This window comes from Salmonella sp. SSDFZ69 (assembly GCF_004010755.1).
In the GTDB taxonomy this organism is placed as follows: domain Bacteria; phylum Pseudomonadota; class Gammaproteobacteria; order Enterobacterales; family Enterobacteriaceae; genus Salmonella; species Salmonella enterica.
This window is the reverse complement of the sequence record NZ_CP034831.1, coordinates 3334948-3565633: the sequence shown is the minus strand read 5'-3', so window position 1 is coordinate 3565633 and position 230686 is coordinate 3334948. Positions and strand designations below refer to the sequence as shown.

Below are 230686 nucleotides of genomic sequence, written 5' to 3'. Positions count from 1 at the left end.
GTTCAAATACTGCGCCTCCGGCAAGCACATTCCGCAGGCCATTCTGGTTATGCGTAAGGCTGGCGGCAATCCGCTGGAGTACCTCAAGTATACCTTCACCGACCTGATTGTCGCCGTGGTTTCCCCGAGCGGCAGCCACGATGGTGAAATCGCCTCCCGTGAAACGGTGGAGCTCTCCTTCAGCACCGTGAAGCAGGAATACGTGGTGCAGAACCAGCAGGGCGGCAGCGGCGGCACCATCACCGCAGGCTACGACTTCAAGGCGAACAAAGAAATTTAACGGCTGTTTTCCCGGCCAGATGTTATGTCTGGCTGGTTTTATTATTTTGATTTTAAAGGAATTTACAGTGAATAAATGGCGTAACCCACTCGGTGGTTATGTGCGGTAGCTATGCCTTTTGCACTGCTCCTGCTTTCCGGATGCGGCAGTAGCGATTCGCTACCTGACCCCTAATCGCAGCGGCCTGACTTGAGCGTGAAAGCGTTTTACAAGGTGAATTCTGACAATCAGAAGAAAGCGGCGTCCATGAAGATACGTGTTGAGAATTAATGACCTACACAGAATTTTTAGAGGGTAAGCAAAATGAACAGACCTTCATTCAATGAAGCGTGGTTAGCTTTTAGGAAGGTGAATCATTCCGTCGCTGATGTGGGTAGCATTATTGGTGGAAACGTTGGGAAAAATATAACTGGTGGTTATTTTCAAAATGCCTGCCCTATTCGAATGAGCTATGTTTTGAATGCGACAGGATTCCCAATAGCCCGTAACTCTCCGTATGCAAAGGTTAGTGGTGCCGATAATAAATTCTATATTTATCGCGTGAATGATATGATTGATTATCTTACTCATACTATGGGCAAGCCTGATCTTATTGTTAATAATCCGAAACAGAGTGACTTTATAGGGAAGAAAGGAATTATCGTAGTAAAAGGGCATGGCTGGAGCAATGCCAGAGGACACGTTACATTATGGAATGGCAGTATCTGTTCAGATCAGTGCCACTTATTAAATGATCCAGATAATGGACCATTTGTTCCTGAAGTTGGGACTCTGTGGATACTGCCGTGAAATGGTTAATATTAGTTACTTTCAGCATAAGTGGAATGCTGGTATGGCAGCCATCCTTTGCACAAGAAGCATTGACCACACAATATTCACAGTCGGAACTCTTAAAAAACTGGGCGCTGAGTCATTGTCTGGCATTAGTATACAAAGATGATGTCGTTAAAAACGATGCCAGAGCTACGGCCAGTGCTTACCTTGAATATGGTAAACAATCTGTGGAGATTTACCATGAAATTGATGAGATTGCGAAAAAATATTCAGGGTTGAAATATAACGGTTCGATATCATCAGATTTTAATACCATGAAGTGCATAGATTTTATCCATGACAGGGAATTAAATGAATTAATTAAAAGGCGTGTCGAGAAGTAAAACTCAAAGATATTAAAAGCATACGTTCTCTTGCTCTGATGAATTTATGGGTAAGAAAGAGCTGTACAGGAATAGTTAATCTGTTCACCTAATAAAGCAGATAAATCAGGGCTTAATTTAGGTAGTTAAAAGGATAGTAGATATGTCTTATGACATTTTTCTGAAAATTGACGGCATTGACGGCGAGTCAATGGATGACAAACACAAAAATGAAATTGAAGTACTGAGCTGGCGCTGGAATATTCATCAGGAATCCACCATGCACGCCGGTAGCGGTCTCGGTTCCGGTAAGGTCTCCGTCACTAATCTTTCATTTGAACATTACATCGATCGCGCCAGCCCGAACCTGTTCAAATACTGCTCTTCCGGTAAGCACATTCCGCAGGCCATTCTGGTTATGCGTAAGGCTGGCGGCAATCCGCTGGAGTACCTCAAGTACACTTTCACAGATCTGATTATTGCAATGGTATCGCCCAGCGGAAGCCAGGGAGGGGAAATTGCGTCTCGCGAATCAATTGAACTCTCCTTCAGCACCGTGAAGCAGGAATACGTGGTGCAGAACCAGCAGGGCGGCAGCGGCGGCACCATCACCGCAGGCTACGACTTCAAGGCCAACAAAGAAATTTAACGGCTGTTTTTCCGGCCAGATTTATATCTGGCCGGATTTATTGTTTTGATTTTAAAGGAATTTACAGTGAATAAATGGCGTAACCCCACTCGGCGGTTATGTGCGGTAGCTATGCCTTTTGTACTGCTCCTGCTTTCCGGATGCGGCAGTAGCGATGCGTTACCTGACCTCGAATCACAGCGACTCGACCTGAGCGTGAAAGCCTCCGATAAGGTGAATCCTGACAATCAGAAGAAGGCCGCGCCCATTGAGATTCGTGTTTATGAACTAAAAAATGACGCCGCTTTCACGACAGCTGATTACTGGTCGCTCCATGACAACGACAAATCCGTCCTTACCGACGATTTAGTGCGTCGCGACAGCTTTATTTTGCGTCCCGGCGAAGAGAAAAAACTGCGTCGCCCGCTGAATGCGCAGACCACGGCAATCGGCGTACTGGCCGGATACCGTAACCTGGCCAAATCGGTCTGGCGGGTAACCTACAAAATCCCGGAAGCCCCGGAAAAAGCCTGGTACAGCAGCTTCATACCGGGGAAAGGAAAAGTGCAGTTGGAGGCGGAACTGGAACAAAGCGCCATTGTAATTACGGAACGGGATAAATGAATTATGAGCTGGAATGACCGCGTAGTCTGGAGTGAAGGACAATTTTTACTGCCGCAGATGTTTCAGCAGCAAGAGCGTTATCTGGAACACGTCATGCATTACCGCAGCCTGCCGCTGACCCCCTTTTTCTGGGGATTCAGCCACTACAATATTGATGGCGAAGCGCTGAACATCGGTAAACTGATACTGAAAGAGGCATCAGGGATTTTTCCTGACGGCACGCCGTTTAACGCACCGGACCACACCCCGCTGCCGCCGCCACTGACCATCCTGCCGGAGCACCTGAACCAGCAGATTTGTCTGGCGGTACCGGTACGCGCGCCGAACAGCGAAGAAACTACGTTTGACAATAACCCGGAATCACTGGCGCGTTTCTCGGTACATGAACACGACATCCGCGACGCCAACTCGCTGGGACGTGGCGCGCAGTTATTACAGCTCAGTCATCTGCGCCTGCGGCTGCTGCCGGAAAAGGCGGTGACGGGCGCCTGGATTGGCCTGCCGCTGACCCGCATCACCGGGTTGAACCCTGACGGGCGGATAGATATCGACCACGACCTGATCCCGCCCATCATTAATTATCAGGCCAGTTCACTGATGTGTACCTGGCTGTCGTGGATCAACGATCTCATCCGGATGCGGGCCGATTCGCTGGCGGAACGGCTGACAGGCAGCGACAACCACGGCCATGAAGCAGCGGAGGTCTCCGATTACCTGCTGCTGCAAATTCTCAATCGCTTTGAGCCGCTGCTGACTCACCTGGCGAAAACCCCGCTGGCCCCGGAAGTGTTGTATCGCTACCTGTCCGAACTGGCCGGGGAACTCTCCACCTATGTGCGTCCACAAACGCGACGGCCCGCTGAATACAAAGAGTACAAACACCTGACGCCCTATGCCGGGTTGAAATCACTGGTCGATGAGGTGCAGTTCCTGCTGAATGCAGTACTGATCCGGGGCGCGCAGCGCATCGAGCTGAAAGAGGGGACTTACGGCATCCTGAATGCGGTGGTGGCTCCTTCCGATCTTGCCGATTTCAGCACGCTGGTACTGGCGATAAAGGCTTCAATGCCGACCGATGTGCTACTGCAACATTTTGCCGCCCAGACCAAAATCGGGCCATCCGATCGCCTGCCGGAACTGATCCGCTCGCATCTGCCGGGGCTGGCTTTGCAGGTTCTGCCTGTACCACCGCGCCAAATCCCGTTTCAGGCCGGATACATCTATTACGACATCCGCCGCGAGGGAGCATTGTGGGAACATATTGCCCGTTACGGCGGGATGGCCATGCATACCGCCGGGGAATTTCCGGGGCTGGAGACAGAACTGTGGGGAGTGCGCGATAAATGACAGACAGTACCCTGACGCCGCCAGCGGCGGACATGATGTCCTTTTTGTCCACCACGCCGGAGCATAAGGACAGTGAATATGAAACGCCGGTACACACCAGCCAGCGCACGGAACTCAATGTCATCGTTGAAGACGGTCCGGACAGCAAACTCCGGCTGGCTGAAATCAGCGCGGCGGCTAACCCGTTGCTCGCCGCTGCCCGGCCTTTATTGTGCGCTCTCGCAGCCATGCCCGCTAAACTGGATGCGGCCCTGGTAGAGCCTTACCGTAATCTGTTGGTACGCGAGATGCATCTGTACCAGACATTATGCGATCAGGCGAACCTGCGGCGCGAGCACGTACTGGCGGTACGTTACTGCCTGTGTACGGCGCTTGATGAAGCCGCCAATAACACAACCTGGGGACGGCGCGGCGTCTGGGCCGGAAAAAGCCTGCTGGTAACATTTCATGGTGAAAGCGAAGGCGGGATAAAACTTTTCCAGATCATCGGGCGTCTGGCGGCCAGCTTCCAGGAGCATGGCAACGTACTGGAGGTTATCTACCACCTGCTGGGGTTGGGATTTGAAGGCCGCTACAGCGTGCAGCCAGACGGGCGTAAGCAACTGGACAATATTCGCCAGCAACTGCTGACACAGCTTTCACAGCGTCGCGATCCGGTTATGCCCGCGCTCTCGCCTGACTTTCAGGGGGCGATAAGCGGACGACTGCGGCGGATGCGCCGGGTGCCGGTCTGGCTGAGCGCCGGGATAGCCCTGTTGGCGATGCTGACGCTGTTTGGCCTTTACAGCCACCGGATGGATGTGCAGACCGTCACCGTACAACAGCATATTGATGCGATTGGTATAAAACTGCTGCCGCCGCCCGTGCCGGTTCATAAGCTGCGGCTGAAAATCCTGCTGGCAAACGAAATCGCCCGTGGCCTGCTGACCGTGGACGAAGATGACCAGCACAGTAGGGTGGTCTTCCGTGGCGACGCCATGTTTGTGCCGGGACAGAAAACGGTGAGTGACGCAATCCGGCCAGTGATTAACAAAGCGGCGCGGGAAATCGCCCGCGTGGGCGGCGCAGTCACTGTAACGGGTCACACTGACAGCCAGCCCATTCATTCGGCTGAATTCCCATCCAACCTGGTGCTATCGGAAAAACGGGCGGCGGAAGTTGCGGCGTTACTGACCTCCGGCGGCGTACCTGCCGGACGGGTACATATCGTCGGCAAGGGCGATACGGTGCCGGTGGCGGATAACGGCAGTAAAGCCGGGCGGGCGAAAAACCGTCGGGTGGAAATTCTGGTAGTGGAGTGAATGAATGATGAAAAAATCAACCTATGATGTGTCTCATCATTCGGCAGTATGTGGCGTGACGGGGGATTATTATCGGATCTCAGCGACATATCACATAAAACGATCTATCCGTGTTTTTTTGATCATTTTATGTTGTTTATTACCCGGTGGCGTTTTTGCCGGGTCCCTGATTAACGCAGGATTCATTTCCCCCGATAATGTCAACCTCAGTATACGGGATTTTCTGGGATTTTATGCCAGTGATAACTTACAGGAAAAAGATAATACACTGATGTATGTGTTGGGGGTAGCGGATGCCACAGAAGGTAAGACGTGGTGTGGATATGGTCAGGTTGACAGTATAACAATAAACCATACTGTGCTGGCCTGGCTTGATCGGTACTCTGTGAAAAAGCCTGATGCAAGAGCTTCGGTGCTGATAGAGGAAGCATTAGTTAAAAATTTCCCCTGTCAGGGGACTGAACCCTCCGTAAAAATTGCTTCCCGGTCATCTCCTGTGTTATCCCTGACGCCGGATGCGCTTAATCTTTCAGGTAATGACTTTTTTAAATTTTGGGTATCTGGTAATCAACTGGATAAACTCAGGGCGGGTATCTATCTGCTTGGCGTGGAGGATGCAACGGAGAAAAAACTATGGTGTGGATACGATTTATTTAAGACGCTAACATTAAATGAAATTGTCTATGTTTTTCTTAAAAATAAAACCAATGAGGAACTGAATTCTCGCGCGGCTGAACTTATCATAAATAAATTAATAGAGTATCCCTGTAATATATAAAATCATTCAAGTTGCATCAAGGCGGCAAGGGAGTGAATCCCCAGGAACGTACATTAGTTCGTGACTGGGGTGAGCGAGGAAAGCCAACGCACATGCAGCCTGAAGTATGACAGGTATACCCTGTGATAATGTTATCGCTGCCAGTTCAGATAAAGTCTTGGTGGTAAGGGATTGATATGTTTAAGATAATGGTCTGTCTGTTGGTGGGTATTCCTGCCATTTCTTATGCGCACGATTATGGGTGTGCTACGGTTGGAGCATCAATGGAGTCATCATTATTTGATGCCATAAAAAATGACCTGAATATAGATGTCGCTACTATTATAAAGGATAAAACAAAGGTAGAGATTCTTGATATCTCACCTGTATCTAAGGTCTATGCAGAATCTCTGGCCAGGATGGATTATGAAAAAGATAAGGCCAAAAATAAAGTGGCAATATTAGATAAAAAATCCTATTTCGATAGTTATTATGAAAATCAGGTTAAATCTATCGTGGCAAAATATACCTATATTAACAAAGATAAAGAAAAAGATATTTTCATTGCATCCAGCTTCATGAATGCTGATGAATGTTCTGTAAGATTTAATGGTTATATTACTTTATCCAGGGAATTTTAAAATATTGATTATTGGGTGGCGAGTCGAAATATAATGCAAAAATTTCTTAGTCTGCTTTTTTCCCGGCGCGCGCTGGCGGTTGTGGGCGTTCTGGTTCTGGCGCTGCTGGTCTGGTTTGTCGGGCCGCTGGTGTCATTTGATACCCTGCGCCCGCTGGCCTCCGTGGGTAGCCGGGTAGTGACCATTGCCCTGTTACTGATGCTGCTGGTACTGTGGCTGGTCAACTGGTCGATGAGTATCATCGGCATCAGTGTCCTGTGCCTGGCGATTGGCTTCGTCACACCGCTGCTGGCCCTGGGCGATGTCCATCCGTTTGCGCCGCTGTGGGTCCGCCTGACATTAATTGGTTTCATCCTGCTGATGTACGCGCTGTACGGCCTGTACCGGCTGTGGCGTGCGCTGCGTATGGATGAACAACTGCTGCGTCGCTTCCTGCATCCGCGCGGGGAAGAGGTACCGGTGGCAGGCGAGATCAAAGCCGACCTGCGCACCGTCAACCATATTGTCACGCAGGCCATCCGGCAGCTGCGGCAGTTGCGGGTGGATATGCCTGGCTGGCGTAAAATCTTCGAGGGTAAACGCTTTCTGTATGAGCTGCCGTGGTTCATGGTGGTCGGCAGTCCCGGCGACGGCAAAACCACGGCCCTGCTGAACACCGGATTGCAGTTCCCGCTGGCGGAGCAAATGGAGCAGACCTCGCGTATCCTGACAGTGCCGGGTGGCGGCACGCTACACTGCGACTGGTGGTTTACCAATGAAGCGGTGTTGATTGATACCGCCGGACGCTACGCCCGCCACGATGATGGTGGTGAAGCGAGCGCCGCGCAGCGTAACGCCGGAGAGTGGCAGGGCTTTCTCGGTCTGCTGCGTAAACATCGCCCCGGCGCGCCGCTTAACGGCGTGATCCTGACGCTAAACGTGGCGGATTTAACCGCACAGTCACCGGCGGAACGCCTGGCGGCCTGCGCCGCTCTGCGGGCGCGACTGGCAGAACTGCGCGAGACCCTGGGGATTCGCTTTCCGGTCTATCTGGTGGTCACCAAAATGGATTTGTTGCCGGGGTTCAGCGAGTATTTTCGCACGCTGACCAGCCATCTTCGCGCACAAATCTGGGGCTTTACGTTGCCGTACAGCCGCAGGCGAAAAACGGGCGACCCGCAGGCGCTGCATGCCGCCTGCGCGCAGGAGCTGGCGCGCCTGACGCTGCGGCTGGATCAGGGACTGGATACCCGGTTACAGGAAGAGTACGACCTTAAAAGCCGCCAGCGGCTGTATACCTTCCCGCGTGAGTTCGCCGCCCTCGGCGAGCCGTTGCTGGAGGCTATTGAACAGATCTTCCTCGATTCAAAATTCGATGCCACGCAACTGAATAACACGCTGCGCGGGGTGTTTTTCACCAGCGCCGCGCAGGCGCAGGTCGACGCCGTGGCCGACCAGTTGAGTATCTGGCAGCGCTTTGTCCGGGCGATAAAAACCGCCCGTGGCGAATCCTCCGCCTCTCTCCCGCACGCTCTGCCGGACGGCAACCGCAGCTACTTCCTGCATGACCTGCTGACACAGTTTATTTTCCGTGAAGCGCACCTGGTGGAGCCAAACCTCCAGTGGGCCTGGCGTTACCGCCTGCTGCGCCTCGGCGGGCACCTGCTGGTACTGGTGCTGGCATTCCTGTTGTGGCAGGGGATGCAGACCAGCCAGCAGACCAACGGCGACTATCTGAATGAAATCAGCGCCCGCGCGACCCGGCTGGACGGTGAAGTGAAAGCCTACACCGGTAAACCGGCGATGGCTCTCGTCCCGGCACTGCTGGATAGCGCAAGGGAACTGTCCGCCTGGCCGGAACTGGACCCGGACGCGCCGCCGCTGACCTGGCGCTACGGCCTGTACAGCGTACCGCCGGTAACCGACAGCGTGGCGTCGCTGTACAACCGTCTGCTGGATCAACTGCTGCTGCCGCCGCTGGTGAAACGGATGGAGTATGTGCTGGCGGACGCCATTGCCCGTCAGGATAGTAAAGCGGCCTACGATGCCCTGCGCATCTATCTGCTACTGAATCTGGATAAAGATCACGAAGATAAATACAACGCGGCGGAGATCCAGTCGTGGGTGATTAACGATCTGGGGAACAGCGACAGCGTGGCCGGGTTCGGCGGGCGCGCCGCCGTGCTGACGCATATCGAAGCGCTGTTTGACGGCAGCCGGGTGGTGCATTCACCGTATGAGAAAGATGAGGCGCTGATCCGCCAGGCGCGGGCATTCCTCGACGGTCACACCAGTACCGAGCGTATCTACGCGCGGGCGCTGGCGGCAATGGAGAGCGAAGCGCCGCAGGAGTTCACGCTGGTACGCGCCGTCGGCGCGGATGCGGGAACGGTCTTTGTGCGTAGCAACGGCGCGCCGCTGGATCGGGGCGTGCCGGGTATTTTTACCCGTGAAGGATACCGGGAGCTGTTCGACAAACGATTACCGGAATTTGTGGCGGCGGCGACGGCGAACGATGGCTGGGTGATGGGCCGGGAGAGTACGCCAAAAAAGCTGACTGACAGCCTGCGCAGCCAGATACCGGGGCAGGAGCAATCTGTCGCCCGCGAAGTCCGCCGTTTGTACCTGACGGAATATGCCCGCCGCTGGCAGGATTTTCTGGACAGTATCCATAGTATCAACAGTGCCGGGGAAGAGGGCAGTTCCGGCCTGGCCTATGATTTACAGGTGCTGCGCACCCTGGCGTCGCCGGACTCACCGCTGATGCGGCTGGGAAAAGCGGTGGTGGAGCAGACCACGCTGGTGCCGCCGCCGGACCCGCAGGCCAGACAGAAACAACTGGCGCAGCGCGCATCCGGTAACGCGGGGAAAGTGGTACAGACGGCAAAACTGTTCCAGGATATTCACCCGGAAGAACGGCTGGAAAAAACGCTGGTGGATGATCGTTTCGCCGCGCTGCGCGAGGTCATTGCCGGGCGGACGGACGGCGGACAGAGCGGCGGTGGGACGATGCAGATCGCTTCGCTGCTGACCATGCTCAACGAGTATTACACCCAACTGACCATTGCTGATAGCGCGCTGGCGGCGGGGACGTTGCCAGCGCGCATTACTGCCGCAGACAAGTTGCAACTGGAGGCGGCGAAACTGCCCGCGCCGCTGAAAAACATCCTGCTGGATCTGACGAAGCAGGGAACGCGCAAAATCAACGCCGGGACCGGCGACGTGCTGAACACCCAGATGGAGGCGATGATGGGCGACGACTGCCGTGACGCCATCGACGGGCGCTATCCGTTCGCCGACAGTCCGCAGGAGGTCAGCGCCGAGGACTTTAACCGCATCTTCGCCAGCGGCGGCGTACTGGATGCTTTCTGGAGCAAACAACTGGCTCCGCTGGCGGACACCGCCAGCGACCCGTGGCGCTACAAACCGACCGAAGGCAACATGACATTGCAGGGGCCGGATCTGACGCCGTTTCAGCAGGCGAAGCAGATCCGCAGCGTATTTTTTAACAGCGAGGGCGGGAAAAAATTTTCCTGGTCGATGCAGATTAGCGTGGTGGATATGGACCCGGCCATCACGGAACTGGTGATTGATATCGATGGTCAGGTGCTGCGCTACGCCCATGGTCCGGACCGTCCCCTGAAAGTAACGTGGCCGGGACCGCGCAACGGCTCGATGGCGGAAATCACCGCCAGCCCGCGTATTCGCCAGGACACCTCAACGCTACTGACCGGCGGGCCGTGGGCGCTGTTTCATCTGCTGGACGCCGGAATGGTACAGGAAACGGCGGTGCGGGGGCGCCAATTGGTGGAATATGATTTTGACGGTCGCCGGGTGGTGCTGGAAATCACTGCCGGGCGGGATTTTAACCCGGTCAGCCGGGAGCTGTTGCAGAACTTCAGTTGTCCGGCGAGGGCGTTGTAATGCGCCGGCCAGCGGTGGTATCAGCCCCGGCGATGTTCGGCAGGCTGCCGGACCAGCGCGACTATGTGCGCTGGCGGGTGGGCGCTGAAGAGGGACGAATATGGCAGGACTGGCTGAACCGCCAGACATGGGTGGGCAGCGGGCGGCATATCGTGTTGCCGGAAGGCCAGACGACCGATGAAGAGCGTGACGGCTGGATGCACCTGTCGCCGCGTGGCGAACATGATATGCCCGCGCCGGAACACCATCCGCTGCCGTGGAGCTTTGTGATGTCGCCGGGATTTTTGCCGATGGGTGGGACGACTGACTGGCTGACCGGAGTGCTGATGGCGTCACGGGATAGCGTGGGACGCCCGTGGCCGCTGGTGATTTACCAGCGCTGCGGTCGGGAGTGGCTGGACGAGAGTTTGCAGGAGACGCAGGGCTGGCTGTACTGGCTGGCGAGGCTGGCGGCGCAGCATATCACGCTGGACACGATGCGGCGCGGGCGGCTGACGGAGCAGGTGGACCAGCTATGGGCGATGTGGCAGCCGGGGCCGTGGTGGGCGCAGTGGCTGCGCGGGTTACGACGAACATCGCAGCGCAGCCGGGAACTGACCGGGCTGCCGGATGAAGCACCGGTAGTAGAACTGCCGGGCGTGCGTTATCTGCCGTGGCCGGGCTGGCCGGGTAAGACGCTGGGGCAGGCAACACCGGGGCAAGGCTGGTTCTGGCAGCAGAACAGTGAAGGGCGGTATGTGGATGCGCTGCGGCTGGTGGATGAAGAAAATAGAGGTCAGATGCTGTGAAAAAGTACGCTGTAGAGGTTCTGTTTATGTCTGCCTGTGCAGGAATGTTCCTGCCCGTATTTGCCTGGGGCGGAACAGATGTAAACATTGATAACCCGCTGGCGGAGTGTGTGGATATCCATCCCGTTCATCGTCAGGAAATGGATAACCTTACCATTCTGAAAACAACGGTCACACTGAAAAAAAGTACCGGTGAATGTGGCTGTTTCTCAACATTAATCAACTATACCAGCTTACTGGCGCAGGATGTTGAGGGTTACGGACGCGGAAGTGCATATTCCCTTCAGGAGGGGAATATTTCACTGGCGAAGATGCAGGGACGTTATCCTTTCAGCTTTGTATTATCGGTGGATAACCAGTCTGTACGGGATCAGAAGCTGGCGCTAATGATACGTTGTACACCACCGCTGTAATACACAGAATAGTCAGGGAGAAGATGATGGCAGTAAGACTGACTTTTGACGGGCAAAAGCTGACATGGCCTGGTATCGGGATATTTAAGGCGACCACGGGGTTACCGGATTTACAGTGGCCAGATAAACAGTGTGTGCCGGATGCGGCGATACCGGAAGGGAATTATAAATTGTTTATTCAGTTTCAGGGGGAGGCACCGATAAGAAATGCTGCGGATTGTGATCTGGGACCATCATGGGGCTGGAGTACCATTCCGCGAGGCCAGGCTGCCGGAACATGTGAGATATACTGGGCGAACTGGGGATATAACCGTATCCGGCTGGAATCAGCGGATGAGAAGACCCGAAAAGCCTGTGGGGGCAAGCGGGGTGGTTTTTATATCCATGATTCCACCAAAGGTTACAGTCATGGTTGTATTGAAGTGGAACCGGTGTTTTTCCGTATTCTGAAACAGGAGACGGAAAAAGAAAATGGTGAAAAGACATTTACGGTTAATGTTAAGTATGTTTCTGGTCAGCAAACGAATGGTGGAACAAAACAATAATACCGTTAAAACCGGCTGAAATTATCGTGTCTGGACGTGCTGTGGTTGACAATGATTACAATGGTGGCCAGATAAGTAACGAGCACCAATGATAAAGTATATGACTGGCGGTGTACTGGTTATTAATCAAATTTCTATAAAATGCAATGCAAATCTGGTAAGCATAATAAAAATAAAATCATAATATTGTTATATTCATTTCCTTATTTATGTAATTCAGTATTTATGTTATGTGCTAATTTTTGTGTTTTTATTTTCATGGCTCTTGTCAGCAATATACCCTGTTCTTCTGGTAAATATTTAAATATAACAGGCTGGTTGCATTATAAAGTGCGGGGCACTGTTTCCTGACGGTGAGTCTATTTATTTTAATCCGGTATTAAAGGAGTCACTACCATGAGTTTTGTATCCACAAATAATAAATCCGGTATGGGAGGGCTGACGACAACCACGCCGCCGATAACCGGAGAAAGTGGCGGTGTCACCGCAGATTCAGTCGCCGGAAGCGTGGCAGATGCGGCGGAAGCCGCTGTGGAACAGGCTGCGGGATCGCTATTTGGCGCATTGCCGGAGCCATCAGGGCTGGTGAAAGCCGCGGTGGCAGCGGCGCAGGCCGCCGCCGCCGCAGGTATGGCGCAGGATGCGGTATCGGCCATCGTCTCTGCTGTTGCAGGCGGGCCGGGGGCGCATAATGTGACGGTCAGCGGCAGCGCCGTACCGCCGGGCGCATTACTGTTCGCCAGCCTGGACGGCGGCGAAACATTAAGTGAACTGTTCAGCTATGTGGTACAGCTAAAAACGCCCGACACCCTGAATCTGGGCTATGTCTCCCCGGCGGCCAACCTGCCGCTCAAACCGATGGTGGGCAAAGATCTGTGCGTCAACATCGAACTGGATGGTGGCGGTAAACGACATATCAGCGGGCTGGTCACGGCGGCGCGGGTGGTGGGCCATGAAGGGCGTTCGGTTACCTATGAGCTGCGTATGGAGCCGTGGGTAAAACTGCTGACCCATACCAGCGACTACAAAGCATTCCAGAATAAAACCGTGGTGGATATTCTGGATGAAGTGCTGGCGGAATACCCCTACCCGGTGGAAAAGCGGCTGGTGGAAAGCTACCCGGTACGTACCTGGCAGGTGCAGTACGGTGAAACTGATTTTGATTTTCTTCAGCGACTGATGCAGGAGTGGGGCATCTACTGGTGGTTTGAGCACAGCGAGGACAGCCACACGCTGGTGCTGGCGGATGCCATCAGCGCCCACAAAGCATGTCCGGACTCGCCGCTGGTCGAGTGGCACCAGGAAGGGCTGAAGCTGGACAAGGAGTTTATCCACACTATCACGGCAAACGAGAGTCTGCGGACTGGCCAGTGGGTGCTGGATGATTTCGATTTTACGAAGCCACGTTCATTGCTGGCAAACACGGTGGCAAACCCGCGTGAAACCGGTCATGCCACCTACGAGCATTATGAGTGGCCGGGAGACTACTTCGACAAGAGTGAAGGCGAGATGCTGACGCGCATTCGTATGGAAGCGCAGCGCAGCCCCGGCAGTCGGGTGCTGGGGGGAGGGAATATCCGCACACTCATGACCGGTTATACCTTCACGCTGGAAAACTATCCCACCGCCGAAGTCAATCAGGAATACCTGCTGATGCAGACCTTGCTGTTTGTGCAGGACAACGCGCAGCACAGCGGGCAGGACCAGCACTTTACCTTTTCCACCCGTTTTGAACTGCACCCCACCCGCGAGGTGTACCGCCCGCAGCGGACGGTGAGCAAACCCCACACCAAAGGGCCGCAGAGCGCCATCGTCACCGGCCCGGCGGGCCAGGAAATCTGGACGGATCAGTACGGGCGGGTAAAGGTACAGTTTGGCTGGGATCGCTACGGCAAAATGGATGAAAACAGCTCCTGCTGGATACGCGTCAGCTACCCGTGGGCGGGCAAAGGCTTCGGGATGATCCAGATCCCGCGTATCGGCCAGGAAGTGCTGGTGGATTTCAAAAACGGCGATCCGGATCTGCCGATCATCGTGGGGCGTACCTACAACCAGGACACCATGCCGCCGTGGGGACTGCCGGGCGCGGCAACACAGAGCGGGATATACAGCCACACTATCGGCGGCGGACCGACCAATGCCAACGCCCTGCGTTTTGAAGATAAACCCGGTAGTGAAGAGGTCTGGCTACATGCTGAAAAAGATCAGCGTATTGAAGTTAATAATAATGAAAGTCACTGGGTGGGGAATAATCGGGTTAAGGTCATTGATCAGTCAGAAATAGCCACTATTGGCGCTGTCCGCGACCATAAAGTTCAGTATGACGATACCTCTCTGGCCGGAGGAAATAAAACCATTCAGACGGTAAAAGAGTTATATCTGGCAGCGGGTGATTCTATTACTCTGAGTTGTGGTGACACCGTTCTGTACATGAGCAGTAAGGGGGAATTTTACGTAACCTGTAAAACGTTCAATATTACTGCAACAGATGCCGATGGTCAGATTAATACTATAAAAGGGCAGCTGGATTTAAATATGGATAAAAGAGAACCCAAAGTGGGAACATTTGGTGAGTCAGAAAAAACAGCAATGGCAGCAGTAATTAAGGAAACTTTTCCACCCAAAGAATAGTTTTTATTTTAGTGCCGGACTTATCAACACTTTCAGACCAAAAAGGATTTTATATAATCATGACGAACTATTATATCAACGAAGCCATCTTGAGTTTCTCCGGTAATATATCCCAGGACAGCACCCTCAATATGATCCGCCTGAGCGATCCGGATGCGGCGCTGATTATCAGCCGCGGCAAAATGCAGGACGGTGATGAACTGGCGTCCCAGGTTGAACAACAGATGAAAAAACTGGAAAAGCAGGTTAAGGAACTGCGTTATACGCCAGCACAGGTTGTCCGGCTGGGTATTGACGGGAAAATGGAGGGGCTGGAAATACAGAGTCAGTTCATCCGGGGTAATGAGCATGTATACCAGTACCAGGCGGTATTTGTGCTACAGAGCAGCCGGGTAATGATGGCCCTGACCTATGCCCGCTCAACAGCGTTAACCGAAGCGGATAGGGGGCGCTGGGCGGATATCAAAAAGAATCTGCGTTTCAGGTTGGACCCGGAAAACACGGCAACCGGACAATAACACAGGGAGTGTGGTATGGGAGAAGCATTCTGGGCGGCAAGGGAAGGCGACGCGCTGCTGCATACGTCTTTTCTGGCAGATCTGGTGGGCAGTGCGCTGGAATTCGCCATCAATGCGGTTATTGATTTTGCGGCACTGGCTGTTGTGGCGCTGGCGACGGGGGCTACGGTGGCAACGCTGGGATGCAGCGCCGTATTACTTGTGGGGACCGTGGTCGGCGCGACGATGTTGCTGAGTGGCGCCGGGGAGAAAATCAGTAAAGCCTGTGAAGACATAGCCAACAGCCTTTTTCCGCCGAAAATTGAGGGATATATCCTGACCGGCTCAGGCGACACCCGGATTAACAGCAAACGGGCGGCGCGGGCGGCGGCAACGGCATTATCACGCCATGATGTGGAAACCCTGGACGCGCAGGCGCAGGCAGAGGCAGAAGAAGAAAAACGCAGGCAGGACGCCAAATCAATGTGGGATGTGGCCGGGGAATATCTGGATGCAGTAAAAGGCCGGGCAGAGAATATGGCTAAGGGCGTCGTTTCCGTGGTGAGCCGGATGGGATCAGCGGAAGGATGGGCCTCGCTGGGAAATGATGCTCTGACGGAGGCGGGCGATATGCTTTCCGACACGGGCCACTTTATTTCAGAGATGTGGCAGCCCACGGTGGCAACGGCATATCCGGGGTCTGACCCGAAACAGGATGATAAAATCGACTGCCACAAACATCCCTCTTCATTCACCCAGTTTATGGCGCAGAAACTGCAGGCGCTGACGGATGACCCGGTGGGGACGGTACTGGGGGCGATGAACACTTTCGATGTGCTGGAAACCGGTTTTCAGGCGGCAAGCGCGCTTATCGGCAGCGTGTCGAACCTGTTCAAAGGCGACGATGAGCCGCCCGCAGCAGAATATATCGCCGAAGGGACGCGGGATGTGCGTATCAACAGTCAGCCTGCGGCGCGCAGCGGGGTACGCTGTACCTGCGAGGCAAAAGTGGTGGATGAGCCTGAGAACGGCGTACATGTATCCGGTGATGTACGTAGCGGCGGGCCGCTTCTGGTGGTACGGGATATCAAAAGCGGTAAGTCACAAATAACCCTGGTGACCACCATTGCGCTGACGTTCATGCAGCCCGGACGGGCGTTAGCTAAAAGTGCCTGCTTTATGATGGGATTGGGCATTAACATGATGGTTCAGAAGGCGGGGAGTGCGCTGAACCGCCCGGTAAACGCCGCCACTGGAGCCAAGTACCTGGCAGGCGATGATGACGTTGATTTCAGTCTGCCCGGCCACTTCCCGCTGGAGTGGCAGCGGACCTACAGCAGCCGTGATGAACGGACGGAGGGGATGTTCGGGCGGGGCTGGAGCGTGCTGTATGAAGTGTGCCTGGAGCGTACGCCGGACAACCCGGATGAAAACTGCATGACGTATGTATCCCCAATGGGGCGGCGAATTGACCTGCAGGCGGTGGAGCCGGGGAGCGGTTTTTACAGCCCCGGCGAGGGGCTGGCAGTGCGGCGCAGCGAACAGGGCCACTGGCTTATCAGCAGTGATGACGGCGTGTACAGGCTGTTTGAAGCGGACCCGTTCAGCCCACAGCGTCGGCGGCTGAAAATGTTGGGCGACCGCAACAGTAACTGCCAGCACCTGACCTACGACAACCACGGGCGTCTGGTGGAAATCAGCGGCGATCGGCAGCGCCCCTGCATCCGGCTGCACTATGAGCTGGCAGCGCACCCGCAGCGCGTGACGCGCATCTTCCGCCATCACCCGCAAGGGGAGCCGGAGCTGCTGCGGCGTTACCGCTACGATGAGGCGGGACGGCTGAACGGGGTGGTGGACAACGCAGGTCAGTATCAGCGCGAGTTTGCGTACGACGACAACGACTGCATGACGATGCACCGGGAGCCGGGCGGCGAACGGTATTACTACACCTGGGCGTGGTTTGAAGGCCCGGACGATGCGGCGTGGCGGGTGACGGGCCATCATACGGACAGCGGCGAGCAGTACCGTCTGGACTGGAATCTGGCAGAACGTTCGCTGTGTGTGACGGATAGTCTGGGGCGCATGCGCTGCCACTGGTGGGATGCGCAGGGCCAGGTGACGGCGTACCGGGACGAGGCCGGGCAGATGACCACTTTCCGCTGGAGCGATGAAGAGCGGTTACTGCTGGGGATGACGGACGCGCAGGGCGGCAAATGGCGTTATGTCTATGACCGTCTCGGCCACCTGACGGAGACGCATGACCCGCTGGGCCGGGTTGAGCAGACGCAGTGGCATCCGGTGTGGCACCAGCCGGAAACGGAGGTGGATGCCGCGGGGGCGGCGTGGCGTTATGAGTATGATGAGCGGGGCAACCTGCAGGCGATCAGCGACCCGCTGCACCAGCGCACGGTATACGGGTACGACCGACACGGTCAGGTGGTGCGGATAACCGACGCGCGGGGCGGAGATAAATACCTGCAGTGGAACGAAGACGGGCAGCTTATGCGCCACACGGACTGTTCTGGCTCGCAGACGGCATGGTTTTATGATGAACGCACGCGGCTGGAAAGGGTGACGGACGCGGAGAGTAACAGTACGCGTTACAGCTATGACGGCAACGGACATCTGACGGAGGTCATGTTCGCGGACGGGCGTACGGAGCGTTACCAGCCGGATGCGGCGGGACGGCTGGTGAAATACACCAGCCCGGCGGGGCAGATAACACGCTGGCAGCGGGACGGCCAGGGGCGGGTGCGCAGGCAGACGGATGCGACGGGGCGCAGGACGGCGTATGAGTACGACGCTTACGGGCGGCTGACCACGCTCACGAACGAGAACGGGGAAAGCTACCGGTTCCGATACGATGTTCTGGACCGGGTGACGGAACAGACGGACCCCGGCGGCAGCCGCCGGGCATACGGGTATAACGCGCTGAATGCGGTGACGGCGGTGATATACGGCGGGGAGCGCGGGGGAGAAATCCGCCACGGTCTGGAGCGTGATGCGGCGGGGAGGCTGACGGTGAAAATCACGCCGGAGACGCGCACGGAATACCGGTACGACGCGGCGGACCGTCTGCTGGAAATCCGCCGCAGGCAGCATGATGCGGCGGAAGGCGGAGAGCCGGAAGTTATCCGGTTCAGCTACGACAGTGCGGGTAACCTGCTGAGCGAGGAGACGGCGCAGGGCGTGCTGCAGCACCGGTACGATGTTCAGGGCAACCGCACAGAAACGCAGATGCCGGACGGGCGGACGCTGCGGTACCTGTACTACGGGAGCGGCCATCTCCAGCAAATCAACCTGGGGCGTGATGTCATCAGCGAGTTCACGCGTGACCACCTGCACCGTGAGGTGCAGCGGAGCCAGGGGCGGCTGGACACGCGGCGGATGTACGACCGGACGGGCCGGTTAACGCGGAAACTGACCTGTAAAGGAATGCGCGGTGTGGTGCCGGAGACGTTTATTGACCGGGAATATGCGTACAGCGGCCAGGATGAGCTGCTGAAAAAGCGGCACAGCCGGCAGGGGGTGACGGATTATTTTTACGACACGACGGGGCGCATCACGGCGTGCCGGAATGAGGCATACCTGGACAGCTGGCAGTACGACGCGGCGGCGAACCTGCTGGACAGGCGGCAGGGAGAGACCGCGCAGGCGGGTGCAGGCAGCGTGGTGCCGTTCAACCGGATAACGTCATACCGTGGGCTGCATTACCGTTACGATGAATATGGCCGGGTGGTGGAAAAGCGGGGCCGCAACGGTACGCAGCACTATCGCTGGGATGCGGAGCACCGGCTGACGGAAGTGGCGGTCATCCGGGGGAGCACCGTACGGCGTTACGGGTACGTGTACGACGCGCCGGGCAGGCGGGTGGAGAAGCACGAACTGGACGCGGAAGGAAAGCCGTATAACCGGACGACGTTTTTATGGGACGGAATGCGGCTGGCGCAGGAGTGCAGGCTGGGAAGAAGCAGCAGCCTGTATATCTACAGCGACCAGGGGAGCCACGAGCCGCTGGCGCGGGTGGACAGGGCGGCGCCGGGCGAAGCGGATGAGGTGCTGTATTACCATACGGACGTAAACGGCGCGCCGGAGGAGATGACGGACGGCGGGGGCAATATTGTCTGGGAAGCGGGCTATCAGGTATGGGGGAACCTGACGCATGAAAAAGAAACCCGGCCCGTACAGCAGAACCTGCGTTTCCAGGGGCAATATCTGGACAGAGAAACGGGGCTGCATTACAATTTGTACAGATTTTATGATCCGGATATCGGGAAGTTTATATCGGGCGACCCGATCGGGCTGAGGGGCGGAATAAACTTATATGCGTATGCACCGAATCCGTTAAGTTGGATCGATCCGTTAGGTCTTAAATGTTCTCACTCTGCTAAGAATCCGAAAGAATTCCATTCGGCTATAAGTGATAAGTGGGGGCATAAAATGACTCCCGCAGAAATGAGAGAAGTACAAAAAACAATAGATAATATTAAATTAAATAGACCTGCTTATCCTCGTGATGGAATACCTTTTGAAAATAATTTCAAAATATCACCTGATAGCCAACGCCTTAATACGGGAAGTGGCCCTTATAGAGAATGGACTGTAAAAACTCCTGGTGTTGGAAATCGAGGTGCTAGACGTATTGTTGTTGATACGAAAACAGGTTAGGCATACTATAGTCATGATCATTACGACTCTTTCATAGAGATAGATCTTGGAGGATGGAAGTAATGAAGATGATTACTTTATCTATTGATTTAAAAGAGATAAATGGTGTTATTGAATTTCATAATAAATTTAAGCAACTGTTTGGTTTTCCTGATTTTTATGGTAATAATTTTCATGCGTTTGTTGATTGCCTTACTAGTTTGAGAATCCCGGAAGATGGGATGACATCTGTAAATATAAAACAGGATGAATATATATTACTTGAGGTTAGTAATATCAATCATTTATCTGACGATCTTAGACACGATTTTCTCTTGTCAATACAAGAAGTAAATAATAGAAGTATTTTGTTTGGTGAGAAAGCTTCTATATTATTATTGCTTTGTAAATCTTAAAGTTAACAAAAATAAAGCCGGGAAAGAAAATTAAATCTTCCCGGCTCTTTTATTATTTAATTCCCGTTCACCACATCATTTACCCCCGCCTTAATATGCTTCATCGACTTTTTCACCTGATAAAGCTCCTTCCGTAGATCCCTCACTTCGTCCGTCTCTGCAATCAGGATCAAACACCCCTCGGAGCTCTTCACGGTCACGCTCGCCCCGGTATCAAATCCCGCTTCTGCCAGCCAGTCGCCCTTAAGGTGCTGGCTGGGGATTTGTGAGTAACAGGCGGTCATGCAGGTTTCGCTGTTGATGTGGCGGACGCTGACGCCGGAGGCATTCATATTTGCTGACTAAATAAATTCTTATTTATCCGCCGGATGCTGGCTGATTGTGGAGCTCAGGGTGAGTGAGTATGGGCGCGACATCCTGGCACCGCGCCCCCCTCTCCCCGGCCAGTGATGAGCAACCGGCTGCCGGGGCCGTATTTTGACGATGAAGCGGGCCTGCATTAAAATCTGTTCAGATATTATGCACCGGAGTGTGGCAGGTTCGTCAGTCAGGGCCCGACAGGGCTGAAAGGGGAATTAAATCCTTACCACTATCCGTTGAATCCCGTCACAGATACAGATCCGCTGGGATTGTTTACATGTGAATTATGTAGTCGCATGATAGATGAGACTAATAATAGTCTGGATAATCTTCCATTTAATCCGGCAAAAATGTTAACGGCTAGTTTAAATATGGCTAATTCTGCAAGATTGCACGCAAGTGGGGTAGCCAAACTCGGGATAGGTATTGCTGCTGATGGATTGATTATATTGTCTCCAGTGGGCAATGTTTCTCTGGCATGGGGGCGTGGAATATCAAATTGGCAACTGCTTCATATAACAGGGCAAATTTATGATTATCAGAATCACTTAATGAAACCGACAAGGATAGGTGCTGCAAAAATTTATTAGGTGTATTGCCTTATAGTGAACAGTTTGACGATCCAGATGAGCCATCAATTAGCGATGTGTATAAAGAGAAATTCCATAACATGATGGATTCTCCAATGAATTTAATCAAAGAGATAGGGACATTGATGTTTGATGAATATGATTAATAAAATATCCATGTTGATCTTTATTATTGGAAGTATAATCGCGATAATATGGATATTATATGCCACTTTATCGAAAAGAGGGATGTTTAGAGATAATCTTAAAAAAATAATCAAGATAATATGTGATTTATTTTGGGGGATAGGCTGATAACTCTGAGTAAAGAATATAAGAGACTGTACATGAAATTATTAATCATTCGTTGAATAAAAGCCGGGAAATCATTATGGGCGGATAACCGCATCACGGAAGATATGTAGTAACTGTACCGGTATGACTGTTACGGGAGGCTGACGCCGGAGCAGATGGCGGGACAACTGGAGCCGGAGTACACACCCCAAAGGAAAGAGAGGTTTGTGCGTATTATTCATTGTGTGATCATAGCGGTACAGGTACTTCTGCTGGTTTGTTATTCACACTATCAGCCCCTGATGCTGATTTATCACCAGGAATATCAGAGTCTGGAGGGGATTCTTATGGAGGCACTTCTTGCGGGAGTGGCTTATACAGATGCTCGTAATAAAAATGATAGTTATAAATATACAAAAGGTGTGAGTATGGGACCCGGATTTGGAGACTGGGGGGAACTCACATGCTCCCGGCATTCGAGGTGTCTATCGGAGATTTTCGATCTGATAGATAAGGAATATGATTGGTTATCAGGTGAATTCAAGTGAAAAGAAATAGATTTTTTCTATCGTTACTATTTATGGTGTTGATTGTGTTGTTCGTTATTCTATTTTTTACATGGTTAGGTAGAGAGAATATTAAAAATGATAGCGCTATTCGAGAAGTTGCGAAAGAAGAAGTTGATAAGCTTTTTTCTCTTTATAATAAAGGGGAGTATGCTGAGATATATGATTTGTCATGTGACTCTTTCAAAAATGCCACTGCGAGAAAAGATTTTTTAACAGTTATGGGAACTAAAATGAAAATACTCGGTGAATTTAAAGGGCGAAAACTTCAATATAGTAATGTCATTAATTCAAAATCCGTGGAGTTATATTATAGAGTGGACTATATTAACTATTCTTTAATTGAAGAATTTAACTATATTAAAAATGATGGACAAAAAATATGCTTGCAAGCAATGTATACGGATGATGCGGGGAAACATGGGGAGGTAATTAAATTACATTAATGTGTGATAACTCCAGTTAGAGCCTATCCCAATGCGATGAAGAATTGGGGCTGTATTATAACTAGCACCGTTCTATAATCCGGGACTGGGAAGGTATATTACGCAGATCCAATAGGGCTGAAAGGGGGATGGACCGATATTATTATCCTCTGAATCCTATTACAGATAGTGATCTTCTTGGTCTTATTACTTGTGGTACTGATAGAGATGATCCTGGCAAGTTATTAAGATGAAAAATGGTTGAAAATAATTGCGTTAGTGAATGCTCATTTATGTCTTTACCTACAAAAAGTAACGGATTTGCTTGCTGGAATTGTGTTAACGAATGTAAAGGAAATCAAGGCTATTGATGTTTTTACTACAGGAATAAGTATGGTTAACGATAAGGATACAGCTATATTAATTAGTGATTTAATGTTGAGATTTGGTAAGAAACTTGATGAATCTGTTGCTGTTGTTCAGTCCCGTTGTGATGAGGATGAATTTAAGGTATATCGAGAAGCGGTTGGTTTTATCATGGGTGAAATGCTTATTAAAATAATGAATCCATTATATGAAAAACATCCAGAAATAAAACCAAAAGGATTGAAATAAAACATCTGGAGCCGGATGGATAATATGTAAAAGCCGGAGGGGTTATCTTTTCCCGGCTTTTTATTATCAATTACTCATTAACTCCTGTTCCGTTCTTTTGCGTTTAATCACCGGAATATCTCCGGTATTGTTCAGCGCCCCCAGAAATTTTTTTAACCACTGTTCTGCACTCCGTTTATTAATGCGGGTTACGCCCATCCCTTCAATACAGACAAAGAGTCCGTGGGTATGCTGCGGCGTGATCACGATGCAATCCCTCATTACCCGCACCTTGACGGGCATCCCGTTAATAAACCCCGCCTGCGGCATCCATTCACCGTACAAACGAACTGAAAGTCTCTCAATGCGTGAGTATGTAAGTATCCCGCATAATCGAGCCATTCACATTTAGAGATCATCCGACATAATCAATCTGCCAACGCAGGAGATCGCTGTGCGTAAAGCCCGTATTACTGCGCACCAGATCATCGCTGTGATTAGATCAGTCGAATCCGGACAGACTGTTAAAGATGTCTACCGGGAGGCCGGTATTTCTGAAGCCACCAGGGACAACTGGAAGTCTGGATACGGCGGCAGGGATACGCGTGGAATCACAAAAGGCTCCACCGTATTTACTGTCTGCTCAAGCTGAATTTTCGCCGTAAGGGTAAACAACGGCTGCCGGTACGCAATCCCTCGCCACTGGTCACGCCGGAAGCGCTGAACCAGAGCTGGTTTATGGGCTTCGTTTTCGCACGTTCAATGTTGTTGATGACTGTAATCGTGAAGCGTTGTCGATTGAAATCGATCTGAATCTGCCAGCTCTGCGAGTGGTCCGTGTACTCGACAGGATTACAGCAACCGCGGTTATCTGGCCATGCTGCGTATGGATAAGGAACCGGAATTTATCTCGCTGGCACTGGCTGAATGGGCAAAGAAACATGCAGTAAAGCTGGCGTTTATCCAGCCGGGTAAGCCGAAGAAAAACGTTTTCATCACGCGCTTTAACCGGACATACCGTACAGAAATACTCAATTCTTATCTGTTCAGAACGCTGAATGAGGTGCGGGAAATTACGGATAAAGGGTTATCAGAATATAACTGCGAACGTCCACATGAATCGCGGAACAATATGATACCGGAGGAATACCGCTAACAACATTATCTGGCCGGAATCTTAAAAATGCATGGAACTAAAACGGGTCTATTTACAGGGGCACCTGCGATGAATTTCGCTGCACTGAAAAGCGATACCGGATGAGAGTTGCTTCAAATTAATGTGCCATGTTCACGGGGAGGTGGTGCGACGTTTGCATAATCCAGCAAGAACTGAAAGGAAGGGGAGAGCTTTTTCATGCCTGTATAATCAGTCTGGCCTGTGTCAGTCAGCTCTTAGTGTTGAGACTCTCGTTGGAGCGTTATAATTGCTTTTCCGTTTCGGAAAACAAGATTTTCCATTAAAGATCTTCCCTGCGAGGAAAAGTTAACTAATAATCTTACCGTCGAGTTAGGAGATGTATGTTTAAATATAAACAATGTTGCAACGATGCCTGATAATTATCCTCTCTTCGAAGATAAGTTTCCCACACCCAGTGTGGTGGGTTTCATTGTAATGTTATCACTTGAATGTAAATGGAAGGTATAATTGCTTTTTGACTGGCATTCTATTCCACCCTGACAATACGATGTTAACATCAATGCTGGTTATATTGGCAATAACGCAATTTTTTTCAGATTAAGAGGTGCTCTGATATATAGATTTTTATGACATTACTTGTTTGAATTGGTAACAAATACCAATAAGTACAAGTTGTTATTACCAGCCACGGATTTTCCCATATGGTAAAATTATGTTATGGCATCATAACATTCTGGATGTGCAATTTTAACTTAGTTTTAAAGAGGTTTCTTTTCAATGAAAAACGTAAAAAAATTAATTATCGCAAGCGTGTTGAGCATGATAACTGCTAGTTGTTATGCTGGTTCAATCGTGGTGGGCTCAGAGCAACAAAGTTCAGTGGATATTGGCTTTGTCTCTCCCCAGCAGTTGAGCGTAACATTTGCTCCAGTGGCGGGCTTAAAGGCTGGGGTGATTAAGTCTAATACGGAGATTGCGACTATTGCAGTTAGTTCTGTTGCTGCTAAACAATTCGCGATCGCAGCGGATTTTAAGGCAAAGGATGTCATGAATGGCGATACATGGACTTTACATGGTAAAAATACTGGCAAAGGAATCAAAGTGTATTTCTATGGTGAGACAACCTCACCAAAGGGGAATGTAAATTACAATGGGCATCAGTGGATCATATATGATATTAACGACAAACTTGGTGTTAAACTAGCTGGAGATCAGAATATCCCAGCTGATGTCTTCCCAATGACTGTAAACATAGCGGCATATCAAGCTTAATAGTAAGCAACTTCTATTAAGTATTATTAAGTCTTAAAGTATTCCCAGCTACAGGCTTTTCTGTACGGTGAATTTTGGTATGACATTATTCATTCTTGATGTGCTGGGGGATTTTGAAAAGGTGGATTTCCGATGAAAAACATAAAAAATTTAATTATCGCAAGTGCATTAAGCATTATGGCTGCTAGTTGTTATGCCGGCTCGCTCGTGCCGAATACAAGCACTGGCGTGTCGGCGGATGTAAATTTCAGTAATCCTGGACAACTACAAGCACAGCTTACTCCAGTGTCTGGCTTGGTGGCAGGGCCTCATAAGGGTGATGAGGCTATTGCTATGCTTTCGGTAAGCGGTTCGAGCAAACAATACGCGGTAACGGGAGATTATTCTAAACCTGAAGTAGTGGGCAACGACAGCGATGTGTGGACGGTAACTGGTAAAAGTGGTAATACCATTAAAGTTACCTTTGGGGGGGTAGGCTGTGCCAATAAAGGTTCATTAGTGGATGGTGCTTCGCATAAGTGGTGGGTATATGACATGGCAGATAAAGTCGCTGTGAAATTGTCTGGATCACAAACGGTAAAGGCTGATACTTATCCAGTGACGCTACACATAGCGGAGTATCAAGCTTAATAGTAAACAACTTTTATTGCGCCTTATTAAGGCGCAATAAATATAAAGTCATACTTTTTTTTATAACTTGTAATATGAAAATTATTAGTTTTGGTGTAATGGCGGCTGTTTTATTCGTCTCTAATTCTATAACTCCTCCAGTGTATGCCTCTGAGCAGAAATTAAATTTAAACACTAAATCATTCAGCGTGAAGCTGGGGGCTACACGGGTGATTTATCACGCTGGTACAGCTGGAGCCACGCTCTCGGTGAGCAACCCGCAGAATTACCCTATTTTGGTTCAGTCTTCAGTCAAAGCAGCAGACAAAAGTTCGCCTGCTCCCTTTTTGGTGATGCCGCCTCTATTTCGTTTAGAAGCGAACCAGCAGAGTCAACTGCGTATTGTCCGTACTGGTGGTGACATGCCAACGGATCGTGAAACTTTACAGTGGGTCTGTGTAAAGGCGGTACCACCCGAAAATGAACCGTCGGATACACAGGCTAAGGGCGCGACCCTTGACCTCAATTTGTCCATCAACGTCTGTGATAAGCTGATTTTCCGCCCGGATGCCGTGAAGGGGACGCCGGAAGATGTTGCAGGAAATTTAAGATGGGTGGAGACGGGCAACAAACTTAAGGTGGAGAACCCCACCCCGTTTTACATGAATTTAGCCTCCGTCACAGTAGGGGGAAAGCCCATTACAGGGTTTGAGTATATCCCCCCCTTTGCTGACAAAACACTAAATATGCCAGGTGGCACTCGTGGTGATATCGAGTGGAGCGTTATTACAGACTTTGGTGGTGAAAGTCATCCGTTCCACTACGTCCTTAAATAAATCCAGGGGCTTAGCGGCAGAATATGAAGTTCAAACATCCTGCCTTGCTACTGTTTATCGCGGGAGTGGTTCACTGCGCAAATGCGCACACTTACACATTCGATGCATCAATGTTGGGCGATGCAGCGAAAGGGGTTGATATGTCGCTCTTTAACCAGGGGGTACAACAGCCAGGGACTTATCGCGTGGACGTGATGGTGAATGGTAAACGTGTCGACACCCGTGATGTGGTGTTCAAATTGGAAAAGGATGGGCAAGGAACGCCTTTTCTGGCTCCTTGTTTGACGGTCAGTCAGCTTTCACGCTACGGCGTAAAAACGGAAGATTACCCTCAGTTGTGGAAAGCAGCAAAGCCCCCAGATGAGTGTGCGGATCTGACCGCCATTCCACAGGCTAAAGCGGTACTGGATATCAATAATCAGCAACTGCAACTGAGTATTCCGCAGTTGGCGTTGCGTCCGGAATTTAAGGGGATCGCTCCAGAAGATCTTTGGGATGATGGTATTCCGGCGTTTCTGATGAACTACAGTGCGAGGACAACGCAGACGGATTACAAAATGGATATGGTGGGGCGTGACAACTCTTCCTGGGTACAACTGCAACCGGGAATCAATATAGGTGCGTGGCGTGTCCGCAATGCGACCAGCTGGCAGCGGAGTAGTCAACTGTCGGGGAAGTGGCAGGCAGCATATACCTATGCTGAGCGTGGACTGTACTCACTAAAAAGTCGTCTGACTCTGGGGCAAAAGACTTCGCAGGGGGAGATATTTGATAGTGTGCCATTTACCGGTGTGATGTTGGCATCGGATGACAACATGGTGCCCTACAGTGAGCGGCAGTTTGCTCCGGTAGTGCGTGGGATTGCCCGCACGCAGGCTCGGGTGGAGGTCAAACAGAATGGTTACACCATTTACAACACCACCGTGGCGCCCGGACCGTTTGCACTGCGGGATCTGTCGGTAACAGACAGTAGTGGTGATCTGCATGTCACCGTGTGGGAGGCCGATGGCAGTACACAAATGTTTGTGGTGCCGTATCAGACCCCGGCGATAGCACTGCACCAGGGATATTTGAAGTACAGCCTGTTGGCGGGCCGATACCGATCGTCAGACTCTGCAACGGATAAGGCGCAGATCGCGCAGGCTACGTTGATGTATGGTCTGCCGTGGAATCTCACTGCATACGGCGGTATACAGAGTGCAACGCACTATCAAGCTGCATTGCTTGGTTTGGGGGGATCTCTCGGGCGGTGGGGGAGTTTATCTGTCGATGGAAGCGACACACACAGTCAGCGTCAGGGGGAGGCGGTACAGCAAGGAGCCTCCTGGCGACTGCGTTACAGCAACCAGCTGACTGCGACGGGGACAAATTTTTTTCTGACGAGATGGCAGTATGCCTCGCAGGGCTATAACACCCTATCCGATGTGCTCGACAGTTATCGACATGATGGTAACCGTCTATGGTCGTGGCGGGAAAATTTGCAGCCGAGCTCGCGTACCACCCTGATGTTGAGTCAGTCATGGGGGAGGCATTTGGGCAATCTGAGTTTAACCGGTTCCCGTACCGACTGGCGTAATCGCCCCGGTCATGATGACAGCTACGGACTGAGTTGGGGAACCTCTATCGGAGGGGGCTCGCTGTCATTGAACTGGAATCAAAACAGGACGCTGTGGCGCAATGGCGCGCACCGTAAAGAGAACATAACCAGCCTGTGGTTCAGTATGCCATTAAGCCGCTGGACGGGGAATAATGTAAGTGCTAGTTGGCAGATGACTTCACCATCACACGGTGGTCAGACGCAACAAGTGGGGGTCAACGGAGAGGCATTCAGTCAGCAACTGGATTGGGAGGTGCGTCAGAGTTACCGTGCCGATGCCCCGCCAGGTGGTGGTAATAACAGCGCATTGCACTTGGCATGGAATGGGGCTTACGGCCTGTTAGGTGGTGACTATAGCTACAGCCGGGCGATGCGCCAGATGGGAGTCAATATCGCGGGAGGTATAGTTATCCACCATCATGGTGTGACGCTGGGGCAACCTTTGCAAGGCTCAGTGGCGCTGGTTGAAGCGCCAGGGGCCTCGGGGGTGCCAGTTGGCGGCTGGCCTGGCGTTAAGACGGATTTTCGTGGCGACACCACAGTGGGCAACCTGAACGTCTATCAGGAGAATACAGTCAGCCTCGATCCGTCGCGACTACCGGATGACGCAGAGGTCACACAAACCGATGTGCGCGTGGTGCCAACCGAAGGGGCGGTGGTGGAAGCGAAGTTTCACACTCGCATCGGGGCCAGGGCACTGATGACGCTGAAACGGGAAGATGGTAGCGCCATTCCTTTCGGGGCGCAGGTTACAGTCAATGGGCAGGATGGCAGTGCTGATCTGGTGGATACTGATAGCCAGGTTTATCTCACTGGTCTGGCGGATAAGGGCGAACTGACGGTGAAATGGGGAGCACAGCAATGTCGGGTTAACTACCACCTACCTGCCCATAAGGGAATCGCGGGCTTGTATCAAATGAGCGGTCTCTGCAGATAGCCGATTCTGAAGGAGAGAATAATGTGGATGAAAATACAGCGAGTGAAAATGGTTATCTATAGCGTAAGCTTACTGGTCGCTGTCAGTAGCTTGATGCCGATAGCGAACGCCGCAGAAAAACTTCAGACAACGCTACGTGTAGGGACTTACTTTCGGGCCGGGCATGTGCCAGATGGGATGGTGCTTGCGCAAGGCTGGGTGACTTATCACGGCAGTCACAGCGGGTTTCGGGTATGGAGCGATGAGCAAAAGGCGGGTAACACGCCTACCGTATTGCTGCTGAGCGGGCAACAGGATCCTCGCCATCACATTCAGGTTCGCCTGGAGGGCGAGGGGTGGCAACCAGATACGGTGAGTGGTCGTGGCGCCATTTTAAGAACCGCTGCAGATAACGCCAGTTTCAGTGTGGTCGTTGATGGCAATCAGGAAGTGCCTGCGGACACCTGGACGCTGGATTTTAAGGCCTGTGCATTGGCGCAGGAGGATACGTAGCCGTCTGTTCCACTCATACTTCCTGTATCAGTGAATAAGGCGAATACTGTATATCAGGTTCGAGGATGTATTGAAAATTTACTCAAGGCAAATATGGTTAGCAATCTTCATTGCAGAAAAATCAATTGCTGATTGATTTTAAAATCTGAAATTCATCTTTTTTTGTAGGGAGAGGAATATTATGTTTCGTAAAATAATTTAACGGACACTGATGCCTTTATTATTTTCTGTTTTGTGGATTTGTTTGATTCACTCTTTTGTGAGTGGGGCTTTATAAGCCCTTAGTATAAGGTTTGTTTATCTGTCAGGTATTCATATGTGATATTTAAGATTTTATGTTTAGGGGGCTTTTTCTTGTCCCCTCAGGCGTAAAAATAATTTATTTTTTACATAAAGGAATAAAGCATATGTCTTATGCACGACATTTACCGGTATTAATGTATCACCATGTCAGTGATAAACCCGGACAGATAACCTTATCTCCCCGTACGTTCCGGGCGCAGATGAAATGGCTGGCTGAATCTGGCTGGAAAACCGTTACTGCTGCAGAGGTGGAAGCTTTTTATCATGGTGCAAGATTGCCTCGTAAAAGCGTCATGCTGACCTTTGATGGCGGCTGGCTGGATAACTGGTTGCAGGTTTTTCCGGTGCTGCAGGAGTTTAATCTGCATGCGCATCTCTTTCTTGTGACCAGTTTGATCAGTGACGGACCGGTCCGTATTCCTGCAGGCGAACCGGTGTACTCTCATGATGAGTGTCAGATGCTGGTTAAACAAGGCCGGGCTGATGAGGTCATGCTGCGCTGGTCAGAGGTCCGGGAGATGCACCTCAGTGGCCTTGTTGAGTTTCACTCGCACACGCACACCCACCGACGCTGGGACCAGAAACCTGTGTCCCGTAATCCGTCGGATTTGCTTCGTGTCGATATTCTTCTTAGTCGTAAGCGGATGAGGGAGATGCTGGGTTACTGCAGTCAGCATCTGTGCTGGCCTGAGGGCTGGTATTGTTCTGATTATATTCATGTGGCTGAAGAGCTGGGGTTCACATACCTGTATACCACAGAAAGGCGTATGAACAATCCAGTCATCGGTTCACAGCGTATTGGTCGTATCAACACAAAGGAGCGAAAGAATGTGGGCTGGCTGAAACGTCGTCTGTTTTATCACACCACGCCCGGATTTTCTTCGCTGCTGGCCCGGCATAAGGGGGCACGTCGGATAGCTGACTGAGCCGGAGACCAGGATGAAAGTGCTGCATACCGAATCCTCCCCCATCATCGGCGGGCAGGGGTTGTAGGCTATATCCCAAATGATGGTGCTGATTTTGAGCAGAAATAAGATAACACCGGAGGCCGTGATAGACCCGGTTGCGCAGAATCTGGAGGCAGCAGGTCACTGGCGCAGGGCTTCTACCCGCTGGCTTTTGGTCATGGGAGATTTTGAATGTACAGAGGCCCAGCGGGAGTGGTTGTTGTTGCGCCGGAATTATTGCCTTGCGCAGATATCTTCCCCTGGCGCCAGTAAAGCTGGATATCAGCGACGTGACGAAATGAGAGGAGCCTGCACATAGGTTTATGTTTTGAGTAATCGTCTTATTTAAACCGTCTGTTCTGTTTCCTCCGCTTTCACAAATAATGTCGAACCGGGTGGGGGGGACTCAAGTAAGAATAATCTGGCGATGTTTTGCTTGTTTCCACGGGATACTTTGTTAGGTGAACGATGCAATTAATGCGCTCCAGACTGCGTCACAGAAAAGGAGAATGCCTTTGCAGAACGGGCGCATGACAATGAACCACTTTATTATTGGTATCTGGTTCGGCGACAACCTTGACGATCACTTCTGAGATAGGGTATTTACACTGAGTGGTAAACAGGTTCAATTAGTAACCGGAGATGGATGCAAAATCATGATCGATTCAGATGCTATTTTGCAGCCAATAGATTTTTTATTAAGATGATATCAAGGACATTGAGGCACACAATGACGCATCAGTAAGTCGTTGATAGCTCATTTGATATAAGAATTTCTTTTATCAACGGAAGATAATGATGGAACTGATCAATAATCGTGGTATGCGAGACTGGATGATATTTATTAAAGTGGCGGAAGTAGGGAATCTTTCCCGGGCTGCACGGGAATTAGATATTAGCATTTCTGCTGTCAGTAAATCGCTTAGCCGCCTTGAGAATTCTATTGAGGTTACTTTACTTCGGCGCGATTCACATCACTTAGAACTGACTGGAGCTGGTCAGACAGCCTATGCAAGCATGAAAAGGATAACATCTTCCTTTCAGTCCTTGCTGGATGAATTGCGAAATCCGGATAAAATTATCAGAGGGAGTATAAAATTTTCGGCTCCGGCTATTGTCTGTGAGTTTCTTGCCAATAAGTGGATATGGGAATTTACAGCTAGCTATTCGGATACAAAAATCTACCTGGATTCACGAGAGCGTAGCGATTTTTTTAGTAAATCCCTGGAGTTTGATGAGCTGGTTTTTAAAAGTGGCATAATCGAAAGTGAGGATCTCGTGTATCGAAAGATAAGCCCTTTAAAGTTGGTTCTTTGTGCGAGTCCGAAATATATCAGAAAATATGGCAGGATCTCACATCCTGGCGATTTGGAAAATCACATTATTGTGGGTCTTCACAACCATGGTCTTTCCGGACCTCTTACTCTTTTCCGTCAAGATGAATCATACACTATTAGTGGCGCTGTTAATGTTCATTTATCTTCCAATAATCTTTTGAGTGTTCTTAATTTGGTTTTAGAAGGAAAGGGTATCAACCTCATGACTCCGGCCTGGCTTGCCACCAAATACTTAAAAAATAATGAACTTGAAATTATACTTCCTGAATGGAGGGTTCCAGATCTCCCCATTTATCTTGTATGGCGTCATCGTCAGTATTATTCTCCTTTATTTCAACGCTTTCTGTCTTTTATTGAAGATAAATGGAATAATCGCCCACAAATTGATTTTCTGAATGATGATTAACCCGTTTGGAATGGTTTTGATACGTTCCTGACTTAAACCCACATGATGATGACTGAATTGAGGCATCGAGATATGCGACTGGTCAGCCAGTCGTCTTTTGACGATGCCCAATACAAAACATGATGCCGACTGACGGAAATGATAATACCCGGAAACAGGACGGGGCTGTTTTTGGGCAGCCGGAAGTTAAGCCCATACCAGAAACGTTGCAGTGTACTGAAAAATGGCGCCAGGTTGCACTGTAAGTATCCCGCATAATCGAGCCATTCACATTTAGAGATCATCCGGCATAATCAATCTGCCAACGCAGGAGATCGCTGTGCGTAAAGCCCGTATTACTGCGCACCAGATCATCGCTGTGATTAGATCAGTTGAATCCGGACGGACTGTTAAAGATGTCTACCGGGAGGCCGGTATTTCTGAAGCCACCAGGGACAACTGGAAGTCTGGATACGGCGGCATGGAAGCTTCTGATATTAAATCTTGAGGATGTCAACGCCAGGATTTATGGTCGTTTTTCGCTATTTTTAATATCCGCTGTTTGATCACTTCTGCTGTCCGCTTTCCGCCATTTCATCTTCACTGATTGGCGTTGCGTTTTTGGTCAGCGCCCCGACTTTGCGTTTTTCCTTCAGCCGGTAACTTTCTCCTTTGATATTCAGTGTGGTTGAGTGATGCAGTAGCCGATCCAGGATCGCTGTTGCCAGCACGTTATCACCGAACATCTCTCCCCAGTCTGCGAAGCCTTTGTTTGACGTCAGGATAATGCTCGCTTTTTCATACCGTCGGTTCAGCAGTCGGAAGAACAGACTGGCTTCCTCACTGGTCATTGGCAGGTAACCTATTTCGTCCAGGATCAGCCCCCGCGCATAGCTCAGTTGTTGTAGCTGGCGCTCCAGGCGGTTTTCCAGCTTCGCTTTCATCAGCGTCTACCAACCTGTCCTGCGGCATGAACAACACCCGATGGCCCACATCTGCCGCTTTCACACCGGGGGCAGCGGACAGGTGGGTTTTCTCCACTCCGGGGGCCCCAGCAGGATCACATTCTCGCAGCGCTCCACGAACGCCAGACCGGCCAACTCCCGGACGACCTTACGATCGATGCCTGGCTGGAAGCTGAAGTCGAACTGCTCCAGCGTTTTGACTCATGGCAGACGAGCCTGTTTCAGCCGGGATTCCATTCCGCGCTGATGTCTGCCGTTCTATTCCTGCTGCAGCGCCATGCACAGGAATGTCGACTTATTTTGGGCTGACAGAGGCATTGGTCGTTAAGACTTGTATATTCATGTTGCTTACTCGCACAAAAGGGGGAAAGGAACCGTAAACAACATTGACAGGTAAGGGACTGGCATCAATTTGAATGGTGTTTTTTTTAACTTTATGTTTTAAAAGATAAATTACATTTTCATGGTGAATTATTCTGTTTTATATTGTTGTTTATGGAATATTTAACCAATATTTCATCTAAAAATAGTGTATTATATTGATTACACTTTGCTGGAGAGGTGTAAACATCAAGCGTAACCATATGATGTATATAAGTTTTTGTTTGCTGATATCATATTTTTAACAGATATTGAGCAAGTAAATCTGATCTAACTGTAACTTTAGTTTTCTAAATTAATTACTTTGCTTACTTTTTTTTACCTGGTTTTGTAAAACCTCATGATGATCAGTCTATTTGTGGCTTTGTTTAAGGTTTATTTGGTTTTGTAGTCTGAATTGTATCTCCCTCCTGGAGGGCTTTCTTTAGATTCTCTGTCTCCTACGTTGTTATGTTACGTATTTGTTGCTTTGAAGGAGGGGGAAATACAGTTCCATTTATCTGAGTAAGTCAGGTACACAGTAACAACTTTCTTATGAAGAATTTCCAAAATTTTTACTGCGGCGTTATTAATTGTTCAGCGATTCTTACAGATCTGTCGTTCGCTTTTGGTGAATGAAATCCGTGGACTTTTATTTACTAATTTTTTCTTTCCTGAAAAAAACAGAGGTATTGAGCGAAAAATTTTATTCCGTATGATGCCCTCCACACAAAATGTATTAACACTGAATCGTAATTTGCTTCTTTATGCTGATAACTTTCTGTCTATGCTAATACTAAAATTTAGATGACTTTTATACGGTAAAATCTGGTATGAATTTTAAAGATACTCTTCCCGGGGTGTTTCTCTGTGTCGCTATGTTTGCATGTGGTCATGCCAGGGCGAATATGCTCGTTTATCCCATGGCGGCAGAAATTAATAGTAGCCGCGAAGAGGCCACCTCGCTGTTCGTCTATTCTAAATCAGATCATGTGCAATATATTCGAACAAGAATCATGCGTATTGAACACCCCGGTATGCCACAGGAGAAGGAGGTACCAGCAGGGAATGATATAGAGACAGGACTTGTTGTCTCCCCGGAGAAATTTGCTCTTTCCCCGGGAACAAAAAAAACAATACGTGTTATCAGTACTCAGGCACCGGAAAGAGAGGAAGCCTGGCGGGTATACTTCGAGGCTGTTCCTGAACTGGAAGATGATCCACAGGCAGGCGGAAAGCAAAATTCATCCGTAAGTGTGAATCTTGTCTGGGGGGTGTTGCTGCGTGTTTCTCCGTCAGACCCCAGGCCTGCGCTGGTAACGGACGGTCACCACCTGCTGAATACGGGAAACACACGGCTTTCTCTTATTCGGGCTGGCAACTGCGACACCACATGCCACTGGCTGAATATAGGCAAAAGTATTTATCCCGGCGGGAGTGCTGATATTCCGGCCGGAATAAAAAGTAATGCATTTCGTGTGGAATATCGTACGGGTGCAAATTCACCGGTAATCTCTGCTGATTTAACAGCAGCCGGAAAGTAAAAACACACGGAGCGTACGCTATACCCTACATTTATTCTCAGGGGGAGCGGATGTATACCGAGTGTACATATATCACTGTAATAAACAACAAAGCAAGGTTATTTTTTATGAACATGAAAACATCTTTTATTGCCGCAGCTGTGGCATTGGCCACCGTTTATTCTTTTTCTGTTTCTGCGGTTCAGAAGGATATTACCGTCACTGCCAATATTGACAGTACACTTGAACTGCTGCAGGCCGATGGTTCATCCCTCCCGTCGACTATGAAGCTGGATTTCATGCCGGGTAAGGGCCTGGTCCATAAATCACTCCAGACCCGCCTTTACAGCAACGATCAGACCAAGTCGGTTAATGTAAAACTGTTGAATGCTCCACAACTTATCAACGTCCTGGATCCCACCAAAACCATTGATATGGAAGTGACTCTGGGAGGACGGTCACTGACCACCACCAATTCTGTACTGGAAGCTAAAACCCTGTTCCCGGACGGAAAAACTGGCGATGCTTCAGCTCTGCTGAACCTGGATATTGGTCAGAAGGCTGGAGCAGCCTTACAAAACCTGCCTGCCGGTGAATACAGCGGATTGGTCAGTCTGGTGATTTCACAGGCTGTCACTGCCGGCTAATAACCGGTTATTAGCTCTTCATCTGATCCGGTTTTGGGGTGTCACCGTTCGTACCTGAACCGGATCCGGTATTGATCTTATTATTCATTGCAATTCAGGTCTCTTTACGTGAGTCGTTATTTCTGGATGTATTATTTACTGGGATTGTGCAGTTTTACCAGCCAGGCAACTCTTATTCCCCCTCCTGGATTTGAATCTCTGCTGGAAGGACAGACTGAGCAAATTGAAGTGTTGCTACCAGGGCATTCACTGGGATTATTTCCGGTGGTGGTTAAACCGGACACCGTGCAGTTCATGTCCCCATTGATGGTACTTGAAAGCAGTGGGCTTGCCGCGTTGCCGGTCGCAGAACGGCAAAAAGCGCTGGCTGCACTCAGCCGTCCGTTGCTACGTAACAGCAATCTGGTCTGTGGTGTCTCAGAAGCAAAAGACAGCAGCGAGTGTGGTTACGTGGCAACAGATAAAGAGGATGTTGCGGTTATTTTTGATGAGAACAACGGTCAGTTATCTTTGTTTCTTAACCGGGACTGGTTGCCGGATGAAGAACGACGTGATAAACGCTGGCTGACTCCGACCCCGGAGGGTGTCAGCGCATTTATTCACCGCCAGACGCTGTATCTGAGTGATGATCTCCACAGTCGTAATATGACACTGAATGGTAGCGGTGCCCTGGGGCTTGGTGACGGTCGTTATCTGGGAGGCAACTGGGCGGCTATCTGGAATCAGTCAGAACATTACAATAACAGTCAGGCCTGGTTTGACAATCTGTTTGTCCGTCAGGATCTCGGCAATCAGTATTATCTCCAGGCTGGTCGGATGGATCAGCGGAATCTGTCCAGCGCCACGGGGGGGGATTTTGGGTTCAGTCTGCTTCCCCTGAGCCGGTTTGATGGATTACGAACCGGGACCACCCAAGCTTATGTTAACCATGAGGTGGACCAGAATGCCACTCCGGTTATGGTTCAGGTTACCCGAAATGCCCGTATTGATATTTATCGTGGCAGCGAGTTGCTGGGGAGTCAGTTCCTGACCCCGGGAATGCATACCCTGGATACTCACTCTCTTCCACCGGGAAGCTATCCTCTGGCGTTGCGGGTGTATGAGGATGGGATTCTGCGGCGAACGGAGACCCAGCCCTTCAGTAAGGGGGGCAATAGCTTCAGTGCACAGACCCAGTGGTTTATTCAGGGCGGGCTGGAAGATACCGGGGATAAAGCCAGCCATTATGACGGTGAGACTGTCATGGCTGCCGGATTCCGAACTGGGCTGCGGAAAAATATCAGTCTGACCGAAGGTATCTCTCTGGCACATGAGGCCTGGTACAGTGAAACCCGACTGAATTCACAGCATGCAGTGCTGGATGGCACGCTGGACCTTTCTGCCGGGATACTGCATGGGACAGACAGCACGAGCGGTAACACTGAGCAGGTGACATACAACGACGGATTTTCCGCGAGTCTGTGGCGTAACCATACGGAAAGTGATGCCTGTAGTGGTCGTCATCCACAGTCAGTGCATGCCAGTATGACCTGCCAGACTTCGATGAACGCCTCCCTGTCGGTTCCGGTGGGGAACTGGTATGCCCTACTGGGATACAGTACCAGCAGGACAGAAGGTCGGCCGGTTTACCGGGGATATGATGATAACAGTGACAAAGAAAATGTGTTCTGGCGACAGGCATACATCCCTGCCTCTCACCGCGAATCTGCTCAGGCTAGTGCAACGTACAGCCTTAATATGGCTGGCATGAATATTAATACCCATGGGGGAGTATGGCGAACCCGAAATGACGGAGTGAATGATGATGGCTTGTTTATGAGTGTCAGTGTGTCATATGCCTCTCAACCACCGACAATGACTGGCAGTAATGGGTATACCTCAGCCGGGACCGATATTCACAGTAGCCGGAATCAAAAAACACAGACGTCCTGGAATGTGAACCATGTGAGATCCTGGCAGCAGGATCTGTATCGTGAACTGTCGGTGGGTTTCTCCGGTTATAACGACGACAGCTGGAGCGGGAGTCTCGGCGGACGCATGAGCGGCCGTATGGGTGAACTGAGCGCCACTATCAGTAACTCCCATCAACGTAATGCGGGCAGCGCCAGTTCACTCACCGCTGGCTACAGCTCGTCTCTGGCGTTATCCCGTAATGGACTGTTCTGGGGAGGTGGTCAGGACGGTGAACCGGCCTCTGGCATGGCGGTGAACGTGGAGTCAGAGGGGGACGAGGGCAGTAGCGGGAAAGTAGTCAGCGTTCGTGGCAGCAGCCAGCCGTTCAGTCTCGGTTTTGGTCAGCAGTCGCTGTTGCTGATGGAAGGCTATAACGCCACGGAGGTGACCATTGAGGATGCAGGGGTTAGTTCACAGGGGATGGCAGGCGTAAAAGCGGGAGGGGGAAGCAGGCGTTACTTCCTGACACCCGGGCATCTGCTGGTTCACAACATCAGCGCCAGTATGAGCCGACTGTACGTTGGCCGCGTACTGGACAAGGATGGCAGACCGCTGCTGGACGCACAGCCACTGAACCATCCATTTTCGTCGCTGGGACCTTCCGGGCGATTTAGCCTGCAGAGCGAGCATAAAGAATCCAGCCTGTGGCTGCTGTCAAAAAACAGGATCCTGCGTTGTCCGCTGTCAGTACGTAAACGGCGGGATGTTATGCTGGTAGTGGGTGATGTGCGATGTGAATTAAGTGGCGTGGATGCCCTGCCACAGGCGTTGCAAATATCGCCGCGGGTCATCCGTTTGCTGAACGTGGCAGGTTTGCTGCGCCATTCCGTTCAGGAAGCCTGACATAAAGATAAAGGCGATAGTATGAAGAATGAAATGACGTGGACGAATATGACGTGGTGTTGGCTGACTCTGTTGCTTACAGGTATAACGCCATTAAACGTGTGGGCAGATAGTGATATCTACAACAAACCTATTGAACAAACTCAGGACGTCAGTCAGCCAGGTGAGGACGTGTTTATCTTACATAATACCTGGATTAATTTTACTGACGATCCTGCGGATATGGGGACATTACTTTGTTTCTCTGAGAGCGATCCCCGCAATGGTGCATGTACTACGAGCGGTCACTGGGCTTCTAGGTATAACCCTGCTAATCCAATCAGGTTGATGTTTACAGATTTAAATACAGGTAAAACAACAGTATTGGCTCTTCAGGGATATCGTAAAAGTTATTGTAGTGGTAATCGTTATGCTTTTGATGCCGGCGGGGGATGCTACGCAATGAGAGAATTTGAGTTATGGATACCCGCTAGCGAACGGAGAAAACTCCCTGTTGGGCAATGGACTGCACATTTACGGATGCGGGTTGAAGGATGGATTAACATTCCAATCGGTAGTCTTATGTCGGATATCACGTTGACCGTTACAGACCACTTTGCAGAAAATGCTGCTATTTACTTTCCGCAGTTTGGTACTGCAACCCCTCGGGTGGATCTGAATCTGCACCGGCTGAATGCCTCACAAATGTCGGGCAGGGCTAATCTGGATATGTGTCTGTATGACGGAGGTGTGAAAGCCCGTTCATTACAGATGAAGATAGAAGGAAGCAATAAGTCAGGTACGGGATTTCAGGTTATAAAGAGCGATTCTGCTGATACGATTGATTATGCGGTCAGTATGAATTATGGGGGACGAAGTATTCCTGTCACCCGTGGCGTGGAGTTCAGTCTGGATAACGTGGATAAAGCAGCAACGCGTCCGGTGCTACTTCCCGGGCAACGGCAGACGGTACGTTGTGTGCCAGTGCCCCTTACCCTGACAACACAACCCTTTAACATCAGGGAGAAGCGTTCTGGTGAGTATCAGGGAACGCTGACAGTGACAATGCTGATGGGAACACAAACCCCCTGACAGTAATTATTTATTTTATTGATATCTTTCTTATATGGTTTTTTAAATCAGAGTTCTCTTTATATACTTGTTTTATTTAATAAAGAAAATCTATTCACTTATGAAAATCAATGCGTGAGGTTCTGCTTTCCTATGACTGAGTATTTAGATGATAAAGATAAAGAATTATTGAAAGAAATCCAAAAAGATTGTGCGCAAACTTTATGGCAACTTGCATATAAAGTGGGACTTACGCCCACACCATGTTTCAAACGTTTAAAAAAACTTAAAGACAGGGGGGTTATCATTGGTCAGTTCGCTTTATTGGATAAAGAAAAACTAGGTCTTTCACTTAATGTCTTTATTATGATTAACATATCTGAGGAGCAATACGCTAGTATTTCTGAGAAAATAAAGTCAATGCCTGAGGTTATTGCCTTTTATCGAATTTCTGGATCATTTAATTATTTAATGCATACAGTATTTACAGATATGAACGATTACTATAGTTTTTATGAGAAAATAATATTAACTAATTCTTCAATTAGTGGATCTGCATCGAGCTTTGTTCTTGAGCAAATAAAGGAAACAAACGAACTGCCAGTGTGAAAGTGTGATGTGTACTTACTGATTTAATACATTATTATCCTTCTTACGGAACAACAACGGCAGATTGCGGCTGTTGAACAAGGATTTTAATCAGCAGTGGTGAAATTAAGCGGCACAGAATAACACAGCGGAATATCACATGGTTAAATATCACCCCGTGCATGTAACAAAAAACCGCATTAAAACAGATGATGTTACTGATATTTATTTCGTTGAACCCTTCTGGAAAGAAGGCGAAAACCACATAATTGAGTCATTGATGTTTTTTGAAGAGTTACAAAAGTCATTTAATTTATTCAACCATAAATATGGGTTAAATAAATATATACTCAGGATCCCCTGGGAATTTGTGCTCATACATATGGAAAGGATCAGTAAATTAAATAGCGTCGGGTTATTTGCTGTTTCTGTTGACTTTAATAACAACCACAAATTTCTGAGCGAGTACATCAGGAGTCGCAGAGATTATGGTATGGAAGTTTGGTTTGATTTTTGTGGTAAACATTCTTATTCCAGTGAAATTAAAAACCTTGGGTTCTTTTTTCAGGCTTGCGTAGTGCCTCGTGATCCTAATTTTATTAGTAGTGTTTATCATTATCATAAGTTCCAAAAGATTCTTGTCGGGGATATAAATGATGTAGAACAGAGGGCCGTGTACCAGAACGAAGTTGATTACATGTATGGAATGCAATGGCCATCGTCATATGACGGTTTTTTCTTTCGGGATCATAAAAAAAATGAAACTTGGTGTATATAACAGAAGGAGTGAAAATTTGAATCAAAAATATCTTATTTATTTTTTGTTTAATTATTGTTTTGTTTTTTATTACGATTAAATATAAAGAACATCATTGTTCGTGCGGTGGGGAGGCTGGAAGTTTAGGGGATGACCGTTTATCAACAATTTTATTACAGCCACCATACGAATGGTTTATATATGCACTAGATGTATTATTTTAGTTTAATATATCGATGGTTGCTATTTGCATTGATGATGTTCCGTTACATTAAGGAATATACATCTGTATCTCGTTATACGCACACTCACATTACTAATCATTATTAATATGAGTGTGGTTCTTGTTTTACGCATGCATGGTTGCATGTGACGTTAAATTTAAATGAGCTGACTGTATGAATTCTAAATACTTTAGAGAGGTGTTTTTTGTCTCGGTAGTTGTTATATTATTATTTTATTTGGTGTTATTTGCAGCCAGTGCTCATGCTGAAGGCGGCTTCAGCTCTGGAGGCATTGGGTTATTTATGACGGGAACAAGAGAGATGCTACTGTAGAGATAATAAATTCTGCTAAGGATTCCCCAATTCTTGTGCATTGACATCCTCCACGTCCTGAAGGGCGTGGGTTCCTGCTCCAACGGGCTGCCTGACTGCACGCTCCTTCCACAGGCAAGCACGGCGTGTCCCGCTCTAAAATGTTACGCGCGCCGTTTACATCGGCGTTCGCAGTATATCTTCATACCAGACACTTGTAAGTATTTCGCATAATCGTGCCATTCACATTTAGAGATCATACAACAGGACGGGGCTGTTTTTGGGCAGCCGGAAGTTAAGCCCATACCAGAAACGTTGCAGTGTACTGAAAAATGGCGCCAGGTTGCACCTGTTCAACGATTTTCTGAAGGCGCAGGAGTATTCATTACTGATATCCTCCATTGCGCCTTCGGGAACCCACAGGACCAGCTATTTTACCGATAGTGTTTAAAAGGCGTAAGTAATGCCGAGCATGAAGTCATTGGAGGCAGCCTTTGTGTCTGCATCATAAGCGGTATGTTCATCACCAGCATAGTGATTTTTTGAAATGCTCACTTTGCCTGCATTAATGTATTTATAACTGGCGTCAATCATAATATTATCTGTTACAGCATATTTTGCACCGATACCTGCGCCCCAGGCAAAGTTATTTTTTGAAGCAGACAGAGTTTCATTAATACCAAAACCAACAGGAATGGTGTTATTACTTAGCTTCACATGAGCGAGGCCAACGCCTGCGCTGATATAGGGTGTAAATGCCGTACTATTGTGAAAATCATAATAACCATTAACCATGTAAGTGGTCATTCGGACCTGATTTTTTACATTTATGTGTACTGGCTGACCAAATGCAATAATATCCTGCCCGCCTTTAGCATCCGTCTCACCTCTGAAAGTGGTATCCAGTTCTAAACGTACTGGAAGCTGGAATGGGTCATAAAAGTCATAACCGATAGCAACCCCGCCGCCAAAAACGCCTTTGGTACGGTCAGATAACGTTGCATGACCATTGACTATCTTATCCTGGCTGAAGGTTGAGTTGATTCCATAGACATTGACTACGGATGTCCCCGCTTTCCCGGTGATATAGATCCCTTCTTTTGCTGATGCAGTAGCGGACCAGGCTACCACAAGGGGAATGATGCAGACTGCGAAAAAGTTTTTCATTTCAGAACCTGCCTTAATATTGGGCTAAAAGACAAGTTTCACGGTATAGGGTGTGATATAACGATTACATAAACGAAGCCCAAAAAACGGTCTATTGTAACGCTGGGTTTTCTGTAAGCGGGTAAAAAATGAGATGAAGATTTTAAATAACAATACGATAATCGTCGGTATGGAAATCCATCTCCTCGCCAAATTGCCCCACGTACGGTTTCACTTCTACGTTATGTAACGGGTAGTGTGAGATGGAGCGATGCTGTAAGAAAAAGATGAAGATGAATTTGTACCCGACCTGGATAAAGCCCGTTATCCCGGAATAACGGGCAAAAATATTTACTCAAGTGCCTGGGCGAGATCTTGTTGTACCTGTTGACGCTGTTCTGGTGTTAAGACTTTGCTTAAATCAAAATAATATTTAACCCGATAATAGCGAGCCTGTTGTTCTATGTTACTGAAGGCTGCAAGCTGCTGTTTTACGGCGGCGTCATCCCATTTACCGGATTTAATCACCTCTATCAGCGCACCGTCTTTAATTCCCTTCATAGAAATCTGACTGACGTCGGTTTCCAGTTGTTGGTGAAGTTTTTTGATCCGGGTAATCTGATCGTTTGTCAGCTTCAGATGCTGGACAATAGGATCCTGGGCGGGCAGGGGAGGATTGGGGACAGCGGTGGCGAAAGCGCCAAAAGAAACGCCCGCCAGAGTCGCTGCCAGTAAAGTTGTGCGTACAAAGTTTTTCATGAAGATATCCTGATAAGGGAGTGATTAACCGTTTTTATTACCCACGAATGGCGAGCAATTATCTTAGAGCCTATCCCACCAGGCGTTATTGGCGCAGCCAGTTTGGACACGGACAGCGCGCAAAAACCGGAGCGTACACGTAGTACGTGAGGATTTTGAGCACTGCCCAGGTCCAAAATGGCAAGTAAAATAGCCCTAATGGGATAGGCTCTTAGTCAGAATACGTTGCCTGCCACATTACGCCACGCGGATTTGTTTTACGGAGAGTTACGGAGTGAAACAATCCCGCCGCGGTGAGCGGCAGGTTGCTTACAAGGTGAATGGATCGGCATCGCGCCAGGCTGGAAATTTTTCGCGATAGTCCTGCAAGGCGACGAGAGAAAGATCGGCATCGATACGTGTCGCCTGGTGTGGTTCGGCGGTGGCGATAATGTCGCCCTGGGGATTAATGATCCGGCTATCGCCGCGATAATGTAACCCGTTGCCATCGGTGCCAACCCGGTTGCAGCCTGCGACATAAGCCTGATTTTCAATAGCGCGCGCCGTCAGTAATGTTTGCCAGTGTAGCGAGCGCGGCGCGGGCCAGTTCGCTACATACAGCGCCAGATCGTAATCATTGCGGTTGCGCGACCATATCGGAAAGCGCAGATCGTAACAGATCAGTGGCAGAATGCGCCAACCGCGCCACTGCACGATGATGCGTTTATCGCCTGCGGCATAATGTTGATGTTCATCCGCCATACGAAACAGATGGCGCTTATCATAGAGATGAACCTTGCCTTCCGGTTCAACCAGTAAGAAGCGATTTACGGCGCCGCGCTCAGTTTGTAGCGCCGCGCTGCCGGCAATCAGAGCGTCAGTTTGTCGGGCTTTGGCCTGCATCCACGTAATCACGCTATCTTGCGAAAGTGAGTTATTAGCGGCCTCCATCGCGAAGCCGGTGGTAAACATTTCAGGCAGAACAATCACATCCCGGCCAGATACGAGCTCTAGCTGTCTGTCAAAATGACGCAGGTTTGCCGGGCCGTCCATCCAGACTAAAGGTTGTTGCAACAGAGTAATTTTCAAACCAGACACGATCGGAGCTCCTCATTGAACAGCGTCTTTACACTGTAGCATGAGCAATAATAAAAAAGCGGCAAGAAAAAGCCCCGCGAAAGCGGGGCAGGAAAGACGCGAGACTGATTATGCGGCTTCGACTTTACGCACTTTCTCCGGCAGCTTTACCGGTTTGGTCGCCAGCGCTTCAGGTTCAAAATCATCAACGTTGATACTGCGCAGGCGGCTCTCTTCCGCTTTCGCCAGGATGGCGGCTTCATCTTTATCTATAAGCCCTTTCGCCAGCGCATTGCGCGCCAGTTCATCCAGACGAGTAAACGGCAGATTTTTACCCAGTTCTTTGCAGATGCGCTGGTGGATAGGGTCGGCAGCGATGACATCACGCAGCGCTTCTTCCAGTAAACCGACCGGATTATGTTCGGCGGGCGTCAGATACTGACCGCGCCCAATGCGTGAACGTGTGGCGTTCGGCACCTGCAGGATCTTCGCCACGGCGTGATCCAGCTTATCAGACGGCGCCAGATAATGACGGCCAGTCGGGAAGATCATCGCGGTGAGCAATCCGGCCACGACGCGGTTCGGGAAGTTCTGCAGCAGATCGTCCATCGCTTGTTCAGCACGATACAGCGCATCCTGTACGCCCCAGTGTACCAGCGGCAGGTCGGCTTCGTGGCGACCTTCGTCGTCGTAACGCTTTAGTACGGCTGAGGCCAGATAAAGCTGACTCAACACATCGCCCAGACGCGCGGAGATACGCTCGCGGCGTTTCAGGCTGCCGCCCAGTACCGCCATTGACACGTCGGACAGCAGGGCCAGGTTTGCGCTCAGTCGGTTCAGATGTTGGTAATAACGCTTTGTGGCGTCGCCGGTTGGCGTATGGCTCGTTAATCCGCGGGTCAGGCCAAGCCAGAAACTGCGAACGGTATTGCTGCCGACATGACCAATATGTTTAAACAACAGTTTATCAAAGGCATTCACATCATTATTCTGCGCTGCGGCCATCTCTTCCAGTACATAAGGATGGCAGCGAATGGCGCCCTGACCAAAGATCATCATGCTACGGGTCAGGATATTCGCGCCTTCCACGGTAATCGCGATAGGCGCGCCCTGGTAAGCACGCGCCAGGAAGTTGCTCTCGCCCAGCATAATGCCTTTACCCCCAGTGATATCCATCGCGTCGATAATGGACTGCTGGCCGCGGTGGGTGCAGTGGTACTTCACGATAGCCGACAGTACCGCCGGTTTTTCACCCAGCATAATGCCGTAGGTGATTAACGATGCGGCGGCATCCATCACATAAGCGTTACCTGCAATACGCGCCAGCGGTTCTTCAATACCTTCCATCTTGCCGATAGAAATTTTGAACTGACGACGAATGTGAGCATAGGCGCCGGTTGCCAGCGCGACGGATTTCACCCCGCCAGTGGAGTTGGACGGCAGGGTAATACCGCGTCCTACCGACAAACATTCCACCAGCATACGCCAGCCCTGTCCGGCCATTTTGGGGCCGCCGATAATATAATCAATAGGCACGAAAATATCGTTACCGCGGGTTGGGCCATTCTGGAACGGAACGTTAAGCGGGAAGTGACGACGACCAATTTCCACACCCGGCGTTGAGGTAGGGATCAGGGCGCAGGTAATACCCAGCTCTTCTTCTCCGCCTAACAATCTATCCGGATCGGAAAGCTTAAACGCCAGGCCCAACACGGTAGCTATCGGCGCCAGCGTAATGTAACGCTTGTTCCAGGTCAGGCGCATACCCAGCACCTGCTGGCCCTGCCATTCGCCCATGCAAACCACGCCGGTATCCGGAATGGCGCCTGCATCAGAACCTGCTTCCGGGCTGGTCAGCGCAAAGCAGGGGATCTCCTGGCCGCGCGCCAGTCGCGGCAGATAGTGATTCTTCTGCTCTTCCGTACCATAGTGCTGCAACAACTCGCCAGGGCCGAGTGAGTTTGGAACGCCGACGGTGATAGCCAGAATCCCGGAGACGCCGGACAGTTTTTGCAATACACGGGACTGCGCATAAGCGGAGAACTCCAGCCCGCCATACTCTTTTTTAATGATCATCGCAAAAAAACGATGCTCTTTCAGATAAGCCCACAGTTCCGGCGGCAGATCCGCCAGTTCATGGGTAATCTGGAAATCGTTCGCCATCCGGCACGCTTCTTCTACCGGACCGTCGAGAAACGCTTGCTCTTCGGCAGTGAGTTGCGGTTGCGGATAGTTGTGCAGTTTTTTCCAGTCAGGCTTGCCCTGGAACAGATCGCCTTCCCACCAGGTTGTACCGGCATCAATCGCTTCTTTCTCAGTGCGCGACATCGGCGGCATGACCTTACGGAAGCCGCGGAACACCGGTGCGGAAATCATTGATTTTCGCATCGGTGTGAGGTTAAACGGCACGAGGATAATGGCCAGAGGAACCAACAGCCAGATGGACCACAGGCCAGCGACGCCAAGTGCGGCGGTCCAGGCGAGCAGAATCAGGCTGCTGAGAAATAAACTCACGCGGTGATAGAACAATGCGCCGAGCAGAACAACCGTAGCGATAATACTCAAAATCATCATAACGAAAAGCTCCCTTGCTTGTAGGAGGTCTGACCACTTGTGATGATTAGGTTGTAGTGGATGTAAAATTTTTTAGCAATGTGTTTACAAAATAATTACAACAAAGCTCACATTGTTGCCGTTTTTGGGGGCACGAAAAATCAAAAGCGTGAGGCGTTAATTCGGCTTATGCTTCTCGCCTGTACTGCTATCCGGTACACTGCATACTGTCATTTACATTCATGCTGAAGGATATCCTCATGTACCAGGATCTTATTCGTAACGAACTGAACGAAGCGGCGGAAACGCTGGCTAATTTTTTAAAAGATGACGCCAATATTCACGCTATTCAGCGCGCGGCGGTCCTGTTGGCTGACAGTTTTAAAGCGGGTGGTAAGGTACTTTCCTGCGGTAACGGCGGCTCCCATTGCGATGCGATGCACTTTGCTGAAGAGCTGACAGGTCGTTATCGTGAAAATCGTCCGGGCTACCCGGCAATTGCGATTTCTGATGTTAGCCATATATCCTGCGTCAGTAATGATTTTGGCTATGACTATATTTTCTCTCGTTACGTTGAGGCGGTAGGGCGCGAAGGCGATGTCCTGTTAGGGATCTCGACGTCGGGTAACTCTGGTAACGTGATTAAAGCGATTGCCGCGGCCCGTGAAAAAGGCATGAAAGTGATTACGTTGACCGGCAAAGACGGCGGCAAAATGGCGGGAACGGCGGATATTGAAATTCGCGTACCGCACTTCGGTTATGCCGATCGTATTCAGGAAATTCATATCAAAGTGATTCATATTTTGATTCAGTTGATCGAAAAAGAGATGGTTAAATAACTATACCCGTCATACTTCAAGCTGCAGGTGCGTTGGTTGCGCTCAGAAACCCCAGTCACATAGTTATCTATGCTCCTGGGGATTTCCTCCCTTACCGCCTTCCTGCAACTCGAATTATTTAGGGTATAGCATATTGTTTTCTTTGATATTTTGACTTTTGATTGGCTGTAAAAATTACGCCTTCCCGCTTAAGGCGTTAGTGGAGGTGATGTATGTGCGAACTGCTTGGGATGAGCGCCAATGTGCCGACGGATATCTGCTTTAGCTTCACCGGACTGGTGCAGCGTGGCGGCGGAACCGGGCCGCATAAAGACGGCTGGGGAATTACCTTTTACGAAGGAAAGGGCTGTCGCACGTTTAAAGATCCGCAACCGAGCTACCATTCGCCGATTGCGAAGCTGGTACAGAATTACCCGATCAAGTCCTGCTCGGTTATCGCTCATATCCGTCAGGCTAATCGCGGTGAAGTGGCGCTGGAAAATACACACCCTTTTACCCGGGAATTATGGGGACGCAACTGGACTTATGCTCATAACGGTCAGCTCAACGGTTATAAGTCGCTGGAAACCGGTAATTTTCGTCCGGTGGGGGAAACCGACAGCGAAAAAGCGTTTTGCTGGCTATTGCATAAATTAACGCAGCGTTATCCCCGCACGCCGGGCAATATGACGGCGGTATTTAAATATATTGCGACACTGGCGACGGTATTACGTGAAAAAGGCGTTTTTAACATGCTGCTGTCAGATGGGCGATATGTGATGGCGTTTTGCTCAACCCATTTGCACTGGATCACTCGCCGGGCGCCGTTTGGCGTAGCCACGCTGGTGGATCAGGATATGGAAATTGATTTCAGCTCACAGACCACGCCAAATGACGTGGTTACCGTGATTGCTACCCAGCCGCTAACGGGGAATGAAACCTGGCAAAAGATTATGCCAGGCGAATGGGCGTTATTTTGCCTCGGAGAGCGTATAATTTGAGGCCAGCTGTGGCTGAACGACTTCGTGACTCAACGGTTTGCTCACGACGTAACGTCCATCAACGATAGAAACAGTTGGCGGCTTATGCGTCTGTTCAAAATAATCGTAGCCGGGTTTTAGCTGCGCCCAGAAATCTTTGTAATATGAATATTTATGACGCTGCATATTGGCGTCGGTCATCCGGAACGGATAAATACTCACCTGCACGCTCGGCTGACCAAAGACCAGCGCGGCGGTGACAAACTGGAAAATCTCATCAATGCCGCTGTCGGTCATGGCATAGCAGCCGACGGAAACACAGGCGCCGTGAATCATCAGATATTTACCATCATAGCCATGCGCGCGATCGTAGGCATTGGGAAAACCAATGTTGATGGCCTTATAAAAACGGCTGTCTGGCTTGAGTTGATTGCGCTGAACGCTGTAAAACCCTTCCGGACTTTTAAAATCGCCCTGGCGGCGTTTCGGGCCTAACCCGCCGGAATAGTTGCAAATTTTGTAGCTATCAAGCAACTGGTATTGCTCACCCATTTTGACGTAGAGATCAAGGGTGCGCTCTTCTTTAAAAATCTGAATATAGACCGGTGAGCCCATTAACTGCTGCTTATACTCTTTACTGACCGGCGTGACGGGGCTGCTGCTGCTCAGCAAACCGGCAAATGAGACGCACGGCATCAGAAGCATCGCAAGAAAAAATGCGATTTTACGCATACTGCTTGTTCCTTGATAAAACGGTTACACACGCCAGAACGGCAAAAGAGTCCCCAAATCGGAGTAATCTGGATTTGGAGCGCTCACATTAGCACCACGGCAGTTTTTCGCAAGTCCCCGTGTGTACGTTTACAATTTTCCCGCCGCTTTCGTCGTCATACCTTCGAATATGTCGCATTTTTAACGCGAATGTCTCTTTGCGCGCAATAAAACATACTGTACACTTAAACAGTATTGTGGGGGTGAGCGATGCGCAAAATCATACATGTTGATATGGACTGTTTTTTTGCCGCGGTAGAGATGCGTGATAATCCGGCGTTACGCGATATTCCCATTGCCATTGGCGGGAGTCGTGAGCGAAGAGGCGTTATCAGTACCGCCAACTATCCTGCGCGCCAGTTTGGCGTACGCAGCGCGATGCCGACCGCCATGGCGCTAAAGCTGTGCCCCCATCTCACCCTATTGCCTGGCCGCTTTGACGCCTATAAAGAGGCTTCGCGGCATGTACGTGACATCTTTTCCCGCTACACTTCACTGATTGAACCGCTCTCGCTGGATGAAGCCTGGCTGGATGTGACTGACAGCCCGCACTGTTATGGTTCGGCGACGCTGATAGCCAGGGAGATTCGTCAGACTATTTTCAATGAACTGCAACTCACCGCCTCCGCCGGCGTTGCGCCAGTGAAATTTCTGGCGAAGATTGCCTCCGATCTCAATAAACCGAACGGACAATATGTTATTACGCCAGCCGATGTACCCGGCTTTCTTAAAACGTTGCCGTTAGCCAAAATTCCAGGCGTGGGGAAAGTTTCCGCCGCCAAACTGGAAAATATGGGGTTAAGAACCTGCGGGGATATTCAACAGTGCGATCTGGCGATGCTTCTCAAACGCTTCGGTAAATTTGGCCGGGTATTATGGGAGCGTAGTCAGGGTATTGACGAGCGTGATGTTAACAGCGAAAGGCTGCGTAAATCGGTAGGCGTTGAGCGTACTCTGGCGGAGGATATTCATGAGTGGTCGGACTGCGAGGCCATTATTGAACATTTATATCCGGAACTGGAGCGTCGTCTGGCTATAGTAAAGCCCGATTTACTGATTGCCCGACAGGGCGTTAAATTAAAATTTAATGATTTTCAGCAAACCACTCAGGAACATGTCTGGCCGCAATTAAATAAAGAAGACTTAATTACCACCGCCCGTAAAACCTGGAGCGAGCGTCGCGGCGAGCGCGGCGTACGGCTGGTGGGGTTACACGTAACGCTGCTCGACCCTCAGTTGGAACGACAGTTGGTGTTAGGGTTATAAGTCAGGCTATTAAGATTTTATCACTATTACGATTGCGCCATCTAAATTTCAGTATTACTATACCCGCGTTTTCTCATTCTCAATAACTGCAAAGGAGGTTCATCATGACACTTTATTCTCTGAACGCACTTTGCAGACCTTTCCAGGATTAATTTTCTTTTATTGCCCTGGATTAGTCTGCCATTTCCTGATTTTTTAATTCATATATGGAATGGTATATGGGCAATTATATTCGTCCTTTATCAGATGTGGTATTTTCTATCGCATCAGATAACCTGTGGATCGAAGATTCCGCGATCCAACAATTATATACGACGGCTAAGTTAACCGGTATGAAACGCGTTATCGGGATGCCAGATCTGCATCCGGGGCGTGGCTATCCTATTGGCGCAGCCTTTTTCTCGCGTGGACGCTTTTATCCGGCGCTGGTCGGCAACGATATCGGCTGCGGCATGGCGTTATGGCAAACGGATATTTTAGGGCGTAAATATAACGCCGATAAACTGGAGAAGCGGCTGGCGTCGCTGACTGACGTGGCGGACGCGCAGTGGCTGGAGGAGAATGTCCCCGCCGCAATGCAGCATCATTCGTGGCGCTCTGCGCTGGGTTCCATTGGCGGCGGCAATCATTTTGCCGAGCTGCAACAGGTCGATCGCATCGTCGATGCTGATTCGTTCGCTTTGTCGGGGTTACAAAAAACGCAGTTATTACTGCTGGTACACAGTGGTTCACGCGGTCTGGGGCAAGCTATCCTGCGTCGTCATGTGGAGGCGTTTTCGCATAACGGTTTGCCGGAAGATAGCGACGATGCGCGCCGCTATCTTGCAGAACATGACGATGCGCTGGCATTTGCCCGCAGTAATCGCGCGTTGATTGCTCGCCGGATACTGCAACAGCTCAGGGCTGAGGGCGAACCGCGGCTGGATGTGGCGCATAACTTCGTTGAACCCTGTACTGTCGCGGGTGAGGCGGGGTGGCTGCACCGTAAAGGCGCTACGCCAGATGGGCAGGGACTGGTGATTATCCCCGGTTCGCGCGGCGATTATAGCTGGTTGGTGAAACCCGTCGTCAGCGAGGAGAGCCTCTTCTCCCTGGCGCATGGCGCGGGGCGCAAATGGATGCGTACCGAGTGTAAAGACCGGTTATCGGCAAAATTTACCCCGCGACAGCTCTGCCGTACCGGGATGGGTAGCCGGGTGATTTGCCGCGATCGCCAGCTCATTTATGAAGAAGCGCCGCAGGCGTATAAATCCATCGATAGCGTTGTGGATTGTCTGGCAGACGCCGGACTGATTACGCCGATTGCCTGCCTGCGTCCGGTGCTGACGCTGAAAACCTCAGGGGAGAAAAGCGCATGATCTTACTGCAACTTTCTTCTGCGCAGGGACCGGACGAGTGTTGTCTGGCGGTAAAAAAAGCGCTGGATTGTCTGACGAAAGAAGCCGCCAGAGAAAAGGTATCGCTGACGCGACTTGAAACAGAGCCGGGACGATTACCAGACACGCTGCGTTCCGCGCTGGTCTCGCTGGACGGCGAAAAAGCTATGGCTTTCAGTGAACGTTGGTGCGGCACGTTACTGTGGATTTGTACCAGCCCGTATCGTCCGCACCATGGGCGAAAAAACTGGTACGTCGGCATTGGGCGCTTTTCCGCCGACGAGCACATACAGTCTGATGAGATTCGTTTCGAGACTCTGCGCTCTTCCGGCCCGGGTGGGCAGCACGTTAATAAAACCGACTCGGCAGTGCGGGCCACGCACCTGGCGAGCGGGATTAGCGTGAAGGTTCAGTCGGAGCGCAGTCAACATGCGAATAAGCGTCTGGCCCGGCTGCTGATTGCCTGGCGGCTGGAACAGCAACGGCAAAATGAGTGTGCGGCGTTGAAGTCTGAAAGGCGTCTGTTCCATCATCAGATTGAGCGCGGCAATCCGCTACGGATATTTAAAGGAATGGCGTTTACGCCACAATAATTCGGTGCTACCAGCGCTGTTATAGGGCTGTCCGGCTATTCGCGTGTAGCCGCAGCGCTATTTCAGCGTATTCAGGAGAGGTTATCTGGCAATGGATACCCGATATTCCATATTGCTAGCCCGTCCAGAAATGGGACGGGCATTTTAGCGCTTTCTTACTTCGCAGGAATCGCTTTCAGCAATTCGGTCAGCAGAGTCCAGTAGTGGCCGACGCTTTCGATATGCACCTGCTCATCCGGAGAGTGAGGTCCGGTAATGGTAGGCCCAATAGAAACCATGTCCATATCCGGATAGGGTTTCTTAAACAGACCGCATTCCAGGCCGGCGTGGATAATCTGGATGTTCGGTGTTTTGTTGAACAGACGCTGATAGGTTTCCCGCACCAGGTGCATGACCGGCGAGTTCGCATCGGGCTGCCAGCCAGGATAGCTGCCTTTTGCTTCGGTTTTCGCGCCAGCCAGCTTGCCCAGCGAATCCAGCATACTCACCACATAATCTTTACCGCTGTCGATTAGAGAGCGAATCAGGCAGTGAATTTCGACATTCGCATCGGACATTGTGACCACGCCAACGTTCAGCGATGTTTCCACTACGCCTTTCGCCACGTCTGAATTGCGGATCACGCCGTTCGGCGTTGCGTTCAGCAGGCGCACAAAGGTATCGCGTGACGGCGCGGTCAATGCGGCTTTATCACTGGCAACCTCATTGAGTTGCAGCGTCAGGTTTTTCTCTTTTTCCGCCAGTTCGTTTTTCAGAATATCCTGGTAAGCGTTCACTAACGTTTTCAGAGCGCCTACGTTGTCTGCGGCAACGGCGAGGGTAGCGAACGCTTCGCGCGGAATCGCGTTACGCAGCGTGCCGCCGTTGAAATCGATCAGACGCAGATCCAGTTCTTCTGCGTGCCCGGCCAGAAAACGCGCCAGCAATTTGTTGGCATTGCCAAGGCCGAGGTGAATTTCACCACCGGAGTGGCCGCCTTTCAGGCCTTTCAGGGTTAGCTTAAAGCACGCAAATCCTGCGGGTACAGCTTCACGGGTCAACGGCAGATTAGAGGTAAAATCGATGCCGCCTGCGCAGCCCATATAGATCTCACCTTCTTCTTCAGAGTCGGTGTTGATCAGGATGTCGGCCTGCAACCAGCCGGACTGGAGGCCGAACGCGCCATCCATGCCCGCTTCTTCGGTCATGGTCAGCAGCACTTCCAGCGGGCCATGGACGACATTATCATCAGCCAGTACCGCTAACGCAGAAGCCATTCCAATACCATTGTCGGCGCCGAGCGTAGTACCGCGCGCTTTAACCCATTCGCCATCAATATAAGGCTGGATAGGATCTGTAGTGAAGTCGTGAACGGTGTCGCTATTTTTTTGCGGCACCATATCCAGATGCGCCTGTAAAACGACCGGCTTACGATTTTCCATACCTGCAGTGGCGGGCTTACGGATCAGAATATTACCGACCTGGTCGCGATCCACGTAAAGGCCTTTCTCCTTGGCCCAACTCACAATATGTTCCGCGAGTTGCTCTTCGTGATAGGACGGGTGAGGAATAGAACAGATTTTGGCAAAAATATCCCACAAAGGTTGTGGTGATAACTGAGACAGTTCAGACACGATAAGTCTCCTTGGCGGTGGTCTGAAAAACGTTCTTACAGGCCACAGGGTTAGCGGAATTGATAACTCTTACGAGATGCGACTGAGAATACCACTTTCTCCGCCTGCGGGTAGTATAAAGCATACAAAAAGAGGCGTGGATTCCGCTAAACACTGGTTTTTAGCGCGTCAGGTCTCTATAATCTCGCGCAACTATTTCCCCCTCGAACACTTTTTAAGCCGTAGATAAACAGGCTGGGACACTTCACATGAGCGAAAAATACGTCGTCACCTGGGACATGTTGCAGATTCACGCACGCAAACTGGCGAGCCGCCTCATGCCTTCAGAACAATGGAAAGGCATTATTGCCGTAAGTCGTGGCGGCCTTGTACCGGGCGCACTACTGGCGCGTGAATTGGGCATTCGTCATGTCGATACCGTATGCATCTCCAGCTACGATCACGATAACCAGCGCGAACTGAAAGTGCTGAAACGTGCAGAAGGCGACGGCGAAGGCTTTATCGTCATCGACGATCTGGTCGATACCGGCGGCACCGCCGTCGCGATTCGCGAAATGTACCCTAAAGCGCATTTCGTCACGATTTTCGCTAAACCGGCGGGCCGTCCGCTGGTTGATGATTATGTTATTGATATTCCTCAGAACACCTGGATTGAGCAGCCCTGGGATATGGGTGTGGTATTTGTACCGCCGATTTCAGGTCGTTAATCAGCAGCTTTTCAGAGCGCCCGGCAATGCCGGGCGCTGTTTTATTGGTTACAATAAGCCTCTATGAGTATCCAAGGAGGCTGCACGAATGACACAGGCTAACCTCAGCGAAACCCTGTTCAAACCCCGCTTTAAACATACTGAAACGTCTACCCTTGTCCGTCGGTTCAATCGTGGGTCGCAGCCGCCCATGCAATCCGCGCTGGACGGTAAGAACGTCCCGCACTGGTATCGCATGATAAACCGCCTGATGTGGATTTGGCGCGGCGTTGATCCACGAGAAATCCTTGATGTGCAGGCGCGTATTGTGATGAGCGACGCAGAGCGAACGGATGATGATTTATACGATACGGTCATCGGTTACCGCGGCGGCAACTGGATTTATGAGTGGGCAAAGCAGGCGATGGACTGGCAGCAGAAAGCCTGTCAGGAACAGGACGCCATGCGCAGCGGACGCTACTGGCTTCATGCCTCAACGCTCTATAACATTGCCGCCTACCCGCATTTGAAGGGCGATGAGCTGGCGGAGCAGGCGCAGGCGCTGGCGAATCGCGCCTATGAAGAGGCCGCGCAGCGGTTGCCCGGCTCGTTACGTGAAATGGAATTTGCCGTTCCTGGCGGTTCGCCTGTCACCGCGTTTTTACATATGCCGAAAGGGGATGGTCCGTTTCCGACGGTGCTCATGTGCGGCGGCCTGGACGCCATGCAAACCGACTATTACACCCTGTATGAACGCTATTTCGCGCCGCGCGGTATTGCGATGTTAACGCTTGATATGCCTTCGGTTGGATTTTCATCAAAGTGGAAATTAACCCAGGATTCCAGCTTGCTCCACCAGCATGTGTTAAAAGCGCTTCCTAATGTCCCCTGGGTGGATCATACCCGTGTTGCGGCGTTTGGTTTCCGTTTTGGCGCCAATGTTGCGGTGCGCCTGGCCTATCTGGAAGCGCCGCGTTTGAAAGCGGTGGCTTGCCTGGGGCCGGTGGTCCATGCGCTACTTAGCGATCCGCAACGACAGAGCACGGTGCCGGAGATGTATCTGGATGTGCTGGCCAGCCGTCTGGGTATGCATGATGCTTCAGATGAGGCGCTGCGTGTGGAGCTCAATCGCTATTCGTTGAAAGTACAGGGGCTACTGGGCAGACGTTGTCCTACGCCAATGCTTTCCGGCTTCTGGAAAAACGATCCCTTCAGCCCGGAAGAAGAGTCTCGCTTAATTACAACATCATCTTCAGACGGTAAGCTGATAGAGATCCCTTTTAACCCGGTGTACCGCAATTTTGACCGCGCGCTGCAAGAAATTACCGACTGGATTAATCATAGATTGTGTTAATAGATTGATAAATTCTATTGATTTGGTAAAACGGTTGCTTCATTAAAGGAGATCGCAATGACGTTACCGAGTGGACACCCGAAAAGTAGATTGATCAAGAAATTTACCGCGCTTGGCCCCTATATCCGGGAAGGGCAGTGCGAAGACAATCGTTTTTTTTTCGATTGCCTGGCAGTTTGCGTCAACGTGAAGCCCGCGCCAGAGAAGCGTGAATTTTGGGGCTGGTGGATGGAGCTGGAAGCACAAGAGAAACGCTTCACTTATCGTTATCAGTTTGGTTTGTTTGATAAAGAGGGCAACTGGACCGCAGTGCCGATTAACGAAACCGAAGTGGTGGAGCGACTGGAATACACGCTACGCGAGTTTCATGAAAAGCTACGCGACCTGCTGATTTCTATGGAGCTGGCGCTGGAGCCGTCTGACGATTTCAACGACGAGCCGGTAAAACTGTCGGCATAACCCTGCTGTCATGCCTGATGGCGTAGCGCCATCAGGCACAATGCGACTTATCAGAACTGGTAGGTCAACCCTATTGCCACAATATCATCGTCATTAATGCCTAACGTGTTATCGCTATCAAGCTGATTGATTTTGTAATCTACAAACGCGGACATATTTTTGTTGAAGTAATAGGTTGCGCCAACGTCAATGTAATTCACCAAATCCTCACTGCCGACGCCCTCAATATCTTTGCCTTTTGACAGCACATAGCCTAATGACGGACGCAGACCAAAATCAAACTGATACTGGATAACCGCTTCGAAATTTTGGGTTTTATTGGCAAATCCGCCGGAAACTGGCGTCATGTTGCGGGTTTCTGAATAGAAAGTCGCAATATAAATATCATTCGCGTCATACTTTACACCCGTAGCCCAGGCTTCGGCTTTATCGCCCGTACCGCGGCGCTGCAGATTTTGCTCCCTGGTGCGATCGGAGAGAGTATAAGCGCCGCTGACGGCAAAATCGCTGCCGCCGAAATCATAGCTCACAGATGTGCCGAAGCCGTCGCCGTTTTGCTTTTTCACATCGCGATCTTCGTTTTTCCCCTGATACTGTAAGGTAAGATCCAGTCCATCAACGATGCCGAAGAAATCGGTATTGCGGTAAGTCGCCAGCCCGCTGGCGCGTTTAGTCATAAAATTATCGGTCTGGGCGGAAGAGTCGCCGCCGAATTCGGGAAACATATCCGTCCAGGCCTCAACATCGTACAGCGCGCCCAGGTTACGTCCATAGTCAAAAGAACCGATATCTTTTAATTTCAGGCCAGCAAAGGCCAGGCGGGTTTTTTGCTGGGACGAATCACTTTCGGCTTTATTACCGGCAAACTCAGCTTCCCAGCGCCCGTAGCCGGTCAATTGATCGTTAATTTGCGTTTCGCCTTTAAAACCAAAACGAACGTAGCTTTGATCGCCATCTTTGCTGTCATAATCGCTCATATAGTGCATGGCTTTAACTTTTCCATACACATCAAGCTTATTACCGTTTTTATTGTAAACCTCGGCGGCGTGAACAGATGCTGATGCGATGATACTCACCACTATTGCCAGAGTGCTCTTATTCATTTCCATTCCTGTTTTAATTACGCGCTATGATTTGTCGGGAAACCCGGTAAAAAACAGGAAGGTTTTTAACGTTCGGTAATGAAAGATTTATGACAAAGTGAGAGTTTTTTTAAAAAAATATGTTTAATTGTTGCGGTAATAAAATGGTCAAATTCTGCCGCTACGCTTGCTGATCCTGCGCAACAAAATTTCACGCTACGCGTACAGGTTGTTGGCAACCGGAGCCAGTCCTGCTAAAACGTTCATTTGGTCTTTATTTTTTATTTTGAACGGCAGAGAATCATGAGTGACAGCCAGACGCTGGTCGTAAAACTCGGCACCAGCGTGCTAACAGGCGGATCGCGCCGCCTGAACCGTGCCCATATCGTAGAACTTGTCCGCCAGTGCGCGCAGCTACACGCCGCGGGACATCGTATTGTTATTGTTACCTCTGGCGCGATTGCCGCCGGACGTGAACATCTCGGCTACCCGGAACTGCCGGCAACGATCGCCTCTAAACAGCTTCTGGCGGCGGTAGGGCAAAGCCGCCTGATTCAACTGTGGGAGCAGTTGTTTTCAATTTACGGTATCCACATCGGGCAGATGCTGTTGACGCGTGCGGATATGGAAGACAGAGAGCGCTTTCTGAACGCCCGCGATACGCTGCGTGCATTACTGGATAACCATATTGTGCCGGTTATCAATGAAAATGATGCCGTTGCGACAGCGGAAATTAAAGTGGGCGACAACGATAACCTCTCCGCGCTGGCGGCGATCCTGGCAGGCGCGGATAAACTGCTGCTGCTGACCGATCAGCAAGGATTATTTACCGCCGATCCGCGTAGCAATCCGCAGGCGGAGCTTATCAAAGATGTGTATGGCGTTGACGATGCGCTGCGCTCTATCGCGGGAGACAGCGTTTCCGGGCTGGGAACCGGTGGTATGAGCACTAAGCTTCAGGCGGCAGACGTGGCCTGTCGCGCGGGTATTGATACGATTATTGCCTCAGGCAGTAAACCGGGCGTGATCGGCGATGTGATGGAGGGGATTTCCGTCGGCACCCGTTTTCATGCGCAAGCCTCGCCGCTGGAGAACCGCAAACGTTGGATCTTCGGCGCGCCGCCGGCAGGCGAAATTACGGTTGATGAAGGCGCAACCGCGGCAATGCTGGAACGTGGCAGTTCACTTCTGCCAAAAGGCATCAAAAGCGTGACGGGCAATTTCTCGCGGGGGGAGGTCATCAGAATTTGTAACCTGCAAGGGCGTGATATCGCTCATGGCGTCAGCCGTTATAACAGTGATGCTCTGCGGCGGATAGCCGGTCACCACTCTCAACAAATCGATGCGATTCTGGGCTATGAATATGGCCCGGTCGCTGTTCATCGTGATGACATGATTACTCGATAAGGAACAGGCATATGCTGGAACAAATGGGCATTGCTGCTAAAGCGGCGTCGTATAAGCTGGCGCTGCTCTCCAGCGGCGAAAAAAATCGCGTGCTGGAAAAAATAGCCGATGAACTGGAAGCGCAAATGGAAAGTATCCTCAGCGCGAACGTACAAGATGTTGAGCAGGCGCGAGCCAATGGCCTGAGCGAAGCGATGCTGGACCGCCTGGCGCTGACCCCTGCGCGTCTGAAAGCGATTGCTGACGATGTGCGCCAGGTCTGTAATCTCGCCGACCCGGTCGGGCAGGTGATCGACGGCGGTCTGCTGGACAGCGGGCTACGTCTGGAGCGCCGCCGCGTGCCGTTGGGCGTGGTTGGCGTTATCTATGAGGCGCGTCCGAATGTTACCGTTGATGTGGCTTCTTTGTGTCTGAAAACCGGTAATGCGGTGATTCTACGCGGTGGGAAAGAGACGCATCGCACGAATGCCGCAACCGTTCGTGTCATTCAGAAGGCGCTGAAAGCTTGCGGTTTACCGGAGGCGGCGGTTCAGGCGATTGATAATCCGGACCGTTCGCTGGTCAATGAAATGCTGCGTATGGATAAGTACATCGATATGCTGATCCCGCGCGGCGGCGCAGGCTTGCATAAACTGTGCCGCGAGCAATCCACCATTCCGGTGATTACCGGCGGGATTGGCGTGTGCCATATTTTTGTCGATAGCAGCGCAGACATCGCCCCGGCGCTGAAGATTATCGTCAACGCCAAAACCCAGCGCCCGAGCACCTGTAACACGGTGGAAACCTTGCTGGTGCATCAGGACATCGCAGAACGCTTTTTGCCTGCGCTGAGCAAGCAGATGGCGGAGAGCGGTGTGACGTTGCATGGGGATGAAACCGTCATGCAGGAGCTGCATGGCCCTGCCAAACTGGTGCCGCTGAAACCGGAAGAGCTGGATAACGAGTTTCTGTCTCTGGATCTGAACGTTGTGGTGGTCGAAAATATGGATGGCGCTATCGCTCACATTCGCGAACATGGTACTCAGCACTCCGATGCGATTTTGTCGAGTGATATGCATAATGCTGCGCGTTTTGTGAACGAAGTGGATTCCGCTGCGGTTTATGTGAACGCCTCTACCCGTTTTACCGACGGCGGGCAGTTTGGGCTTGGCGCAGAAGTGGCGGTCAGCACGCAGAAATTACATGCCCGCGGTCCGATGGGGCTTGAAGCGCTTACCACCTATAAGTGGATCGGCTTTGGCGATGGTACGATTCGTGCGTAATTAATGACGAGCGGTGCAAAAATAGCCGGTTGAGTAGCAAGGCTATTGACGCACCGCCCGGTTAGTTTTAACCTTCTACCCCGTGATTCACCCGCGTGAACACACCCTTCTCAGGGCCGATATAGCTCAGTTGGTAGAGCAGCGCATTCGTAATGCGAAGGTCGTAGGTTCGACTCCTATTATCGGCACCATCTCAAGTTCCTCAAATGTCCGTATTCATCCATAAATACACTGATTTATAACGACTTTATTGCTTTTTTGTCCATCACCGTCCGTAACCATCCAGTAGAATCCGACACTGAATGTGTATAGGATTGTGTATATGTTCCTGTTCGGTCTTGGATTCCTATCCACATGCCTTTAAACGATATGCAGATTCGCCGCGCTAAGCCTGAAACTAAAGCCTATACACTCGGAGATGGGCAAGGGTTGTCATTGCTAATTGAACCTAATGGAAGCAAGAGCTGGCGGTTCCGTTATCGTTTTGCCGGTAAGCCAAAAATGATCTCGCTGGGTGTGTATCCGACGATCACACTTGCAGATGCCAGTTCTCGTCGTGATGATGCCCGAAAACTTGTGGCAGAAGGAAAGAACTGTGATCCTACCCGCGTAATATGGGTACAACCCTAAGCGAGGTTCTGGTTTTCAAATTGTTCCGGACTGAGACCGCCACAGGCACTGTGACGACGCCACCGATTGTAATCACACTCACTATAATTAAACACTGCTGTCCGCATTATTTCCCGGCTGACAAAGTCCTCTCCGTGGATACATTCCACCCTCAGCGTATGGAAGAAGCTTTCCGCACAGGCATTGTCGTAACAACAACCTCTGGCGCTCATACTTCCCCGCAGATTATGGCGTTTCAGTAAGTTCTGGTAATCCGTTGAACAGTACTGACCGCCTCTGTCTGTATGCACGATGACATTTTCCGGACATTTACGCCGCCACAGCGCCATCTGTAACGCATCGCAGGCCAGCTGTGCTGTCATCCGCGAAGACATCGACCAGCCAATGACTGACCGCGACCACAGAGCGATAACCACGGCCAGATAAAGCCAGCCTTCACCAGTGCGAAGATACGTGATGTCACCCACCCACTTCTGATTCGGGCCGCTGGCGTAAAAGTCCTGCTTCAGCAGATTCTCTAAGATTGGCAGACCATGTTTGTGGTAACTGACCGGACGGAACCAGCGCGAGGCTTTCGCCCGCAGCCCCTGCCGACGCAGGCTGGCCGCCACGGTTTTCACGTTGAACTGGTAACCCTGAGCACGAAGCTCATCCGTCAGGCGTGGCGCACCATAGCGTTGTTTTGCGTCACTGAATGCTTCCCGGACGACGTTATCACAGACAAGGCGGAACCGCTGACGCCGGTTTATCTGATGACGACGCTGATGCCAGACGTACCAGCCGCTACGGGCAACCTGATAATACACGGCACATGGCTTTGATATTGAACTCAGCCTGATGGTTTTCGATGAAGACATACTTCATTTCAGGCGCTTCGCGAAGTATGTCGCGGCCTTCTGGAGAATGGCCAGTTCCTCATCCCGTTCTGCCAGTTGACGTTTCAGACGGGCGATCTCAGCGGACATCTCCTGCTCGCGTTCAGAAGAAGAGAGCTGATTTTGCTGTTTGCTTCGCTAGTTGTAGAGCTGTGATTCATACAGGTTAAGTTCGCGGGCGGCAGCGGCTACCCCAATGCGTTCAGCCAGTTTCAGGGCTTCCTGACGAAATTCAGGCGTGTGCTGCTTGCGTGGCTTTTTGGTGGTTGATGCTGGTTTTGTCATGTGAGTCACTTCTTACTTGTGAGTTTACTCACTTAGTCGCGTGTCCACTATTGCTGGGTAAGATCAATGGCCTCGCTGACCGGTCATGACATGAACGCCGTGCATATCCAGGATCTTCTGGCGGTGGATACGTTTATTCCCCGCGCGGTGCAGGGTGGCATTGCCGGGGAATGTTCAATGGAAAACGCCGTTGGCATTGCGGCGATGGTGAAATCCGATCGCTTACAGATGCAGGCTATCGCCAGCGAGCTAAGCGCCCGGTTAAATACCCCAGTTGAAGTCGGTGGTGTGGAAGCCAACATGGCTGTGGCTGGCGCGTTAACGACGCCTGGATGCGCCGCTCCGCTGGCGATCCTCGATTTAGGCGCAGGATCCACCGATGCCGCCATTATCAATAACGATGGCGTAGTACAGCGTTGTCGCCGGGCAGGGTAATATCCGTGGTACTGAAGGCCCGCGCAATGCGGTGGCGACCGGGCTGGTTTTAGCCGGAGAAGCCAAAAAATAGTGCAGAAAATAGCCGCGAAAGCGTTTAGCTGCGGGGTAAGTCAAAGAAAGGCGATGTTCTCTTTGATATCCCGGCGGAGTTGGGTACATAGTATCAAGGTGTCTCTCACGTGGTTAATTTTAAGGATAAGAGCATGCCAACAGCAATTGAAAAAGCCTTGGATTTTATTGGTGGTATGAACACATCGGCGTCAGTACCCCATTCAATGGATGAAAGTACCGCTAAGGGAATTTTAAAGTATTTGCATGATTTAGGCGTGCCAGTAAGCCCGGAAGTTGTGGTGGCACGGGGTGAGCAGGAGGGATGGAATCCTGAGTTCACGAAAAAAGTGGCCGGATGGGCAGAAAAAGTCGCCTCCGGTAACCGCATCCTTATCAAAAACCCAGAGTATTTTTCGACCTATATGCAGGAGCAGCTCAAAGAACTCGTGTGAGCTGACTATCGAATAAAACGCTAACGGACGTTTCCATCTAAGGATGGCGGCGTCCAGAAGGGTTGCCAGTGACAGTTTTGGATTGCCGATTCATTTCTTTTCGTCAAATTAATGTCTATATATTTATTGAATAAATATATAGTTCATAACTTACTACGTTGCCATTACCGCGTCATTCTTAGATGATCTACATTTCATAAAACACTTGATTCCATTTCGTCTCTATTAAGAAAAATAAAATGTGAACGCTGTCAATTCTGTAAACGTAAAAGATAAATATTGTATACACGGATGTTTGTTGGCAAACAGGCAGATGGCAATCAGGATCTTTTACGGAACATTGTGTATGAAAAATAATATTGAAGAGACAATAGGTAAGTACTTGCCTGTTTTAATGATATTACCTCTGGCGGGTTTGGCAGAGTTAGCTTCTTTATATTCAATCCAGGCTTTATTACCAAAGTTAAGTGAGGTTTATAATATCCCATTGAATCAGGTAGGGATGATTTTGTCTGCTGAGGTGGGGTTTCTGGCATTAGCCATGTTATTTAGCGGCACGTTATCTGACCGTTTTGGGCGAAAGCCAATCATTTTTTATTCGTTGCTGGCAGGAGGTATTTTAACTCTATTGTGCGCAACTGCATCATCATGGCCGATGCTGGTGGTATACCGCGCTTTGCTCGGCATTGCAGTAAGTGGTATTACGGCGGCCGTTACAGTCTATATCAGTGAAGAAGTCTCTCCTGCTTTGGCAGGGATTGTTACTGGATATTTTATTTTTGGCAATTCGCTAGGGAGTATGTCTGGTCGTGTGTTTGCAACTTTGATGATGGAGCATGTATCTATAGATACGATTTTCTTTATCTTCGGTGGTGTTCTGATTGCTATGGCACTCGCGGTGAAGTTGTTTCTCCCGACATCCCGACAGTTTGTTCCTACACCTTCACTACAGCTTGGTGCAGTGTTGAAAGGCGGGTTGGAACATTTTAAGAATATCCGCGTATCATTATGTTTTGTCATTGGATTTATTCTTTTCGGCTCTTTTACGTCCATCTTTAATTTTCTGGCGTTTTACCTGCATCGACCGCCTTATGAGCTGAGCTACACCTGGATAGGTTTGATTCCAGTTAGCTTCTCATTAACTTTTTTTCTTGCGCCATATGCTGCCCGTGTCGCGTTGAATATTGGGTCGATGAATGCGCTCAGTATGCTGATCATCTGTATGATGGTCGGTGCATTTCTTACGCTAATCGCCCCTTCTCTGTGGGTTTTCATTTCAGGTATCGTTTTACTGTCAGTCGCATTTTTCTCTGCTCATTCCACCGTATTAGCCTGGGTCAGTTCACGGAGTCCAAACGCAAAAGGACAGGCGACATCGTTTTATCTGCTTTGCTACTACTCTGGCGGTGCAGTAATGGGGTATTTAAACGGGTATCTTTTCTCCTGGCAGGGATGGAATGCTATTGCGGCATCATGTCTGATGATGCTGGGGATAGGATTATTTATCTGCCGGTTTATTTTCGCAAAATATGAGAAACAACCGCAAATCAAAAAACAGTCAGTTCAGGAGAGTTTCTGATTATAGACACGAAGTGTGTTTTTATACTTTCCATAATGGAATCATCATTTTTTCATTAATGTGTCACTATAGCTAAAAGCTTAAATTGTGAATATTTGGCTACCCGGATATTCGTTGCTCCAGGAATATATATGTCTGCTAAAACGCTGTATGAAAAATTAGTTGAGTCACATACCATTCGTGAACTTGATAACGAAGGACATGTTTTACTTTATATTGATCGTTCAATACTGAATGAATATACCAGCCCGCAGGCATTTAGCGGGTTAAGAGAACGCGGTCGCACCGTTCGGCACCCCGACACGTTTTTATTGAATATTGACCATGTTAATCCCACGCGGTCGCAACGGGATGTCTTAATGACCGATCCGGGAGGACAGCTACAGGTTGATTACTTTCGGGAAAATGCCGCTGACTTTGGCATCACATTATTTGATGTGCTGGATCCGCGTCAGGGGATTGAACACGTGGTTGCTCATGAACAAGGGCTAGTGATGCCTGGCATGGTGATCGCCGCCGGGGATAGTCACACGACAACCTATGGTGCATTTGGCGCGCTGGGCTTTGGTATCGGGACGTCGGAAATTGAACATCTGCTGGCCACGCAGACGCTGGTTTACCGCAAGCTCAAAACCATGCGCGTAAGTGTTCAGGGAGAGCTACCTTTCGCCTGTTCCGCAAAAGATATTGTTCTTGAATTGCTTGAACGTATTGGCGCTGATGGCGCGACCGGATATGCCATTGAATTTGTGGGTGAGGCCATCAGCGCGTTGAGCGTTGAAGGACGAATGACGCTCTGCAACATGGCGGTAGAAGCGGGGGCGCGTGGTGCCATTATTGCGCCGGATAAAAAGGTTTTTGACTATATCTACGGTAAACCGCAAATGCCTGTAGGTGAACTCTGGCAGCAGGCATTGCTGGAATGGTCACAGTTGAGCAGCGATGCTGATGCGGTATTTGATAAGACGGTGGCGATCAACTGCCATGATCTTGAGCCTAAAGTCACCTGGGGAATCAGTCCGGATCAAACAGGTTCCATCACCGGACGTGTGCCTTTCCCGGAACAGGAAACCAATCCGCTTAAGCGCCTGGCGCTTGAGAAGGCCCTTCATTACATGGGATTAACGGCTGGCATGTTGCTGAAAGATATTCGTATCTCTCACGCTTTTATTGGTTCATGCACAAATGGTCGCATTGAGGATTTGCGTGCCGTTGCGAAGGTACTTGAAGGGCGCAAAATCGCCAGCCATGTTCGCGGGATCATAGTGCCTGGTTCAACAATGGTAAGACGCCAGGCGGAAGAAGAAGGACTGGCGAAAATCTTTATTGCTGCCGGTTTTGAATGGCGGCAGTCGGGTTGCTCAATGTGCCTTGCGATGAATGAAGATGTGTTGTCGCCCGGCGATCGCTGTGCATCAGGTACGAACCGTAATTTCCCTGGACGACAGGGCGCTGGAGCAAGAACGCATTTGATGAGCCCGGCGATGGTTGCGGCGGCGGCGGTAGAGGGGCATCTGGTCGATGTTCGGTCATTACTTCAGGCAGGGGAATAAGATGGATACGTTTAAGCAAATCAGCGGGCGAATTGCGCCGATGCTGGAACCGAATATCGACACTGATGTGATTATGCCAAAACAGTTCCTGAAAGGGATCGATCGCCAGGGGCTGGATAAAGGGGTGTTTTTCGATCGTCGCTTTATGGCTGGCGGCCAACCAAATCCTGATTTTATTCTGAACATGCCGGGCTGGCAGAGCGCGACATTCCTGCTGGTTGGCCCCAATTTTGGCTGTGGATCGAGTCGTGAACACGCCGTATGGGGATTAAAACAACTGGGAATACGGGGGCTGATAGGTAGCACATTTGCAGGCATTTTCGATGATAACTGCCAACGCAACGGGATCCTCACGGTCTCATTAGATGAACCTGCTTTGGCGCGCCTGGCGCAGCTTGCCGCGAGTGCTGGTACCAATTCTATCACTGTTTCACTCGATCGCTGCGAAATTACGACGGCAGAGGAAACGATCTCCTTTGTGATCAGTGAACTCAAACGGGCGATGCTGGCCGCAGGCGAAGATGCGATAGCCTGGACATTGCAATACTTGCCGGAGATTGAAAATTTTGAGGTTGCGCATTATTCACGGCGGCCGTGGTTAAAACGCCCTGCATCTCCGCGCGGTTAAGGAAGAAGACTGCAATGAAACTGGTTCAATATCTTGTGAACGGTGGCAAACGCTACGGCATTATGCAGGAAACCGGAATAATTGATCTCTCGCAGCGGCTTGGCGACAAATATCCCACTTTGAAATCTCTACTGTGCGCTAATGCGCTGACGGATGCGGCGTTATGGTGTGATGAGCCGGCGGATTATTACTACCAGGAAGTCACTTTTCTGCCGGTGATTGACGATCCGCAGAAGATCATCTGTGTCGGAATGAATTACGCCGATAAGCGTATTGAGTTTAATGAAACCAACCCGGCCCCAACCCTTTTTGTCCGCTTTGCGGATTCTCAGACCGGGCATAATGGCCTGCTGCTGAAGCCTGAAAATACCAATGAGTTCGACTACGAAGGTGAATTAGCCGTAGTGATTGGGCGGCGATGCTCCCGGGTCAGCGCTGAGGATGCTTTAGATTATGTCGCCGGATACAGCTGCTATATGGATGGTTCAGTGAGGGACTGGCAGCATAGCTGGTTTACGGCTGGAAAAAACTGGCCTTCGACAGGATCATTCGGTCCGTGTCTGGTGACCACAGACGACATTCCCGATCCCCAGATGCTACGTTTACTGACACGACTAAACGGGCGGGAGGTGCAGAACGAATCTACGGCAAATATGATCCATCCTATCGCTTCACTCATTGCTTATATAAGCACCTTTACTCTGCTTTCCCCTGGCGACACGATCCTCACAGGGTCGCCTGGTGGAGTGGGCAAAAAACGCGTTCCACCGCTGTTTTTACACGATGGTGATGTTATTGAAGTTGAGATTGAACATATTGGAACCCTGCGCAATGTCGTCCGGGATAGCCGTTATTTAACATCATCTGTTAGCTGGCATGACGGGAGAAAGTGATGAGTACACTGATTGAATGCGGCGCCTCTCCGTTTATTCCGGGGTTTGCGCTCAAGGATGTTCGTCTGGAAAATGGTCTGACGGTAAGAGTGGCTATCGGAGGCAGCGGTTCACCTTTGGTACTGCTACATGGGCATCCGCAGAATCATACAACATGGCGGAAAGTCGCACCGACATTGGCGCAAAATCATACAGTCATTTTGCCGGATTTGCGTGGCTATGGCGACAGCGATAAACCAACGAGCGATCCGGCGCACCGTACCTATTCAAAGCGCACCATGGCGCAGGATATCGTCATGTTAATGGATGCGCTCGGCTTTTCCCGTTTTGCCTTCGTAGGGCATGATCGTGGCGGACGCGTAGGACACAGGCTCGCGCTGGATTATCCGGATCGTGTGACCTGTTGTACTTTTATCGACATTGCTCCAACCGCGACGATGTACGCCTTGACCGATAAATCCTTTGCTACGCGTTACTTTTGGTGGTTTTTCCTGATTCAACCTTTCCCGTTACCCGAAACGATGATTGCGCACGATCCGGCATTTTTTCTACGTAAGCATATTTCTGGCCAGCTAAAAATAGAGGGCGCGACCTCGCAGGAAGCATTCAATGAATACCTGCGCTGTTACCAGAACCCTGAGATGATCCACGCGATCTGTGAGGACTACCGGGCTGCTGCGACCATTGATTTGGACGATGATGCCGCAGATACGTCGGCGCGTATCCGGTGCCCGTTGCAGCTGCTGTGGGGCGGACTGGGAACGGTAGGGCAACTATATGATGTGGTTGATACCTGGAAAGAAAAGGCGCTAAACGTTCAGGGGGAAGCATTGCCTTGCGGACACTCCCCGCAGGAAGAGTGTCCTGAGTACTTTATCCAGAAACTTCAGTCCTTTTTACATTCAGTGTTATAACTCGGTCATCCTTTGCAACTTCGCACTGATGCTATGAAAACGACACCTGTAGGAAAAAAACATCGCCAGCCCCTTGAGGGCTGGCCTTCTGTTGAAGATCTTTTCGTTTTTGTCACCGTTGCTCGCAACGGTGGATTTGCCCGGGCAGCGCTGGAGCTGGGGTTATCTCCCTCCTATATCAGCAAACGTATCGCTATCCTTGAAAAATGTCTCAACGCCCGGCTTTTTTTTCGAAATAACAGAGTGATGCGTCTCACACCGGAAGGCGAAAATGCGCTGGGTGGGGCTATGCAGGTCGTCAGTGAAATGGATGGTTTTGTCAGTCGTTTGGATAATCAACGTGGTGTGTTGGCTGGTAATATCACCATCAACTGCTCATTTGGTTTTGGGCATAAATATGTCGCAGAGGCGCTGTCGTCATTTATGATCGCCTATCCTGATATTACGGTAAAACTCACGCTAACGGATCGTGAAGTGGATCTGGTGGAAGAGGGGATCGATATTGAAATTCGCGTTGGGGATGATATCAACGAATTGTATATCGCACGGCAGTTAGCCACTAATCGACGGATCCTGTGTGCTTCCCCTGAATACCTCGAACGCCACGGCAAGCCAGAGTCTGTTAGTGCGCTTGTGCAGCACGATTGCCTAATGATTCAGGAAAAAAACTCGGCATTTGGCAATTGGATATTAACGGACGGTAAGCAGCAGACACATTGCCGACTAAACGGTTTTCATTCTTCCAACAGCGGCAGTGTGGTGCTTATTTGGGCCCTGAAAGGCCATGGCATTACATTGCGGTCGGAATGGGATGTTGCGCAGTATATTGAACGAGATGAGCTGGTTCGCGTGTTGCCTCACTGGTATCAGGAAGCGAATATCTGGGCTGTATATACCCGGCGTTCATCAAGTTCTGATCGTATCAAAATCTGCATCGATTTCCTCACGGAGCATCTTGCACAATGCTTGCCAGGCGGTAAAGCACCGGGCGTACTGTGATCAGTCGGCGCCAACTGTCGTGGCGCCAGATGCTCTGACTTACGTTTACTGTTAGGTGTTCTTTTTGCCAGCACCCAGTAGCTTTTAGGGCGTTGCGTTGGTGGCGCGGTTTTGTTTCCGCTATCGTGGCGAAGTTATCTTTTATCCCACCACGCGGCCCAACCTCCACATAGATACCTCCATTATTACCGGATTTCTCACCTGGTTTTAACGTCATATTTTATCTCCTGATTTTTGGGTGACAATTATCGGAGGTTGAGGATTCTATTGGTATCGGCTGGATGGCATTGTAAGTATCACACACTCACTCCATAACAATCAGATTGATTGAGCGACTACTTTAGCTCAATAGATATGTGTTCATCTTAAGCGTATTATCGCAGGTTGGCAATTAAAATCCTTTTAAAAAACAATACCATACATCAATTCAATATGCTGATTTTTCGAGGTTTTCTCAAATTTAGTTATGCTTATGTAATGCTACCTAACTGACTAAAAGTAATGCTCTTTTCACACAAAAGCCTTAACAGAGGAAACGCAATATTACGTGACTTAATGCCTCTGCTCATTCTCATTAGTTATACCAATGTAATGTTTTCTCACAGCAAAAGAGAAGTAGCTACCTGTGCAGCATTATAGGCGGAAAATCCATTGGGGGTATTACTAAAGATGAAATAGAAAATTAATATTATTAATTAAATGAATATGAAATAGGTATTGTTCCTGTTATCGTTACAACCTTTTCTGTCATAACAATCTTCTCATTTTCTTTCTCGCATACTTGCTGAGCATGATATAAATGTCTATGAGGACGTCAGCTCGGAAAGCATTCGTTCTGCATGGTATGCCTTTCGCTATTCTCAGGGGCGTGAAATGAAAGTTTTCTTTGATGGAGTCTATATAAGCATATGAAATTGATAATAATTCTCCTTCTCGCGCTATTCCCGTTATGTTCATCTGCCAGCAATCATTATGCCCTTGTTTTTGAAAATAACACGATACTGCTTGTTTTAAATCTTAAATGTTCCCCCTGTGATTTAAACTGCGCAAATATTCAATATCAGCTTTTCAATAAAGAGACGGAGTCTGTTATTTCAGGGGTTGCTAAGCCTGTGACAACGGGCATCGAAAATAATTTTCGTGGTTATATGATGCGTAATAATAATACGTCCTACACATTAATTGAATCAGATAATAAAAACGTATGGGATATGTCTGTTGAGGAGAAGGGAACTCAACAGAACAAAGATACCGTGCAAAAAGTAAAATATCAGCTTAATGCTATTTTTGACAATGGTACATGCTGAATTCTGGCCTGTCTCAGGGATACGATCGTATCCCTGAATATTTCCCATCAAAACTCAGGAGTAAAATCATTCTCACTAATATATTTTTCCAGTATGGCGGTATATTGTCGCCAGTTCCCGGAGTCATTGATTACTGCATAATTTATCGATGCTCCCGGCGTTGGCGAGCGTGTTAGCGGCACATCAAGTGCTGTTTTCGGCGCAACCATGATATCGCCGATACTTTTCTTGTTATCCATCGTTAACGTTAAACTCATATACCACGAGGTGGGGTTAACTATCCGTATAGTATTCTCTTTAGCAATAAAGCGTAATTTTTTCTCCTCCGCTTCCGTTGGCGCTTTTAATCCGGTCGGGCGAATTAAAATTTTTAGCCGCAAACGAAGCGGTAACACCAGTTTTCGCGGGTGGTTTTTAATGTCCTGGGTGACTGGCGGTATCTGATAAATGTTTAGCCAGAAGAGACTCTCCCGGTCCGTTGCCAGCTGCTGGCGGGAACTCAGGAGCAGGCGAAGCGTTCTCAGTTCTCCTGGCTGCATTTTAAATACCGGCGGCAGCGCCACCAGCGGCGTTTTGCTGTTATCCGGAGAGGCGTCAATGTTTCCGGCGTCGGTCCATACCTGTAACAGCATCGGCGTTGTATTATCGTTGGATAATGTCAACGATTGAGCGACCTCATCTGAAGCAAAAATAATTCGGGTTCTGTCAATATTAACGGCAGCTTGTGCCGGGCCATACCATCCCGTCAACCCAAGTAGCGTTAATATGACTTTACTGAAAACTAACCACTGCCTGTAATTGCGCATTCACGCTTCCTGCCGTTACTATTTGTCCGCCGATCGCCTCAAGCGAGGCAGTAAAATCACCGCTGTAGGTTTCTACTGAACCGGATGATACCCGTGTGGTTAAATCTTTATAGCCATACCAGCCTCGGGCGTTGCCAGTGCCTGTCTTGATCCGATCGGGTAACAGGTTAATCGGCGTACCGGCATCGTTATAGATGCGGATACCCACTCCGGAAGCTACGCCAGGTTCGCCATAATGGGTGTCCAGTAGCCACGACAGACCGCCTGCGGATGTGGTTAGCCCCAGGCGACGCGCCGCCGCCACGGCGGTGGGTTGATTAACGACAAACCCCATTGCGACATTAGCGGCGCTGGTGGACGGGAGGGCACTGGACACGGCACCGGACTCACATTCCAGGCTGACGTGGAAAGGCGCCTGACTATTACCTCCGGCGGCTAATATGCCGACGGCGACAGGGGGAATTTTCACGATCGCAGGATAATCTGTGATTTTACATAACGCGCCGCGAACATAGGTGACGCTATTATATGTACTCCATGCCCCGGGCCAATAGCTGGGCCAGCCATAATAATCGCTGGCATGATCCAGTCCCGCTTTGATCCGCTCGGTAATCAAGCCTGGGCCTTTAAACGCGATATAACCCCGAGGCTGCGTCCAGGTATCTCGGTCCATTGGATTCTGGTAGGCAAAATATTTTCTTGAGTCAATTTTAAACATCTCATATAGCACGTTGCTAAACGCGCTGGCAGGAATATAAATATATTTGTCATCCTGAAACCAACTGTCTGCGGTAAGTTGGCGTTCTTTCCAGAAACGGCTGTAATATTCGCCGGTACTGAGGTTTGTCATACGGACAGCAACATTACGCTCCACATCATAATAAGCGCCTTCTACTTCGGGAGTAAAAAATGCCCCCGCAAAAGCGCTATCGCCATTTGTCGAATACATCTCATAGAGCTTCCCGGCATCGGCGGAATCGCAGCGGTAAAGTACCTGTTTACTGGAATAGGGCGTGCTGGTGGCGGCCGTCAGGAAGTTACCGATCCCACTGGCCAATAGTGTGCCGGAGGGTTGAAATGTTTCACTATTACTGACGCTAATCACCGTTGGCAAACCGATATTACCGGTATTCGTGTCAGTTGCGCCGATCCAGTTTTGCGCCGTGTAGCCCGCTTTTATCGCCGCGTCAGAGAGCGCGCTCTTATCGGTGACTTTGATACATGACGACCATGTTCCGGCGCTGACGAACAGGCTCGTGATAAACAATAGCGTTCGGAAACTAAAAAGCATTGTGCTATTCCTTCTCGCAGATTTTGTTCAGATAGAGAAACGGTTCTTTGGTGTGAAGATCGAGTTGGTAGGCAACCCGGCAACGCTGGTTTGCCCCTGTTCCCCAGCGCACCAGTAGAGAACCCGACGGATGGGCGATACGGGCATAAATCTGCCCACTCTGGCCGACCATGCCGATGTTTGTGCCTTCACCGTTGAAAACATCAGCGCCCATTGGCGGTATGCCGCCATCCGGCATCTTCACGGAGATCAGCACTGCTTTGCCGCTGATAGTGGCGAAATTGACACGCGCGATGGCGCCAGCATACGGCACAATCTGCTGACTTCCTCCCGTCAGTTCGGCATCGCTGCGCATCTTACGGGTATCGAGCGTAACGTTATTGACGCGGTAAGGAGATAACGAAGGCAGAATGGCGTAACCAAAGCGATCAACCACAGCGCCCTGGCCATTTTGTACGATCGCGCCCTGCGCGCCATCGGCATGAATAAGCGCAAAGGTATCGCTGGTATAGGGGCCAGCCGTCAGACCGCCAGGGTGAAGTACCAGGGTGCCGGACGCGCCCAGCCCTTCCTGACGATAGTTATCACCCTGGCCATAGTTGGCGCGAAGTGCGCCAAACCGGGTGTTCTGTTGTAGATTACCGCCAAACGTCGTTGGCGCGCTGCTATCGCTATTACTATTGCGATAACGCTCGTAGCCGCCATAAACCGACCATGACAGGTCGCTGTTTTCACCGCTACTGCCGGTCATGGATACGGTTGAGGAACGGCTTTGACTGGACTGGTTATAATTCATAGCGACAGACGTTCTGTTTTCGCCCCAATCCAGCGGTATAGAGACATTAAACGACATTGTGGTTTCGGTATATTTTTGTCGGCTACTCACGTCCAGTGGTTCGTTAACGCCGTGATAAAAGCGATCGTAATCCCAGGTGGTGCGCTGTCGTGCGATATTCACCCCGTAGCTTATATTCCGCCACTGGTTGCTATATCCCATTTGTAGCTGTGTTATACGCGATTGGTTATTGTAGTAGTCTGCGGTGCTGGCGCTGAGGTTAAGCGTGCCAAGCTGTCCTAACGGCTGGCTTACCGTCGCGGACAGGCGATTGCGTTGATGCAGCGTGTCGGAGTAGTAATCAATCCCCGTTTTTGCTTCCCGGCGTACGCCGAGCACGTCCTGAAGATCGCGAAAGCCGTTGGTTGAATAACGATAAGCCGCCAGTACCAGGTTAGTGCCGGTGGTAAACGTTTTGCTGTAACTGAGTTCCGCGCGCCAGCCTTGCTGGCGATCGTTATGCTCTGCGCGCGCGTTCGACCAGGTGGCGTTAAGGCCGAACGCGCCCATACCGGTGGCCCAGACGCCGCCCGCCAGCCATGCCTGGTAACGCTGCGCAATTCGTGAACCGAGGTTGAGGGTAATGGTGTTATTAACGCCGTGCTGGAACGTTCCCTCAAAGAAACGATTTTCAATATCGTAGTACTGACGAACCCTGCCGAAGGCCAGCGAATAGTGCCAGTTACCGGGACGTACCGAATCCGGCACGGAAGAATAAGGCACGGTGAAACGTGAGGTTTTACCGCTGGCCTCGATAACCTCTACCTCCAGATCGCCTTGATAACGGGTGTTGTACAGATCGTCAATATAAAATGGGCCCGGCGGAACGTTGGTTTCATAAATCACTTTCCCCAGTTGTTTTACTACCACGTGCGCGCTACTGGCCGCTACGCCCCGAACTTCCGGCGCATAACCGCGTTTGCCCTGCGGGCGCATCCGCTCGTCGGTGACAAGTTTAGCTCCGTTAAAAGACAGACTGCCGAATAAGCTGGAGTCCGTATAGCTATCGCCCAGCGACAGAATACTGTTAATAGACGCGACAGGTCTTTGCACCCAGGTTCGAACGCTATTATAGCGCCAGGCGCTTCCGCTCTGGTTGCTATTGGCATAGCGCAGATTACTTTGATGACGGACCTGCCAAAGTCCGAGGTTAACGCCCATGTTTAAACCGCTCCATAAGTATTGGTAGCGATAATGGCTGTCGGTATTTTCGGTGTGGGTCCAGTTTGTGTTATGGCGTAAAAACAGCGCCAGCGCGCCGCTATCCCACTCTGAAGGGGAGATATAACCGCGCGGTTTGTGCGTAAGTTCGGTCATTGGAATCGTCAGCAACAGGCGAAGCGTGGCGCTATCAAATTGCCAGCCGGCATGAGGTACCCACTCCCTGAGCGGGCGACACTCGGTCGCAGCGTCGGTCGCGGGGAGTGATTTTATCTGTGCCGCTTTCATCACCGATAAGGGCAGGCAGGGTTCAGTCTGTTGACCCTCTTTTACAGCATTAAATCGAATATTAGTGCTCGAGGTTACCAGCGTGCCATTAACGTAAACGTCGGCAAGATAGTCTCCGGAAGGCGTTTGCTGTTCATTAAAACGGGCAATATTTTGTCCGTAAGTGGCCCCCTGAAGTAGCGCAGGATCAAAATAATACTCTTCACCCTGCGCGGAGCCTGAGCAAACTATGGCGATCAATAGCGCAAGGCTTTTGCGGTTCAAATTAATGGTGGGGGACATCGTAGCTCTCGCTTATCCTTGCGCCCAGGTCGTTAACCAAAGTAACGGTGACTGTACCGGAGAAGGATTTGAGTGGCCGTTTGCCCGGCAGCCACCAGGTTTGACTGGAGAAAGGGGCAATCATGTCAGCATCCAGGTTATACGAAGCGCCGTTCACTTTTACATTCAGGTTACTTAAAGAGGCAAACCAGGGCTGCGGATTAACAATAACAATACCGCTTTTTCCGGAACCCTTATTTACCGTTTTAATCTGTAATTTTTTCGCCAGATTATCAGGTTTGCCTAGCCCGTCAGGACGATAGAAAAGTTTTATTCTTGAGCGCAGCATCACCAACATTTTATTTTGCCCACTGTCGCTGCCAATATTCGTTGGTGGTACCTGTAATACGTTAAACCAGAATACTGACTCACGATCCTGCGGCAATTTTTTCGTGTTGTTATAAATTACACGTACCACCTGGCCTGCTTTGGGTTGAATACGAAATACTGGCGGCGTGGCAATAAACGGCATCGCGCTGCTATTTTCCGGGCTGGTATTCATATCGCCATCGTCAAACCAGGTTTGTACGATATAAGGTATTGCATCATTATTTTTTAACTGCACATCTACGGAGGAGGCTGTTGATGGGTAAATTATTCGGCTACCCAAAATAGTAACGCTCGCCCACGATGTTGTGGCGGGTAGGGCCAGCAATAGAAAAACTATTAAGTAATATAATGCGGAATGTCGGGTATCCATTTTCATCTCAACAACTCCCTGGCGATTGAAAATGGTCTGGCGTTTCAACGCCAGACCGTAGCGACAATTATTTATACGAAACGGCGTATTGTAGGGTGGCAGCGACTGTCCCAGCCTCTGCTTTCCCGGTAGAGTAATACCGCGCGGTATAAGTCGCGCTCGCTTCAGAAGCATTTGGTTCCAGTTGTAGGTCGCCGTCGCCAGTAAAGCCGCCGGTCAGATTGATTGGCTCCCCTGAAGTGTCGAGTAATTGGACTTCAACATTTTTCGCGCTGCCAGTATTACCCAGGTTACCGTTACTGGTGACCTGATTACCGACAAAGACAGTGGAAATTTTTGTTGTTTTGTCCTTAGAGCCGGTACACCCGGACAGCCCAATATCAAACGTTATTGGGCCCGCAGTTTTCCCTTGTTCTGATAAGTCTTTAGTACTTACTGTTGGCAATAACACGACGGGTTTAGCCTGATTACCATTAATCACGACAGAGCACGTTTCATCAGAGACTTCCCCTTGAAAGGTGATGGTGTTATCAGAAACAGCCATCGCGCTGCTGGAGACAAGAAGCGAGCCTGTGATCATTGCTAAATATTTTTTCATAGACATATGATAATGTTCCTGTATTAATCTTTACTTTTTCAGGACGAGTGCAATTCGCCCGAATGTTTCGTGCTTATGGAGGAGTGGTAAAAATAACGATCATTAACTCTATTTTTGGATGTGAGCTATACCCTCCTGACTATTGATAATGCGATATAAAACAAACAGACTTATTTCTCTTATCATGAAATAGAGCGATAAGCGCTTTCGTCCATGCATCTCATTAGTACAACTGATAGTGTTATCATTTGATTGAGTGTAATCCGATAACAATTCTCTCCGCGTCTGAATAGATAGACTATGTTGCAATACAAACCTGCACATTTTTGCTATGTAAAATCCGCATCAGTTAAACCTCCCGATGGATAATACGATGGTGAGATTAAGGTAAATTTTCTGAAATGTGCTCCTGAAACAGTATAATTAGTCTTACTTTTTTCTTACTTTTGGCCTTTCAGAAGTTTCCTGAGTTTGCGTTAAGGTAAAGAGAATTGTTCAGATTTACCTATAACTGTTTGATTTGTAATGTGCAGGTAATACTTGTGTCAATTATTGTTTACTATAAGTGAGACTTATAAGTTAAACTCAGGTTAATTAGGGGGCTGAATTCTTTTTTGAGCATGATAATATGTCGTCTGAATGATGGATGCAGTTACCTTTAGGATTGTCATGAATGAAAGCATATTTTTACTTGATAAGCGTGTTGTATTTGATAGTACGAAGATGACCTTATCGCATGGTAATGAGATAATCAGAATATCAGAAGCTGAGACCCATCTGCTTCTTGCTTTTTGGCATGGTCTTTACAAAAAAGAAGATATTATTCATTTTGTTTGGGAAAATCGTGGAGGCTGCGTCTCAGAATCAAGTTACTATAAACTCATTAATCAAATGAGAAATGATTTTAGTAGCATCGGTCTACAGTCATCTGACATCGTAACTCGCCCTCGGGTGGGGGTGTCGCTGTCTGTTGCCATTGAACCTATAAAAAAAATCACCTCCCTAAAGGTGAGTGATGAAAACGTTAAAGGCACCCCGACTCGGGAGAACATATTTTACAAAATTAAACGTCACAGCGTATTTGTGGTATTAGCAGGAGCCATTCTTCTGGCATTGCTCTATGGTGTATTTACTATATATAAAGCGCCTGTTCGTAACAGCCCTGATAGTTTTTTTACATATCTTGGCGAATATAACGATTATGCAATCTATAAAACAAAAGAGGATAAGGTCACATTAAGTGAAGTAGTTTTTGCTTTTAACTCTCTGAAAATTAAAGTTTACCGGCAAAATGGACGCCATCTTTATTATATCAGGGAGCCTAATATGAATATTTTTCTGCAATGCTTAAATCCTGTTGAAATGGCGGTGCCAAAATGTATTACAGTAAAAGAACGTTACTGATTATATTTGTAATATTTATCGCCATTGTCGCAATCGGATCGGTAATAGCGCTTGAGTGGGTAAATCGTGACTCTTATAGAACCAACAATCTTATATGCACGACAAAATCAGAAGCGTATATTGAACCACGAAAATTGTACATGGATGGTGGACTTGTGCTGGATCTTAAATCCGGCAGGATTACCCTACACTACGATGTTACTACCGATACGAAAGAGAAACGGCTTTTTTTTCGTGATATCTGCATCAGCAAACTACGCAGAACGGGTATGAAAACATTTACTTTTAAAGTCAATTCAGTTAAGACTTTTGAGTCTGATACTGCTGGCGATTTGTTTTCCTGGTTGAGACTGTTACAGCCTGGTACGATTAATGAGTTAAAGATGGTCAAAATTGGGAAAAATACCTACATGTTTTCGCTTAATCGGCATTTGTATAATGTGTGTACCACCAGTAGTAACGTTGAGTTGTAGCTAATAATCCCTGTATTGATGGGAATTCGTTCCGTGATGGTTATGCCTCATCAGGCAGCGAACCTGGTATCAGGCTAACATATTGAATTTAGATATCTGCTATCGCTTATTTTAACGATAGTATCCTGCACCTGTTGGGTATTGATATTTTCTTGTCTATTTTCGGCACAGAGAGTGCCATCTTGCTATCATTAAGAACGTATAACCTATCTCTCAATATTGCTTTTCTATATTAATGTTACTTTAGTTATCCTATAAAAGCGTACAGTGGCAAAAGGAAGGCCGGTAAGAGGGCAATGATTTGAAAGTAAGAAAGCTATTTCTGATGTTGTTTATTGCCGTTCCACTGATCGTAATGATATTGGTGGGGTTACTCGCGGGTATCTCCCAGCTAAAACGAGATATCGCCGTCAGCGCCAATACGCTGCTGCGGTTTAGCGCGGATATATCTGCCGCCTCCTGGCAAGTCGCCGGAAAAGCCGCCAGACTGGCTGAGAGTTCCTGTACTGACACGCTGAAAGAACTGTCCAGAACGCGGGCCTTCACTCCTTATGTCCGTGACATTGGGTTTCTGGAAAATGGCGATATCACTTGCTCCTTTGTCACCGGAACCGAACGCTATCATTTTTCCCGGCTGGCAGGGCTTTCTTTACCTGCTTCTTATCCGGAACGGTGGTTGCGATCTATCGGTAGTATGGCCGAAGGACCCGATCGCCTTGTTGTGGTTTATGTGAAAAAAGTAGCAGCGAATAAAGCGGCCTTCGTCATTGTGGATTCGCAGTATGTCCAGGAGCTCATAGAGATATTGGCAGCAGAGAGAGCATCAGCCTTTAGCCTGACATTCGGCGCAGGGGAGGCGATTACCAGCGCTGCGACGTTGCGCGGTAAGGCGTTTTTAACGCAGCGGTTCACCTCAACCGATCACACTCTCCAGCTGATGGTGCGAACCCCTTTCTCAACGTTATCGGCATACTGGTTACAAAACCTTTTTATTTTTGTTCCGCTGTCATTGTGTCTTTCTGTAGGGATGATGTTGTTCTACAGGCGCTGGTATTTAAAACGTTTATCTCTGGCCCGGGAGATTGCCAGGGGAATAACGCACAATGAGTTTACGGTACATTATCAACCTGTTTTTAATGTTAAACACGGTAGTTGCGGTGGCGTGGAGGCGCTAATGCGCTGGCCGCAACCGGATGGCCGTTTTATAACCCCGGATATTTTTATTACCGCCGCAGAAAATGAAGGCATGATTATTCCACTCTCTCGTCATCTGTTCGAACTGATTGCTCATGACGTGATAAACTGGACTGTACCGGATGATTTCTATATCAGCGTAAATATATCGCCTGCGCATCTTATGGATGACGGTTTTATACAAGATATAGAGGCGCTCAGGACTCGTTTGGGAACGATAACGCTTATGTTGGAGCTCACCGAACGTAGCCTGATTGTAGAACCTTCACAGGTCGCAGAAAAACTTTCAACGCTCCGTGAAAAAGGCGTGTTAATAGCGATTGATGATTTTGGAACCGGCTATTGCTCACTCTCCTATCTCCAGCAATTACCTGTAGACTCTCTTAAAATAGACAGAACGTTTATCGATACCATTGATACCAGCAGCAATGATGTTCCTGTCCTGGATACTATCATTACGCTGAGTCAGCGACTGGGGCTCAATGTGGTTGCCGAAGGGGTCAGTACCCAGCACCAATTGCGTTATATCTTAAGCCACGGGGTAGGATTCGTTCAGGGATTTCTTTATGCCAGGCCGATGGAGGCTAATGACTTTATGAGCTGGCTTGGCAAGTCGGCCCAGAGGCAAAATGGTCTGCTCAAGGGGGAAAACGAATCTGCGAGTGGCCTGGTGGCTGAATAATACAGGAGTTCGCTACGGAAAAAAATTCAATAGCGCGATATATCCTGGTAATATGTTTATGCCGTGAAGAAACGTGATAGCACTGGGGCGGATATTTTTATGAGTCAGAACAATTATCTGATTGACAAAAGAGTTATTCTTGATTGTGAACGAATGACGCTTTCCTGCGCCGGAGAGTCGATAACGATATCTGAATCGGAACGCAGTTTGCTTATCGCTTTTCATGAAGGCCTTTTTAAAAAAGATGATTTAATTAACTATGTCTGGGGGCGCAAAGGTGTCGTGGTCTCTGATGCCAGTTATTATAAACTGATTAACCAGCTACGAGGATCATTTGATAAAATTGGTCTTAAGGGGGCGTCTGTTGTGACTCGCCCTCGCGTGGGGGTTTTACTCTCAGTTTCCATTGAACCGTTGAGTGATGAGGCGCAAAATACGCCGTTGCCTGCTGTTGCTGAAACAGAAGTATCGACGGTTGAAGTGCGGCACGATGACACTATTATTACCCCAATACCGGGCGCTGTGAATAAAAAAGATTGGCTCTACTTTTGCCTGGCCGCGCTTCTGATGTTTTTTATGATGTATAAAGTTAAGGGTGAAAATATTGATTACTTTACCCTCCAGGGTTCGTATGATGGATACACTTTTTATAGTGTCGGGCATGATAAAACCCATCTGACGGATATCGTTGAAGCTTACTCTGAGATGAGTAATGAAATACATAAACAAAACGGAAAAATCATTTATTACATTCGCGTTCCTAATACAAATATTTTTGTCCAGTGTCTTAACCAACTTGATATAGCGGAGCCGAAATGCATTTCCATAAAAGAACGTTATTAAGCGTGGCGACGCTTGGAATGTTGGCTGTTTCAGTCGTACTGATGGTAGTTTGGGTACGAAACAGTAACCATAGTTCTATTAATACTAATGAATTTTTATGTACGACAAGAACGGTAACGACGATACAACCTAAAGATATCCATGCCGATGGCAGTCTTGTTCTTGATTTTAAGATGAAGAGAATTACGCTTCAATATGAAATAAAAACAAAAGATAACGGTGTAAAAATATTATACCGGGACGTATATATGAAAAATTTACATCGAACAGCGCCTGGTGTTTATACGTTCGAAGTATCCCAGGTAAAAGTCTTTGCCACGGACACGGCTGGCGATCTGTTATCATATTTACGGGTTCTGCATCCGGAAGCGGCTAATGAGATTCGAATATCTAAAGTGGGTGAGAAAACCTTTTTTTATTCTCTTAATCGGCAGCTTTATAACGTTTGTACCGCGCAGTAGATCTGAATGTTGTCTGAATGCGTCAGAAAGCGAGTTGCGAAATTGCCCTCCGCAAGGGTAAAGGTTAACTTGAATGTTAATTAAAATGCATATAAAACAGTTAGTTATGAATTTTTGACTCTTCGGGAAGGTGACTGATACTCGCTGATAACCTCTCGCAGTCCGCCTGACGGATGCGATGCCAGGATCGGGTCTGAAGCAACTATGAATCCGCCATTAATAAAAAAGTAAGAACTCTGTAAGACTGATTTCATATCCATTATCGAATATATCAGGTTATATTACCTCCGCAGTTGGCATGACTGGTAATAAGCGCATTAGGTGCTCTTAATCTAAATGCTATTTGTGTGCCATAAGTTCCGGTACCGCCTTAATTATATATCAAAAATGGAGTGGTTTTAATGAAAAGACGGTCTTCGTTCCTTGTTTTTTTAGGTTTATTACTAGCGTCACCTTTAGCTTTGGCTAACGATCAGCACACCGTATCGTTTGGTTATGCACAAACTCATCTCAGTTCATTGAAAAATAGCGATAGCAAAGATCTGCGAGGCTTTAATTTTAAATATCGTTACGAGTTTAATGAGACCTGGGGGATGTTAGGCTCATTCACCGCGACGCGCAATGAAATGGAGAATTACACCTGGAAAGAGGGGAAATTGCATAAAAATGGTTCCGATTCTGTAGACTATGGTTCTTTGATGTTTGGACCAACATATCGTTTTAATGACTATGTGAGCCTGTACGGCAATGCGGGTATAGCGACGATGAAATTTAATAAACACTCAAAAGAAGACTCCTTTGCCTACGGCGCTGGCGTAATATTTAATCCAGTTAAGAGTATATCTATCGATGCATCATGGGAAGCCAGTCGTTTCTTCGCTGTGGATACCAATACATTTGGTGTCAGCGTAGGTTATCGCTTCTGATATTAAAAGTATAAGCGTTACGTTTATGGCAAGGAATTAAAAATAATATGGTGCTGCTACAGAATAGGGATGGTTATAATCAGTCAGGTAATCTTAAGAGGAAGATAAAACACTCACCGTAGCGTTATTCTATTGATGAAATTATGATAAATTCACTATCGGAACAACTTCCGTTAAAAACGATAGGTATAGTTTTAACGGATGATTATTATACTTATTTAGGCATCGCTTCACTCTTTGAGGATGGGAAGTGCTTTATGTTCCCACTCAATGGAGAATATAATTCGTGTCAGATATCAGCTAGCGAAGATATCATAATTATTATTGATGGACGAGTTTTGATTCAGGGGGTCTGGAAAGGTTTTAAGGCGCTCATGCAGCATTATCCACATGCTCGTCGAATCTGGCTCACGCGCAGAGATATTGGAAAACTTTATCCACATGGCTGCGATAGAGATCCTGATATCGATCCCGATTTGGCAAAGCCTGTTTTTATTGAGCATTTCATTAAATACGCTTGTGCAAACGATGTAGCGGTCGGTGAACTTGCGCCGTTGACAAAAAAGGAGGAGGAGTTGTTATGGCACTTTTTATATAAAAAGTCGATGAGTCAGATCGCCAGTAGCTATGGCATGAGTCGTAAGACTTTGTACATTCATAGATTGCGTATCTGTCGTAAATATGGCTTCAAACGCTTTTTCCATTTGCTATTTATTTACCAAAGAAGTCGCCATATTTTCGCATCTAAAATTTGCCGTGTAGACAAAAACGCCGATCAGGCTTGAAGCAAACAAGATGAAAAAGTTAACGATGAGAGAGTGTGAAAGCATCAATCCTACTATGCTGCTTGCCATTAAGATACTTATCTCGGCGCTTGACGAAAAAACAAAAATAAGGCTCAGAGAGCATATTGAAAAAACTGAACAAGAAATAGCCTCAAGCATACATGATAGCATCATGACAGAGACTTTTCTTCAGCAAATGAAAGACATTCGTTACATCTTAAATATAGTTCCTTGACGGCGTTCAGAAGCAAGAACGCGTTATTATTTAATGATTAATAGACCAGGTATTAGTATGAAAAAGATCTTAGTATGTTTCGTCGGCTTGGCTTTAACCGCATGTAGCGCTAATTCGTTGAATTATGGCGCTGAACAGGTACGGGTGATGACCAGCGAGCCAGGTAAGGAATGCAGCTACTTAGGGGATATCACGGGCAGCCAGGGGAATTTCTTTACCGGTGGCTGGACTTCCAACAGTAACCTGGAAACGGGTGCCCGTAACGATCTGAAAAACAAAGCTTATAAAATGGGCGGAAATACGGTAGTCCTGTTAACCCAGCGTGCAGGCCAGACAGGAAGTTCATGGCACGGTTCGGGCTCAAGCAAACAAACGAATGTCACGTTAAGCGGGAACGTTTATCGTTGCCCTCGTTAACCTTATTTCGCAGGTAATATATGCCTGTTTAGCGCGCGCGCCGCACTGGCGACGCGGGCGCTATTTGGGCTAACCTTGCTTTTTCTCGCTGTATTCCCGCCAACCGCCGCCTAATGCTTTATACAGATTAATGATATTCAGCTGTTGCATGAGCCGTGTGCGCACCAGACGCTGTTGCGCGCCATAAAGCATACGATGGGTATCAAGCAGCGTAAGGTAGTCATCGACGCCTTCCTGAAAACGGAGTCCGGCCAGTTCATAGGCGATTTGGCTGGCTTCAACTGCGCGTTGTTCTGATTGCACCTGGTCATTCAGCGTACGCTGTCCCGCCAGACCATCCGCCACGTCGCGAAAGGCTTGCTGAATAACGTTTTCATAGCTGGCGATTTCAATCTGTTTTTGGACATGCGCCCTATCCAGGTCAGCGCGTAATGCGCCGCCGTGAAAGAGAGGCAAGGTGATTTGCGGTAGAAAACGCCAGCTTCCCGATCCCGGTTCAAAGAGTCCGCTAAGAGACGCGCTGGCCGTTCCCGCCGTGCCTGTCAGGCTGATGGTCGGGAAGAAGGCGGCGCGCGCTGCGCCTATCCGGGCGTTTGCGCCACGCAGCCTGTACTCGGCGGCGCGAATATCCGGGCGGCGTACCAGCAGATCTGACGGTAATCCGCCTGGCAGAGTGGTCGGGATCGCGTCTTCCGTAAGCGTGACCGCTTCGTTTAGTCGACGCGACAGTTCAGGCGTGAGCGGCTGGCCCAACAGCAATTCCAGCGCGTTACGATCCCGCGCCAACTGTCGCGTATACGCCGCGCGATTGATTTCGGCAGAACGCAGCGCGATCTCCGCCATACGCAGATCGAGCTGTGTGGCGTTGCCTGTCCGGGCAAGCTGGGTTGTCAATGTGTATGAACTTTTTTGCGCGGCCAGCGTATCTTCGGTTAAGCGCAGCAGCTCCCGGTCAGCCCGTAGCGTCAGCCAGGCGCTGGCGACTTCGGAAACCAGGCTCATTCGCGCCGCAATGTACGTCTCATCAAGCGCCATATAGGCGGCTAATGCCTGGTCGCTAAGGCTTCGCACTCGCCCCCAGAGATCCAGTTCCCAGGCCGTCGTCGCCCCAGCCATCTCGTAGCGTCGGTTAATCTCAGGCTCGTCCGTGACGCTGAGATCGGCGGGAGTGCGACCGGCGTCCATAGCGGTGGCGATGCCGAGCGTCGGCAGCATCTCCGCGCGCTGAATACGGTATAACGCCCGGGCGGCTTCAACATTGAGCCCTGCCTTGCGTAAATCCCGATTATTGCGTAACGCGATCGCAATCAGTTCCTGTAGAAGCGGATCGTGGAAGAAATCACGCCAGCCAATGTCAGCGGCATCCGGCGCGCCAGAAACAGTTGACGTTGCGTAGGGATAGACCATCGCAGTCGGCGATGCGGGGCGTTCGTGTTTCGGCGCCATCGTACAGCCAGCAAGCGTGGTGACGAAAGCAAGCGTCGCCAGCGTGGCGGTCTGCCGATAGCCTGTAAAAATGATCTTCATTATGCCATTCCCATCATTATGCTTGCTGATCATGCGAATCAACGCGGTTCTCACGCTTTAATGCCATCCTGCGAACCACCACGTAAAATACAGGCGTCAATAACAGGCCGAAGAGCGTGACGCCCAACATGCCGGCAAACACGGCGATGCCCATCGCATGTCGCATTTCCGCGCCGGCACCCGTCGCGAGTACCAGCGGTACTACGCCTGCGATAAAGGCGAATGAGGTCATCAGGATAGGACGCAGACGCAGGCGGGACGCTTCCAGCACGGCGGTCAGCGGGTCTGCGCCGTCGTGTTCTTTGGCGCGGGCAAACTCGACAATCAAAATGGCGTTCTTGGCCGCCAGGCCGACCAGTACCACGAAACCAATCTGCGTAAAGATATTGTTATCTCCGCCAGATACCCACACGCCGACAATGGCTGAGAGTAATGACATAGGCGCAATAAGCAGGACGGCAAAGGGCAGCGACCAACTGTTGTACTGCGCCGCCAGGATCAGGAAGGCCAACAGCACCGCCAGCGCAAAGATAGCAAGCGCGGAGTTGTCGGCCTGTTTTTCCTGATAAACCAGATCGGTCCATTCGAAGACCATCCCTTCCGGTAACGTTTCACGCACGATCTTTTCAATCGCGTCCGTCGCCTGTCCGGAGGAGAAACCCGGAGCCGGTCCACCGCTAATATCTACCGAGGGGAAGCCGTTGTAATGGATGATTCTGTCCGGCCCCGACTGGCGCATAATCGTGACGAAAGCGCTAAGCGGGATCATCTCGCCCTTCGCATTGCGGACTTTAAGCAGGCCGATATCCTCTTGCTGCATACGGAATGGCGCATCGGCCTGCGCCATCACCCGCCAGGTACGGCCAAATCGGTTGAAATCGTTGACGTAAAGCGAGCCGAGGTTAATTTGCAACGTTTCAAAGATGTCGGTGAGCGATACCCCCATTGATTTCGCCTTCACCCGGTCGATATCCACCTGTAATTGCGGGGCGTTCGTCTGGAAACTGGCCAGCATATTGGCCAGTTCGGGCGTCTGCATCGCCTTAGACATAATCTCGCTTTGCACCTTTGTCATCGCTTCAAATCCCAGTTCCGCACGATCTTCAATCTGCAATTTAAAGCCGCCCGTCGCGCCAAGCCCTGGAACCGGCGGCGGCGGGAAGATGCCAATAAATCCGTCGGGAATGTGGCTAAATTTGTGCATTAGCTTTCCGGCGATAGCGTTAGCGGAAAGCGAAGGATCTTCACGCTCGTCAAAGGGTTTCAGCATGGCGAACATCAGCGCCGAATTTGGCACATTTACCGGGCCGTTAACCGACAGACCGGGGAAGACGACGACGCTTTCAACGCCGGGTTCCGCCAGCGCGATAGCGGACATCTGTTTCACGACCGCCTCTGTGCGATCCAACGATGCGCCGCTTGGGAGCTGGGCGATGCCGACGAGATAGTATTTATCCTGCGCAGGCACAAACCCGTTCGGCACCTGATGGAAGCCAAGCCAGGTCAGCCCCACAAAGCCAGCATAGAGCACCATCACAATGACGCTGCCGCGCACGGCCCGACGGACGGCGCTAACATAGCGGTTCGACGCGCTGTCGAAGAAACGGTTAAAGCGATGGAAAAAACCGCCAGTGACCGTGCCCATCAACCGCGTTAGCCAGTCAGCCTTCGCAGTATCGTGGTGCGGTCTTAGCAAAATGGCGGCCAGCGCAGGGGAGAGCGTCAGTGAGTTAATGGCCGAAAGGATGGTCGAAATAGCGATGGTCAACGCGAACTGACGATAAAACTCACCCTGCAGGCCCGCCAGGAATGCGGAAGGGATAAAGACTGCCGTCAGCACCGAGGTAATAGAAAGAATGGGACCAGTGACTTCATCCATCGCCTTCTTTGCCGCCTCTCCGGGACTTTTGCCCTGCGAGATATGCCGTTCCACGTTTTCGACCACAACGATGGCGTCATCGACAACGATACCTATCGACAAGACCAAACCAAACAGCGAAAGCGTATTTAGCGAAAAGCCAAACAGGTGCATCAAGGCAAAGGTGCCGACCAGCGAAACGGGAACCGCCACCAGAGGAATAATGGACGCCCGCCAGGTTTGCAGGAACAGCACCACGACAAGGACGACCAGCACGAGGGCTTCCAGCAACGTAATCGCCACCGATTGTAGCGATGCGCGCACGAAGACCGTAGGATCATAGGCAATCCGGTATTCGATATCCTGCGGGAAGTTTTGCTGCAACTCATCCATTTTGCCGCGAATCGCGTTAGAAACGTCAATCGCATTGGCGCCCGGACTTTGAATAATCTGTAACGCTGGCGCCGCTTTGCCATTCAGTAAACTGCGCAGCGTATAGGCATCTGCGCCCAGCGTGACGCGGGCGACATCACGCAGACGCGTCACCTCGCCGTCAGCGCCGATTTTTACCACAATCTCGCCGAACTGTTCTTCGCTGGTCAGGCGGCCCAGCGTGTTCACCGTCATCTGAAAAGCGGCGGAGGCCTCCGGCTGTTGCCCGACGGAACCGGCGGCGACCTGTACGTTTTGTTCCCGCAACGCCGTAACGATATCACTGGCGGTAAGACCGCGGTTGGCGATTTTCGCCGGGTCCAGCCAGACGCGCATGGCGTACTCGCCCGCGCCCCAGACGAGAACATCACCGACGCCGGGTAAACGGGCCAGTTCGTCGCGAACCTGCCGGATGGCGAAGTTAGACAGGTAAAGCGAGTCATAGCGTTTTTGCGGCGAGACAAGATGGACCACCATCAACATATCGGGGGACGTTTTCTCCGTTACAACGCCAATTCGCTGGACTTCTTCGGGCAGGCGAGGCAGCGCGCGGGATACCCGATTTTGCACCTGAATTTGCGCCATATCAGGATCGGTTCCCTGTTCGAAGGCGATAGAGATAACCATGCGACCATCAATGGCCATCTGGGTATTCATATACAACATGCCGTCAACGCCGTTGATCACCTGTTCCAGCGGCGCGGCTACCGTATCGGCAATCACTTGCGGGTTAGCGCCGGGGTAGCTGGCGCTAACCTGTACCGTGGGCGGCGTAACGGCCGGATATTCACTCAGCGGCAGTTTTAAAAAGGCGATAGCGCCAGCCAGCAGCATTAACAGCGACAGGACGATGGCGAAGATGGGTCGTGCAATGAAAAAGTGGGTGAATTTCATTGGCGCACCGCCTTCGGCGCACTGTCGCCGTCCGCTTTAGTCAATGTCGCGGTCTGTTTGTCGGTCACATTCTGCCGCATCGGCACCAGACGCGGCGCAACGGTCATGCCAGGACGCACCAGCCCCTTGAGGATGATTTTTTCTCCCGGCAGTACTCCCTGTGTAACGACGCGGAGTCCATCGACCATTTGTCCCAGCTCAACCGGACGATACTCCACCTGATTCTCCTTGCCGACGATCAGCACATAGTTTTTGCCCTGATCGGCGCTCACCGCCAGATCGTCAATTAGCACGGTTTCCCGCGGCTCGCCGATGGGCAAACTGATTCGGGCAAACAGGCCGGGAGAAAGCATTCCGTCGGGGTCAGGAATCACGGCACGCGCCCGGATAGTGCCGGTGCTGCGGTTCATCTGATTGCCCATAAAGTCGAGTACGCCCTGATAAGGCAGCCCGTTATCGGTGGTTAACCCCATGTTGACTACCGGTGGATTTTTGTCGGAGCGGGTATGTCGTAACGCCTTCAGCCAGGTGGCTTCGTCAATATCGAAATACACATACATGGGATTGTGAGACACGATAGTCGTCAGAAGCGTGGCGTTACCCGCTACGCCGCCGCTGACCAGATTGCCCCGGGTCACCAGTATGCGGTCAACGCGTCCGGCAATGGGCGCGGTAATACGGGTCCAGGAGAGTTCAAGGCGCGCTGCGGCGACGGCGGCTTTGGCCGATTGCATCTGCGCCTGTCGCGCATTACGCGTGGCGGTGACATCGTCAGCGTTTTTACGTGATACGGCGCCGCTGGCGACCAGTCGTTGAATGCGATCGAAATCCGCCTGCGCCTGGCGGGCCAGTACTTCAGCCTGACGTAATTGCGCGACGGCGGTGTCGAGGGCGACCTCGAACGGGCGCGGATCGATCTGGAACAGCAATTGTCCGCGGCTTACCAGACGTCCTTCCGGAACGCTGACGGCGTCAAGGGTTCCTCCCACGCGCGAACGCAGTTCCACGGTCTCCGGCGCGGCCAGAAAACCGGTGAATTCCGCCGTAGGCGCGAGTGTACGGCTAAGGGCTTTAGCAACCGGTACCGCCGGTGGAGGCGGCGCGCTGGCCGGGGGGCCGACGGCGTTGTCTTTATCCCATAGTGCTTCGCCGGCCATGTAAATCACGCCCCCGATGGCGGCGATGACGCCGGCTATCAACATAATTTTGAATGTTCTACGCATGTCGTTTCCCTCTTTACCGCAGCGTGTCGGCCATTCCGCAACGCTGCCGCAGAATTTTTGGCAAAGGCTAGGCGTTACAACGAAGGAAAGGTCAAGCGTTCCTGACGGGTTTTTTCGGGGCGTGGGTCGGCATCGTGGCGTAAATGTCTCGCATCATCCTCTTTTATGAGCCATCTCACATTCTCGCCGAACCGTGTAGCCTGAATACGCTTGACCTTCCCACAATGGCAAGCTTTAGGCTTTCTGATACCGAATAGTCAGGATGGGGAACTCGTCATGAGTCAGTCAGAAAATCGTCACGACACGATAAGCTTGCTTATTGAAGGTATGACCTGCGCGTCGTGCGTCGCTCGCGTTGAAAAAGGTATTAAGGCTGTGCCTGGCGTAACGGACGCTACGGTGAATCTGGCGACGGAGCGCGCCACCGTTCGCGGGACGGCGTCGGCGGAGGAGGTGATCGCGGCGATTGAAAAAACGGGGTATGAGGCGCGACCGATAGAGACGGCGGGGCAGGGCGAAGACGACTCTGAAGAGAAAAAAGAGGCCGAGCGCGTCAGGCTGAAGCGCGATCTGATTCTCGCCAGCGTGCTGGCGCTCCCCGTTTTTGTGCTTGAAATGGGCTCGCACCTTATTCCTGGTATGCACGAGTGGGTGATAAAAACGATTGGCCTGCAACAAAGCTGGTACTGGCAATTTGCACTGACCCTGTTGGTGCTGACGATCCCCGGTCGCCGTTTTTACCTTAAAGGGTTCCCGGCGCTGGCGCGTCTGGCGCCGGACATGAACTCGCTGGTCGCCGTGGGAACCGCAGCGGCATTCGGCTACTCGCTGGTGGCGACCTTTACGCCCGACCTGTTGCCTGAAGGGACGGTAAACGTCTATTACGAGGCCGCCGCAGTGATTGTCGCGCTTATTCTGCTGGGGCGCTTTCTGGAGGCAAGGGCGAAGGGGCGGACTTCCGAAGCGATTAAACGTCTGGTGGGGCTACAGGCGCGGGTCGCGCATGTGTTACGCGAGGGCCGCATCGTGGATATCCCTGTCGACGAGGTTGTGCTGGGCGACTGTGTGGAGGTTCGGCCAGGCGAGCGGATCCCGGTTGACGGCGAAGTGACCGAAGGCCGCAGCTTCGTTGACGAGTCGATGATTACCGGCGAACCGATACCGGTTGAGAAATCCGCAGGAAGCGCGGTGGTGGGCGGTACCGTAAACCAAAAAGGCGCGCTCACGCTGCGGGCGACCGCCGTCGGCGGACAGACCATGCTGGCGCAAATCATTCGTCTGGTGGAACAGGCGCAGGGTTCAAAACTGCCGATTCAGGCCGTCGTGGATAAAGTGACGCTGTGGTTTGTCCCGATGGTGATGCTTATTGCTGCGCTGACCTTTGTGGTATGGCTGGCGTTTGGGCCGTCGCCTGCGCTGACTTTCGCTCTGATCAATGGCGTTGCGGTTCTGATTATCGCCTGTCCTTGCGCGATGGGCCTGGCGACGCCGACCTCCATTATGGTGGGAACCGGTCGTGGGGCGGAAATGGGCGTGCTGTTCCGTAAGGGGGAGGCGTTACAGCTACTCAAAGACGCTAAGGTGGTGGCCGTAGACAAAACCGGGACGCTTACCGAAGGCCGCCCGGTACTGACCGATCTCGACGTGGCCAGCGGCTTTGAGCGCCGTGAGGTGCTGGCGAAAGTCGCGGCGGTAGAATCGCGTTCAGAGCATCCGATTGCCCGTGCGATTGTCGTGTCGGCAGAAGAGGAAGGGATCGCGCTACCAGGCATGAGCGGCTTCGAATCGGTGACCGGGATGGGCGTATACGCTACCGTTGACGGTACGCGTGTTGACGTGGGGGCCGATCGCTATATGCGCGAAATTGGCGTGGATATTAGCGGCTTCGCCACCACCGCCGAACGGTTAGGACAGGAAGGGAAATCGCCGCTCTATGCGGCTATTGACGGTCAACTGGCAGCGATTATCGCCGTGGCCGATCCGATCAAACCCAGCACACCCGCCGCAATTAACGCTTTACATCAGCTCGGCATTAAGGTCGCCATGATCACTGGCGATAATGCCCGCACGGCACAGGTTATCGCCAGACAGTTAGGGATTGATGACGTGGTCGCCGAGGTATTGCCAGAAGGGAAAGTCGAGGCGATACGGCGCCTGAAAGCGGCGTATGGGCAGGTGGCGTTTGTCGGCGATGGCATCAACGATGCGCCAGCGCTGGCGGAGTCCGACGTGGGGCTGGCGATTGGCACCGGCACCGATGTGGCGGTGGAATCCGCCGACGTCGTACTAATGTCCGGCAACCTGCAAGGCGTGCCGAATGCTATCGCGCTGTCTAAAGCGACCATCCGCAATATCCACCAGAATCTGTTCTGGGCCTTTGCTTACAATACGGCGCTGATTCCTGTCGCGGCAGGCGCGCTATTTCCGGTCTGGGGCATATTATTGTCCCCGGTATTCGCCGCAGGGGCGATGGCGATGTCGAGCGTGTTCGTGCTGGGCAACGCTTTGCGGCTGCGCCGTTTCCGGGCGCCGATGGCAACCCCATCCGACACATCCACGACCTGAGGAGGAGCGTCATGAACATCGGTAAAGCAGCTAAAGCATCGAAAGTTTCGGCCAAAATGATTCGCTACTATGAACAGATTGGTCTGATTCCCGCGGCAAGTCGGACGGATTCCGGCTATCGGGCCTATACCCAGGCTGATGTTAATCAATTGCATTTTATACGCCGCGCGCGCGACCTCGGCTTTTCAGTTGCTGAAATCAGCGACTTACTGAATCTTTGGAATAACCAGTCGCGGCAAAGCGCTGACGTCAAACGCCTGGCGCAGACGCACATTGATGAACTGGACAGACGTATCCAGAACATGCAGCACATGGCGCAAACCCTCAAAGCGCTGATTCACTGCTGCGCCGGCGACGCGCTGCCAGATTGCCCCATTCTGCATACGCTTGGACAACCTGACGATAGCGAGCCGGAGGCGCGTACCGGAGCGGTATTGCGCCGTCCTCGTCGCCACGGACTGGCAAAGCGTCTGTAAGTCCTGAGATTACGCTTGACCTTCCAACACTGGCAAGGCCCAGACTGGCAACAGTTCCCAAACAAAAGGAGTTCACTATGCAGTTCCATATTGATGACATGACCTGCGGCGGCTGCGCCAGTACGGTAAAAAAGACGATTCTGACTCTTGATGCTAATGCGACGGTGAGAACCGACCCGGCGACGCGTCTGGTTGACGTTGAAACGTCGCTATCCGCGGAGCAGATTGCCGCCGCCCTGCAAAAGGCCGGTTTCCCGCCGCGCGAGAGGTAATCGTCAATGGCGATCGGTCTGGCGACAGGCCGGTCGCGATACGCTAGCCACGCTTCGCTTTTCTTTGCGTGAGATAATCCCCATAAAAAATGTGACAAATCATGTGCCAGTAAGCTTTGTTAATAATATGTAATGATTTGTCTATTTTTGCTAACATTTTACCTGCTATATACAAAAAGATAACAAATAAGTAGCGCAACGCTACCTTGTTACGTCGCTTTGACGACGGGAGCGCTCCAGCGTTTCGCCGCTTCAAAGCTTGATGTTATTTTTTGATGCAGGACACTACCTATGTACACCCCCCTGAACTGGACGACGACACAACGACATGTGGCGTTTGCCAGCTTTACCAGTTGGATGCTGGATGCGTTTGATTTCTTTATCCTTGTCTTTGTACTTAGCGATCTCGCCGAATGGTTTCACGCTTCCGTATCGGACGTTTCCATTGCGATTATGCTGACCCTGGCGGTACGTCCCATTGGCGCGCTGCTATTTGGTCGAATGGCGGAAAAGTACGGACGTCGACCGATACTGATGCTCAATATTCTGTTCTTTACGGTGTTTGAACTGCTTTCCGCCTGGTCGCCCACCTTCATGGCATTTCTGATTTTTCGGGTCATGTACGGCGTGGCGATGGGCGGGATATGGGGCGTTGCGTCATCACTGGCGATGGAAACCATTCCCGATCGTTCGCGTGGCCTGATGTCGGGCATTTTTCAGGCGGGCTATCCCTGCGGCTATCTGTTCGCCTCGGTTATTTTTGGCCTCTTCTACAGTATGGTAGGCTGGCGCGGCATGTTCCTGATTGGCGCCCTGCCTGTTGTCTTGCTGCCTTATATCTGGTTTAAAGTGCCGGAATCCCCCGTCTGGCTGGCGGCCAGAGCGCGTAAAGAGAATACCGCGCTGCTTCCTGTTCTGCGCAAACAGTGGAAGTTGTGTCTGTATCTGGTGCTGGTCATGGCGTTCTTTAACTTTTTCAGTCACGGCACGCAGGATCTGTATCCTACCTTCCTGAAGATGCAGCATGGTTTTGATCCGCATCTGATCAGTATCATTGCGATTTTTTATAACATTGCCGCGATGCTCGGCGGTATTTTCTACGGTACGCTATCGGAACGTATTGGGCGTAAAAAAGCGATCATGATCGCCGCCTTTCTTGCGCTTCCGGTACTCCCGCTATGGGCATTTTCCAGCGGATCATTCACGATTGGCCTGGGCGCGTTCCTGATGCAGTTTATGGTGCAGGGCGCCTGGGGGGTCGTGCCGACCTGGCTGAACGAGCTGGTTCCGGCGAATGCGCGCGCCGTGCTGCCAGGGTTTGTTTACCAACTGGGTAATTTACTGGCGTCGGTTAATGCGACGTTACAGGCCCGCATCGCGGAAACGCATGGTGGCAATTACGGGTTGGCAATGGCGATCGTGGCTGGCGCGGTGGCTATTTTAATCTGTGTATTTGTGGCATTTGGTCGCGAGACCCGGGGAGTCGTCATCTCCGGTACAGATAGCGACGCCCTCCCGGAGTCGGCCATCAGTCATCGCACGTAAACACTACGCTCCTGGCGCATACTGTCGCCGGGAGCACGCCTTCCTCCCGTCGTTTTCACGCCCTTTCAACGAACAACAAAGGTTAATGATGGCATCTGCCTTTCGTGACCATTACAATCATCGCTTACTTTTTTCTTTATAAGAAATTGATTGTTGGACCTTAAAATTATCAACGGAGCGAAGATATCATGTTGAAAGATAACCAAAAACACAACGAGTCTGTTGCCCCGAATAGCGCCTTTCTGTCTGAGTTACAACGTGCATTACCGGAATTTTTTACCGCCGATCGCTATAACGAGCAGGGCGAACTGATCGCGAAAGGCGGATTTGATCTCGCCAAATTTGAGCGCGCGCTGAAAGCGCGTAATATTGATGAGCTGACTAGCGGTTATCAGATTGATTTTATTGGCAAAGATTACGCAAAAAAACAGGCGGGTGAAAAATCCGTTACCGTTATCGTTCCTGACGTGGAACACAATACTCTGGCAGAAAATAAAAACAGCCATAATCTTTTTCTGACCGGAGATAATCTGGATGTGTTACGCCATCTGCAAAATAATTACGCCGATACCGTCGATATGATCTATATCGATCCCCCTTATAACACCGGATCGGACGGGTTTGTCTATCCCGATCATTTTGAATATAGCGATCGGGCGTTGCAGGATATGTTTGGTCTTAATGATACTGAACTGGCACGTTTAAAATCCATTCAGGGTAAATCGACGCACTCCGCGTGGTTATCTTTCATGTATCCGCGTCTTTTCCTTGCCAGGAAGCTCCTGAAAGATACCGGATTTATTTTTATCTCTATCGACGATAATGAGTACGCCAATCTTAAATTAATGATGGATGAGATTTTTGGCGAAGGCGGATTTGTCACCAATGTGATGTGGAAGCGCAAAAAAGAGATTTCTAACGACTCTGATAACGTTTCCATCCAGGGGGAATACATTCTTGTTTATGCCAAAACCGGTCAGGGCGCTTTACGTTTAGAACCGCTTTCTAAAGAGTATATTCAGAAATCCTATAAAGAACCGACCGAACAGTTTCCAGAAGGGAAATGGCGACCGGTGCCGTTAACGGTGTCAAAAGGGCTGAGCGGCGGCGGCTATACCTATAAAATTACCACGCCGAACGGTACGGTACACGAAAGACTATGGGCTTATCCTGAAGCCAGTTACCAAAAACTGGTGGCCGATAATCTGGTCTATTTTGGCAAAGATAACGGCGGTATTCCCCAGCGAGTCATGTACGCGCATCACAGTAAGGGGCAGCCAACGACCAATTACTGGGATAACGTAGCGTCGAATAAAGAGGGGAAAAAGGAGATTCTGGATCTCTTCGGCGACAACGTTTTTGATACGCCGAAACCGACCGCATTATTGAAGAAAATCATCAAGCTCGCTATCGATAAAGACGGCGTCGTTCTGGACTTTTTTGCCGGTTCCGGCACTACGGCCCATGCGGTAATGGCGCTGAATGAAGAAGATGGGGGGCAGCGCACGTTTATTCTGTGTACTATCGATCAGGCATTAAGCAATAACACTATCGCGAAAAAAGCAGGTTATAACACTATTGATGAAATCAGCCGCGAGCGAATTACACGCGTTGCGGCGAAGATCCGCGCCAACAATCCCGCGACCAATAGCGATCTCGGTTTTAAACATTATCGTTTTGCCACTCCGACACAGCAGACGCTGGACGATCTGGATAGTTTCGATATTGCTACCGGCCATTTTATCAATACCAGCGGTCAACTGGCCGCTTTTACCGAGTCAGGATTTACCGACATGATCAATCCTTTTTCCGCCAGAGGATTGGGCGTGCCGGGCGGCGCAAGCGGCGAAGAGACCTTATTAACGACATGGCTGGTCGCCGATGGTTATAAAATGGATATTGACGTACAGACCGTTGATTTTTCCGGCTATTGCGCCAGGTATGTTGATAATACGCGCCTGTATCTGATTGATGAACGATGGGGAACCGAGCAGACCCGCGATCTTCTCAACCACATTGGTACGCACCAGCTTCCGGTTCAGACCATTGTCATTTACGGCTACTCTTTCGACCTTGAATCCATTCGTGAACTGGAAATCGGCTTAAAACAGCTTGATCAAAAAGTGAACCTGGTGAAGCGTTATTAAGAGGGGATGATGATGAATATTTTACTGGAAGAACTTCCCCATCAGGAACAGGCGTTAGCGGCGATTCTGGCGAGTTTCACCGGTATCGATCACGCGCAGGCCGATCATAATCACTATGCTAATCCGCTGATTAAGGAACGTTACGACGATAAGGCCAATATTGACGTTAAAATGGAGACCGGGACGGGCAAAACCTATGTCTATACCCGATTGATGTATGAACTGCATCAGAACTACGGGCTCTTCAAATTTGTGCTGGTAGTGCCGACGCCAGCCATTAAAGAAGGCGCGCGGAACTTTATCACCAGCGATTACGCCAGACAGCATTTTTCACAGTTCTACGAAAATACGCGGATGGAACTTTGCACCATTAACGCCGGTGATTTTAAAGTAAAGTCGGGGCGTAAAAATTTTCCGGCCCAGTTATTAAGTTTTACTGATGCCAGCCGTCGTGATAGCCATACGATTCAGGTTTTACTGATCAATGCGCAAATGCTCAATTCCGCCAGTATGACGCGAGACGATTACGATCAAACGCTACTGGGCGGGCTGACGTCGCCTGTTAAAGGGCTGCAAATGACGCGACCGGTGGTCATTATTGATGAACCGCATCGTTTTGCGCGAGATAACAAATTTTATCGAGCGATTCAGGCTATTCAGCCGCAAATGATCGTCCGCTTTGGCGCTACCTTCCCGGATATTGTCGAAGGTAAGGGTAAAAATAAATGTGTACGTAAAGATTACTATCGCCGGCAACCGCAGTTTGATCTCAACGCGGTGGACAGTTTTAACGATGGTTTGGTGAAAGGTATTGATATTTATTACCCGAATCTCCCCGAAGAACAGGCCAACAATCGTTATATCGTTGACAGCGTCACGGCAAAGAAATTAATCCTCCGACGGGGGAGCAAAATTGCCGAGGTTGGCGTGGGCGAAAATCTCGCCGATGTCGATGCAGGATTTGAAGGCAGTATCGAATATGCCGGCAGTAAAATGTTGTCGAACGATCTGGAGCTGGAGGCAGGGATGGCGCTGGTGCCAGGAACCTTTGGCGCGAGCTACCAGGAACTGATTATTCAGGACGCCATTGATAAGCATTTTGACACCGAGCAGGCAAATTTCTTACGCAGCAATGAGCCAGAAAATAATGCCCCGCGTATTAAGACCTTAAGCCTTTTCTTTATTGACAGTATTAAAAGCTATCGTGATGACGAAGGCTGGTTGAAAGTCACTTTTGAGCGTTTGCTGAAAAAGAAACTGACGCAACTGATTGACGATTATCAGCGCAAGACCCTGCCGCGAGAAGTGGAGTATCTGTCGTTTCTGCAGACCACGCTCGCCAGCCTGCACTCGGATAACCAAAACGTCCACGCTGGTTACTTTGGCGAAGACCGCGGAAGCGGCGATGAGGCGATCCAGGCTGAGGTAGATGATATTCTGAAAAATAAAGAGAAGTTGCTCAGTTTTTCAGACCATCACGGCAACTGGGAAACGCGCCGCTTTCTGTTTTCAAAATGGACGCTTCGCGAAGGCTGGGATAACCCGAATGTTTTTGTCATTGCTAAATTACGTTCTTCCGGTAGCGAGTCGAGCAAAATTCAGGAAGTGGGGCGCGGCCTGCGGCTACCGGTAGATGAAAACGGCCATCGCGTTCATCAGGAAGAGTGGCCGTCCCGACTGTCGTTTCTGATTGGTTATGATGAAAAAGCGTTTGCCAGTATGCTGGTTGATGAGATTAATCGCGACAGCAAAGTTCAGCTTAACGAGCAGAAACTGGATGAGGCGATGATCACTCTCATCGTCACCGAGCGGCAAAAAGTCGATCCTGCGTTTACGGAGCTTCGTTTGCTGGAAGATCTGGATGATAAAAAACTGATCAACCGGAGTAATGAGTTTAAACCCAGCGTCACGCTTAACGGGGAAACCAAAAGTGGTTTTGCGTGGCTACTGGAGTTCTACCCTGAGCTGACGCAGGCGCGGGTGCGAGCGGATCGCATTCGTGACAATAAGCCCGCCTCCCGACTGCGAGTCAGGTTACGCAAAGAGAATTGGGAACAACTTAGCAGTATCTGGGAGCAGTTTTCCCGCCGTTATATGCTGCAATTCGAGCGTAGCGGCGCTTCTCTGGAACAGATTGCCGCCGAGGTGCTGCGCGATCCGGCGCTGTATATACGCCAGAAGCCAAGCCAGGTGCAACAACGGCTGGTATCGAATGAAGATAATGGCCGTTTTGAAGTGGCGCAGCGGGAAGGCGAATTAGCCGCCAGCGAATTTATGGCGGGCATGAAATATGGCCATTTTCTTAAGCAACTGGCGTTACGCACCAGTCTGCCGGTTAACGTCCTGCACCCGGTGTTAATGGCGATGCTGCGTGATGTTTTGCACGGAGATTCACGCTATTTAAGCGAGATCTCGTTGGACAATATGACCCGCGCATTACAGACGCGGATTAATGCGCATTTTGCGCAGCGCCACGATTATCTGCCTCTCGATTTTCAGGCTTCAACGTCGGTATTTGATTCCACGGCACGGCAGTTCAGAGAGGAGATTAGCGCTGAAATTGTGGGGAAAAATGTGGATGAGAATGCGATAGACGATCCTCGTTCTCTCTATCAAATACCGCCGTTGCGTTATGACAGCGTCGATCCAGAATTGCCGCTATTAAAATACGATTATCCGCAACAGGTTTCTGTGTTTGGCAAACTGCCTAAGCGGGCCATTCAGATCCCCAAATATACGGGAGGCTCTACTACGCCGGATTTTGTGTACCGTATTGAGCGTCAGGACGCCGACAGCGTTTATTTACTGGTTGAAACTAAAGCAGAAAATATGCGCGTAGGCGATCAGGTTATTCTTGATGCGCAACGTAAATTCTTCGATATGCTGCGTCGGCAAAATATCAATGTCGAGTTTGCGGAAGCGACCAGCGCGCCGGCGGTATTTTCTAAGATCAATGGCTTGATTGAGGGGAAGGCAAACTAACGGGTTTGAATGGACCTTAACGGTTATCTTTTTGATAGACCATATAAAATGGCCGCCGCGCAGCGAGCGTTGCGGTCATTCTCCCTGTACTAATCCCCCGTCCCGTAAACCGCGTTGACTTGAAGGTTATCGTTTTACGTCTATTCTTAACTTTCAGCTAAGCGTATTTTGCTGAAATTGCAAATAGTCTTGAAGACGCTGTTTTTTTGTTTTGCCGTTATTTTTATAACGGCCAGGTAGATATTGCCAAGTGAATGTAACTAAGGGAGACATGTTATGCTAAATAGATACTACCGTTTCGCTGTCGAAAAAGACGACCCCTCCGAAGCGCCAGAGTCGGGCGATAAGCCTGACAGCCAGCCGCAAAAAAAATCGTAATTTATCTGGATATTCCCCGACGTTTTTACGTTTGGGGAAAATAACCGTTTCGTTTCAACCTGGTTGCGAACAGTGAATATTTTACACGAAGTGACTATATATAAACGGGAGGGAACATGGAGTTTGATGCCTTCTTTTTAGCGAGACTCCAGTTTGCCTTTACCGTCTCTTTTCATATTATTTTCCCCGCGATTACGATTGGCTTAGCCAGTTACCTGGTGGTACTGGAAGGTTTATGGCTAAAAACGCGTAATCCTGTCTGGCGCTCGCTCTATCAGTTCTGGCTCAAAATTTTTGCCGTCAACTTCGGGATGGGCGTGGTCTCCGGTCTGGTCATGGCTTACCAGTTCGGAACGAACTGGAGCGGTTTCTCCCAGTTCGCCGGCAGTATCACCGGGCCTTTATTAACCTATGAAGTGCTCACCGCATTCTTCCTGGAAGCGGGATTCTTAGGCGTGATGCTTTTTGGCTGGAACAAAGTCGGGCCGGGCCTGCATTTCTTGTCTACCTGTATGGTGGCGTTGGGCACGTTAATGTCGACGTTCTGGATTCTGGCGTCTAACAGCTGGATGCATACCCCGCAGGGATTTGAAATTCACAACGGTCAGGTGGTCCCGGTGGACTGGTTCGCGGTGATTTTCAACCCGTCGTTCCCGTATCGCCTGTTGCATATGTCCGTTGCGGCGTTTTTAAGTAGCGCGATGTTTGTCGGCGCGTCCGCTGCCTGGCATTTACTGAAAGGTAACGATACGCCGGCTATCCGCCGTATGTTCTCGATGGCGTTATGGATGGCGGTCGTGGTGGCGCCCGTTCAGGCATTGATTGGCGATATGCATGGCCTTAACACCCTGAAGCATCAGCCGGTCAAAATCGCCGCGATTGAGGGGCACTGGGAAAATACGCCCGGCGAGCCAACGCCGCTTACGCTGGTAGGCTGGCCGGATATGGAGGCGGAACGGACCCGCTATGCGCTTGAGATCCCGGCGTTGGGCAGTCTGATCCTGACGCATAGCCTGGACAAACAGGTGCCTGCGCTAAAAGATTATCCCAAAGAGGATCGCCCCAACTCTACCGTGGTGTTCTGGTCTTTCCGTCTGATGGTGGGCATGGGCGTACTGATGATCTTCCTGGGGCTGGCCAGCCTGTGGCTACGCTACCGACGCCGACTGTATCATTCGCGGCCCTTTATGCACTTTGCGCTGTGGATGGGGCCGTCCGGGCTTATCGCCATCCTTGCCGGATGGGTGACGACTGAAGTAGGACGTCAGCCGTGGGTGGTCTATGGCCTGCTGCGAACGCGTGATGCGGTTTCCGCGCACAGCACCTTGCAGATGAGCATCAGTTTGCTGGCCTTCTTTGTGGTCTATTCCCTGGTCTTTGGGGTTGGCTATATTTATATGATTCGCCTTATCCAGAAAGGGCCGCAGCCGGCGGAGACACCGACCGCTGAAACCGATGGCAGACCCGCGCGTCCTATCTCTGCCGTGGGAGAATCGCTTGAGCAGGAGAAACGCGAATGACCATCGATCTTCCGGTTATCTGGTTTGCTATTATCGTGTTCGCCACGCTGATGTATATCGTGATGGATGGGTTCGATCTGGGCGTCGGTATCCTGTTTCCGTTTATTCGTGATAAACACGATCGCGATGTTATGGTGAACTCGGTCGCGCCGGTATGGGACGGGAACGAAACCTGGCTGGTGCTGGGCGGGGCCGGGCTTTTTGGCGCGTTCCCGTTGGCTTATGCCGTCATCACCGACGCGCTGACTATCCCGCTGGTGGTTATGCTGCTTGGTCTTATCTTTCGCGGCGTCGCTTTTGAATTCCGTTTTAAAGCCACCGAGTCGCATCGCGCGTTCTGGGATAAATCCTTTATCGTCGGGTCAATCCTGGCGACCTTTGCCCAGGGAGTTGTGGTGGGCGCGGTGGTGAGCGGTTTTCAGGTGGAAGGGCGAACCTTTAGCGGTTCGCAGCTTGACTGGCTGACGCCGTTTAACCTGTTCTGCGGCGTCGGTCTGGTTGTCACCTACGCGCTGCTGGGCGCTACCTGGCTGATTATGAAAAGCGAAGATCCGCTGCATAGCCGGATGTGCGCGCTGTCGCGCCCGTTGTTGATCGTCTTGTTGCTGGTGATGGGAGGCGTCAGCGTGTGGACGCCGCTCACCCACGACGACATCGCCGAGCGCTGGTTCACGCTGCCCAATTTATACTACTTCCTGCCGGTGCCTGTGCTGGTGTTGGCTTTTAGCGTCTGGCTATGGCGCAGCGTGAAAAAACCAGAATCCCATGCGCGTCCATTTATTCTCACGCTAGGATTGATTTTTCTGGGGTTCAGCGGGTTAGGCATCAGTATTTGGCCGAATATTATTCCACCGGATATTTCGCTGTATGCCGCCGCCGCGCCGTCGCAAAGTCAAAGCTTTATGCTGGTTGGGGCGCTGATAATCATCCCGATTATTCTGGCTTATACCTTCTGGAGCTACTACGTCTTCCGTGGAAAAGTGCGACATGGAGAGGGATATCACTGATGGTTAAAGTGAAAAAATGGTCGCGGCGAGTCGTATGGATGGTCGCGATATGGTGCGCCAGCGTGCTTCTGCTGGCGGGCGTCGGAATGTTGTTCAGACTGCTCATGACCTCCGCAGGATTTCGCTCCTGACTGATATCCCCCGGACGCGCTTTCGTCTCTCGCGAAAGCGCGTTTTTATCGACAGATCGGCGTTTATCGATCACCTTTGCTCGCCTTATCTCTCCCCTCAATAGCGGTTGATAATTATTCTCATCTTTATTGTCGTTCCCGGGCCGCAGTGATATGGTTACACAGTGGCTAACGCTCTGGTATAACGCAGATAAACGGTATTGATAATGTCTCCGATCTCCTGTCACTCTTCCGCCGCCCCGGCGATGAAAAAGATCTTTTCCGTCAGCGATTTCATCGCGTTTGGCGAGCGTTATGGCATTGATTACCGCTTCCCTGCGTTACCGCAGTATACGCAGAGTAGTCCCGTACTTCATGGCGATATCGAAGAGATAGCGCTTCCCGGCGGGATTTGCATTACACGCTCGGATGTTCACGTGTTACAACCTTATGAAACCACCTCTCGCCATAGCAGTCCGCTGTATATGCTGGTGGTGTTGGAAGGTAACGTCGCGCTGGCTGTCAATGAGCAGACCTTTTTGTTGAGCGCGGGAATGGCGTTTTGCTCGCAACTGAGTGAGCAGCAGACGATACGCGCCCATCACGGCGCAGACAGTAAATTGCGCACCTTGTCGCTGGGAATGTACCCGGACGGCGGATGGCGGGAGCGTTTGCCTGTCTCGCTGGCAGACGAGTGGGAAAATAGCGCAACCTCGGCGAGGGTCTGGCAGGTGCCGGAGTTTCTGCTTTTGGGGCTACGTTATGCGCAGCAGCCCGGACCTCATGCGGCGTCACGCCAGTTAATGCTGGAAGGCATCATGCTGCAATTGCTGGGCTATGCGCTAAATCTATGTCAGCCCGCAACGCAAAAACGCGGGCTTCCCGTCACCGGTGAATACCAGCGGCTGGAGCTCATTCGGCGTTTACTGGAGCAGACGCCGGAAAAAGCCTACACGCTGAACGAACTGGCGCGTCGGGCGGCAATGAGTCCGAGTAGCCTGCGGTGCAAGTTTCGCCATGCCTATGGGTGTACCGTGTTTGATTATCTGCGCGATTGCCGCCTGGCGCGCGCGCGTCGTTATCTGATGGAGGGATACAGCGTGCAGCAGGCCGCCTGGATGTCAGGCTATCAACATGCCACAAACTTTGCGACGGCATTTCGTCGGCGTTATGGCTGCTCGCCCGGCGAGCTGCGTGACGCGTCTCTGACGGCGTCCCGACACTGTGCGTAACGCGCCCCGCCAGAACGGTAATATCCGCCGCTAACCCGGTTTTCTGCCGCTTTGGGTGATGTTTTATCATTGCGCATAGGCAATCTGGCGTTACGCATAGTGGTCCGTTATCTCTAAAAGGTAATAATTCTTATTTACAATAAAGATGCCTTTGGAGATGTTCATGTTTGCGACAACGCGTATGGCGCTATTGATAGGCGGAGCTATCGGCGGCGCGACTTTTCCTCTTTTTGCCCAGGAAACCACAAAAAATGATACCGTCATTGTCACCTCGCCCGTTCAGAGTGGCGCGACCAAGCTGGCGACGCCAGATATTGAAACGCCGCAGTCGGTATCCATTATTACCCGCCAGCAGTTTGAAGAGCAGGGCGCAACCAGCGTGCGTCAGGCGGTCAGCTACACCCCAGGCGTATACAGTAACCAGATAGGCGCCTCTAACCGCTTTGATTACATCGTATTGCGTGGTTTTTCGGACGGTAGTCTGGATAACGTCTATCTCGACGGGTTAAAAATGATGGGCGACACCAATTCGCACAGCTCGTTGGTGGTTGACCCCTGGTTTCTGGAAGATATCGAGGTGGTACGCGGCCCGGCGTCCGTTCTGTATGGACGTTCATCGCCAGGCGGCATTGTCTCGTTGACGTCGCGAAAACCGGCGTTTGATGCCGGAGGAGAAGTGAAGCTGTTTGCCGGCAATCACAACCAGCGCGGGGCGGCTTTTGATGTGACCGGCCCACTGGATGACAATGAACGTGTGGCGGCGCGTCTTAGCGGCATGACACGTTACGCCGATTCGCAGTTTACCCCCTTGAAAGAGGAACGTTATGCGCTGATGCCGAGCCTGACCTGGCGAATTACCGATCGGACGCGTCTTGATCTTATGGCCTATCTGCACCGTGATCCGCAAGGCGGTAGCCACTCCGGACTGCCTTATCAAGGCACGGTTGTACCTTATAACGGCAGAAAAATTTCTAACACTTTCTTTGAAGGTGAAGATGACTACGACAAATACGATCGCCGTGAAAATATGGTGGGTTATAACATTGAGCATCTGTTCGATAACGGCTGGTCGGTACGGCAAAAATTGCGTTATTTGCATACCAAAGTGACGTTGAATCAGGTCTATGCCGCAGGTTGGTTGAATGAAACGGCGCTGAATCGCGGCTATTCCGGCTCCGGGGAGAAAATGTCGGCTATCGCGCTGGATAATCAGCTCGACGGCAGCGTGGATACCGGGGCGATTAATCATCGTCTGCTGGTGGGGATCGATTATCAGGATCGCAGTAATCATACTACTGGCTATTATGGCGCGTTTCCGCCGATTGACGCTTTCAACCCTGTTTATGGCGCTCAGCCGGATTACATTACGTTGTATAGCCGTGAAAAACATAAGCTGCGGCAGACCGGATACTATTTACAGGATCAGATGTCATGGGATCGCTGGCGTTTTACGTTGGGCGGTCGTTACGATCGGGTCAGCGTGTCTAACATCGACAAACTTCATGATTCACGCAGCGATCTCGATAAAAACAACGTCAGTACCCGTGCTGCGTTGCTTTATCTGTTCGACAATGGCGTCGCCCCCTATCTCAGTTATTCTACCGCGTTTACGCCGACCAGCTTCGCCGACGAAAACGGCAATGTGCTGGAACCGATGAAAGGCAAGCAGTGGGAGGCGGGGGTAAAATACGAACCGCTGGGGGGGAACAGCCAGTTTAGCGCCGCCGTGTATCGTATTAACCAAACCAATATCGCGACCAAAGAAGAACCTACCGATCCGTACCGCTCGATTGGTGAAATTGAGTCTAAAGGGGTGGAACTGGAGGCCATTAGCCATTTGTCGGATAGCGTCCGTTTGCAGGCGGCGTATACCTATACTGATATCCGTTATAAGAAAAGTAGCCCGCAAGAGCAGGGGAAGCGCGCGGTTTATGCTCCACGGAACCAGGCCAGCGCCTGGCTAAGCTACGATGTGAAAAGCGGTCTGTTAGAGGGGCTGACTTTGGGCTCCGGCATCCGGTACGTCAACGGCGTGACCAGCGATCGCCTGAATACCCACACGTTGCCGTCCTATACATTGGTCGATATGGTGGTAGGGTATGATTTATCCAGCATTGGGTTAAATGGCTTGAGCGCCCAGCTCAACGTAAATAACCTGACGGACAAACGCTATGTCGCTGCCTGTAATTCGCTCTCTTATTGTTATTTTGGCGCCGAGCGTAGCATTGTAGGCAGCGTGTCATGGGCGTTTTGATAACGCTTATCGTCCGGTAGCAAAGGCTACCGGGCAAACATTAGCGGTGCGTCACGCCTTCATAGAGAAGTCTGAGCGCAAACATCCCGATAATGGCGCCGATAACACGGCTGGCAATGCGCTGTATACGCCCATAAGCGCGGCGGACTGCGGGAAGCGAAAAGGCCTGGCTGAGAAAAATACGCCAGATAACGGATGACAGCACAATTCCGGCCCAGGCCATTAATCTTGCCCATGTGGGCGTTTCTGCGCTAAGCGTTACGGAAAAAATACTGATAAAAAACAGTACGGTTTGCGGATTGGATAAATCGGTCATTAATCCCCGGCGAAAGAAAATTGTCCACGGGGCGGCAATTGGCGTCTGGAGCGTGCTCATTTGCGGCGTCGCCTGGTGACGAATACTGTTCCAGGCGAACCATAATAAATAGGCGCCGCCGACAATTTTGATAAGAGAAAATACCGCTTCGCATTGCGTAATGAGCGTCGCCAGACCGAAAAGCCCCAGCCCGGAATAAAAGGCGTCTCCCGTGGCGACGCCCAGGCCGGTGATGACTCCCGCCCGGCGTCCTGATGCGAGGCTGGTTTGCACCACCACAAACAGATTCGCGCCGGGATTAAAAAAGGTTAACACAAACAGACTGACGGTAAGCACAACGGCATGAAACGGCTCCATAGGCAACTCTTCTCTTAGCCTCAAGAAATAACCTTCATCTTATTAATAGTCAAACCAGATGATTGCGAGTGAGATCACAAAGCAGGGGCGTTTTAATCCGCGTTGTTACGCCGACAGAGCGGGGGCTGACTGGATTTTTCCAGCAATCTACACTACTTATTTAATCAGTCCGAACGGCCTTTTTGTTCTGATAAAGCGATGATGGCGTAATAATAAAACGAGGGTTTTGCTATGAAAACTGGCTACAAGGTTATGCTTGGCGCATTAGCGTTTGTCGTGACAAACGTTTATGCCGCAGAAATCATGAAAAAAACGGACTTTGATAAAGTCGCCTCCGAATACACGAAAATTGGCACGATTTCCACCACCGGGGAAATGTCGCCGCTGGACGCCAGAGAAGATTTAATCAAAAAGGCGGATGAAAAAGGGGCGGATGTGGTGGTGCTGACGTCCGGGCAGACAGAAAATAAAATTCATGGTACGGCTGATATTTATAAAAAGAAATAAAAGCGTTGCATCATAAAAATACCCGCCTGGGTTTCCGGCGGGTATTTTTATTCCTGGCAACCGTCATCCGTTTTGCCGGATGACGGCCTGCAGTAAACGTAGCGCCATCAGGCATTCAGGACGCTGTCATTTGTCTTAATTACCCGACTGGTCTTTGGCACCAGCTTTTAAACGACGCCACAGAGTGGTGCGGCTAATCCCCAGATAACGCGCCGCGGCGCTCTTATCGCCCTTAAAGCGCGCCAGTACATCCTGTAACGTGTGCGCATCCACGGTTGAAGGCGTCAGCTCTGCTGTGTTCACCATAAGCTCAGGTAATAACTGCCGCATAAATTGCCTGTCCAGCGTTGGCGCGGGATCGACGCTTAAAAAAAGCGCCAGGCGCTCCATCATATTACGCAGTTCGCGAATATTACCGGGCCAGCGCCAGGCCAGCAAAAGCGGCTGACACTGTGTCAATCCATGACGTATCGATTCGGTAAACGGAATTTCCATCGCCGCCAGCGACTGTTTTAAAAAGCTTTCCGCCAGCGGTAAAATATCAGCCTGCCGCTCGCGCAAAGGAGGAAGCGTCAGACGCAGAATACTCAGGCGATAAAAGAGATCGGGGCGAAAACGTCCTTGCATTATCTCCCGATCCAGATCGCAATGCGTAGCGCTGATCACCCGGACCTCCACCGGGATCGGTTGGTGTCCGCCGACGCGAGTGACGGCTTTTTCCTCCAGTACGCGCAAGAGTCGGGTTTGTAACGGCAAGGGCATTTCGCCGATTTCATCCAGAAACAGCGTGCCGCCGTGTGCGATTTCAAACAGCCCCGCCCGGCCTCCTCGTCGTGAACCGGTAAACGCGCCCTCTTCATAACCAAACAGTTCCGCCTCCAGCAATGACTCGGTAATCGCGCCGCAATTGACGGCGACAAAGGGAGGGGATGGCTTATTCTGACGGTGAGGCTGGCGGTGAAAAAACGTCTGGTGAATCGCCTGCGCCGCCAGCTCTTTTCCGGTCCCTGTTTCCCCCTGAATCAGCACTGCCGCACGGGAGCGGGCATAGAGCGTAATCGTCTGGCGGAGCTGCTCCATTTGCGGCGACTGGCCGCGTATATCGCCCAGTTCATACCGGGTTTGTAATCCCTTGCCGGATGGGTAATCCACGCGCTGGCGCCGTGTCAGACGGGTCATATCCAGCGCATCATGAAAAGCCTGACGAACGGTCGCCGCGGAATAAATAAAGATGGCGGTCATTCCCGCTTCTTCCGCCAGATCGGTAATTAATCCCGCGCCGACGACGGCTTCAATACCGTTGGCCTTAAGTTCGTTAATTTGCCCGCGCGCGTCCTCTTCGGTGACATAGCTTCGCTGTTCAAGACGGAGGTGAAACGTTTTCTGAAAGGCAAGTAAAGCCGGAATGGTCTCCTGATAGGTCACGATACCGATAGACGAGGTGAGCTTTCCCGCTTTCGCCAGCGCCTGTAATACATCGAATCCGCTGGGCTTGATGAGGATCACCGGTATTGACAGGCGACTTTTTAAATAGGCCCCGTTCGAACCCGCCGCGATAATCGCGTCGCAGCGCTCGGTCGCCAGTTTTTTGCGAATGTAGGTCACCGCCTTTTCAAAGCCGAGTTGAATAGGCGTGATGGTCGCCAGATGATCGAATTCCAGGCTGATATCCCGAAACAGTTCGAACAGACGCGTTACGGAGACCGTCCAGATCACCGGTTTATCGCTATTATCGCGCGGAGCGCTGTGAGCAGTCGTCATCGCAGTAGGTTCATCTTTAAGGGGCGATTTTTTGTTTTAAACGTGTTTCATAAATGTTGCAATGAAACGGAGCGATTCGTTTCATGAAACGTTAGCTGACACGTTTTTCTTTTTCCTTAATCGCGCTTATTCATAACAGGAATGACTGTAATTACCTGTTTTTAAATCTCATTGTATTTAATTTTCTCGCTGCCTCTTTGCCTGGCATAGCCTTTGCTTTGGTGAATACATTCTGAGTGACAATTTACTAACATGAGGACGAGATATGTCTTTACATTCGCCGGGGCAGGCATTTCGCGCCGCGCTCGCTAAAGAGAATCCATTACAAATTGTCGGCGCGATCAATGCCAACCATGCTCTGTTGGCCCAACGGGCCGGGTATCAGGCTATCTATCTTTCTGGCGGCGGCGTAGCGGCGGGCTCGCTCGGACTGCCGGATCTGGGGATTTCTACGCTGGATGATGTGTTAACCGATATCCGGCGCATCACGGATGTTTGCCCGCTGCCGCTGTTGGTGGATGCGGATATTGGCTTTGGCTCCTCCGCCTTTAATGTCGCGCGGACGGTAAAGTCCATAGCCAAAGCGGGCGCCGCCGCGCTGCATATTGAAGACCAGGTTGGCGCTAAGCGCTGTGGACACCGTCCAAACAAAGCGATCGTCTCGAAAGAGGAGATGGTAGACCGAATTCGGGCGGCAGTGGATGCGCGCACCGATCCGAACTTTGTGATCATGGCGCGTACCGATGCGCTGGCGGTGGAAGGGCTGGAGGCGGCTCTCGATCGTGCGCAGGCTTACGTGGACGCGGGGGCTGACATGCTGTTCCCGGAGGCGATCACCGAACTGTCGATGTACCGTCAGTTCGCCGACGTGGCGCAGGTGCCGATCCTCGCCAACATCACTGAGTTTGGCGCGACGCCGCTGTTTACGACCGACGAGTTGCGCAGCGCACACGTGGCGATGGCGCTCTATCCGCTGTCGGCGTTTCGCGCCATGAACCGCGCCGCAGAAAAAGTCTATACCGTGCTGCGCCAGGAAGGGACGCAAAAGAACGTGATCGACATCATGCAGACCCGCAACGAGCTGTACGAAAGCATCAATTACTACCAGTTCGAAGAGAAGCTGGACGCGCTGTACAGGAATAAAAAATCGTAGCCTGTAGGCCTGATAAGGCGAAGCCGCCTTCTGGCAATGCCGGATGGCACTACGTTTAACCCGCCTACGGTACGGCCTACACGCCTCAATACCCTACACATTACAATAATGACGAGGACAATATGACAGACACGACGATCCTGCAAAACAACACGCATGTCATTAAGCCTAAAAAATCGGTCGCGCTTTCCGGCGTACCTGCCGGAAATACCGCTCTGTGTACCGTGGGAAAAAGCGGTAACGATCTGCACTATCGCGGTTACGACATTCTCGATCTGGCGGAGCACTGCGAATTTGAAGAAGTCGCGCATTTACTGATCCACGGAAAATTACCGACCCGCGACGAGCTGAACGCGTATAAAAGCAAATTAAAAGCGCTGCGCGGATTACCTGCCAATGTCCGTACCGTTCTGGAAGCGTTACCGGCGGCCTCGCACCCGATGGACGTGATGCGTACCGGCGTTTCCGCGCTGGGCTGCACCCTGCCGGAAAAAGAGGGACATACCGTCTCCGGCGCGCGCGATATTGCCGATAAGCTGTTGGCCTCGCTCAGCTCTATCCTTCTTTACTGGTATCACTACAGCCACAACGGCGAACGTATTCAGCCGGAAACCGACGATGATTCCATCGGCGGCCATTTCCTGCATCTGCTGCATGGTGAAAAGCCAACCCAAAGCTGGGAAAAGGCGATGCATATTTCGCTGGTGCTGTATGCCGAGCATGAGTTCAACGCTTCGACGTTTACCAGCCGGGTGATTGCCGGAACCGGTTCGGATGTCTACTCCGCGATTATCGGCGCGATTGGCGCGCTGCGCGGCCCGAAACACGGCGGAGCGAATGAGGTGTCGCTGGAAATTCAACAGCGTTATGAAACACCGGACGAGGCAGAGGCGGATATCCGTAAACGCGTGGAAAACAAAGAGGTGGTGATTGGCTTTGGACATCCGGTTTACACCATCGCCGACCCGCGCCATCAGGTGATCAAACGGGTGGCGAAACAGCTTTCAGAAGAAGGCGGCTCGCTGAAGATGTACCACATCGCCGACCGTCTGGAAACGGTGATGTGGGAGACAAAAAAGATGTTCCCGAATCTCGACTGGTTTTCGGCGGTCTCCTACAACATGATGGGCGTCCCTACCGAAATGTTCACCCCGCTGTTTGTCATCGCCCGCGTTACCGGCTGGGCGGCGCACATTATTGAACAGCGTCAGGACAACAAAATTATTCGCCCCTCTGCCAACTATACCGGCCCGGACGATCGCGTATTTGTGCCGATCGAAAAGCGTTGCTAATTAAAACCTCTAAATATAAAAACAGGAGTTGTACCCTATGTCCGCACATATTTCGAACATCCGCCCAGACTTTGACCGTGAAATCGTTGATATCGTTGATTACGTTATGAATTACGAGATCACCTCAAAGGTGGCGTACGACACCGCGCATTATTGCCTGCTCGACACGCTTGGCTGTGGTCTGGAAGCGCTGGAATACCCGGCCTGTAAAAAATTGCTTGGGCCGATCGTGCCAGGCACGGTGGTGCCCAACGGCGCACGCGTGCCGGGCACTCAGTTCCAGCTCGATCCGGTACAGGCAGCTTTTAACATTGGCGCGATGATCCGCTGGCTCGATTTTAACGATACCTGGCTTGCCGCCGAGTGGGGCCATCCTTCTGATAACCTGGGCGGTATTCTGGCGATTGCGGATTGGCTGTCACGCAACGCCGTCGCCGCCGGCAAAGCGCCGCTGACCATGAAACAGGTATTGAGCGGGATGATCAAAGCCCATGAAATTCAGGGCTGCATCGCGCTGGAAAACGCCTTCAACCGTGTCGGGCTTGACCATGTGCTGCTGGTGAAAGTGGCCTCGACCGCGGTGGTCGCTGAAATGCTGGGGCTGACGCGCGATGAGATCCTCAACGCGGTATCGCTGGCGTGGGTGGATGGGCAGTCGTTGCGCACTTATCGTCATGCGCCGAATACCGGTACGCGCAAATCCTGGGCGGCGGGCGATGCGACTTCGCGCGCGGTACGTCTGGCGCTGATGGCGAAAACCGGCGAGATGGGCTATCCCTCGGCGCTCACCGCCAAAACCTGGGGCTTCTACGACGTTTCATTCAAAGGTGAAACGTTCCGTTTCCAGCGTCCTTATGGCTCCTACGTGATGGAAAACGTGCTATTCAAAATTTCTTTCCCGGCAGAATTCCACTCGCAAACCGCCGTCGAAGCGGCGATGACGCTGTATGAGCAGATGCAGGCCGCGGGTAAAACGGCAGCGGATATCGAGAAAGTGACCATCCGCACCCACGAAGCCTGTCTCCGCATTATCGATAAAAAAGGCCCGCTCAATAACCCGGCGGACCGCGATCACTGTATCCAGTATATGGTCGCCGTGCCGTTGCTGTTCGGGCGGTTAACCGCGGCGGATTATGAAGACGAGGTGGCGCAGGACAAGCGTATTGACGCCCTGCGCGAGAAAATCGTGTGTTATGAGGACCCGGCTTTTACCGCCGACTATCACGACCCGGAAAAACGTGCTATCGGCAATGCGATCACCGTGGAGTTTACTGATGGCTCACGCTTTGGCGAGGTTGTCGTGGAGTATCCGATTGGTCATGCGCGTCGCCGCGCCGACGGTATTCCGAAGCTTATCGAAAAATTTAAAATTAACCTGGCGCGTCAGTTCCCGACTCGCCAGCAGCAACGCATTCTGGATGTCTCCCTGGACAGATCCCGCCTGGAGCAGATGCCGGTTAACGAATACCTCGATTTATATGTCATCTGAGCCAGCCAGCAGCAAGGCGTAAGTTCAACAGGAGAGCGTGATGTCTTTTAGCGAATTTTATCAGCGTTCCATTAACGAACCGGAGGCGTTCTGGGCCGAGCAGGCCCGGCGTATCGACTGGCGACAGCCGTTTACGCAGACGCTGGATCATAGCCGTCCACCGTTTGCCCGCTGGTTTTGCGGCGGCACCACTAACTTATGTCATAACGCCGTCGACCGCTGGCTGGATAAACAGCCGGAGGCGCTGGCGCTGATTGCCGTCTCATCAGAGACCGATGAAGAGCGCACATTTACCTTCAGCCAGTTGCATGATGAAGTCAACGCTGTGGCCGCTATGCTGCTGACGCTGGGCGTGCAGCGTGGCGATCGCGTATTGGTCTATATGCCGATGATTGCCGAAGCGCAGATAACCCTGCTGGCCTGCGCGCGCATTGGCGCGATCCATTCGGTGGTCTTTGGCGGTTTTGCCTCGCACAGCGTGGCGGCGCGCATTGACGATGCCAGACCGGCGCTGATTGTGTCGGCGGATGCCGGAGCGCGGGGCGGTAAAATCCTGCCGTATAAAAAGCTGCTTGATGACGCTATTGCGCAGGCGCAGCATCAGCCGAAACACGTTCTGCTGGTGGACAGAGGGCTGGCGAAAATGGCGTGGGTGGATGGGCGCGATCTGGATTTTGCCACGTTGCGCCAGCAGCATCTCGGCGCGAGCGTGCCGGTGGCGTGGCTGGAATCCAATGAAACCTCATGCATTCTTTACACCTCCGGCACTACCGGCAAACCGAAAGGCGTCCAGCGCGACGTCGGCGGTTATGCGGTGGCGCTGGTAACCTCGATGGACACCATTTTTGGCGGCAAGGCGGGCGGCGTATTCTTTTGCGCATCGGATATCGGCTGGGTCGTCGGCCACTCCTATATTGTTTACGCGCCGCTGCTGGCAGGCATGGCGACTATTGTTTACGAAGGACTGCCGACGTACCCGGACTGCGGGGTCTGGTGGAAAATTGTCGAGAAATACCAGGTTAACCGGATGTTTTCCGCCCCGACCGCGATTCGCGTGCTGAAAAAATTCCCGACGGCGCAAATCCGCAATCACGATCTCTCCTCGCTGGAGGCGCTTTATCTGGCCGGTGAGCCGCTGGACGAGCCGACGGCCAGTTGGGTGACGGAGACGCTGGGTGTGCCGGTTATCGACAATTATTGGCAGACGGAGTCCGGCTGGCCGATCATGGCGCTGGCGCGTGCGCTGGATGACAGGCCGCCGCGTCTGGGAAGTCCCGGCGTGCCGATGTACGGTTATAACGTCCAGCTACTCAATGAAGTCACTGGCGAACCTTGCGGCATAAATGAAAAGGGGATGCTGGTGATCGAAGGGCCGCTGCCGCCGGGCTGTATTCAGACTATTTGGGGCGACGATGCGCGTTTTGTGAAGACTTACTGGTCGCTGTTTAACCGTCAGGTTTATGCCACTTTCGACTGGGGAATCCGCGACGCCGAGGGGTATTACTTTATTCTGGGCCGTACCGATGATGTGATTAATATTGCGGGTCATCGGCTGGGGACGCGAGAAATAGAAGAAAGTATCTCCAGCTACCCGAACGTAGCGGAAGTGGCGGTAGTGGGGATAAAAGACGCTCTGAAAGGGCAGGTAGCGGTGGCGTTTGTCATTCCGAAGCAGAGCGATACGCTGGCGGATCGCGAGGCGGCGCGCGACGAGGAAAACGCGATTATGGCGCTGGTGGACAACCAGATCGGTCACTTTGGTCGTCCGGCGCATGTCTGGTTTGTCTCGCAGCTCCCCAAAACGCGTTCCGGAAAGATGCTTCGCCGCACGATCCAGGCGATCTGCGAAGGCCGCGATCCGGGCGATCTGACAACCATTGACGATCCCGCGTCGTTGCAGCAAATTCGCCAGGCGATCGAGGAATAGCCGTAAGCCGGATAAGCCGCGTCCGGCAACGGGTCAGGCTCAGCGACTGAATAGTGGGGTGTAAAGTCGGGAAAGGGCGGCAGCGCGCCGCCCTGTAACAGAATTAACGCAGAATATTTTTCTCAGCCAGATCCAGCGCGAAGTAGCTGAAAATCAAATCGGCGCCGGCGCGTTTAATCGAGCCCAGACTTTCCAGCACGACCTTTTCTTCATCGATGGCGCCAGCCATAGCAGCAAATTTAATCATGGCATATTCACCGCTCACCTGGTAAGCGCCAAGCGGCAACTCTGTGCGTTCGCGGATTTCACGCAGCACGTCCAGATACGCGCCGGCCGGTTTCACCATTAAGCAATCCGCGCCCTGGGCTTCGTCGAGCAGTGATTCGCGAATCGCTTCACGGCGGTTCATCGGATTCATTTGATACGTTTTGCGGTCGCCTTTTAACGCGGTGCCCGCTGCTTCACGGAAGGGGCCGTAGAAAGAAGAGGCGAACTTAGTGGAGTAGGACATTATTGCCGTATCGGTAAAACCGGCGGCATCCAGCGCCTGGCGGATAGCCTGGACTTGTCCATCCATTGCCGCGGAGGGCGCAATAAAATCTGCTCCAGCCGCCGCCGCGACAACGGCCTGCTTGCCGAGGTTGGCCAGCGTCGCGTCGTTATCCACACCGTGTTCGCACAACACGCCGCAGTGGCCGTGCGAGGTGTATTCGCAGAAGCAGGTGTCGGACATGACGATCATCTCCGGTACGGTTTGCTTACAGATGCGGGACATTCTTGCCACCAGGCCGTCTTCTTTCCAGGTATCGCTGCCGGTGTCATCAGTATGGTGAGAAATGCCGAAGGTCATAACGGAACGAATGCCAGCATTTGCGATACGTTCAATCTCTCGCGCCAGCTGCTTTTCCGGGATACGCATTACGCCGGGCATGGCATCAATAGCTTTGTAATCGTCGAGTTCTTCTTCAACAAAGATCGGCAACACCAGGTCGTTCAGGCTAAGTGTTGTCTCTTCAAACATAGCGCGCAGCGCAGCGGATTTGCGCAGGCGGCGAGGGCGATGGATAAGGTCTGTCATGGTCTGCCTGATGTTTGTGGAATCGAAGGCCCAGTATACCTGAATCTGCAGGCAGATGTTTTACGAAAACGGTCCTTAACGTAGCAGGCGCAGCCCCGGCGGCGGCAGAACATGGCGCTTCTTTTATATACCGAAGATTAATACCTCAGGCACTATATCATTTTAAATAAGAATTAGTTTTACGTTGTTTTTAGTTTTATTTCATCGTCATTTAAGTAAATGTGGGTTTCAACATTATTCATGTTTATTTTGTTTTTCTTTAATCCATATTTATCTTATATGTGTTTTGTTTTTTTATTTTCTTGTAAGGCCATGAAAAAGAATGCTTTTCAATTATAAATTTTCCTTTTATTACGTCCTTTTAATTCATGTCCGAATCCGGACTGAGGATAAAGAATAATTGAACCTTTTAGCAATGACGCCGCATAATCCTTCTTGCTAAACATCTGTATGTTTTTATGCATTGATAATTGATGGATCAACTATATTACGTCCCTGAGGAGGGATGACAAATGCACTCCTGGAAAAAGAAACTTGTAGTCTCACAATTAGCATTGGCTTGCACTCTGGCAATCACTTCTCAGGCGAATGCTACTACTTATAACACTTTTGGGTATCATGACGACGCAACTACCCAGTACGCTGGGATCAATACTGACACCGATTATGTAACTTACGGTGGTTATGTTTATTACAATCCTGCAACTACCGATTTCGATCAATCCTTTAACAACGATACTGTAAATGGTGTTATTTCTACGTATTATCTGAACAATGACTACACCGCAGATTCTACGAATACACTGAATATCACCAATTCTACCATCCATGGCATGATTACTTCCCAACATATGTGGGATGACACAGCATATGTTGATCATGACTGGGATGATGGCGATACATTTACCCTCAATATCGCTAACTCCACTATCGATGATGATTATGAATATTTCTACTTCACCGATGATTATAATAATGCTGATGGAAAAGTTACTACGGAAGATTGGCGTACTTCCGAATTAGCTTCTTTAGGCACTGCTGTAACGTTGGATGTCGAAAGTAATATTAATATCACCAATAACTCTCGTGTTGCAGGTATTACTCTGAGCCAGGGCGATACTTACGACGCAACATATGCTACTGGTGGGGATAGCGCTTATGTTCATACTTGGGACAACACTATTGTCGTTGACAATTCCACTGTTACATCAGGGGCTGTGACTCCGCTTGAGGGTAGCGGTTGGTTTGGTAACTCTTCAGAGCCAAGCGATTATTCTGGCAACGCTGTTTATGATACAACGACAGGAACCTGGTACCATAATCCGAATGACACTGCTTTATCGTTCTCAGATGATCCTGACTCATACTATTCGATGAAGAACAACGTTACATTCACCAACGGTTCAACGTTGATGGGTGATGTTGTGTTTACGAGTAACTTCAACAATGCTGACGACGCGAATGCTGATTCCAATGGCGATGGTGTTATCAGCGCCAGCGATGGTTTCAGCCCAATCGGTTATGACACCAACAATGATGGCGTAGAAGATACGAATGGCGGTTGGAGTCACGACAACGATAACGTTGATGAACTGAACCTCAAACTGGATAACGGTAGTAAGTGGGTAGGTGACGCATACTTTAGCTATGAGTATATCGCACCGGCTGATATGTACGATCTTGAAGATGGTACTAACAGCTTAGAACCAAGTTCTACTGTGGATAAATGGGGCAACGTTGTTGATGACAAGACCTTCCAGAGCGGTATCTTCACTGTAGCGCTGGATAACGGTTCTGAATGGGATACGGTAAACACTTCAAACGTCGATACCCTAACTGTTAATAATGGTTCTCAGGTTAACGTAGCTGATAGTTCTTCTTTAATCGCAGACACCATCACATTGACCAATGGTTCAACGATGAACCTCAGTTCCTATGGTGAAGTTGATACCGATCACCTGACGGTTGATAGCTACAGTAAAGTTGATCTGACAAACGAAACTGCTTATCTGTATGCTAACACTATTACCGTATCAAACGGCGGTGAATTCAGCATCGGTGCTGGTGAATTTGATGCCGATTCTTTCGGTACAGATACTCTGGAACTGACCAACGCTGGTGTATTTAACATCAACAACAGCGACTATGTGCTGAATGCTGATTTGGTTAACGGCCACACCAACACAACCGATACATCAAACGCTACCTATGGTTACGGTGTCATCGCTATGACTTCTGACGGTCATTTGACCGTGAATGGTAATGGTGATTATTACAACGGTGATAACACTGCTGATACTACTTACAGTGCTAACGGTGAAGCGGATAATAGCTACACTGACAACGTTGTAGCCGCAACTGGTAACTATAAAGTGCGCATCGACAACGCTACTGGTGCCGGTTCTGTTGCGGATTACAAAGGCAACGAGCTGATTCGTGTCAATGACGTAAACACCGACGCGACCTTCTCTGCAGCAAACAAAGCTGACCTGGGTGCTTACACCTATCAGGCTAAGCAGGAAGGCAACACTGTCGTGCTGGAACAGATGGAACTGACCGACTACGCTAACATGGCGCTGAGCATTCCTTCTGCGAACACCAATATCTGGAACCTGGAACAAGACACCGTTGGTACTCGTCTGACCAACGCTCGTCATGGCCTGGCGGATAACGGCGGCGCATGGGTAAGCTACTTCGGCGGTAACTTCAACGGCGACAACGGCACCATTAACTACGATCAGGATGTTAATGGCATCATGGTCGGTGTTGATACCAAAGTTGACGGTAACAACGCTAAGTGGATCGTTGGTGCGGCAGCAGGTTTCGCGAAAGGCGACCTGAGCGATCGTACCGGTCAGGTGGATCAGGACAGCCAGTCTGCCTACATCTACTCTTCCGCTCGTTTCGCAAACAACATCTTTGTTGACGGTAACTTGAGCTACTCTCACTTCAACAACGATTTGTCTGCTAACATGAGCGACGGTACTTACGTTGACGGCAACACCTCTTCTGACGACTGGGGCTTCGGCTTGAAACTGGGTTATGATCTGAAGCTGGGTGATGCAGGCTACGTAACGCCTTACGGCAGCGTATCCGGTCTGTTCCAGTCTGGCGACGACTACCAGCTGAGCAACGACATGAAAGTTGACGGTCAGTCTTACGACAGCATGCGTTATGAACTCGGTGTAGATGCAGGTTATACCTTCACTTACAGCGAAGATCAGGCGCTGACCCCGTACTTCAAACTGGCTTACGTTTACGACGACTCCAACAACGATGCTGACGTAAACGGCGACTCTATCGACAACGGCGTAGAAGGTTCTGCGGTACGTGTTGGTCTGGGTACTCAGTTCAGCTTCACGAAGAACTTCAGCGCCTACACCGATGCTAACTACCTCGGCGGCGGTGATGTTGATCAAGACTGGTCTGCAAACGTTGGTGTTAAATATACCTGGTAATCATTTTCTCTCAGGAGAAATAAAGGTAATTTAAACTGAAAAATGCCCGTCAAGGACTTGACGGGCATTATTGCAAGGAATGCATATGTTATCTTTAAGCAAGCCACTACAGGAATTCTACAGACTCGATAAATGCCTTTCTAAGCATGGTACGCGTTTCGAGTTTGTTAATGATAAAGAGATTATCTGTTCACCTGATGAAAGTAATACCCATACCTTTGTTATTTTAGAGGGGGTTGTTTCGTTAGTTCGGGGTGATAAAGTTCTTATTGGTATTGTGCAGGCCCCCTTTATTTTCGGTTTAGCCGATGGTGTGGCGAAAAAAGAGGCACAATATAAATTAATTGCGGAGAGCGGTTGCATTGGTTATCGCCTCTCATCATCACAAACTCTTGCCATCATTGAGCAAAACCAACTGTGGCGTGAAGCCTTCTGTTGGATAGTATGGAAAAGTCAGGTACTGGAACTTCGTGACAAGCAGCTCATTGGTAATAATTCTTACGACCAGATTCGTGCGACGTTAATGACAATGATTGAGTGGGATGAAGAACTTCGCTCACGTATTGGTGTTATGAATTATATTCATCAACGAACGCGCGTATCGCGATCGGTGGTGGCGGAAGTTCTCGCGGCCCTGCGTAAGGGTAATTACATTGAAATGAATAAAGGCAAACTGATCAGTATTAACCGTTTGCCCTCCGAATATTAACAAAAATGCTGCGCCTCGTCTGATATAGCGCGAGGCGCGACGACTCAGGATGCAGGAATAGCAATCGGTTTATTGCCGCTTAGCTCAGTAACCAAATCGTTAATCCCGTCGCTCATATTGGTAAAACGCGTGAGGGGGGAACGGGTTACGACCACAAAAGCGCCAATATTATATTGTGGGATCATCGCCATATAGGTAATAAAACCGCCGCCGCCTCCTGTTTTCTGGATAATGCCAGGACGTCCGTCTTTTGGCGCCATATAGACCCAGCCCAGACCGAGCGCGTCGGCTTTACCCGGTACGTCCATCCCGATGATTTTCTTTAACTGTGTGCGCTGATAAATCAACGTTTGCATACGATCGGCCTGATGGCTACGGTGATAGAAATCTGACGACAGATACTGTTGCATCCAGCGCATCATATCTCCTGGCGTGGAATAGACCCCGCCGCTGCCAATGGCTGCCAGCGTATTATTACAGGGGCTTGCGCCTTTTTCTGCCACCATCAGACGCTTACACTGATCGGGAGAGGGGGTAAACGTGGTGTCTTTCATTCCCAGCGGGCGGGTAATCTTTTCTTCAAACAGTTGCGTATAAGGTTTGCCGGAGGCGGTCGCCAGCGCGTCGGCTAACAGGTCGAACGCCAGATTGGAATAGGCCGCCTGTGAACCGGGCGCGACTTTTAACGTTGCTGTGGAGAGCCAGCTCCAGCGTTGTTCGCGGGTTGGCCAGACAAATACCGGACGATGCGCCGCGCCGCCGGGCTGTTCTCGCGGAAGCGCACTGGTATGGGTCGCTAAGTTGACCAACGTAATCGGCGTGCCTTGATACGTCGGACATGCGCGCCGGGAGGCGCATATTTGCTGAGAGGATCGTTTAATTTTACCGTTCCCTGATCGAGCAATTTTACCAACATTTCACTGGTCATGAGCTTGGTGAGAGAAGCGATACGAATGACCGAATCAAGCTGTGGACGAACATTATTGCCCGGTCTGGTGTCACCGAAACTACGAAACACGCGTTGATTGCCGTCGATCACCACCAGCGCCATGCCCGTGGCGCCGCTACCATAAAAGATATGCTCGGCATAACGATCAACGATATCAGAGGCAAAAACCGGATCGGCAATCGGCTGAGCCGCCTGGACAGAAGTAAGTGATGCCGCAAACAGCATGGCAGTAAAAAGCAGACTACGTTTCAACGGTGATGTCCATAAGTGAAATAACGGTGGTTATGCGTATTTATACTACCCGGCGGCACATTGCAAAACGTTAAAGAGAAAAAAGTGGGTGAAAAAACGTAACGGCGGGTTTTCGTGATGGAGAATGTTTACTTTTGTGATAAAGCGCTTGTGATAACCTGATAGCGTCAGCGTGCCTGCTGAGGATGAAACTCGTCGAAACAATTCTGTTGAGCAGAAATGCGAACTAAGCGTCACAACGTAGGTCACAATGCCTGGTTTAGCCCTTTCATTTGCGTGGGCATGGCGTGCTATTGCCGCCGTCACAGCAGCCGTAATAAAGAGAAGAAGTTAGCAGGAGAGCATGATGTTTAAATCTTTTTTCCCAAAGCCAGGGCCGTTTTTCATGTCGGCGTTTATTTGGGCGCTGATCGCCGTCATTTTCTGGCAGGCGGGAGGAGGAGATTGGGTGGCGCGACTTGTAGGGGCATCCGATGAAGTGCCTATCAGCGCAGCGCGCTTTTGGTCGCTGGACTATCTGATTTTTTATGCTTATTACCTGATTTGCGTAGGATTATTTGCAACGTTCTGGTTCATCTATAGCCCGCACCGCTGGCAGTACTGGTCGATACTTGGCACCTCGCTCATTATTTTTGTCACCTGGTTTTTGGTGGAGGTTGGCGTCGCGGTTAACGCCTGGTACGCACCGTTCTATGATTTGATTCAAACGGCGCTCAGCTCGCCGCACAAGGTCACTCTTGGTCAATTTTATCATGAAGTGGGGGTGTTTCTCGGTATTGCGCTTATCGCCGTGGTGATCGGTGTGCTGAACAACTTCTTTGTCAGCCACTATGTATTTCGCTGGCGTACCGCAATGAATGAGCACTATATGGCGCACTGGCAGTACCTGCGCCATATCGAAGGGGCCGCCCAGCGTGTGCAGGAAGACACCATGCGTTTTGCCTCTACACTGGAGAATATGGGCGTGAGTTTTATCAATGCCATCATGACGCTCATCGCCTTTCTGCCGGTGTTGGTCACCCTGTCAGCGCATGTGCCGGATTTACCCATCGTAGGACATATCCCTTACGGCCTGGTCATTGCCGCCATAGTCTGGTCATTAATGGGGACGGGCCTGCTGGCGGTCGTCGGGATCAAATTGCCGGGGCTGGAATTTAAAAATCAGCGAGTGGAAGCCGCTTATCGTAAGGAGCTGGTCTACGGTGAAGATGACGCCAGCCGCGCCACGCCGCCAACCGTCCGTGAACTGTTTAGCGCGGTGCGCCATAACTACTTCCGTCTCTACTTTCACTATATGTATTTCAACATCGCGCGCATTCTCTATTTGCAGGTCGATAACGTTTTCGGTTTGTTCCTGCTGTTTCCTTCCATTGTTGCCGGTACGATTACGCTGGGGCTGATGACGCAAATCACCAACGTGTTTGGTCAGGTGCGCGGTTCGTTCCAGTATTTGATTAACTCCTGGACGACTCTGGTGGAGCTGATGTCTATTTATAAACGTTTACGTAGCTTTGAACGTCAGTTGGATGGTCAGCCAGTTCAGGAAGTGACCCACTCTTTTAGCTAACAGAAGGAAACGTTATGTCGGCGGCGTCCCGTCTTTATCCTCTGCCTTTTCTGGCGGTCGCCATATTGGCTGGCTGTAGTAGTCAATCCGGGCAGCCGGTGAGCAAGGGCGAGAAGCCTGTCGACGTGGCAAGCGTAGTACGTCAGAAAATGCCGGCCACTGTCAAAGACAGAGAGGCCTGGGCGAAAGATATCGCGACAACGTTTAAGAGCCAGGGGCTGGCGCCGACGGTAGAAAATATCTGTTCGGTGCTGGCTGTCGCCCAGCAGGAGTCCGGTTATCAGGCGGATCCTGTCGTGCCGGGGCTAAGTAAAATCGCCTGGCAGGAGATTGATCGCCGCGCTGAACGACTACACATTCCGCTGTTTCTGGTGCACACCGCGCTGAAAATTAACTCCCCCAACGGCAAAAGCTATAGCGAACGCCTGGACACGGTAAAAACCGAAAAACAGCTTAGCGCTATTTTTGACGATTTTATCAATATGGTCCCTATGGGGCAGACGCTATTTGGCTCATATAACCCGGTGCATACGGGCGGCCCGATGCAGGTCAGCATTGCCTTTGCCGAACAGCATGCGAAAGGTTATCCGTGGAATATGGCGGGTACGGTACGTCAGGAGGTCTTTACGCGCCGTGGCGGATTGTGGTTTGGAACCTACCATTTGCTGAATTACCCGGCGAACTACAGCGCGCCTGTTTTCCGCTTCGCCGACTTCAACGCGGGATGGTACGCCAGCCGTAACGCTGCGTTCCAGAATGCCGTCAGTAAAGCCAGTGGGGTAAAACTGGCGCTGGATGGCGATCTGATTCGTTATAACAGCAAGGAACCGGGCAAAACAGAGTTAGCGGTGCGCAAACTGGCAGGGCAGTTGGGAATGAGTGAGCGTGAAATTCGCAGCCAACTGGAGAAAGGCGATAGCCTGGCGTTTGAAAAAACGGCGCTCTACAAGAAAGTCTATAAACTGGCTGAGGCCAAAACGGGCAAGACGCTTGCGCGGGAAATGTTGCCCGGTATTCAACTGGAAAGTCCGAAGATCACACGCAAGCTGACGACCGCCTGGTTTGCTAAACGAGTTGATGAGCGGCGGGCGCGGTGTATGGGGCGATAAATTTCGCGCTGGGATATTTTCTCCAGCGCGCTAAGGTTTATTGGTGACGGTGACGCCAGCGTAAAAACGCGGCGATAACGGCGAAAATGAGGCAGCCCGTGAGGAAGGGCACCAGGCCAAAAATCGTCCCGACGCCCAGCCCAATCTCTACCCGCGGTCGACCTGTATCCTGTACCTGCATCAGATGCTCATAGATGCCCGGCGCATGAACCAGCAGGTTTAAGAGTTGCGCTCCGGCCCAGAAGCAAAACAGTACAAATATGGCGTAAGCAATATTTCCGGGCGTAGAGGAGGTTTCTCGATGCTTCCCGCTGAACAGCGATTTTGAGAGAGTGAAATCAGCCATAAAGACCTCCAGGATGATCGGCTACGATCTGGCGTTATGCCATCGGCTTACTGTGAAGTCTGACAGGTCATTGTGTTTGTCAATATCAGAATCATGGTAATTTCACATACGGAATGTATCCATCGCGTAAATTTTTGTTAGTTGTCACAAAACGATCACTTTTATCAAAATCAATTAACATTTAAGAAATTCCGTATCCCCCACAGACTCGCTCGCCAGAAGTATGCAAAAATACGTTTTTGTTGCTGTTAATACGTCGGAGTCGTTATGCGTTTGCCTGTAAAAATTCGTCGTGACTGGCACTACTATGCCTTCTCTATTGGCCTTATCTTTATTTTGAATGGCGTCGTAGGATTGCTGGGTTTTGAGGCGAAAGGATGGCAAACCTATGGCGTTGGGCTGGTAACGTGGATTATCAGCTTCTGGCTGGCGGGGTTCATCATTCGCCGGCGCGAAGAGGATGAGGTAAAAGATGCCCGATAAACGTTGCGCTATCGGGCGTGCGCTATTACATCGTGGTTTTTAAGGCGTTATTCGCCGCATGGCGTTCCAGCGCCAGCTCAATCAGGCGGCTGATCAAATCGGTATAGCCCAGTCCGCTCGCCTGCCAGAGTTTTGGATACATACTGATATTGGTAAAACCTGGCAGCGTATTGATCTCGTTAATCACGACCTCATTGTCTGCCGTTAAAAAGACATCGACACGCGCCATACCCGCGCACCCCAGCGTCTGATAAGCCTGGATCGCGATCGCGCGGATCTTGTCATTTACCCCGGAAGGAAGCTGCGCAGGCACGACAACTTGTGCGCCGTTATCATCAATATACTTAGTATCGTAGGCGTAAAATTCGCTATTCAGTACGATTTCGCCGCAGGTACTGGCCTGTGGGTTATCGTTACCTAATACGGCGCATTCGATCTCGCGCCCTTTGATCCCTTGCTCCACCACCACTTTATGATCGAATTCGAAAGCCAGCGCGACCGCCTGCTGATATTGCGCTTCGTTAGCGACTTTACTAACGCCGACCGAAGAGCCCTGATTGGCGGGCTTAACGAACAGCGGCAGTCCCAGACGGGATTCAACCTCGGCAAAACTAAACGCGTGACGATTCGTTCGGGTGAGTGTAATAAACGGGGCGATATTCAGTCCTGCATCGCGTAGCAGTCGTTTGGCGACGTCTTTATCCATGCAGGCTGCGGAGCTCAGCACGTCTGAACCGACAAACGGTAAGTTTGCGACGCGCAGCATCCCCTGCAATGAGCCGTCTTCGCCCAGCGTACCGTGGACGATAGGAAAAATAACATCTACCGTCGGTAGCGGCTGCCCGTTCTGAGCGTTAATCAATTGGTGTTGGTGTTTGCCAGGCACCTGGGCCAGACTGATTGCCGAAGGACGTAGCGCGATATGTGCCGGATCGTCTGCATTCTGCAAATAATTTTCCGCATCGTTAACATGCCATTGTCCTGCCTTATCTATCCCTAACAGCACCACGTCGAAGCGGGTTTTATCGATCGCATCAACGATATTTTTCGCTGATTGCAAAGACACTTCATGTTCCGCCGACTTACCGCCAAATACTATTCCTACCCGCAATTTCGCCATCTTAAAAACCCATTCCATCGAATGCAAAGCGTATACATTACCACGACAAAACGCGGGTTTCGCGGGCTTCTGCCATAATGTTTATGGGATGTGAGAACGGAGGCCGCGTGAGAGGTAAGGGTTTTCTGATTATTGTGCTGTTGGGCGGCATTGGCGGGCTGGGATATCGTTATCTTCCCTCTTATTATAATCCTTTTGCTCCGCTACAACTTGCCGATCCGCCAGGCTGGATCACGACCTTCAAACTACAGCGCCTTACGCCGTCGCAGTGCCGGGAGCTGTTGACGGCGGCCAATCAACAGGGATTAATTTCATCACAACCTGTTGCGGATAGCGCTGGTGAATGTCCCTTGTCCCATGTTGTGCGCGTCAGAGATTTTGGTCAGGTCAAACTGAGCAGCAGTTTTTTAGCCTCCTGCCCGCTGGCGCTGCGCTCCGCGCTGTTTGTCGAACAGCAGGCAAAACCTTTAACAGAAACGTGGATGAAGCGCCGCCTGACCCGCATCGAACATCTGGGCAGCTATGCCTGCCGTAATATTTATCACCGCCCGGATGCGCGTCGCAGTGAACATGCCAGCGCAGAAGCGCTGGATGTCAGCGGGTTTCAGCTATCAGATGGCCGAAAAATCACTGTTCTGCGCGGCTGGGGGCGTCAGGAGACGGGGCCCTGGTTACGCGCTATGTTAAACGCCAGTTGCCATTATTATGGCAATGGGCTCGGGCCTGACTATAACGCTGCGCATGCTAACCATTTTCATCTTGGAATGCGGGGCTACGGCGTGTGTCGTTAAAGCATAAACGTCTGCCTTGCGCGGCTATATAATGTGACATGTTTCACAAAAATGATGAACGGGGAGACAAAATAGCAAAGTGTGACGTATCGCACCTCTGGAACCACCAGGAAAAAGAGAACTTGCTAAGCTAACGCGTATTTTCAGCTACTTACCGTTACGAGTCTTATGGAATCCTGGAAAGTTAATCTAATTTCCGTTTGGTTTGGATGTTTTTTTACCGGGCTGGCAATCAGCCAAATCCTGCCATTCTTACCCCTTTATATTTCCCAGCTTGGCGTCTCTTCCCATGAAGCGTTATCAATGTGGTCCGGGTTAACGTTTAGCATCACGTTTCTTATTTCCGCCATTGTGTCGCCGATGTGGGGTAGTCTCGCCGATCGTAAAGGGCGTAAACTGATGCTATTGCGCGCGTCGCTCGGGATGGCGATAGCTATTCTACTGCAGGCATTTGCGACCCATGTCTGGCAACTTTTCCTGTTGCGCGGAATCATGGGGTTAACGTCAGGCTATATCCCCAATGCCATGGCGCTGGTAGCCTCTCAGGTACCGCGCGAACGTAGCGGCTGGGCGCTCAGTACGCTTTCTACCGCGCAGATCAGCGGCGTTATCGGCGGGCCGTTAATGGGCGGCTTTGTCGCGGATCATATCGGGCTGCGGGCGGTATTTCTGATTACCGCCATGCTGTTGGTGGTGAGCTTTCTGGTCACGCTATTTTTAATTAAAGAAGGCGTGCGTCCGATCATCAAGAAAAGCGAACGCCTGAGCGGTAAAGCCGTTTTTGCGTCGTTACCTTATCCTGCGCTGGTGATCAGTTTGTTTTTTACCACGATGGTCATTCAACTCTGTAATGGTTCCATCAGTCCAATCCTGGCGCTGTTTATCAAATCAATGATGCCGGACAGTAATAACATCGCCTTTCTTAGCGGGTTAATTGCCTCGGTGCCCGGTATCTCTGCGCTTATCTCCGCGCCTCGCCTGGGAAAACTTGGCGACAGAATCGGCACGGAAAGAATTCTGATGGCCACGCTTATCTGCGCAGTGCTGCTTTTCTTCGCGATGTCCTGGGTCACCACGCCGTTCCAGTTGGGGCTGTTGCGTTTCTTGTTGGGCTTTGCCGATGGCGCGATGTTACCCGCCGTACAAACGTTATTGGTGAAATACTCCAGCGACCAAATTACCGGACGTATTTTTGGCTACAACCAGTCATTTATGTACCTGGGCAACGTGGTTGGGCCGTTGATGGGCGCGACGGTATCGGCGATGGCCGGTTTCCGCTGGGTTTTTATCGCTACGGCGGCGATCGTGTTGATCAATATTGGACAACTGACCCTGGCGTTACGTCGTCGGCGTAACGCGCAAAAAGCGAAAGGCCAATAGCGGTGCATCGTAACGGCGCTTCTGCCGTTACGATATGGTTTAAATTAAAAGATATATTCTTTATCCGTGAAGTTTTTCTATAGATGGCATAACCTTAAATTATGATATAGCGTGATTATTGTTTTTTGATGGTTTATTATCGTCTCGTTTTCGGTCTGAGAAACGTTTCGCTGCGGCGACAGTGATAATTATTTGTGTAAAGTTCTTCCTGTATCATAAAAATAGTACTTTCAGCCTCTAGGCAGTGGTTCTTCATAGTGATAACGTCACCCTGGAACTAATAAGGAAATATGGTCATGAAAAATCTCATAGCAGAGTTGTTGCTTAAGCTAGCCCAAAAAGAAGAAGAGTCGAAAGAACTGGTTGCTCAGGTAGAAGCGTTAGAGATTATCGTCACAGCAATGTTACGTAACATGGCGCAAAACGAGCAGGAGATGTTGATACGTCAGGTAGAGGGGGCACTTGAAGGCGTAAAGCCGGATGCCAGCGTTCCTGATCACGATACGGAATTGCTGCGCCAATATGTAAAAAAGTTGCTGAGACACCCCCGGCACTAATCGTATTTTAAAACAACACAGTTGTTATAACGTTACTTATTATGAAATACCATAGCCGCTTCGTTTTTATTTTCTTCTGGTTAATACAGAGCAAAATAAAAACGAAGCGGCTATGGTAATAACAGTGTAACGTTATGCGCTGTTCTTCTGCATCCTGCGTGACTGTGGATAATCGAGTTGCACATTAGCCTACGGTTTGTCAATCAATAAAACATCTATTGCTAACGGTAAGTAATACTTTTACTGCCGGGTGGTATTTTTGCCAGTAACAGCCAGACTTATATAAAGTCCCTGGGATATTTCCCAAAGGGACAACGTGTAATGCGTACACTGACAAAAGGATGGTGCTATGAAAATAACATTACTGGTGACTTTACTTTTTGGCCTGGTCTTTTTAACGACCGTTGGTGCAACCGAAAAACCGTTAACGCCGCAACAGCAGCGCATGACGACCTGTAATCAGCAGGCGACAGCGCAAGCGTTGAAAGGCGATGCGCGTAAAACCTACCTTAGCGACTGCCTGAAAAACAGTCAGTCAGCCCCTGGCGAGAAAAGCCTGACGCCGCAACAGCAGAAAATGCGTGAATGCAATGTTCAGGCGACGGAACAATCCCTGAAAGGCGATGACCGTAGCAAGTTTATGAGCGCCTGCCTGAAAAAAGCGGCGTAGTGCTATCGGGTGAGCCCTGAAAAACACTCACCCGAAATTTCATACTTCCTCCATGCGCTCTGTTTCTATAATTTGGGAAAATTGTTTCTAAATGTTCCCAAAAATAATGAATGATGAAAATTTTTACCGAAAAGCGGTTGAACAGGCGGTAGCGCCGCCTGACCCTTCTGATGATCGTCAGCGCTCCGGGTTGCGCTTCGCCCGGCGCATCAGGCTACCGCGTGCGGTGGGGTTAGGGGGGATGTTTTTACCGGTGGCCGCCGTGTTAGTGACGCAACCTGTCTTTGGCGGCTGGTGGTTATTACTGGTCGGCTGGTCTTTTGTCTGGCCGCATCTGGCGTGGCAGTGGTCGGCGAAAGCCCTTGATCCGCTACGCCAGGAAATTTACAACCTGAAAGTGGATGCGATCCTCTCCGGCATGTGGATCGCGCTGATGGGCGTCAATATGTTGCCTGCCGCCGCGCTGTTTATGATGATGAGCATGAATCTGATGGGCGCTGGCGGGCGGCGGCTATTCACTGTCGGAATGGGCCTTTTGCTGGCGTCATGTCTGGTGACGTTGCAGCTTACCGGGCTACCCGTCGCTATGCGAAGCTCATCGCTGGAAGTCACGCTCTCTTTGCCCGTCATTATGTTGTATCCGCTTCTGTTCGCCTGGGTAAGTTATCAAACGGCCATTAAATTAGCGGAACATAAGCGACGCTTGCAGGCGATGAGTTCGCGGGATGGCATGACCGGCGTCTATAACCGACGCCACTGGGAAATTTTATTACGTAATGAATTCGATCACAGCCGACGCCACCATCGGGAGGCGACATTGTTGATTATCGACATCGATCATTTTAAGAGCATTAACGACACCTGGGGGCATGATGTTGGGGATGAGGCTATTATCGCCCTGACGCGTCAATTACAGATAACGCTACGCGGGAGTGATATTATCGGGCGCTTTGGCGGCGACGAATTTGCGGTGATTATGTGCGGAACGCCGGCAGACAGCGCGATTACCGCCATGTCGCGAGTGCATGAACGGCTAAATACCTTACGCTTGCCGGGCACGCCGCAGGTCATGTTACGTATCAGCGTGGGCGTGGCGCCGTTAACGCCACAAATCGGTCATTATCGGGAATGGTTAAAGTCTGCGGATATGGCGCTTTACAAAGCAAAGAATGCCGGACGTAACCGCACCGAAGTGGCGGCATGACGTCCAGCCGGGCTTCAGGATTTACTGAGCGCCTCTGATTTTTCCATACACTTCGTCATCGCTTCTATTACCGCAGCGCGGAAGCCACGTTCTTCCAGAACGCGTACGGCTTCAATCGTCGTTCCGCCAGGCGAGCACACCATATCTTTCAGTTCGCCGGGATGCTTTCCGGTTTCGAGTACCATTTTCGCCGATCCCATAACGGCCTGCGCGGCGAATTTATAAGCCTGAGCGCGAGGCATACCGCCCAGAACGGCTGCGTCCGCCATCGCCTCGATAAACATAAAGACATAGGCCGGCGAAGATCCGCTCACGCCAACCACCGGATGGATCATCGGCTCAGCAATCACTTCCGCCTCGCCAAAGCAGCGGAAAATATTCAGCACATCAGCCGTATCTTCCGGTGTGACCAGCGCGTTGGGTGTGACGGAGGTCATTCCTGCGTTGACCAGCGACGGCGTATTCGGCATAGCGCGAATGATTTTACGGTCGTGTCCCAGCGCGCGCGCAAGCTGATCAAGCGTTACGCCTGCGGCGATAGAGACCACCAGCGAGTCTTTGTTCAGGCTGGAGGAGATTTCACTGAGCACTTTCACCATAATGCCCGGTTTTACCGCGCCGAAAACGATATCCGCGACCTGAGCGACCTCCTGCGCGCTTTGCGCCGCATTAATGCCGTACTGGTCATGCAGGGCGGCAACTTTATCGGGGGAGGGGGTGTAGACCCAGATCTGGCCGGGAAGTACCTGACCGCTGGCAATCAGTCCGCCAAGAATAGCCTTGCCCATATTACCGCAGCCAATAAAACCGATTTTCTTCTCCATCTCGTCACTCCCTATGTTTGTGTGTTATGGGGAATGGTTAGCTTAACGCGGATTGAAAACGGGCAGAAGGAGAAACAGCACTTTGATGAAAGACAAAAGCGCGAGACAATAAAAGATTGTATACCGTACGGGAGACATTATGACCATCTGGGTGGATGCGGATGCGTGTCCGAATGTCATTAAAGAAATTTTGTACCGCGCCGCCGAGCGGATGCAGTTGCCGCTTATTCTGGTTGCCAATCAGGCCTTGCGCGTGCCGCCTTCGCGTTTTATCCGCACGCTCCGCGTGGCCGCCGGGTTTGACGTGGCGGACAATGAAATCGTGCGTCAATGCGAAGCGGGCGATCTGGTGATTACCGCGGATATTCCGCTGGCGGCTGAAGTGCTGGAAAAAGGCGCTGCGGCTCTTAATCCCCGGGGAGAACGCTATAGCGACGCCACGATTCGTGAACGTCTGACGATGCGTGACTTTATGGACACGCTACGCGCCAGCGGCGTACAAACGGGGGGGCCAAACACTCTCTCGCCGCGCGATCGTCAGCATTTTGCCGCCGAGCTGGATAAGTGGTGGCTGGAAAGCCAGCGTAAAAAATAAATCCTGTAATGAAAAATTTACAGTTTATTCATTTCTGATTCTTGCTATAGTACTAATATTGTGACTTTAGTACCTTTGTGTAAATTATTATTTACATTTATGCGTTGTACTAGTTAGATGATATGATTATAACATTGCTGATATCAAATCCTGCGTATGCGCAGTTCCTGGGGGAACGCCTGCTATGATGCAACCTCTTTATCTTGTTGGCCCGCGGGGCTGTGGGAAAACCACCATCGGTATGGCGCTGGCGCAGGCAACCGGTTTCCGGTTTGCAGATACCGACCGCTGGCTGCAATCGCACGTGCAGATGAGCGTCGCTGATATCGTTGAAAAAGAAGGCTGGGGAGGGTTCCGCGCCCGGGAAACCGCGGCCCTGGAGGCGGTAAGCGCGCCTTCGACTGTCGTGGCGACGGGAGGCGGTATTATTCTCACGGAGTATAACCGACGTTATATGCACCGTGTTGGCGTAGTGATTTATCTGTGCGCGCCGGTATCCACGCTGGTTAACCGGCTTGAGGCTGAACCTGAAGCGGATCTGCGCCCGACCCTCACCGGCAAGCCGTTGAGCGAAGAGGTTCGGGAAGTGCTTGAGCAGCGTGACGCGTTGTATCGCGAAACGGCGCATTACATTATTGACGCGACGAAAGCGCCGGCCCAGGTCGTTTCTGAAATTATTGCGGCGCTGCCGCCGTCGACGCAACGGTTACAGGGAGATGTCTATACTTAACGCTCACCCAGAATAAAGGAAACGCTATGCCAACCAGACCACCTTATCCGCGGGAAGCTTATATCGTCACCATTGAAAAAGGCACGCCGGGCCAGACGGTGACGTGGTATCAGCTACGGGCTGACCATCCGAAACCTGATTCGCTCATCAGCGAGCATCCGACCGCAGAAGAAGCGATGGATGCGAAAAAACGTTACGAAGATCCAGATAAATCATAGACGCATGAACCACTCGGAAGGGATTCTGAGTACCCCTAAATTGTATCTCCATCACATTCTTGAAACATTTATACTGGCAACTAAAACCGTAAATTAAGCGATAACAATACAATATTGGAGTTATTTGGAATCTTTACACAATACGTTGCTCATCTGCTGCTACGCTTTCTGAGATTTGTAGGGCAGGTAGCGCGGTGAGCGTGTGAATATTTGCCCGGGAATTACGACGAAGTAATAAGGTGGAATAAAAATGAGTGCGTCGTTGGCAATCCTCACAATCGGCGTTGTGCCAATGAGCGAAGTGTTACCGCTTCTGACGGAATACATCGACGAACAACACATCACCCATCATAGCCTGCTGGGAAAAATGAGCCGGGAAGACGTTATGGCGGATTACGCTGTAGAGCCTGGCGACGATCCGCTTTTGACGTTGCTGAATGATAACCAGATAGCCCATGTTTCCCGCCAGAAAGTGGAGCGAGATTTACAGAGCGTTGTCGAGGTGCTGGATAACCAGGGTTACGATGTCATTATACTGATGAGCACCGCGGCGATTAAAAGTATGGCAGCCCGTAATTCTATTTTGCTTGAACCGCTGCGTATTATTCCACCGCTTGTCGCCTCTATTGTGGATGGGCATCAGGTGGGCGTGATTGTGCCTGTTGCAGAACTTCTGGCGGCCCAGGAGAAAAAATGGCAGGTATTGCAAATGCCGCCGGTGTATTCGCTGGCGAATCCGGTTCACGGTTCTGAGCAACAGTTAATTGATGCCGGGCAGGCGCTACTGGATCAAGGCGCGGACGTCATTATGCTGGATTGTCTGGGTTTTCATCAGCGTCATCGGGATATTTTACAGCAAGCGCTGGATGTGCCGGTTTTACTCTCTAACGTTTTGATTGCGCGGTTAGCTTCAGAACTGCTTGTCTAATTTTACGTGACAGGCCGAACGTCAGGACTCTATATTGGGTGTTAATTTAATAATGAGACGGGGCCTGATTATGCTACAAAGCAATGAATACTTTTCCGGGAAAGTGAAGTCTATTGGATTTACCAGCAGTAGCACCGGCCGGGCCAGCGTTGGTGTGATGGCGGAAGGGGAGTATACATTTGGCACCGCCGAACCCGAAGAGATGACGGTTGTGAGCGGCGCGTTGAAGGTACTGTTGCCGGGAACTGTCGAATGGAAAGTGTATACAGCCGGTGAGGTGTTTAACGTGCCTGGCCACAGTGAGTTTCATCTACAGGTTGCTGAGCCCACCTCGTATCTGTGCCGCTATTTGTAACGGTGAGTCCCCTCTCCGGCGGAGAGGGACCCTCTGGTTAGCGCTGCGCTTCGCCGCCTAATCCTTCCACCAGGCTTTGAATCAGCGCCGCCAGCTCTCCGGTCATCAGGATAAAGTCCGCGTCAAAACGTTGGGCAAAATCTTCCCGGTCGATATCTTCGTTCTGATCGCGCAGCTCATCGCAGAATTTCAGACGCTTAATGGAGCCGTCGTCGCACATGACGAATTGAATACGCTGCTGCCAGTCGAGCGCCAGCTTCGTGACCACTTTACCCGCTTCAATATGAACGGCGATCTCGTCGCTGACCAGATCCTGCTTTTTCGCGCGGATCACGCCGCCATCTTCCAGCATCGCTTTCAATTCGGCTTCGTCCAGCAACTGGAAACCCTGAGCGACCGTACCGGAGCGCACCCACTCGGTGAGCGTCAGCTCAATCGGATTTTCCAGCGCCAGCGGGACGACCGGCAGCGAGCCAAGACTTTTACGCAGTAGCGCCAAAGTATCTTCCGCTTTTTTCGCGCTGGCGCAGTCAACCATAATCAGGCCGTTAACGGTATCAATCCACATCATTGTCTGACTGAAGCGGCTAAACGCGCGCGGCAGCAACGAATGCAACACTTCATCCTTCAGGGAATCTTTTTCCGTCTTCTTCAGCTTGCGTCCCTGATCGGCTTCCAGTTTCTGGATTTTCGCCTCCAGAGCCTGTTTGATCACTGGCGATGGCAGGATTTTCTCTTCTTTGCGCGCGCAAATAATAATTTGGCCATTGGCGGTGTGCGTTAACGCATCGCTGTGAGAGCCCATCGGCGGAACCCAGCCCATTTTGGCCATATCCTGGCTACCGCATGGGGTAAACGTCATTGAGGCGAGCTGTTTCTCCATCTCTTCGGCGCGTAATGTAATATCGCGGCTAAGACGGTAAACCATTAAATTTTTGAACCACAGCATGATAATTTCCACGGCCTTGTCGTTAAATCCAGGCGGTATAGTAACGAATTGTCGGCAGGCTTGCATTGCCAATCAGAACGGTGAATTCTACCCTGTTGATATTCCCAAAAAATGAGGAGCGGTATGTGCGTATTGGTATCGATTTAGGCGGCACAAAAACGGAAGTCATTGCGCTTGATGATGCAGGAGAGCAGCGGTTTCGCCATCGTCTGCCTACGCCGCGGGAGGATTATCAGCAAACGATAGAAACCATCGCTACGCTGGTCGACATGGCGGAACAGGCGACCGGCCAGACCGGTAGCGTCGGCATTGGCATTCCCGGTTCTCTCTCGCCTTACACCGGCGTGGTGAAAAACGCTAACTCTACGTGGCTTAACGGCCAGCCGTTCGATAGCGATGTGAGCCGTCGTCTGAAGCGTGAAGTGCGGTTAGCCAACGATGCCAATTGCCTGGCGGTATCAGAGGCGGTGGATGGCGCGGCGGCGGGGGCGCAAACGGTATTTGCGGTGATTATCGGTACCGGGTGTGGCGCGGGCGTAGCGCTAAATGGCCGGGCGCACATCGGCGGCAACGGTACGGCAGGTGAATGGGGCCACAATCCGTTGCCGTGGATGGATGACGATGAGTTGCGTTACCGCGAAGAAATTCCCTGTTATTGCGGTAAACAAGGCTGTATCGAAACCTTTATTTCCGGTACGGGATTTGCCACGGATTACCAGCGTTTGAGCGGTAACGCGCTAAAAGGCGATGAGATTATTCGTCTGGTCGACGCGCAGGACGCCGTGGCGGAACTGGCGTTAAGCCGTTATGAGCTGCGGCTGGCGAAAGCATTATCTCATGTCGTGAATATTCTGGATCCGGATGTCATTGTGCTGGGCGGCGGTATGAGCAATGTTGAGCGCCTGTACAAGACGGTTCCGTCGCTGATGAAATCGTTTGTTTTTGGCGGCGAGTGCGAGACGCCGGTACGTAAGGCGCGGCATGGCGATTCGAGCGGCGTGCGCGGCGCGGCCTGGCTGTGGCCGCTGGCGTAACGTTTTTAGCCGGATGGCGTCATCCGGCAACCGGCGTGACCGATGGCTGCTTGTGTTTTAGACGTCCGTATACCAGCAACGACGACATGGCGGAAAACGAGAGCAGGGCGGCGGGAAGCGCCACATAGTGGTACGCAAAACCTAGCGTCAGCATCAGCCCGCCGCACCAGGCGCCAATCGCGCTACCGAGATTAAACGCGATTTGCCCTCCCGCCGCGCCCAGCAGTTCGCCGCCTTTGGCGTTTTGCAGTAGCAGGATTTGCAGCGGCGCAGAGAGCGCAAACAGACCAGCGCAGCAGATAAACGCGAAAGTCAGCGATGCCGTTTTGTATCCGCTGAAGAAAAAGAGCGCCATGAGAGAGAGCACGATAACGAGGTCAGTCACTACCGCGATGCGCAGCGGCGTATATCTGCCGGAGAGTTTGCCGCTTAACAGATTGCCTAACACCATCCCCAGCCCGACCAGCATCATAATAAACGTCATGCTCGTCTCCGAAAAACCGGAGATGTACATCATAAATGGCTTGATATAGCTGAACCAGGCAAAAACGCCCGCATTGCCGAACATCGTGGCGGCGAAAATGAGCCACGGCGCGGGACTACGCAAGAAGTGGAACTGCTCGCGCAGGCTGCCTTGGGCTTTGTCGCGAATATCCGGCACCCAGAAGAAAATTGCGGTGAGCACGGCGATGTTGAAAACCGCGATCAATAAAAAGGTGTAGCGCCAGCTAAATTCCTGGCTCAGGTAAGTGCCGACCGGAATGCCCACCAGATTCGCCACCGTCATTCCTGAAACCATACCCGCGACGGCGGCGGTGACTTTCCCGGGGCGGATAATCTTTGACAGGACAATGGCGCCGACGCCAAAAAAGGCACCGTGCGGAAAGCCGGAAACCAGTCTGCCGACGGCGAGCATCAGATATGACGAGGAAAAGGTAAATATGGCATTGCCCATCACGCACAGCGTGACCAGAAACAGCAGTATATGTTTAAGCGAAAAGCGGCTGGAAAAGAGCGCCATAACAGGCGCGCCCAGCACGACGCCGAAGGCATAAAACGAGATCATATGCCCGGCGGCGGGAATCGTTATTCCGACATCGCGCGCCAGCTCCGTCAGCACGCCCATAATGCCAAACTCGGCCATCCCCAGTCCGAACGTACCCAGCGCCAAAGAAAAAATAACTTTTTTCATACCACCTGCCGAAAATAAAGGCGCATGTTGCGCGCTGTGGCTGTGAATTGTCACAGCCAATCAACGTATAGCTTGCGGATAAGCGCGAGGTAATACCATTCCTTATCCGTCTTTGTGTATTCATTATTATGCTATGTCATGACAGTATGCTGTGCGCAGGATGACACTCGCGTTACTCCACAGCAAACGCTTTGTCCAGTTTGCTATAACCAAGCCCATTGATTTTTTTCACTTTTATCTGCACGGGGATTCGTTCTTTCATGGCTTCCACATGGCTAATCACACCGATGGTCTTCCCGCTGGCATTCAGCGCGTCGAGCGCATCCAGCGCGGCGTCCAGCGTTTCGCTATCAAGCGTGCCGAAGCCTTCGTCGAGGAACAAAGAATCAATGCGCGTTTTATGGCTGACCAAATCTGATAACGCCAGCGCCAGCGCCAGGCTGACCAGGAAGCTTTCGCCGCCTGATAACGTTCGCGTATCGCGCACGGCGTCGGCCTGCCAGGTATCGACAACCTCCAGTTCCAGCGCGTCGCTGGCTTTGCGCTGCAATAAATAGCGGCCATGCAGGCGGGTGAGCTGATGATTCGCCAGCCAGACCAGATTATCCAGCGTCAGTCCCTGGGCGAATTTGCGGAACTTATCACCTTCTTTAGAGCCGATCAGCGCATTGAGATAGCCCCAGTCTTCCACTTGCTGAGAGGTTTGCTTCATTTCCGCCATCAGCGCCCGTTGGCGCTGCCGATTATCTGCATCCTGTTTAATTTGCTGGCGGATTTCCCCCTGGCGTGTCGTGTTTTCGCGCAGTTGTTGCGCCAACTGCGCCAGCCGCTGCGCGAGCTGCTCCTCCGTACACGTTGGGTCCAGACCGGCGGGTGGCTGTTGCTGATGGTCAGCCAGCGCCTGCGCGGACTGCGCGCTTAACGCCTTCGCTTGTTGTAGCTGACTTTCCAGCGTTTGTTGTTGTTTTTCCAGACGGGTCACGGTCTCTTCATCCAGCAACGCCGCCAGGAACGTTGCCTGGCTGTCAAACGGGCTATTTTTTAACGCCGCATCAAAGTGCGCTATCGCCTCGGCGGCGCGCTGCTGTTCCTGCGTCGTCTGTTCCTGCAGGGTTTGCAACTGGCTTTGTAATGACACGCACTCATCATGCGTCTGCCGCCAGTTATCCAGCGGCACGTCGTCGTCGGAATCCGCGGTATCCGTTTGCGGTAGCGTCTCCAGCAACGGGGCAAGCCTGTCGATCTGCGTTTGCAAATCCGCGAACTCTGTCTGACGCTGTTGCCATATTTTCGCTTCGTCGGCGCGCTCATTCAGCCATGAGGCTTCGTCTTCTGGCGCTGGAAGGGAAAGTGTATACTGCGCCAAATCAGCCGTCAGCGACGCCTGACGCTGCGCAATCTGCGCGGTAAAGCGCGCTACCTGTTCAGTATGCGCCGCGATTTGCGTTTGTAGAGCATGACGCTGGCTGAGCTGATCCAACTGTTGCTCATGCTCTTCCGCGGCGGCCAGCCAGCCCGCGAGGTCTTCTTGCGGCTGGAGCTGAACGCCCAGCGTAGCGCATAGCGTTTGCCATTCCTCAGTAAGCGCTTGCTCCTCCTGCAACAACGACTGCGCCTCGCTTTCATCCCGCTGTAATTGTTGCGTTAAGGCATCTAACTGTCCTCGCAGCGCCGCGCCTTCTTCCGCCAGCGTTTTGACCTCTTTTTCCAGCGCGTCGCGGCGGGTTTGATTCGCGCTCAGTTCCAGCGCCTGATAGGCGGCGATGGCGGGGTGCGTCGTCGAGCCGCAAAGCGGACACGGCTGGCCGGACTGTAAGTGCGCCCGCTGGCTTTCCAGATCTTTGATGCGCGCCTCCTGCTCGCAAATAGTGCGAACGTCCGCAAGCTCCTGCGCTTTAGTCTTATAACTCAAACGCTTATCCGCCAGACGTTGGGTGTATTGCGCCTGCTCCTGATGATGACGCGCGATAGCTGCCTGTAGCTGCGCCTGACGCTTTTGTTTCGGGAGAATTTGCCCCTGAAGCGCGGCGAGACGATGGCGTAGCGGACGCTGCCGGGTATGCAATGCCCTGGCTTCCGCCAGCGCCTGTGGCGTGAGGTCGAGCGTGAGCGGCGGTAGCGCATCACGCTGACGCGTATCGCTCAGCAACTGCTGTTGCCATTGGCTCAGTTGCGCCCGATCGTGGGATTGTTGTGTTAATAATGCTCGCCACCCCGCCAGTTCGCTGCGCCAGACGCGGATGCCGTCGTGTTCCGCCAGCCATGTCTTCAACCGCTGCCCTGTGGCGTTCAGTTGCGTGAATTGTCGATGCGCGCAGGCGCGGATACGCTGGCGCAGGCGATATGCGCTTTGTAAGCGAGCATTCACTTCATCACTGTGCTGGCGAACACGCTCAACGGCGCGGGTTTGTTCCTGAATGCGCTCCCAGTGCGGGCGCAACTGGCGAGCAGGTTGCGCCAGTGTCAACGCCGCGAGCTGCGGCTGCGCTTTTTCTCGCGCCTCTTGCGCTGCGTACAGCGCCTGCTGCCGGGCGTGTAATTCAGTGTGGAGCTCGTTTTTTCGGGTCAGCCAGTGAAGGTGCTGCTGCTGTACCTGCTGGTCGGCCAGCAGGCGTTTCTCTTCGTCAGTAAGCGCCTGCAAACTGGCTTCCAGTTGCTGTAACTGTTCGTCCGCCAATAGGGCGACGCCGCTGGCCTGCGCTTGTAACTTTTCCAGTTCGAGACGGGCTGATTTATGTTTTTCAAATACCTGTGCGGAGATCTGCCCGTAAATCTCAGTGCCGGTGAGCTCCTCCAGAAGCTCTGCGCGCTCTTTCGCTTTGGCGTTAAGAAAGGCGGCGAACTGCCCCTGTGATAACAACATCGAACGGGTGAAGCGCCCGTAGTCCAGCCCGGTCAACGTGGCGATCATCTCCAGTTTATCCTTTACCTTATCGGCAAAGATCTTTCCGTCTGAACACCGCGCCAGCTCCACGCGTGGGGCCTGGAGATTGCCGTCAGGCTGATTTCGGGCTCGGTTCTGGCTCCAGAACGCGCGCCAGGCTTCGCCTTTTACCTCGAACTCCACTTCGGCCAGACATTCCGCTGTATCGCGCGTCATCAAATCGTTTTGCGATTGCGATACCGTATTCAGGCGCGGCGTTTCGTGGTACAGCGCCAGGCAGATGGCGTCAAGCAAGGTGGTTTTTCCCGCGCCGGTCGGGCCGGTAATAGCGAATAACCCGTTACTGGCAAACGGTTCGGCGGTAAAGTCGACCTTCCATTCTCCTTTCAGCGAGTTCAGGTTTTTCAGACGCAAACTGAGAATTTTCATGCCTCGTGCTCCTCATTCAACGCGTAGAGCGTGCTGGAAAAGAGCTGATTCAGGCGCTCGCGCTGCGGGGTATCTAACGCTTCCAGCGCCAGACGCCGCGCAAAAACCTCTTCCACGCTAAGCTCGCTTAATGTTTCCCGCCGCTCGTTCGCCAGCGAGCGCTCACGCTGTTCGCGGCTACGGCGCACCAGTAATACCTCTACGGGGAGTGACTCCGTTAATGTCTGTATTCTGCGTTGGATATCGTGCAGATAATCATCGGTGGTGATTTCAATATCCAGCCAGACGGGGGGCGATTGCTCAACGCCGCGCCACTGCTCAAGCTGTTCGGTAATTGACGCCAGGTCGCCTTTTAAAACCGCCAACGGTTGAGTCACGGGGACAGCCAGACTTTCGGTACTTTGCCATTTTCCCTGCTCGAAGGTCACCAGATGCACGCATTTGCTTTTGCCGCACTCATCAAAGCTGAGGGCGATGGGCGAGCCGCAATAGCGGATATGCTCTGTGCCGCCGACACATTGCGCGCGGTGAATGTGTCCCAATGCGATATAATCCGCGGGGGGGAAATGCTGCGCCGGAAAGGCATCCAGCGTACCGATATAAATGTCGCGAACCGCATCGCTTTTGCTGGCGCCGACGGTGGTTAAATGTCCCGTCGCGATAACCGGCAGCTTTCGTTCGCCGCGTAGCTGGCACGCTTCCTGATGCTGCTGTTGATAATAATCGGCAATCGCATGAAGAAGTTGCTGCTGTTTCTCGTTGCCGGATAACCCCGCCTGACTGGTAATAATGTCGCGCGGGCGCAAAAAGGGAATGGGGCACAGTACGGCGCCCGGAGAACCGTCGCGACGATGAAGTAGCCGCGGCGCATAGCCCGCGCTGGCGATCACGGTTGTATTGAGAAACGCCAGAATGTCGCGCGATTCGTTTAGCGTGGCGACGGAATCATGATTACCGGCCAGCACCACCAGATGACAGCCCGTTTGCTGTAAATTAACGACGAAACGGTTATAAAGTTCTCGGGCATAGCTTGGCGGCGAACCGGTATCAAAAATATCGCCAGCGACAATAATGGCATCCACCTGATGGGTCTGCGCGGTCTCCAGCAGCCAGTCCAGAAAAGCCTGATGCTCCGCGGCGCGGCTTTTACTGTAGAAATTTTGTCCCAGATGCCAGTCAGAGGTGTGGAGGATGCGCATAATTGTTCCATGCAAAAAAAGCGTGAACGGGATTATACACGTCATCCCTTCCATTTTTGGGCGCAATTTACCGCCGGTACACGGTAATGCACGGTTTCACCGGTGTCATAAATCATCAACATGCTATCAATGCCGCCTTTTTTTTTCATAAATCTGTCATAAATCTGACGCATAATGGCGCGGCATTGATAACTAACGACTAACAGGGCAAATTATGGCGAGACGTATTCTGGTCGTAGAAGATGAGGCGCCGATCCGTGAAATGGTGTGCTTCGTGCTCGAACAAAATGGCTTTCAGCCCGTAGAAGCCGAAGATTATGACAGTGCGGTGAATAAACTTAATGAACCCTGGCCGGATCTCATCCTTCTTGACTGGATGTTGCCCGGCGGGTCAGGGTTACAGTTTATTAAACATCTCAAACGTGAAGCCATGACCCGGGATATTCCTGTGGTTATGCTGACCGCAAGAGGTGAGGAAGAAGATCGTGTGCGCGGGCTGGAAACCGGCGCTGACGATTACATTACCAAGCCGTTTTCCCCCAAGGAGTTGGTGGCGCGCATTAAAGCCGTTATGCGGCGTATCTCGCCGATGGCGGTCGAAGAGGTGATCGAGATGCAGGGACTGAGCCTTGATCCTGGCTCTCACCGCGTGATGACCGGCGACAGCCCGCTGGATATGGGGCCGACCGAATTTAAATTACTCCATTTCTTTATGACGCACCCGGAACGGGTTTACAGTCGCGAGCAGCTACTCAATCATGTCTGGGGCACCAATGTGTACGTTGAAGACCGGACGGTCGACGTGCATATTCGCCGTTTGCGTAAGGCGCTGGAGCACAGCGGCCACGACCGGATGGTGCAAACGGTACGCGGGACAGGGTATCGTTTTTCGACCCGCTTTTAATGCCTTTTCCGCCAGTAGAACACAGGTTTCTGGCGGAGAAGGCTTTCCATTCTTGAGGGAGTATGACGCGTGCTGGAACGGCTGTCATGGAAAAGGCTGGTGCTGGAGCTGGTGCTCTGTTGCATCCCCGCGCTTATCCTTAGCGCTTTTTTTGGTTATCTGCCGTGGTTTTTACTGGCGGCGGTGACGGGACTGCTTGTCTGGCATTTCTGGAATTTATTACGTCTTTCCTGGTGGCTTTGGGTCGACAGAAGTATGACGCCGCCGCCGGGACGGGGAAGTTGGGAACCGCTGTTATACGGTTTACACCAGATGCAGTTGCGAAATAAGAAGCGTCGTCGCGAACTGGGGAACTTGATTAAACGTTTTCGCAGCGGCGCGGAGTCGCTGCCTGATGCCGTGGTACTGACCACAGAAGAGGGCGGCATTTTTTGGTGTAACGGTTTGGCGCAACAGATACTGGGGCTACGCTGGCCGGATGACAACGGGCAGAATATTCTCAATCTACTGCGTTATCCGGAGTTTACCCAGTATTTAAAAACGCGTGATTTCACCCGTCCGCTTCATTTGGTGCTCAATACCGGGCGGCATCTGGAGATCCGCGTCATGCCTTATACCGATAAACAACTCCTGATGGTGGCGCGCGATGTGACGCAAATGCATCAGCTTGAAGGCGCCAGACGTAACTTTTTCGCCAACGTTAGCCATGAATTGCGTACGCCCTTGACGGTATTGCAAGGCTATCTGGAAATGATGCAGGAACAGGCGCTGGAAGGGGCGACGCGAGAGAAAGCGCTGCATACGATGCGCGAGCAAACGTATCGTATGGAAGGGCTGGTAAAACAACTGCTTACGCTGTCTAAAATTGAGGCGGCCCCGGCGCTGTTATTAAATGAAAAAGTGGATGTACCGATGATGCTGCGGGTCGTGGAGCGTGAAGCGCAGACGCTCAGCCAGCAGAAACATACCTTTACGTTTGAGGTCGACGATAGTCTTAGCGTTCTGGGCAATGAAGAGCAGCTACGTAGCGCGATCTCAAACCTGGTGTATAACGCGGTAAACCATACGCCGGCGGGAACGCATATTACGGTGAGCTGGCGACGTGCCGCGCATGGCGCTGAATTTTGCATTCAAGATAACGGTCCGGGGATTGCTGCCGAGCATATTCCTCGTCTGACCGAACGCTTCTACCGTGTCGATAAAGCGCGTTCGCGGCAAACGGGCGGCAGCGGCCTGGGATTGGCGATTGTGAAACATGCGTTGAATCACCATGAAAGCCGCCTTGAAATCGACAGTTCGCCTGGCAAAGGAACGCGATTTAGCTTTGTGCTGCCGGAACGTTTAATTGCCAAAAATAGCGATTAATTGCCTTTCGTAAGTATAACTTTCCATAAGCCAGCGGATGCTGGCTTATTTTCTTTGCAGTTAAGACGGGCTCGTTGAAACATTCAACGTTTGGTGATTTTTTGTTCGCATGATTAGCCATAACTTTTTCATGAGAATGGTGTTTTATTCTGGTTGTAAATTTCATATCGCTATATTCATCTGGTTTTTAGATCCCACCTTGCTTTAAAACGTTATAAGCGTTTAAATTGCGCTTCAGGTGCTGTCATTACGACTGCATTTGCGCGGTAAATCGAAAAACAATTCTTCGCCGCATCGGTCCGGGAGCTTTTCCCGCTGAAATTGATAAAAAACGCCGCTTTATAATCCTCCGGGAAAGGCAAAAATTTTAATGTTTACAACATCACCATCCACAGGCAGTAAGACTTTATGACCCATCAGTTAAAATCGCGCGATATCATCGCCCTGGGCTTTATGACATTTGCGCTGTTCGTTGGCGCAGGCAATATTATCTTTCCTCCTATGGTCGGTTTGCAGGCGGGTGAACACGTCTGGACAGCCGCTATTGGCTTTCTGATTACCGCCGTGGGGCTACCGGTTCTTACTGTTGTGGCGCTGGCGAAAGTCGGCGGCGGGGTAGACAGCCTCAGTACGCCGATTGGTAAAGTGGCGGGACTCCTGCTGGCGACCGTTTGCTATCTGGCCGTCGGGCCGTTATTTGCGACGCCGCGTACCGCGACGGTGTCGTTTGAGGTCGGTATCGCTCCGTTGACCGGCGATTCTGCAATGCCGTTGCTGATTTACAGCGTGGTCTATTTCGCTATCGTTATTCTGGTTTCCCTCTATCCGGGTAAGCTGCTGGATACGGTAGGGAATTTCCTGGCGCCGTTGAAAATTATTGCGCTGGTCATCCTTTCCGTCGCGGCTATCGTTTGGCCTGCCGGCCCAATCAGCAACGCCCTGGACGCTTATCAGAATGCGGCCTTTTCTAACGGATTTGTGAACGGCTATCTGACGATGGATACGCTTGGCGCGATGGTGTTTGGTATCGTTATTGTGAACGCGGCGCGTTCTCGCGGCGTGACCGAAGCGCGCCTGTTGACGCGTTACACGGTCTGGGCCGGCCTGATGGCGGGTGTGGGGCTGACGCTGCTTTACCTTGCCTTGTTCCGCTTAGGTTCTGATAGCGCGACGCTGGTCGATCAGTCAGCGAACGGCGCGGCGATTCTTCATGCCTACGTTCAGCATACCTTTGGCGGCGCGGGAAGCTTCCTGCTGGCGGCGCTGATCTTTATCGCGTGTCTGGTGACGGCGGTGGGGTTGACCTGCGCCTGCGCTGAGTTTTTCGCGCAGTATATTCCGCTGTCTTACCGCACGCTGGTCTTTATTCTCGGCGGCTTCTCTATGGTGGTGTCAAACCTCGGACTGAGCCATCTGATTCAAATCTCCATTCCGGTGCTGACGGCTATCTATCCGCCGTGTATCGCACTGGTTGTATTAAGTTTTACCCGCTCATGGTGGCATAATTCCACCCGCATCATCGCGCCGGCCATGTTTATCAGTCTGCTTTTTGGTATCCTTGACGGCATCAAAGCATCTGCCTTTGGCGATATGCTGCCAGCCTGGAGTCAGCGTTTACCGCTGGCGGAACAGGGACTGGCGTGGTTGATGCCAACGGTGGTGATGGTGATCCTGGCGATTATCTGGGATCGCGCGGCGGGTCGGCAGGTGACCTCCAGCGCTCACTAAAATCGCTGACATATGTGTACACCACGGGGCTTAACGCCCCGTGGTTTTTTATTGTGTTGATAGGTCAGAAATTGATGGAAAGCAATAATAAGCTAAAGCGTGGGCTGAGCACCCGGCACATTCGCTTTATGGCATTAGGTTCGGCAATCGGCACCGGCCTGTTTTACGGCTCGGCGGACGCCATCAAAATGGCGGGGCCGAGCGTGCTGTTGGCCTATATTATTGGCGGGGTCGCGGCATATATCATTATGCGCGCATTGGGGGAAATGTCCGTTCACAACCCTGCCGCCAGCTCATTTTCGCGCTATGCGCAAGAAAACCTCGGCCCGCTTGCGGGCTACATTACCGGCTGGACCTACTGTTTTGAGATCCTGATCGTCGCCATTGCCGACGTGACCGCGTTCGGCATTTATATGGGGGTCTGGTTCCCCGCCGTGCCGCACTGGATTTGGGTGCTTAGCGTGGTGCTGATCATTTGCGCCATCAACCTGATGAGCGTCAAGGTGTTCGGCGAGCTGGAGTTTTGGTTCTCCTTCTTCAAAGTCGCCACCATTATTATCATGATTGTCGCGGGTATCGGCATCATTGTGTGGGGAATTGGCAACGGCGGGCAGCCGACCGGCATTCATAACCTTTGGAGTAACGGCGGCTTCTTCAGCAATGGCTGGCTGGGAATGATCATGTCGCTGCAAATGGTGATGTTCGCTTACGGCGGGATTGAGATTATCGGTATCACCGCCGGGGAAGCGAAAGACCCGGAGAAATCCATTCCGCGCGCCATTAACTCAGTACCGATGCGTATCCTGGTATTTTATGTCGGCACGCTGTTCGTCATTATGTCTATCTATCCGTGGAATCAGGTCGGCACAAACGGCAGCCCATTTGTGCTGACGTTCCAGCATATGGGGATTACCTTTGCCGCCAGCATTCTGAACTTTGTGGTATTGACCGCCTCGCTTTCCGCTATCAACTCTGATGTGTTTGGCGTAGGCCGTATGCTGCATGGTATGGCGGAGCAGGGGAGCGCGCCGAAAGTCTTTGCCAAAACGTCACGCCGTGGTATTCCGTGGGTTACTGTGCTGGTGATGACGATTGCGCTGCTGTTTGCGGTTTACCTGAACTACATCATGCCGGAAAACGTCTTCCTGGTGATTGCTTCGCTGGCGACGTTTGCGACGGTATGGGTATGGATTATGATCCTGCTGTCGCAAATCGCCTTCCGTCGTCGTTTACCGCCGGAAGAGGTAAAAGCGCTGAAGTTTAAGGTGCCGGGCGGTGTCGTAACGACGATAGCGGGGTTGATTTTCCTGGTCTTCATTATTGCGCTTATCGGCTACCATCCGGATACCCGCATCTCACTGTATGTGGGCTTCGCCTGGATAGTTCTGCTGTTGATTGGCTGGATATTTAAACGCCGTCGCGACCGTCAATTGGCGCAGGCGTAGTCGTTTTTCTCTGCCTTATCCGGTCTGCAGGCAACGGTAGACCGGATAAGCGGAGCCGCTTCTCCTCCTGGAGCCTCCTCCCCTAATAAACCCCTGGATGATGAGTTATCCTTTAAATCTCTATGGCAAGGTGGCCCCATTTTCAGTAGAGGGGATACGAGATGTTGAATGCCTGGCACTTACCGGTTGCCCCATTTGTGAAGCAACATAACGATAAATTAACCATTACGCTGTGGCTGAGCGGAGAAAATCCGCCGTCTCGCGTGACGTTGCGCTCAGAATTCGATAATGAAGAAATCTCACTGGCGATGCGCAAACAGCGCCGCCAGCCGCAGCCGGGCGTGACGGCGTGGCGAGCGACGCTCAATATCGCGTTAGGGCAACCCCGTCGCCGTTACAGCTTTAAATTGCTTTGGCACGACCGCCAGCTTTGGTTTACGCCGCAGGGATTTAACCGCTTCCCACCGGCGCGTCTGGAACAATTTGCCGTTGATGTTCCGGACAGCGGCCCGCAGTGGGTCGCCGATCAAATTTTTTATCAGATCTTCCCGGATCGTTTTGCCCGCAGCGCGACGCGTGAAGCCGATCAGGACCGGGTGTATTACCATCATGCCGCAGGTCAGGAGATTGTGCTGCGCGACTGGGACGATCCTTTAACCCCCCTGGCGGGCGGTTCCACCTTTTACGGCGGCTGTCTGAATGGCATTTGTGAGAAGCTGCCGTATCTGAAAAAACTGGGCGTCACAGCGCTATATCTGAATCCGGTATTTACCGCGCCGAGCGTCCATAAGTACGACACGGAAGATTATCGCCATGTCGATCCGCAATTTGGCGGCGATCGGGCGCTGCTACGCCTGCGGCGTGAAACCCAGACGCAGGGCATGAGGCTGGTGCTGGATGGCGTGTTTAATCATAGTGGCGACTCGCATGCGTGGTTTGACAGGCATAACCGCAGCACTGGCGGCGCGTGCCATCACCCGGACTCGCCGTGGCGCGACTGGTACTCCTTTTCACCACAAGGCGTGGCGCTGGACTGGCTGGGTTATCCGAGCCTGCCGAAACTCGATTATCAATCAGAAACGCTGGTGGATGAGATCTATCGCGGTGAGGACAGTATCGTTCGTCACTGGCTAAAGGCACCGTGGAATATGGACGGCTGGCGGCTGGATGTCGTACATATGCTGGGCGAGGCGGGCGGGGCGCGCCACAATTTGCAGCACGTCGCCGGCATTACCCGGGCGGCAAAAGAAGCGCAGCCCGAAGCCTATATTGTGGGGGAACATTTCGGCGATGCGCGGCAGTGGCTACAGGCCGATGCGGAAGATGCCGCCATGAATTATCGCGGCTTCACCTTCCCGCTATGGGGATTTCTCGCCAATACTGATATCGCTTACGAACCACAGCATATTGATGCCCGGACCTGTATCGCGTGGATGGATAACTACCGCGCCGGGCTGTCACATCAGCAACAACTGCGCATGTTTAATCAACTCGACAGCCATGATACTGCGCGCTTTAAAACTCTGCTGGGTAAAGACGCGGCGCGCCTGCCGCTGGCGGTGGTCTGGCTGTTTACCTGGCCCGGCGTGCCATGTATTTATTACGGCGATGAAGTCGGCGTGGACGGTGCAAATGACCCCATGTGCCGCAAACCGTTCCCGTGGGATGAACGCAAGCAGGACGGCAACTTGCTGGCGCTGTACCAGCGTATGGCGAAACTGCGTCAGCGCAGTCTGGCGCTGCGTCGTGGCGGATGCCAGGCGCTGTATGCCGAAGGTGACGTAGTGGTATTCGTGCGAGTTTATCAGCAGCAGCGGGCGCTGGTGGCGATTAACCGGGGCGAGGCCTGTGAAGTTGCGCTGGAAGCATTGCCGTTGCTGAACGTGGCCGGATGGCAATGTAAAACGGGAAGCGGTAACATCCGCGAGGGAAGACTTAGTTTACCCGCGATTTCCGCGACCGTATGGATGAATCGTTGAGGCGAGGTGGTTCGTAACACCGCACGCATAAAAAAGGCTCGCATTCGCGAGCCTTTTATCAATGCACTGACTTACAGGCTGGAAATGTTCTCAGCCAGGTATTTAGCCACGCCGTCCGGAGAGGCGTTCATGCCTTCTTTGCCTTTTTCCCACTGCGCCGGGCAGACATCACCGTGCTCTTCGTGGAACTGCAGCGCGTCGACCATACGCAGCATTTCGTCGATATTACGACCCAGCGGCAGATCGTTTACGACCTGGTGGCGAACAATACCGTTAGCGTCAATCAGGAAAGAGCCGCGCAGCGCAACGCCTTCGTCCGGATGTTCGATACCGTAAGCTTTCTGAATTTCACGCTTCACGTCGGCGACCATTGCGTATTTCACCGGGCCAATGCCGCCTTTATCGACAGGGGTGTTACGCCATGCGTTGTGAACGAACTCAGAGTCGAAAGAAACGCCGACTACTTCAACGCCGCGCTTCTGGAATTCTTCATAACGTTTATCAAAGGCGATCAGCTCAGACGGGCAAACAAAAGTGAAGTCCATCGGCCAGAAGAACAGAACGGTCGTTTTACCATTGGTGTGCTGTTTGAAGTTGAATTTATCAACAATCTCACCGCTACCCAGTACCGCCGCAGCGGTGAAATCCGGGGCCTGACGAGTAACCAGTACCATAATAATTCTCCTGCAATATTAAGGGTTTTAGAACGCAACGCGGGCAGTATAGGGAGGGCGAAGCGACAAAACAATGCGGTCTTGACAATCAATGAGACAGCTTTTGCCTATCGATCGGGTCATTATAAATCGTAATGATGACCCCTTTATGACAGCGAACGATCTTTCTGCCAACGGCGGATCTGACGCACGCCCTCGCTATCAGGCCGTCACAGCGCTTTGCGGGCGGCCAGTGCCATCATACGCGGATAAAAATGCCAGAAGCGCTCTTCTAACGCGTCGTAGTGCGCGTCCAGATCGTACCAGGAATCACGCAAGGCATCCAGCCGGGGACGGCGATTCGCCATGCCATTCAGCACGTTTTGAATGAAATCCATATCGCGATACCGCTCTAACCATTTTTCTGACCAAAGATAATCATTCAGGTTGACAAAGCGCGGCGGGGAGTCGGGCAGAATCGTCGCGACCTGCGCATGGGCGTAGCCGACAAACGCCTGAAGTGGAAAATCAGGGGAGATTTGCGTCCAGTGGCGCGATAAAAAATGATCCCACATGACGTCCAGCGTAATGGGCGCCACGCGCCGCGTTTCATGGCGGAACCACTCTCGCGCCTCACGAACTTCCGGCAGGTTGTCGGTCATGACGTCAATACGCCGATGCATATAAATACCCTCTACCACGTCAGGAGGATAATGTGTTGCCGGGTTACCGCGGACAAAATCGGCCAGAAGATTACCGGAAAGCGAGCTGTCGGCAAGGTGCGCCAGATGCAGGTGAGCAAGAAAATTCATTATTGATTCTCTGTCCAAAAAGCGGGTAACGGTTGCAGCGGGAACGCCCCGGCACTAGACTACCCGCCTCTTATTTTAGTCTGAGTCAGAGTCATGCGCGTTACCGATTTTTCCTTTGAACTACCCGAATCCCTGATTGCCCACTACCCACAGCCGGAACGCAGTCGCTGCCGTTTGCTGTCATTAGAGGGGCCGACGGGCGCGCTGACGCACGGTACTTTCACCGATCTGCTCGATAAGCTCAACCCTGGCGATTTGCTGGTCTTCAATAATACCCGCGTGATCCCGGCGCGGCTGTTTGGCCGTAAAGCCAGCGGCGGCAAGATAGAAGTGCTGGTCGAACGTATGCTCGATGATAAACGCATCCTGGCGCATATTCGTGCTTCTAAAGCGCCAAAACCGGGCACGGAACTGCTACTGGGCGACGACGAAAGTATCCACGCGACCATGACTGCGCGTCACGGCGCTCTGTTTGAAGTTGAGTTTAATGACCCGCGTCCGGTGCTGGATATTCTCAACGCCATCGGCCATATGCCGTTGCCGCCGTACATCGACCGTCCGGACGAGGACGCCGACCGCGAACTGTACCAGACGGTCTACAGTGAAAAACCGGGTGCCGTCGCCGCGCCGACCGCGGGGCTGCACTTTGATGAGCCGCTGCTGGCGGCGCTTCGTGAGAAAGGTGTCGAAATGGCGTTTGTTACGCTACACGTCGGCGCGGGCACTTTCCAGCCAGTGCGTGTCGATACCATTGAAGATCACATCATGCACTCCGAATATGCTGAGGTGCCGCAAGAGGTGGTCGACGCGGTGCTGGCGGCGAAAGCGCGCGGCAACCGGGTTATCGCCGTCGGCACCACCTCGGTACGCTCACTGGAAAGCGCGGCGCAGGCGGCAAAAAGCGATTTGATAGAGCCGTTCTTCGGCGATACGCAAATCTTTATTTATCCAGGTTATCAATACAAAGTGATTGATGCGCTGATCACCAACTTCCATCTGCCGGAATCGACGTTGATTATGCTGGTTTCCGCATTTGCCGGTTATCAACACACCATGAATGCCTATAAGACTGCGGTAGAACAAAAATATCGCTTTTTTAGCTACGGGGACGCGATGTTTATCACGTACAATCCGCAGGCTATTTTTGAGCGTCCGTAAGAAGGCTATCTCACTTGCCATTTTGACGCCGGGCAGTGCTCGCCATCCTCACGTACTGCGTGTACGCTCCGGTGGTTGTGCGCTGGTCGACCCCAAACTGGCTGCGCCGATGACGCCTTCGGGAATTTATTAGCTATGGAATCATTCCGTAGCGAGTCGTTAAACGTCGGACTGTTTTTCTGACGCAGGAGTGATAATGAAATTTGAGTTAGATACCACCGATGGTCGCGCGCGTCGCGGTCGTCTGGTGTTTGATCGTGGCGTAGTGGAAACGCCTGCTTTTATGCCGGTGGGTACTTACGGTACGGTAAAAGGCATGACGCCGGAAGAAGTGGAAGCGACCGGCGCGCAGATTATTCTCGGCAACACTTTCCACCTGTGGCTGCGCCCGGGTCAGGAAATCATGAAGCTGCATGGCGATCTGCACGATTTTATGCAGTGGAAAGGGCCGATTCTCACCGATTCCGGCGGCTTCCAGGTCTTCAGCCTCGGCGATATCCGTAAGATTACCGAGCAAGGCGTGCACTTCCGTAACCCGATCAACGGCGATCCGATTTTCCTCGATCCGGAAAAGTCGATGGAGATCCAGTACGATCTCGGTTCCGATATCGTGATGATCTTTGATGAATGTACGCCGTACCCGGCAGACTGGGACTATGCTAAACGCTCGATGGAGATGTCGTTGCGTTGGGCGAAGCGTAGCCGCGACCGTTTTGATAGCCTTGGCAATAAGAATGCGCTTTTTGGCATCATTCAGGGCAGCGTTTACGAAGATTTACGCGATATCTCGGTGAAAGGTCTGGTAGAGATTGGCTTTGATGGCTACGCTGTCGGCGGTTTGGCTGTCGGTGAGCCGAAAGCAGATATGCACCGCATTCTGGAGCACGTTTGCCCGCAGATCCCGGCTGACAAACCGCGTTACCTGATGGGCGTGGGTAAACCGGAAGATCTGGTGGAAGGGGTACGTCGCGGTATTGATATGTTTGACTGTGTCATGCCAACGCGAAATGCCCGTAATGGTCATCTGTTTGTGACCGACGGCGTGGTGAAGATTCGTAATGCAAAGCATAAAAGCGACACCAGCCCGCTTGACGCCGAGTGCGATTGCTACACCTGTCGCAATTATTCACGCGCTTACTTGCATCATCTCGACCGTTGCAACGAAATATTAGGTGCGCGTCTCAATACCATTCATAACTTGCGTTACTACCAGCGTTTGATGGCGGGTTTACGCAAGGCTATTGAAGAGGGTAAATTAGAGAGCTTCGTAACCGAGTTTTACCAACGTCAGGGGCGACCCGTTCCACCTTTGAACGTTGATTAATTTTAATAATGAGGGAATTTGAATGAGCTTTTTTATTTCTGATGCGGTAGCGGCAACAGGTGCTCCAGCGCAGGGCAGCCCGATGTCTCTGATTTTAATGCTGGTGGTGTTTGGTCTGATTTTCTATTTCATGATCCTGCGCCCGCAGCAGAAGCGCACCAAAGAGCACAAAAAGCTGATGGACTCCATTGCGAAAGGTGATGAAGTTCTGACGAATGGCGGTCTGGTCGGTCGAGTGACCAAAGTAGCGGAAGCCGGCTACATTGCCATCGCGCTGAATGACACCACGGAAGTGGTTATCAAACGTGACTTCGTAGCTGCCGTTCTGCCGAAAGGCACCATGAAGGCGCTGTAATATTTCGTTTTCCCAAAGGGAACTGCCGTGTTAAACCGTTATCCTTTGTGGAAGTACATCATGCTGGTCGTCGTGATTATCGTCGGCCTGCTTTACGCACTTCCCAACCTGTATGGTGAGGATCCGGCTGTTCAAATCACTGGCGTGCGCGGCGTCGCCGCCAGTGAGCAAACGCTGATCCAGGTCCAGAAAACGTTACAAGAAGAAAAAATTCCCGCTAAGTCTGTGGCACTGGAAGAGGGCGCTATTCTTGCGCGCTTCGACACCACCGATACCCAGCTACGCGCCCGTGAAGCGCTGATGAGCGTGCTGGGGGATAAATATGTCGTGGCGCTTAACCTTGCGCCGGCTACGCCGCGCTGGTTGGCGGCTATTCACGCCGATCCGATGAAGCTCGGTCTTGATCTGCGCGGCGGCGTTCACTTCCTGATGGAAGTGGATATGGATACCGCGTTAGGTAAACTCCAGGAACAAAATATCGATAGCCTGCGCAGCGATCTGCGTGAAAAAGGCATTCCTTATACCACCGTTCGTAAAGAAAATAATTATGGGTTGAGCATCACGTTCCGTGACAGCAAAGCGCGTGATGAGGCGATCGCCTATCTGACGCCGCGTCATCGTGACCTGGTGATTTCCAGCCAGGGCGGTAATCAACTTCGCGCGGTAATGACCGATGCGCGCCTGAGCGAAGCGCGTGAATACGCCGTTCAGCAGAACATTAATATTCTGCGTAACCGTGTTAACCAACTGGGCGTCGCGGAGCCTGTCGTACAACGCCAGGGCGCAGACCGTATTGTGGTTGAGCTGCCGGGTATCCAGGATACCGCTCGCGCGAAAGAAATTCTCGGCGCGACCGCGACGCTGGAATTCCGTCTGGTGAATACCAACGTTGATCAGGCCGCCGCTGCTGCCGGGCGCGTACCGGGCGATTCCGAAGTGAAACAGACCCGCGAAGGTCAGCCGGTGGTATTGTACAAACGCGTGATCCTCACCGGCGACCATATCACCGACTCGACGTCCAGCCAGGATGAATATAACCAACCGCAGGTTAACATCTCGCTGGATAGCGCAGGCGGCAATATCATGTCTAACTTCACTAAGGACAATATCGGCAAACCGATGGCGACCCTGTTTGTGGAGTATAAAGACAGTGGTAAGAAAGACGCTAACGGTCGCGCCGTACTGGTGAAACAGGAAGAGGTGATTAACATTGCCAACATCCAGTCTCGGCTGGGTAACAGCTTCCGTATTACCGGTATCAGCAACCCGAACGAAGCGCGTCAGCTCTCGTTGTTGCTGCGTGCGGGCGCCCTGATTGCGCCGATTCAGATCGTTGAAGAGCGCACCATTGGCCCGACTCTGGGTATGCAGAACATCAAGCAGGGCCTGGAAGCCTGTCTGGCCGGTCTGGTGGTCTCCATCCTGTTCATGATCTTCTTCTATAAGAAGTTTGGTCTGATTGCGACCAGCGCGTTAGTGGCTAACCTGGTGTTGATTGTCGGTATCATGTCGCTGTTGCCGGGGGCAACGCTCAGTATGCCGGGGATTGCGGGTATCGTGTTAACCCTTGCGGTGGCGGTCGACGCCAACGTTCTGATTAACGAACGTATCAAAGAAGAGTTGAGTAATGGCCGCACGGTACAGCAGGCGATAAACGAAGGCTATGCCGGCGCGTTCAGTTCCATCTTCGATGCGAACATCACGACGCTGATTAAAGTCATCATTCTGTATGCTGTCGGTACCGGGGCAATTAAAGGGTTCGCGATTACGACCGGTATCGGTGTGGCGACGTCGATGTTTACCGCGATTATCGGTACGCGTGCTATCGTAAACCTGCTATATGGCGGCAAGCGCGTCACTAAGCTGTCAATCTGAGGAGTGCGATGTGGCACAGGAATACACTGTTGAACAACTAAACCACGGCCGTAAAGTCTATGACTTTATGCGCTGGGACTTCTGGGCATTCGGCATCTCCGGGCTGTTGCTGATCGCGGCCATTGTCATTATGGGCGTACGCGGGTTTAACTGGGGGCTGGATTTCACCGGTGGCACGGTAATTGAAATCACGCTGGAAAAACCGGCTGAAATGGACGTGATGCGCGAAGCGCTGCAAAAAGCGGGCTATGAAGAGCCGCAGTTGCAGAACTTTGGCAGCAGTCACGACATTATGGTGCGTATGCCGCCAACCGAAGGTGAAACCGGCGGTCAGGTACTGGGTAGCAAAGTGGTGACGATCATTAATGAAGCCACCAACCAGAACGCGGCCGTGAAGCGTATTGAATTCGTGGGGCCAAGCGTGGGCGCCGATCTGGCGCAAACCGGCGCCATGGCGCTGCTGGTGGCGTTGATCTCTATCCTCGTTTATGTCGGTTTCCGCTTTGAGTGGCGACTGGCGGCAGGGGTGGTCATCGCGCTGGCGCACGACGTGATCATTACGCTGGGGATACTGTCGCTTTTCCATATCGAGATTGACTTGACCATTGTGGCATCGTTGATGTCGGTGATCGGTTACTCGCTGAACGACAGTATCGTGGTCTCCGACCGTATTCGTGAAAACTTCCGCAAAATCCGTCGCGGGACGCCTTACGAAATCTTTAACGTGTCGCTGACCCAGACGCTACACCGTACGTTGATTACCTCCGGTACGACGTTAGTGGTAATTCTGATGCTGTACCTCTTCGGCGGTCCGGTACTGGAAGGCTTCTCGCTGACGATGCTGATCGGTGTCTCTATTGGTACGGCATCTTCTATCTATGTCGCATCGGCGCTGGCGCTGAAACTCGGTATGAAGCGCGAGCATATGCTGCAGCAGAAAGTCGAAAAAGAAGGGGCGGATCAGCCGTCCATCCTGCCGTAAGCTGGCGTTAAACATGACTGAAAAAAGCCGCAACATCGCAGGGTGCTGCGGCTTTTTATTATCCAGAATAAACTCGATTGCATGAGGAACTATCATGGCTATCATCCCAAAAAACTACGCGCGCCTGGAAAGCGGCTATCGTGAAAAAGCGCTGAAGCTGTTTCCGTGGGTGTGCGGACGTTGTTCTCGTGAGTTTGTGTATTCAAATCTGCGTGAGCTGACGGTGCATCATATCGATCATGACCACACCAATAACCCGGAAGACGGCAGCAACTGGGAGCTATTGTGCCTCTACTGCCACGATCATGAGCATTCCAAATATACCGAAGCCGATCAGTACGGTTCGACGGTCATTGCCGGGGAAGATGCGCAAAAAGATGTCGGCGAGGCGACTTATAACCCGTTTGCCGATCTGAAAGCGATGATGAACAAAAAGAAATAAGCAGACTGCTGACAAAGCTGTTGGTGCTGTTGAATGTTAGGTTACGCTTCGCTCCACCCAACGGAATCCGCAATATAAATGAACTATTGGTTTTCGTAGATCGGATGCAATCCGACATTTTTTCAGCCCCGGAGTTTGTCGTCAGCCCCCAAACGTCCTGTAACGCATACATTGTCACTGGAATCCCGATCGCAAGGTTGGGATTTTTTTGTTTTTAAGTCCTGCCGATACTGGCGAGCAGAGTAAAATCAGCGGTAAGCCGGGGCAACCCGGTGAGGCGCAATGTTGCGGGGGCTTGATCCCCGGTGGCCTTGTCGCTGGAAAGAGAAAACCCCCGCACATTGTTCGGTATTCACCGGCAACATTACGGGGGCTAACTTGACCCTAGACAAGTTGAGGATAGCCGCGAACCGTTGCCATTGCAACAAAGGCGGCAATATGACGATCTGGCACGATCTGGCGGCACCAACGCTGGTCGGGATTGCGACAGGTCTGTTTTTAGGCTGGTGGCATCGCCGGAAGTAATGTGAAGTGGGCGCGACTCGTCGCCGCATGGCAGCATGCGCCCGAAACGGGCCAGAGGGCGACCTCTGGCCTTTTTTGCAGGTTTAGAAGTTGTAACCCACGACCAGGTAGCCGCCCCAGCCGGTAGATTTCGCGCTGAAATCGCCGTCGCCCCAGTTCAGTTTTGCGCCATTCTGCCACTGTCCGCCGTTATGGAAGTAACGCGCAACGACCGAGTAGTGCCAGTGATCGTAGTTCAGCGCCAGGATATGGCTGGAAGCGATGGAGTTGCTGGTACGGTTCGGATCGTCGCCTAAATCAGATCCCCAGTCAAAGTTGGTAAAGCCGATATAGCTCAGTTTACCGCCCCACAGATCGGTGATGGGGACGAAGTATTTCACTTTGAAACGGTAGCCGTCCCATTCGTTTTCATTGGAAGCACCGTAGTTTTGCCACTGATATTTCGCATACACGTTCAGCGACAGGCCCATCGGCAGGCCGGTGTCGATATCGGTCCCCAGACCCATATACCACGTGCTCTGGCGGCTGGCTTTGTTATCGCCCATATCGTAGATGTAGTTGTTGGCGAAATACCACTCTTTAAACGGGCCGAAGCTCAGGTCTGCGCCGGTCAGCTTATCAATCGAGAAACGCGGTTCGATTTCCATGAACAGCGGAGAACCGTCGGACCAGATACCTTTATCGTTGCCGTTACCCCAATCAAAGGTTTTGGGAATATCGATATAGCCGTAGAAATCAAACCAGTCTTTTTTGGCAAATGCTTCATATTCCAGATAGACGTCGTTGTTCAATTTCGGCGAGAAACGGGTATGGTAGCTGCCTACCACGTTTACGCTCTGGTGCCACCAGTCGGACAAATACTGCGGCTGATCATTTTCTGCTGCGTTAGCAGTAAAAGATGAGGTGAGCGCCAGCGCTGCGCTGACTGCGAGTAAAGTTTTTTTCATATGTATGCCACTGTTTGAAATCCCTTGCGGGAGTGAAAAGAACGCAATTTGCGTTTCTAAATATTTCGTGTTTCTGCGGAGCCTATTATAAAAATCATTGCTCACAAAAATATGTCTTGTTTCACATATCTATCATTTACGTAATCGATTGCGTTCACGTTTGCGCACTTTAGGTGCGGCGACAGTACTATCTTTCATGAATATTACCAATCCATGTCATAAATGACGGAAATGTCAGTAGGGCAACAAAAGTCGCGCGGGGGATGTTGCGGAACGCACAAAACGCTCCGCCAGAACGTTTATTGATTAACAGGTTGAATATCATGGATGCGAATGAAGCCTAACTGCGCCGGTGTGATCCCCTTCAACGGTAACGAAATATTGACATCACTGGGCGCCAGCAAGCTGGCAGGGGCATTTACCAGAAGGCTCTGTGCATTCACCTCCTGATAGTTCTCCGTAGTGCCCTGAATTTGCCCGTACTCTACGGTAGCGCTGAATGCCGGCAGCGGATCGCGGGACTCGCCCTGAATGCGTAACGTTGCGTGAGCGCCGTCTGCGACAGGCGTAATCTCCAGCAATGTCATACGTAGCGTACCGATCTGACTCTCCAGCCGGGCAGGCGTATTGGCGCCAGGCAACAAATAGACGCCGCGGGTTGACTCCGCATTCAGCTTATTTTGTTGGGTAATTTTTACCGTTTCCTGATTCAGTTGGGTCATCTCTTTATTCAGGGTGCTAATGCTTTGATGCATCTGGCGAACTTCGCTCTGCGGCGCGCAGGCGGTCAGGCTCAAGAGACTTCCCACCAGGAGAATTCTTAGGTAACGTCTTGTCATGTCGATCATTTCCTTCGTGGTCCGATAGCGTAATGGTAGTGCGCTATACGCACAAAGGCACCGATCCTTTATCTCAAAAGCGCTCCGCCTTTGTTGTCGCGCCAGTTCAGGGTAAAATAGTGTTTTCTAAATCATCTGGTCAGGACGCCGTATGCATTGCCCATTTTGTTTCGCCGTAGATACCAAAGTCATTGACTCTCGTCTTGTAGGCGAGGGCTCGTCCGTGCGCCGCCGTCGGCAGTGCCTGGTGTGTAATGAACGCTTTACGACCTTTGAAGTGGCTGAACTGGTCATGCCGCGCGTGATAAAAAGCAACGATGTGCGCGAACCCTTTAATGAGGATAAGCTGCGTAGCGGCATGTTGAGAGCGCTGGAAAAAAGACCCGTCAGCGCAGATGATGTTGAAATGGCATTGAACCATATTAAGTCACAATTACGTGCCACTGGGGAGCGTGAAGTTCCCAGCAAGATGATTGGCAACCTGGTCATGGAGCAGCTGAAAAAACTCGATAAAGTCGCGTATATTCGCTTTGCCTCCGTCTATCGCAGTTTCGAAGATATCAAAGACTTTGGCGAAGAAATCGCTCGCCTACAGGACTAAGCCATGCAGGATGAGTTTTACATGGCGCGGGCGCTAAAACTGGCGCAGCGTGGACGTTTCACCACTCACCCGAACCCTAATGTCGGCTGTGTCATTGTTAACAATGGCGATATCGTCGGCGAAGGTTATCACCATCGCGCCGGAGAGCCGCACGCCGAGGTCCATGCGCTGCGGATGGCGGGCGCAAAAGCCAAAGGCGCAACCGCCTATGTCACGCTTGAACCCTGTAGCCATCATGGGCGAACGCCGCCATGTTGTGATGCGCTGATTGCGGCCGGCGTCGCGCGCGTGGTCGCCGCGATGCAGGACCCGAACCCACAGGTCGCCGGGCGTGGGCTGTATCGCCTGCAACAGGCGGGTATTGCGGTCAGCCACGGGTTAATGATGAGTGAAGCGGAGGCGCTCAATAAAGGCTTCCTCAAGCGGATGCGTACCGGATTCCCTTATCTTCAGCTTAAACTGGGCGCCTCCGTGGATGGACGGACGGCGATGGCCAGCGGCGAAAGCCAGTGGATCACCTCGCCGCAGGCCCGGCGTGACGTTCAGCGCTTGCGTGCGCAAAGCCACGCTATCTTAACCAGTAGCGCGACGGTATTGGCTGACGATCCGGCCTTGACGGTGCGTTGGGCGGAGTTAGACGCCTCTACGCAGGCGTCTTACCCGCAGGAAAATCTGCGCCAGCCGGTGCGAATTGTTATCGACAGCCAAAACCGGGTAACGCCTGCGCATCGTATTGTGCAGCAGCCTGGCGAAACGTGGATTGCGTGTACCCAGGAAGATAGCCGCGCGTGGCCCGATTCGGTTCGTACTATCAGCGTGCCGGCGCACAACGGACATTTGGATCTGGTTGTGCTGATGATGCAGTTAGGCAGGCAGCAGATTAATAGCATATGGGTTGAAGCCGGACCGGGACTGGCGGGCGCGTTGCTGCAAGCCGGGCTGGTGGATGAACTGATTGTCTATGTCGCGCCTAAATTGTTGGGAACCCAGGCGCGGGGATTATGCGAATTGCCGGGGCTTGAGAAGCTCGCCGACGCGCCGCAATTTACCTTCAGCGAAATACGCCATGTCGGCCCGGATGTTTGCCTGCATATGGTGAGCGCATGAGTTCTCCCGTCGAAAGGGGAGCAGCGCTCAAATTATTATGATAAAATCCGCCCCCCTGCGGGGCCAAATGAACCCTGGAAGAGAGAATATGAACATTATTAAAGCTAACGTTGCAGCCCCTGACGCTCGTGTCGCCATCACTATTGCGCGTTTCAATCAGTTTATCAACGACAGCCTGCTGGATGGCGCGGTTGATGCCCTGACGCGTATTGGTCAGGTAAAAGATGATAATATTACCGTAGTGTGGGTGCCTGGCGCCTATGAACTGCCGCTGGCGACCGAAGCGCTGGCGAAAAGCGGTAAATACGACGCCGTGGTTGCGCTGGGAACCGTGATTCGCGGGGGGACTGCGCACTTTGAATATGTGGCAGGCGGCGCCAGCAATGGCCTGGCAAGCGTTGCCCAGGACAGCGGCGTGCCGGTAGCCTTTGGTGTTCTGACCACCGAGAGTATTGAACAAGCCATCGAACGTGCTGGTACAAAAGCCGGTAATAAAGGCGCAGAAGCTGCGCTGACCGCGCTTGAAATGATTAATGTATTGAAAGCCATTAAGGCCTGATTTTTTGTAAGGGGAATTCCGTGAAACCTGCTGCTCGTCGCCGCGCCCGTGAGTGTGCCGTCCAGGCGCTTTACTCCTGGCAGTTGTCCCAGAACGACATCGCTGATGTTGAATACCAGTTCCTGGCGGAACAGGACGTAAAAGACGTCGACGTTCTCTATTTCCGTGAACTGCTATCCGGGGTGGCGACTAACAGCGCGTACCTGGATGGTTTAATGAAACCGTATCTGTCCCGCCTGCTTGAAGAGCTGGGACAGGTTGAAAAAGCCGTGCTGCGTATTGCGTTGTTTGAGCTGTCAAAACGCAGCGATGTGCCTTATAAAGTGGCCATCAACGAAGCGATTGAACTGGCGAAAACCTTTGGCGCTGAAGACAGCCACAAATTCGTCAACGGCGTACTGGATAAAGCAGCTCCGGTGATTCGTCCCAACAAAAAGTGATTCACAGGCCGGAAAGATAGCGGGCGATCGATACCCGCCGTCTCCGGCCTTTTCTTTTTTTCTGCTGAGGCATAACGTATGGCATGTGGCGAGTTTTCCCTGATTGCCCGTTATTTTGACCGTGTAAGAAGCTCTCGTCTTGATGTTGAAACCGGTATTGGCGACGATTGCGCGCTCCTGAATATTCCTGAAAAACAGACCCTGGCGATCAGTACCGATACGCTGGTGGCGGGCATCCATTTCTTACCCGATATCGATCCTGCCGATCTGGCGTATAAAGCGCTGGCGGTGAATTTAAGCGATCTGGCGGCGATGGGCGCCGATCCGGCATGGTTAACGCTGGCGCTCACGCTTCCTGACGTCGATGAGGCGTGGCTTGCCGCGTTCAGCGACAGCCTGTTTGAACAACTGGATTACTACGACATGCAGCTCATTGGCGGCGATACCACGCGCGGCCCGCTGTCGATGACGCTCGGTATTCATGGCCTTGTGCCAGCCGGTCGGGCGCTGAAACGTTCTGGCGCAAAACCGGGCGACTGGATTTATGTTACTGGCACGTTGGGCGATAGCGCTGCCGGGCTGGCGATTCTACGGGGTGATTTTCGCGTGGGAAGCTGGGGGGATGCCGACTATCTGGTCAAACGCCATCTGCGCCCGACGCCGCGTATTTTACAAGGACAGGCGCTACGCGATCTCGCCAGTTCGGCGATCGATCTTTCCGACGGTTTGATCTCCGATCTTGGTCACATTCTTCAAGCCAGCAACTGCGGCGCGCGAATCGATTTGGAGGCGCTGCCTGACTCCGAAGAACTGTGGGGACATGCCAATGATCCCGAACAAAAGCTTCGCTGGATGTTATCCGGCGGCGAAGATTATGAACTGTGCTTTACCGTCCCGGAGCTGAACCGTGGCGCGCTGGATGTCGCGCTTGGTCATCTGGGCGTGCCGTTTACCTGTATCGGGCAAATGACGGCGGATATCGAAGGGATCGCCTTTGTGCGTGACGGAGAACCTGTCACTTTTGACTGGAAAGGATATGACCATTTTGCCACGCCATAAAGATGTTGCGAAAAGCCGCCTGAATTTGCGCAATCCGTGGCATCTGCTCGCTACCGGCTTTGGCAGCGGGCTGAGCCCCGTGGTGCCGGGCACGATGGGCTCGCTGGCGGCGATCCCCTTCTGGTATTTGATGACGTTTCTGCCGTGGCAGCTTTATTCGCTGGTCGTGATGTTTGGGATCTGCATTGGCGTTTATCTTTGCCATCAGACGGCGAAAGATATGGGCGTACACGACCACGGCAGTATTGTCTGGGATGAATTTATCGGTATGTGGATAACGCTAATGGCGTTGCCGACGACGGACTGGCAGTGGGTGGCAGCCGGGTTCGTTATTTTCCGCATTCTGGATATGTGGAAACCCTGGCCGATCCGTTGGTTTGATCGCAACGTGCACGGCGGCATGGGGATTATGATCGATGATATCGTCGCCGGGGTGATATCCGCCGGCATACTGTATTTTATCGGTCATCACTGGCCGCTCGGTATTATTTAAAGGGTTTGCCGGATGGCGGCGTAAACGCCTTATCCGGCCTACCCCCGAACAATATGTCGATTTCACAGGCCCGATAAGCGCCGCGCCATCGGGCAATGGCGGATTATTTAAATCCCACCACCGGATGCTGTTTGTACGGCGTTTCGAGTTCAGCAATCTGCTCCGGTTTGAGCGTTAAATCAACGGCATTCAGCAACTCATCTAACTGCTCTTCACGCGAAGTGCCGATAATCGGCGCGGCGACGCCTCGTTTACTGAGTAGCCAGGCCAGCGCGACCTGCGCTCGCGTTGCGCCAAGCGCCTCGCTGACGCCAGCCAGCCGTTCCGCTATTTGCGCATCATTTTTATCGCTTTCAGCGTATAAATTTTTGCCCACGTCATCCGAGACCAGCCGGGCCGTGGTTTCTCCCCAGGGGCGAGTTAAGCGCCCGCGCGCCAGCGGGCTCCACGGAATCACGGCGACGCCTTCCTGCCAGCACAGCGGTAGCATCTCACGCTCTTCCTCGCGGTAGATCAGGTTATAGTGATCCTGCATGGTGACAAACGGCGCCCAGCCGTGTTGTTTTTGTAGCGCCAGCGCCTGGGCAAATTGTGAGGCGTGCATTGAGGAAGCGCCGATATAGCGGGCTTTACTCGCCTTCACCACGTCGTTTAGCGCTTCCAGAGTTTCTTCTATCGGCGTGGTGTAATCCCAGCGGTGGATTTGCAGGATATCGACATACTCCATTCCCAGACGGGTGAGGCTATCGTCAATAGAGCGCAGGATTTGCGCGCGGGACAATCCTTCCGGCAGATCGCCGACGCGATGGAAGACTTTCGTCGCTACCACCACCTCGTCGCGCCGGGCGAAATCACGCAGCGCGCGGCCGACAATCTCTTCGCTGCTGCCGTCGGAGTAGCTGTTGGCGGTATCAAAAAAGTTAATGCCGCCCTCAAGGGCGCGCTTGATGATGGGACGGCTGCTCTCTTCGGGAAGCGTCCAGGCGTGATTGCCGCGACTCGGCTCGCCGAACGTCATACAGCCCAGACAAAGGCGGGACACCTGAAGATCTGTATTTCCTAACGTGTTGTATTGCATGACTCCGCTCCTGTTATACCCGTCACTCTTCAAGCATAGCAGGAGCAAAGAGGGGATTATGCCAGCCAGGCCTTGATTTTGGCTTCAATGCCTGCGGCGTCAAGGCCCAGTTCCGCGCGGGCTTCTTCCTGCGTTCCTTGCGGGATAAAGAAATCCGGAAGACCGATATTCAGCACAGGTACAGGTTTACGATGGGCCATTAGCACTTCGTTTACGCCGCTGCCAGCGCCGCCCATAATGGCGTTTTCTTCCAGCGTCACCAGCGCGTCATGCTGCGCGGCCATCTCCAGAATTAACGTGTCGTCCAGCGGCTTAACAAAGCGCATGTCGACCAGCGTGGCGTTCAGCGCTTCGGCGACTTTCGCCGCCTCAGGCATTAAGGTGCCAAAGTTCAGAATCGCCAGTTTTTCGCCATGACGCTTCACAAGGCCTTTACCAATAGGCAGTTTTTCCAGCGGGGTTAGCGCCACGCCCTGCGCATTACCGCGTGGATAACGTACTGCCGTCGGGCCGTCGTTATAGTGATACCCGGTAAATAACATCTGGCGACATTCGTTTTCGTCGCTTGGCGTCATGATCACCATATCCGGGATGCAGCGCAGATAGGAGAGATCGAACGCGCCCTGGTGTGTTTGTCCATCCGCGCCAACGATACCGGCGCGATCGATGGCGAACATGACCGGCAGTTTCTGGATAGCGACGTCATGGATGACCTGATCGTAGGCGCGTTGCAGGAAAGTAGAGTAGATCGCCACGACGGGCTTATAGCCGCCAATCGCCAGACCTGCGGCGAAGGTGACGGCATGCTGCTCGGCGATGGCGACGTCAAAATAGCGATCCGGGAATTTACGTGAAAATTCCACCATGCCGGAACCTTCGCGCATTGCCGGGGTGATCGCCATCAGCTTGCTGTCTTTGGCGGCGGTTTCACACAGCCAGTCACCGAAGATTTTTGAATAACCTGGCAGACCGCCGCTGCTTTTCGGCAAACATCCGCTGGAAGGATCAAATTTAGGCACCGCATGGAAAGTGATCGGATCTTTTTCCGCGGGCTCATAGCCGCGGCCTTTCTTGGTCATGATATGCAGGAACTGCGGGCCTTTCAGGTCGCGCATGTTCTTCAATGTGCTGATAAGCCCCATGACATCGTGACCATCGACCGGCCCGATGTAGTTAAAGCCCAGCTCTTCGAACAGTGTTCCCGGCACAACCATGCCTTTAATATGTTCTTCGGTACGCTTGAGCAGTTCTTTAATTGGCGGTACGCCGGAGAAGACCTTTTTTCCGCCTTCGCGCAGAGAAGAGTAAAGCTTACCGGAAAGTAGCTGCGCCAGATGGTTGTTGAGCGCGCCGACGTTTTCCGAAATTGACATTTCATTGTCGTTCAGAATGACCAGCATGTCGGGCCGGATATCGCCTGCGTGATTCATTGCTTCAAACGCCATACCGGCGGTGATGGCGCCGTCGCCAATCACACAGACGGTGCGGCGATCTTTGCCTTCTTTCTCCGCCGCTACGGCAATACCGATACCGGCGCTGATGGAGGTGGAGGAATGCCCAACGCTCAGGACATCGTATTCGCTTTCTCCGCGCCACGGGAACGGGTGCAGACCGCCTTTCTGACGAATGGTGCCGATTTTGTCGCGACGACCGGTAAGGATTTTATGTGGATAAGCCTGGTGTCCAACATCCCAGATTAGCTGGTCAAACGGGGTGTTGTAGACATAATGCAGCGCCACGGTAAGTTCTACCGTGCCCAGCCCGGAAGCGAAGTGCCCGCTGGAACGGCTTACGCTGTCGAGTAAGTAGCGGCGTAGCTCGTCGCAGAGTTTCGGCAGACTCTCTTTCGGTAACAGTCGTAACTCCTGGGTGGAGTCGACCAATGCCAGGGTAGGGTATTTGGCTATATCAAAACTCATCGCAAGCTCATTGGATATGGGGTTTATTTATCACGCTGGATTATGTAGTTCGCTAGCGCTTCCAGTGCCGAGGTGTCCAGTGATTGCGCGGCCAGCTGATGTAACGACTGACGGGCGTCCTCTATCAGGTCCCGGGCTTTATTCCGGGCTTGCTCAAGACCCAGAAGTGCAGGGTAGGTACTTTTGCCAAGCTGCTGGTCTGCGCCCTGACGTTTACCTAACGTTGCAGTATCGCCCACCACATCCAGAATGTCATCCTGAACCTGGAAGGCAAGGCCGATACTCTCTGCATAGCGGTCAAGTATCGGCAGAGTATTCCGTCCTTTATCGCCCGCGCTCAACGCGCCAAGTCTAACGGCGGCGCGAATGAGCGCGCCGGTCTTATGGCGATGAATGCGTTCCAGCGCGTCCAGAGTGATCCGCTGGCCTTCTGCCGCCAGATCCAATGCCTGACCGCCGCACATACCGGCGATGCCGCTGGCGTTCGCCAGTTCGGCGATCATCGCGATACGATCGCGATCGGCGACTTCCGGCATCGGCGCGTCGCTGATAATGGCAAACGCCAGCGTCTGCAACGCGTCTCCCGCCAGGATTGCGTTGGCTTCGCCAAATTTAATATGGCAAGTCGGCAGGCCGCGACGCAAATCGTCATCGTCCATTGCTGGCAGGTCGTCATGGATCAGCGAATAGGCATGAATGCATTCGACCGCCGCAGCTGGCGCATCCAGCGTTGCCGTACTGACGCCAAACATTTGACCGGTGGCGTAAACCAGAAATGGCCGCAGGCGTTTACCGCCTAATAATGCGCCATACTGCATGGCTTCGACCACGGGAGTGTTCTGAAAGGGCAGTGGCGCGATAAAACGGCTCAGCGCCTGATTCGCTTGCGTTACGCAAGCCTGTAGCTGCTGCGTAAAGTCCATTTACTCATTATCCGCGATAAAAGGCTCAGGTGAAGCCTCTTCATTATCAGACAGCAAAATTTGCACGCGCTGTTCCGCCTGCTGCAGTTTTGCCTGCCCCTGACGCGCCAGTTGTACGCCGCGCTCGAATTCATTCAGCGCGTCTTCCAGCGGCAAATCGCCGCTTTCCAGGCGGGTAACAATATGTTCCAGCTCGCTCAGCGCAGTTTCAAAGCTGGCGGGCGCCTCATTTTTCTTCGGCATGATGACTGTTTGACTCTCTGTAATGGCAGCACAAGTCTATGGTAACGGACTCACACTGATAAGCAAATAACGCGCAATGGTAAGGGGAAATGCGCAAGATGTCCGTGATAGTGATATACTTCCGCGCCTGGATGCAGCCGTAGGTATGGGCTGCTGTACTATTTCTCCACGACAAGCCTTAGATAGCTTGCTAAAGAACCATTGCCGCCATGAAGTTTATCATTAAATTGTTCCCGGAAATCACTATCAAAAGCCAATCTGTGCGTTTGCGCTTTATAAAAATTTTAACCGGGAACATCCGTAACGTTTTAAAGCACTACGATGAGACCCTCGCGGTTGTCCGTCACTGGGATAACATTGAAGTTCGCGCCAAAGATGAAAACCAGCGTCTGGCGATTCGCGACGCGCTGACCCGCATTCCGGGGATTCACCATATTCTTGAAGTCGAAGATGTGCCGTTCACCGATATGCACGACATTTTCGAGAAAGCGTTGGCGCAGTATCGCGAGCAGCTTGAAGGCAAAACCTTCTGCGTGCGCGTAAAACGTCGCGGTAAGCATGAGTTTAGTTCCATTGAGGTGGAGCGCTATGTCGGCGGCGGATTAAATCAGCATATTGAATCGGCGCGCGTGAAGCTCACTAACCCGGATGTGACGGTGCATCTGGAAGTGGAAGATGATCGCCTGCTGCTGATCAAAGGGCGTTATGAAGGTATTGGCGGTTTCCCGATTGGCACCCAGGAAGACGTGCTGTCGCTGATCTCCGGCGGTTTTGACTCCGGCGTCTCCAGCTATATGCTGATGCGTCGCGGCTGTCGCGTACACTACTGCTTCTTTAACCTCGGCGGCGCGGCGCATGAAATCGGCGTTCGCCAGGTGGCGCATTACCTGTGGAACCGCTTTGGCAGCTCCCATCGCGTGCGTTTTGTGGCGATTAACTTCGAACCGGTGGTCGGCGAGATTCTGGAGAAAGTTGACGACGGCCAGATGGGCGTGGTGCTCAAACGTATGATGGTACGCGCGGCGTCGAAAGTGGCGGAACGTTACGGCGTACAGGCGCTGGTGACCGGCGAAGCGCTGGGCCAGGTGTCCAGCCAGACGCTAACCAACTTGCGCTTGATCGATAACGTGTCTGACACGCTGATCTTGCGCCCGCTGATCTCTTACGATAAAGAGCACATTATCAACCTGGCGCGCCAGATTGGTACGGAAGATTTTGCCCGTACGATGCCGGAATACTGTGGCGTGATTTCAAAAAGTCCGACGGTGAAAGCCATTAAAGCGAAAATTGAAGCCGAAGAAGAAAATTTCGACTTCAGTATTCTCGATAAGGTGGTAGAAGAAGCGAGCAACGTCGATATTCGTGAAATCGCCCAGCAGACCCAGCAGGAGGTGGTGGAAGTAGAAACCGTGAGCGGTTTTGGCGCCAACGATGTGATTCTGGATATCCGTTCTGTCGATGAGCAGGATGACAAGCCGCTGAAAGTGGAAGGCGTCGACGTCGTTTCGCTGCCTTTCTACAAGCTGAGCACTAAATTTGGCGACCTCGATCAGAGCAAAACCTGGCTGCTATGGTGCGAACGCGGCGTAATGAGTCGCCTGCAGGCGCTCTATCTACGCGAGCAGGGGTTTGCCAATGTGAAGGTGTATCGCCCGTAATTCCTTTGCCGGGTGGCGGCTATGTCCTACCCGGCCTATCGTTTTATTTCTGCCCCAACCGTTTTGCAATGCGCTCCAGCTTCATCATCAGCAGCAGCGTAATGGCCACCAGCACAATGGTCAGCGCCGCGCCGTCGGCGATATTTCCACGGTCGGTCAGGCTAAAGATAGCCACCGGTAGCGTCGTCCAGCCCGGCGGATAAATCATCATCGTCGCGCCCAACTCCCCCATGGAGAGCGATAAACTCAGCGCCAGCGCTGACATCATCCACGGCATCAATAACGGCAATGTCACGTGACGCAGACGATACCAGGGCGATGCCCCCAGACTCGACGCGACGTTTTCAATATCGGCGGAAATTCGCGCCAGTCCGGTCGACACGTTACTGAAGGTAAAGGCGGAAATCAGCACAAAGTGCGCTGTCAGCACAATCCATAGGGTGCCGTTCATTTGCAATGGCCCCTGGCTGAAAGCAACCAGAATGCCCAGGCCCACGGACACTGACGGAATCGCACTCGGCAGATAGAACACCATACTTAACCATTTCTGCGTTTTCACCCCATATTGACGCAGCGCCAGCGCCGCCCAAACGCCGCAAAGCAGCGCAAACAGGCTGGCGCAAAAGCCAATCGTGAGGCTGGCAAGTAGGGCATCCCATGCCGCACCGTGCAGAGCGTTAACAAAGTGGTTCAGCGTGAAGCCACTCGGCAGAATACCGTTCCACTGCTGGCTAAGGCTGGACATCAGAATCACCGCCAGCGGCAGGAAAAAGAACACGATAAACAGTACGCTAGCCACAACGCCCGCCGCTGCGCGTCCTTTAGGTGACCAAATTAGCATGGCTAGCTCCTTACGCCGGTACGTGATGCCGCCAGGCGATAGAGGGAGAACAGCCCCAGCGACAGGACAATGTTAATCAACGCAATCATGCAGGCGACCGTATAGTCGGACTCCAGAATCGCTTTGCTGTAAACCATCATCGGCAGGGTATTAACCCCTTTCGCGCCAATAAACAGTACGATGCCGAACTCGTTTGTGGTCAACAGCAGGCACAGGCTGCCACCAGCCATCAGCGCCGGTAGCGCCGCCGGGAAAATCACCTGCCCAATCACCCGTAACGGGTGCGCCCCCAGAATGCTGGCTGCCTCTAGCTGGCTTTTATCAATTTGCCGCAGCGCGGCCATCAGTGGCCGCATCACCAGCGGAGTGAACACCGTGATCTCCGCCAGAATGACGCCCTGCATCGAGTAGAGAAAATCCACCGGCGGTAGCTCAAAGGCAAACAGGCTCATCAGCGTACCGTTGAGCAGACCCGCTGACCCATAAATAAAGGTGAACGCCAGCGTAATCAGGAAGGTCGGCAGCGCAATAAAAGTATCGACGACCCGACCAATCAACTCGCTGCCGGGGAAAGGAATAAACACCAGAATCAGCGACATCACGCTGCCCAGCAGCAGGCAACCGGCGGTGGCGAAAAAGGCGATTTGCAACGTGTTCAGCAACGCGCCGACAAAGCGTTTCGAGTCGACCACCTGGCGGAAGGTCTCGAGCCCGATCTCGCCATTGGCACCGCGTAGCGCCTGTTCAACGATGAGCGACAGAGGCCAGAAAAACAGCGTCGCCAGCACCAGCAACGGGAGCAGCAGCCACAGCAGCGGGCGTAGGTTAAGCGCCGGTTTTTCCAGTGGTAAAATGAGTGACATGGTTATACCTCAATCAGGACCGCATCATCCGGTTCGAACCACAGCGCCAGCTTGTCGCCCACGCGCGGCAGCGGATTGACATGCGTCAACACCATTCGCACCGTTTCGCCAGCAACGTCACACAACAGATGGGTTAAATCGCCCTGCCAGTGCACCGATTGCAGTGTGGCGTTGAAGCGGTTGCTGTAGGCCGAACGCGGCGTCAGGCTGAGGTGCTGAGGACGAATGCACAGCAGTTTGTTGTAACCGTGGTGGCTGCCCCGGCTGAACGCGCGAATCACCGCACCGCCGCAGCTGACGTCCACCAGCCCCGGAACCTCCGTTATCCCCAGCGCGATGGCGGAGAGAATATTGGCGCGGCCTAAGAATTCGGCGGCAAAGCGATTGGGCGGATGCTGATATAACGCGCGGGTTTCGCCGTGAGCAATCAGCGAGCCATCCTTCATAATGCCGATTTTATCGGCCAGGGTGAGCGCTTCCGTTTGATCGTGGGTGACGTAGAGAATAGTGAGTTCCGGCAGCTCACGGTGAAGACGGGCGATTTCTTCCACCATATTATGACGAATCTGTGCGTCCAGCGCTGACAGTGGTTCATCCAGCAACAGCACGCGCGGGCGCACGGCAATCGCGCGGGCGATGGCCACGCGTTGCTGCTGGCCGCCGGAAAGTTGATGCGGATAACGGGCGGCGTAATCACTCATGCCAACCGTTTTCAGCGCCTGCGTTACACGCTCATTAATTAGCGCCTTTGGCTGCTTCTGCGCACGCAGGCCAAAAGCGACGTTGTCTTCCACTTTCAGATGCGGGAACAAGGCGTAGTTCTGCACCACCATCGCCAACCCGCGTTTATAGGGTGGCAGATGGGTGACGTCCGTATCGCCAATCAGAATACGACCGCCTGCAGGTTGCACAAAGCCCGCAACCGCACGCAGCACCGTCGTTTTTCCAGATCCTGATGGGCCAATCAGCGCCAGCACTTCGCCAGGTTCAATCGTCAAAGAGAGCGGTTTAAGCACCACGTTGCCGTGATACGCAACGCGCAGCGAGTCGAGGACTATCCCCGATGTCCCCTGCGATGCAGGGGCGTGAACGGCGGTCGTTTTCATCAGCATCAGGCTTACTCGCTTTCGGTCACTTTGTGCCAACGGCTAATATCTGCCGACAGCGAAACGGCTACGTCATCCCAATTTGGCTGCCAGCTCTGCACGCCTTCTAACGCGGCAGTGGCGGCCTTGTAATGTTCGTCGCTCGGCGTCACGTCGCTGCGTACCGGCATTCCCCAGGAGAGTTCGCTGACGCGAGTCTGCGCTTCTTTACTCAGCAGGAAGTTAATCAGCTTTTTACCATTTTCACTCTGCGGCGCCCCCTGGACCAGGCCAATGACATAAGGGATGGCCAGCGCGCTGCGCTCGCCTTTGTCGTTGGCCGGCCAGAAGATTTTCACGTTCGGGTTACGTTCCATCTGCGCGAGGTTCATTTGCAGGTCGCCGTTAGCGACGTAGATTTCACCTTTATTAACCAGCGCGGTTAGCTTGCCGGTAGAGGCAGATGGCCCGACGTTATTGGCCTGCAGCTTGCCGAGATACGCAAAACCGGCATCTTTACTGCCGAAGCTGTGGAAAGCCTGCAGCATCACCGCCGTGCCGTCAGCGGCCTGACCTGGCGTGGAATACTGGAGTTTATTTTTGAATTTACCGTCAAGCAGATCCTGCCAGCTCGCCGGGGCAGTTTTCAGCAGCTTGCTGTTGTAGATAAAGCTCAGATAGTTCTTTACCAGCGGCGAATAAAGGTTGTTGGCATCGGGGATAGCCGATGCGGCGTCGGTGTTAAAGTTCGCCAGCAGCTTTTCGGCGGCGGCGCGCTGAATGAATGGCGGCGCGGTTACCAGCACGTCGGCCTGTGGATTCGTGCGCTCTTTTGCCAGACGTTCCACTACCACGCCACCACCGCCTTCAACATAGCGTACGGTAATGCCGGTCGCTTTGGTGAATGCGTCAAACTGTACCTGGTACCAGCTGTTATCGCCATCATGCAGCCCGTCGATGGAGTACACCGTGACCACCGATTCCGCCCATGACGGGGCGCTGGCGAGAGCGAAGACAGACAGCAGAGCAAGTCGGGAAAGTTTCATCGTAATAGCCTCATAGCGTACGTTGCATTTTCTGGACTATACCAGGTTTGCTTTTTACGCTAAACGGCTTATATGACAAAACGATGAAAGAGAAATAAATCAGTCCACGCCGGAGGATGCTGCGCTTATCCGGATAGCCGTGAGACGATACGATTGGTAGGCCGGATAAGTCCCGCAGCCAACATCCGGCGCATCCGCTAGTGGGTATCTACCTCAATACGCAGGCTGTCGTGACGCCAGTATTCGATATCCAGATCCAGCACTCGCCCGTGTTGATCGTAGTTCAGACGGCGCAGCAACAGCGCCGGGCGCCCTTCCATAACGCCCAGCGCCTGTGCGGCCTGCGCAGGCATGGCGGTGGGGTAGAACGACAGATGCATGCTGGTATAGACGAGGTTGTAGTGCGACTCGTATACCTCGGTCAGGCTGCCGTTGAGATCGTACTGCAGCAGCTCAGGCACGCGGGCGGGCAAACAATGGTTTTCGCAGTAGCACACGGCGCGGCCATCGGCGTAACGCAGACGGGTCAGCAGATAGATTTGATCAAACGGCTGGAGCTGGAGGGGCTCCATGACCTCGACAGGCACGGTGGTTAACACGCCGCTCAGTAGCGCGGTTTTTGGCTCCCGCCCCTGCTCGCGGCAAAGCTTATGGAAGTTGGTGTTCTGGGTCGGATCCAGCCACAGGCGTTCCGGCGTAACGAACCAACCGCGACGATCGGCGCGCCAGATAAGCCCACTGGACTCCAGCTGCGCCAGGCTTTCGCGAATAGTAATGCGCGTGGTGTTGAAGATCGCGCACAGTTCGCGTTCAGACGGCAGTTTATCACCGCTTTTCAACGCACCGCTCTGAATACGCGCCTGAAGCTGCGCCTTGATCAACAGGTACTGCGGGATATCGCCCGGGATAGATTTCATGCTTACTCGCTTCCGTTTTGCCTGCCGCCATTATACAAGCAGAGATGAATTTTTTGTTGCAGCGCGATTTTCTCTTTGACCCGTCGCGGCAAAGATCGTCATGATAAATGCAATCTGGTATAGACCAAAGGTAAATAACATGACTTCGCGTAACTATCTGTTGCTGACTCCTGGCCCGCTCACCACCTCTCGTACCGTGAAAGAAGCGATGTTGTTCGATAGCTGTACCTGGGATGATGATTACAATATCGGCGTGGTGGAACAGATCCGCCAGCAGCTGACCGAACTGGCAACGGCCTCCGAAGGCTACACCTCCGTACTGCTACAAGGCAGCGGTAGCTATGCTGTGGAAGCCGTACTGGGCAGCGCATTGGGGCCGCAGGATAAGGTGCTGATCGTCAGCAACGGTGCATACGGCGCACGAATGGTCGAGATGGCCGGCCTTATGGGTATCGCCCATCACGCTTACGACTGCGGCGAAGTTGCGCGCCCGGACGTGCAGGCGATCGACGCGATCCTAAACGCCGACCCGACGATCAGCCATATCGCCATGGTGCATAGCGAAACGACCACCGGGATGCTCAACCCCATTGATGAGGTGGGCGCTCTGGCGCATCGCTATGGCAAAACCTACATCGTTGACGCCATGAGCAGCTTCGGCGGCATCCCCATGGATATTGCAACATTACACATCGACTATCTGATCAGCTCCGCCAATAAATGCATCCAGGGCGTGCCGGGTTTTGCCTTCGTGATTGCCCGCGAGCAAAAACTGGCCGCGTGCAAAGGGCGTTCCCGCTCGCTGTCGTTAGATCTCTACGCCCAGTGGCGTTGCATGGAGGATAACCACGGCAAATGGCGTTTTACTTCGCCCACACATACCGTCCTGGCGTTTGCCCAGGCGCTGAAAGAGCTGGCGAAAGAAGGTGGCGTGGCGGCACGTCATCAACGCTATCAGCAAAATCAGCGCAGCCTGGTGGCCGGAATGCGGGCGCTGGGCTTTAACACGCTGCTGGATGACGAGCTTCATTCGCCCATTATCACCGCCTTTTATTCACCGGAAGACCCGCAGTATCGCTTTAGCGAATTTTATCGCCGCCTCAAAGAGCAGGGCTTTGTTATCTATCCTGGCAAAGTGTCGCAAAGCGACTGCTTCCGCATCGGCAACATTGGCGAAGTATATGCCGCCGATATCACTGCCCTGCTGACCGCCATTCGTACCGCCATGTACTGGACGAAATAAGGAACCATGATGAACCGTATTCACGCTGTTATTCTCGACTGGGCGGGCACCACCGTCGATTTTGGCTCCTTCGCGCCGACGCAAATTTTCGTCGAGGCGTTCCGTCAGGCATTTGATGTGGAGATCACCCTCGCCGAAGCACGCGTGCCAATGGGGCTGGGTAAATGGCAACACATTGAAGCGCTGGGAAAATTACCTGCTGTTGACGCGCGCTGGCAGGCAAAGTTTGGCCGCTCCATGAACGCAGCAGATATTGATGCCATCTATTCCGCCTTCATGCCGTTACAGATTGCTAAAGTTGTCGATTTTTCTTCTCCTATTGCCGGAGTTATCGACACGATCGCGGCGCTACGAGCCGAGGGCATTAAGATAGGCTCCTGCTCCGGTTACCCACGAGCGGTGATGGAGCGCCTGGTCCCTGCCGCCGCTGAGCATGGTTATCGTCCGGATCATTGGGTGGCAACGGACGACCTGGCCGTGGGGGGGCGCCCGGGGCCGTGGATGGCGCTGCAAAACGTGATTGCGCTGGGCATTGATGCGGTCGCGCACTGTGTGAAGGTAGATGATGCCGCGCCGGGCATTAGCGAGGGGCTTAACGCGGGGATGTGGACGGTGGGGCTGGCGGTATCGGGTAACGAATTCGGCGCAACATGGGACGCCTATCAGACTATGTCGCAAGGGGACGTTGCGGTCCGCCGCGAGCACGCGGCCAGCAAGCTGTACGCCGCCGGGGCGCATTACGTGGTGGATTCACTGGCGGATTTACCTGGGGTGATTGCGCATATTAATGCGCGTCTGGCGCAGGGCGAACGTCCGTAAAATAACTGCCGGATGGTGCTGCCGCTTATTCGGCCTACAGACTGTACCGTTTTGTAGGCCGGATAAGGTGTTTACGCCGCCATCCGGCAATCATTCTTATTCGTAGTAGTTATAAATCCCCGCCGCCATCACCAGTTGCGAAGCCACTTCATGCGCTTTTTCACGACCAACCAACAGGTCGATGATTTTCAAACCAAAATCGATAGCGGTACCCGGTCCCTGGCTGGTTAATAATTTTACCCGCGCATCCCACACCACACGCTTATCCTGCCACTGTTCGGCGGGGATTTTATCTTTCAGTGCCGGAAAACCGGTCATATTGCCGATAGGGAAGATATCGTGCGGCACGAGCACTGTGGCGGCTGCGGCGCAAATGGCTGCGACAATGCGCCCGGAGCGGTGAAACTGTTTTACGGTTTCGACCAGCAGCGGGCTGTCGCAAAAGCACTCGGCGCCTTTAATTCCGCCGGGCAACACGATGATGTCATAATCGCCGTCGGCAACCTCAACCAGCGGCGCATCCGCCAGTAGCTTTACACCGCGCGAGCAGACAATCGTCAGGTTGCCATCGCTGGCGACGCTGGCGGTAGTGACGTGGATTCCGCCGCGAACCAGCAGATCGATAGTGGTGACCGCTTCGGTCTCTTCACTACCAGGGGCGAGGCATACCAGTGCCTGAGCGCTCATACTCACTCTCCTTTCGCTTTACCATTTCAAACAGGCGGCTATTTTCCGGAACGGCGAGACCGTGCACGCGGGCGCGCTTGAGTAAATAACCGGTGATGTAGTCAATTTCGGTATGGCGCATGGCACGCACGTCCTGCAACATGGATGAGATGTTTTCTGCCGTACTGTCAATCACTTGCTCAACATAATAGCGTAAATCGTCTGCCGATGTGTGGTAGCCTTCACGTTCAATCACGGCGGCGACCTCTTCGCAAATTGCGTTGATTTCATCAGGATGATGGCGCAGCTCGCCGTTCGGGCAGTTCCAAAGCGCGGTGAGCGGGTTGATAACACAGTTGACCGCCAGTTTGCGCCACATCTCTGCGCGGATATTGTTATGCCAGGCGACATCGGGCAGTACCCCCTGCAGGATATCGGCGAGATAACTGTAATCGCCGTCTTGCTCGCGCGCCGGGCCAATATGCGTAGTACCGTTAGCGACATGAATAATGATATTACCGTCGCGGCGCGCAGCATGGGTGATAGTCCCCATCAACATCGGCTGTTGGATATTTTGCAGCTCTTCTATGGTTCCCATTCCATTATGAATGAGCAGGATAGGCGACGTCACCGGTAGGGTTGACGCCAGGGTTCGTACTGCGTCGGAAACCTGCCACGCTTTCAGCGTGACTAATAACAGTTCGCTCTTCGCCAAAAAATCCGGATCGTTTGCCGTCAGTGATTCGTTGAAAAAGGAACCATCGGTATCGATCAGATTTACGCTGCAATAAGGTTGTGGCACCCGTAGCCAGCCCTGTACGTCATGTCCGTGTTTGCACAGTGCCGAAAGCCAAAGTTGTCCTAAGGCTCCGCATCCCAGTACAGTAATTTTCATTGTTCCTCCTCACCTGCAACAGCGCCAGGTGTTATGGCGCTAATTATAGCGTCATCAGCTAAGCTTCTCGTTAAGCCTCGTTGCAGGTATTATGCAACGCAACGAAAATGAAGGGAGAAGAAAAGATGCCATCTTTCGATATTGTTTCTGAAGTTGATCTGCAGGAAGCGCGTAACGGCGTGGATAACGCGGTTCGCGAGGTTGAGTCTCGTTTTGACTTTCGTGGCGTAGAGGCGACTATTGAACTGAACGATGCCAATAAAACCATCAAGGTGCTGAGCGAGTCCGATTTCCAGGTCAATCAGTTGCTCGATATTCTGCGCGCCAAGCTGCTTAAACGCGGTATTGAAGGCGCTTCGCTGGATGTACCGGACGAGTTCGTGCATAGCGGTAAAACCTGGTATGTGGAAGCGAAGCTGAAGCAGGGCATTGAAAGCGCCGTGCAGAAGAAAATCGTCAAGCTGATTAAAGACAGCAAACTGAAGGTGCAGGCGCAAATTCAGGGGGAAGAGATTCGCGTGACGGGCAAATCACGTGACGATCTGCAATCGGTAATGGCGCTGGTTCGCGGCGGCGATTTGGGCCAGCCGTTCCAGTTCAAAAACTTCCGCGATTAAGTTGTTATGCCGGATAGAGCCTCGCCGCCATCCGGCAATACAGCATTCATCCTTTGCTGATAAGCTGTTCAACTTCAAAGCGATTGGTCACTTTGCTGTCGATTTTGACGTAAGCGGAATGCTCTTCCGCCACGATCAGCGCTTCGCTTACGCCTTTCATTGCCAACAGTCGCTGTTTTAGCCTGTCGTCAGCAACAATATCCGCTGGAATTTCCACGCGCAGGCTGCTGACATAGGGCGGCTCTTTCATGGTACTTGCCACCGCCAGCCATACCATCGCCAGTACGGCCCCGGCAAGGAAAACGGTTTGCCCATCAAACGTGCCGTCTATCCAGCCGCCCAGCGAGCCGCCAAGCGCCACGCCAAGAAATTGACTGGTAGAATAGACGCCCATCGCCGTTCCTTTATACCCCGCGGGCGATTCTTTGCTAATCAGCGAAGGCAGCAGCGCCTCCATCAGATTAAAGGCGAGGAAAAAGAGTTGTACGCCAATCACCAGCTCCCAGAAATGTTGGCCCGCTCCCCACAACACGATTTCTGCGACGACAATGAGTCCCACGCAGAACAGGAATACCTGCTTCATCCGCCGTTTGACTTCAGCATAGATAATAAAAGGCACGACGGCGGCAAAGGCGATTACCATGGTTGCCAGATACACCTTCCAGTGTTCGGCGGCAGGGAAACCGGCATCGGCAAGCTGGCCGGGCAGGGCGACAAAGGTGGACATCAATAAAATATGCAGACACATAATGCCGAAATTGAGCTTGAGCAGCCTCGGCTCCGCCAGCACTTTACTGAAGCTGCCTTTGACCATCCCGGATTCGCGATTCAGCACATGGTTGGTACTGTTGGGAACCACCCAGATTGTCAGAAGAATGCCCAGGGTGGCGAGGGCGGCGATCATCCAGAACAACGCGTTCAATCCCAGACTATGGGTAACGATCGGCCCTAATACCATCGCAATCGCGAAAGTGATACCAAAGCTGACGCCGATAAACGCCATCGCTTTGGTGCGGTTTTGTTCTCGGGTGAGGTCAGACAGGAGCGCCATGACGGCGGCGGCAATAGCGCCGGCCCCTTGTAGCGCTCGCCCCAGAATAATGCCCCAGATTGAGTGAGAGAGCGCGGCAATGATGCTACCCGCGACAAATACCGCCAGTCCGCCGACAATCAGCGGTTTGCGGCCAATGCGGTCGGACAGCAGCCCAAAGGGAATTTGAAAGATAGCCTGCGCCAGCCCGTAAATGCCGATCGCAATGCCGATTAATGCTTCGCTGGCGCCCTGTAGCGCCATACCGTATGTGGTCAGTACTGGTAGAACCATAAACATGCCCAGCATACGCAACGAAAAGACGGTCCCTAAACCCCATGTGGCGCGCAGCTCCCCTGGCGTCATTTTATAATCGTTCATTGCCACCTCTGTATAAAAGCTGGGAGTAGTGTAGTGCGGGGAGTGTGTCGGGTAAATAGAGGGTTAATTAGCAAATATTATGTTTTTGAAACAGTTGAGCTAAAAAAGAGATAAATTGTTAACACGATAGGGACGATCGGGAGAGTCAGCATAGCCTTGTGCTCATTCATATTCCGATCTCCTTGAGCTGTAGTGGCTATCTGAGCCATATCAGTATAGTGTAGCGGTTAGCCACGGCCTTCAGGCTGTGTGCGCTGTTGCTCCATGTTGCAATAGCAGAACTCGTCAAGCCAGACTGTCAGCGAACCGCGCTGCCTGAGTGTGGCTGGCCGGTGGGTGATTTTAAACTTTTGCTTTGCCATAGGAACCCGATTCTGAAACGACTGCAATGATCAGATTCGTCCATCTTCTGATAATTTGATTTATTCAACAACGCCGAGACTGATAGCAAACTTTCTGCGTGATGGCGCGCGTTTATCAGGCAGAAGATTCGTCAGCAGTCGCATTTATTATATTATTCAAGGAGTGAATTCGTTATGGAAATTAAATATTTATCATTATGTATTTTGGCGGGTATTTTATTTGTTAGCCAGGTAAATGCATCAGAGAACAACGGTAAAGATGATGTAAAATATGCTGCGCTTACCCAGAAGGATCTTGATGCTTTGCCTGTGGAAAAAAGAGCTTCGGTTCTGGATGAACTGGGGTTTATTCATGAATACGGCCTTGGTGTGCCGATGAATCGCGAACAGGCGTTGCAGTATTACAAGCAGGCCTGTGAACTTGGCGGTAACTATGGTTGCTATAATGTGAAGTATGCTTATCAGTATGGCGACGGAGTGGCGAAAGATAGCGCTCAGGTCAATAAGTATGCTAAAAAAATGAATCTGGATAATTTATTGATTGAGCAAGACTATATCGATAAGTTTTCGCAAGAAATTTACGCGGCAAAAGCATTGGCCGATACGGATAAATCGCAGCGGCCAGAATTTATTAATGCACTATTTAATCTCCTAAATAATAGGCCAGAGAGCGATGCGCTTTTTTTTAGTCGTATCGGATTTAATCAGGAAAAAACGTTCCGCCTTGCTACGCTATGGGTACAGGACGGCGATCCACAAATGGATTATCAACTGGGGTTACTCACCCTTAATGATTTCTCTGGTCATTATGTGGATGAGCCTTATAAGGCCAGGCCAGCCTCGTTGAAATGGTTTCGTGCCGCCGCGGAAAAAGGCGTCGTTGAGGCCCAATCTCTCTTGGGGGGTATTTATTCGGGGGGAGAGGGCGATGAGTGGGGGATTAAGCCAGACATTCAGGAAGCACAAAAATGGTATGGGCAGGCGGCTGAGCAGGGTGACAGCGATGCACAGATTGCGCTAGGTAAAATCTATTATTCTGGCGCAACAGGGCGCACTGATTACGCTAAAGCGCTGGCATTATTTACGCAGGTTGAAAATGATGGTACTAATTCGCGCATCAACGATGCCGTTGAGTTGGATGTATTATAACGGTTTAGGTACTGCACCTGACTGTGATAAAGCCTGGTCGTATTACAAGAAAGCATCTCGATATGTAGGTAAGAAAGTTGAGGAAAAAATATTTTTGAGTAAATGCGAAGCGGATATTCAGAGTCGAAAAAACAACGCGGATGCTTTACCCAACGTAACCCTAAAAAAAGAGAGTATTTTCTCTCGCGGGATAACGGCTAAACCGAAAGAATGCGCACTAATTTTTCAGATTGGCACAGATAAAATCCGTAACATGGCGAATTTGCATATTACGCTTGAGCTGAAAAATGATGATGGAGTGGCAACTGAGGAAACGTTAATGATTCCGCCATTCGGTTTGAATACTCTGGGGATAGATATGCAAAATCATGATGTTGATCCTCTCGTTACCTCATACGATCTCCCACTGTATACGCAAGATTTTTGTCACGGGATCGGCGATATCCATTTTACGCTGAAATCCGCTACGGCAACGATTAACGATAAGAATGTTGATTTGCTGAAAGCTGACAGTGTGCGCTTTTTAGATAAAAAATAAGGGAATGAAAAATGATAAAACGGAAATGGAATCTTTTGCTTCTGCTTGGGCTTTCTTTCGCATCGGTATGCCAGGCAGGTGATGATATTGACGCGTTGTATAGCCGTATTGCGCAGAAAGATATTCAGGCGCTAAATGAGCTAAAAGCGTTAGCCAAAGATAATAACGCTCAAGCGCTGGCGGAGTTGGGGTTTATTTATGAGTACGGCGTTGCTGTGCCGAAAGATACGATACAGGCTATCAAGTATTATGAGCAGGCTTGTCATGTTGAAGAACCCTATGGCTGCTACAACGCTCGTTATTTTTATCTGCATGGCCTGGGGGTGATGCAGGATGACGTTTTGGCAAAAGAGCTTGCGGATAAAACCAGTAAAGCAGACATCGATACTGATGCGCAGACGGTGACGCGCCTGATAGCCGACGAAATAGATACGGCAAAGCAAGCCGCGGAAAGCGATATTACTCAGCGTTCCCGGTTTATTGAAACATTACGCCAGTATGCCAGCGGCGGGAGCGCGATGGCCGCGCGCATCACGCGCCTGGGTTATTCAAAGGCGGATATCCTGCACCTTGCGGAGCTGTGGGCGCAGGAGAGAGACCCTGAACTTAACTTTATCGTTGGTAGCCTCTATGACTCTGGTTTTGTTGAGGTCGACGATAAAGAGGCGCGTTCGTTGCAATGGTTCCGCAAGGCTGCTGAATTGGGCCAGGCTGATGCGCAGAATATACTCGGTTACTTCTACTTGAATGGAAAACGAGGGATTAAGCGCGATCTGCAGAAGGGGGTGCAGTGGTACGAGTTGGCGGCTGCGCAGGGTAATGCCGATGCGCTCATAAATCTTGGTGAGATCTATTACTCCGGGACGCAGGTTCCGCTTGATTACGCTCGGGCGTTTGAATTCTTTGATCGGGCGGCGAAGATGGGCAAGTCTCGCGCTTTAAACTATCTTGCCTGGATGTATACCAACGGTCAGTTTGTCGACACGGACTGCCGGAAGGCAGCGGAGTTGTTTGCTCAGGGGCGAACAAGTTTTGCAGACGATCCCCATTTTCAGGTGACCTGCGAAAAAGACCGACAGGCCCGCGCTGAGGCTGTGGCAATGCGTGAAAAGAATTTGCCGAAGTTAACCTTCAATCGTGATCGTGTTTTCGGTGCGAGCCAGGGCAGCGGCTATGCATGCGAGCTGGAGTTTGTCGTCAAAACGGACAGAATCAGCAGTATAGAGAATTTACTCGTCTCACTGGCGCTGAAAAATAAGGCCGGGGCGATGTCACAGCAGGTTATCGCATTTGAGCCTTTTGGGCTAAATACGCAGAACCGCAATTTACAAGGGTATAAGTCTGATACGCTCCGTGAATCGACATTACAACCTGTCTATCAGCCGGAATTTTGCGATGTTGATAGCTATAGCGTGACTGCTGTGACGGGAATGGTTAACGGTAAAGAGATGGATATGCTTAAGGCAGGCATTTTTCTGTAACTGCGAGCGAAAATAATGGCGTATCAAGCGATACGCCATCAAAAGTCTTACCAGACGTAAGTCAGCAGATTCTGCGAATTCGGCACCATAAAATCAACGGACATCATGATACTCAGCGCGGTAATCGCAATGATAGAGAAGCCGAACAGCTTGCGCGCCCAGACCTTATCATCTTCCACTTTGTAACCGCGTAGCGCCATGCCGAGCCACCAAACGCTGACCGCCGCGGCGACCACCAGGTATTTGTAACCAGCATAACCGCCCAACGTGAGCATTAGCGTTGCAACGGCAAACGCAATGATATACAGCGTGATGTGGTTTTTAGCGACTGAGATTCCTTTTACCACCGGCAGAACCGGGATATTGGCCGCCTGATAGTCCTTAAAGCGGAAAATGGCGATGGCGTAAGAGTGCGGCATCTGCCAGAGGCTGAAAATAGCCAACAGAATCGCCGCGCCGCTGTCAAAGTCGCCCGTTACGGCGCAGTAGCCAATCACCGGCGGCGCTGCGCCGGAGAGAGAACCAATCAGCGTTCCGTAGACGGAGTGACGCTTCATGTACAAGCTGTACACGCCAACGTAGACCACGAAGCCCATCACCCCCAGCCAGCAGGCCAGAGGATTGGCGCCAAACCACAACAGCATAAAGCCAGCAATACCCAGCAGGGTGGCGTATACCAGCGAGACGCCAGGAGAAATCAGGCCTTTGACCAGCACCCGATTCTTGGTCCTTTCCATCTTCCTGTCGATATCCCTGTCGATGTAGTTGTTAAATACACAACCCGACGCCACAACCAGTGACACCCCGACCAGCGTATAAATGAACAGGGGATAGTCAATGCTGCCCTTTGAGGCCAGCAGAAATCCCCCGATCACCGAGATCAGGTTGCCAAAGATGATGCCTGGTTTCGTTACTTGCAGGTATTGCTTAAACATCATACTCGCCGCTCTTAGTGCATCATCATGTTGTAGTTGAGGTTCCACATAATCCAGATGGAGCCCACAACCAGGATGGCGATGATCAGCACGGTAAAGATGAAGGCCGTCATGTTCCAGCCTTCATCAGATTTGGTGTTCATGTGCAGGAAACACACCAGATGCACCAAAATCTGCACCACTGCCATTGCCAGGATAGATCCCAGAATAACGGCCGGAGAGGCAGCGCCAGTCATCACCATCCAGAATGGAATAACCGTCAGGATGACCGACAGGATAAAGCCGGTCATGTACGTTTTTACGCTGCCGTGGGATGCGCCGCCGCTCTCGGTAGAATGACTCATTACATCGCCCCCATCAGATAAACAACAGTGAATACGCAAATCCAAATCACATCCAGGAAGTGCCAGAACAGGCTCAGGCACATGATGCGGGTACGGTTAGTGCTGGTCAGACCGCGACGGGCAACTTGCACCATCAGCACCGCCATCCAGATCAAACCGGAAGTGACGTGCAGACCGTGCGTGCCGACCAGCGCGAAGAACGCAGACAGGAAGCCGCTGCGATCCGGGCCCATACCGTTAACAATCAGGTGATGGAATTCATAGAGTTCCATCCCGATAAATCCGGCGCCAAACAAGAAGGTCAACGCCAGCCAGGAGATAACCTGGCTCTTGTTGTTCTTGTGCATGGCGATCGCCGCCATGCCGTAGGTAATGGAGCTAAATAACAGCAGGAATGTTTCAACCAGAACGAACGGCAGTTCGAAAATGTCCTTACCTGTCGGGCCGCCAGCAGTGCCGTTCACCAGAACGGCATAGGTAGCAAACAGAATAGAGAACAGAATGCAGTCGCTCATCAGGTAGACCCAAAATCCGAAGATTTTGTTCTGGCCTGCGTCATGGTGCCCGTGTTCGTGCGCGTGGGCAGTCGCGTGCGTTAAAGTATCAGTTGCCATTTTTCAGCCCTGCCTTAGTAATCTCATCGAAATGCTGGTTTTCCAGTTTTTCGACTTCCGGGACCGGCACGTAGTAATCCACATCTTCATCAAAGCTTTTTACAATCCAGCTGATGATCATGCCTGCGAAACCCACTATCGCCAGCCACCAGATATGCCAGATCATGGCGAAGCCAAATACCGTTGCGAAGGCGGCGATAACAATACCGGCACCGCTATTTTTCGGCATATGAATCTCTTCATACTGTCCAGGCTGTTGGTACGCTTCGCCTTTTTCTTTCATTTCCCAGAAGGCGTCACGTTCGTGAACGTGCGGCACAACGGCAAAGTTATAGAACGGCGGCGGAGACGAGGTTGACCACTCCAGCGTACGGCCACCCCATGGGTCGCCGGTCAGATCGCGGTTCTGATCGCGGTCGCGAATAGAAACGAAGATCTGAATCAGTTGACACAGGATACCCAGCGCAATCAGCGCGGCGCCGGCGGCGGCAACCATCAGCATCGTATGGAACTGCGGATCAATTTGCTGGCTGAGGCGACGGGTCATGCCCATGAAGCCCAGTACGTACAGCGGCATAAAGGCTACAAAGAAACCGATAATCCAGAACCAGAAGGCGCGTTTACCCCAGGTTTCGTTCAGCTTGAAGCCAAACGCCTTCGGCCACCAGTAGGTCATACCCGCGAAGCAGCCAAACACCACGCCGCCGATGATCACGTTATGGAAGTGCGCAATCAGGAACAGGCTGTTGTGCAGGACGAAGTCCGCGCCCGGTACCGCCAGCAGAACGCCGGTCATACCGCCGACCGAGAAGGTCACGATAAAGCCGATGGTCCACATCATTGCGGAATGGAAGACGATACGGCCCTGATACATGGTGAACAACCAGTTGAAGATCTTCACCCCGGTCGGGATGGCGATAATCATGGTGGTGATACCGAAGAAGGCGTTAACGTTCGCGCCTGCGCCCATCGTGAAGAAGTGGTGCAGCCAAACGATAAACGACAGTACGGTAATACAGACGGTCGCCCAAACCAGCGAGGTATAGCCGAACAGACGTTTACGCGAGAAGGTCGCTGCGATTTCGGAGAATACCCCGAAGACCGGCAGAATCAGAATGTACACTTCCGGATGGCCCCAGGCCCAAATCAGGTTGATGTACATCATCATGTTGCCGCCCATATCGTTGGTAAAGAAATGGGTGCCCAGATAGCGATCCAGGGTCAGCAACGCGACGGTAACCGTCAGAATCGGGAAAGAGGCGATGATCAGTACGTTGGCGCACAAAGAGGCCCAGGTAAAGACCGGCATCTTGAACATCGTCATACCCGGCGCACGCATCTTCAGGATCGTCACGAAGAAGTTGATACCGGTTAACGTCGTACCAATACCCGAGAGTTGCAACGCCCATATCCAGTAATCAACCCCGACGCTGGGACTGTACTCTATTCCCGATAGCGGCGGATAAGCCAGCCACCCTGTCTGCGCGAATTCACCCACGCCCAGCGAGAGGTTAACCAGGATAACGCCGACAACGGTGAACCAGAAGCTCAGGTTGTTCAGGAAAGGGAACGCAACGTCACGCGCGCCGATCTGCAGCGGAACCACCAGGTTCATCAGACCGATAACGAAGGGCATCGCCACGAAGAAGATCATGATTACGCCGTGAGCGGTAAAGATCTGATCGTAGTGGTGCGGCGGTAGAAAACCCGCTTCGCCGGCGGAGGCAAGCGCCTGCTGGCTACGCATCATGATGGCATCGGCGAAACCACGTAACAGCATCACAATCGCGACGATGATATACATGATGCCGAGGCGTTTATGGTCAACTGACGTTAACCACTCTTTCCATAGGTAGGTCCACTTACCGAAGTAAGTAATCGCTGCCAGTATCGCCAGTCCCCCGACGATAATTGCAGCGATCGTTACCATGACGATAGGTTCATGGAACGGTACTGCATCCAGTGATAATTTTCCGAACATCTTATCTTCCTCAACCCTTGGAGTTGGCGGATTCCGCGTGGCTCATGTCCATACCTTCCATTCCTTCATGCGAGCTGTGCTCACCTTCAGGTTGGGTCATGTCCATGCTCTTACCGTGGTCCATGAATTTGTTAATAACGTCCTTGAACAAATCTGGTTTCACGCTGGAGAAATATTCCACCTTGTTGTACTCGCTTGGCATAGCCACTTTCTCGAACGCCGCCATATCATTCATGGTGTTCGGAGACTGCTTCGCTTTTGCGACCCATTGGTCGAATTCTGCGCGGTCTTTGGTGGCGATAGCTTTAAACTTCATACCAGAGAAGCCCGGGCCGCTATAGCTGGCGGAGATGCCATCGTAGGTTCCGGGTTCGTTGGCGATCAGATGCAAACGTGTTTGCATACCGGCCATGGCATAAATCTGGCTACCCAGACGCGGGATAAAGAAGGAGTTCATCACGGAGTTGGAGGTCACTTTGAAATAAACCGGCGTGTTCGCCGGGAAGGCGATCTCGTTGACGGTGGCGATACCCTGCTCCGGATAGATGAAGAACCATTTCCAGTCCATGGAAACCACTTCGATGGTGATCGGTTTTTCGTCATGCGCCAGCGGCTTGCTTGGTTCAAGCGCGTGCGTGGTTTTCCAGGTCAGTACGGCAAGGAAAATGATGATTAAGATAGGCACCGTCCAGACCACGGCTTCCACTTTATTGGAGTGTGACCAGTTCGGGCTATACTTCGCATCCTTATTACTCGCACGATACTTCCAGGCAAAACCAACAGCCATCAAGATGGCGGGAATAACGACGATCAACATCAGGCCAAATGCCGTCAGTATCAGCGAACGTTGCTCCAGTCCAATCTGTCCTTTGGGATCCAGCAGCGCAGAATTACAGCCACTGAGTAATGCAGTGCCTGCAATTAATGACAACCATCCCAAACTTTTATTGTATTTCCTGAGTCTCATTTAACGACCTCAATTCCACGGGACCTGGTGGCGTTTAAAGTGTAGGGGCATTTTACGGTAAGGTTACATTACTGTAAACATGATTGGTTCTGTGTTACCAAGTTCTGCCGCGCATGTCACATATGTTGCCAAGTATGTCGAAATAACTTTAAGACACTGTTGAAACTTTGCGTTATAACGGATGAGGTCTGTAAGTGGGATGTTGAGGGATAATTGGTATAACCAATGTAAAAATAAAACAATTACTTAACAATTTATTATCAATAAAAGGACAATCAACGGCAGAAATTTAAATTTAATCGGCTGAATCGTGTAAAGAAAATAGGTAACGTAGAAATTACCAATAATTTCCAAAATTCTGTTGCGCACAAAAAGACAAATATATTTTTTATCAATTGATGGTTATTTAGCCGTTATAATTCCGGGTCGTTATTACAACGGCAAATAATGTTTTAGAGCAGGCGTGTTTTTCGTAGCGCCAGGTAGTCCAGCAACCCGCCAAAGACAATGCCGCACACGGCAACCGCTACCGCAGTCTCAAGCAATTCGGGCAGGAATGAAAAGTTAGTGTAATCCACCGCGTTCATGGTCAGCAGGAGTACCCAGACTACCAGCAAAGCGACGCCCGCGAGCAGGATTGAAAGCGCGAAATTGTAGGCGCCACGGTATTGCGTGCGGGGAATGAAACGCTCGCTCTGCCAGCTATATTCCAGCGTTTGCCGACAGACCAGCAACAGTAACAGCCCGGGAACGGCGGCGACAACCGAGAAGAGGTAGAATGTCGGCCAGCCGTGCGCTTCAACGAACCAGCCCGCTACGGGACCAACATAAACCCGGCCTACTGCGGAGAGGGCCGACAGTAGGGCAAACTGTGTTGCGGAAAACGACTTATTACATAGCGTCATTAATAAGGCGACAAAGGCGGCAGTACCCATCCCGCCGCACAGATTTTCGAAAAAGACCGCCGCGCCCATGCTGAACATGTTTTTATCGGTAATGGAGAGCAACCAGTAACCGGCGTTGGACGCGCCTTGCAAAATGCCGAAAATCAGCAGCGCGCGAAACAGCGAAAGACGCTGCATTAATATGCCGCCGTATAACGCGCCGACGATCGTTGCCAACAGGCCCAGCGTTTTATTGACCACGCCAACTTCACCGGCGTCAAAGCCGACGCCGCGAATCAAAAAGGTGGTGGTCAGGCTCATGGCGAAGGCGTCACCCAGTTTATAAAGCACAATGAGCAGTAAAATCAGCCAGGCGTTGTTACGGCCAAAGAAATCGCGTAGCGGCGCGACGACGGCCTGTTCCAGCGATTTCGGGGACGGGATAGTATCGGTCGGTTCCGGCGCCAGTAAGGTGGCGATAATGCAGGGGATCAGCAATGCCGCCATCAGCCAGTACATGCCCTGCCAGCCGAGCCAGCGATCGGCCAGCCATAGCGCCAGTCCGCCGGAAACCAGCATCCCCAACCGGTAGCCAAGCACGCTGATTGCCGCGCCAGCGCCGCGTTCTTCTGCGGGTAAAACATCGGTTTTCCAGGCGTCGAACACGATATCCTGCGAGGCGGAGCAAAAAGCAATCACCACCGCCAGCGCCGCCATCCAGCGTAGCTGCGTGCCGGGTTCAAGAAAGCCCATCGCCGCAATCGCCGCCAGTAACAACAGTTGGGTGGCGAGTAACCAACCGCGACGACGACCTAAAAAAGGCGGCGTGTAGCGGTCCATCAGCGGGGACCAGAGAAACTTAAACACATAGGCCTGACCAACCAGCGAGAAGAAGCCAATCGTTTTAAGATCGATATTCTCGACGGTCATCCACGCCTGTAGCGTACCGGAGGTGAGCGCCAGCGGGAGGCCAGAGGCAAAACCCAATATCAGCAGAATGGCTGAACGCGGTTGCTGGAAAATACGTAAATATTGACTTGACATAGGCATCTACAGACCCGGCTTTTGCCGGGTCTTGTTGTTGCTATTAACGGGCATTTTGCTTGATAAAATCGTGAATACTGGTGTCCTGAGACATATCAGCAATGGTATCGGTCAGAACGCTGTTCACCGCGTCGGCAATATTCTGGTTAGAGGCCTGGAACGCCCCTTCAATAGAGTAGTTGGCGCGATAGTTTTTGGTCATCTTGCTGCCATTTGCCGCGGTCGCAATAATCGCGATATCCGCTTTGGTCGCGATGTTGTAGCGCACGCTGCCCTGGGAAACATCAGCATACAGTTGGTTAACAATAATCTGCAGATTAACCGCGCCGTTAGGCCCGATCATATAGCCCCGCGCCGTCATCTGTTTTTCCAGGACTTCTTGTAACAGGAAGCGTAAATCGCGGGAGGCGGTTAACGTTACCAGCTGGTTGTTACGCGTGACTTTCGCTAACGCTTGATCCTGGCGTTGGTCCGCGCCGGTAATGCTAACGGTGACGCCCATCAGGCTCGGGTCCTGCTGTGGCAAGGTGATCTTCGGCGCGACGTCAATGGTCGTCGGCGGTGTGGCGCATCCTGCCAGCATAAACAGAGCGACTAACGGAAAGAGAAGTTTTTTTAACATATTCAGGCTCTCAATGACGCTTAAAACGTGATAGGTAAAAATTCCCGCCATCATAACACCGCTAACGGCGAGGGGAAGTGGTCAACGCAGGTAAATTCGTCGTAATGTCCGATTTGGTATTGATAACGGCGCGAGCGGGGATTTTGAGCGCTAAAAGAATGATTAAGGCAGTAAACTTCATACGTTTGGCTGAAATAATCAGACGAAAGCTAAATTTTTGTTGTCATGCTGTAATGGAAACGGTAAAAGCGGCTAGTATTTAAAGGGATGGGTGACATCACAGCGTTGTCGGAGGAGATTTTCATGATGATACGTGAGCAAATAGAAGAAAAATTAAGGACAGCGTTCGACCCCGTGTTTCTCGAAGTTGTGGATGAAAGCTATCGTCACAATGTTCCTGCAGGATCGGAAAGCCATTTTAAGGTCGTGCTGGTGAGCGATCGCTTTACAGGCGAACGTTTTCTTAATCGTCATCGGATGATTTACGGTACGTTAACGGCGGAACTCTCCACAACCGTACATGCGCTGGCACTGCATACTTATACCCTCAAAGAGTGGGAAGGGTTGCAGGATACTATCTTCGCGTCGCCTCCTTGTCGCGGCGCGGGAAGCATCGCGTAGCAAAACGGATTTGCAACTACCTCCGCTTTTCCAGTATGTTGCTACAGAATTATGTGAAAACGGCCTGCGGGCCGTTTTGTTTTGTCTGAATTTTGAGCGTGTCGTACAGTATTCAGACAAAAATTAGCCGAGAATTGTGAAAACCGCCGCAGCATCGCACAATCACCGTTCTCGACTCACAAAAGTGATGCCGCTATAATGCGCCGTCTTATATATGAACGCCTTCGGGATGATTCTGACGACAGGGAATGTGATTGATTATGAGAACATCCCGGTTCCGCGAAGCAAATAGCACGTGCTTGCGGAGTAGAGTTGACCGAGCACTGTGATTTTTTGAGGTAACAAGATGCAAGTTTCAGTTGAAACCACTCAGGGCCTTGGCCGCCGTGTAACGATTACAATCGCTGCTGACAGCATCGAGACCGCTGTAAAAAGCGAGCTGGTCAACGTAGCGAAAAAAGTACGTATTGACGGCTTCCGTAAAGGCAAAGTACCGATGAATATCGTCGCTCAGCGTTATGGCGCTTCTGTTCGCCAGGACGTGCTGGGCGATCTGATGAGCCGCAACTTCGTTGACGCGATCATCAAAGAAAAAATTAACCCGGCAGGCGCGCCGAACTATGTTCCGGGCGAATACAAAGTGGGTGAAGACTTCACTTACTCCGTCGAGTTTGAAGTCTATCCGGAAGTTGAGCTGACTGGCCTCGAGTCCATCGAAGTTGAAAAGCCGGTTGTTGAAGTCACCGACGCTGACGTTGATGTGATGCTGGACACCCTGCGTAAGCAGCAGGCGACCTGGAAAGAAAAAGACGGCGCTGCTGATGCGGAAGACCGCGTGACCATCGACTTCACCGGCTCTGTAGACGGCGAAGAGTTCGAAGGCGGCAAAGCGACCGATTTCGTTCTGGCGATGGGCCAGGGTCGTATGATTCCGGGCTTTGAAGACGGCGTTAAAGGCCACAAAGCTGGCGAAGAGTTCACTATCGATGTGACCTTCCCGGAAGAGTACCACGCTGAAAACCTGAAAGGTAAAGCGGCTAAGTTCGTTATCAACCTGAAGAAAGTTGAAGAACGCGAACTGCCGGAACTGACCGAAGAATTCATCAAACGTTTCGGCGTTGAAGATGGTTCCGTAGCCGGTCTGCGCGCTGAAGTACGTAAAAACATGGAACGCGAGCTGAAAGGCGCAGTGCGTAACCGCGTTAAGTCTCAGGCGATCGAAGGTCTGGTAAAAGCTAACGACATCGACGTACCGGCTGCGCTGATCGACAGCGAAATCGACGTTCTGCGTCGTCAGGCTGCGCAGCGTTTTGGTGGTAACGAGAAACAGGCTCTGGAGCTGCCGCGCGAACTGTTCGAAGAACAGGCTAAGCGTCGTGTAGTTGTCGGTCTGCTGCTCGGCGAAGTCATTCGTACCAACGAGCTGAAAGCGGACGAAGAACGCGTTAAAGGCCTGATCGAAGAGATGGCGTCTGCTTACGAAGATCCGAAAGAAGTGATTGAGTTCTACAGCAAAAATAAAGAGCTGATGGACAATATGCGTAACGTCGCTCTGGAAGAACAGGCTGTTGAAGCGGTTCTGGCAAAAGCGAAAGTGTCTGAAAAAGCCACTTCCTTCAATGAGCTGATGAACCAGCAGGCGTAATTTTTCGCGTTAAAAGCACGAAATTTGCACAAAAACCCGTCACCTTTCAGTGACGGGTTTTTTTTGTCACGCATTTTGCATGGTAAGGGTGCGAAAACCGCGTTTCAGTGTTAGCGTTAGAGCAAAAGATTGTTATGCTTGAATTATGGCGATGCCGTACCCATTACAGAGGGACTGGCTGATAATCCGTCCATCAGGTTACAATCAGTACAGCAGATTTTTTCAATTTTTATCCAGGAGACGGAAATGTCATACAGCGGAGAACGAGATAATTTGGCCCCTCATATGGCGCTGGTGCCGATGGTCATTGAACAGACCTCACGCGGTGAGCGCTCTTTTGATATCTATTCTCGTCTACTTAAGGAACGCGTCATATTTCTGACCGGCCAGGTCGAAGACCATATGGCTAACCTGATCGTGGCGCAGATGCTGTTCCTGGAAGCGGAAAACCCGGAAAAAGATATCTATCTGTACATTAATTCTCCTGGCGGCGTAATTACTGCGGGGATGTCCATCTATGACACCATGCAGTTTATTAAGCCAGACGTCAGCACCATTTGTATGGGACAGGCGGCCTCTATGGGGGCGTTTCTGCTGACTGCCGGGGCGAAAGGCAAACGTTTCTGCTTGCCGAACTCTCGCGTCATGATCCACCAGCCGCTGGGCGGCTACCAGGGCCAGGCGACGGATATTGAAATTCACGCCCGCGAAATTTTGAAAGTAAAAGGGCGCATGAATGAACTTATGGCGCATCATACGGGTCAATCTCTTGAGCAGATTGAACGTGATACTGAGCGCGATCGCTTCCTCTCCGCGCCTGAAGCGGTAGAGTACGGTTTGGTTGACTCAATTTTGACCCATCGTAATTGATGCCCTGGACGCAAGTGTGCCGCTATACACTTCATCCTTCACGCTACCTCGGTGTTGGCTGTTAGCGCGCCTCCCAGTGACTTACTTATGTAAGCGCCTGCGGAGTCGCCGAGTTGCCGCCTTGATGTAGCTCGAATGATTTTGTGTATATACTAATGAAGGGCGGCACAACGCTGATTAGCGGCTTGCGCCTGAGAATGGCATTTGCGTCGTCGTGTGCGGCACAAAGAACAAAGAAGAGGTTTTGACTCATGACAGATAAACGCAAAGATGGCTCGGGCAAATTGTTGTACTGCTCTTTTTGCGGCAAAAGCCAGCATGAAGTGCGCAAGCTGATTGCCGGTCCATCCGTGTATATCTGCGACGAATGCGTCGATTTATGTAACGACATTATTCGCGAAGAAATTAAAGAAGTTGCTCCGCACCGTGAACGTAGTGCGCTGCCGACGCCGCATGAAATTCGTACCCACCTGGACGATTACGTTATCGGCCAGGAGCAGGCGAAAAAAGTGCTGGCGGTGGCGGTCTATAACCACTACAAGCGTCTGCGTAACGGCGATACCAGCAATGGCGTCGAGTTAGGCAAAAGCAACATTCTGCTGATTGGACCGACCGGTTCCGGTAAAACGCTGCTGGCGGAAACGCTGGCGCGCTTGCTGGATGTGCCGTTCACTATGGCGGATGCGACCACGCTGACCGAAGCGGGTTACGTGGGGGAAGACGTCGAGAATATCATTCAGAAACTGTTGCAGAAATGCGACTACGACGTGCAAAAAGCGCAGCGTGGGATTGTCTACATTGATGAAATCGATAAGATTTCGCGTAAATCAGACAATCCGTCCATTACCCGCGATGTTTCCGGCGAAGGCGTACAGCAGGCGTTGCTGAAACTGATCGAAGGCACTGTCGCCGCGGTTCCACCGCAGGGCGGTCGCAAACATCCGCAGCAGGAGTTCTTACAGGTAGATACCTCTAAGATTCTGTTTATCTGCGGCGGCGCGTTTGCCGGTCTGGATAAAGTGATCGCTAACCGTGTTGAAACCGGCTCCGGCATTGGTTTTGGCGCGACGGTGAAAGCGAAGTCCGACAAAGCCAGCGAAGGCGAGCTGTTGTCGCAGGTTGAACCGGAAGATTTGATCAAATTTGGTCTGATTCCTGAGTTTATCGGTCGTCTGCCAGTGGTAGCGACGCTGAACGAACTCAGCGAAGAAGCGCTGATTCAAATCCTGAAAGAGCCGAAAAATGCGCTGACCAAGCAGTATCAGGCGCTGTTTAACCTGGAAGGCGTCGATCTGGAATTCCGTGACGAAGCGCTGGACGCTATCGCCAGGAAAGCAATGGCGCGTAAAACCGGTGCCCGTGGTCTGCGTTCTATCGTCGAAGCGGCGCTGCTGGATACCATGTACGATTTGCCATCTATGGAAGACGTCGAAAAAGTGGTGATCGACGAGTCCGTAATTGCCGGTCAGAGTAAGCCGTTGCTGATTTACGGCAAACCGGAAGCGCAGGCTTCTGGCGAATAATTAAACATTCATACAATCAGTTAGCCAAAAAAGGGGGGATTTTATCTCCCCTTTCGTTTTTCCTGTAAACACGCCGTTGAATGTGTGGGAAACATCCCCATATACTGACGTACATGTTATAGGTGGTATGGAGCACAGCTATACTATCTGATTACCTGGCGGACACTAAACTAAGAGAGAGCTCTATGAATCCTGAGCGTTCTGAACGCATTGAAATCCCCGTATTGCCGTTGCGCGATGTGGTGGTTTATCCGCACATGGTCATACCCTTATTTGTAGGGCGGGAAAAATCTATCCGTTGTCTGGAAGCGGCTATGGACCATGATAAAAAAATCATGCTGGTCGCCCAGAAGGAAGCATCAACGGATGAGCCGGGTGTAAACGATCTTTTCACCGTCGGGACCGTGGCCTCTATTTTGCAGATGTTGAAACTGCCTGACGGCACCGTAAAAGTGCTGGTCGAGGGGTTACAGCGCGCGCGTATTTCCGCGCTGTCTGACAACGGCGAACATTTCTCCGCGAAGGCGGAGTACCTTGATTCGCCAGCCATTGATGAGCGAGAACAAGAAGTGCTGGTGCGTACCGCTATCAGCCAGTTCGAAGGCTACATCAAGCTGAACAAAAAAATTCCGCCGGAAGTGCTGACGTCACTCAATAGCATTGACGACCCTGCACGTCTGGCTGACACCATCGCCGCGCATATGCCGCTGAAACTGGCGGATAAACAGTCCGTACTGGAGATGTCCGACGTTAACGAACGTCTGGAGTATCTGATGGCGATGATGGAATCTGAAATTGATCTGCTGCAGGTTGAGAAACGCATTCGCAACCGCGTGAAAAAGCAGATGGAGAAATCCCAGCGCGAGTACTATCTGAACGAGCAAATGAAAGCGATTCAGAAAGAGCTTGGCGAGATGGACGACGCGCCGGACGAAAACGAAGCGCTGAAGCGTAAGATCGACGCGGCGAAAATGCCGAAAGAGGCGAAAGAGAAAGCGGAAGCGGAACTGCAGAAGCTGAAAATGATGTCTCCGATGTCGGCGGAAGCGACCGTGGTGCGCGGCTACATCGACTGGATGGTGCAGGTGCCGTGGAATGCGCGTAGCAAGGTCAAAAAAGACCTGCGTCAGGCGCAGGAAATCCTCGATACTGACCATTATGGTCTGGAGCGCGTGAAAGACCGCATCCTTGAGTATCTCGCGGTTCAAAGCCGTGTAAATAAAATCAAGGGGCCGATCCTGTGTCTGGTGGGGCCGCCGGGGGTAGGTAAAACCTCGTTGGGCCAGTCCATCGCTAAAGCAACAGGGCGTAAATACATCCGTATGGCGCTGGGCGGCGTGCGTGATGAAGCGGAAATCCGCGGTCATCGCCGGACTTACATTGGCTCTATGCCGGGTAAACTGATCCAAAAAATGGCCAAAGTGGGGGTTAAAAACCCACTGTTCCTGCTCGATGAGATCGACAAAATGTCTTCTGACATGCGCGGCGATCCGGCTTCCGCACTGCTGGAAGTGCTGGATCCGGAGCAGAACGTGGCGTTCAGCGATCATTACCTGGAAGTGGATTACGATCTCAGCGATGTGATGTTTGTCGCCACTTCCAACTCCATGAACATTCCGGCGCCGCTGCTGGATCGTATGGAAGTGATCCGTCTGTCCGGTTATACCGAAGACGAGAAGCTGAATATTGCTAAACGTCACCTGCTGCCGAAGCAGATCGAGCGTAACGCGCTGAAGAAAGGCGAACTGACGGTCGACGATAGCGCGATTATCGGTATTATTCGCTATTACACGCGTGAAGCGGGCGTGCGTAGTCTGGAGCGTGAAATCTCCAAACTGTGCCGCAAAGCGGTTAAACAACTGTTGCTCGATAAGTCGTTAAAACATATCGAAATTAACGGCGATAATCTGCACGACTACCTCGGTGTGCAGCGCTTTGATTATGGCCGCGCGGATAGCGAAAACCGCGTAGGTCAGGTGACGGGCCTGGCGTGGACGGAAGTGGGCGGCGATCTGTTGACCATCGAAACCGCCTGCGTACCGGGCAAAGGCAAGTTGACCTACACCGGCTCGCTCGGTGAAGTGATGCAGGAATCTATTCAGGCGGCGCTGACCGTGGTGCGCGCGCGCGCGGAAAAACTGGGTATTAATCCGGACTTTTACGAAAAACGCGATATCCACGTTCACGTGCCGGAAGGCGCAACGCCGAAAGACGGTCCAAGTGCCGGTATCGCGATGTGTACCGCGCTGGTTTCCTGCCTGACCGGTAATCCGGTGCGCGCAGATGTGGCAATGACCGGTGAGATCACGCTGCGTGGTCAGGTGTTGCCGATCGGCGGCCTGAAAGAAAAATTGTTGGCGGCGCATCGCGGCGGGATTAAAACGGTCTTAATTCCATTCGAAAATAAACGTGACCTGGAGGAGATTCCGGACAACGTGATTGCCGATCTGGATATTCATCCTGTGAAGCGCATTGAGGAAGTTCTGACGCTTGCTCTGCAAAACGAACCGTCTGGAATGCAGGTTGTAACCGCAAAATAGTGACCTCGCGCAAATAGCGCTAATAAAAACAGGGCTGGCAGGCTATTTCGGACTTGCCAGCCTTTTTTTGTATAGCTAATTTAGATGGTTGATTGGGTCTGCCACCATTAACGGGTGTTGTAAGGGCGTGGCAGGCCTGATATAACTGCTGCGCGGTCGTACTTCGAAGGATTCAGGTGCGATATAAATTATAAAGAGGAAGAGAAGAGTGAATAAATCTCAACTGATCGAAAAAATTGCTGCAGGGGCTGATATCTCTAAGGCTGCGGCTGGACGTGCGTTAGATGCGATTATTGCTTCTGTTACCGAATCTCTGAAAGAAGGGGATGACGTTGCACTGGTAGGCTTTGGTACTTTTGCTGTTAAAGAGCGTGCTGCCCGTACTGGTCGCAACCCGCAAACAGGTAAAGAGATCACCATCGCCGCTGCCAAAGTGCCGAGTTTCCGTGCAGGTAAAGCGCTGAAAGACGCGGTAAACTAAGCGTGATCCCCTCGGGGGATGTGACAAAGTACAAGGGCGCATCAACTGATGTGCCTTTTTTATTGGCGATTCGGGACTTTCTGTGCGTTGCGGGCTGACAATTGCCCTCGTTTCTTGTCACAATAGGCTTTTGTGCGCCGCGTTCAGAAAATGCGATGCGCGTGAAGTCTCTATACGCAAATCATTCAGGTTGCGTCGACGCGGCTACTGAGCGAATCACTCGGTTGCCAGCAGAGAAGCCGCCTGAAAGATAAAGTGTAAAGTCACCTACAGCGGAGTGTGGTTACACCATGATGGACAGCTTACGCACGGCTGCAAACAGTCTCGTGCTCAAGATTATTTTCGTTATCATTATCGTGTCGTTCATTTTGACCGGCGTTAGTGGTTACCTGATTGGCGGAAGCAATAACTACGCCGCAAAAGTGAATGGCCAGGAAATCAGCCGGGCACAGTTTGAGAATGCGTTTAATAACGAACGTAACCGTATGCAGCAGCAGTTGGGCGACAGGTATTCTGAACTGGCGGCCAACGAAGGTTATATGAAAAGCCTGCGCCAGCAGGTGCTGAATCGTCTGATAGATGAAGCGCTGTTGGATCAATATTCCCGCGAACTGAAACTGGGCATCAGCGATGAGCAGGTCAAGCAGGCGATTTTCGCCACTCCCGCTTTTCAGGTGGACGGTAAGTTTGACAACAACCGCTATAACGCGATTGTGAATCAGATGGGAATGACCGCCGATCAGTACGCTCAGGCGCTGCGTAACCAGCTTACCACTCAGCAACTGATCAACGGCGTGGCCGGTACTGATTTTATGCTGAAAGGGGAAACCGACGAACTGGCGGCATTAGTCTCTCAACAGCGCGTGGTGCGTGAAGCCGTTATTGATGTCAACGCGCTGGCGGCGAAGCAGCAGGTGACCGATCAGGAAGTGTCCAGCTACTACGATCAGAATAAAGTCCGCTTTATGACGCCGGAACAGTTCCGCGTAAGCTATATCAAGCTGGATGCCGCGACGATGCAGGCGCCGGTCAGCGATGCGGATATTCAGGCCTATTATGACCAGCATGTAAATCAGTTTACTCAGCCGGAGCGCATTCGTTACAGCATTATTCAGACCAAAACGGAAGATGATGCGAAAGCGGTACTGGATGCGCTGAACAAGGGCGAAGATTTCGCTACGCTGGCGAAGGAGAAATCTACCGATATCATCTCTGCGCGTAATGGCGGCGATATGGGCTGGCTGGAAGAGTCTGCCACGGTGCCGGAACTGAAAAACGCCGGATTAAAAGAAAAAGGACAGATATCTGGCGTGATTAAGTCGTCTGTCGGTTTTCTGGTGGCGCGTCTGGATGATATTCAGCCTGCCAAAGTGAAACCGTTAAGCGAGGTTCGCGATGACATTGCCGCGAAAGTGAAACAAGAAAAAGCGCTGGATGCTTACTATGCGTTGCAGCAGAAGGTGAGCGATGCGGCAAGCAACGACAATGAGTCGTTAGCAGGCGCTGAACAGGTCGCTGGCGTAAAAGCGGTTGAAACCGGCTGGTTTAGCCGTGACACCTTACCGGAAGAGCTGAACTTCAAACCGGTAGCCGATGCTATCTTTAATGGCGGTCTGGTAGGCGAAAACGGTACGCCGGGGCCGAATTCAGACATTATCACCGTAGATGGCGACCGGGCTTTTGTTGTGCGCGTGAGCGAACATAAACCTGAAGCCGTGAAGCCGTTGGCAGAAGTGAAAGAACAGGTCACTGCCCTGGTGAAGCATAACAAAGCGGAACAACAGGCGAAGCTGGATGCGGAAAAACTGCTGGTCGAGCTGAAAGCGGGCAAAGGCGCGGAAGCGATGAAAGCGGCGGGTCTGAGTTTTGGCGAGCCTAAAACGTTAAGTCGTACCAGTCAGGATCCGGTGAGTCAGGCGGCCTTTGCGTTAAGCCTTCCGACGAAAGATAAGCCAGTTTATGGCGTGGCGAACGATATGCAGGGTAACGTCGTTCTGCTGGCGTTTGACGAGGTGAAAGCGGGCGCCATGCCGGAAGCGCAGAAAAAAGCGATGGTGCAGGGCATCACGCAGAACAATGCGCAAATTGTCTTTGAGGCGCTGATGAGCAATCTGCGTAAAGAGGCGAAAATCAAAATCGGCGACGCTCTGGAACAGCAGTAATCGTCGAGGCGCTTCGCAAAAAATTGCAAAACGTTGTATCCCACAAAGGCCGCTTTCGCGGCCTTTTCCATTTCTGAGAATTGCCGTTTGTTCGTTTTTCTCCGCCCCGCTATCGTGGCTGCACTGTTAACAAACAAGGAGAAAACAGTATGAAACACGGAATTAAAGCACTGCTTATTACGCTTTCTTTAACCTGCGCGGGCATGGCCCATAGCGCGCTGGCGGCGACGCCTGTCGCAAAAAATGCAGCGGTGGAAACAAAAGCGGATACGCCTTCTTCATCCTCCGCCAAAGCGGCATTACCTGCTAAAGCCAGCGATGATGAAGGTACCAGGGTGAGCATTAATACCGCGTCTGCGGAGGATCTGGCGCGGGTGATGAACGGCGTTGGGCTGAAAAAAGCGCAGGCTATTGTGAGCTATCGGGAGGAGTATGGTCCTTTTAAAACGGTGGATGATTTAAAGCAGGTGCCGGGAATGGGAAGCGCGCTGGTGGAGCGTAATCTGGCAGTTTTAACATTGTAATCACTTGCACAGTGGCCAAAATTTGCCAGACTGTAGAGGTCATACCAGTTATGACCTCTGTACTTGTCGTTTACTTATAACAACAACGTAAGGTTATTGCGCTATGCAAACACAAATCAAAGTTCGTGGATATCATCTTGATGTTTATCAACATGTTAATAATGCCCGCTATCTGGAGTTTCTGGAAGAGGCCCGTTGGGATGGGCTGGAAAACAGCGACAGCTTTCAGTGGATGACGGCCCGCAATATTGCCTTTGTGGTGGTAAACATCAATATAAATTACCGTCGTCCGGCGGTATTGAGCGATCTACTGACCGTGACCAGCCAGGTACAACAGCTTAACGGTAAAAGCGGCGTATTAAGCCAGACGATTACGCTGGAGCCAGAAGGGCAGGTGGTGGCCGATGCGCTCATCACGTTTGTTTGTATTGATTTAAAAACGCAAAAAGCGCTGCCGCTGGAAGGCGAATTGCGTGAAAAGCTGGAACAGATGGTGCAATAACGCCTCGCTGTCTGATGGCGTTGAACTTGTCCGGCCTGGCGATATTGACCATGGTGCATATCGCCAGGCCGGATAAGGCGCGTGCGCCGCCATCCGGCAAAACAATCACCTTAACCCGGTTTTTTGCTTCATCGCCGCCATCACCGCCGCTTTATTCGACAGATAATGATTCAGGCCGTTAGCGCGCAGATTACAGGCCGCGCAATGACCACAGCCATCGCCTTTAATGCCGTTATAGCAGGTCAGCGTCTCTTCGCGAACCAAATCCAGTTGGCCCCAATAATCGGCCAGCGCCCAGGTTTCAGCTTTATCAATCCACATTAAGGGCGTTTCGAAACGGATATCTTTGGCCATGCCCAGATTCACCGCGTGATTCAGCGCTTTGACGAACTCATCGCGACAGTCTGGATAGCCGGAAAAATCGGTCTCGCAAACGCCAGTGATCACCGCTTCGGCTTTGACCTGATAAGCGTAAATCGCCGCCAGCGTCAGAAAGAGAATATTGCGTCCCGGTACGAAAGTATTGGGGATACCGTCAGCGTTCGGTTCATAGTCCGGCACCGGAATGCTATCCCGCGTCAGGCTGCTGACCGCCAGTTCGTTCAGCAAAGTGACATCCAGCACTTTATGCGCGCGTGCGCCAAGTTTTAACGCCAGTGCGCGCGCGACATCAATCTCTGCGCGGTGACGCTGACCATAATCAAACGTGACACAATGCACTTCATCATACTGATGCCGCGCTTGCGCCAGACAAGTGGTGGAGTCCTGACCTCCACTAAATACAACAACGGCGCGTTTCATAGTTATCCTGATCAATGACGAAAGCCAATATGGTAACGCGTACGGATAATCCCGACCAGCTTCTTCACGGCGAAGGCGGCGGAAGCCAGGCTTCGCTAAATTCAAACCAGCCGCGAGGGGTGAGTCGAACGCCGTTAACGCCCGGTGGGGCGCTGATGCGATAGTGATAATTAAACAGCGGCGTAAGTGTGGCGTCATCCATCAGGTTGGCAAAAACTTGTTGTAGCGCGGCGCGGCGATCTTTTTCATTGGGCTGAATTTGCAGAGCGTCAAGCGTAGCCTGCAGATGGGAAAACGCAGGCGCGTCCAGGACATGCGGCCAGATCTGATCGCAACGTAGCCACTGCTCCAGCGTATATTCCGGCGCTTCGCCGATCAGCCTGTCGCCCATCATCAGATCCGCTTGCGCCAACGCAGGGCAGTTATCCCAGTTTTTGGCATTATGAAAAATCAACGTTAACTCACAGCCGAGCGTCGCCAGGTAATGTCGAAGCTGTTCCGCCATCGTATGCAGCTCTACGGGAAGGTGGTACGCCAGGGTAAGTTTTTTCGGCAATGGCGTTTCATCAACGTCCTGCCATTGCGGGATTGTCCAGCCGGGTAGCAGCTCCTGACTTGGCATAATCAAGTTCTCATCTACCGGCAAGGTTTTCAGCAGCGAAGTATGATGGATAATATATATCAGACGCCGCGCCTGCTGTACGTTGAGCCGTGAGCCCTTTTTGAGGGTTAAATAACAAAAGCCAAGACTGATACCACTACTTACCTGACTCAGCGTCGCCAGCTCTTCCGGTTTGCCGATGGCAATCTGCACCGGATGGCGGCAACTGGTGCCCAGATCCTGGGCAAACAGTTGCGGGGTGATCCAGAATTCAATCGCTTTCAGCAGCGGATGGCTGAGGTGATAATGGTCATGACTTTCCAGACGCACCAGTTCCGGTGTGAACAACGCCAGGCGAAAAGGACCAGTGCCGATAAGCGGCAGGTCAGGATGCGCCAGACCGCTACAATAGCTCGCCAGACGATGCGCCAGCCAGTAATCAGGTCGGTGAAGGAGAAATGTCAGGCACTGAGGATGCGTTACTTCGATCCGTGCGACGCTAATAAACAATTTGCTTAGCGCCGGTAGGGTAAGCAGCCTTTCCAGACGTTCGTGTAGCTGCGCGGTATCCACCGCATCGCCATTATGCCAGTGCAGCGTGGAGCGAATATAAAAATCCCAGCGTAAACCGTCGGCGGAAACCTTCCAGTGATGCGCCAAATCCCCGCAAGGATATTGGCTATCGTGGTCGAAGCGCGTTAACCCGGAAAAAACTTGCCCTGCGAGATGCTGTTCCGCGCGTCCTGGCAGGAAACCCGGCTGCAGCGGATCAAGCGGACGATAGTAGGGAATACGCAATGTCGGCGTATCGTTTTGCCATTGACCGCCCATAAAAGGCTGGAGCATCGCCCGTAACTCGCCCGGCGCCAGCTGCGCCAGTTCCAGTACGTTGAGCTGCTGCCCTTTTTCCAGCGCCTGTTCCATCATGGCGGTGCGGAGCGATTCCGGCGTGACCAGAAACTGGAGCCGTCCACGTTTCCCGCGCCCGGACTGCGCCTCCCATCTTAGCCAACCCGCCTGCTGGGCCTGACGCAGCAGCGTTCGCAGATGGCGCTCGCTACAAAAACAGCGTTCGGCCAGTTCGCTAACGGTGACATGTTGCGTTTCCCCGGCGGAAGGCTGCCAGAGGCGTTGATATTGATTAAGCCGATTCAGTAGCCTCATAGAAACCCGGAACACTTCCTTTTATCTGTTCACTATTACTTCCGTATATCTCAGGTAATACTGAACAACAAGTTAACCGCGTCACAGTGTGGAGAAAGAGATGGCCCGTCTGGCAGCATTTGATATGGATGGCACGTTATTAATGCCCGATCACCATTTGGGTAGAGAAACGATCGCCACGCTGTCGCGTCTGCGCGAACGCGATATCACCCTGACATTCGCTACGGGTCGTCATGTGCTGGAGATGCGGCATATTCTGGGGACGCTTTCACTGGATGCTTATCTTATTACCGGTAACGGGACGCGAATTCACTCGCTGGAAGGCGACGTGCTGCATCGTCAGGATCTCGATCCTCAGGTTGCCGATACGGTGATGCACCATGCCTGGGATACCCGAGCCAGTATGCATGTGTTTAATGACAACGGCTGGTTTACAGGCCAGGAGATCCCCGCGCTACTCCAGGCGCACGTCTACAGCGGCTTTCGTTATCAGGTTATCGATATAAAAAGTATTCCGGCCCATCAGGTGACGAAGATCTGTTTTTGCGGCGATCATGACGATCTGATCCGTTTGCGCATTCAGCTCAATGAGGCGCTGGAAGAACGCGCGCACCTCTGTTTCTCTGCCGTCGACTGCCTGGAAGTGCTACCGCTGGGGTGCAATAAAGGATCGGCGCTGGCGGTATTGAGCAACCATTTAGGGCTTTCACTGGCAGATTGCATGGCGTTTGGCGACGCGATGAACGATCGGGAAATGCTGGGCAGCGTCGGGCGGGGGCTCATTATGGGCAATGCCATGCCGCAGCTTATCGCCGCGCTGCCACACCTTTCGGTTATCGGACATTGTGGTAATCAAGCGGTATCACACTTTTTGACGCATTGGCTGGACAATCCGCATCTACCTTATTCCCCCGAATGAGAGATCTCTTCCAGCAAGCCAGACATTCAGTCTGGCTTTTTTTTGGTTTCTAGTCGCCGGTAAGTAATTTTGCGATGGCCGCTGACCACGGCGTCAAATCGCCGATATGGTCGCTAACCCAGGCCGGATGGTAATAGGTATCCAGATAGCGATCGCCGCTATCGCACAATAACGTCACGATAGCGCCGGTTTCTCCAGCCTCGCGCATCCGGGCCGCAAGCTGCAGCGCTCCCCACATATTCGTGCCGGTAGAGGCGCCGACTTTACGGCCTAGCTGCGTTTCCAGCCAGTGTGCGGTGGCAACGCTGGCGGCGTCCGGCACGCGCAGCATCTCATCCACGACATCCGGAATAAAAGAAGGCTCTACTCGCGGACGACCAATTCCTTCAATTTTACTGCCCACCGGGCTGCGTAATGAAGCGTCGCGATCCTGCCAGTAAGGTAAAAAGACGGAATTTTCCGGATCCACCACCATGAGCTGAGTATCATAGCCCTGGCAGCGAATATAGCGCCCAATCGTCGCAGAGGTTCCGCCTGTTCCGGCGCTCATGACGATAAATCGCGGTACCGGATGGGGTTCGTTGCGCATCTGGCGGAAAATACTGTCGGCAATATTATTGTTGCCCCGCCAGTCGGTAGCTCGTTCTGCGTAGGTAAACTGGTCCATATAGTGACCGTTCAGTTCATGCGCCAGCCGCTCGGAGGCGGCATAAATTTCGCAGGCGCTCTCCACAAAATGACAGTGGCCGCCGTAAAATTGAATCTGTTCGATTTTACGTTTTGCGGTACAGGCGGGCATGACGGCGATGAACGGCAGTCCCAGTAAACGCGCGAACCAGGCTTCGGAAATCGCCGTTGAGCCTGATGACGCTTCAATAATCGGAGTGCCTTCTTTAATCCAGCCATTGCACAGCCCATAAAGGAACAGCGAGCGCGCCAGGCGATGCTTGAGGCTACCGGTGGGATGCGTGCTTTCATCTTTCAGGTAAAGCTGGATACCTGGAAATGCCGACAGGGGCAAACGAATAAGATGCGTATCCGCCGAGCGCTGGTGGTCAGCGTTAATTTCATTAATGGCATTTTTAACCCAATTGCTACTCATCATTAATATCCATTTATCATTTTGTGCCAAGAGTAGCGAAAAGTACGGAAAAAATTGTTGCTATTTGACCTTTAAATTACAATGTAAGGAGAAAAATATTCTCTATGGAGTGGGTATGTTAGATAAAATTGACCGTAAGCTGCTTTGCTTATTGCAGCAGGATTGTACCCTCTCTTTGCAGGCGCTGGCGGATGCCGTTAATCTGACGACAACGCCTTGCTGGAAGCGGCTTAAACGCCTGGAAGATGACGGTATCCTGCTTGGCAGGGTCGCGCTGCTGGACCCGGAAAAACTGGGTCTGGGATTAACCGCTTTTGTGTTGATAAAAACGCAGCACCACAGCAGTGAATGGTACTGTCGGTTCGTGACCGTCGTCTCTGAGATGCCGGAAGTGCTTGGCTTCTGGCGAATGGCGGGGGAATACGACTATCTGATGCGAGTTCAGGTGGCCGACATGAAGCGGTATGACGACTTCTATAAACGTCTGGTCAATAGCGTCCCAGGACTGTCAGACGTCACCTCCAGTTTTGCGATGGAACAGATTAAGTACACCACCTCTCTGCCCATTGAATAATTCTCCCGGTATTGCCGGAAATCATATCAGGAAATAACGCGTGCGATTATTTGCTCAATTAAGCTGGTACTTTCGCCGGGAATGGCGTCGCTATCTTGGCGCGGTGGCCCTGCTTATGCTTATTGCGATGCTTCAGCTGATCCCGCCCAAAGTGGTGGGGATTGTCGTGGATGGCGTAACCGCACAGCATTTTACTCCAGGCCGAATAGCGATGTGGATTGGCACCATTGCCCTGATCGCCGTAGTGGTCTATTTGTTGCGCTATGTCTGGCGCGTGCTGCTATTTGGCGCTTCTTATCAATTAGCCGTCGAACTGCGTGAGGATTATTATCGCCAGCTGAGTCGTCAGCATCCTGAATTTTATCAGCGCCATCGGACGGGCGATCTTATCGCGCGCGCGACGAATGATGTGGATCGCGTCGTATTTGCGGCGGGCGAGGGCGTTCTGACGCTGGTTGACTCGCTGGTAATGGGCTGCGCGGTACTGATTGTCATGTCGACGCAAATTAGCTGGCAGCTAACGCTATTAGCGCTGTTGCCAATGCCGATTATGGCGCTGATGATCAAACGTTACGGCGATCGGCTGCATGATTATTTCAAACTGGCGCAGGCCGCCTTCTCCAGCCTGAACGATCGCACGCAGGAGAGTCTGACCAGCATCCGCATGATCAAAGCGTTTGGTCTGGAGGATCGCCAGTCTTCGCTGTTTGCGGCGGATGCCGAAGATACCGGCAAGAAAAATATGCGCGTGGCGCGTATTGACGCGCGTTTTGATCCAACCATTTACATCGCCATTGGCATGGCGAACCTGCTCGCGATTAGCGGCGGAAGCTGGATGGTGGTTAACGGCAGCCTGACGCTGGGCGAACTCACCAGCTTTATGATGTATCTGGGGTTGATGATTTGGCCGATGCTGGCGCTGGCCTGGATGTTTAATATCGTGGAGCGGGGTAGCGCCGCATACAGCCGCATCCGCGCCATGCTGGCGGAAGCGCCGGTAGTTAAGGATGGCGAAGAGCCGGTCCCGGCGGGGCGTGGCGAACTGACGGCGGCCATTCGTGAGTTTTGCTATCCGCAAACGACGCATCCGGCGCTGGAGAATGTGAACTTTCGTCTTAAACCGGGTCAGATGCTGGGGATATGCGGTCCGACCGGCGCGGGGAAAAGCACAATATTGTCGCTTATCCAGCGCCATTTTGATGTGACGCAGGGAGAGATCCGATTCCATGACATGCCGTTGACGCATCTGCAACTGGATAGCTGGCGTAGCCGACTGGCGGTTGTCAGTCAGACGCCGTTTTTGTTCTCGGACTCTATTGCCAATAATATTGCGCTCGGACGCCCGGAGGCGACTCAGGAGGAGATTGAACAGGTGGCGCGTTTAGCCAGCGTACATGAGGATATTCTCCGCTTGCCTCAGGGCTACGACACGCAGGTAGGTGAACGTGGCGTCATGTTATCGGGAGGGCAAAAACAGCGTATCTCGATTGCCAGAGCGCTACTGTTAAATGCGGAAATTCTGCTTCTCGATGATGCGCTTTCTGCAGTAGATGGCCGCACGGAGCATCAGATTTTGCATAATTTGCGCCAGTGGGGCGAAGGGCGTACGGTCATCATCAGCGCGCATCGTTTATCCGCGCTGACCGACGCCAATGAAATTATCGTTATGCAACATGGTCATGTTGTTCAGCGCGGCGATCACGATCAACTGGCGCAGCAGATTGGCTGGTATCGCGATATGTATCGCTATCAGCAACTGGAGGCCGCTCTGGATGACGCGCCGGAACGCGGCGAGGAGGCGGCGAATGCGTAGTTTTGGACAGCTATGGCCGACGCTGAAACGGTTGCTGGCGTATGGCTCGCCATGGCGAAAACCGCTCTCTGTCGCGGTGATGATGCTGTGGATTGCGGCAGCGGCGGAGGTTAGCGGTCCGCTGCTGATCAGCTATTTCATTGATAACATGGTGGCCCGCCACCATTTACCGTTGGGCAAGGTCGCGGGGCTGGCGGCCGCCTATGTGGGGCTACAGTTTCTGGCGGCGGGTCTCCATTACGCCCAGTCTTTATTATTTAACCGGGCGGCCGTTGGCGTGGTTCAGTCCTTGCGCACGGACGTCATGGATGCCGCCTTGCGTCAGCCGCTAAGCGCCTTCGACACGCAGCCTGTCGGACAATTAATTTCACGCGTGACCAACGATACGGAAGTCATCCGCGATCTGTACGTCACGGTCGTCGCGACGGTATTACGTAGCGCGGCGTTGATCGGCGCCATGCTGGTCGCCATGTTCAGCCTTGACTGGCGGATGGCGCTGGTGGCGATTTTGATTTTTCCGGCGGTATTGACCGTGATGATCATTTATCAGCGCTACAGCACGCCGATTGTACGCCGCGTGCGGGCATATCTGGCGGATATTAACGACGGCTTTAACGAAATCATCAACGGGATGAGCGTAATTCAGCAGTTTCGCCAGCAGGCGCGCTTCGGCGAACGCATGGGCGAGGCCAGCCGCTCGCACTACATGGCGCGGATGCAGACGCTGCGCTTAGACGGCTTTTTATTGCGTCCGCTGCTTAGCCTCTTTTCCGCGCTCATTTTGTGCGGTCTGTTGATGCTTTTCAGCTTTACGTCTGCCGGCACGATTGAGGTCGGAGTGCTGTATGCGTTCATTAGCTATTTGTCACGTCTGAACGAGCCGCTCATTGAACTGACCACCCAGCAATCCATGCTACAGCAGGCGGTTGTGGCGGGAGAGCGTGTTTTTGAACTGATGGATCGCCCGCGCCAGCGCTATGGCAGCGACGACAGGCCGTTACAAAGCGGGGCGATTGATATTGATCATCTGTCGTTTGCTTACCGCGACGATAATCTTGTTTTACAGGACATTACGCTCTCAGTACCGTCCCGTAGCTTTGTGGCGCTGGTGGGGCACACCGGCAGCGGGAAGAGCACGCTCGCCAGCTTATTAATGGGGTATTACCCCCTGACACAAGGCGAAATTCGGCTGGATGGGCGAGAGATCTCCTCTCTTAATCATCGCGTTTTACGCCAGGGCGTGGCGATGGTTCAACAGGACCCGGTAGTGATGGCGGATACCTTTCTGGCTAATGTGACGCTGGGGCGCGATGTCTCCGAGGCGCAGGTGTGGCAGGCGCTGGAAACGGTACAATTGGCAGATCTGGCGCGCGGCTTGAGCGACGGGCTGCATACGCATCTCGGCGAGCAGGGAAATACGCTGTCCGTCGGGCAAAAACAGCTATTGGCGCTGGCGCGCGTGCTGGTTGACGCCCCGCAAATATTAATTCTTGATGAAGCGACGGCCAGCATCGATTCCGGCACTGAGCAGGCGATACAGCAGGCGCTGGCGGCGATTCGCGAGCGCACCACGCTGGTGGTTATTGCCCATCGTCTATCGACAATCGTGGAGGCGGATACCATTCTGGTTCTCCATCGCGGCCAGGCGGTGGAGCGCGGGACGCATCAACAATTGCTGGCGGCGCAAGGGCGCTACTGGCAAATGTATCAATTACAGTTAGTTGGCGAGGAGTTAGCCGCCAGCGTACACGAAGAACCCGGCCCTGCGGCGTAAGGTTTGGCGCCACAGGGCAAAACCTCGCCCATCATGCACCGTCGTGGTGCGTTTTTCTTTCCCTGCTTCGATTTTGGGGCGCGTCAATATAAAGACGCGCCGCTAACCGCGCTTTTCCTCGCTCGCCAGCTTCTGGCACATCCTTTGCAATATCCATTCTGAAGAGTCCATGCGCGGCGGCAGCCGTTACCTAATTCTGACTGGAGGGTTCTATGAAGCTGGTTACCGTAATTATCAAACCGTTCAAGCTGGAGGACGTGCGGGAGGCGCTTTCTTCCATTGGCATTCAGGGACTGACCGTCACCGAAGTGAAAGGGTTTGGCCGTCAGAAAGGACACGCCGAACTGTATCGCGGCGCGGAGTACAGCGTGAATTTCCTGCCGAAGGTCAAAATTGATGTGGCTATCGCCGACGACCAACTGGAAGAGGTGATCGATATCATCAGTAAAGCGGCTTACACCGGAAAAATTGGCGACGGCAAAATTTTCGTCGCGGAGCTCATGCGCGTTATTCGGATTCGTACCGGCGAAGCTGACGAAGCAGCGCTGTAAGACCCGCCACACAGCAACAGGAAATGAAAAAATGAAGATAGCGATGATAAAAACCACACTGGCTTCACTGGCGCTGCTGCCTGGGCTAACGATAGCCGCGCCGGCGGTTGCCGATAAAGCGGATAGTGCTTTTATGATGATTTGCACCGCGCTGGTGCTGTTCATGACGATACCGGGTATCGCGCTGTTTTACGGCGGATTAATTCGCGCCAAGAACGTGCTGTCAATGTTAACGCAAGTGACCGTCACCTTTGCGCTGGTCTGTATTTTATGGGTGGTGTACGGCTATTCGCTGGCTTTTGGCGAAGGGAATCATTTCTTCGGTAATGCTGATGGAGCGATGTTGAAGAATATCGCGTTGACGGCGGTAACGGGTACGATTTATCAGTATATTCATGTCGCGTTTCAGGGATCTTTCGCCTGTATTACCGTCGGGCTGATTGTCGGCGCGCTGGCGGAGCGTATTCGTTTTTCGGCGGTACTGATTTTTGTCGTGGTGTGGTTCACGCTCTCTTATATCCCGATTGCGCACATGGTGTGGGGCGGCGGCCTGCTGGCTGCTCACGGCGCGCTGGATTTTGCCGGTGGTACGGTGGTGCATATTAACGCCGCTATCGCCGGGCTGGTAGGGGCTTATTTAATTGGCAAACGCGTCGGCTTTGGGAAAGAAGCATTTAAACCCCATAACCTGCCGATGGTCTTTACCGGTACTGCGATTCTGTATATCGGCTGGTTTGGATTTAACGCGGGTTCTGCTGGTAGCGCAAACGAGATAGCAGCGCTGGCCTTTGTGAACACCGTGGTGGCGACCGCCGCCGCGATTCTGGGGTGGATTATCGGCGAGTGGACGCTACGCGGTAAGCCTTCCCTGCTGGGAGCCTGTTCCGGCGCGATTGCCGGTCTGGTCGGCGTGACGCCAGCCTGTGGCTATGTTGGCGTTGGCGGCGCGCTGGTTATCGGCGTTATTGCGGGTCTGGCGGGATTGTGGGGAGTCACCATGCTTAAACGTCTGCTACGGGTAGATGATCCGTGCGACGTATTTGGCGTTCACGGCGTTTGCGGAATAGTCGGCTGTATCCTGACCGGCGTTTTTGCCGCCAGTTCGCTGGGCGGCGTTGGCTTTGTCGACGGCGTTACGATGGGACATCAGGTGATGGTACAGCTGGAAAGTATTGCTATTACGGTCGTCTGGTCCGGCGTTGTCGCGTTTGTTGGTTACAAACTGGCGGATATCTTTGTTGGACTGCGTGTACCGGAAGAGCAGGAGCGCGAGGGGCTGGATGTGAACAGTCACGGCGAGAATGCGTATAACGCGTGATTGCGCAACATGCCTGATGGCGCTGCGCTTACCCAGTCTACTGTAGGCCGGATAAGCGCAGCGTCATCAGGCCATTAACGCCGCATAGCGGCATGTTTTTTAATTGTGATTACGCATTACCCCTTCCTGCACGGTTGAAGCGACCAGCGCGCCATCCTGAGTATAAAACTCGCCGCGAACAAAGCCCCGGGCGCTGGAGGCGGAAGTGCTCTCCACGCTATAAAGTAGCCATTCATTAAAATTGAACGGGCGATGGAACCACATAGAGTGATCGATAGTGGCGATCTGAATGCCCTTTTCCAGAAAACCGATGCCGTGAGGCTGAAGCGCGACGGGAAGGAAATTCAGGTCAGAGGCATATCCCAGTAAATATTGATGGACGCGAATGTCATCCGGAACGGTGCCGTTGGCGCGAATCCATACCTGACGCACAGGCGCGGCGACGTGACCTTTCAACGGATTGTGAAATTCGACGGGACGAATTTCCAGCGGGCGATCGCAGAGAAACTTTTCTTTCAGAATCGGCGGCAGTAAATGCGCCAGCGATTGCGCGATTTCCGTTTCTGACGGTAGTCCTTCCGGCCCGACTACCGTCGGCATGGTTTTTTGATGTTCAAAACCCGGTTCCGGCGCCTGGAATGAGGCGGTCATGTAAAAGATGGGTTTCCCGTTCTGAATAGCGGCAACGCGGCGGGCGCTGAAGCTATTCCCATCGCGCAGCACTTCTACGTCATAGATAATGGGTTTTTGGCTGTCGCCTGGCCGCAGAAAATAACTGTGGAATGAATGCACCAGTCGCGCTTCCGGCACCGTTTCTTTGGCGGCATAGAGCGCCTGGCCCACCACCTGACCGCCAAATACCTGGCGCAGCCCTAAGTCTTCACTTTGGCCCCGAAAGAGTCCTTCTTCAATTTTTTCCAGATTCAATAATGTCAGCAAATTATTCAGTGTCTGACTCATACATACTCTCCAGGTGACAACGATGCCGAAGCGAGGTAGGGCAGAGTATAACGCAATTTTGCAAGTGGTCCGATGGGTACAAAAGTCTGAATAACAGACCAATTCCAGGCAAAAATGAGTGACATGTGCCACACTTAATCACGTTATGTTTCTGTTAACCACTCTTCCGGCGGGGGGAAAGGCCTGCTGGTGCATTGATGATAAGGAGAATTGAATGAAACTCGTGCACATCGTAAGTGGTTTAGCGGTTGCGATATCTCTGGCGGCCTGCGCTGATAAAAGCGCTGATATCCAGACGCCTGCGCCAAACCCTAACATGTCGATTACAGCTAACCAGTCTACTATTCAGCAACCCAATGTTTCCGGTACCGTCTGGATCCGCCAGAAGGTCGCTCTGCCGCCAGATGCGGTGCTGACCGTGACGCTTTCAGATGCTTCGCTGGCTGATGCGCCGTCTAAGGTGCTGTCGCAAAAAGCGGTACGTACCGAAGGTAAACAGGCGCCTTTCAGTTTTGTGTTGCCGTTTAACCCATCAGATATTCAACCTAACGCGCGCATTCTCCTGAGCGCGGCCATCACCGTTGACAATAAGCTGGTATTTATTACCGATAGCGTGAAACCGGTGATTAACAATGGCGGTACTAAAGCGGATCTGACGCTGGTACCGGTACAGCAAACGGCGGTGCCTGTGCAGGCCAGCGGCGGTGCGACGACGACGGTTCCATCGACTTCGCCGACCCAGGTCAATCCGTCTTCTGCCGTTCCTGCGCCTACCCAGTATTAATCCTGCGCCAACCCTCTCCGTTACGGAGAGGGTTAATACACCCAGCGATAGCGTTGTAAATCGATTTGTCCGCTTCCCGACACCACCACGCCTTCCGCCAGTAATGCCTGACGTTGCCGTTGTAGATCCGGCCCGGTAAGTGATATTGCGCCGTGGCGGTTCACCACCCGATGCCATGGTAAAGTGCTGCCTTCCGGCAGACGTTTTAAAACTCCGCCGACCTGACGCGCCGCCCGAGGCGAACCGGCAAGCCGGGCGACATCACCGTAGGTCGTGACAAATCCTTCCGGGATCGAAGCGACGATTTGCCAGACGCGTTGAGGAAATGTGTCCTGAATATCCATAATATAATCCTGCGTTAATGCTTCAGGATAATCTGGAATAAGGGGGGAGGAAAGCCCGGATGCGCAAGAAACCAGCATCCGATGCCTGATGGGTTGCAATTGCACGATATAGCAGTGATAATGCGCCTGCGCGTTGGTTCACAACGCTCTCAATGGGGGCTCTGTTGGTTCTCCCGCAACGCTACTCTGTTTACCAGGTCAGGTCCGGAAGGAAGCAGCCAAGGCAGATGACGCGTGTGCCGGGATGTAGCTGGCAGGGCCCCCACCCATTTGTGCCTCTCCACACTGTTCTTTTCTGCTGTGCGACGTTATAGCCGCTGTTCCGCCCAAAGAATAAATGCCGTAGCGGGTAGGGGCTTACTGTATAACCAGCCCTGACCATAATGTACGCCATGCTGGCGTAGCCACTGTTCTTGCCTGGTCGTTTCGATGCCTTCTGCGACCATCTTAAGTTTGAGCGTTTTCGCCATTTCAATAATATGCGGCGTGACGTTTTTATATTCCAGCGCATCGACAAAAGATTTATCAATTTTAAGGACATCCACATCCAGATTTTGTAAGTAGCTGAGGCTGGAATAGCCGGTGCCAAAGTCATCAATATAAATGGAATGACCCGCGTTACGGTATCTGGCGACAATGGGCGCGCTGGTTTTCGGATCGGCGAACTCGCGCTCCGTTAACTCAAGCGTGATTTGCGACGGAGAAATTTGGCTACGGTTCAGCAGCGTGCTTAACAGCGTCGGCAACGTTTCCGACGCCAGATCGGATGCCTCAAGATTGATTGAAATATGTTGTTCGGGATGGGACTTTAACCAACTCCCCATGTCTTCAAAAACGGTTTCGATGATTAGCCGGGTTAGCGGCTCCGTGAGCCCGGTTTGTTCAGCCAGCGCGATAAAAATTTCCGGCGAAAGGAAGGTACCGTCCGCCTGTTGCCAGCGAGCTAAGGCTTCGGCACCGACAATTTTTCCGCTGCTCAGGGAGACAATAGGCTGATAGTGAACGTTAATTTCGCGATTGTCTATCGCATCCTGGAGACGGTGGCGGGGCGACTGTAGCCGACGCAAAATACGCAGAATAAAGGCCGCGGCCAGCAGACCCGTTACGATGCCCGCCGGTAGCCAGATAAACGCTTGTCGATACCAGCTCCTTTCCAGCGGAGCGGTCGGTGCCCAGCTTACGATAGTAATGCCCATTTCCGGAAAGGGGTGGATAGCATACTGAATGCCTCGGTTTTCCAGCCGCAGGGGCGTCTCATGGTGAATGAGCGGAAGAATAGCGGGGTCAAGGTTACCGCTGCTGGCAACCACAGTATTGCGTTCCCGGCCAATAATAGCGACGTCAATCGGCCATGCGCCAAACGGAATCACATCGATAAAGGACGCCGGGTCGATCATCACGATATAGCTGTCGCTCCCGAGTGCCGCCATATAGCGTTTTATACCCAGATCGTTTTGCGCCGTAAACCAGGCGCGATAACCATCGCGAGTGATTTTCATGGGCGGAGGGAACGCGGGAATATGGCTCTCTTTTTCAAGTGAGGAGCAAACGGGAATCGAATTTTTAAGATACAGAACTTCCTGGACATACCGAAAGCTATAAGACACGCGGCGCATGGCGAGTAAATGGGCGCTGCTGCAGGGCTCGCCTTTAAAGGAGGCAATATGCGTTAACGCGGCTTTTGCCTGGTCACTGACCCTTTCTGTACGTAGCGCCACCCGGGACGAGAAGATATCCAGCTCTTCGTTAAACCTTTTTTCAACTTGACGGTGCGCCAGCCACAGGCTCAATCCTATCGGGAAAAGGACAGACAGGATAAGCACTCCCGTTACCAGGCTGACCAGATGTCGTGTTGTCACAGTGATGTCCTTATAAACACAGCGTAGAGAAAGTATATCCGATCGTAAATCGCGCCCTCGAATGATAAAGCTATTTTATCGATTTTACAGATACAGGGGCCAGACTAACGCGTTACGCCACGTTGCTTTTGCCGCCAGGAAGAGATCGTGAATGTTTACCGGTTGAAAAAGGAGCGTTGATAGCGTATTTTATTGTTATGTTATAACATAATTGAGAGAGCGCAATGAAACCTGATATTCATCCTGTATACCGCACCGTCGTATTTCACGACACCAGCGCAAATGAATATGTGAAAGTGGGATCAACTATCAAAACTGAACGTGAAATCGAACTGGACGGCGTGACATATCCGTATGTCACTATTGATGTGTCATCAAAATCACATCCTTTTTATACCGGTAGACAGAAAACGTTTGATAGCGAAAGTAGCGCCGCACGCTTCCAGAAACGTTTTGGTCATTTTATCGGCGCTAAAAGGGGTAAATGAAATGCAGGTGTTAAACTCACTTCGCAATGCAAAACAACGGCATCCGGATTGCCAGATAGTCAAACGCAAAGGACGCTTATACGTGATTTGTAAAACAAATCCGCGTTTTAAGGCGGTTCAGGGGCGTAAAAAAAGACGTTAAAAAACCAACAGTTCAGGGAAAGCAGTGCGTACCAGGGAGGGTGCGCACTTTTTTATTACCGGCTGGCTTCTGCGCGGGCCAGCGTAAAAATATCGTAGAAGGAAAGTTCGCCCTTACGGGCAACCATTTTTTGCAGCTGGACTTTATGTTCATTATCCACCTGTGGAGACTGAAGAATCGTCTCAATGAGCGTGGGGGGAACAAAGCGGGTGTTGTACCATTCGCCGTTGTAACAGACCCGGAGGTCCAGCACATCGATGTCGTTATAGTGATAACGCGGGGCGATGTCGAAAAAGAAGAAGCAATTAAATGCGATAAATAACACCACTAACAGCCACACTGACCCCACCAGCGTTTCTGATTGCAGCATGACCGCCAGCGTCGCAAACCAGGCTGCATACATCGCGATAAATAACCCAGGATGCTTGCGGATAAAACTGATACTAAAACGCGGCCTGTTATCGCGTTTTTCACGGACGTTTAAGTCATCAATAGTTTCGCTAAGCAGGCGCTGTATCTCTGTCATCTTTTGCCTTCATGATTTCTGCGACATAGGGGGTAGTAACAGCCCATTTTAAAGGGAGGTGTAACGTGAAAAAAGTAACAGATTAACCACGAATTAGCATAACAGTTATCATTTTAACTACAATTTTTTAATGATTCGCGCCGGGTTTCCACCTACCACGACGTCTGGCGGTACGTTTTTTGTCACCACAGCGCCTGAAGCGACGACGACGTTATCGCCGATGGTTACGCCAGGATTAACGACGGCTCGTCCGCCTATCCAGACGTTATTTCCGATAGTGACGGGTTTACCTAATTCTCTGCCGCTGTTGCGTTCGACGGCGTCCAGCGGGTGCGTGGCGGTATAGATATGTACCCCTGGCGCGAGCATACAATTATCGCCAATATGAATTGGGCAAACATCAAGCATGACGCAGTCGAAGTTAGCGTAAAAGGAGTGACCAAGAAAAATATTATAGCCGTAGTCGCAACGAAAGGAAGGTTCAATATAGGCGTCTTCGCATCGACCCAACAGGTCGCGTAAAATCGCCTGACGCTTATTTATTTCATCAGGCGTAGTATAATTGTATTGATGGATGAGTTGACGCGCCCGCAGTCGATCCTGGCATAAAGTTTCATCGGTCGGGCAATACAGTGCCCCAGCGATCATTTTTTGTTTTTCGTCACTCATCGCGCGCTCCCCTTGGTGGATATTATCGCAATAGAAGCAATAATAAAGTATTAGAGGGAACGTTCCCTGCTATTGGTATGTGATCTATATCACTGTTCTATAATAGCCCGTTGTGTTATTAGCCAGAACGAGGAGGCAGATAACACCTGCGTGTTCTCTAAAAAGTAATGTAGCGTGATTAACGAATGAATTTCCATACTGAAGAGGGGATCTTGTCGTAGAGTTTGTTCATCGTCAATTCTGCAAGACGGTGATCCGCAGCTGAGTAAAATACAGCCAGTTCATTGTCGGACAATTCATATTTATTTTTCTCAATGACGCGCTCCAGAGTGTCAATTGTCTGACAGCGCCGTAAACGCATCAAATAATCAGTTTTAGTTAATGGTTTATCAGACATAAATTCTACCTATGATTGTAATAATTTTTAACAAGACAAACTAACAGGATTAGCCCTGGTGGCGTTGACGAAACAACGGAACAGGCGGTTGCCCGATTTACGCCATTTTTGCAAATCCTGCGTATTAATACCATAGCTGCTGAACAACATAAAGGTGTCGTCCAGGTATTCATCTATCTGCGCAATCAATTTATTGTCTTCATTGTACTTAATTTTATAATTAAGCGCGAAAGTTGCAATATGCTCTATCAGCTCATTGAGCTGCAGGTTGACTGCTGAGGTCGGGTCATTAACCCAGCCATGGTTGCTTTCTTCAAGGTTTGCAAGACAGTCATGATACAGGGTTTCGCAAAGAAATTTAAGCTGTGCTATATCATGTCTTTTGGGTGAGTATTCGTCCATAATGCATCCCCTTTTTAGTGGCTTAAACTAACCGAACACCTTCGGGATGGATACAACTAACTAACCTGGTACTTCCCACGTCACCTTATGATTTAACTATAATCTACTCTAAAAAACTTTTCATCGTCATATTACGAAAAATTACAATTGCGTGAAAGCCGCGTGTTGCCATACTTTTTCGAATTTTAACAGTGATCGTCGGTCGCCTAAAAAGGAACCAGTTTTATTGTTTGTGTAATCATTGGGTTAACGTTTTTTAGCTTTTCAGGCTAAAACAATAGACTCTGACAGGAGAAAATAGCCAGGAATATTCTTAATATTTCTTAATTAATGGCTGAATTAAGAAATGGCCAACTTTCCTAAGAAAAGCCTTTAACGCAGTAAGGATTATACCTTTTATTAATATGGCAAAAAATAATCAATCTAACAATAAGCGTATTTTATGATTTTTGTGTAAAAAAGGCCGCTTGCGCGGCCTTATCAACAGTGAGCAAATCAGCGATGTTCTGTCGAATGACTATGCTCAATATCTTCGCTTTTACGGCTAAAGCGGCGGCGTACCACCACGAAGAAGACCGGTACGAAGAAAATAGCCAGTACGGTTGCCGTTACCATCCCGCCCAGTACGCCAGTACCTACCGCATTCTGCGCGCCGGAACCCGCGCCGGAACTGATAACCAGCGGCATAACCCCCAGCATGAACGCTAACGAGGTCATCAGAATCGGGCGCAAACGCATCCGGACGGCCTCCAGCGTCGCTTCTACCAGACCTTTCCCTTCTTTATCCATTAAGTCTTTGGCGAATTCGACGATAAGTATCGCGTTCTTCGCCGACAACCCAATGGTTGTGAGCAGGCCCACCTGAAAGTAAACGTCGTTAGTCAGTCCGCGGAAGGTCGCAGCCAGCAGCGCGCCGATAACCCCAAGCGGAACAACCAGCATTACGGAGAACGGGATAGACCAGCTCTCATACAATGCCGCCAGACACAGGAAGACGACGATCAGCGAGATAGCATACAGGGCAGGGGCCTGGTTGCCGGACAACCGTTCCTGGTAGGACATCCCGGTCCAGTCATACCCAATGCCTGACGGCAGCTTGCTGGCCAGTTCCTCCATCATCGCCATCGCTTCACCAGTACTCTTGCCTGGCGCCGCCTGACCCAGAATTTCCATCGAAGGCAGACCGTTATAGCGTTCCAGACGTGGCGAACCATATTCCCAGCGGGAAGAGGAGAATGCGGAGAACGGCACCATCTGACCATCGCTACCACGAACGTACCAGTCGTTAATATCATCCGGCAACATGCGGTATTTCGCTTCGGACATCACGTAAACTTTCTTCACACGACCGCGATCGATAAAGTCGTTTACATAGCTGCCGCCCCATGCTGCGCCCAGCGTGGTATTAATGTCGCTAATAGACACGCCCAGCGCCTGAGCTTTTTCCTGGTCGATATCGATTTTAAACTGCGGCGTATCTTCCAGGCCGTTAGGTCGAACGCCGACCAGCAGATCAGGATATTTCGCCACCTCGCCGAACAACTGATTACGCGCCTGGGTGAGTTTTTCATGACCAAGTCCCGCCTGGTCAATCAACTCGAAGTCAAACCCGGTTGCGGTGCCCAGTTCAACAATCGCCGGCAGGTTAAAGGCGAAGACCATCGCATCTTTAATTTGTGAAAACGCTGCGGTTGCCCGCTGGGTAATCGCTTCAACCTTGTTTTTTTCGCCTGGACGATCGGCCCAGTCTTTCAACGACACGAATGCAATACCGGTATTCTGACCGCGCCCTGCAAAACCGAAGCCGTTGACGGCGAATACCGATTCAACGTTGGCTTTCTCTTTGTTCAGATAGTAATCCGTGACCTCATCCAGCACTTTTTGCGTGCGCTCTTGCGTCGCGCCGGCGGGGAGCTGGACCATTGTCAGGAATACGCCCTGGTCTTCATCTGGCAAGAAAGAGCTTGGCAGACGAACGAACAGATAAGCCATACCGACGACGATAATGAGATAGAGCAGCAGATAACGCCCGGTGCTGCGCAGAATATTGCCTACGCTATCGGTGTAGTGATGCGTGCTCTTATCAAACAGGCGGTTAAACCAGCCGAAAAAGCCTTTTTTCCCTTCGCCATGATCGCCTTTGGCGACGGGTTTGAGCATCGTCGCGCACAGCGCGGGCGTCAGGATCAGCGCGACCAGCACCGACAGCGCCATCGCCGATACGATGGTGATAGAGAACTGACGATAAATTGCCCCGGTTGAGCCGCCAAAGAAGGCCATCGGAATAAATACCGCCGACAGTACCATCGCGATACCCACCAATGCGCCCTGAATCTGGCCCATGGATTTGCGCGTCGCTTCCTTCGGCGGAAGGCCTTCTTCCGTCATAACACGTTCGACGTTCTCGACCACCACGATGGCGTCATCCACCAGCAAGCCGATGGCGAGCACCATCCCGAACATCGTCAGCGTGTTTATCGAGAAACCGAATGCCGCAAGCACGGCAAAGGTTCCCAACAACACCACCGGAACCGCAATAGTCGGAATCAACGTCGCGCGGAAGTTCTGCAGGAACAGGTACATCACCAGGAACACGAGGATAATCGCTTCGACCAGCGTTTTTACCACTTCATGAATAGAGATCTTCACGAACGGCGTGGTGTCATACGGGTAGACGATTTTCATCCCTGGCGGGAAGAACGGTTCCATTTTTTTCAGTTCGGCGCGAATAGCGGTAGCGGTATCCAGCGCGTTGGCGCCGGTAGCCAGTTTGATGCCAAGACCTGACGCTGGCTGACTGTTAAATTTCGCGATGACGTCGTAGTTTTCGCCGCCAAGCTCAATTTTCGCTACATCCCGCAGACGAACCTGAGAGCCATCCTGATTCACCTTCAGCAGGATTTTGCCAAACTCATCCGTTGAGGTCAGACGCGTTTGGGCAATAATCGATGCGTTAAGCTGCTGGCCTTTAACCGGCGGCGTACCACCGAGCTGACCTGCCGCGACCTGGGCGTTCTGCGCTTTGATCGCGTTAATCACGTCGACCGGCGTCAGTTGGTATTTGGTCAGCTCTGTCGGATTCATCCAGATACGCATCGCATACTGCGAACCAAACAGCTGGACGTCGCCCACCCCAGAGGTACGGCTGATCGGATCTTTCATATTGGCGGCAACGTAATCCGAAATATCCTCCTGGGTCATGGTGCCGTCGGTGTTAATGACGCCCACTACCATCAGGAAGCTACTTGAGGACTTCTCAACGCTCACGCCCTGTTGCTGTACTTCCTGGGGAAGTAACGGCATTGCCAGTTGCAACTTGTTCTGAACCTGAACCTGCGCGATGTCCGCATCGGTGCCGGATTCAAAGGTCAGCGTGATCTGCACGGTCCCCGTGGAGTCACTGTTGGAGGACATATACATCAGGTTATCGATACCGTTCATATTCTGTTCGATAACCTGCGTGACGGTATCCTGTACCGTTTTCGCATCAGCGCCAGGGTAGGTTGCGGAGATCGTCACTGCTGGTGGCGCAATCGTCGGATATTGCGCTACCGGCAATTTGAGGATCGCGAGCCCCCCTGCCAACATGATGATGATGGCGATCACCCACGCAAATATAGGGCGATCGATAAAGAAATTAGGCATGTCTTAACGGCTCCTGTTTAAGTTAAGACCTGGGCTGAGCAGGTTGATCACCGTTTGCGGCTTGCTGTTTGTTATCCGCGGTAATTTCCTGCACTTTAACCTGTGCGCCAGGACGTACTTTTTGCAGCCCGCTGACGACTACGCGGTCGCCCGCTTTCAACCCGTCAGTCACCAGCCACTTATCGCCGATCGCCTGGCTTGCGACGATTTGGCGGGTTTCCACTTTGTTATCAGCGCCAACCACCAGCACCGTGGCATCGCCGCGTGGAGTACGGGTAACGCCCTGTTGTGGAACCAGTAATGCCGTCGGTTTTGTCCCTTCCTGCAGACGTGCGCGAACGAACATTCCTGGCAATAAGGTGTGATCCGGGTTAGGGAAGATGGCGCGCAAAGTAATAGACCCGGTGCTTTGGTCAACGGTCACGTCGGAGAATTCAAGCGTACCGGATTGCGGGAATTTGATACCGTCGCTGGTCACCAGATCGACCTTCGCTTTGCCGTTTTCCTGCTTCAGCGAACCATTTGCCAGCTCCTGCTTCAGGCGCAGGAAATCATTGCTGGACTGGGTCACATCGACATAAATAGGGTCCAGCTGCTGAACTGTCGCCAGCGCCGACGCCTGACCGTTCTGTACCAGCGCGCCTTCCGTTACGGACGACTTACCAATACGACCGCTAATCGGCGAGGTGACTTTGGTATACGCCAGGTTGATACGTGCGGTTTCAACGGCGGCTTTTGCTGCGACAACGGCGGCAGTCGCTTGTTGCGCGTCAGCCAGCGCCTGATCGTATTCCTGCTTACTGATGTACTGCGTACCCAGCAGCTTTTGATAACGCTTCACCGTCAGTTCAGCGATATTCGCGGCGGCCTGCGCTTTTGCCAAATCGCCCTTAGCGCTGTCGTAAGTCGCCTGGTAGGTCGCAGGATCAATCTGATAGAGAGAGACTCCCGCTTCGATATCACTTCCCTCAACGAAATTACGCTTCAGGATAATGCCGCTTACCTGTGGGCGAACTTCGGCGATACGGTAAGCAACGGTACGACCCGGAAGTTCAGTTGTGATTTGCAGTGGTTCCGTTTTTAGTGTGACAACTCCAACTTCTGGCATCTGCTGGCCGCCTTGCTGGTCCTGTTTGTCGTCACATCCTGTTAGCGCTAAGCTGCCTGAGAGCATCAGAACGACCGCCAGAGGCGTTAACCCTCTGTTTTTGTTCATATGTAAACCTCGAGTGTCCGATTTCAAATTGGTCAATGGTCAAAGGTCCTTAAACCCATTGCTGCGTTTATATTATCGTCGTGCTATGGTACATACATCCATAAATGTATGTAAATCTAACGCCTGTAAATTCACCGACATATGGCACGAAAAACCAAACAACAAGCGCTGGAGACACGACAACACATCCTGGATGTGGCCCTGCGTTTGTTCTCGCAGCAAGGCGTATCAGCAACCTCGCTGGCGGAGATTGCGAACGCTGCGGGCGTGACGCGCGGCGCAATCTATTGGCATTTCAAAAATAAGTCGGATTTATTCAGTGAGATCTGGGAGCTATCAGAATCCAATATTGGTGAGCTTGAGATTGAGTATCAGGCAAAATTCCCCGACGATCCACTATCTGTATTAAGAGAAATTTTAGTTCATATTCTTGAAGCTACTGTAACAGAAGAACGACGCCGCTTATTGATGGAGATTATATTCCATAAATGTGAGTTTGTCGGAGAAATGGTTGTGGTTCAACAGGCGCAACGTAGCCTTTGTCTGGAAAGTTATGATCGGATTGAACAAACGTTAAAACATTGTATTAATGCTAAAATGCTGCCTGAAAATCTGCTGACCCGTCGTGCGGCGATACTGATGCGCAGCTTTATTTCAGGGCTCATGGAAAACTGGTTATTTGCTCCGCAATCGTTTGATTTAAAAAAAGAAGCTCGCGCCTACGTCACGATCCTGCTGGAGATGTATCAATTGTGTCCGACGCTGCGCGCGTCGACGTTCAACGGCGCCCCCTGATAATATTCCAGGAAAACTCCTGGACATTTTCTGTGTCGCTATTCTGTTTGTTACAGGCGTGATATTCTTGCGACTCAATTATTTCCGGTCTGCTTGCCGGTTCAGACACTTCATTCTCATGACTATGTTGCAGCTTTATAAACGTTCACAGCATTTTGTTTTTATTACAATTAGCGTCCTTATTATCCTGCTGTCCTGTCAGTCTCTGGCATTTGCCCGGGGGCAAACGAATGGCGACCTGCCGTCAAAAGCGGATGTACAAAACCAGCTGGATACGCTGAATAAGCAAAAAGATCTCTCCGCCCAGGATAAGCTCGTCCAGCAGGACCTTATTGATACGTTAGCTACGCTGGATAAAATCGAGCGGGTGAAAGAGGAGACCGTACAGCTACGGCAGAAGGTGGCGCAGGCGCCTGAAAAAATGCGTCAGGCGACGGCTGCGTTGAATGCGCTGAGCGACGTCGATAATGATGATGAAATGCGAAAAACGCTGAGTGCGCTTTCGCTACGTCAGCTTGAGCTGCGCGTGGCGCAGGTACTGGATGATTTGCAAAATTCGCAAAACGATCTTGCCGCTTATAACAGCCAGCTTGTTTCGCTACAGACCCAGCCTGAGCGCGTGCAAAACGCCATGTATACCGCCTCACAGCAAATACAGCAAATCCGTAACCGTCTGGACGGCAATAACGTCGGCGAAGCCGCGCTTCGCCCCAGCCAACAGGTGTTATTACAGGCACAACAGGCGCTGCTTAATGCGCAGATCGACCAGCAACGTAAGAGTCTTGAAGGGAATACCGTTTTGCAGGACACCCTGCAAAAACAGCGGGATTACGTGACGGCCAACAGTAATCGCCTTGAACATCAGCTTCAACTTTTACAGGAGGCGGTCAACAGTAAACGACTTACGCTAACGGAAAAAACGGCCCAGGAGGCCATTTCGCCGGACGAAACGGCGCGTATCCAGGCGAACCCGCTGGTAAAACAGGAACTGGATATTAACCATCAACTCAGCCAGCGTCTGATTGTCGCGACCGAAAACGGCAATATGTTGATGCAGCAAAACATTAAAGTGAAAAACTGGCTCGATCGCGCGCTGCAGTCGGAAAGAAATATCAAAGAACAGATTGCCGTCTTAAAAGGCAGCCTGTTGCTGTCGCGTATTCTTTATCAACAGCAGCAAACCCTGCCCTCCGCCGACGAACTCGAAGATATGACCAACCGCATTGCGGATTTGCGTCTGGAGCAGTTTGAAATCAACCAGCAGCGTGATGCCTTATTCCAAAGCGATGCCTTTGTCGACAAGCTGGAGGAGGGGCATACCAGCGAGGTAAATGATGAAGTTCATGATGCGTTGCTTCAAGTGGTGGAGATGCGCCGTGAGCTATTGGATCAGCTAAATAAACAGTTGGGTAACCAGCTGATGATGGCGATTAACCTGCAAGTTAACCAGCAGCAGTTGATGAGCGTCTCGAAAAATCTGAAAGCCATTCTGACGCAGCAGATTTTTTGGGTGAACAGTAACCGCCCTATGGACTGGGACTGGCTTAAAGCGTTCCCCCAAACGTTAAAAGAGCAATTCAGCGCCATGAAAATCACGGTGAACTGGCAAAAAGCCTGGCCCGCGGTATTTATTGCTTTTTTGGCCGGGTTGCCGCTCTTGCTCATCGCCGGTTTAATCCGCTGGCGTCTGAAATGGTTAAAAGCGTATCAACAGAAGCTGGCCGCCGCCGTGGGATCGCTGCGTAACGATAGTCAGCTCAATACGCCAAAAGCTATTCTGATCGATCTGATCCGCGCGCTGCCGGTGTGCCTGATTATCCTCGCGCTTGGACTGATCCTGCTGACCATGCAGCTAAATATCAGCGATCTGCTCTGGGCCTTTAGTAAAAAGCTCGCAATGTTCTGGCTGGTCTTTGGGCTGTGCTGGAAGGTGCTGGAAAAAGAGGGCGTGGCGATACGCCATTTTGGTATGCCGGCGCAGTTGACCAGCCACTGGCGTCGCCAGATTGTACGCATCAGCCTCGCATTGCTGCCGCTGCACTTTTGGTCTGTGGTGGCGGAGTTGTCGCCGCTGAATCTGATGGATGACGTGCTGGGACAGGCGGTTATTTTCCTCAATCTGCTGGTCATAACATTGCTGGTGTGGCCACTGTGCCGGGAAAGCTGGCGCGATAAAGAATCTCACGGCATTCGACTGGTGACCGTGACGATTCTTTCCATCATTCCGGTGGCGTTAATGGTATTAACGGCGACCGGCTATTTCTATACCACGCTGCGCCTGGCGGGACGCTGGATTGAAACCGTCTATCTGGTCATTATCTGGAACCTGCTTTATCAAACGGTGCTGCGCGGGTTAAGCGTAGCGGCGCGCCGGATTGCCTGGCGACGCGCGCTGGCTCGTCGTCAGAACCTGGTAAAAGAGGGAGCGGAAGGCGCGGAGCCACAGGAAGAACCCGCCATCGCGCTGGAGCAGATTAACCAGCAAACATTACGTATCACGATGCTGCTAATGCTTGCCCTGTTCGGCGTTATGTTCTGGGCGATTTGGTCCGATTTGATCACCGTATTCAGCTATCTTGATAGCATCACGCTGTGGCACTACAACGGCTCCGAAGCTGGCGCTGCGGTGGTGAAAAGCGTGACGATGGGCAGCTTGCTATTCGCCATTATTGCCGCGATGGTGGCCTGGGCGCTTATCCGCAACTTACCCGGCCTGTTGGAAGTGCTGGTGCTTTCACGTCTGAATATGCGCCAGGGGGCTTCGTATGCGATCACCACGATCCTTAACTACGTCATTATCGCTGTTGGCGCGATGACAGTATTCGGATCGCTCGGCGTCTCGTGGGATAAACTCCAGTGGCTGGCGGCGGCGTTGTCGGTGGGTCTCGGTTTTGGGCTACAGGAGATCTTCGGTAACTTTGTCTCGGGTTTAATCATCCTCTTCGAACGTCCGGTACGCATTGGCGATACGGTAACGATCGGCACCTATTCCGGCACGGTCAGTAAGATTCGTATTCGCGCCACCACTATTACCGATTTTGATCGTAAAGAAGTGATCATTCCGAACAAAGCGTTCGTAACGGAGCGGCTGATTAACTGGTCCCTCTCCGATACCACGACCCGTCTGGTTATCCGGCTTGGCGTGGCCTATGGCTCGGATCTGGAAAAAGTGAAAAGAGTCCTGCTACAGGCGGCGATGGAGCATCCGAAGGTGATGCACGATCCGGAACCTGCCGTATTCTTCACCACCTTTGGCGCCAGCACGCTGGATCATGAACTGCGTCTGTACGTGCGTGAATTGCGCGATCGTAGCCATACGGTGGATGAACTGAACCGCGCGATCGATCGACTGTGCCGTGAAAATGATATCAACATCGCCTTTAACCAGCTTGAGGTGCATCTGCATAACGCGAAGGGCGACGAAGTCACTGAAGTGAAGCGCGATCTCAACGGCGGCGATCTGGCGCCTACGGCAAGCTAAAAGGCGGTGGGCTGCGCGCTTTATGAGTGCGCGCGGCGCCGCTAATGCGAAAGCGTAGAAAGCTCTTCCGGCGTAATGCCGGTGACGCTGGCGATGAGCCCGGGTTCCAGCCCGTTGGCAAGCATTTTGCGGGCAATAGCGCGCGCTTCGGCCTCTCGGCCTTGTGCTAACCCTTGCTCAAGGCCTTTTTGCAGGCCCTTTTGCAACCCTTCCGTTCGGCCTTTTTCTTCCAGCCATTCCGCTATTGTCATCAGTTGTTCCTTATACTGCGGCGCGCCCTGCGCCAGTTGACGAATTAGCGCCCCGGGTTCTGCGGCGTTTCCTGCTTTCAACATATAGTTGATCAACACACTGAGCTGCGTGTCCGTCAAATGATCCTGCGTTAAAAGCGTGATAAGGGGGTCGAGCAGTTCGCTTAAATCGCGTTGACGAATATGTTTTTGCAGGAGCTCTAACATCGCTATCCGCCGATGCTGCAAAAGCTGATTATCCGGCATTGTCGTCAGGTCGACCAGCGCAAATTCGCAGCTGTATAAGGCCTTCGCCATATCCGGTTTCACAAACATATTATGCCAGTTAAGGCTATAGGGCCACGGGCTTTCCGGACCGTGATAAAAGAGGATTGGCACCACCAGCGGCAAGGTATCATGGCCGGCATCCAGATGACGCTGCATGGCGGCAATGGCGTACCGCATCAGGCGAAAAGCCATCAGCCGGTCTGATTTGCTCTGATGTTCAATGAGCGCGTAAACATACCCGGGGCCGTGTTGGGTATGCAGAGAGTAGAGAATATCTGAATAGCGGCTGCGTAAATTGTCTTCAACAAAACTCCCTGACTCCAGCTTCAGTGAATCCAGATCGCAGATTGCAAGAAAGGCTT

Annotated in this window: 203 protein-coding genes, 1 tRNA gene, 1 other RNA gene and 18 pseudogenes (2 of these 223 running past the window's edge); 153 read left to right on the top strand and 70 right to left on the bottom strand. The window is 51.8% G+C overall.

Annotation, left to right across the window (positions count from 1 at the left end; translation table 11 throughout):
- From EOS98_RS17815 to EOS98_RS17735, 18 genes and pseudogenes are all read left to right on the top strand, one after another.
- Positions 1 to 280, top strand: the 3' portion of a protein-coding gene (locus EOS98_RS17815; protein WP_000312802.1) for an Hcp family type VI secretion system effector. 206 nt of this gene lie to the left of the window's left edge; only the last 280 of its 486 coding nucleotides appear in the window; the start codon falls outside the window, past its left edge; its stop codon occupies positions 278 to 280.
- Positions 281 to 347: 67 nt separating this feature from the next.
- Positions 348 to 541, top strand: a pseudogene (locus EOS98_RS24925) (type VI secretion system lipoprotein TssJ); the annotation flags it as partial.
- 42 nt (positions 542 to 583) lie between these two features.
- The gene (locus EOS98_RS17810; protein WP_001081550.1) at positions 584 to 1069 is read left to right on the top strand and encodes a type VI secretion system amidase effector protein Tae4; all 486 of its coding nucleotides are present in this window, start codon (positions 584 to 586) and stop codon (positions 1067 to 1069) included.
- Entirely contained in the window at positions 1054 to 1437 is a 384-nt protein-coding gene (locus EOS98_RS17805; RefSeq protein ID WP_000379146.1) for a type VI secretion system amidase immunity protein Tai4, read from the top strand. Before EOS98_RS17810 ends, EOS98_RS17805 begins: the two co-directional genes overlap by 16 nt.
- Positions 1438 to 1579: 142 nt before the next feature.
- The gene (locus EOS98_RS17800) at positions 1580 to 2065 is read left to right on the top strand and encodes an Hcp family type VI secretion system effector (protein ID WP_000119443.1); all 486 of its coding nucleotides are present in this window, start codon (positions 1580 to 1582) and stop codon (positions 2063 to 2065) included.
- A gap of 66 nt (positions 2066 to 2131) precedes the next feature.
- Complete coding sequence (gene tssJ / locus EOS98_RS17795) at positions 2132 to 2668, top strand: type VI secretion system lipoprotein TssJ (protein WP_020898423.1); 537 nt, start codon at positions 2132 to 2134, stop codon at positions 2666 to 2668.
- Positions 2669 to 2671: 3 nt separating this feature from the next.
- Positions 2672 to 4015: a type VI secretion system baseplate subunit TssK gene (gene tssK / locus EOS98_RS17790; RefSeq protein WP_000118732.1), complete on the top strand. Its 1344-nt coding sequence runs from the start codon at positions 2672 to 2674 to the stop codon at positions 4013 to 4015.
- On the top strand, positions 4012 to 5316 hold the full coding sequence (tssL, locus tag EOS98_RS17785; protein ID WP_126524263.1) for a type VI secretion system protein TssL, long form: 1305 nt from the start codon (positions 4012 to 4014) through the stop codon (positions 5314 to 5316). The genes tssK and tssL overlap by 4 nt, the downstream gene beginning before the upstream one ends.
- 4 nt (positions 5317 to 5320) lie before the next feature.
- Entirely contained in the window at positions 5321 to 6094 is a 774-nt protein-coding gene (locus EOS98_RS17780) for a Rap1a/Tai family immunity protein (protein ID WP_126524262.1), read from the top strand.
- Positions 6095 to 6282: 188 nt separating this feature from the next.
- Positions 6283 to 6714 (top strand): Shiga-like toxin A subunit SciR, encoded by a 432-nt coding sequence (gene sciR / locus EOS98_RS17775; protein WP_023166851.1) that lies wholly within the window; start codon positions 6283 to 6285, stop codon positions 6712 to 6714.
- A 33-nt stretch (positions 6715 to 6747) separates the two neighbouring features.
- Positions 6748 to 10617 carry a Type VI secretion protein IcmF gene (icmF, locus tag EOS98_RS17770; RefSeq protein ID WP_127821189.1) on the top strand — a complete coding sequence of 1290 codons (3870 nt, stop codon included), beginning with the start codon at positions 6748 to 6750 and terminating at the stop codon, positions 10615 to 10617.
- Positions 10617 to 11405 (top strand): TagF domain-containing protein, encoded by a 789-nt coding sequence (locus EOS98_RS17765; protein WP_126524261.1) that lies wholly within the window; start codon positions 10617 to 10619, stop codon positions 11403 to 11405. Before icmF ends, EOS98_RS17765 begins: the two co-directional genes overlap by 1 nt.
- The gene (locus EOS98_RS17760; protein WP_001596567.1) at positions 11402 to 11818 is read left to right on the top strand and encodes a DUF2195 family protein; all 417 of its coding nucleotides are present in this window, start codon (positions 11402 to 11404) and stop codon (positions 11816 to 11818) included. Before EOS98_RS17765 ends, EOS98_RS17760 begins: the two co-directional genes overlap by 4 nt.
- Before the next feature lie 23 nt (positions 11819 to 11841).
- The gene (locus EOS98_RS17755; RefSeq protein ID WP_000968384.1) at positions 11842 to 12363 is read left to right on the top strand and encodes a DUF2778 domain-containing protein; all 522 of its coding nucleotides are present in this window, start codon (positions 11842 to 11844) and stop codon (positions 12361 to 12363) included.
- Positions 12364 to 12759: 396 nt separating this feature from the next.
- On the top strand, positions 12760 to 14994 hold the full coding sequence (locus tag EOS98_RS17750) for a type VI secretion system Vgr family protein (RefSeq protein WP_126524260.1): 2235 nt from the start codon (positions 12760 to 12762) through the stop codon (positions 14992 to 14994).
- A gap of 59 nt (positions 14995 to 15053) precedes the next feature.
- The gene (locus tag EOS98_RS17745; protein ID WP_000186513.1) at positions 15054 to 15512 is read left to right on the top strand and encodes a DcrB-related protein; all 459 of its coding nucleotides are present in this window, start codon (positions 15054 to 15056) and stop codon (positions 15510 to 15512) included.
- A 15-nt stretch (positions 15513 to 15527) separates the two neighbouring features.
- Positions 15528 to 20159 (top strand): RHS repeat-associated core domain-containing protein, encoded by a 4632-nt coding sequence (locus tag EOS98_RS24920; RefSeq protein ID WP_225872843.1) that lies wholly within the window; start codon positions 15528 to 15530, stop codon positions 20157 to 20159.
- Between the two features lie 62 nt (positions 20160 to 20221).
- The gene (locus EOS98_RS17735) at positions 20222 to 20554 is read left to right on the top strand and encodes a barstar family protein (RefSeq protein WP_001750702.1); all 333 of its coding nucleotides are present in this window, start codon (positions 20222 to 20224) and stop codon (positions 20552 to 20554) included.
- 56 nt (positions 20555 to 20610) lie between these two features.
- Here the strand turns inward: EOS98_RS17735 and EOS98_RS17730 are convergent, their stop codons facing one another.
- On the bottom strand, positions 20611 to 20886 hold the full coding sequence (locus EOS98_RS17730) for a SymE family type I addiction module toxin (RefSeq protein WP_023232369.1): 276 nt from the start codon (positions 20884 to 20886) through the stop codon (positions 20611 to 20613).
- 126 nt (positions 20887 to 21012) lie between these two features.
- Between EOS98_RS17730 and EOS98_RS25160 the strand changes: the two are divergent.
- From EOS98_RS25160 to EOS98_RS17700, 5 genes and pseudogenes are all read left to right on the top strand, one after another.
- Positions 21013 to 21186 (top strand): annotated as a pseudogene (locus tag EOS98_RS25160) (RHS repeat-associated core domain-containing protein); the annotation flags it as partial.
- Positions 21187 to 21210: 24 nt separating this feature from the next.
- The gene (locus tag EOS98_RS24910) at positions 21211 to 21504 is read left to right on the top strand and encodes a hypothetical protein (RefSeq protein ID WP_225872842.1); all 294 of its coding nucleotides are present in this window, start codon (positions 21211 to 21213) and stop codon (positions 21502 to 21504) included.
- 449 nt (positions 21505 to 21953) lie between these two features.
- Positions 21954 to 22325 carry a hypothetical protein gene (locus EOS98_RS24715; RefSeq protein WP_225872841.1) on the top strand — a complete coding sequence of 124 codons (372 nt, stop codon included), beginning with the start codon at positions 21954 to 21956 and terminating at the stop codon, positions 22323 to 22325.
- On the top strand, positions 22322 to 22789 hold the full coding sequence (locus EOS98_RS17710) for a hypothetical protein (RefSeq protein WP_063809038.1): 468 nt from the start codon (positions 22322 to 22324) through the stop codon (positions 22787 to 22789). The genes EOS98_RS24715 and EOS98_RS17710 overlap by 4 nt, the downstream gene beginning before the upstream one ends.
- Before the next feature lie 315 nt (positions 22790 to 23104).
- A complete protein-coding gene (locus EOS98_RS17700) occupies positions 23105 to 23383 on the top strand; it encodes a hypothetical protein (RefSeq protein WP_077905025.1) in 279 nt (92 codons plus the stop codon).
- 66 nt (positions 23384 to 23449) lie between these two features.
- Here EOS98_RS17700 and EOS98_RS17695 read toward each other — a convergent pair whose 3' ends face one another.
- Positions 23450 to 23764: a SymE family type I addiction module toxin gene (locus EOS98_RS17695; protein WP_023892102.1), complete on the bottom strand. Its 315-nt coding sequence runs from the start codon at positions 23762 to 23764 to the stop codon at positions 23450 to 23452.
- Positions 23765 to 23816: 52 nt separating this feature from the next.
- On the opposite strand from EOS98_RS17695, the gene EOS98_RS25155 reads away from it, so the two are divergent.
- The 12 genes and pseudogenes from EOS98_RS25155 to EOS98_RS17640 form a co-directional block, all read left to right on the top strand.
- Entirely contained in the window at positions 23817 to 24014 is a 198-nt protein-coding gene (locus EOS98_RS25155; protein WP_001224066.1) for a transposase, read from the top strand.
- Positions 23948 to 24518 (top strand): annotated as a pseudogene (locus EOS98_RS17690) (integrase core domain-containing protein); the annotation flags it as partial. The gene EOS98_RS25155 and the pseudogene EOS98_RS17690, both read left to right, overlap by 67 nt.
- Positions 24519 to 25277: 759 nt before the next feature.
- A complete protein-coding gene (locus tag EOS98_RS17685; RefSeq protein ID WP_126524259.1) occupies positions 25278 to 25772 on the top strand; it encodes a hypothetical protein in 495 nt (164 codons plus the stop codon).
- Positions 25773 to 25904: 132 nt separating this feature from the next.
- Complete coding sequence (locus EOS98_RS17680) at positions 25905 to 26402, top strand: Saf-pilin pilus formation protein SafA (protein ID WP_080203442.1); 498 nt, start codon at positions 25905 to 25907, stop codon at positions 26400 to 26402.
- A gap of 98 nt (positions 26403 to 26500) precedes the next feature.
- A complete protein-coding gene (gene safB, locus EOS98_RS17675; RefSeq protein WP_412072681.1) occupies positions 26501 to 27217 on the top strand; it encodes a pili assembly chaperone SafB in 717 nt (238 codons plus the stop codon).
- A 23-nt stretch (positions 27218 to 27240) separates the two neighbouring features.
- Positions 27241 to 29751, top strand: a complete 2511-nt coding sequence (locus EOS98_RS17670; protein ID WP_126524256.1) for a fimbrial biogenesis outer membrane usher protein — start codon at positions 27241 to 27243, stop codon at positions 29749 to 29751.
- Between the two features lie 21 nt (positions 29752 to 29772).
- On the top strand, positions 29773 to 30243 hold the full coding sequence (gene afaD / locus EOS98_RS17665; protein WP_126524255.1) for an AfaD family invasin: 471 nt from the start codon (positions 29773 to 29775) through the stop codon (positions 30241 to 30243).
- Positions 30244 to 30650: 407 nt separating this feature from the next.
- On the top strand, positions 30651 to 31472 hold the full coding sequence (locus EOS98_RS17660) for a polysaccharide deacetylase family protein (RefSeq protein ID WP_000119391.1): 822 nt from the start codon (positions 30651 to 30653) through the stop codon (positions 31470 to 31472).
- 82 nt (positions 31473 to 31554) lie between these two features.
- Positions 31555 to 31792: pseudogene (locus EOS98_RS17655) on the top strand (PerC family transcriptional regulator); the annotation flags it as partial.
- A 496-nt stretch (positions 31793 to 32288) separates the two neighbouring features.
- The gene (locus EOS98_RS17650; RefSeq protein ID WP_126524254.1) at positions 32289 to 33236 is read left to right on the top strand and encodes a LysR family transcriptional regulator; all 948 of its coding nucleotides are present in this window, start codon (positions 32289 to 32291) and stop codon (positions 33234 to 33236) included.
- A gap of 119 nt (positions 33237 to 33355) precedes the next feature.
- Positions 33356 to 33475: pseudogene (locus tag EOS98_RS17645) on the top strand (hypothetical protein); the annotation flags it as partial.
- A gap of 80 nt (positions 33476 to 33555) precedes the next feature.
- A pseudogene (locus tag EOS98_RS17640) lies at positions 33556 to 33717 on the top strand (transposase); the annotation flags it as partial.
- Positions 33718 to 33781: 64 nt separating this feature from the next.
- Here EOS98_RS17640 and EOS98_RS17635 read toward each other — a convergent pair.
- Positions 33782 to 34339, bottom strand: a pseudogene (locus tag EOS98_RS17635) (ATP-binding protein).
- A gap of 1034 nt (positions 34340 to 35373) precedes the next feature.
- Here EOS98_RS17635 and tcfA point away from each other — a divergent pair.
- The 6 genes from tcfA to tioA all read left to right on the top strand — a co-directional run bounded on the left by tcfA (position 35374) and on the right by tioA (position 41922).
- Entirely contained in the window at positions 35374 to 36084 is a 711-nt protein-coding gene (gene tcfA / locus EOS98_RS17625) for a fimbrial chaperone TcfA (RefSeq protein WP_094897727.1), read from the top strand.
- A 107-nt stretch (positions 36085 to 36191) separates the two neighbouring features.
- On the top strand, positions 36192 to 36710 hold the full coding sequence (gene tcfB, locus EOS98_RS17620; RefSeq protein WP_001056552.1) for a fimbrial protein TcfB: 519 nt from the start codon (positions 36192 to 36194) through the stop codon (positions 36708 to 36710).
- 108 nt (positions 36711 to 36818) lie between these two features.
- The gene (tcfC, locus tag EOS98_RS17615; RefSeq protein WP_126524253.1) at positions 36819 to 39506 is read left to right on the top strand and encodes a fimbrial outer membrane usher protein TcfC; all 2688 of its coding nucleotides are present in this window, start codon (positions 36819 to 36821) and stop codon (positions 39504 to 39506) included.
- A 21-nt stretch (positions 39507 to 39527) separates the two neighbouring features.
- The gene (gene tcfD, locus EOS98_RS17610; protein WP_127821187.1) at positions 39528 to 40577 is read left to right on the top strand and encodes a fimbrial protein TcfD; all 1050 of its coding nucleotides are present in this window, start codon (positions 39528 to 39530) and stop codon (positions 40575 to 40577) included.
- 132 nt (positions 40578 to 40709) lie between these two features.
- Positions 40710 to 41165: an Lrp/AsnC family transcriptional regulator TinR gene (tinR, locus tag EOS98_RS17605; RefSeq protein WP_000141547.1), complete on the top strand. Its 456-nt coding sequence runs from the start codon at positions 40710 to 40712 to the stop codon at positions 41163 to 41165.
- A 139-nt stretch (positions 41166 to 41304) separates the two neighbouring features.
- The gene (gene tioA / locus EOS98_RS17600) at positions 41305 to 41922 is read left to right on the top strand and encodes a protein TioA (RefSeq protein ID WP_000241747.1); all 618 of its coding nucleotides are present in this window, start codon (positions 41305 to 41307) and stop codon (positions 41920 to 41922) included.
- A gap of 601 nt (positions 41923 to 42523) precedes the next feature.
- Here the strand turns inward: tioA and EOS98_RS24710 are convergent.
- Positions 42524 to 42636: pseudogene (locus EOS98_RS24710) on the bottom strand (hypothetical protein); the annotation flags it as partial.
- Between the two features lie 56 nt (positions 42637 to 42692).
- Between EOS98_RS24710 and EOS98_RS17590 the strand changes: the two are divergent.
- Positions 42693 to 42881: a hypothetical protein gene (locus EOS98_RS17590; protein WP_031603649.1), complete on the top strand. Its 189-nt coding sequence runs from the start codon at positions 42693 to 42695 to the stop codon at positions 42879 to 42881.
- Positions 42882 to 42884: 3 nt separating this feature from the next.
- On the opposite strand, the gene pagN is transcribed toward EOS98_RS17590, so the two are convergent.
- From pagN to fadE, 4 genes are all read right to left on the bottom strand, one after another.
- Positions 42885 to 43604 (bottom strand): adhesin/invasin protein PagN, encoded by a 720-nt coding sequence (gene pagN, locus EOS98_RS17585; RefSeq protein ID WP_126524251.1) that lies wholly within the window; start codon positions 43602 to 43604, stop codon positions 42885 to 42887.
- A 330-nt stretch (positions 43605 to 43934) separates the two neighbouring features.
- Entirely contained in the window at positions 43935 to 44342 is a 408-nt protein-coding gene (locus EOS98_RS17580; protein WP_000788200.1) for a Spy/CpxP family protein refolding chaperone, read from the bottom strand.
- Positions 44343 to 44651: 309 nt separating this feature from the next.
- Complete coding sequence (locus EOS98_RS17575) at positions 44652 to 45419, bottom strand: amidohydrolase (protein WP_000015789.1); 768 nt, start codon at positions 45417 to 45419, stop codon at positions 44652 to 44654.
- A 108-nt stretch (positions 45420 to 45527) separates the two neighbouring features.
- A complete protein-coding gene (fadE, locus tag EOS98_RS17570) occupies positions 45528 to 47972 on the bottom strand; it encodes an acyl-CoA dehydrogenase FadE (protein WP_000973041.1) in 2445 nt (814 codons plus the stop codon).
- Between the two features lie 239 nt (positions 47973 to 48211).
- On the opposite strand from fadE, the gene lpcA reads away from it, so the two are divergent.
- Together lpcA and EOS98_RS17560 are read left to right on the top strand one after the other, a co-directional pair.
- Entirely contained in the window at positions 48212 to 48790 is a 579-nt protein-coding gene (lpcA, locus tag EOS98_RS17565; RefSeq protein ID WP_000284051.1) for a D-sedoheptulose 7-phosphate isomerase, read from the top strand.
- A gap of 212 nt (positions 48791 to 49002) precedes the next feature.
- Positions 49003 to 49770: a class II glutamine amidotransferase gene (locus tag EOS98_RS17560; RefSeq protein ID WP_000333387.1), complete on the top strand. Its 768-nt coding sequence runs from the start codon at positions 49003 to 49005 to the stop codon at positions 49768 to 49770.
- On the opposite strand, the gene dpaA is transcribed toward EOS98_RS17560, so the two are convergent.
- On the bottom strand, positions 49741 to 50481 hold the full coding sequence (gene dpaA / locus EOS98_RS17555; RefSeq protein WP_001225658.1) for a peptidoglycan meso-diaminopimelic acid protein amidase: 741 nt from the start codon (positions 50479 to 50481) through the stop codon (positions 49741 to 49743). The two genes, EOS98_RS17560 and dpaA, sit on opposite strands and share 30 nt — an antisense overlap.
- 249 nt (positions 50482 to 50730) lie before the next feature.
- On the opposite strand from dpaA, the gene dinB reads away from it, so the two are divergent.
- From dinB to prfH, 3 genes are all read left to right on the top strand, one after another.
- Complete coding sequence (gene dinB, locus EOS98_RS17550; protein ID WP_094913701.1) at positions 50731 to 51786, top strand: DNA polymerase IV; 1056 nt, start codon at positions 50731 to 50733, stop codon at positions 51784 to 51786.
- Positions 51787 to 52004: 218 nt separating this feature from the next.
- Complete coding sequence (locus tag EOS98_RS17545) at positions 52005 to 53144, top strand: RNA ligase RtcB family protein (RefSeq protein WP_094965257.1); 1140 nt, start codon at positions 52005 to 52007, stop codon at positions 53142 to 53144.
- On the top strand, positions 53141 to 53755 hold the full coding sequence (prfH, locus tag EOS98_RS17540) for a peptide chain release factor H (protein WP_000602086.1): 615 nt from the start codon (positions 53141 to 53143) through the stop codon (positions 53753 to 53755). Before EOS98_RS17545 ends, prfH begins: the two co-directional genes overlap by 4 nt.
- A 155-nt stretch (positions 53756 to 53910) precedes the next feature.
- Here prfH and pepD read toward each other — a convergent pair whose 3' ends face one another.
- Positions 53911 to 55368 carry a cytosol nonspecific dipeptidase gene (pepD, locus tag EOS98_RS17535; protein ID WP_001292977.1) on the bottom strand — a complete coding sequence of 486 codons (1458 nt, stop codon included), beginning with the start codon at positions 55366 to 55368 and terminating at the stop codon, positions 53911 to 53913.
- 248 nt (positions 55369 to 55616) lie between these two features.
- On the opposite strand from pepD, the gene gpt reads away from it, so the two are divergent.
- The 3 genes from gpt (at position 55617) to crl (ending at position 57867) form a co-directional block, all read left to right on the top strand.
- Positions 55617 to 56075, top strand: coding sequence for a xanthine phosphoribosyltransferase (gpt, locus tag EOS98_RS17530; RefSeq protein WP_001292018.1), 459 nt, complete (start codon positions 55617 to 55619; stop codon positions 56073 to 56075).
- An 88-nt stretch (positions 56076 to 56163) separates the two neighbouring features.
- Entirely contained in the window at positions 56164 to 57408 is a 1245-nt protein-coding gene (gene frsA, locus EOS98_RS17525; RefSeq protein ID WP_000189588.1) for an esterase FrsA, read from the top strand.
- A 57-nt stretch (positions 57409 to 57465) separates the two neighbouring features.
- Positions 57466 to 57867, top strand: a complete 402-nt coding sequence (gene crl, locus EOS98_RS17520; RefSeq protein WP_000174693.1) for a sigma factor-binding protein Crl — start codon at positions 57466 to 57468, stop codon at positions 57865 to 57867.
- Positions 57868 to 57917: 50 nt separating this feature from the next.
- Here crl and phoE read toward each other — a convergent pair whose 3' ends face one another.
- On the bottom strand, positions 57918 to 58970 hold the full coding sequence (gene phoE / locus EOS98_RS17515; protein WP_001043667.1) for a phosphoporin PhoE: 1053 nt from the start codon (positions 58968 to 58970) through the stop codon (positions 57918 to 57920).
- 282 nt (positions 58971 to 59252) lie between these two features.
- Between phoE and proB the strand changes: the two genes are divergently transcribed.
- From proB to EOS98_RS17495, 4 genes and pseudogenes are all read left to right on the top strand, one after another.
- Positions 59253 to 60356, top strand: a complete 1104-nt coding sequence (gene proB, locus EOS98_RS17510; protein WP_001285275.1) for a glutamate 5-kinase — start codon at positions 59253 to 59255, stop codon at positions 60354 to 60356.
- Between the two features lie 11 nt (positions 60357 to 60367).
- Entirely contained in the window at positions 60368 to 61618 is a 1251-nt protein-coding gene (gene proA, locus EOS98_RS17505) for a glutamate-5-semialdehyde dehydrogenase (RefSeq protein ID WP_094965256.1), read from the top strand.
- Between the two features lie 115 nt (positions 61619 to 61733).
- Positions 61734 to 61809, top strand: a tRNA-Thr gene (locus EOS98_RS17500).
- A 163-nt stretch (positions 61810 to 61972) separates the two neighbouring features.
- A pseudogene (locus tag EOS98_RS17495) lies at positions 61973 to 62227 on the top strand (Arm DNA-binding domain-containing protein); the annotation flags it as partial.
- Between the two features lie 17 nt (positions 62228 to 62244).
- On the opposite strand, the pseudogene EOS98_RS17490 reads toward EOS98_RS17495, so the two are convergent.
- Positions 62245 to 63408, bottom strand: a pseudogene (locus tag EOS98_RS17490) (IS3 family transposase).
- A 66-nt stretch (positions 63409 to 63474) separates the two neighbouring features.
- On the opposite strand from EOS98_RS17490, the pseudogene EOS98_RS17485 reads away from it, so the two are divergent.
- From EOS98_RS17485 to EOS98_RS17445, 9 genes and pseudogenes are all read left to right on the top strand, one after another.
- Positions 63475 to 63840: pseudogene (locus EOS98_RS17485) on the top strand (diol dehydratase reactivase ATPase-like domain-containing protein); the annotation flags it as partial.
- Positions 63841 to 63844: 4 nt separating this feature from the next.
- Positions 63845 to 63916: a hypothetical protein gene (locus EOS98_RS25150; RefSeq protein WP_071604630.1), complete on the top strand. Its 72-nt coding sequence runs from the start codon at positions 63845 to 63847 to the stop codon at positions 63914 to 63916.
- A 109-nt stretch (positions 63917 to 64025) separates the two neighbouring features.
- Positions 64026 to 64349, top strand: coding sequence for a DUF1889 family protein (locus tag EOS98_RS17475; protein WP_001539227.1), 324 nt, complete (start codon positions 64026 to 64028; stop codon positions 64347 to 64349).
- Positions 64350 to 64689: 340 nt separating this feature from the next.
- Positions 64690 to 65928, top strand: coding sequence for an MFS transporter (locus tag EOS98_RS17470; RefSeq protein WP_077909702.1), 1239 nt, complete (start codon positions 64690 to 64692; stop codon positions 65926 to 65928).
- Between the two features lie 131 nt (positions 65929 to 66059).
- Positions 66060 to 67481 (top strand): 3-isopropylmalate dehydratase large subunit, encoded by a 1422-nt coding sequence (leuC, locus tag EOS98_RS17465; RefSeq protein WP_001274862.1) that lies wholly within the window; start codon positions 66060 to 66062, stop codon positions 67479 to 67481.
- Position 67482: 1 nt separating this feature from the next.
- Positions 67483 to 68109 carry a 3-isopropylmalate dehydratase small subunit gene (gene leuD / locus EOS98_RS17460; protein ID WP_126524249.1) on the top strand — a complete coding sequence of 209 codons (627 nt, stop codon included), beginning with the start codon at positions 67483 to 67485 and terminating at the stop codon, positions 68107 to 68109.
- Positions 68110 to 68123: 14 nt separating this feature from the next.
- Positions 68124 to 69002 (top strand): fumarylacetoacetate hydrolase family protein, encoded by an 879-nt coding sequence (locus EOS98_RS17455; RefSeq protein ID WP_000780210.1) that lies wholly within the window; start codon positions 68124 to 68126, stop codon positions 69000 to 69002.
- A complete protein-coding gene (locus tag EOS98_RS17450; protein WP_047373146.1) occupies positions 69002 to 69916 on the top strand; it encodes an alpha/beta fold hydrolase in 915 nt (304 codons plus the stop codon). The genes EOS98_RS17455 and EOS98_RS17450 overlap by 1 nt, the downstream gene beginning before the upstream one ends.
- 33 nt (positions 69917 to 69949) lie before the next feature.
- Positions 69950 to 70915: a LysR family transcriptional regulator gene (locus EOS98_RS17445; protein ID WP_126524248.1), complete on the top strand. Its 966-nt coding sequence runs from the start codon at positions 69950 to 69952 to the stop codon at positions 70913 to 70915.
- Here EOS98_RS17445 and EOS98_RS17440 read toward each other — a convergent pair.
- The gene (locus EOS98_RS17440) at positions 70860 to 71132 is read right to left on the bottom strand and encodes a hypothetical protein (protein WP_001675688.1); all 273 of its coding nucleotides are present in this window, start codon (positions 71130 to 71132) and stop codon (positions 70860 to 70862) included. The genes EOS98_RS17445 and EOS98_RS17440 overlap by 56 nt on opposite strands.
- Before the next feature lie 691 nt (positions 71133 to 71823).
- Between EOS98_RS17440 and EOS98_RS17435 the strand changes: the two genes are divergently transcribed.
- Positions 71824 to 72222, top strand: a complete 399-nt coding sequence (locus tag EOS98_RS17435; RefSeq protein ID WP_000766847.1) for a hypothetical protein — start codon at positions 71824 to 71826, stop codon at positions 72220 to 72222.
- 47 nt (positions 72223 to 72269) lie between these two features.
- Here EOS98_RS17435 and stbE read toward each other — a convergent pair whose 3' ends face one another.
- From stbE to EOS98_RS17410, 5 genes are all read right to left on the bottom strand, one after another.
- On the bottom strand, positions 72270 to 73028 hold the full coding sequence (gene stbE, locus EOS98_RS17430) for a fimbrial biogenesis chaperone StbE (protein WP_001749082.1): 759 nt from the start codon (positions 73026 to 73028) through the stop codon (positions 72270 to 72272).
- Positions 72994 to 74319, bottom strand: a complete 1326-nt coding sequence (gene stbD / locus EOS98_RS17425) for a fimbrial usher protein StbD (protein ID WP_126524247.1) — start codon at positions 74317 to 74319, stop codon at positions 72994 to 72996. Before stbD ends, stbE begins: the two co-directional genes overlap by 35 nt.
- A 4-nt stretch (positions 74320 to 74323) precedes the next feature.
- Complete coding sequence (locus tag EOS98_RS17420) at positions 74324 to 76885, bottom strand: fimbrial outer membrane usher protein (protein WP_126524246.1); 2562 nt, start codon at positions 76883 to 76885, stop codon at positions 74324 to 74326.
- Positions 76869 to 77630 (bottom strand): fimbrial biogenesis chaperone StbB, encoded by a 762-nt coding sequence (gene stbB, locus EOS98_RS17415; RefSeq protein WP_126524245.1) that lies wholly within the window; start codon positions 77628 to 77630, stop codon positions 76869 to 76871. Before stbB ends, EOS98_RS17420 begins: the two co-directional genes overlap by 17 nt.
- A 61-nt stretch (positions 77631 to 77691) precedes the next feature.
- Positions 77692 to 78228, bottom strand: coding sequence for a fimbrial protein (locus EOS98_RS17410; protein ID WP_000062033.1), 537 nt, complete (start codon positions 78226 to 78228; stop codon positions 77692 to 77694).
- Positions 78229 to 78891: 663 nt separating this feature from the next.
- On the opposite strand from EOS98_RS17410, the gene EOS98_RS17405 reads away from it, so the two are divergent.
- The 9 genes and pseudogenes from EOS98_RS17405 (at position 78892) to EOS98_RS17365 (ending at position 85642) form a co-directional block, all read left to right on the top strand.
- Entirely contained in the window at positions 78892 to 79626 is a 735-nt protein-coding gene (locus tag EOS98_RS17405; protein ID WP_023139048.1) for a winged helix-turn-helix domain-containing protein, read from the top strand.
- Positions 79599 to 79899: pseudogene (locus EOS98_RS17400) on the top strand (hypothetical protein). The gene EOS98_RS17405 and the pseudogene EOS98_RS17400 overlap by 28 nt, the downstream one beginning before the upstream one ends.
- A gap of 501 nt (positions 79900 to 80400) precedes the next feature.
- The gene (locus EOS98_RS17395) at positions 80401 to 81975 is read left to right on the top strand and encodes an EAL domain-containing protein (RefSeq protein ID WP_126524244.1); all 1575 of its coding nucleotides are present in this window, start codon (positions 80401 to 80403) and stop codon (positions 81973 to 81975) included.
- Positions 81976 to 82074: 99 nt separating this feature from the next.
- Positions 82075 to 82818, top strand: a complete 744-nt coding sequence (locus EOS98_RS17390; RefSeq protein WP_000081368.1) for a transcriptional regulator — start codon at positions 82075 to 82077, stop codon at positions 82816 to 82818.
- On the top strand, positions 82791 to 83279 hold the full coding sequence (locus EOS98_RS17385; protein WP_000545419.1) for a hypothetical protein: 489 nt from the start codon (positions 82791 to 82793) through the stop codon (positions 83277 to 83279). Before EOS98_RS17390 ends, EOS98_RS17385 begins: the two co-directional genes overlap by 28 nt.
- A gap of 401 nt (positions 83280 to 83680) precedes the next feature.
- Positions 83681 to 84205, top strand: coding sequence for an Ail/Lom family outer membrane beta-barrel protein (locus EOS98_RS17380; RefSeq protein WP_000830237.1), 525 nt, complete (start codon positions 83681 to 83683; stop codon positions 84203 to 84205).
- 143 nt (positions 84206 to 84348) lie between these two features.
- A complete protein-coding gene (locus tag EOS98_RS17375) occupies positions 84349 to 84990 on the top strand; it encodes a helix-turn-helix transcriptional regulator (RefSeq protein ID WP_000610824.1) in 642 nt (213 codons plus the stop codon).
- Positions 84991 to 85000: 10 nt separating this feature from the next.
- The gene (locus tag EOS98_RS17370; RefSeq protein WP_000737127.1) at positions 85001 to 85225 is read left to right on the top strand and encodes a membrane protein; all 225 of its coding nucleotides are present in this window, start codon (positions 85001 to 85003) and stop codon (positions 85223 to 85225) included.
- Positions 85226 to 85282: 57 nt separating this feature from the next.
- Complete coding sequence (locus EOS98_RS17365) at positions 85283 to 85642, top strand: DUF4156 domain-containing protein (protein WP_000722978.1); 360 nt, start codon at positions 85283 to 85285, stop codon at positions 85640 to 85642.
- A 69-nt stretch (positions 85643 to 85711) separates the two neighbouring features.
- Here the strand turns inward: EOS98_RS17365 and mdsC are convergent, their stop codons facing one another.
- From mdsC to mdsA, 3 genes are read right to left on the bottom strand one after another with little or no spacing between them, the layout of a single operon-like run.
- Positions 85712 to 87169, bottom strand: a complete 1458-nt coding sequence (gene mdsC / locus EOS98_RS17360; RefSeq protein WP_126524243.1) for a multidrug efflux transporter outer membrane subunit MdsC — start codon at positions 87167 to 87169, stop codon at positions 85712 to 85714.
- A 16-nt stretch (positions 87170 to 87185) separates the two neighbouring features.
- On the bottom strand, positions 87186 to 90353 hold the full coding sequence (mdsB, locus tag EOS98_RS17355) for a multidrug efflux RND transporter permease subunit MdsB (RefSeq protein WP_126524242.1): 3168 nt from the start codon (positions 90351 to 90353) through the stop codon (positions 87186 to 87188).
- Positions 90350 to 91576: a multidrug efflux RND transporter periplasmic adaptor subunit MdsA gene (gene mdsA, locus EOS98_RS17350; protein WP_126524241.1), complete on the bottom strand. Its 1227-nt coding sequence runs from the start codon at positions 91574 to 91576 to the stop codon at positions 90350 to 90352. Before mdsA ends, mdsB begins: the two co-directional genes overlap by 4 nt.
- A 276-nt stretch (positions 91577 to 91852) precedes the next feature.
- Between mdsA and golT the strand changes: the two genes are divergently transcribed.
- The 13 genes and pseudogenes from golT (at position 91853) to foxA (ending at position 108064) form a co-directional block, all read left to right on the top strand.
- Positions 91853 to 94141, top strand: a complete 2289-nt coding sequence (golT, locus tag EOS98_RS17345; RefSeq protein WP_126524240.1) for a gold/copper-translocating P-type ATPase GolT — start codon at positions 91853 to 91855, stop codon at positions 94139 to 94141.
- 11 nt (positions 94142 to 94152) lie between these two features.
- Entirely contained in the window at positions 94153 to 94617 is a 465-nt protein-coding gene (gene golS, locus EOS98_RS17340; RefSeq protein ID WP_001020583.1) for an Au(I) sensor transcriptional regulator GolS, read from the top strand.
- A 77-nt stretch (positions 94618 to 94694) separates the two neighbouring features.
- Positions 94695 to 94889, top strand: a complete 195-nt coding sequence (gene golB, locus EOS98_RS17335; protein WP_001159470.1) for a gold resistance metallochaperone GolB — start codon at positions 94695 to 94697, stop codon at positions 94887 to 94889.
- A 291-nt stretch (positions 94890 to 95180) separates the two neighbouring features.
- Entirely contained in the window at positions 95181 to 96434 is a 1254-nt protein-coding gene (locus EOS98_RS17330; RefSeq protein ID WP_000288503.1) for an MFS transporter, read from the top strand.
- A gap of 188 nt (positions 96435 to 96622) precedes the next feature.
- On the top strand, positions 96623 to 98581 hold the full coding sequence (locus EOS98_RS17325) for a site-specific DNA-methyltransferase (RefSeq protein ID WP_001527437.1): 1959 nt from the start codon (positions 96623 to 96625) through the stop codon (positions 98579 to 98581).
- Between the two features lie 9 nt (positions 98582 to 98590).
- A complete protein-coding gene (locus EOS98_RS17320) occupies positions 98591 to 101563 on the top strand; it encodes a type III restriction-modification system endonuclease (protein WP_127821216.1) in 2973 nt (990 codons plus the stop codon).
- Positions 101564 to 101839: 276 nt separating this feature from the next.
- On the top strand, positions 101840 to 101941 hold the full coding sequence (gene ssaA / locus EOS98_RS17315) for a small effector SsaA (RefSeq protein ID WP_000934834.1): 102 nt from the start codon (positions 101840 to 101842) through the stop codon (positions 101939 to 101941).
- 116 nt (positions 101942 to 102057) lie between these two features.
- Positions 102058 to 103461 (top strand): cytochrome ubiquinol oxidase subunit I, encoded by a 1404-nt coding sequence (locus EOS98_RS17310; RefSeq protein ID WP_000393711.1) that lies wholly within the window; start codon positions 102058 to 102060, stop codon positions 103459 to 103461.
- Positions 103458 to 104468: a cytochrome d ubiquinol oxidase subunit II gene (gene cydB, locus EOS98_RS17305; RefSeq protein WP_024156805.1), complete on the top strand. Its 1011-nt coding sequence runs from the start codon at positions 103458 to 103460 to the stop codon at positions 104466 to 104468. The genes EOS98_RS17310 and cydB overlap by 4 nt, the downstream gene beginning before the upstream one ends.
- Positions 104414 to 104599 carry a DUF2474 domain-containing protein gene (locus EOS98_RS25145; protein ID WP_305954967.1) on the top strand — a complete coding sequence of 62 codons (186 nt, stop codon included), beginning with the start codon at positions 104414 to 104416 and terminating at the stop codon, positions 104597 to 104599. The genes cydB and EOS98_RS25145 overlap by 55 nt, the downstream gene beginning before the upstream one ends.
- Positions 104518 to 104710 (top strand): annotated as a pseudogene (locus tag EOS98_RS25015) (hypothetical protein). Before EOS98_RS25145 ends, EOS98_RS25015 begins: the two are co-directional and overlap by 82 nt.
- A gap of 95 nt (positions 104711 to 104805) precedes the next feature.
- On the top strand, positions 104806 to 105810 hold the full coding sequence (foxR, locus tag EOS98_RS17295) for a ferrioxamine uptake transcriptional regulator FoxR (protein ID WP_126524239.1): 1005 nt from the start codon (positions 104806 to 104808) through the stop codon (positions 105808 to 105810).
- A gap of 145 nt (positions 105811 to 105955) precedes the next feature.
- Positions 105956 to 108064, top strand: coding sequence for a ferrioxamine B receptor FoxA (foxA, locus tag EOS98_RS17290; RefSeq protein WP_126524238.1), 2109 nt, complete (start codon positions 105956 to 105958; stop codon positions 108062 to 108064).
- Positions 108065 to 108104: 40 nt separating this feature from the next.
- On the opposite strand, the gene EOS98_RS17285 is transcribed toward foxA, so the two are convergent.
- Positions 108105 to 108737 carry a LysE family transporter gene (locus EOS98_RS17285; RefSeq protein WP_000433131.1) on the bottom strand — a complete coding sequence of 211 codons (633 nt, stop codon included), beginning with the start codon at positions 108735 to 108737 and terminating at the stop codon, positions 108105 to 108107.
- A gap of 231 nt (positions 108738 to 108968) precedes the next feature.
- Here EOS98_RS17285 and yahO point away from each other — a divergent pair, with 231 nt between their 5' ends.
- On the top strand, positions 108969 to 109244 hold the full coding sequence (gene yahO / locus EOS98_RS17280) for a DUF1471 family periplasmic protein YahO (protein ID WP_000848026.1): 276 nt from the start codon (positions 108969 to 108971) through the stop codon (positions 109242 to 109244).
- 135 nt (positions 109245 to 109379) lie between these two features.
- On the opposite strand, the gene prpR is transcribed toward yahO, so the two are convergent.
- On the bottom strand, positions 109380 to 111005 hold the full coding sequence (prpR, locus tag EOS98_RS17275; RefSeq protein ID WP_126524237.1) for a propionate catabolism operon regulatory protein PrpR: 1626 nt from the start codon (positions 111003 to 111005) through the stop codon (positions 109380 to 109382).
- Positions 111006 to 111270: 265 nt separating this feature from the next.
- Here prpR and prpB point away from each other — a divergent pair, with 265 nt between their 5' ends.
- From prpB to prpE, 4 genes are all read left to right on the top strand, one after another.
- Positions 111271 to 112158: a methylisocitrate lyase gene (prpB, locus tag EOS98_RS17270; RefSeq protein WP_000052221.1), complete on the top strand. Its 888-nt coding sequence runs from the start codon at positions 111271 to 111273 to the stop codon at positions 112156 to 112158.
- A gap of 122 nt (positions 112159 to 112280) precedes the next feature.
- Complete coding sequence (gene prpC / locus EOS98_RS17265) at positions 112281 to 113450, top strand: 2-methylcitrate synthase (protein WP_023219099.1); 1170 nt, start codon at positions 112281 to 112283, stop codon at positions 113448 to 113450.
- 37 nt (positions 113451 to 113487) lie between these two features.
- A complete protein-coding gene (locus EOS98_RS17260; RefSeq protein ID WP_079983996.1) occupies positions 113488 to 114939 on the top strand; it encodes a bifunctional 2-methylcitrate dehydratase/aconitate hydratase in 1452 nt (483 codons plus the stop codon).
- Between the two features lie 40 nt (positions 114940 to 114979).
- On the top strand, positions 114980 to 116866 hold the full coding sequence (gene prpE, locus EOS98_RS17255; RefSeq protein WP_127821186.1) for a propionate--CoA ligase: 1887 nt from the start codon (positions 114980 to 114982) through the stop codon (positions 116864 to 116866).
- A gap of 103 nt (positions 116867 to 116969) precedes the next feature.
- Here the strand turns inward: prpE and hemB are convergent, their stop codons facing one another.
- Positions 116970 to 117944 carry a porphobilinogen synthase gene (gene hemB / locus EOS98_RS17250; protein ID WP_000130728.1) on the bottom strand — a complete coding sequence of 325 codons (975 nt, stop codon included), beginning with the start codon at positions 117942 to 117944 and terminating at the stop codon, positions 116970 to 116972.
- A 512-nt stretch (positions 117945 to 118456) separates the two neighbouring features.
- Between hemB and EOS98_RS17245 the strand changes: the two genes are divergently transcribed.
- Together EOS98_RS17245 and iprA are read left to right on the top strand one after the other, a co-directional pair.
- Positions 118457 to 121402 (top strand): autotransporter outer membrane beta-barrel domain-containing protein, encoded by a 2946-nt coding sequence (locus tag EOS98_RS17245; RefSeq protein WP_127821185.1) that lies wholly within the window; start codon positions 118457 to 118459, stop codon positions 121400 to 121402.
- 85 nt (positions 121403 to 121487) lie between these two features.
- Complete coding sequence (iprA, locus tag EOS98_RS17240; RefSeq protein ID WP_000950242.1) at positions 121488 to 122111, top strand: hydrogen peroxide resistance inhibitor IprA; 624 nt, start codon at positions 121488 to 121490, stop codon at positions 122109 to 122111.
- Between the two features lie 44 nt (positions 122112 to 122155).
- Here iprA and ampH read toward each other — a convergent pair.
- Positions 122156 to 123312: pseudogene (gene ampH, locus EOS98_RS17235) on the bottom strand (D-alanyl-D-alanine-carboxypeptidase/endopeptidase AmpH).
- Between the two features lie 346 nt (positions 123313 to 123658).
- Between ampH and sbmA the strand changes: the two are divergent.
- Together sbmA and yaiW are read left to right on the top strand one after the other, a co-directional pair.
- Complete coding sequence (sbmA, locus tag EOS98_RS17225; protein WP_076735391.1) at positions 123659 to 124879, top strand: peptide antibiotic transporter SbmA; 1221 nt, start codon at positions 123659 to 123661, stop codon at positions 124877 to 124879.
- Between the two features lie 14 nt (positions 124880 to 124893).
- The gene (gene yaiW, locus EOS98_RS17220; protein WP_001271429.1) at positions 124894 to 125988 is read left to right on the top strand and encodes a surface-exposed outer membrane lipoprotein YaiW; all 1095 of its coding nucleotides are present in this window, start codon (positions 124894 to 124896) and stop codon (positions 125986 to 125988) included.
- A 37-nt stretch (positions 125989 to 126025) separates the two neighbouring features.
- On the opposite strand, the gene EOS98_RS17215 is transcribed toward yaiW, so the two are convergent.
- Positions 126026 to 126334: a YaiY family protein gene (locus tag EOS98_RS17215; protein ID WP_000763139.1), complete on the bottom strand. Its 309-nt coding sequence runs from the start codon at positions 126332 to 126334 to the stop codon at positions 126026 to 126028.
- A 267-nt stretch (positions 126335 to 126601) separates the two neighbouring features.
- Between EOS98_RS17215 and EOS98_RS17210 the strand changes: the two genes are divergently transcribed.
- Positions 126602 to 126817 (top strand): DUF2754 family protein, encoded by a 216-nt coding sequence (locus EOS98_RS17210; protein ID WP_001239243.1) that lies wholly within the window; start codon positions 126602 to 126604, stop codon positions 126815 to 126817.
- 25 nt (positions 126818 to 126842) lie between these two features.
- Here EOS98_RS17210 and ddlA read toward each other — a convergent pair whose 3' ends face one another.
- The gene (gene ddlA / locus EOS98_RS17205; protein ID WP_001096592.1) at positions 126843 to 127937 is read right to left on the bottom strand and encodes a D-alanine--D-alanine ligase; all 1095 of its coding nucleotides are present in this window, start codon (positions 127935 to 127937) and stop codon (positions 126843 to 126845) included.
- A 77-nt stretch (positions 127938 to 128014) separates the two neighbouring features.
- On the opposite strand from ddlA, the gene EOS98_RS17200 reads away from it, so the two are divergent.
- The 5 genes from EOS98_RS17200 to adrA all read left to right on the top strand — a co-directional run bounded on the left by EOS98_RS17200 (position 128015) and on the right by adrA (position 132539).
- Positions 128015 to 128728 (top strand): extensin family protein, encoded by a 714-nt coding sequence (locus EOS98_RS17200; protein WP_000480794.1) that lies wholly within the window; start codon positions 128015 to 128017, stop codon positions 128726 to 128728.
- Positions 128729 to 128896: 168 nt separating this feature from the next.
- Entirely contained in the window at positions 128897 to 130108 is a 1212-nt protein-coding gene (locus EOS98_RS17195) for a multidrug efflux MFS transporter (protein ID WP_126524236.1), read from the top strand.
- 296 nt (positions 130109 to 130404) lie between these two features.
- On the top strand, positions 130405 to 130665 hold the full coding sequence (gene iraP / locus EOS98_RS17190) for an anti-adapter protein IraP (protein ID WP_001518423.1): 261 nt from the start codon (positions 130405 to 130407) through the stop codon (positions 130663 to 130665).
- A gap of 349 nt (positions 130666 to 131014) precedes the next feature.
- Complete coding sequence (gene psiF / locus EOS98_RS17185) at positions 131015 to 131335, top strand: phosphate starvation-inducible protein PsiF (protein ID WP_017441686.1); 321 nt, start codon at positions 131015 to 131017, stop codon at positions 131333 to 131335.
- A 91-nt stretch (positions 131336 to 131426) separates the two neighbouring features.
- Positions 131427 to 132539 carry a diguanylate cyclase AdrA gene (gene adrA, locus EOS98_RS17180; RefSeq protein ID WP_126524235.1) on the top strand — a complete coding sequence of 371 codons (1113 nt, stop codon included), beginning with the start codon at positions 131427 to 131429 and terminating at the stop codon, positions 132537 to 132539.
- Positions 132540 to 132553: 14 nt separating this feature from the next.
- On the opposite strand, the gene proC is transcribed toward adrA, so the two are convergent.
- Positions 132554 to 133363 carry a pyrroline-5-carboxylate reductase gene (gene proC / locus EOS98_RS17175; RefSeq protein ID WP_000412193.1) on the bottom strand — a complete coding sequence of 270 codons (810 nt, stop codon included), beginning with the start codon at positions 133361 to 133363 and terminating at the stop codon, positions 132554 to 132556.
- A gap of 139 nt (positions 133364 to 133502) precedes the next feature.
- On the opposite strand from proC, the gene EOS98_RS17170 reads away from it, so the two are divergent.
- From EOS98_RS17170 to ppnP, 5 genes are all read left to right on the top strand, one after another.
- Positions 133503 to 133958: a YaiI/YqxD family protein gene (locus EOS98_RS17170; protein ID WP_000158137.1), complete on the top strand. Its 456-nt coding sequence runs from the start codon at positions 133503 to 133505 to the stop codon at positions 133956 to 133958.
- A 184-nt stretch (positions 133959 to 134142) separates the two neighbouring features.
- Entirely contained in the window at positions 134143 to 134688 is a 546-nt protein-coding gene (gene aroL, locus EOS98_RS17165) for a shikimate kinase AroL (protein WP_000983569.1), read from the top strand.
- Between the two features lie 26 nt (positions 134689 to 134714).
- Complete coding sequence (gene yaiA, locus EOS98_RS17160) at positions 134715 to 134906, top strand: protein YaiA (protein ID WP_001143161.1); 192 nt, start codon at positions 134715 to 134717, stop codon at positions 134904 to 134906.
- A 250-nt stretch (positions 134907 to 135156) separates the two neighbouring features.
- Entirely contained in the window at positions 135157 to 135834 is a 678-nt protein-coding gene (locus tag EOS98_RS17155; RefSeq protein WP_001276437.1) for an AroM family protein, read from the top strand.
- 70 nt (positions 135835 to 135904) lie between these two features.
- Positions 135905 to 136189 (top strand): pyrimidine/purine nucleoside phosphorylase, encoded by a 285-nt coding sequence (gene ppnP / locus EOS98_RS17150; RefSeq protein ID WP_000941953.1) that lies wholly within the window; start codon positions 135905 to 135907, stop codon positions 136187 to 136189.
- Between the two features lie 37 nt (positions 136190 to 136226).
- Here the strand turns inward: ppnP and rdgC are convergent, their stop codons facing one another.
- Positions 136227 to 137138: a recombination-associated protein RdgC gene (gene rdgC, locus EOS98_RS17145; RefSeq protein WP_000964305.1), complete on the bottom strand. Its 912-nt coding sequence runs from the start codon at positions 137136 to 137138 to the stop codon at positions 136227 to 136229.
- Positions 137139 to 137263: 125 nt separating this feature from the next.
- Here rdgC and mak point away from each other — a divergent pair, with 125 nt between their 5' ends.
- Positions 137264 to 138172, top strand: coding sequence for a fructokinase (gene mak, locus EOS98_RS17140; RefSeq protein WP_001219277.1), 909 nt, complete (start codon positions 137264 to 137266; stop codon positions 138170 to 138172).
- 19 nt (positions 138173 to 138191) lie between these two features.
- Here the strand turns inward: mak and araJ are convergent, their stop codons facing one another.
- From araJ to sbcD, 3 genes are all read right to left on the bottom strand, one after another.
- A complete protein-coding gene (gene araJ / locus EOS98_RS17135; protein ID WP_000755630.1) occupies positions 138192 to 139364 on the bottom strand; it encodes an MFS transporter AraJ in 1173 nt (390 codons plus the stop codon).
- Positions 139365 to 139536: 172 nt separating this feature from the next.
- Entirely contained in the window at positions 139537 to 142677 is a 3141-nt protein-coding gene (sbcC, locus tag EOS98_RS17130; RefSeq protein WP_127821184.1) for an exonuclease subunit SbcC, read from the bottom strand.
- Positions 142674 to 143876, bottom strand: coding sequence for an exonuclease subunit SbcD (sbcD, locus tag EOS98_RS17125; RefSeq protein ID WP_127821183.1), 1203 nt, complete (start codon positions 143874 to 143876; stop codon positions 142674 to 142676). Before sbcD ends, sbcC begins: the two co-directional genes overlap by 4 nt.
- A gap of 214 nt (positions 143877 to 144090) precedes the next feature.
- Between sbcD and phoB the strand changes: the two genes are divergently transcribed.
- From phoB to malZ, 5 genes are all read left to right on the top strand, one after another.
- On the top strand, positions 144091 to 144780 hold the full coding sequence (gene phoB, locus EOS98_RS17120) for a phosphate response regulator transcription factor PhoB (RefSeq protein WP_000113921.1): 690 nt from the start codon (positions 144091 to 144093) through the stop codon (positions 144778 to 144780).
- Between the two features lie 69 nt (positions 144781 to 144849).
- On the top strand, positions 144850 to 146145 hold the full coding sequence (gene phoR, locus EOS98_RS17115) for a phosphate regulon sensor histidine kinase PhoR (protein ID WP_000893642.1): 1296 nt from the start codon (positions 144850 to 144852) through the stop codon (positions 146143 to 146145).
- Positions 146146 to 146553: 408 nt separating this feature from the next.
- Positions 146554 to 147873 carry a branched-chain amino acid transporter carrier protein BrnQ gene (gene brnQ, locus EOS98_RS17110; protein ID WP_000149625.1) on the top strand — a complete coding sequence of 440 codons (1320 nt, stop codon included), beginning with the start codon at positions 146554 to 146556 and terminating at the stop codon, positions 147871 to 147873.
- Between the two features lie 74 nt (positions 147874 to 147947).
- Positions 147948 to 149318 carry a proline-specific permease ProY gene (gene proY / locus EOS98_RS17105; RefSeq protein WP_001555879.1) on the top strand — a complete coding sequence of 457 codons (1371 nt, stop codon included), beginning with the start codon at positions 147948 to 147950 and terminating at the stop codon, positions 149316 to 149318.
- A gap of 161 nt (positions 149319 to 149479) precedes the next feature.
- Entirely contained in the window at positions 149480 to 151297 is a 1818-nt protein-coding gene (gene malZ, locus EOS98_RS17100) for a maltodextrin glucosidase (RefSeq protein WP_126524234.1), read from the top strand.
- Between the two features lie 71 nt (positions 151298 to 151368).
- On the opposite strand, the gene EOS98_RS17095 is transcribed toward malZ, so the two are convergent.
- Positions 151369 to 151971 carry a peroxiredoxin gene (locus tag EOS98_RS17095; RefSeq protein WP_000244731.1) on the bottom strand — a complete coding sequence of 201 codons (603 nt, stop codon included), beginning with the start codon at positions 151969 to 151971 and terminating at the stop codon, positions 151369 to 151371.
- Between the two features lie 209 nt (positions 151972 to 152180).
- The gene (gene acpH, locus EOS98_RS17090) at positions 152181 to 152762 is read right to left on the bottom strand and encodes an ACP phosphodiesterase (RefSeq protein WP_126524233.1); all 582 of its coding nucleotides are present in this window, start codon (positions 152760 to 152762) and stop codon (positions 152181 to 152183) included.
- Between the two features lie 93 nt (positions 152763 to 152855).
- Between acpH and queA the strand changes: the two genes are divergently transcribed.
- The 7 genes from queA (at position 152856) to EOS98_RS17050 (ending at position 159423) form a co-directional block, all read left to right on the top strand.
- A complete protein-coding gene (gene queA / locus EOS98_RS17085) occupies positions 152856 to 153920 on the top strand; it encodes a tRNA preQ1(34) S-adenosylmethionine ribosyltransferase-isomerase QueA (protein ID WP_001266529.1) in 1065 nt (354 codons plus the stop codon).
- A 196-nt stretch (positions 153921 to 154116) separates the two neighbouring features.
- On the top strand, positions 154117 to 155244 hold the full coding sequence (tgt, locus tag EOS98_RS17080; protein WP_000667305.1) for a tRNA guanosine(34) transglycosylase Tgt: 1128 nt from the start codon (positions 154117 to 154119) through the stop codon (positions 155242 to 155244).
- Between the two features lie 22 nt (positions 155245 to 155266).
- On the top strand, positions 155267 to 155599 hold the full coding sequence (yajC, locus tag EOS98_RS17075; RefSeq protein ID WP_000007628.1) for a preprotein translocase subunit YajC: 333 nt from the start codon (positions 155267 to 155269) through the stop codon (positions 155597 to 155599).
- A gap of 27 nt (positions 155600 to 155626) precedes the next feature.
- On the top strand, positions 155627 to 157474 hold the full coding sequence (secD, locus tag EOS98_RS17070) for a protein translocase subunit SecD (RefSeq protein ID WP_000934808.1): 1848 nt from the start codon (positions 155627 to 155629) through the stop codon (positions 157472 to 157474).
- Positions 157475 to 157484: 10 nt separating this feature from the next.
- Positions 157485 to 158456: a protein translocase subunit SecF gene (secF, locus tag EOS98_RS17065; RefSeq protein ID WP_000046629.1), complete on the top strand. Its 972-nt coding sequence runs from the start codon at positions 157485 to 157487 to the stop codon at positions 158454 to 158456.
- Positions 158457 to 158550: 94 nt separating this feature from the next.
- The gene (gene yajD, locus EOS98_RS17060) at positions 158551 to 158898 is read left to right on the top strand and encodes an HNH nuclease YajD (RefSeq protein ID WP_000974818.1); all 348 of its coding nucleotides are present in this window, start codon (positions 158551 to 158553) and stop codon (positions 158896 to 158898) included.
- Between the two features lie 438 nt (positions 158899 to 159336).
- A complete protein-coding gene (locus EOS98_RS17050) occupies positions 159337 to 159423 on the top strand; it encodes a type I toxin-antitoxin system toxin Ldr family protein (protein WP_126524438.1) in 87 nt (28 codons plus the stop codon).
- An 83-nt stretch (positions 159424 to 159506) separates the two neighbouring features.
- Here the strand turns inward: EOS98_RS17050 and EOS98_RS17045 are convergent, their stop codons facing one another.
- Complete coding sequence (locus EOS98_RS17045) at positions 159507 to 160370, bottom strand: nucleoside-specific channel-forming protein Tsx (RefSeq protein WP_000752021.1); 864 nt, start codon at positions 160368 to 160370, stop codon at positions 159507 to 159509.
- Positions 160371 to 160669: 299 nt separating this feature from the next.
- Positions 160670 to 161209 carry a DUF3251 domain-containing protein gene (locus EOS98_RS17040; protein ID WP_000198486.1) on the bottom strand — a complete coding sequence of 180 codons (540 nt, stop codon included), beginning with the start codon at positions 161207 to 161209 and terminating at the stop codon, positions 160670 to 160672.
- Between the two features lie 151 nt (positions 161210 to 161360).
- On the opposite strand from EOS98_RS17040, the gene nrdR reads away from it, so the two are divergent.
- The 6 genes from nrdR (at position 161361) to pgpA (ending at position 165468) form a co-directional block, all read left to right on the top strand.
- A complete protein-coding gene (gene nrdR, locus EOS98_RS17035; RefSeq protein ID WP_000543533.1) occupies positions 161361 to 161810 on the top strand; it encodes a transcriptional regulator NrdR in 450 nt (149 codons plus the stop codon).
- Positions 161811 to 161813: 3 nt separating this feature from the next.
- Positions 161814 to 162917, top strand: coding sequence for a bifunctional diaminohydroxyphosphoribosylaminopyrimidine deaminase/5-amino-6-(5-phosphoribosylamino)uracil reductase RibD (gene ribD, locus EOS98_RS17030; protein ID WP_126524232.1), 1104 nt, complete (start codon positions 161814 to 161816; stop codon positions 162915 to 162917).
- A gap of 88 nt (positions 162918 to 163005) precedes the next feature.
- Positions 163006 to 163476, top strand: coding sequence for a 6,7-dimethyl-8-ribityllumazine synthase (ribE, locus tag EOS98_RS17025; RefSeq protein WP_001021372.1), 471 nt, complete (start codon positions 163006 to 163008; stop codon positions 163474 to 163476).
- Between the two features lie 20 nt (positions 163477 to 163496).
- Positions 163497 to 163916, top strand: a complete 420-nt coding sequence (gene nusB / locus EOS98_RS17020; RefSeq protein WP_000801129.1) for a transcription antitermination factor NusB — start codon at positions 163497 to 163499, stop codon at positions 163914 to 163916.
- A gap of 78 nt (positions 163917 to 163994) precedes the next feature.
- Positions 163995 to 164975: a thiamine-phosphate kinase gene (gene thiL / locus EOS98_RS17015; RefSeq protein WP_000752133.1), complete on the top strand. Its 981-nt coding sequence runs from the start codon at positions 163995 to 163997 to the stop codon at positions 164973 to 164975.
- A complete protein-coding gene (gene pgpA / locus EOS98_RS17010; RefSeq protein WP_000154063.1) occupies positions 164953 to 165468 on the top strand; it encodes a phosphatidylglycerophosphatase A in 516 nt (171 codons plus the stop codon). The genes thiL and pgpA overlap by 23 nt, the downstream gene beginning before the upstream one ends.
- A 4-nt stretch (positions 165469 to 165472) precedes the next feature.
- Here the strand turns inward: pgpA and EOS98_RS25140 are convergent.
- From EOS98_RS25140 to xseB, 5 genes and pseudogenes are all read right to left on the bottom strand, one after another.
- Positions 165473 to 165564 (bottom strand): annotated as a pseudogene (locus EOS98_RS25140) (hypothetical protein); the annotation flags it as partial.
- A 7-nt stretch (positions 165565 to 165571) separates the two neighbouring features.
- Positions 165572 to 166546 carry an aldo/keto reductase gene (locus EOS98_RS17005; RefSeq protein ID WP_126524231.1) on the bottom strand — a complete coding sequence of 325 codons (975 nt, stop codon included), beginning with the start codon at positions 166544 to 166546 and terminating at the stop codon, positions 165572 to 165574.
- Positions 166547 to 166602: 56 nt separating this feature from the next.
- Positions 166603 to 168465, bottom strand: a complete 1863-nt coding sequence (gene dxs / locus EOS98_RS17000; protein ID WP_000006777.1) for a 1-deoxy-D-xylulose-5-phosphate synthase — start codon at positions 168463 to 168465, stop codon at positions 166603 to 166605.
- A 23-nt stretch (positions 168466 to 168488) separates the two neighbouring features.
- Positions 168489 to 169388: a (2E,6E)-farnesyl diphosphate synthase gene (gene ispA, locus EOS98_RS16995; protein ID WP_000348074.1), complete on the bottom strand. Its 900-nt coding sequence runs from the start codon at positions 169386 to 169388 to the stop codon at positions 168489 to 168491.
- On the bottom strand, positions 169389 to 169631 hold the full coding sequence (gene xseB / locus EOS98_RS16990; protein WP_001124944.1) for an exodeoxyribonuclease VII small subunit: 243 nt from the start codon (positions 169629 to 169631) through the stop codon (positions 169389 to 169391). It lies immediately after the preceding gene.
- A 209-nt stretch (positions 169632 to 169840) separates the two neighbouring features.
- Here xseB and thiI point away from each other — a divergent pair, with 209 nt between their 5' ends.
- Positions 169841 to 171289, top strand: a complete 1449-nt coding sequence (thiI, locus tag EOS98_RS16985; RefSeq protein WP_000668655.1) for a tRNA uracil 4-sulfurtransferase ThiI — start codon at positions 169841 to 169843, stop codon at positions 171287 to 171289.
- Positions 171290 to 171332: 43 nt separating this feature from the next.
- Here the strand turns inward: thiI and phnV are convergent, their stop codons facing one another.
- The 5 genes from phnV to phnR form a co-directional block, all read right to left on the bottom strand.
- A complete protein-coding gene (gene phnV, locus EOS98_RS16980; protein WP_000909791.1) occupies positions 171333 to 172130 on the bottom strand; it encodes a 2-aminoethylphosphonate ABC transport system, membrane component PhnV in 798 nt (265 codons plus the stop codon).
- Positions 172131 to 172132: 2 nt separating this feature from the next.
- On the bottom strand, positions 172133 to 172993 hold the full coding sequence (gene phnU, locus EOS98_RS16975; protein WP_000052716.1) for a 2-aminoethylphosphonate ABC transporter permease subunit: 861 nt from the start codon (positions 172991 to 172993) through the stop codon (positions 172133 to 172135).
- Positions 172994 to 172995: 2 nt separating this feature from the next.
- Positions 172996 to 174105 (bottom strand): 2-aminoethylphosphonate ABC transport system ATP-binding subunit PhnT, encoded by a 1110-nt coding sequence (gene phnT, locus EOS98_RS16970; RefSeq protein WP_020437364.1) that lies wholly within the window; start codon positions 174103 to 174105, stop codon positions 172996 to 172998.
- A 5-nt stretch (positions 174106 to 174110) separates the two neighbouring features.
- Positions 174111 to 175124 (bottom strand): 2-aminoethylphosphonate ABC transporter substrate-binding protein, encoded by a 1014-nt coding sequence (gene phnS / locus EOS98_RS16965; RefSeq protein WP_000778008.1) that lies wholly within the window; start codon positions 175122 to 175124, stop codon positions 174111 to 174113.
- A 197-nt stretch (positions 175125 to 175321) separates the two neighbouring features.
- Entirely contained in the window at positions 175322 to 176041 is a 720-nt protein-coding gene (gene phnR, locus EOS98_RS16960) for a phosphonate utilization transcriptional regulator PhnR (protein WP_000836268.1), read from the bottom strand.
- Between the two features lie 139 nt (positions 176042 to 176180).
- Here phnR and phnW point away from each other — a divergent pair, with 139 nt between their 5' ends.
- From phnW to EOS98_RS25135, 3 genes and pseudogenes are all read left to right on the top strand, one after another.
- Positions 176181 to 177284 carry a 2-aminoethylphosphonate--pyruvate transaminase gene (gene phnW / locus EOS98_RS16955; RefSeq protein WP_000203972.1) on the top strand — a complete coding sequence of 368 codons (1104 nt, stop codon included), beginning with the start codon at positions 176181 to 176183 and terminating at the stop codon, positions 177282 to 177284.
- Positions 177285 to 177293: 9 nt separating this feature from the next.
- A complete protein-coding gene (phnX, locus tag EOS98_RS16950) occupies positions 177294 to 178103 on the top strand; it encodes a phosphonoacetaldehyde hydrolase (RefSeq protein WP_126524437.1) in 810 nt (269 codons plus the stop codon).
- A 5-nt stretch (positions 178104 to 178108) separates the two neighbouring features.
- A pseudogene (locus EOS98_RS25135) lies at positions 178109 to 178191 on the top strand (hypothetical protein); the annotation flags it as partial.
- Positions 178192 to 178199: 8 nt separating this feature from the next.
- Here EOS98_RS25135 and yajL read toward each other — a convergent pair.
- Positions 178200 to 178790 (bottom strand): protein deglycase YajL, encoded by a 591-nt coding sequence (gene yajL, locus EOS98_RS16945; protein ID WP_126524230.1) that lies wholly within the window; start codon positions 178788 to 178790, stop codon positions 178200 to 178202.
- The gene (gene panE / locus EOS98_RS16940; RefSeq protein ID WP_000705814.1) at positions 178753 to 179664 is read right to left on the bottom strand and encodes a 2-dehydropantoate 2-reductase; all 912 of its coding nucleotides are present in this window, start codon (positions 179662 to 179664) and stop codon (positions 178753 to 178755) included. Before panE ends, yajL begins: the two co-directional genes overlap by 38 nt.
- Before the next feature lie 125 nt (positions 179665 to 179789).
- Here panE and EOS98_RS16935 point away from each other — a divergent pair, with 125 nt between their 5' ends.
- Positions 179790 to 180281: a YajQ family cyclic di-GMP-binding protein gene (locus EOS98_RS16935; RefSeq protein ID WP_001138913.1), complete on the top strand. Its 492-nt coding sequence runs from the start codon at positions 179790 to 179792 to the stop codon at positions 180279 to 180281.
- Between the two features lie 46 nt (positions 180282 to 180327).
- On the opposite strand, the gene EOS98_RS16930 is transcribed toward EOS98_RS16935, so the two are convergent.
- The gene (locus EOS98_RS16930; protein ID WP_126524229.1) at positions 180328 to 181692 is read right to left on the bottom strand and encodes an MFS transporter; all 1365 of its coding nucleotides are present in this window, start codon (positions 181690 to 181692) and stop codon (positions 180328 to 180330) included.
- A gap of 230 nt (positions 181693 to 181922) precedes the next feature.
- Positions 181923 to 182054, bottom strand: a pseudogene (locus EOS98_RS24905) (IS5/IS1182 family transposase); the annotation flags it as partial.
- A 174-nt stretch (positions 182055 to 182228) separates the two neighbouring features.
- On the opposite strand from EOS98_RS24905, the pseudogene EOS98_RS16920 reads away from it, so the two are divergent.
- Positions 182229 to 183741: pseudogene (locus tag EOS98_RS16920) on the top strand (hypothetical protein).
- An 11-nt stretch (positions 183742 to 183752) separates the two neighbouring features.
- A complete protein-coding gene (locus EOS98_RS16915) occupies positions 183753 to 185222 on the top strand; it encodes a tetratricopeptide repeat protein (protein WP_126524228.1) in 1470 nt (489 codons plus the stop codon).
- 47 nt (positions 185223 to 185269) lie between these two features.
- Here EOS98_RS16915 and cyoE read toward each other — a convergent pair whose 3' ends face one another.
- From cyoE to EOS98_RS16880, 7 genes are all read right to left on the bottom strand, one after another.
- The gene (cyoE, locus tag EOS98_RS16910) at positions 185270 to 186160 is read right to left on the bottom strand and encodes a heme o synthase (RefSeq protein WP_000971352.1); all 891 of its coding nucleotides are present in this window, start codon (positions 186158 to 186160) and stop codon (positions 185270 to 185272) included.
- 11 nt (positions 186161 to 186171) lie between these two features.
- Positions 186172 to 186501 (bottom strand): cytochrome o ubiquinol oxidase subunit IV, encoded by a 330-nt coding sequence (locus EOS98_RS16905; protein ID WP_000019878.1) that lies wholly within the window; start codon positions 186499 to 186501, stop codon positions 186172 to 186174.
- Positions 186501 to 187115 carry a cytochrome o ubiquinol oxidase subunit III gene (locus EOS98_RS16900; protein ID WP_000179833.1) on the bottom strand — a complete coding sequence of 205 codons (615 nt, stop codon included), beginning with the start codon at positions 187113 to 187115 and terminating at the stop codon, positions 186501 to 186503. Before EOS98_RS16900 ends, EOS98_RS16905 begins: the two co-directional genes overlap by 1 nt.
- The gene (gene cyoB, locus EOS98_RS16895; RefSeq protein ID WP_000467158.1) at positions 187105 to 189096 is read right to left on the bottom strand and encodes a cytochrome o ubiquinol oxidase subunit I; all 1992 of its coding nucleotides are present in this window, start codon (positions 189094 to 189096) and stop codon (positions 187105 to 187107) included. Before cyoB ends, EOS98_RS16900 begins: the two co-directional genes overlap by 11 nt.
- Positions 189097 to 189106: 10 nt before the next feature.
- Positions 189107 to 190063 carry a cytochrome o ubiquinol oxidase subunit II gene (gene cyoA, locus EOS98_RS16890; protein ID WP_001239448.1) on the bottom strand — a complete coding sequence of 319 codons (957 nt, stop codon included), beginning with the start codon at positions 190061 to 190063 and terminating at the stop codon, positions 189107 to 189109.
- Between the two features lie 452 nt (positions 190064 to 190515).
- Positions 190516 to 191991, bottom strand: coding sequence for a muropeptide MFS transporter AmpG (ampG, locus tag EOS98_RS16885; RefSeq protein ID WP_109267139.1), 1476 nt, complete (start codon positions 191989 to 191991; stop codon positions 190516 to 190518).
- A 43-nt stretch (positions 191992 to 192034) separates the two neighbouring features.
- Positions 192035 to 192613 (bottom strand): lipoprotein, encoded by a 579-nt coding sequence (locus EOS98_RS16880; protein ID WP_001537832.1) that lies wholly within the window; start codon positions 192611 to 192613, stop codon positions 192035 to 192037.
- 303 nt (positions 192614 to 192916) lie between these two features.
- Between EOS98_RS16880 and bolA the strand changes: the two genes are divergently transcribed.
- The 9 genes from bolA to fadM all read left to right on the top strand — a co-directional run bounded on the left by bolA (position 192917) and on the right by fadM (position 203481).
- A complete protein-coding gene (bolA, locus tag EOS98_RS16875; RefSeq protein ID WP_000973433.1) occupies positions 192917 to 193234 on the top strand; it encodes a transcriptional regulator BolA in 318 nt (105 codons plus the stop codon).
- Between the two features lie 346 nt (positions 193235 to 193580).
- On the top strand, positions 193581 to 194879 hold the full coding sequence (gene tig, locus EOS98_RS16865; RefSeq protein WP_001198403.1) for a trigger factor: 1299 nt from the start codon (positions 193581 to 193583) through the stop codon (positions 194877 to 194879).
- 246 nt (positions 194880 to 195125) lie between these two features.
- Positions 195126 to 195749 (top strand): ATP-dependent Clp endopeptidase proteolytic subunit ClpP, encoded by a 624-nt coding sequence (gene clpP / locus EOS98_RS16860; protein ID WP_000122257.1) that lies wholly within the window; start codon positions 195126 to 195128, stop codon positions 195747 to 195749.
- A gap of 251 nt (positions 195750 to 196000) precedes the next feature.
- A complete protein-coding gene (gene clpX / locus EOS98_RS16855; protein ID WP_000130314.1) occupies positions 196001 to 197272 on the top strand; it encodes an ATP-dependent protease ATP-binding subunit ClpX in 1272 nt (423 codons plus the stop codon).
- A 185-nt stretch (positions 197273 to 197457) separates the two neighbouring features.
- A complete protein-coding gene (lon, locus tag EOS98_RS16850) occupies positions 197458 to 199812 on the top strand; it encodes an endopeptidase La (protein ID WP_001067723.1) in 2355 nt (784 codons plus the stop codon).
- A gap of 208 nt (positions 199813 to 200020) precedes the next feature.
- A complete protein-coding gene (gene hupB, locus EOS98_RS16845; protein ID WP_001043544.1) occupies positions 200021 to 200293 on the top strand; it encodes a nucleoid-associated protein HU-beta in 273 nt (90 codons plus the stop codon).
- Between the two features lie 290 nt (positions 200294 to 200583).
- Complete coding sequence (ppiD, locus tag EOS98_RS16840) at positions 200584 to 202455, top strand: peptidylprolyl isomerase (RefSeq protein WP_126524227.1); 1872 nt, start codon at positions 200584 to 200586, stop codon at positions 202453 to 202455.
- 149 nt (positions 202456 to 202604) lie between these two features.
- On the top strand, positions 202605 to 202979 hold the full coding sequence (locus EOS98_RS16835; RefSeq protein WP_000680322.1) for a helix-hairpin-helix domain-containing protein: 375 nt from the start codon (positions 202605 to 202607) through the stop codon (positions 202977 to 202979).
- Between the two features lie 103 nt (positions 202980 to 203082).
- Positions 203083 to 203481, top strand: coding sequence for a long-chain acyl-CoA thioesterase FadM (fadM, locus tag EOS98_RS16830; RefSeq protein ID WP_001194543.1), 399 nt, complete (start codon positions 203083 to 203085; stop codon positions 203479 to 203481).
- 105 nt (positions 203482 to 203586) lie between these two features.
- Here fadM and queC read toward each other — a convergent pair whose 3' ends face one another.
- Both queC and EOS98_RS16820 read right to left on the bottom strand, forming a co-directional pair.
- Positions 203587 to 204282 carry a 7-cyano-7-deazaguanine synthase QueC gene (gene queC, locus EOS98_RS16825; protein ID WP_000817201.1) on the bottom strand — a complete coding sequence of 232 codons (696 nt, stop codon included), beginning with the start codon at positions 204280 to 204282 and terminating at the stop codon, positions 203587 to 203589.
- Between the two features lie 64 nt (positions 204283 to 204346).
- Complete coding sequence (locus tag EOS98_RS16820; protein ID WP_126524226.1) at positions 204347 to 206047, bottom strand: SgrR family transcriptional regulator; 1701 nt, start codon at positions 206045 to 206047, stop codon at positions 204347 to 204349.
- 100 nt (positions 206048 to 206147) lie between these two features.
- On the opposite strand from EOS98_RS16820, the gene cof reads away from it, so the two are divergent.
- Positions 206148 to 206966: an HMP-PP phosphatase gene (gene cof, locus EOS98_RS16815; protein WP_000113040.1), complete on the top strand. Its 819-nt coding sequence runs from the start codon at positions 206148 to 206150 to the stop codon at positions 206964 to 206966.
- Positions 206967 to 207015: 49 nt separating this feature from the next.
- Here cof and cdsH read toward each other — a convergent pair whose 3' ends face one another.
- Positions 207016 to 208071, bottom strand: coding sequence for a cysteine desulfhydrase (gene cdsH, locus EOS98_RS16810; protein ID WP_000987849.1), 1056 nt, complete (start codon positions 208069 to 208071; stop codon positions 207016 to 207018).
- 112 nt (positions 208072 to 208183) lie between these two features.
- Here cdsH and decR point away from each other — a divergent pair, with 112 nt between their 5' ends.
- From decR to amtB, 5 genes are all read left to right on the top strand, one after another.
- On the top strand, positions 208184 to 208642 hold the full coding sequence (decR, locus tag EOS98_RS16805) for a DNA-binding transcriptional regulator DecR (RefSeq protein WP_000884593.1): 459 nt from the start codon (positions 208184 to 208186) through the stop codon (positions 208640 to 208642).
- Positions 208643 to 208682: 40 nt separating this feature from the next.
- Entirely contained in the window at positions 208683 to 210455 is a 1773-nt protein-coding gene (locus EOS98_RS16800) for a SmdA family multidrug ABC transporter permease/ATP-binding protein (RefSeq protein WP_001235559.1), read from the top strand.
- The gene (locus EOS98_RS16795; protein ID WP_001256074.1) at positions 210448 to 212229 is read left to right on the top strand and encodes a SmdB family multidrug efflux ABC transporter permease/ATP-binding protein; all 1782 of its coding nucleotides are present in this window, start codon (positions 210448 to 210450) and stop codon (positions 212227 to 212229) included. Before EOS98_RS16800 ends, EOS98_RS16795 begins: the two co-directional genes overlap by 8 nt.
- A gap of 212 nt (positions 212230 to 212441) precedes the next feature.
- A complete protein-coding gene (gene glnK, locus EOS98_RS16790; RefSeq protein WP_000780341.1) occupies positions 212442 to 212780 on the top strand; it encodes a P-II family nitrogen regulator in 339 nt (112 codons plus the stop codon).
- Positions 212781 to 212811: 31 nt separating this feature from the next.
- Positions 212812 to 214098: an ammonium transporter AmtB gene (gene amtB / locus EOS98_RS16785; protein ID WP_023212899.1), complete on the top strand. Its 1287-nt coding sequence runs from the start codon at positions 212812 to 212814 to the stop codon at positions 214096 to 214098.
- 99 nt (positions 214099 to 214197) lie between these two features.
- On the opposite strand, the gene tesB is transcribed toward amtB, so the two are convergent.
- Positions 214198 to 215058: an acyl-CoA thioesterase II gene (tesB, locus tag EOS98_RS16780; protein WP_000084180.1), complete on the bottom strand. Its 861-nt coding sequence runs from the start codon at positions 215056 to 215058 to the stop codon at positions 214198 to 214200.
- A gap of 214 nt (positions 215059 to 215272) precedes the next feature.
- On the opposite strand from tesB, the gene EOS98_RS16775 reads away from it, so the two are divergent.
- A complete protein-coding gene (locus EOS98_RS16775; protein ID WP_000779802.1) occupies positions 215273 to 215842 on the top strand; it encodes a YbaY family lipoprotein in 570 nt (189 codons plus the stop codon).
- A 32-nt stretch (positions 215843 to 215874) separates the two neighbouring features.
- Here the strand turns inward: EOS98_RS16775 and EOS98_RS16770 are convergent, their stop codons facing one another.
- Positions 215875 to 216264, bottom strand: coding sequence for an MGMT family protein (locus tag EOS98_RS16770; RefSeq protein WP_126524225.1), 390 nt, complete (start codon positions 216262 to 216264; stop codon positions 215875 to 215877).
- An 84-nt stretch (positions 216265 to 216348) separates the two neighbouring features.
- On the opposite strand from EOS98_RS16770, the gene ffs reads away from it, so the two are divergent.
- Positions 216349 to 216445, top strand: an RNA gene (ffs, locus tag EOS98_RS16765) — signal recognition particle sRNA small type.
- Between the two features lie 49 nt (positions 216446 to 216494).
- Here the strand turns inward: ffs and EOS98_RS16760 are convergent.
- The gene (locus EOS98_RS16760; RefSeq protein WP_126524224.1) at positions 216495 to 218045 is read right to left on the bottom strand and encodes an EAL domain-containing protein; all 1551 of its coding nucleotides are present in this window, start codon (positions 218043 to 218045) and stop codon (positions 216495 to 216497) included.
- A gap of 224 nt (positions 218046 to 218269) precedes the next feature.
- Here EOS98_RS16760 and EOS98_RS16755 point away from each other — a divergent pair, with 224 nt between their 5' ends.
- Together EOS98_RS16755 and ykgO are read left to right on the top strand one after the other, a co-directional pair.
- On the top strand, positions 218270 to 218533 hold the full coding sequence (locus EOS98_RS16755) for a type B 50S ribosomal protein L31 (protein ID WP_000801416.1): 264 nt from the start codon (positions 218270 to 218272) through the stop codon (positions 218531 to 218533).
- A 1-nt stretch (position 218534) separates the two neighbouring features.
- The gene (gene ykgO, locus EOS98_RS16750) at positions 218535 to 218675 is read left to right on the top strand and encodes a type B 50S ribosomal protein L36 (protein WP_001197749.1); all 141 of its coding nucleotides are present in this window, start codon (positions 218535 to 218537) and stop codon (positions 218673 to 218675) included.
- A gap of 55 nt (positions 218676 to 218730) precedes the next feature.
- Here the strand turns inward: ykgO and EOS98_RS16745 are convergent, their stop codons facing one another.
- The 6 genes from EOS98_RS16745 to acrA form a co-directional block, all read right to left on the bottom strand.
- Positions 218731 to 219201: a YlaC family protein gene (locus tag EOS98_RS16745; RefSeq protein ID WP_126524223.1), complete on the bottom strand. Its 471-nt coding sequence runs from the start codon at positions 219199 to 219201 to the stop codon at positions 218731 to 218733.
- Between the two features lie 117 nt (positions 219202 to 219318).
- Entirely contained in the window at positions 219319 to 219870 is a 552-nt protein-coding gene (gene maa / locus EOS98_RS16740) for a maltose O-acetyltransferase (RefSeq protein ID WP_001278793.1), read from the bottom strand.
- Positions 219871 to 220048: 178 nt separating this feature from the next.
- Positions 220049 to 220267, bottom strand: coding sequence for an HHA domain-containing protein (locus EOS98_RS16735; protein WP_001280991.1), 219 nt, complete (start codon positions 220265 to 220267; stop codon positions 220049 to 220051).
- A gap of 27 nt (positions 220268 to 220294) precedes the next feature.
- Positions 220295 to 220669 carry an Hha toxicity modulator TomB gene (gene tomB / locus EOS98_RS16730; protein ID WP_000344807.1) on the bottom strand — a complete coding sequence of 125 codons (375 nt, stop codon included), beginning with the start codon at positions 220667 to 220669 and terminating at the stop codon, positions 220295 to 220297.
- Between the two features lie 495 nt (positions 220670 to 221164).
- Positions 221165 to 224314 carry an efflux RND transporter permease AcrB gene (gene acrB, locus EOS98_RS16725; protein WP_126524222.1) on the bottom strand — a complete coding sequence of 1050 codons (3150 nt, stop codon included), beginning with the start codon at positions 224312 to 224314 and terminating at the stop codon, positions 221165 to 221167.
- A 22-nt stretch (positions 224315 to 224336) separates the two neighbouring features.
- A complete protein-coding gene (gene acrA / locus EOS98_RS16720; RefSeq protein ID WP_126524221.1) occupies positions 224337 to 225530 on the bottom strand; it encodes a multidrug efflux RND transporter periplasmic adaptor subunit AcrA in 1194 nt (397 codons plus the stop codon).
- A gap of 141 nt (positions 225531 to 225671) precedes the next feature.
- On the opposite strand from acrA, the gene acrR reads away from it, so the two are divergent.
- Together acrR and mscK are read left to right on the top strand one after the other, a co-directional pair.
- The gene (gene acrR / locus EOS98_RS16715; RefSeq protein WP_126524220.1) at positions 225672 to 226325 is read left to right on the top strand and encodes a multidrug efflux transporter transcriptional repressor AcrR; all 654 of its coding nucleotides are present in this window, start codon (positions 225672 to 225674) and stop codon (positions 226323 to 226325) included.
- Between the two features lie 118 nt (positions 226326 to 226443).
- Positions 226444 to 229806 (top strand): mechanosensitive channel MscK, encoded by a 3363-nt coding sequence (gene mscK, locus EOS98_RS16710; protein WP_000178232.1) that lies wholly within the window; start codon positions 226444 to 226446, stop codon positions 229804 to 229806.
- A 41-nt stretch (positions 229807 to 229847) separates the two neighbouring features.
- On the opposite strand, the gene EOS98_RS16705 is transcribed toward mscK, so the two are convergent.
- Positions 229848 to 230686, bottom strand: partial view of an Rpn family recombination-promoting nuclease/putative transposase gene (locus tag EOS98_RS16705; protein ID WP_000440504.1) — the 3' portion only. The gene runs 97 nt beyond the window's last position; the window shows 839 of its 936 coding nt (coding positions 98-936); its start codon lies off the right edge, out of view; the stop codon is at positions 229848 to 229850.

Coding starts and splice junctions, on each gene's coding strand:
- phoB (WP_000113921.1), top strand. CDS start 144,091: ATGGCGAGACGTATTCTGGTCGTAGAAGATGAGGCGCCGATCCGTGAA.
- EOS98_RS17390 (WP_000081368.1), top strand. CDS start 82,075: ATGAGTCAGAACAATTATCTGATTGACAAAAGAGTTATTCTTGATTGT.
- sbcC (WP_127821184.1), bottom strand. CDS start 142,677: ATGAAAATTCTCAGTTTGCGTCTGAAAAACCTGAACTCGCTGAAAGGA.
- phnR (WP_000836268.1), bottom strand. CDS start 176,041: ATGAAATCTATCCCGGGCGATATCCCGCAGTACCTGTTGATCAAGGCG.
- golB (WP_001159470.1), top strand. CDS start 94,695: ATGCAGTTCCATATTGATGACATGACCTGCGGCGGCTGCGCCAGTACG.
- EOS98_RS17660 (WP_000119391.1), top strand. CDS start 30,651: ATGTCTTATGCACGACATTTACCGGTATTAATGTATCACCATGTCAGT.
- brnQ (WP_000149625.1), top strand. CDS start 146,554: ATGACCCATCAGTTAAAATCGCGCGATATCATCGCCCTGGGCTTTATG.
- tssL (WP_126524263.1), top strand. CDS start 4,012: ATGACAGACAGTACCCTGACGCCGCCAGCGGCGGACATGATGTCCTTT.
- dxs (WP_000006777.1), bottom strand. CDS start 168,465: ATGAGTTTTGATATAGCCAAATACCCTACCCTGGCATTGGTCGACTCC.
- EOS98_RS16735 (WP_001280991.1), bottom strand. CDS start 220,267: ATGTCTGATAAACCATTAACTAAAACTGATTATTTGATGCGTTTACGG.
- pgpA (WP_000154063.1), top strand. CDS start 164,953: ATGACCATTTTGCCACGCCATAAAGATGTTGCGAAAAGCCGCCTGAAT.
- phnV (WP_000909791.1), bottom strand. CDS start 172,130: ATGCTAATTTGGTCACCTAAAGGACGCGCAGCGGCGGGCGTTGTGGCT.
- araJ (WP_000755630.1), bottom strand. CDS start 139,364: ATGAAAAAAGTTATTTTTTCTTTGGCGCTGGGTACGTTCGGACTGGGG.
- prpE (WP_127821186.1), top strand. CDS start 114,980: ATGTCTTTTAGCGAATTTTATCAGCGTTCCATTAACGAACCGGAGGCG.
- stbE (WP_001749082.1), bottom strand. CDS start 73,028: ATGCGCAATTACAGGCAGTGGTTAGTTTTCAGTAAAGTCATATTAACG.
- ykgO (WP_001197749.1), top strand. CDS start 218,535: ATGCAGGTGTTAAACTCACTTCGCAATGCAAAACAACGGCATCCGGAT.
- cof (WP_000113040.1), top strand. CDS start 206,148: ATGGCCCGTCTGGCAGCATTTGATATGGATGGCACGTTATTAATGCCC.
- mdsA (WP_126524241.1), bottom strand. CDS start 91,576: ATGCGTAGAACATTCAAAATTATGTTGATAGCCGGCGTCATCGCCGCC.
- EOS98_RS16820 (WP_126524226.1), bottom strand. CDS start 206,047: ATGAGGCTACTGAATCGGCTTAATCAATATCAACGCCTCTGGCAGCCT.
- EOS98_RS17780 (WP_126524262.1), top strand. CDS start 5,321: ATGATGAAAAAATCAACCTATGATGTGTCTCATCATTCGGCAGTATGT.
- EOS98_RS17200 (WP_000480794.1), top strand. CDS start 128,015: ATGTTTATGGGATGTGAGAACGGAGGCCGCGTGAGAGGTAAGGGTTTT.
- EOS98_RS17260 (WP_079983996.1), top strand. CDS start 113,488: ATGTCCGCACATATTTCGAACATCCGCCCAGACTTTGACCGTGAAATC.
- EOS98_RS17005 (WP_126524231.1), bottom strand. CDS start 166,546: ATGCAATACAACACGTTAGGAAATACAGATCTTCAGGTGTCCCGCCTT.
- EOS98_RS17685 (WP_126524259.1), top strand. CDS start 25,278: ATGAAAAACGTAAAAAAATTAATTATCGCAAGCGTGTTGAGCATGATA.
- EOS98_RS24920 (WP_225872843.1), top strand. CDS start 15,528: ATGGGAGAAGCATTCTGGGCGGCAAGGGAAGGCGACGCGCTGCTGCAT.
- phoE (WP_001043667.1), bottom strand. CDS start 58,970: ATGAATAAGAGCACTCTGGCAATAGTGGTGAGTATCATCGCATCAGCA.
- EOS98_RS17435 (WP_000766847.1), top strand. CDS start 71,824: ATGAAATTGATAATAATTCTCCTTCTCGCGCTATTCCCGTTATGTTCA.
- gpt (WP_001292018.1), top strand. CDS start 55,617: ATGAGCGAAAAATACGTCGTCACCTGGGACATGTTGCAGATTCACGCA.
- phnS (WP_000778008.1), bottom strand. CDS start 175,124: ATGAAACTTTCCCGACTTGCTCTGCTGTCTGTCTTCGCTCTCGCCAGC.
- pagN (WP_126524251.1), bottom strand. CDS start 43,604: ATGAAAAACTTTTTCGCAGTCTGCATCATTCCCCTTGTGGTAGCCTGG.
- sbcD (WP_127821183.1), bottom strand. CDS start 143,876: ATGCGCATCCTCCACACCTCTGACTGGCATCTGGGACAAAATTTCTAC.
- ispA (WP_000348074.1), bottom strand. CDS start 169,388: ATGGACTTTACGCAGCAGCTACAGGCTTGCGTAACGCAAGCGAATCAG.
- lpcA (WP_000284051.1), top strand. CDS start 48,212: ATGTACCAGGATCTTATTCGTAACGAACTGAACGAAGCGGCGGAAACG.
- EOS98_RS17370 (WP_000737127.1), top strand. CDS start 85,001: ATGAAAAAGTTAACGATGAGAGAGTGTGAAAGCATCAATCCTACTATG.
- ppnP (WP_000941953.1), top strand. CDS start 135,905: ATGCTACAAAGCAATGAATACTTTTCCGGGAAAGTGAAGTCTATTGGA.
- EOS98_RS17765 (WP_126524261.1), top strand. CDS start 10,617: ATGCGCCGGCCAGCGGTGGTATCAGCCCCGGCGATGTTCGGCAGGCTG.
- panE (WP_000705814.1), bottom strand. CDS start 179,664: ATGAAAATTACTGTACTGGGATGCGGAGCCTTAGGACAACTTTGGCTT.
- EOS98_RS16905 (WP_000019878.1), bottom strand. CDS start 186,501: ATGAGTCATTCTACCGAGAGCGGCGGCGCATCCCACGGCAGCGTAAAA.
- leuD (WP_126524249.1), top strand. CDS start 67,483: ATGGATACGTTTAAGCAAATCAGCGGGCGAATTGCGCCGATGCTGGAA.
- fadE (WP_000973041.1), bottom strand. CDS start 47,972: ATGATGATTTTGAGTATTATCGCTACGGTTGTTCTGCTCGGCGCATTG.
- proY (WP_001555879.1), top strand. CDS start 147,948: ATGGAAAGCAATAATAAGCTAAAGCGTGGGCTGAGCACCCGGCACATT.
- EOS98_RS17215 (WP_000763139.1), bottom strand. CDS start 126,334: ATGGCTGATTTCACTCTCTCAAAATCGCTGTTCAGCGGGAAGCATCGA.
- leuC (WP_001274862.1), top strand. CDS start 66,060: ATGTCTGCTAAAACGCTGTATGAAAAATTAGTTGAGTCACATACCATT.
- hemB (WP_000130728.1), bottom strand. CDS start 117,944: ATGACAGACCTTATCCATCGCCCTCGCCGCCTGCGCAAATCCGCTGCG.
- acrR (WP_126524220.1), top strand. CDS start 225,672: ATGGCACGAAAAACCAAACAACAAGCGCTGGAGACACGACAACACATC.
- acrA (WP_126524221.1), bottom strand. CDS start 225,530: ATGAACAAAAACAGAGGGTTAACGCCTCTGGCGGTCGTTCTGATGCTC.
- lon (WP_001067723.1), top strand. CDS start 197,458: ATGAATCCTGAGCGTTCTGAACGCATTGAAATCCCCGTATTGCCGTTG.
- fadM (WP_001194543.1), top strand. CDS start 203,083: ATGCAAACACAAATCAAAGTTCGTGGATATCATCTTGATGTTTATCAA.
- EOS98_RS17730 (WP_023232369.1), bottom strand. CDS start 20,886: ATGAATGCCTCCGGCGTCAGCGTCCGCCACATCAACAGCGAAACCTGC.
- phnW (WP_000203972.1), top strand. CDS start 176,181: ATGACTTCGCGTAACTATCTGTTGCTGACTCCTGGCCCGCTCACCACC.
- EOS98_RS17330 (WP_000288503.1), top strand. CDS start 95,181: ATGTACACCCCCCTGAACTGGACGACGACACAACGACATGTGGCGTTT.
- golT (WP_126524240.1), top strand. CDS start 91,853: ATGAGTCAGTCAGAAAATCGTCACGACACGATAAGCTTGCTTATTGAA.
- thiI (WP_000668655.1), top strand. CDS start 169,841: ATGAAGTTTATCATTAAATTGTTCCCGGAAATCACTATCAAAAGCCAA.
- tcfA (WP_094897727.1), top strand. CDS start 35,374: ATGAATTTTAAAGATACTCTTCCCGGGGTGTTTCTCTGTGTCGCTATG.
- amtB (WP_023212899.1), top strand. CDS start 212,812: ATGAAGATAGCGATGATAAAAACCACACTGGCTTCACTGGCGCTGCTG.
- EOS98_RS17680 (WP_080203442.1), top strand. CDS start 25,905: ATGAAAAACATAAAAAATTTAATTATCGCAAGTGCATTAAGCATTATG.
- EOS98_RS17045 (WP_000752021.1), bottom strand. CDS start 160,370: ATGAAAAAAACTTTACTCGCAGTCAGCGCAGCGCTGGCGCTCACCTCA.
- dpaA (WP_001225658.1), bottom strand. CDS start 50,481: ATGCGTAAAATCGCATTTTTTCTTGCGATGCTTCTGATGCCGTGCGTC.
- EOS98_RS16745 (WP_126524223.1), bottom strand. CDS start 219,201: ATGACAGAGATACAGCGCCTGCTTAGCGAAACTATTGATGACTTAAAC.
- EOS98_RS17365 (WP_000722978.1), top strand. CDS start 85,283: ATGAAAAAGATCTTAGTATGTTTCGTCGGCTTGGCTTTAACCGCATGT.
- crl (WP_000174693.1), top strand. CDS start 57,466: ATGACGTTACCGAGTGGACACCCGAAAAGTAGATTGATCAAGAAATTT.
- EOS98_RS17320 (WP_127821216.1), top strand. CDS start 98,591: ATGATGAATATTTTACTGGAAGAACTTCCCCATCAGGAACAGGCGTTA.
- EOS98_RS17450 (WP_047373146.1), top strand. CDS start 69,002: ATGAGTACACTGATTGAATGCGGCGCCTCTCCGTTTATTCCGGGGTTT.
- queA (WP_001266529.1), top strand. CDS start 152,856: ATGCGCGTTACCGATTTTTCCTTTGAACTACCCGAATCCCTGATTGCC.
- EOS98_RS17310 (WP_000393711.1), top strand. CDS start 102,058: ATGGAGTTTGATGCCTTCTTTTTAGCGAGACTCCAGTTTGCCTTTACC.
- foxA (WP_126524238.1), top strand. CDS start 105,956: ATGCCTTTGGAGATGTTCATGTTTGCGACAACGCGTATGGCGCTATTG.
- EOS98_RS24910 (WP_225872842.1), top strand. CDS start 21,211: ATGATAGATGAGACTAATAATAGTCTGGATAATCTTCCATTTAATCCG.
- yajC (WP_000007628.1), top strand. CDS start 155,267: ATGAGCTTTTTTATTTCTGATGCGGTAGCGGCAACAGGTGCTCCAGCG.
- mscK (WP_000178232.1), top strand. CDS start 226,444: ATGACTATGTTGCAGCTTTATAAACGTTCACAGCATTTTGTTTTTATT.
- phnT (WP_020437364.1), bottom strand. CDS start 174,105: ATGCTGATGAAAACGACCGCCGTTCACGCCCCTGCATCGCAGGGGACA.
- prpR (WP_126524237.1), bottom strand. CDS start 111,005: ATGACGACTGCTCACAGCGCTCCGCGCGATAATAGCGATAAACCGGTG.
- clpX (WP_000130314.1), top strand. CDS start 196,001: ATGACAGATAAACGCAAAGATGGCTCGGGCAAATTGTTGTACTGCTCT.
- EOS98_RS17285 (WP_000433131.1), bottom strand. CDS start 108,737: ATGGAGCCGTTTCATGCCGTTGTGCTTACCGTCAGTCTGTTTGTGTTA.
- EOS98_RS16775 (WP_000779802.1), top strand. CDS start 215,273: ATGAAACTCGTGCACATCGTAAGTGGTTTAGCGGTTGCGATATCTCTG.
- aroL (WP_000983569.1), top strand. CDS start 134,143: ATGATGCAACCTCTTTATCTTGTTGGCCCGCGGGGCTGTGGGAAAACC.
- EOS98_RS17385 (WP_000545419.1), top strand. CDS start 82,791: ATGCATTTCCATAAAAGAACGTTATTAAGCGTGGCGACGCTTGGAATG.
- EOS98_RS17410 (WP_000062033.1), bottom strand. CDS start 78,228: ATGTCTATGAAAAAATATTTAGCAATGATCACAGGCTCGCTTCTTGTC.
- EOS98_RS17050 (WP_126524438.1), top strand. CDS start 159,337: ATGACGATCTGGCACGATCTGGCGGCACCAACGCTGGTCGGGATTGCG.
- cyoA (WP_001239448.1), bottom strand. CDS start 190,063: ATGAGACTCAGGAAATACAATAAAAGTTTGGGATGGTTGTCATTAATT.
- phnU (WP_000052716.1), bottom strand. CDS start 172,993: ATGTCACTCATTTTACCACTGGAAAAACCGGCGCTTAACCTACGCCCG.
- tig (WP_001198403.1), top strand. CDS start 193,581: ATGCAAGTTTCAGTTGAAACCACTCAGGGCCTTGGCCGCCGTGTAACG.
- prfH (WP_000602086.1), top strand. CDS start 53,141: ATGATCTTACTGCAACTTTCTTCTGCGCAGGGACCGGACGAGTGTTGT.
- xseB (WP_001124944.1), bottom strand. CDS start 169,631: ATGCCGAAGAAAAATGAGGCGCCCGCCAGCTTTGAAACTGCGCTGAGC.
- psiF (WP_017441686.1), top strand. CDS start 131,015: ATGAAAATAACATTACTGGTGACTTTACTTTTTGGCCTGGTCTTTTTA.
- thiL (WP_000752133.1), top strand. CDS start 163,995: ATGGCATGTGGCGAGTTTTCCCTGATTGCCCGTTATTTTGACCGTGTA.
- EOS98_RS16935 (WP_001138913.1), top strand. CDS start 179,790: ATGCCATCTTTCGATATTGTTTCTGAAGTTGATCTGCAGGAAGCGCGT.
- cyoB (WP_000467158.1), bottom strand. CDS start 189,096: ATGTTCGGAAAATTATCACTGGATGCAGTACCGTTCCATGAACCTATC.
- malZ (WP_126524234.1), top strand. CDS start 149,480: ATGTTGAATGCCTGGCACTTACCGGTTGCCCCATTTGTGAAGCAACAT.
- maa (WP_001278793.1), bottom strand. CDS start 219,870: ATGAGTGACGAAAAACAAAAAATGATCGCTGGGGCACTGTATTGCCCG.
- EOS98_RS17810 (WP_001081550.1), top strand. CDS start 584: ATGAACAGACCTTCATTCAATGAAGCGTGGTTAGCTTTTAGGAAGGTG.
- EOS98_RS16835 (WP_000680322.1), top strand. CDS start 202,605: ATGAAACACGGAATTAAAGCACTGCTTATTACGCTTTCTTTAACCTGC.
- mdsB (WP_126524242.1), bottom strand. CDS start 90,353: ATGAAATTCACCCACTTTTTCATTGCACGACCCATCTTCGCCATCGTC.
- tomB (WP_000344807.1), bottom strand. CDS start 220,669: ATGGACGAATACTCACCCAAAAGACATGATATAGCACAGCTTAAATTT.
- yaiA (WP_001143161.1), top strand. CDS start 134,715: ATGCCAACCAGACCACCTTATCCGCGGGAAGCTTATATCGTCACCATT.
- EOS98_RS17245 (WP_127821185.1), top strand. CDS start 118,457: ATGCACTCCTGGAAAAAGAAACTTGTAGTCTCACAATTAGCATTGGCT.
- ribE (WP_001021372.1), top strand. CDS start 163,006: ATGAACATTATTAAAGCTAACGTTGCAGCCCCTGACGCTCGTGTCGCC.
- EOS98_RS17755 (WP_000968384.1), top strand. CDS start 11,842: ATGATGGCAGTAAGACTGACTTTTGACGGGCAAAAGCTGACATGGCCT.
- EOS98_RS17545 (WP_094965257.1), top strand. CDS start 52,005: ATGGGCAATTATATTCGTCCTTTATCAGATGTGGTATTTTCTATCGCA.
- EOS98_RS17170 (WP_000158137.1), top strand. CDS start 133,503: ATGACCATCTGGGTGGATGCGGATGCGTGTCCGAATGTCATTAAAGAA.
- dinB (WP_094913701.1), top strand. CDS start 50,731: ATGCGCAAAATCATACATGTTGATATGGACTGTTTTTTTGCCGCGGTA.
- EOS98_RS17440 (WP_001675688.1), bottom strand. CDS start 71,132: ATGACGTTAAAACCAGGTGAGAAATCCGGTAATAATGGAGGTATCTAT.
- tssK (WP_000118732.1), top strand. CDS start 2,672: ATGAGCTGGAATGACCGCGTAGTCTGGAGTGAAGGACAATTTTTACTG.
- EOS98_RS17580 (WP_000788200.1), bottom strand. CDS start 44,342: ATGAAAAACTTTGTACGCACAACTTTACTGGCAGCGACTCTGGCGGGC.
- ampG (WP_109267139.1), bottom strand. CDS start 191,991: ATGTCAAGTCAATATTTACGTATTTTCCAGCAACCGCGTTCAGCCATT.
- rdgC (WP_000964305.1), bottom strand. CDS start 137,138: ATGCTGTGGTTCAAAAATTTAATGGTTTACCGTCTTAGCCGCGATATT.
- ddlA (WP_001096592.1), bottom strand. CDS start 127,937: ATGGCGAAATTGCGGGTAGGAATAGTATTTGGCGGTAAGTCGGCGGAA.
- EOS98_RS17420 (WP_126524246.1), bottom strand. CDS start 76,885: ATGTCCCCCACCATTAATTTGAACCGCAAAAGCCTTGCGCTATTGATC.
- icmF (WP_127821189.1), top strand. CDS start 6,748: ATGCAAAAATTTCTTAGTCTGCTTTTTTCCCGGCGCGCGCTGGCGGTT.
- afaD (WP_126524255.1), top strand. CDS start 29,773: ATGTGGATGAAAATACAGCGAGTGAAAATGGTTATCTATAGCGTAAGC.
- nrdR (WP_000543533.1), top strand. CDS start 161,361: ATGCATTGCCCATTTTGTTTCGCCGTAGATACCAAAGTCATTGACTCT.
- safB (WP_412072681.1), top strand. CDS start 26,501: ATGGCGGCTGTTTTATTCGTCTCTAATTCTATAACTCCTCCAGTGTAT.
- EOS98_RS16880 (WP_001537832.1), bottom strand. CDS start 192,613: ATGTTAAAAAAACTTCTCTTTCCGTTAGTCGCTCTGTTTATGCTGGCA.
- proA (WP_094965256.1), top strand. CDS start 60,368: ATGCTGGAACAAATGGGCATTGCTGCTAAAGCGGCGTCGTATAAGCTG.
- EOS98_RS17750 (WP_126524260.1), top strand. CDS start 12,760: ATGAGTTTTGTATCCACAAATAATAAATCCGGTATGGGAGGGCTGACG.
- EOS98_RS16930 (WP_126524229.1), bottom strand. CDS start 181,692: ATGAACGATTATAAAATGACGCCAGGGGAGCTGCGCGCCACATGGGGT.
- mdsC (WP_126524243.1), bottom strand. CDS start 87,169: ATGAAGATCATTTTTACAGGCTATCGGCAGACCGCCACGCTGGCGACG.
- EOS98_RS16755 (WP_000801416.1), top strand. CDS start 218,270: ATGAAACCTGATATTCATCCTGTATACCGCACCGTCGTATTTCACGAC.
- golS (WP_001020583.1), top strand. CDS start 94,153: ATGAACATCGGTAAAGCAGCTAAAGCATCGAAAGTTTCGGCCAAAATG.
- decR (WP_000884593.1), top strand. CDS start 208,184: ATGTTAGATAAAATTGACCGTAAGCTGCTTTGCTTATTGCAGCAGGAT.
- frsA (WP_000189588.1), top strand. CDS start 56,164: ATGACACAGGCTAACCTCAGCGAAACCCTGTTCAAACCCCGCTTTAAA.
- EOS98_RS17380 (WP_000830237.1), top strand. CDS start 83,681: ATGAAAAGACGGTCTTCGTTCCTTGTTTTTTTAGGTTTATTACTAGCG.
- adrA (WP_126524235.1), top strand. CDS start 131,427: ATGTTCCCAAAAATAATGAATGATGAAAATTTTTACCGAAAAGCGGTT.
- acpH (WP_126524233.1), bottom strand. CDS start 152,762: ATGAATTTTCTTGCTCACCTGCATCTGGCGCACCTTGCCGACAGCTCG.
- glnK (WP_000780341.1), top strand. CDS start 212,442: ATGAAGCTGGTTACCGTAATTATCAAACCGTTCAAGCTGGAGGACGTG.
- EOS98_RS17040 (WP_000198486.1), bottom strand. CDS start 161,209: ATGACAAGACGTTACCTAAGAATTCTCCTGGTGGGAAGTCTCTTGAGC.
- EOS98_RS24715 (WP_225872841.1), top strand. CDS start 21,954: ATGGCGGGACAACTGGAGCCGGAGTACACACCCCAAAGGAAAGAGAGG.
- sciR (WP_023166851.1), top strand. CDS start 6,283: ATGGTCTGTCTGTTGGTGGGTATTCCTGCCATTTCTTATGCGCACGAT.
- stbB (WP_126524245.1), bottom strand. CDS start 77,630: ATGAAAATGGATACCCGACATTCCGCATTATATTACTTAATAGTTTTT.
- EOS98_RS17325 (WP_001527437.1), top strand. CDS start 96,623: ATGTTGAAAGATAACCAAAAACACAACGAGTCTGTTGCCCCGAATAGC.
- foxR (WP_126524239.1), top strand. CDS start 104,806: ATGTCTCCGATCTCCTGTCACTCTTCCGCCGCCCCGGCGATGAAAAAG.
- yajL (WP_126524230.1), bottom strand. CDS start 178,790: ATGAGCGCTCAGGCACTGGTATGCCTCGCCCCTGGTAGTGAAGAGACC.
- prpB (WP_000052221.1), top strand. CDS start 111,271: ATGTCTTTACATTCGCCGGGGCAGGCATTTCGCGCCGCGCTCGCTAAA.
- EOS98_RS17745 (WP_000186513.1), top strand. CDS start 15,054: ATGACGAACTATTATATCAACGAAGCCATCTTGAGTTTCTCCGGTAAT.
- EOS98_RS17650 (WP_126524254.1), top strand. CDS start 32,289: ATGATGGAACTGATCAATAATCGTGGTATGCGAGACTGGATGATATTT.
- phnX (WP_126524437.1), top strand. CDS start 177,294: ATGAACCGTATTCACGCTGTTATTCTCGACTGGGCGGGCACCACCGTC.
- yahO (WP_000848026.1), top strand. CDS start 108,969: ATGAAAACTGGCTACAAGGTTATGCTTGGCGCATTAGCGTTTGTCGTG.
- ribD (WP_126524232.1), top strand. CDS start 161,814: ATGCAGGATGAGTTTTACATGGCGCGGGCGCTAAAACTGGCGCAGCGT.
- clpP (WP_000122257.1), top strand. CDS start 195,126: ATGTCATACAGCGGAGAACGAGATAATTTGGCCCCTCATATGGCGCTG.
- proC (WP_000412193.1), bottom strand. CDS start 133,363: ATGGAGAAGAAAATCGGTTTTATTGGCTGCGGTAATATGGGCAAGGCT.
- bolA (WP_000973433.1), top strand. CDS start 192,917: ATGATGATACGTGAGCAAATAGAAGAAAAATTAAGGACAGCGTTCGAC.
- tioA (WP_000241747.1), top strand. CDS start 41,305: ATGGTTAAATATCACCCCGTGCATGTAACAAAAAACCGCATTAAAACA.
- EOS98_RS17405 (WP_023139048.1), top strand. CDS start 78,892: ATGAATGAAAGCATATTTTTACTTGATAAGCGTGTTGTATTTGATAGT.
- acrB (WP_126524222.1), bottom strand. CDS start 224,314: ATGCCTAATTTCTTTATCGATCGCCCTATATTTGCGTGGGTGATCGCC.
- EOS98_RS17735 (WP_001750702.1), top strand. CDS start 20,222: ATGAAGATGATTACTTTATCTATTGATTTAAAAGAGATAAATGGTGTT.
- EOS98_RS17445 (WP_126524248.1), top strand. CDS start 69,950: ATGAAAACGACACCTGTAGGAAAAAAACATCGCCAGCCCCTTGAGGGC.
- EOS98_RS16915 (WP_126524228.1), top strand. CDS start 183,753: ATGATAAAACGGAAATGGAATCTTTTGCTTCTGCTTGGGCTTTCTTTC.
- EOS98_RS17375 (WP_000610824.1), top strand. CDS start 84,349: ATGATAAATTCACTATCGGAACAACTTCCGTTAAAAACGATAGGTATA.
- tesB (WP_000084180.1), bottom strand. CDS start 215,058: ATGAGTCAGACACTGAATAATTTGCTGACATTATTGAATCTGGAAAAA.
- EOS98_RS17210 (WP_001239243.1), top strand. CDS start 126,602: ATGCGTTTGCCTGTAAAAATTCGTCGTGACTGGCACTACTATGCCTTC.
- EOS98_RS17560 (WP_000333387.1), top strand. CDS start 49,003: ATGTGCGAACTGCTTGGGATGAGCGCCAATGTGCCGACGGATATCTGC.
- tcfD (WP_127821187.1), top strand. CDS start 39,528: ATGAAGAATGAAATGACGTGGACGAATATGACGTGGTGTTGGCTGACT.
- ppiD (WP_126524227.1), top strand. CDS start 200,584: ATGATGGACAGCTTACGCACGGCTGCAAACAGTCTCGTGCTCAAGATT.
- EOS98_RS17455 (WP_000780210.1), top strand. CDS start 68,124: ATGAAACTGGTTCAATATCTTGTGAACGGTGGCAAACGCTACGGCATT.
- ssaA (WP_000934834.1), top strand. CDS start 101,840: ATGCTAAATAGATACTACCGTTTCGCTGTCGAAAAAGACGACCCCTCC.
- EOS98_RS17800 (WP_000119443.1), top strand. CDS start 1,580: ATGTCTTATGACATTTTTCTGAAAATTGACGGCATTGACGGCGAGTCA.
- iraP (WP_001518423.1), top strand. CDS start 130,405: ATGAAAAATCTCATAGCAGAGTTGTTGCTTAAGCTAGCCCAAAAAGAA.
- tcfB (WP_001056552.1), top strand. CDS start 36,192: ATGAACATGAAAACATCTTTTATTGCCGCAGCTGTGGCATTGGCCACC.
- sbmA (WP_076735391.1), top strand. CDS start 123,659: ATGTTTAAATCTTTTTTCCCAAAGCCAGGGCCGTTTTTCATGTCGGCG.
- EOS98_RS16795 (WP_001256074.1), top strand. CDS start 210,448: ATGCGTAGTTTTGGACAGCTATGGCCGACGCTGAAACGGTTGCTGGCG.
- EOS98_RS16770 (WP_126524225.1), bottom strand. CDS start 216,264: ATGCTGGTTTCTTGCGCATCCGGGCTTTCCTCCCCCCTTATTCCAGAT.
- EOS98_RS17195 (WP_126524236.1), top strand. CDS start 128,897: ATGGAATCCTGGAAAGTTAATCTAATTTCCGTTTGGTTTGGATGTTTT.
- EOS98_RS17155 (WP_001276437.1), top strand. CDS start 135,157: ATGAGTGCGTCGTTGGCAATCCTCACAATCGGCGTTGTGCCAATGAGC.
- prpC (WP_023219099.1), top strand. CDS start 112,281: ATGACAGACACGACGATCCTGCAAAACAACACGCATGTCATTAAGCCT.
- yaiW (WP_001271429.1), top strand. CDS start 124,894: ATGTCGGCGGCGTCCCGTCTTTATCCTCTGCCTTTTCTGGCGGTCGCC.
- cydB (WP_024156805.1), top strand. CDS start 103,458: ATGACCATCGATCTTCCGGTTATCTGGTTTGCTATTATCGTGTTCGCC.
- cdsH (WP_000987849.1), bottom strand. CDS start 208,071: ATGATGAGTAGCAATTGGGTTAAAAATGCCATTAATGAAATTAACGCT.
- iprA (WP_000950242.1), top strand. CDS start 121,488: ATGTTATCTTTAAGCAAGCCACTACAGGAATTCTACAGACTCGATAAA.
- proB (WP_001285275.1), top strand. CDS start 59,253: ATGAGTGACAGCCAGACGCTGGTCGTAAAACTCGGCACCAGCGTGCTA.
- cyoE (WP_000971352.1), bottom strand. CDS start 186,160: ATGATGTTTAAGCAATACCTGCAAGTAACGAAACCAGGCATCATCTTT.
- EOS98_RS17670 (WP_126524256.1), top strand. CDS start 27,241: ATGAAGTTCAAACATCCTGCCTTGCTACTGTTTATCGCGGGAGTGGTT.
- EOS98_RS17095 (WP_000244731.1), bottom strand. CDS start 151,971: ATGGTACTGGTTACTCGTCAGGCCCCGGATTTCACCGCTGCGGCGGTA.
- yajD (WP_000974818.1), top strand. CDS start 158,551: ATGGCTATCATCCCAAAAAACTACGCGCGCCTGGAAAGCGGCTATCGT.
- tinR (WP_000141547.1), top strand. CDS start 40,710: ATGACTGAGTATTTAGATGATAAAGATAAAGAATTATTGAAAGAAATC.
- queC (WP_000817201.1), bottom strand. CDS start 204,282: ATGAAACGCGCCGTTGTTGTATTTAGTGGAGGTCAGGACTCCACCACT.
- EOS98_RS17695 (WP_023892102.1), bottom strand. CDS start 23,764: ATGGCTCGATTATGCGGGATACTTACATACTCACGCATTGAGAGACTT.
- tgt (WP_000667305.1), top strand. CDS start 154,117: ATGAAATTTGAGTTAGATACCACCGATGGTCGCGCGCGTCGCGGTCGT.
- EOS98_RS16900 (WP_000179833.1), bottom strand. CDS start 187,115: ATGGCAACTGATACTTTAACGCACGCGACTGCCCACGCGCACGAACAC.
- stbD (WP_126524247.1), bottom strand. CDS start 74,319: ATGCTTTTTAGTTTCCGAACGCTATTGTTTATCACGAGCCTGTTCGTC.